Raw genomic sequence first — 230,686 nt, 5'->3', positions numbered from 1 at the left:
GCGGCTTCCTCGAGGAACACCGCCCAAGTGCTGGGAGGGGAGATCTCGCTGCGGCCCGTTACCACGCCCGGCAGAGCGGTGGCCATCCACTGCCTCAGGTCCTCCTTGACCTCGGGCGGGCTGGTCTGGGTGAGCTACAGGTGCGGGATGTCGGGCCCGGTCACGGGCCGGTCGCCCTCACGTCGGGGGAGAACGGGGAGCGTCATGGCGACGCCTCCTTCGCATCGTCGGGACCATGAACCACACTACGTACCCCGCGGGAGTGGTTTCCTGATGGATAGTGGGTCCGTGACAGCCCGCGGGCCGACATCACTGCTCGTCATCGCGTCACCGCCCCAGTACGTGGGTCGACGTCGTCCGCCCGCCGGCGGCTCCGCCGTTCAGGACGGCGGCGGCAAACTGCGCAAGCAGGCCATCACGCTCGCGGTCAAGGACGAAGGATCACCGCTGCAGGGTGTCGACCCCGCCGATGTCGTGGTACGCGGCGGCCGGCTGTACGGCAAGGACGACCCCACGCGCGGGGAGACGCACCAGCGGCTCCTGGCCCGCAACAACCTCACCCACCTCGAAGCGCTCGGCTCGTACGCCGGGGCGCCCGGATCGGAGAAGTTCTCCTTCTGCGCCTACGCCGCGACCTTCGCGGAAGTAGCCGTCGACGCGACGCTCGGCCTGGTGCGGGTCCGGCGCATGGTCGGTGTGTACGACGCCGGCCGCATCATCAGCCCGAGACTGGCGGACAGCCAAGCCATCGGCGCCATGATCGGCGGCATCGGCCAGGCTCTCCTCGAACACACCGTCACGAGGGCGAGGTATCGGCGGCTGTTTGTGGCAGGCCACCCGTGCTGCGGGTGGCCTGGAGAGGGTGGCGACTGGTGTTGCCGGGCCGCCCGCCTCCTGGACATCCGACCAAGCCCGCCTGGCGGTTACGGCCCAGTACTGTGAGCCGTGGCTCCGGCCGCAGGAGGCGTTCACCCTGTCCACCACCCGTGACACCGTCCGGGTGGTGTCCGAGGACATCCGCCGGATGCTCGGCTACAGCATCCATCCGCCCTTCATCGGGATGGTCGAGGGCATGCACCCCAAGCGCCTGCTCGACACCCCGTCCTGAGCGCGCGTCAGCCGACGGTTCCGCTCGGCTGCGCTCCGGCGCCCGTCGCTGCCGCCCGTCCGGCAGCAGCGACCGGCGCCAGTGTCCGCGCGGATGGGGCTGTCTCCTGCGAAGCCGATTCCAGGTGGCGGCCAAAAACGCCGGCTAAGCACGGCTGCCGAGTGCTGCGCAAGGGCTGCACCTTGCGGATGTCCACCAGCGGGTGGACGAGGTGGTCTGGCCGACCGCGAACAAGTGGGGTCGTTCCCGCTGACGCACGATGCCGAGCGTGGGGTCGTTCCCGCTGACGCACGATGCCGAGCGTGTCGAGGGCCGGTTCATCGCGCCGGTCTACGCGGCGTCGAAGACTGCCGTGACCATGCTGACCACGCGGTATGCGAAGTCCTGGCCGGACGTGAAGGTGAACGCGGTCGACCCTGGCCGTACCGCGACCGACTGGCAAGCCGAAGGACGGCGCCACACTGGTCTCCACACTCGCGCCGGCCCTCAACCCCGAGCTGGTCGACGCACTCGCGGCGCGGCCGATCACGGTGCTGGCGATGGACGCGGTGCCGCGCATCAGCCGCGCCCAGTCACTCGACGTGCTCTCGTCCATGGCCAACATCGCCGACTATCGCGCGGTGGTCGAGGCGGCCCACGAGTTCGGCCGCCTCTTCACCGGCCAGGTGACCGCCGCGGGCAAGGTACCGCCGGCGAAGGTGCTCGTCGTGGGCGCGGGTGTGGCGGCCCTGGCCGCGATCGGCACGGCATCGTCGCCGGGTGCGATCGTGCGCGCCACGGACCCGCGCCCCGAGGTGGCCGATCAGGTGAAGTCGCTGGGCGGCGAATACCTCCCGGTCGTCAGCCCCGCAACCCCCTCATCACCAGGTCCACGACCGCCTCGAACTGGACCTCGATGTCCGGCTGTTCCCAGTCACGGGAGTGATGGGAGTCATGGAAGCGGCCCGTGGCCTGTGAAACACCGTTCGGGCGATGGTCATGGGATCCGAGAAGGTGGCGAAAGTGCCGATGTCGGCGCCGGAACGGATGATTTGAGCGAGTTGGGCCGTGAGGTCGTCGACGTGGGAAGCGACGGCGCCTCCGAGGTCTGCGGCCAGGGCCTTGTACGTGGCGAATAGCTCGGGGTCCTCCTGCGATTTGCGCCGATTGGCGGCGAACAGGGCGGCGAGCCAGTCGTGCAGTCGGAGCTCCGGGGCACGATCCTCGGCGGCGACAGCAGCCAGGTCCGACAGCGTGCGGTTCAGCTACCTCTTGGTCACCGCTTCGTGCAGCGCCGCTTTCGACGCGAAGTGGCGGTAAACGCTTGCGTGACTGACGCCGAGCGCACAGGACACATCGACCACGGTTGCCTTGGCGAAGCCGTGGCGACGCAGTACCTCCTCGGTCGCTTGGACGATGCGCTCGGCGGTCAGCGGCTTGGGAGGAGGCATGCGGGAGACAGTACCCAGGTAAGGACCAGTGCTCTTTGCCAAGGTCGGCCATCCCGTGCCGGTGGAACAAGTACCTACGGCAGCGCAGGCCGGGACGACCACAAGCCCGGCGCGCGGCATGGGCCCGTTGTCGGTCAGTGTGGGCCCTGGCCGAGGTAGATCGGCACGGCGCCGGGCAGGACCGGTGGCGACCGGGTGATCAGGCCAGCCGGACTGGTTCACGGCGGTCACCGCGTCCAGGTCATCGGTCCCTGTCAGACGTTCGCGGATTCCGTGAACTGGTTGGTGTCGAAGAGCTGGTTGATGTGTCCGCCGAGTGCGGACCAGTGCTGTCCGGAGAGTTCGGCGGCGGCCTGGGCGTCGCCGTCGGCGCAGATGTCGATGAGCTGGTCGTGGTGTTCGATGGTGTTGCGGCCGCCGAGGAGGGTGGAGAACTTGCGGTAGAGGATGCGGTGGATCTGCGGGTGGAGCTGCTCGACGATCCGGCTGAGCACGGGGTTGTCCGCGGCCGTGATGGGGACGGCGTGGAAGCGGTCGTCGGCCGCGAGCGCGGCGGTGATGTCGTTGGCGGCGACGGCCTGTTCGAAGTCCCGGTTGGCCTCGCGCATGAGCCGCACGTCCTGTTCGGTCATGACGGGTACGGCTGTCTCGATGGCGAGTTGGTCGAGGGAGCGCAGTACGGCGAGGGTCTTCTCTACGTCGCGGCGGTTGAGTGTGGTGATGCGGGTGTGGACGCCGGGCTTGGTCTCGACGAGGCCGATGTCGGCGAGCCGGGCGAGCGCCTCGCGCACCGGGGTGCGGCTGAGCCCGAGGCGTTCGGCCAGTTCGCCGTCCTTGACCTTCTCGCCTGGGACGAGTTCGCCGCGCACGATGGAGTCGCGCAGGCGGTGGAACACCTCGTCGCTGAGGAGGCGGCGGGAGACAGGGCTGTCCAGTGACATATTGCGTACAGTACATCGCTCGCCCCCCTGTGCACCCGCCCTCATCCTCCCGCGGTGAGCGTCCGGCGAACCAGGGCCTGAGCCAGGACGGCGGCCGGATCGATGAGGGGAACGCCCACCGCTCCCGCCGACAGCCCGAGCGGGATCTCCGTGCAGCCGGCGATGATCGCCTGCGCACCCTGTGCCATGAGCCGGCGGGCGGCGCGCGTCAGCGGCTCGTCGGCTGTGGAATCCCGGGCGCCGGCCTTCACCGCGCGGATGGCGGCCATGACCTCGTGCTCCTGGCTGTCGGGGCCGGGCAGGACGAGGCCGATCCCGAAGCGGTCCAGCCACTCCTGGTACAGGCCCGCGCGGACGGTCCCGGTGGTGGCGAGCAGCCCCACGGTGTACACGTGCGGCCGCAGGGTGGTCAGATGCTGGGCTACCTCGCCGATCATGTGGACGATGGGCAGGCCGACGTGGTCGGCGATGCGCGGGACGAAGGCGTGGGCGGTGTTGCAGGGAATGGCGATGAGGGTGGCGCCGGCCTCGCGCAGGACACGGCTGCCGTTGAGGAGCCAGGGGGTGGGGTCGGGGCCGTCGCCGAGCAGGGCCTCGGTGCGGTCGGGGATGGTGGGGTCGGACCAGATGACCGTTCTGAGGTGGTCCTGGTCGCTGGTGCCGGGGGTCATCGAGACGAGCTTGGCGTAGAAGTCGGCGGTGGCCGCCGGGCCCATGCCGCCGAGGATGCCGATGATCTCGGTGGTGCCGGTGCCAGCGGTGGTGCCGGTGCCGGTGCCGGTGCCGGTGCCGGTGGCGGGGCCGGTGCCGGTGGCGGGGCGGATGCCGGTAGCCGTGGCGGTGCCGGTGGGTACGGGACCGTTGGCGGCGGCGGGCGTGTTCACTGTGCGGGTTCCTTCTGGAGGGCCGTGACCTCGGGCTCGGCCGGGGTCCGGGAGGCTTCCCGGGTGCCCCGTTTCGCTTCGCGTCGCTTCTCGGAGCTGTCGACGACGGCGGCGGCCAGCGAGTTGCCGATGACGTTCACACCGGTGCGGGCCATGTCGACGATGAAGTCCACGCCGAGGAGCAGGGCGATGCCTTCGGCGGGCAGGCCGATGGAGTTGCCGGCGGCGATGAGGACGACGATGGAGGCGGAGGCGACGCCGGCCATGCCCTTGGAGAGGATCACCAGCACGCCGACCATGAGGAGCAGGGCGGGCACTGAGGTGTCCGCGCCGTAGGCGTTGGCGAGGAAGACCAGGGCGGAGGCCTGGTAGAGGACGGAGCCGTCGGTGTTGAAGGAGTAGCCGAGCGGGACGACGAACGAGGTCGTCGACCGGCTGAGGCCGAACGCCTCCAGCCTGCCCATGAGCGGCGCCAGGACGGACTCGGAGCTGCGGGTGACGAAGGCGATACCGGCCAGCCCGGCGATCGACCTCAGCAGATCGACGTAGCGGACGCGGTAGATCACGGCGATGGCCGGGAAGAGCACGCCGACGACGATGGCCAGGCCCGCGTACACCACGGCGATGAAGCCCATCAGGCTGCGCAGGTTGCCGAAGCCGTAGTGGGCCACGTCGTAGGAGATGAAGCCGAGCACGCCGAGCGGCGCGATCCGTATCACGTAGCCTACGACCTTGAACATCACCGCGGCGACGGACTCCAGCACGGCGGCGAAAGGCTCCGACTTCTCACCGATCGCGGCCATCGCCACGCCCACGAGCAGCGCGAAGACGATCGCGCCGAGCAGATTGCCCTCGCTGAACGCGGCGAAGACGTTCTTCGGTACGGCGTGCAGAAGCAGTTCGTGGAAGTCGATGCCCTGGCTCAGGCCGTCCAGGTCCTTGGCGTCGGCCCCGTGGACGGGGGCGTCCTTGCCGATGCCGGTGAGCTTGGCCAGGCCCACCGCGATCAGCAGGATGACGGTGGTGACGAGCTCGAAGTAGAGGATGGCCTTGCCGGCGATCCGGCCGACCTTCTTGACCGACTCCATTCGGGCGATGCCCAGCACGATGAGCGGGAAGACCAGGGGCAGCACGACGACCTGCACCAGGTTCAGGAACACCTCGCCGAGGATCTTCATCTGCTCGCCCGCCGACGGGGCGAGGGTTCCGATGAGCGCGCCGAGCCCCACGGCGATGATCGACTGGACGCCGATCGGCATCGCCAGACATCGCCGCCAGAACCCTGGGGACCGGGGCGGTGGGTTGTCGCTGGTGGGGTGGGTGTGCGCGGTGTCCATGAGACCTCCTCCTATACGCAATATATTGCATTCTGCGTGTTGGTCGGCAACACTGAGGCCGGAGGCGGTGGCCTGTCAAGGGGTCCCGCGCCGACATCCCGCCCCAAGGCCGGCGGCGACGACGAGGAGCATGAGATGGCGCAGGCCACACGCGTGGAACACGACCTGGTGGGGGACAAGGAGGTCCCGGCCGACGCCTACTACGGCGTGCACACGGTGCGGGCGGTGGAGAACTTCGCGATCACCGGGTCGACCATCGCCCGGTTTCCCGACCTGATCGCCGCACTGGCCGCGGTCAAACAGGCGGCCGCGCAGGCCAACCGCGACCTGGGCCTGCTGCCGCCGGACATCGCCCACGCGATCACCGGCGCGTGCGAGGAGATCCGTGCCGGGCGGCTGACGGAAGAGTTCGTCGTCGACCCTCTCCAGGGCGGGGCCGGCACGTCCACGAACATGAACGCCAACGAGGTCATCGCCAACCGGGCTCTGGAGATCCTCGGTCACCCCCGCGGCTACTACGAGGTGATCCACCCGCTCGACCACGTCAACCTCGGCCAGAGCACCAACGACGTGTATCCCACCGCCGTCCGTCTGGCCCTGGTCGTCTCACTGCGCAGGCTGGGCGACTCGATGAAGGTGCTGGCCGACGCGTTCGGCGCGAAGGCGGAGGAATTCGCCGACGTCCTCAAGATGGGCCGCACCCAGCTCCAGGACGCGGTCCCCATGACGCTGGGCCAGGAGTTCACCACCTACGCCGTCATGATCGAGGAAGACCGGCAGCGACTGAACGAGGCCGCCGCCCTGCTGCTGGAGTCCAACCTCGGCGGCACCGCGATCGGCACCGGCATCAATGGCCACCCCCGCTACGCCGAGCTCGCCTGCGCGTACCTCGCCGAGATCAGCGGCGAAGCCGTCCGGCCGGCGAGCGACTTCATCGAGGCCACCCAGGACTGCGGCGCCTTCGTCCAGCTCTCCGGCGTCCTCAAGCGCGTCGCCGTGAAACTCTCCAAGACCTGCAACGACCTGCGCCTGACCTCCTCCGGCCCCACCGCCGGACTCGGCGAGATCAACCTGCCGCCGGTGCAGGCGGGTTCGTCGATCATGCCCGGCAAGGTCAACCCGGTGATCCCCGAAGTCGTCAACCAGGTCGCCTTCGAGGTCATCGGCAACGACCTGACCGTCACCATGGCCGCCGAGGCCGGACAGCTCCAGCTCAACGCCTTCGAACCCGTCATCGCCTACAGCCTGCAGCGCTCACTGACCCATCTGCGCGCCGCTGCGACACCCTGGCCACCCGCTGCGTCCCAGGCATCACGGCCAACCGCGCACACCTCCACGACACGGTCCACCGCTCGATCGGACTGGTGACCGCGCTCGCCCCGCACATCGGCTACGCCGCCAGTACGACCCTCGCCCGTCAGGCCCTGGACACCGGCCGCGCCATCAAGGATTTGGCCGCCGAGGCCGGCCTGCTCACCGCCGAGGAACTGGACACGATCCTGCGTCCCGAAAGCCTCACCGGCCAGGCATCCCTGCCGGACACCCTGACCATGCGCTGACGCCTGCGCTCCGCGGCACCCGCACGGCCGGTCGGACCGTGCGGGGCGGAGCTCATCGCGGCGCTGCCGGACCGGTGCGCCCGAACGACCTCACCCCGCAGAGACCGCGGGGCGGGACGGCGGCCAGGTGGCGTAGCGTCGCAGGCCGTACAGCAGGGGGCCGTCGTCGGACGGGTAGGAGGTGACCCCGAGAACCTCGCCGAACACCACGGTGTGGTCGCCGATCCGCTCGGTGCGTACGGCCTCGCAGTCCGCCACCGACTGGGCGGCGTCGGGCAGGTGGGGGCCGCAGGCCGCCGGCGGGGTCGTCCAGGACACCCGGTCGAAGCGGTCGGGCGCACCCGATGCGAACAGTTCCGCCACCGGCTGCCCTCCGCCGTGCAGCACATTGACGGCGAAGGCACGCCGCCCCTCGACCGCCTCCAGCGTCGCGCTGCCGTGTCTCATACAGATCAGCAGGGTCGGCGGGTCCAGTACGACGCTGCACAGCGAGGAGCAGGTCATACCGCGTGGCCTGCCCGTGACGTCGAACGCGGTGGCCACGGCGACACCGGTCGGGAAGCCCGCCATCAGCGAGCGGAATTCCGTCTGGGAGGTCTGGGACATACTCAGGTCCTTCACGCGTCCACCGTCGCGGTCATGTCCTTGCGGCGCAGCAGTACGGCCGCCGCCACGGCGCCCAGGGCCGCGCCCGCCGCCGCGACCAGGACGGCCGTGTGCAGCCCCTGTGTCATCAGGTCGCCGACGGACCGCAGGACGCCCTCGCGGATCCGTGGGGGCAGGGCCGCCGCGTCGCCGAGCCGTCCGTGCTCGATGGCGTCGGCCAATCTCTCCCGGGCGGCTGCCGGCAGCGGGACCTGCTCCAGAACTCCCGGCAGCCCCGAGTGCAGGCGACGCTGGACCAGGGTTCCGGACAGGGCCACGCCGAAGACCGCCCCCACCTGACGACAGGTCTGGGACATCCCCGAGGCGACGCCGGCCTGTTCGGGGGGTACGGCCGACAACAGGGCCACGGTGGCCGGTGCGCCGACCACCGACACACCGGCGCCGACCAGCACCAGTGCCCACCAGTAGGTGGCGAAGCCGCCGCCGGCCTCCATGGCCAGGAGTCCCACGAACCCGCCCGCCGCCACCAGCGAGCCCAGCACGATGGCGGGCCGCGTGCCCAGCCGGGCCGACACGGCCGGTGCGAGCAGCGACGCCACGGTGATGGACACGGTCAGGGCGAGCAGCCGCAGCCCGCTCTGTACGGGACTCAGCCCGTTCACCTGCTGGAGGAACAGCGTGAGCAGGAAGATGATGCCGAACAGGCCGAAGAAACAGAGGAAGTTGACCGAGCAGGTCATCAGCACGATGCGGTCGCGCAGCAGTGCGAGCGGCAGCATGGGGTGCGGGGTGCGGTTCTCCCAGCGCAGACAGAGGCCGAGCACCGGCACCGACCCGCCGAGCAGACCGAGGATCAACGGCGAGCCCCAGCCCTTCTGGCCGGCCTCGATCAGGCCGTACGCCATCATCGCGATGCCGACGACGAACAGCAGTTGGCCGATCCAGTCGATGCGCCGGCCGGCCGTGTCCGCCGGACCGAGCGGCAGCAGGAGGGCCAGGGCCCCGATGGCGACGACGCCGACCGGCAGGTTGATCCAGAAGATGCTCTGCCAGGAGTAGGCGTCGACCAGCAGCCCGCCGACGATCGGACCGGCGGCCAGCGCGACGCCACCCACTCCGGCCCACACCGCGACGGCCGAGGCCCTCGCTCGGGCCTCGGTGTAGAACTGCCGGATCAGGGCGAGCGACACCGTGATCATGACGGCGCCGAAGACACCCTGGACGGCTCTGGCCACGAGCAGTTCACCGACGGTGGTGGACAGCGCGCAGCCCACCGACGCGGCGGTGAAACCGGCCAGCCCCACCAGGAAGACACGGCCACGGCCCAGCGTGTCGCCGAGGGTGCCCGCGGTGAGGAGGAAACAGGCGAAGGTGAGCACGTAGATGTCGAACACCCATTGCAGTCCCGAGACCCCGATGCCGAGGTCGCTCTGCATGTCGGGGAGCGCCACGCCGACCACGGTGCTGTCCAGGTAGACCATGACGACACCGGCGCAGACGAACGCCAGACGCAGCGCGCGCGGCCCGCGCCCCTGCGCCGCCGGGCCGGTCATGAGGCGACGACCGCCGTGTCCTGATGGCTGTTGGTGAGCTCGATCTCCTCTCCCAGGAGCCCGCGCAGGATGAGCCCGATGCTGTCGCTCAGCGCGCGCATGGCGACGGGGTTGATGATCGGTTCGAGGCTGGGGATGCCGAGGTCGAACTCGCAGGCGAACAGCACGACGACGTCGTCTCCCGTCTGCCGGACCTCCCAGGTGCCGTCGAAGCGGGCGAAGTCCCCGGTGAGCTGTTCGAAGGTGATGCGCAGCGCGGCGGGATCGATCACGTCCCGCTCGGTCCAGTGCAGGACGCCGCCGCGGAAGTTCACGGCCCAGGCGGAGTCGACGGTGCCCGCCTCGTCGGCGGTCACGGTGACCTCGCGGACCGCGTCGGTGTACTCGGCGTAGCTCTCGAAGTCACGGATACGGTCGAACACCTGATCGGCGCGTCGGTCGGACAGCAGTCCCTCGACGTGTATGCGGCAGGCCATCGCGGTTTCCTCCGGCGGAGATGGATTCAATGGGGGGTGGTCGACCGGCCGCCCGGCGGGGCGGGCGGCCGGAGGTCGCGGTCAGCCCAGGACCAGGGGGCCGCCGGTGAACGCCGTGCACAGGGCGGCGGCGGACCAGGCGCGGGACGGCGGGTGGAACTTCAGCGCCGCGGCGCAGGCGGCGAGGTACGCGGTGTCGTCGCCGGAGACGTACGACATGCCGCCGAGCGCCTCCAGACAGCGCGGCACCACACGGTCGATGGTGTCCTGCACCGAGAACCGGCAGACGAGCGACTGCAGCAGTTCGGCCTGGCCGACGGCGGCGCCGCTGTCCAGCGCCGCCGCCGCGCCGACGATGCCGCCCATCGCCGCCTCCAGCTCCACCAGGATCCGGGCCCGCTCGGCGACGTCGCCCTTCTCCCGGTCGAGCACGAGTTCGGCCAGCGCGCTCGCCATGCCCAGGTACGAGGCCGCCATCATCAGCTCGAACCAGATGAAGCCCACGGTCTGGATACGGTCCAGGCTGCCGTCCGCGCCGAACTCGGTGCGGACCACCATGTCCGGCGGCACCCGGACGTCCTCCAGCCGTACCTCGTCGCTCTCCGCGCCGGCCAGGGCGGTCGCACCCCAGAAGGGGTGCACCGAGAGGCCCGCTGTGGCGGCGGGCACCACGGCCACCGCGAGCTGGGGGCCGCCGTCGGTGTCGAGCATGACGGAGGCGGTCAGCAGGTCCATCGACGCGGAGAGGCTGCACGGCTTCTTGGAGCCGTTGAGGACGATGTCCTCGCCGTCCTGCCGGGCGGTGATCGACGAGGCGAGGATCGACTGGCCGGACCTGCCCTCGGCGAACCCCGACGCCATCAGCAGCCGTTGGTCGGCGACGGCCTCCAGCAGCATCCACTCCAGGCCCTTGGTGACCTCGTACGCCTGGATGAGTCCGGCGACCGAGAAGTGGTGCATGGTCGTGGCCACCGCGAGGGAGGGGCTGCGCGCGCCGACGGCCCGCTGGATCCGTACCGCCTCCACGGCGCTCGCGCCCAGGCCCCGGTGCTCCGACGGCACGACGAGCCCGGCGCCGCCCGCTTCCTTGAAGAGGGTGAGAGCGGGGCCCTGCGGCCGTTCCCGCTCCTCGCGGGGCAGGGCGGCCAGACGGTCGTCCAGTCCAGGGAGGAGCTTCTTGAGCGTCTCGCGTTCGGCTTCAAGAAACCGCATCGCCATCCTCTGTGCGTCCTTTCCACGGCCGTGCCGTGAGGGTGTTCTCGATCCACTCGCCGATCTCGGCGGCGATCGCATCCGGGTGGGTCGCCCACGCGGTGTGGCTGAGCCGCTCGGGACGATGTCTGCGGGTCACCTCCGCGCCGCGCAGCAGGGAGCACAGCGCGTCGACCGCGCCGGGCGGGGCGAGTACGTCGCCGCCGACCGACACCGCCAGCACCGGCAGACGGAGATCCGCGATCAGCTCCTCGTAGTCGACGTCCGCACCGGTGGGCCGGTAGCGGCCGGTGCGGGCCATGCGGGCCCAGTCGCCCACCAGCACCCGGGACTGCCGTCCGGAGAAGCGCAGCACGTCGCCGGGCCAGTAGCCGCACACCCGGGCGACGCCCGCGACGGCGTTGGTGCCGAGCAGCGGGATCAGTCCCGTCAGCCCCGGGTAGGTGCGGAAGTACGGCGTGCCGGCGGCGACCAGCAGGACACCGGCCAGGTCGTCCGGGTACCGGGCGGCGTACATCAGGCCGATCTGTCCGCCGATGCTGTGCCCCAGCAGGAACAGCGGGCTGTCGGGCGCCCGTTCGCGCAGGGCGCCGAAGACGGCCGGGTAGTCGACGGTGGCCAGCTCGTGGTAGCCGTACCGGGCCGATGCGTCCGGCCGGGGCCGGCTCTCGCCGTACCCCCGCAGGTCCGCCACGGCCACGCCCACACCCTGGGCCGTGAGGGCCTCGGCGAAGCGCCGGTAGAAGCGGGCCCGTACGCCGAGGGCGGGCCACACCACGACCAGGGGCGCGGCCTTGGGACCCGGCCGGTGGAGCACGGCGAGTTCGGCTCCGTCCGGCAGCGTGACGGTCAGCCGCTCGGCGGCCGTCCCGTCGGTTCTGTCGCTCATGAGTCCATTCCCATGTACGCCAGCCGGGTCGTCTGGGTCTCCGCGGCCCACTCCAGGGCCTTGGTGATCCGCTCGTCGGGGGTGCTGTCCAGGAGGCGGCGGCCCGGCCAGATCTCGTGGTCGCCGATGAAGTCGGCGATCTGCTCGATGCCCGCCTGGAACAGTTCCTCCCGGCGCTGCAGGACGGCGAACACGGGCAGCTTGGCCCACAGTTCGTTGCCGCGCCGCACCACGTCCGCCAGGTGCTCCTTGACCGTCGGGTCCTGGGCCACATAGCGCCGGACGATCTCGCTGCCGACGGTCAGATGGCGGATCTCGTCGATGCCGGCGCCGCGTTCGACGCTCGCCGCCGCCGGGTCGACGATCTTCCACTTGTGCTCGCTGAGCTCGCCCGTCGGGGCGAGCACACCCTCGACCAGGATGGTCAGCACGGCGACCCCGGAGACATAGGCGTGCGGGCCGTCCATGACGGAGAGGCCGAACTCCTCCAGCGGGTCCAGCACGTTCTTCTGGTGCTCGCCCGCGAACTCCGCCACGACATCCGCGAGGTCGGCCTCCGGGACGCCGACCTCCACCATGTGGGCCCGGAAAGCCTGGGCGTGCCGGGCCTCGTCCAGCAGCTGGGTGGCGAAGAACTGCATGGACTTCTCGTCGGGCGCGGCGGTCACGAGCTGCGTGATGGCCCGCGCGGCCTTGTCCTCGGCGATGGAGCGGAAGGAGAACTCCATGAGCAGCGCGTCGCGCAGCGGGCCGGGCTTCAGCATGTGCTCGGGCGTCACGGCGTCCGGGTGGTGGCCGTTGACCAGTCCCTTGAGGGTGCCCTGGGCGACATTGGTGATCCAGTAGTCCAGGTCGCACTGCTCGGGGCTGAGCCTCAGGTCGCGGGCGCCGGCGAGCACGTGCGGGGCCAGGTCCCAGTCGGCCTCGGGTGCGATGTTCGTCGTCATGGTGTCATCCTCGGGATCGGTCGGGGTGAACGACAGTGGTTCAAGTGGCCTGATTGCGAAAGGAGTTGCCCTGAGCGGTGGCGGGCGGACACGTCGTCGGCTCAGATGGCGTTGGTGATGCGGAACAACTGCCAGAGGGAGGACGGCCGGGGGCCGCCCCTGAAGGCCACGTACTCGGGCTCGATCACATGCGGCGCCCATTTGAGCTTGAACGCCTGCTGGGACCGGGCCGGGTAGACGAAGGCCCCCCGGTCGGCGATCAGCCGGACCATACGGGTCAGCAGGGCGTGCGCCCCGTCCGGTTCGGGGACGAGCCCGGCGAACGGGGTGAGCCCGAGGTGGAGCCACTCGGCGCCTTCCTCGGTGAAGGCTTGCAGGGCGGCGAAGTTGATCAGCTCGACGGTGCCCACGGAGGCGTCCGGGGTGCGCCGGGTCAGGTCGTACAGCCAGCCGGGACGACTGCCGTACGCGGGCGAGTAGGAGACGTACCCGATGACCGCCCCGTCGCGTTCGGCCACGAACAGCCGGCGGTGCGGGGCGCCGCGGCCCTGGCGTTCCCCGACGAGGAACGTCATCCGCTTGACGTGCCAGCCCTTGTCGCGCAGCCACCTCCGGTCGATCTCGTCGAGTGCCGGGGGATGCTCGCCGGCGGGCACCTCGCGGACCGTCACGCCCTCGCGCCGGGCGCGGGACATGTTCTGGCGGATCTTCGCGAGCGCCTTGCCCCGCAGCGAGAAACGGGCCAGGTCGATGGCGTACGAGCTGCCCAACTGGTTGACGGTCCAGCCCCGTTCGGCGAACAGCGGCACGTCGGCGGCGCGGACCTGGGCCGCGACCAGTCGGCTCCGGGGGGCGGCCACCCGCTCCCGGAACTCGTCCAGCAACGGCCCCCGGTGCTCGGCCGGTGCGAAGGGCCCGCCGAAGAGGAACACGCTGCCGCCCCGGCGGCGGTGGGCGATCACGCCGGGAACGGAGGCGGAGGTGAAGTGGTCGACGCCGTCGTTGCAGGCGAGGAACGCACTGGGATGGTCGGCGTACCGGGCGATGTCGTCCAGGGTGTCCGGTCCAGGTGTGGTCATGCGGCGTGCGCCTCCGCGCCCCTCGCCCGGAAGGCCTTCTGCCTGCTGGTCTCGAAGTGCTCGAACGGCTCGTCGAGCGGCTTGGCGTAGTTGCCGAGCAGGCCCCGGTCGCCGAACAGATGGAGCGGGACCGCGAGGAGTGCCCACTCCGGACGCACCAGCCACGCCCACAGCAGGATCACCGCACCCGCGCTGAGCCAGGTGTGCATCACGTTGTACAGGACGTGGAACACCCGGTGGATCCGGCCGTCCTCGGAGAACGTGTAGGCGATCAGACCGGGGATGTAGCCGATGAGGTCGATGTAGGCGAACAACAGGATCGCCGGGCCCCAGCGCACCTCGCCGATGTGCCAGAGGAAGGCGACCGCCGCGACCGTGAGGGCGCCCAGGTACTCGGCGCGTGTGGTCAGGTAGTTCTGGCGGCGCCCGAAGGATCGCTCCGCGCTCATTGTCTTTTCCTCGCTCGTGAGCTCGTCGACGCGCCGGGCTAGGCCGTGGCGTACGCGCCGCGGCGGCTGCTTCTGATGATGTGGCGTACGGACGCCCGCCAGGCCTCCTCGTTGGCGTGGACGTCCGCGGCCGCCTCGCAGCCGGGGATGCCGGCCAGGGAGCTGGGCAGCGGATGCTCGTGGAAGAGCACGGCGGTCATGGCCAGCAGCCGGTCGAGGCGGCTCTTCGCCCAGTTGGGCACCACGTCGAAGAAGGCCGGGCGTACCAGCCGTTCGATGGTCTCCGGGGCCAGCAGGCGCAAGGGGTTCACCTCGATGCCCGCGGCGGCCGCCTCCTCGATGATCAGCTGGAGCACCCGGTCGGAGCGGAGCGCGTCCGTGCCGCCGCTCAGCCAGTACTCGCCCGAGCGGACGTCGGAGTCCAGCAGCGAGACGATGGCGCGGGCCACCACGTCCTGCGGCACGAAGTCGACGTAGCCGCGGGGGGCGCCGGGCACGAAGGGCAGCCGGTTGCGCAGCACGTTGCGGGTGAAGGTGTGCAGGCCCTGGGGCTCGGAGATCTCGCCGGTGACGGAGTCGCCGATGATGATCGACGGGCGGACGATCACGACCTGGGCGCCGCTGTCGGTGACGATCCTCTCGCCGGCGACCTTGGAGGCCACATACACGGCCGGGCTGCTGCCGGACTGTCCGGCGACGTCGTCGGACGCGGCGCGGATCTCCTCCAGCCGTGCCACATAGGCGGTACTGACATGGATCAGCGGGGCGTCCGCGTCGAGGGCGAACCGCGAGATGTTGCGGGCGCCCTCGATGTTGAGGGTCTCCATCTCCTCGGCGGTGCCGCTGAACTTCACCATGCCCGCGGAGTGGACGACGACGTCGACGTCGTCGCAGAGCCCGCGGTAGGTGTCGGCGTCCAGCCCCAGCCGGGGTCTGGACACATCGCCCCGCACCACGTGGTCGCATCCGGCGGGGGGCCGCCGGTAGGCCATGCCGATGGTCCGGTGGTGACGCAGCTGCGGGAGGAGCGCCGTACCGAGGACGCCGGCGCCGCCGGTCAGCAGAACGGTCTTGGCAGGTGGGGTCATGCCACGGCCTTTCGGGAGGTGTCGAAGAGAGGTCAGGAGAAGGTCTTCGCCATGGCGGACAGCGAGCCGTCGAACGCTTCCAGCAGCTGTGCCTCCTGGTCCGGCGTGAGGACGGCGGGAGGCGTGAGACGGACCACCGGGTGCGCGTTGAGCGAGTGGTTCACCAGCACCGAGCGGTCGACCATCTCCAGGAGCAGTTCCCCGGCCTGGCTGGCCTCGGCGAGCTCGATGCCGATGAGCAGCCCCTGGCCGCGTACCTCGCGGACCAGGCCCGGTGCCCGGTGGGCGGCGATGTCGCGCAGCCCGGCGAGGAGGCGGGCGCCGGTCTCGGCGGCGCGGCCGACGAGCCCCTCGTCCCGGACGACCTCGACGGTGGCGCGTGCGGCCGCCATCGCGATCGGCGCTCCCGAGTAGGTGGAGGTGTGCAGGAAGGGGTCGGCGTCGAACGGGGCGAAGGCCTCCGGGGTGGCCAGCGCGGCGGACACCGGTACGACCCCTCCGGACAGCGCCTTGCCGACGAGCAGGACGTCCGGGCGTATGCCGGCCAGGTCGCAGCCCCACCAGGCGCCGAGCCGTCCCAGGCCGGTCATCACCTCGTCGACCACGAGGAAGGCGCCGTGGCTCCGGCACAGCTCCGAGACCTCCTTGAGGTAGCCCGGGGGCGGGATGACGACACCGGCCTCGCTCTGCACGGGTTCCACCACGACACAGGCGTCCCCGTCGTCGGCCCCGAGCGCCTCGGCCAGCGCGTCGGTGTCGCCGAAGGGGATGTGCCGGACGTCCGGCAGCAGGGGCCGGAAGGGGTCCTGGTAGAAGGACTTGGCCGTCAGCGACAGGGCTCCGACGGTTTTGCCGTGGTAGCCGTTCTCCATCGAGATCAGCCGCCGCTTGCCGTGTGCCCTGGCCAGTTTGATGGCCGTCTCGGTGGCCTCCGTGCCGGAGCCGGAGAAGTGCACCCGCTCCAGCCCGGCGGGTGCCACGGAGGTCAGCGCCTGGGCCGCGAGGCCGACCGCGGGGTCGAGGAACAGCCGAGTGGACAGGGCCTGTCGCTCGGCCTGGCGCTGCACCGCCTTGACGATGTGCGGGTGCCCCGCTCCGGTGAAGAACACTCCATAGCCACCGCAGTTGAGGAATTCCCGGCCGTCGAGAGTGGTGACGCGGGCTCCCGAAGCGGACTTCTCGACCAGGCTGCCGAACATCGAGGCCAGTTGGCTGCGGCCCTTACTCAGATGTTTCCGGTGCAGGGATATGGCTTCGGCACCGGATATCGCGTCTTCGCTTATTGCGCCGCTCATCCTTGGAACTTTCGATCAGAAGGGGCATTGTCATATTCCGCTCACCTGCGGGTTCTCGCCGTTCTCCACCGCCGCCTTGATTCTGCCCAGGGTGGTGCGCATTCCGGCTCGGTTGACCGCGGCGCGGTTGGCCGGCGGGGTTCCGGTGAAGACCAGGCCGAGGAGTTTGGCCACCGGAGCGCTGCTGCCGGAGCGCCGGTCGTCCCAGTACTCCGTGATCTGGCTGCCGCCCCCGCGGGCCTCGAATCGGTAGCCCCACAGAGCCACCGGCATGCCGAACGTCCGTACCTCGAAGGCGAATTCGCGGTTTTCCTCGGCGCGTACGACGCTACACGAAGTGAACCAGAACCACACCCGCCGACGGTTGAATCCGATGAATCGCGATCCGACGTCGAACCGTCGGCTCGACGACCACACGCCCACGCATTCCGGGCTCCATTCGCCCATGCGCCGCACATCGCTCACCGCGCGATATACGGATTCGGCGGAAGCGGCGACGAAAACGCTCTCCTCGACCGTGTGCCGGCTTTCCTCGGCCGTGTGCCTCTCCATCAACTCTCCACATGTGTACGGACGGGCAGGGAACGCACCCCACGATGGAGCATGCTGGGCCGCCGGGTCAGCTCTTCCGGGTCGATCGCCAGATCCAGGACGGGGAAGCGCGCGAGGAGCCGCCCGAAGGCGATCTCGCTCTCGGCCCTGGCGAGCGGTGCGCCCACACAGTGGTGGATGCCGTGGCCGAACGCGAGATGGCCGGTCGCGGAGCGGGTGACGTCGAGTACGTCCGGGTCGGGGTAGCGGGCCGCGTCCCGGTTGGCCGCCAGGAGCCCGACGAAGACGAACTCGTCGGCCGGAATGGTCATGTCGCCGACGGGGACCGCGTCGGTGGTGCGCCGGAAGTGACTGATGTTGGCGGAGCCGTCGAAGCGCAGGAACTCCTCGACGGCGCCCGGCAGCAGCGACGGATCGGCGCGCAGTTCGGCGAGCTGGTCCGGGTTGCGCAGCAGGGCGAGAGTGCCGTTGCCGATGAGGTTGACCGTGGTGTCGAAGCCGCCGACGAAGAGCACGACGGCGAGGGATACGACCTCCTCGTGACTGAGCCGGTCCTCGCCGTCGGCCGCGAGGATCAGCGAACTGAGCAGCCTGTCGTCGGGGTCGGCGCGCTTGGCCTCGACGATCGCGCTCACCAGGGTCAGCAGCGCGTTCGACGCCTTGTTCACCACGTCCCGGTCGGCGTCGGAGGTCAGGATCTCGGATGTTTCGCGGAACTCGGCGCGGTCACCCTCCGGGACCCCGAGCAGTTCGGAGATGACCGTGCTGACCAGGGGCGCCGCGTAGTCGGCGACGAGGTCGAACTCGGTGCGGCCGGTCAGTGAGTCGAGCAGCTCGTCGGCGATCTCCTCGATCCGGGGGCGCAGCCGGTTCACCTGCCGCATGGTGAACGCCTTGCCGACGAGGCCGCGCAGCCGGGTGTGGTCCGGCGGATCCATGTTGATCATGGATTGCTGGATCGAGTGGGAGTAGTCGCGCTGACGGCTCATGTCGGTCTGGTGGAGCTCGAAGAGGTGCCCGGCGTCGGCCATGTTCTTGCTCAGCCGCGGGTCCGCGAGCAGGGCCCGGCCCTCCTCGTAGGAGGTGATCAGCCAGACCTTCAGACCGGTGGGCAGAATGGCCCGGTGGACCGCGCCCTCCTTGCGGAGCCGGTCGTAGACGGAGTGGGGATCGCGGACGAAGTCGGCGCCGAGCACCACGGGTTCGGTCGTCGGGGATGACATCGGTTGACCGCCTTTCACAGGGCTTTCTGGTGGGGGCTGTCTCGGGGGCGTCCCGGGCCTGGGCGGGGCCTCGCGGAGGCCTGGGAGGGGCCTGGGACGGTCGCGACCCGGTTCGGTCAGCGGAGGCGGTCGCCGAGGCGGAGCGCGATCCGGTCGACGGTTCTCGTCATCCGGGCGGTGTCGAGGGGCCGTACCCAGATCAGGACGCGGTCGACCCCGACGGCCTCGTAGGCGTCGACATCGCGGAGTTCGCCGCCGAAGAGGGTGACGGGGAGGGGTTCGTCGCTCCCGGGCTTGCGGGCGGTCTTCTTGAACTCGGCGATCCGGTCGAGGACTCCGGGGCGGGCCATGGGGATCCACTCGTCGCCGTACGCGATGACGCGCTCGGTGACGCCGGGGCCGTTGCCGCCGACGAGGACCGGCGGGTGGGGTGCCCGGACGGGCTTGGGCCAGGACGTGATGTCGGCGAAGTCGACGAACTCGCCGTGGTAGGAGGCGATGTCCTTGGTCCAGATCTCCCGCATGGCCTCGACGCGCTCCCGCATGACCTGCCAGCGGTCGTCGGGGTTCGTGCCGTGGTTGCGCAACTCCTGTTTGATCCAGCCCGGTCCCACCCCGAAGTTCATCCGGCCGCCGGAGAGCACGTCCACCGACGCGACCGCCTTGGCGGTGACGATGGGGTCGCGCTCCGGGACCAGCAGGATCGCGGTGCCGATCTGCAGCGTCGAGGTGGCCTGCGCGAGGGCGCCCAGGGCGACGAACGGGTCCATGCCGTTCCTGAACTCCGGCGCGAGGTTCGCGACGTCGTCCTTCTCGGGCGTGACGGCCGGGATGTGGGTGTGGTCGGGCACGAACAGGGACTCGAAGCCCCGGTCCTCCAGGAGGGCGCCGAGGTCACCGGGCGCGATGGCGTCCCGCGTGGGGAACATGACGAAGCCGAACTTCATGACGAGCCGTCCTCCTTCAGCCCGCGTGGGCCGATGTGTCCGTGGAGGCCGCCGTGCCCGCCCGGGACGACGTGTACTCGGCAGCGAGCCGCTGCCGGCCGAGCTTGCCGCTGGGCAGCACCGGCAGCTTCTCGACGACGCTGACCTCTCCGGGATGCTTGTACGCGCCGATACGGCCGGACAGATGCTCCAGCAGCGCCGCCGGCTCGACCTGGCGTCCCGGCTCCGGTTCGACCAGCGCGACCGCGCGTTCGCCGGTGGCGGTGTCGGGTACGCCGAAGACGAGGGCGGCCGCGACATCGGGGTGCGCGGCGATCGCCTGCTCGATCTCCAGCGGCGAGATCGGATAGCCCTCGACCATGATCAGATCCTTCTTGCGGCCCACGAACAGCAGACAGCCGTCCTCCCGTCGCCGGACGATGTCGCCGCTGGCGAGCCACTCCGCACGGTCGAAACGGTCCACTCCGGTCCCGTTCCACGACCCGACGGGCCGGGACGGGGTGCGCAGCAGCAACTCACCCGTCTCCTCGCCCTCCTCTGCGTCGACCCGTACCTCCACACCGGGCAGCGGCCAGCCGATGGACGGCACGTCGACGGCGTCGATCCGCGGCTGTTCGATCACGGGCGCGGCGGTCTCCGTCATGCCGTAGACGCCCGTCAGAGAGGCCCCGAAGGTCTCCGCGAAGTCCAGGCTCAGCTCGATCGGGCACGCGTCCCCTCCGGCCACACACCTCGTCCCCGCCAGGCCGGGCGCCGGTTCGGCGGCGGCCCGGGCCTCGGCGAGCAGGGCGCGGAAGGTGGTCGGCGCGCCGCCGATCCAGCCGAAGCGGTGGGTGCGCAGCATGCGCAGGATGACGTCCGGCGTGTTCGTCGCGGTCAGGGCCAGGGGACGGCCCCGGCGCAACGAGGTGAGCAGGACGAGGATGCCCCACGGGTTCATCAGGTTGATCATGTAGTACGTGGCGTCGGCGTGCCCGACGCCCTGGGCCTCCGTCAGGTCGAGGCCGGCTTCCAGGGTGGCCTGGGACAGCACGAGGCTCTTGGGCCGTCCGGTGGTGCCCGAGGTGTAGAAGATGGCGGCGAGTTCGTCCGGGCCGATGTCGTCGGCGGGGGAGGGGGCGTCCGCGAGGAGGCCGTTCCACGGCTCGGTCGTCGTGGTCCCGGCGGAGTCGAGGATCCACGCGCGCTCGACCGTCTCGCGCTTCTCGATCACATGGGCGCACGGCCCGTGGACCTCGGCCTCGCCGAGATAGAACCGGGGCGCGCTGTCCTCGATCAGCTGGTCCACCTCGCCCGCCGACAGCTTGTGGCTCACCGGCACGATCACCGCGCCGACCCGCAGACAGGCGTAGTAGACCGAGACCAGCTCGTACCGGTTGGAGAGGTGCACCGCGACCCGCTCACCCGTGCGCAGCCCGGCCTGCAGCAGCCCGGCGGCGACCTGGTCGGCGAGGCCGAGGACGGTCCCGTACGAAACGGCGTCGTCGAGGGTGACGAGCGCGGGCGCGTCCGGTTGCCGGAGCGCGACCTGCTGGAAGTCCGAGAAGATTGACATGAGTTCCTCCGGTGGATCGCCGAGTGGGGCCCCTCGGTACGGGCGCTGCGGGTGCTCGTGCGGTCCGGGTCGAGGTCGTGGGGTGGTCGTTCAGCTGGACGGGGTGGCCCGGTCGGAGCCGAGCAGGTCGGTGAGGGTGCGGGCGGTGTCGGTGACGTACTCGGTGAGCAGGCCGAAGTGGCTGCCCGGCGTGCTGGTGCGGGTCGCGAGCCCCTCCCACAGCCGGGCCCATGCGCCGTCGGGCGCGGAGGGCACCTGCTGGGCCGCCTGGACGAGGTGGACCGGTGCGTCGGGGGCAACCGGTGTCCAGTGGTTGCCGAACAGGTCGAGGTACCAGCCCATGGCGGTGAGCCCGGTGTCGTCGCGGGACCAGAACTCGCCCTGTGCCCCGGCCCACTCCCGCAGGATGTCGGCCGCCGCCGCAGTGGTGAGGGAGCCCGGCGGCAGTGTGTCGATCAGGACGACGGCCTCGGGCCGGATTCCGCGGGCCGCCAGGCGGTGGGCCGTGGCGTGCGCGACGAGGCCTCCGGTGGAGAACCCGACCAGCGTGAACGGCTCACCCCCGGCGCACCCCTCGACGGCGGTGGCCACGGCCTCGGCCACGGCGTCGGCGGTGTCGGGCAGCGGCTCGCCCTCCCGGTACCCGGGCAGCTGCACGGCCGCCACGTCGTACCGGGTCTCCAGGGCGACGGCCAGCCGCTGGTAGGTGAGGTTCGCCGCGGCGGGGATGAACGAGTCCACACAGATCAGCGCGGGTCGTCCGGCCCGGCGCAACCAGGTCGCGGTGGGGGTGTGCTCGGGCAGCGGGGGGTGGGAGAACGCGGGCCGCAGACGCGCGGCCGCCGCCAGCACGCCCACTCCCTCGCCGACCCGCCCCTGGGCGACCGCCTGACGCAACAGTGTGCCGAGGGGGCCCTCCGGCCGTTCCCGGCGGTCGGCCTCCGGCGCCGTGGGGGTGGCGGGGTCACCGATGTCGGCCAGCCGTTCGCCCAGGTGGCCCGCGAGGGCGGCGGGGGTTGGGTGGTCGAAGACCGCGGTCGCCGGCAGGCTCAGCCCGGTCGCGGCGGCCAGCCTGTTGCTCATCTCCACGGACGTCACGGAGTCGAAGCCCAGGGACCTGAACCCGGTGTCGGCGGTGAGGGCCCCGGGGTCGGGGTGGCTGAGGACGGCACTGGCGTGATCGGTGACCAGCTCCAGCAGGAACCGCCGCCGTTCGGCCTCCGACAGCCCCGCGACCCGCCGGGCCACGCCGGGCGCCGCCGTCGGCCGGGACGCCGAGGGCGCGGTCAGGTCCGACAGCAGGCGTACGAGGCCCTGGGCCCGCAGCGCGTCCAGGTCCAGGCGCGCGGGGATCAGCGCCGCGAGGTGGCTGTCGGCGCCGGTTCCGACGGCGGCGTCGAACCGGGCCAGCCCCTCAGCGGTGGGGATCGGCGCGAGCCCGGCGCCGAGGACCTGGTGGATGCCGTCCGCGCCGAGCCGCTCACCCATCGCGGAACGTTCCCCCCACATCCCCCAGGCCAGCGCGGTCGCCGGCAGCCCGTTGCCGCGGCGGTGGGCGGCGAGGGCGTCGAGGAAGGTGTTGGCGGCGGCGTAGTTGCCCTGACCCGCGAGCCCGAGGACTCCCACCGACGAGGAGTAGAGGACGAACGCGGCGAGGTCCAGATGCCGGGTGAGCCGGTGCAGATGCCATGCGGCGTCGGCCTTGGGCCGCAGCACGCCGTCCACCTGATCGGCGGTCAGCTCCCGCACGGGCCCGGGGTCCACGGTCCCGGCGGTGTGCACCACGGCGGTCAGCGGATGCTCGCCGGGGACGGTGTCGAGGAGCGCGGCCAGGGCGTCGGGGTCGGCGGTGTCGCAGGCGGCGACGGTGACCTCGGCACCGAGGGCGGCCAGTTCGGCCCGGAGTTCCACGGCACCGGGGGCGTCCGTACCCCGGCGGCTCGCGAGCAGCAGACGCCGGGCCCGGTGTTCCGTGACCAGGTGCCGGGCGACGAGGGCGCCGAGGGTTCCGGTGCCGCCGGTGACGAGGACGGTGCCGTCCGGGTCGAGGGGGCGGGGAACCGTGAGGACGATCTTGCCGGTGTGGGCCGCGTCGCGCATGAGCCGCAGGGCCCGGGGAGCCTGGCGGATGTCCAGGGCGGTGACGGGCAGCGGGGCGAGAGTGCCGTCGCGGAACAGTTCGGCGAGGTGGGTGAGGGTGCCGGAGACATGGTCGGGGTCGATGCGGAGTTCGTAGGGCCGCCGCCGCTCGTCGGGGTGGTCCGGGACGCCGTGCGCGGTCCTGCCCAGGTCGACGAGGCGACCGCCGGGGGCGAGCAACCGCAGGGAGGCGTCGGTGAGTGCGCCGCTGAGGCTGTGCAGGACGACGTCGACGCCACGGCCGTCGGTGGCGGCCCGGAACCTCCGCTCGAAGGCGGTGTCCCGTGAGGAGGCGATGCGGGAGTCGTCGAGCCCGAGGGCACGCAGCGTGGCGTGCTTGCCGGGATGCGCGGTGGCGTAGACGTCCGCGCCGAGGTGCCGCGCGATCTGGACGGCGGCCATACCGACCCCTCCGGCGGCGGCGTGCACGAGCACCGTGTCGCCGGGGCCGAGACCGGCGACGTCGACCAGGCCCTGCCAGGCGGTGACGAAGGCTCCGGGCACGGTGGCGGCCTCGGCGAACGTCCAGCCCTCCGGGATCCGGACGAGCGTGCGGTGGTCGGCGACCGCGAGGGTGCCCATGGCCCCGCCCGGGACCAGACCCGTCACCCGGTCACCGGGACGGAGGTCGTCCACGCCCGGGCCGGACTCGACGACCACACCCGAGATCTCGGTGCCGATCCGCCCGGGCCCGGGGTACATGCCCAGCGGGATGAGGACGTCGCGGAAGTTGACCCCGGCCGCCCGTACGGCGACCCGGACCTGTCCGGCGGCGAGGGGCGCCTCGGACTCGGGGCAGGGTGCGAGCAGGAGGTCGTCGAGGCTGCCCGTGGGGTGTTCGCGGAGGGTGAGGTGCCAGGCTCGCTGCCCGGCGGGAGGTACGAGCGTGGCCGCGAGGTCGGTCTCGGCCAGGCGCGGCGCCTTCAACCCGCCGCGCCGCAGGGCGAGTTGGGGCTCACCGTCGGCGAGGGCGGTCGCCACCGCCGGGACGCTCCGCCAGGACTCGTCGTGGCCGTCGACGTCGAGGAGGACGAAGCGGCCCGGGTGCTCGGTCTGCGTCGTACGCAGCAGTCCCCACGCCGGTGACTGGGCGAGCCCGGGGACGTCCTCCCCGGGCTCGGTGGCCACCGCGCCATGGGTGAGCACCACCAGAGTGCGCTCGCGGGTCCGCTCGTCGGCCAGCCACTGCTGGACGGATGCGAGGAGGTCCCGGGTGGAGCCATGGACGTCGTACGGGATGCCCGCGGCGGGGCTTCCGCCGTCGGGGCGCTCCGCACACCCCGGGTGGGCGAGGACCGTCACCTCGTGGTCCGGTCCGGCCTCCAGGGCGTCGAGGGCCTCGCCGACGTCCCCGAAGACCCGCGAGTCCGCGTCGGCGAGCGCGAGAGCGCGCCACGGCCGGGGCGAGTTCCCCTCGGGGACGATCCAACGGACGCCCCGCTGCGGCACGTCGGAGGCGGGCACGTACTCGCGCCAGTCCAGGTGGTACGGCCGTGGTCGGCGGCGGCCGGTCGTGCCGGTGCCGACCGGTCTGAGCTCCAGCGAGTCCACGGTGGCGACGGGCCGTCCGGTGGCGTCGGCCAGCCGGAGCGAGTGGCGGCTGTGACCGGAGGGTGCCGAGGCGTCCGTCGTGGTCGACAGATGGCCGCGTACGGCGGTGACGCCACTGGTGTCGTGGAGGGTCAGGCCGCCGAGGGAGAAGAGCATCCTGGGCTGCCGCTCGTCCTCGGCGGTGGGCAGGGTCGCGACGAGGCTCGCCTGGAGGCCCGCGTCGAGCAGGGTCGGGTGGAGGGCGTGTCCGGCACGTGTCTCGGGGGAGTCCGCGGGCAGAGCGGCCTCCACGTACACGTCGTCGGCACGCCGCCATGCCGCCGTGATCCGCTGGAAGGCGGGCCCCAGGGCGACGTCCTGCTCGGCGAGGTGCTTGTGGAGCGCGTCGAGGTCGACGGGCTCCGCGTCGGCCGGTGGCCAGGCCCGCAGGTCGGGCCAGTCGGGGCGGGAACCGTCGGCGGGGGCGAGGACGCCGGTGGCGTGGCGGGTCCACTCCGGTGCCCCGTCGTCGAGGCGGCCGCCGTCGAGGGGCTCGACACGGTCGGCTTGGCCGGCCGGGAGGCGGAAGTAGAAGTCCACCGGGCGCCTGCCGTCGGCCGTGGGCGGTCCGACGCGCACCTGGATGTCGACGGCGGCACGGGCGGGCAGCGGCAAGGGCGTGTGCAGGGAGAGTTCGTCGAGGCGCCCGTGTCCGAGCGCGCTCCCGGCGGACAGAACGATCTCGGCGGTCGTGGCACCGGCGATCGTCGCCGCGCCGCCCACCACATGGTCGCTCAGCCAGGGGTGGGCCTCGGTGGACAGGCTGCCGGTGAACACCCGGTCCCGCTGCCCGGCGACATCGAGCCCCGCCGTGAGGAACGGGTGCGTCAGCGGGGTCAGACCGCCGGCCCCGACCTGCTGCCGGGGTGGCGGGGTGCGCAGCCAGTAGCTCCGGCGCTGGAACGGATAGGTGGGCAGCTCCACACGCTCGGCACGGGCAACATGGGGAAGCAGCCGAGGCCAGTCGAGTTCGGCTCCCCGGACATGGAGTCGCGTCAGAGCCGCGCCGAGGACACGCACCTCGTCACGTCGCTTGCGCAGGGTGGGCGTCCACGCGATGTCGGGCGCCCCGGAACGGGAGTCCTCCGCGGGACCGGTCTGCCCCTGGCCCAGCGCGGTCAGTACGGCGTCCGGTCCGATCTCCAGGAAGGTCGTGGTGCCCTGGTCCCGCAACCAGGCGACGGCGTCCGCGAAGCGCACGGAGCCCCTCGCGTGGCGGGCCCAGTAGTCGGGCGAGCAGGCCTCGTCCGAGGTCAGGGCGGTACCGGTGAGGGTGGACACGACGGGGACGGACGGCGGCCGGAGGTCGAGTTCCGCGGCCACACCGACCAGTTCGTCGAGCACGGCGTCGACGTGCGGTGAGTGGAAGGCATGGCTGACGCGCAGCCGGTTGACACGGCGGCCACGGTCGCGCCAGTGCTCGGCGACGCGGGTGACGGTGTCACGGTCGCCGGAGATCACGGTCGAGGACGGCGCGTTGACCGCGGCCACGGAGACCTGCCGCTCATGACCGGCCAGCGTGGCCAGGACCTCCTCCTCACCGGCTCCGATCGCGATCATCGCCCCCGTGTCGGGCAGGGACCGCATGAGGCGCCCGCGCGCGGCCACGAGCCGGGCCGCGTCCGTCAGGGACATGACCCCGGCGACATGAGCGGCGGCGATCTCACCGATGGAGTGACCGGCCACGAAGTCGGGGCGGGGCCCGAGATGTTCGACCGTCCAATACAGCGCGACTTCGAGGGCGAACAGGGCGGCCTGGGTGAAGTCCGTACGGTCGAGCAGGGTGGCCTCTTCGACGGCCTCCGCCTCGGCGAACATCACCTCGCGCAGGGGGCGCGGCAGGTGTGGGTCGAGGTGGGCGCAGGCCTCGTCGAGCGCCTCGGCGAACACCGGGGAGTGCGCGTACAGTTCGCGCCCCATGCCCGCCCACTGGGAGCCCTGGCCGGAGAACAGGAACGCGGTCCGGCCGGTCACCGCGCGCACGCCTCGGGTGAGGCCCGCCGCCGGCCGGTCGCCCGTCAGGGCGTCGAGCCCGGCGAGCAGGGCGGCGCGGTCCGGGGCGGTGACGACCGCCCGGTGGTCGAGGTGCGCCCGGGTGGTGGCCAGAGCGTGGCCCACGGCGTCGAGATCGGCGTCCGGGGTGTCCGAGGCGAGCCGGGAGAGCTGCGCGGCCTGGGCACGCAGCCCGCCCGGCGAGGCGGCGGACAGCGGCCACACGATCCCGGGCAGGGCCATCGGGGGAGCCGAGGACGGAACCGGTTCTTCCGGCGCCTCGGCCGAAACCGGCTCGCGCCGCCCCTCGCCCTGAGCGGCGGCGGGAACCGACACACCGTGCGCCCTGCCCGGAGCCGCCACCGCAGCTGCCTTGCCCGGAGCCGCCACCGCGGCCGCCTTGCCCGGAGTCGCGGCCACCGCAGCCGCCCCGCCCGGCGCCGTCGACTGATTCCGTGCCCGGCCCGCAGTCGCCTCCGTGGCCGACGCCCCCCGGACGTTCTCCCGCCCGGTGGCCTCCTCCAGCACGAGGTGGGCGTTCGTGCCGGAGATACCGAACGAGGACACCCCGGCGCGCCGGGGTCGCCCGGAGTCCGGCCAGGGGCGATGGCCGGTCAGCAGCCGTACAGCTCCCCTGGACCAGTCGACCTTGGCGGACGGGACGTCGGCGTGGAGCGTCCTCGGCAGCTCGCCGTGGAGGAGGGCCATGACCGTCTTGATGACGCCGGCGACACCGGCCGCCGCCTGGGTGTGGCCGATGTTGGACTTCAGCGAGCCCAGCCACAGGGGCCGGTCGGCGGGCCGGTCCTTGCCGTACGTGTTGATGAGGGCGTTCGCCTCGATGGGGTCGCCGAGCGCGGTGCCGGTGCCGTGCGCCTCCACCGCGTCGACGTCGGACGGGGTCACGCCCGCGTCGGCGAGCGCCTGGCGGATCACCTGTTCCTGCGCGGGGCCGTTCGGCGCGGTCAGGCCGTTGCTGGCGCCGTCCTGGTTGATCGCGCTGCCCCGGATCACGGCGAGCACCGGGTGGCCGTTCGCCCGGGCGTCGGACAGCCGCTCCAGGAGCAGCAGGCCCACGCCTTCGGCGAACCCGGTGCCGTCGGCGCCGTCGCCGAACGCCTTGCAGCGCCCGTCCACGGCGAGTCCCCGCTGCCTGCCGAACTCGACGAACACCTCCGGGGTGGCCATGACCGTCGCCCCGCCGGCGAGGGCGAGCGTGCATTCCCCGGAGCGCAGGGACCGTACGGCGAGGTGCAGGGCGGTCAGGGACGAGGAGCAGGCGGTGTCCACGGTGACGGCCGGCCCGTTCAGGCCCAGCGTGTAGGCGATGCGGCCGGACGCGATACTGGTCAGACCGCCCTGGAGGCGGTATCCCGCGACGCTCGGGGCCGGTTGGTCGACCGGGGGCAGATAGGCCTGGGCCGCGGTGCCGACGAAGACGCCGGTGCGGCTGTTCCGCAGTGCCGCCGGGACGATCCCGGCGCGTTCGACCGTCTCCCACGCCGTCTCCAGCAGCAGGCGCTGCTGCGGGTCCATCGCCAGCGCCTCACGGTCGGAGATCCCGAAGAACCCGGCGTCGAAACCGGCCGCGTCCTCGACGAATCCGCCCTGCCAGGCGCGGCCGTCGTCCGGGTCGGTCATCCGGTCGAGGTCCCAGCCCCGGTCGGCGGGGAAGTCCCCGACCGCGTCCGTCCCGGTGGCCACCAGCCGCCACAGCTCCTCGGGCGAGCGGACACCGCCTGGCAGCCGGCACGCCATGGCGACCACCGCGACGGGTTCCCGCGCGGCGGAGACCAGCTGAAGGTTCCTCCGCTTCAGCTGTTCGTTCGCCAGCAGGCTGCGGCGCAGCGCCTCGGCAAGGTCGGGTTGGGGCACGGTCGACTCCGTCGTGTCGTTCACCGAGGACTTGGTACGGGTGGGTCCGTTCTGCGGCCGGGGCGTCATTCGGCGTCCTCCGCGGAGAACGCCATCGCGACGAGTTCGTCGAGGCTCGCCGTCCTGATGTCCTCGATGCCGTCGTGGTCGTCGCCGGGGGCGGTCTCGATCCCCGCGATCTGGAGGAGGGTGTCGAGCAGCCCGAGTTCGCGCAGGCGCGCGAGCGGGATGGCGGCGATGGCCTCCTGGATCCTGGTTTCCTCCGGCGCCTGAGCCCCGTCGTCACCGGAGTCGGGGAAGAGTTCTCCGTCGAGGTGGCCGGCCAGCGAGACCGGGGTCGGATGGTCGTAGGTGAGGGTGGCGGGCAGTTGGAGCCCGGTCGCGGTGGTCAGCCGGTTGCGGAGCTCCAGTGCCGTCAGCGAGTCGAAGCCGGACTCCCTGAACGGCTGGTCGGGGGCGAGGGGTGTGGTCGCGTCGAGGCCGAGGACGGCGGCGGCGTGCGTGCCGATGAGGGACTGCAGACGGCGCAGCCTGGCGTCGGGCCCGAGATCGGCGAGGTCGGCCCGCAGATCGGGGGCCGGTGCGGACACGGTGGCCGCCCGGCGGGTGCCGGCCGCTGCGGTCAGCCGCTCCAGAAGGGGGTGCAGCGTGCCGTAGGTGCTGTTGGTGCGCAGCGTCTGCTGGTTGAGGGGGGTGGCGGTGACCGCCGCGTACGGCAGTTCCAGGGCGGCGTCGAGCAGGGCGTGGCCGTACTCGGCGGTGATGGGCGCGAGACCGGTCCGCGCGATGCGGGTGTTGTCGGCGTCGGTGAGGGCGCCGGTGAGGCCGGTGACCGGCTGCCACCAGCCCCAGGCGACCGAGGTGGCGGCCAGGCCCTGGCGGCGGCGGTGGCGGGCGAGGGCGTCGAGGAAGGTGTTGGCGGCCGCGTAGTTGCCCTGGCCCGGGTTGCCGAGGGTGCCGGCGGTCGAGGAGTACAGGACGAAGGCGGCCAGGTCGAGATGGCGGGTCCGCTCGTGCAGATGCCAGGCGGCGTCGACCTTCGGGGCGAACACCCGGTGCAGGTCGTCGGGGGTCAGGTTGGGCACGGTGCCGTCCGCTAGGACGCCCGCCGTGTGGAACACGCCGGTGAGCGGATGTTCGGACGGTATCGAGTCGAGGAGGCCGCGCAGCGCGTCCGGGTCGGCGGCGTCGCAGGCGGCGATCCTGACCTGTGCGCCGAGTCCGGTCAGTTCGGCGCTGAGCCGGTCGGCTCCGGCCGCGTCCGGTCCGCCCCTGCTGACCAGCAGCAGTTGGCGGGCGCCGTGCGCGGTGACGAGGTGCCGGGCGAGCAGTCCGCCGAGGGTGCCGGTGCCGCCGGTGATCAGGACGGTGCCGTCGGGGTCCAGGGGGCGGGGCAGGGTGAGCACGATCTTGCCGGTGTGGCGGGCGTCCCGCATCAGCCGGAAGGCGTCGGCGGCCTGCCCGATCCCGTAGGCCGTGACCGGCAGCGGCGTCAGCACTGCGTCGTCGAACAGGCGGCGCAGCTCGGCGAGGATCTCCTCGGTGCGTTCGGGGCTCGCGCTGTCGCGCCGGTCGAAGGCCCGGTAGGCGAGGTGCGAGTGGGTGGCGGCCAGCTGCCCGGCGTCCCGGATGTCGGTCTTGCCCAGCTCGATGAACCGGCCCCCGGCGGCCACGAGGTCCAGTGACGCGTCGGTGAACGGGCCCGCCAGGGCGTTGAGCACGACGTCCACGCCGCGCCCGCCGGTGACCTCCCGGAAGCGTTCGGCGAAGTCGAGCGTGCGCGAGTTGGCGATGTGCTCCTCGGCGTAGCCGAGGCCGCGCAGGGTGTCCCACTTGTCGGGGTGGGCGGTGGCGAGGGGCACCGCGCCCAGATGGCGGGCGAGTTGGGTGGCTGCCTGACCGACGCCACCGGCGGCGGCGTGGATCAGGACCGTCTCGCCGGGCCGGATCCCGGCGAGGTCCACGAGGGCGTGGTAGGCGGTGACGAAGGCCACGGGCACACTGGCGGCCTCGGCGAAGGACCAGTCGTCGGCGATCCGGGTCACCATGCGGCGGTCGGCCACGACGACCGGGCCGAAGGCCTTCTCCGTCAGGACGGCGACCCGGTCCCCCACGGCGAGGTCCACGCCCGGCCCGGCCTCGGTGACGACACCGGCGGCCTCGGCCCCGGAGTCGTGCTGGACGGCGATGAGACCGAGGGCGGCGGCGGTGTCGTAGAAGTTGACGCCGGCGGCCCGTACGTCGACCCGGACCTGGCCGGGCCGCAGCGGGGCTTCGGCCTCGGGGGCCGGGAGCAGAGCGAGGTCGTCGAGCCCGCCGCCGCCGGTGGTGTCCAGCCGCCACAGGGGCGTGTCGGCGGGCGGTGTGAGCAGCTCGGCCGTGGCGGTCCGCGCCAGATGGGGGATGTACGCCTGTCCGCCCCGGACGGCCGACTGCGGGTGACCGGCGGCCAGTACGGCCGAGAGCGCGGCCGGGGTGTCGGGGTGGTGGTCGGTGTCGATCAGGACGATCCGGCCGGGGTTCTCGTTCTGGGCGCTGTGCAGCAGGCCCCACGCCGGGCCGTGTACCAGGCTCGGCACGTCGTGGGGTCCGGTGGCGACGGCGCCCCGGGTGACGACCGCCAGCACGGTCCGGGTGAGCCTGTCGTGGGCGAGCCAGCCCTGGAGGAGGTCCAGGACCTCCTGGCAACGGGCGCGCACGGCGTCGGGCAGGTCCTTCATGTCGGCCGGGTCGGGTGCGGGCAGCGCCCAGACGACGGTCTCGGGCGGTGCGGCCCCCGCGTCGACGGCCGCGGTCAGCGCGGACAGATCGGCGTAGCGGGGCAAGTCGCCGAAGGCGGCGGCCGGCTCGGGGCCCGGGTCGAGCAGCGCCCACGTACCGGTGTCGCCGGGGCCGACCGGGTCGGTGGGCGAAGCGGTCCAGTCCAGGCGCAGCAGATCGTGCTCGGGACCGGTGCGCAGCAGGCGGCGCAGATGGTCACCGGCGGTGGCCCGCAGGGTGAGCGCCTCGACGGTCAGGACGGGGGCGCCCGTGTCGTCGGTGGCGGTCACGGCGACGGTGTCGGGCTTGACGAGGCGCAGATGGACGCGCAGCCGTGTGGTGGCGGTCCCGGTGTGGGTGATGCCGCCGAAGGTGAAGGGCAGCCTCGGCCCGGTCCTTCCGTCGGCCGGGTCGGCCGCGGTGTCCGGTACGGCGATGGGGTGCAGCGCGGCGTCGAGCAGCGCCGGGTGCAGGGCGTGGCCGGTGGCCGCGAGGCCCTCGGGCAGGTGGACCTCGGCGTAGAAGTGCTCGCCCTGGCGCCAGGCGGTGCGCAGGCCGCCGAAGGCCGGGCCGTAGTCGTAGCCGGCCGCGGCGAGACCGGCGCGCAGGGCGGCCAGGTCGATCGGGTCGGCGTCGGCGGGCGGCCAGGAGGAGGGGCCGGCCTCGGGGGGCGGCCCGGACGGCTCCTCGCTCAGCCGGGCTGTGGCGTGCAGGGTCCAGGGGGGCGGGGCGGTGTCGTCCGTGCCGTGGGTGCGGGCGTGCAGGGTCAGCGGCCGGTGGCCGTGCTCGTCGGCAGGCCCGATCCGCAGCTGCAGGTCCAGGGCGTCCTGCTCGGTCAGCACCATCGGTGCGTGGAGGGCCAGTTCGGCGATGTGGGGGCTGCCCGCCAGACGGGCCGCGTGCAGGGCCATGTCGACGTAGCCGGTGCCCGGGACGAGGACGACTCCGGTGGCCGCGTGGTCGGCGAGCCAGGGCTGGGTGTCCAGGCCGACCCGGCCGGTCAGCAGCAGCCCCTCGCCGTCGGGGAGGTCGATCACCGCGCCCAGCAGCGGGTGCTCGGAGGTGCGCTGCCCCGCCGTCGCCACGTCCGCGGTCGGCGCGGCGGTGAGCCAGTGGCGGCGGTGCTCGAAGGGATACGTGGGCAGATCGACATGACCGGCCGTCGAGTGCCCGGCGTTCTGGTCCAGGGCGTGGCCGTGCGCGTGCAGACGTGCCCTGGCGGCGGTGAGCGTGCCGGTCTGGGGCTTGGCGCGGTGCAGGGTGCCGGTGACGAGCGCGGTGGTGTCGAGGGTCTCCTCGATCGGCGGCACGAGGACCGGGTGCGGGCTGCACTCCAGGAAGGTGCGGTGGCCCTGCCCGGCCAGCGACCGGAGGGTGTCGGTGAGGCGGACGGTGTCGCGGAGGTTGGCGTACCAGTACGCGGCGTCCAGCGAGCCGCCGTCGAGCGGGCCGTCCTGGAGGCGGCCGTCGACCGTGCTGTGGAAGGCGACGGTGGTGGGCCGGGGGGTGATGTCGGCGAGCCGTTCGAGGAGGCCGTCGCGGAGGGGGTCGATGTGCCGGGAGTGGCTGGCGTAGTCGACGTCGATGCGCCGGGCCCGTATGCCCTCGGCCTCGCAGTGGCGCAGCAGGTCGGTCACGGCGTCGGTGTCGCCGGCGACGACGGTGGAGGCGGGGCTGTTCACGGCGGCGACACCGATCCGGCCGCCGTACGCGGCGAGGAGTTCCCCGGCCCGGTCGGCGGGCAGACCGACGGTGGCCATGGCGCCGGTGCCGGACAGCTCCACCAGGGCCTGGGCACGCAGGGCGACCAGCCGGGCCGCGTCGGGCAGGGTGAGGGCACCGGCGATGTGGGCGGCGGCGATCTCGCCCTGGGAGTGCCCCACGACGGCGTCCGGGACGACACCGAAGGACTGCCACAGGCGGGCGAGCGAGGTCATCACCGCGAACAGCGCGGGCTGGACGACGTCGACCCGGTCCAGGGCGGGCGCGCCCGGCGCGCCGCGCAGCACATCCACGACCGACCACCCTGTGTACGGCCGCAGCGCCTCGTCGGCGCGGTCGAGGGCCTGACGGTGGACCGGGTACGCGTCGTACAGCTCCATGCCCATGCCGGGCCACTGCGAGCCCTGGCCCGGGAAGACGAACACGACCTTCCCGGGGCCCGAGGCGGGCACCGCGCCCTGGACCAGGCCGGGGTGGTCGCGCTGGTCGCCCAACGCGCCCAGCGCGTCGAGGAGTTCGTCGCGGGAGCGTCCCCAGGCGACGGCCCGGTGGGCGAACCGGCTGCGGGTGGTGGCCAGCGCGTGCGCCACGTCCACGGGGTCGAGGTCGGGCCGGTCGACGAGATGGCGGCGCAGTCGGGCGGCCTGGGCCCGCAGCGCCGTCCCGGTCTTCGCCGAGACGGTCCACATCACCTCGGTGGACGGGTCGGCGCGGCGCTCGGGAGCGAGGCCCGCGGGGTCGGGTGCCTGTTCCAGGATCAGATGGCTGTTGGTGCCCGAGACCCCGAAGGAGGACACGGCGGCGCGCCGGGGGCGGTTGTCGGCCTCCGGCCAGTCCTGCTGTTCGGTGAGCAGCCGGACGGCGCCGGAGGACCAGTTGATGTGCGGGGAGGGCGCGTCGATGTGGATGCTGCGGGGCAGCTGCCCGTGCCGGAGGGCCATCACCAGCTTGATCAGGCCCGCCACGCCCGCGGCGGCCTGCGTGTGGCCGATGTTGGACTTCACCGACCCCAGCAGCACCGGTCGTTCCTCGGGCCGCTCGCGTCCGTAGGTGGCCAGCAGCGCGTGGGCCTCGATGGGGTCGCCGAGGCGGGTTCCGGTGCCGTGGGCCTCGATCACGTCGATGTCCTGCGGTGTCAGCCCGGCGTTGGCCAGGGCGTGCCGGATGACCCGCTGCTGTGCGGAACCGCTGGGCGCGGACAGGCCGTTGGAGGCGCCGTCCTGGTTGACCGCGCTGCCCCGGATCACCGCCAGGACCGGGTGGCCGTTGGCCCTGGCGTCCGACAGGCGCTCCAGCACCACCATGCCGACGCCTTCGGCGAGGCCGATGCCGTCGGCGGACGCGGAGAAGGCCTTGCAGCGGCCGTCGGGGGAGAGGACCCGCTGCCGGGAGAACTCGACGAGCACACCGGGGCCGGACATCACGGTCGCCCCGCCGGCCAGCGCCAGTTCGCAGTCGTCGTCGCGGAGCGCCTGGCAGGCCTGGTGGATCGCCACGAGGGAGGAGGAGCAGGCGGTGTCGAGGGTGATCGCCGGCCCTTCGAGCCCCAGGGTGTACGCGACCCGGCCCGAGGCGACACAGAGCGCGGTACCCATGAAGGCATGGCCGGCCACGTCGTCGGAGGCCTGGTGGAGGCGGGGGCCGTACTCCTGGGAGATCACCCCGGCGAAGACCCCGGTGCTCGTGCCGCGCAGGGTGTCGGGGTCGATGCCGGCGTGCTCGATAGCCTCCCACGACACTTCGAGCAGCAGCCGCTGCTGCGGTTCCATCGCCGTCGCCTCACGAGGCGAGAGTCCGAAGAAGCCCGCGTCGAAGTCCGCGGCGTCGTACAGGAAGCCGCCGTTGCGGGAGGAGATCTTCCCCAGTTCCCCGGGCGTGGGGTCGTACAGGCCGTCCGTGTCCCAGCCCCGGTCGGCGGGGTGCTCACCGATCACGTCACGCCCGGCCGCCACCAGGTCCCACAGGGATTCCGCGTCGGTCACCCCGCCCGGGTAGCGGCACCCGATGCCGACGATCGCGATCGGCTCGTCCGACGGGCCGCGCCGGGTGCGGCGGGCGCGCGCGTCGGCCCCTCCGGCCGCCGGGTCCTCGGTCGCGAGGCCGAGTTCGTGCCGCAGGTGCTCGGCGAGCGCCGCCGGTGTGGGGTGGTCGAAGACGAGGGTGGTCGGCAGGTCGAGGCCGGTGGCCGCCGCGAGGGCGGCGGTCAGCTCGACCACGCCGAGCGAGGTGAATCCGATCTCCAGGAAGGTCTGGGTGCCCGCGCCGAAGCCGTGCCCCAGCACCCTGCCGGTCTCCGTGGCGATCAGGTCGACGAGTGTCTCGCGCTGTCTGTCCGGCGAGGCGTCCCGGAGGGCGGCGATGTCGAGCAGACCGGCGGGCTCGGTGCCCGGAGTCTGCCGCTGCCGGCCCGCGTCCGCCTCCACCGGCTCCGCATCCGTGTGCGTCACCGTCACCCGAGGCCGGCTGACGACCCGTTCGTACGCCGTCTCCCAGCTGACCGGCACCCCGTTGACGAACGCGTGGGTGAGCGCCTGGAGGAAGCTTTCCCTGTCGCTCCTGCGGTGGTCCAGTGTGGGGACGACGGCGCCGGTGACGCCCGCTGCCCGGAGGGTCTCGCCGATGACCGTGGTGAGCGTGGGATGGGCGCTCACCTCGATGAAGAGCCGGTGGCCGTCGTCGATGAGCGCGCGTACGGCCTGCTCGAACAGGACGGTGCCGCGCATCGACCGGTACCAGTAGTCGCCGGTCAGGCCCGTGTCGTCGAGCCGCGTACCCGTGGCGGTGGAGTAGAACGAGGCGCGCGAAGGGCCGGACGGCGCGTGCGGCGCCTCCTCGGCCATCAGCTCCCGCAACCCGTCGACCTGGGGCGAGTGGCCGGCGACGTCGATGCCGGGCACCTTCCAGGCCCAGATCCCCTGCTCGGTGAGCTCCGCGAGGAGCTCCTCCACGGCGTCGATGTCACCGCTGACCGTCACGTTCCGGGCGCTGTTGACGGCCGCGACACCGAGCCGGCCGCTCCACCGGTCGATCAGCGGGCCGATCCTGTCGACGGGCGCGGCGATCGACGCCATGGCACCCCGGCCCTCGATACGGGTCAGGGCCGTGCCGTACAGCACGAGCAGCCGTGCGGCGTCCTCGGTGTCCAGCGCTCCGCAGGCGTGGGCGGCGGCGATCTCGCCGACGGAGTGTCCGACGACCGCCGCCTCCTTGAGCCCGTGGGCGCGCCAGGAGTCCGCGAGGGCGCAGGACAGGGCGAACTGGACCGGCTGGATGGTGCCGAGCCGGGTGAGTTCCTCTCCGGCGGTGAGCGCGGCGGCCGGGTCCCAGCCGTCCAGACGGGCCGACAGCGCCCTTCCGTAGTTCTCGACACGGCCCCTGAACTCGGGTGAGGAGGCGAGCAGTTCCGTCGCCATGCCGGGTTGGACGGAGCCCTGGCCGGGGAAGACGAGGACCGGTCGCCGGGCCGTGCCGGCGGTTCCGGTGAGGACGCCCCGGGTGGGGCGGCCCTGGGCCAGAGCGGTGAGTCCGTGCAGAAGTCCGTCCCGGTCCGTCGCGAGGACCGCGCCGCGGTGGTCGGCGTGAGCCGTCGTCAGCAGACGGTGTCCCAGGTCCGGCAGCGCCTCGTCCGGTGTCGCCTCGACCTTCTCGCGGAGCCGGTCGGCCTCGGCCGCGAGCGCTTGAGGGGAATCCCCCGAGACAACCAGGGGTGGGTTCTGGAGTTCCATGGTCATCCTTCGCTACTTGGCAACGGACTTGCGCCAGCCCAGGTGGGCGGCCGGGTGGACCAGCACACGGGCCGGCTGCTCGCTGCGGAGCAGGACCTTCGCGAGCCGCCGCCGGATCTCCTGGTCGTCGACGGAGTCGTCCGCGCAGTAGACATCGAGGGTGAAGACGACATCACCCGCGTCGTTCTCGTGGGTCCACGCCTGTGCTCCCTGTACGCCGGGGAGCGTCTCGGCTATCTCGCAGACCGACCGCAGCGAGACCTTCTCGCCGCGGCTGATGACATAGCTCGGGCGTCGGCCACGGAAGAAGAGATAGCCGTCGTCGTCCATCTCGAAGAGGTCGCCGGTGCCGATCGCGGTCCTCACCGGGCCCGAGGAGCCGATCGTGGTCCCGGTGTCCCCGGTCGTCGGCCCGCCGCCGTCGGGCCGTGTGCTCGTCTCCCTCCGTCCGACTCTGCGGAGCATCGCCGTGTCGGTTTCGACGATCAGCTCGCCGACCCGGTCCCCCGGGCTCTCCGTGCGCAGGCGGACCTCCACACCGGGAAGCGGGAGTCCCACCGAGGTGTGGCGCCGGGGCGGCTCCAGGTGGGCGGCCAGTGTGGACACACGGGGGCCCGCCTCGGTGAGGCCGTAGGTGAGGTAGAGCTCGAGGCCGGGGTTGTGCGCCAGCAGGTCCGCCGCGGACAGGGCATCGAACGCGTCACCGCCGACGGTGAGCCGACGCAGGTCGGCAGGGAGCGGGCGGCCCGCCCGGCGCCATGTCTCGACCAGTGCCGGCGTCAGCGAGGACACCGTGACCCCGTACTCCTCGATGGTCCGCCGGTAGCTCGCCGGGGTGAACGGCGGGCCCGCGATCACCGCTCTGCCCCCGGAGACGAGGGTCCCGAGCAGCTGGGCGACGAACGCGTACGAGTAGTGCATGGGGAGGTTGATCAGGACGGTGTCGTCGGTGGTCTGGCCGATCGACCCCGCGTGGCGGGCCGCGTTGCGGAGCAGGGAGTCGACGTGGTGCAGACAGCCGCTGAACACGCCGGAGGTACCGGAGGTGAGGAGGATGATCTCGCCGGGGCGGTGGAGGCGGGTGTCCGCGCCGGGCAGCGTCGCGAACTGGGCGATCCCGCCGATGGAGCGAGCAGCCTCGCCGCTGAGCAACTCGGCCGGAATGCGCGGCGCGACGATGGCGTCCGCTCCGAGGGCCCTGGCCATCCGTTCGATCCTGGACGGCGGAGCCGACGGCGGCAGGAGCGCCGGAACCGCGCCGTGGGCCAGCAGGGCCAGCACCACGACGGTGAACGCCCCGCCGTTCGGCATCGCCACCATGACGGTCCGTCCGGGCTCGACGCCGAGCGTGCGCAGTTCGTCCACCACGGTGTCGAGCGTCGGGAGCCGCGCCTCGGGCCGGTCGGCCTGGACGAGGTGGTCGAGGAAGTGCTGTACGGCGCTCGCCTCGAGGGTGCCAACGGTCTTCACTTCAGTCCTGCCGTCGTGTCCGAGGTGAGGATCGTGCTGGTGACGCGGTGACCCGATGCGTCCGCCCGGTGGGCCGTCACGATCACATGGGTCGCGGAGCCCCGGCGCAGCCAGGCGCGGGCCACGGCCATCGCGGGTGGCAGGCCCTTCTCCGGGGTCATCGACAGGGTCATGGTGGGGCCGCTGAATCCGAGGAGCTGGCAGGGGAGGCTGCAGATCGAGCCGGGATTCGCCCCCGAGAAGCGCAGCGGCGAGATACGGCCCGCCGGAATCGCCTCGGCCAGTTGCCGCATGGTGTGCGTGGTGCACTGATCGCTCACGGCGATGTGCCCCACGGCCTCCTTCGCCGACGCGTCCGCCGGTGTGAAATCCCCGCCGCACGCGCCGAGCGCCCGCTCCACCGCGTCGAGCACGAGCCAGGAGAGGGGGTCCGCGTAGAGGGACGCCTTCCGCTTCGGCTGGGCGGCGGACAGGTCGGGTGCGGCGGCGACACCTTCGCCGACGACTCTCATGCCGGACGTGTGCGGGGCGGCGAGTGCGTTCATGGCGTCGCGCTCCCCGGACCCTGCAGGACGAGGCAGGTGTTGAAGCCGCCGAAGCCGAGCGTCACGCTGATTCCGTACCCCTGGTCGATCTTCATGGGCTGCCGAGCCGGAATGGGCAGACCGAGCTGCGGGATCGGCTCCCGGAGGCCGTGGACGGGGGGTGCCATCGACGTGGCGAGGGCCTGGAGCACGGCGACCGCCTCGATGGCGCCGGTCGCGCCGAGGGTGTGCCCGAACGCCCCCTTGGTCGCGAACACGACCGGTGGACTGGGCACTTCGGCGAACAGGCGGGCGTAGGCCCGGGCCTCCACGTCGTCGTTCACCGGTGTTCCGGAGCCGTGTGCGTTGACGACGGAGACGTCCGCCGGGGTGATGTGTGCTGTGCGCAGGGCGCGTTCGACGGCGAGGACGACGTTCGCGCCGGACGGGTCGGGGGCGACGGCGCTGGCCGCGTCGTTCGACGATGCCGCGCCGGCCAGGACTCCGCGCGGGCGGGCGCCTCGGGCCCGCGCCCGCGCCGCGGTTTCGAGGACCAGGAAGGCCGCGCCCTCACCGAGAACCGTGCCGTTGTGCCGCGCGTCGAAGGCACGCAGCTCGTCGGGGGCCATGGTGCCCAGCCGCGAATGCCCCAGCCGCTTGCCGAGGGTGAGCACATCCGCCCCACCGCATACACACAACTCCGCGGCGCCTTCCTGGAGAAGGGCGAGAGCGGTCAGGATCGCGTCCGACCCCGCGGAGCAGGCGGTGGTGACCGTCACGGGTTCCGCCGCCAGTCCGGCGTCTCGCACGGCCGCTGCCGACCACTGGGAGAGGGAAGCGGTTTCCGTCAGGTCGAGATGGGCGCCGTAACTGGTCCCGAGGACCGGCAGGAGCGCCGGGTCGTCCGGCTCGATCCCCGCGTCCGCCAACGCCGTGGACAGTGTGGTGCGGGTGAGTTCGTGCTGGCGGTGCGATGCGGGGGAGTCCAGCGGAACGCCGGGCACGACTGCCGCCCGGATGTTACGCAGAGGTAACGGGGAGATGACGTCGGTGATTCCGGAGGTATCGTCGAGAAGTAATTCCCAAACCGGGTCGAGCGCCGATCCCAGAGCTGTGGTCCACGCCATTCCCGTGACCCAGATCCGGGAATCGGGGTTCACCACAGTTGCTCACCCAGATCTGTGACCTTGGTACGCACCAGGCTGCCCCGGGTCATGGCGACCGGCTTGCCCGAGACCTCCGCCCGGCAGGCGAAGGTGAGGAAATTTCCACGAAGGCTCTCGCAGGTCGTGTTGAAGATGATTTGATCGCCGGGAACGACGACATGGGTGAACCTGGCTTTGACCGACCCGATCAGGGTGATTTCGTCGTCGGCCAGCGGCGAGGTGGACAGCTGGGCCAGAATGATTGCCGACTGGGCGATCGCCTGCATCATATGGCTGGCCGGGAAGATGGCGCGCTCGGGGAAGTGACCGGAAATGGCGTCCGTCTGACCGGAGACGGCCATGAGGCTCTTCACGTATTCACCGGGCTCGTAATCCAGAATTCGGTCGAGGTACACCATCGGGTGGCGGTGCCGCAGCCAGCTCTTGAGTTCCGTGAACCCCATGGTCCTCGGCTGGCGCTCCTTGACGTCGATCACCTCGGTCATCGGCTGCCGGCTCCGTCCGGGACCGACTCGCCGAGGCGTGTCACCAGCCGTGTCAGGTCCCGCACCGAGGAGAAGTTCTCCGGCACGAAGTCCTCGTCCGAGATCGTTATGCCGAAGGCATATTCACATTGGGCGCGGAGTTCGGTGAATCCGAGCGAGTCGAGGCCGAGGACGTCCCGAAGGCCGTCGTCGAGGCCGATCTCGGCCTGCGGAACGCTCACGAACAGGTCGTCGACCAGGATTCTCTTGATGGTTGCCTCAATGCTCACGAGCAGTCTCCAGGATTGCCGACCGGGGCGGGCTGGGAAACGGCATGGCCGACGCCCGCACTGCACCGGAAGAAAGCCCGGCACCGGTCGCTCATGACGCCATGAATGAAGGCACGCACGAGCGATCGGAAAACGGACCTCTCCGGTGAGAACGATGCGACCTTACAAGCTTCAAGTAGCGAGCGGCGACTACGGAAACCCTTAGTCTCCGTCGGCAAAATCGCCCAAATCGGACCGTCGCTCGATGGAGGGGCAGGCGGCTTTCGGGTCGTAAAAGCACGCGGATTTGTTACCGGTGGGTTTATAAAATGCCGCGGTGCGCAGTCCGCCGACACGCCGCCGCCCCGTTCCGTCATGGCTTCCGCGCACGTCCCCGGCGCGCCGGGGACGGCCGGGATGCCGTGCGGCACACACAGCGCAGTGGCATACCGATCGGTACGTGTCGCTGTACACAGTGACACCCTTGACCAAGTACCGCTCCAACAAGGCAAACTGATCCAGCATCACCCGTCGGGCGGTACCACGTCCCGCCCAACGCTGTTCCCGGCCGCCCTGCGACGGCCCTCCGGGCAGGAGAGACAGCCATTTCACCCCCCTAGCCACACACGCCAGCGCCGGCACTCTTCCGTCGGCCCTGTCCGAAAGCGCTTGTCGCCGGAGCCCCCGCAGCCCAGGTGCCGCAGCCCCGGAAACCGGCGGGCCCACGGCTGCGCACCGCGGTACCGCGCGACCGACACATCCCCCCCGCACCACCAGGAGACCTCGCATGACTGCGCCCCCGCGGCGGTCAGACGGCTTTCCCGCACCCCCGTCCGACGGATGCGAACGGGGAGCACAGAACGACGTTCGGACGGGCCGTTAGCCCCGGCTCACCACCGGCTTCCCCACACGGCCCCAGTTCCCCACACGACGGAGGAGACGAGGACGCCCCCGTACCGGGCGGTCCACCGGCGTCGGCCGAACGCGGCGCACCGGGTCCCTTCCGGCCACCCCCCCCCGAAAGAGGTACTGCCTTGTCCACCCTGCCCAAGGTCACGCCCCTGGACCTGGACCCAGAGCCCCCCACGGAGAAACCCCGGGATCTGCCGACACCCGAGATCCCCTCGGCCGTCGCCGCGACACTGGGCATCGTCCATCTCGACACCGAACTCCGGGTCGTGGAGGCCAACGACGCGTTCTGCGAGCAGTTCCGGCTCATACCCGCCGAGGTGCGGGGAGTGCCCCTGTCGCGATTCTTCCACCCGACGGCCGGGGCGAGCCTCCAGGAACACTTCTCCCAGCTCGTCGCGGGGCGGCACGGTGACTTCAGCGTCCCCATGACACTCGTGGACGGGAACCTCAGGGACAGGGACTGCCTGGTCACGGGCATCGCGCTCAACAGCCTCCTGCACATCTACTGCACCGAGTGCGCCGCGGTCGCGCTCATCGTCCCGGACACCGTCCACAGCCCCCCGCTCACGCTGGCCGCGGCGCCCGCGGCGCTCGCCGAGGTGCCCGGCCGTGTTCTGGAAGGCGTGGCCGCCGGGCTCTCCACCCAGCAGCTGGCCTCACGGCTCGGCCTCAGCAGCCACGGCGTCGAGTACCACATCAGCGCGATGCTGAAGAAGCTGAAGGCACCCAACCGCTCCGCGCTCGTCGCCCGCGCCTACGCGCTGGACATCCTCGTCCCGCACTGCTGGCCGCCCCGGGTCAAGCCCCAGTACATGGCACGGTTCCAGGTCGGCACGTCCGCCTACGCGACAGCGGCCCCCGCACCGGCGGACCGCGCCCGGGTGCCGGCTCCCCGCCGGTCCGACGACCTCACCGAGGCGCGACGGCCCGCACCGGCGCTCCCCGACGACGGCGACAGCCACCCGGAACAGGAACGCGCATGAGCCGGACACACCCCCGATCCACCTCCCACCACCGAGGCGCGAGGCCTCGCGCCGCCGCCGTCGCGGCGTGGGCCCACGGCGAGCGCCGAGCGAACGGAGCCGGTCATGGACACTGACACCCACCGGGCGGACATCGACGCGGTGGCGGCCGGGGCCGAGGCCGTGAGCCGCAACGCCGACATCATCAGCGAACGGGAGCAGGCGGCGTTACGCGCCGCGACCGTGCTGGTCGCGGGGTGCGGCGGCGGTGGCGGGGTGGTCGAGCCACTGACCCGGCTCGGCGTGCTGCGCTTCCGGCTCGCCGACCCCGACCGCTTCGACGTCTCGAACCTGAACCGGCAGGCCTGCGTACAGGCCGACGTGGGCCGCTCCAAGCCCGAGGCGATCGCCGACCGCGTGCGCGCCCTCAACCCCGCGGCCGACGTGACCGTCTACCCCCAGGGGCTGACCCTGGAGAACCTCGACGAGGCGCTCGACGGCGCCCACATCGTCTTCGACGGAATCGATCCGACGATGTCGGCCTGGGTCAAGTACCAGCTGCACGAGCGGGCGGCCCGGCGCGGCATCCCTGTCCTGGCGGGCATGGACTTCGGCGGGAAGCCGACCCTGTACGTCTTCGACTACCGGCGCAATCCGGTGCCGTTCTACGGCAGGGCGAGCGCCGAGGCACACCGTGAGAACCGCCTCTGGGAATCGATGCGGTGGACCGGTAGGACCCATGTCCCCAGCGACTTCCTGCCCGTCCAGGCCGACCGGTTCGCCAATGGAGGCACCTGGCCGCAGATCGGCTACTGCGTCCTCGGCCTCGCCACACTGACCACCAGGACGGTCGTGGACCTGCTGATGAACCGCAGAACGCGGCACGTCGTCACCATGGACGTGCACGCCGCGGTCATGTCCCGCCCGGCCGCCCTGGTGCACCGGGCGCGGATGCCGGTGGAGCTCGTCAGAACCCGTCGGGCGATACGCGCCGCAGCCCGGCGCGGTCCGCGCCCGGAGGCGGCCGCGCCGCAGCCCCTGCGCCCGCTGCCCGAGCGGCTCGCCACGGTGCTGGGCGGCGCCCGGCTCGCCCCTTCCGCGTACAACGCACAGCCTTGGCGGTTCGAGCTCCTCGACGACCGCACGGTCCGGCTGGCACCCGACCCGTACCGCTGGCCCGCCGCCGACCGGGACCCGCTGGGCTGGGCGGAGAGTGTCGGCTGCGCGCTGGGTTCCATGACCTACCTGGCGCGCGGCGAGTGGGAAGCCCGGCCGGCCGACCAGGGCGGGACGCACGAATCCGTCGGCCGGTTCCACTGCGACCGCCTCCGCGACGACGTCCTCCTCCGGCAGGGAGCGCTCGGCCTGCGCGCCACCCACCGGGAGGACCTGCTGCGCACCCCTCTCGACCAGGCCACGGCGAAGCGGATCGAGCTGCTGTGCGCCGAGCGGAACCTCACCCTCGACGTGGTCAGCGGGCCCACCGCCCTCGCCCGGCTCGCACGGACGGAGCTCGACTCGGCCATGGCCGCCGATCCGGCGCGGGACGCCCGACTCCGGGCCTGGCTGCGCGAACGCGCCCGGAGCGAGAACGGCCGCCGTTCCTTCGGGGACCCGGGCGACCTGCTCGACCGCTCGGGTGCGACCGGGGCTCTCGCCCGTGCCCTGACGAGTGAGGCGGTACCGCGCGCGCTGGCCCGTCCGCTGGGCTCGGCGGCGGCGAGCGGACGGGCGCGGAGGCTGCGCAACTGCGGAGCCGTGCTGGTCCTGCGCGGTCCGCGCCGGACCGTCGCCGACCGCGTGGAAGCGGGAGCCACGCTGATGCACATCTGGCTCACCCTGACCGAGGCCGGATACGCGGCCCAGCCGCTGCGGGGCGAGTTCGGCCGCACGGTGGCCGGACTCGGCCCCGACGGGGACAACGAGATTCTGGCGGTCCTGCGCACCGGACGGGCCACGACCACACCGCGCCACCGGGTCACGCGCTGCCCGGTCGAGGCCTCCGTGCGGTGGGCCGAATAGCCCGGTACCCGTCGGGCACAGCCGGGACACGGCAGGGCCCAGGCCGCTCACTCACGGCCTGGGCCCTGCCGTTGCTCGCGCCGCTGTCCTGACCCGTCGCGATGCGGTGGGCGCGCCCACGTCATGCCACGCCTATGCAGGCTCTCCCCGATGCGCGGTGCAGTGGTGGCGGTGACCGGGATCCGCGGCTGACGCCCTTCGCGAGGCGACGCCCGGGACGTCATCCCGCCGGGCGAAAGCGCCCGTTGAGGGCCCTGCTCAGCTGTCGCCCCGTTCGAGAAGCAGTCGCACGAAGTCCTTGACCGGTCCGACGATGTCGAGTTCCTGGTCGAGCACCCACTGCAGCTGGAGGCCGTTGAGCACGGCGTGGAAGAGAACCGCGGCGCTCTCGGGGCTGACGCCCTCGCGCAGTCGGCCGCGGGCCGCCTCGTCGTGGAATCCCTCGGCGAACTGCGCGCGCCCGCGCTCGTATCGATCGGCGAAGTACGTGTGGGCGGGGTGGTCCGAGCGTGAGGCCGCGGCGGCGAGCTCGATCCACAGGCGCATCAGCTCGGGCGCCTTCTGATGGTGGCGAATGAGCTCGCCGAGGTAGGGCGAGAGCTGGTCAAGGCTGTCGACCTGGGCCAGGCCCTGCTGCCACTCCTCGGAGTCCCGCTCGGCGAGCACTTCGGCGAGGAGCTCGTCCTTGTTCCGGAAGTGGTGGAGGAGACCGGCGTGGGTGATACCGGCCCGCTCCGCGATGTCCCGCAGAGAGGCTTTGACGTAGCCCCGCTCGGCGAAGCTGTCGCGTGCCGCCCGTACGATCTCCGCGCGGCGGGCCGGCGTCTTGGCGTACGGCCCTCGCGCTTTGGCCTCTCCCATGGTGTGCTCCCTGATGAAGCCGGTCCGGACAGGTCGTGCGCAGCAACCGGCCATGAAAACCTATCATATGGTAGGTATTCGTCGGGTGCCGCAGACGCGTGGCGGTCGGAGCGAACACCCGGTGGTCGGCGGTCCGGGCGGGGCGGCGGTCGTCGCCGTCGGCCGCGGCTCGCCGTCTAGGGTCTGTCGTGCTCGTACCCCTGCGGGCGTACCGCCTCCGACGGCGGCTTCCACGACAGGCGGGGTGCGCGGCCCGACGCGGCGAACCGGTCACCGCCGCTGTCGATGCGCAGGTCGTACGGTGCGTCGCTCATGCCGTGCCTTCTCGCAGTCGGTGAACTTCCTCGCCGACCGGCCCGGCTACCGGACCGACTTGACCTTGAGCTTGATGATCAGACCGCCGACCAGGGCGAGGACCGCGCCGATCAGATAGAGCGGGGTGTAGTTCTTGTCGCCGCCGTCCGTGACGCCGATGGTGATGACGAGTGGGGCGATCAGCGGGGCGAGGGCGCTGGGGATCTTCTGCGCGAACGCGACGACGGCGAGATAGCGGCCGGCCTGGGCCCGGTCCGGGAGGACGGCGAACACGATCGCCTGGTCGACGGCGCTGAACACCGCGATGGCGAGCTGCATCAGCACCGCGCCGACGACGAGCTGGGGCAGCGAGTGGGCGAACGCCTCCGTGACGGCACCGGCGACGAAGATCGCCGAGCCGATCAGGGTGAACAGTTTGCGTCTGCCGAGCTTGTCGGAGAGGAAGCCGCCCCCGATGGCGCCGCCGGCCGCCGCCAGCACCCCGATGATCCCGATCGTCGCCACGACACCGGCGACCTCCTTGACGGGCACGTCGAGCCGCTGGGCGTAGAAGAACGTGCCGAAGGTGGTGTTGAAGTACAGGCCCATGAAGAAGACGAAGCGGCCGAGCCAGTTCCAGCCGAAGTCGGGGTACTTGCGCGGGTTGAAGCCGTAGCTCTCGACGAGACTTTTGAGGGTCACATCGCCGGTGCGGACGAGGGAACGGGAGTCCCCTTCCGGCTTGACGAGGGGGAACGCCACCAGCATGGCGGCTCCGAGGAGGCCCGGGACGAGGAACACCAGGAGGGTGCTGGAGGCCACCGCGTACGCGATGCCGATACCGATCACCGGTGCGATCTGGCTCGTGACACTGGTCCAGGCCGAGATACGGCCGCGCTGCTCCTCGGGGACCCGGTCGGCCTGGATGTTCTGGATGGCCTGGCTGGCCGTGGACCAGCCGAGCATGCCGACGACCCACGACAGGCCCACCAGCGACACGCTGGGCGCGGCGGCGATACCGAAGAGCGCGACGACACCGAGGACCGCCCCGACGATCATGAACGGGGTCCTGCGGCCCAAGAGGGACCGCGTCCGGTCGCTCCAGAAACCGATCAGGGGACTGAGGACCAGGTAGACGAACTGGGCGGACCCCGTGACGTATCCGAGCAACTCCTCGCGTCCGGGGGCGAGTTCGGAGATCCGTACCGCCAACGAGTAGGAGAGCGGCACCATCAGGGCCAGCGATGCCCCGAAGTTGGCGATCATCATCCAGGTGATGTAGGCCGTGCCGACCCTCTGCGGAGGCGGGGCCTCGATCTCGGTGCCCGAGGCCTCGTCCGCCGTATGTCCGGCCACGCCGATGTCGCGATCGTTGTGAGGCATGAGGACTCCTTCGTCTCATGGATGCCTGGTGGCGCGGCAGTTGGTGGGGGACGGCGGACGCGCTCGTGGATTCACCGGTGGGCGGCGGCGAAGGGGGACCTGGCCAGGCCCGTTCGACGGCCGGCCGCCACCGGCGTTCGGGCGTTACTGGACCGACCAGCCGCCGTCGGACGGGAGGACGGCGCCGTTGATGTTGATGCCGTCGTCGCTGAGCAGAAAGGTGATGGAGGCCGCCAGCTGTTCGGCGGTGGCCAGGCTGGGAATCGCCCGCTGGAAGGGGGCGAGCCGGGCGGAACCCGTCTGCGACACGTGCGTAGGCATCGGGATGCCGGTCGCCACGCCTCCGGGTGCGACCGTGTTGACCCGGATGCCGTGCGGGCCGTACATGAAGGCGGCGGACCGGGTCAGGCCGACGACACCGTGCTTGGAGACGGTGTACGCGGTGCCCGAGGAGTTGCCGCGCAGCGCCGCCTCCGAGGCGACGTTGACGATCGAGCCGGCACCCGCGGCGATCATGAGCGGCAGAACCGCGCGGGACAGTTTGAAGCCGCCGGTGAGATTGATGCCGATGACGCGATCCCAGATCTCGTCGGAGGTCTCGTGGACCGGCGAGAAGTCGTCGTTCACCCCGGCCACGTTCGCGAGGGCGTCGATGCGGCCGTCGGCCGCCGCGACGATCCGGTCGATGTCGCCCTGCCGTGTGATGTCACCGACGACGGTGGCGATCGCGCCCTCGGGGAACGAGGTGGCGAAGGCCGTCAGGCGTTCGGCCGACACGTCCACGGCGATCACACGGCCGCCTTCCCGCGCGACACGCGAGGCGGTCGCCCGGCCGATGCCGGAGGCCGCGCCGGTGACGATGACGGTCCTGCCGTCGAACCGCCCGGCCGTGACCCGCTCGGTCCACCCGCCCGGATAGCTGTCCTCGGCGGGCATGACCCCGTCGTTGACCCGCAGCACCATGTCGTCGACGACAGCCTGCGGCAGCTGCCCCTGGCTGACGACGACGAGTTGCTGGAGGGCGAGCGTGCGGACGGGGGAGAGCATGTCCTGCGGTACCCCGGCCCGATCCAGCAGCGCCTGGACGAACGGCGCGCCTTTCGGGTGGGTGAGCCATGCGTCGACGGTGCTGTGCGCGGTGAGCGGGGGAGGGGGAGTGTCCATGTGGTCCGGTCTTTCTCAGATGTCGCGGTAACCAGGGATCAGTCGTCTGCGGCGGGGCCCGGCTTGCGCCCCTCAAGGCCGTGCCAGCGTCGGCGGAGGGCGAACGCGGCCGTCTTCGGCCTGCGGTCGCGGGTGAACACGCCCTTCTTGTTTCCGTCGACGCGGTGGATGCCGGCCGAGGTCTGGAAGTCGGCGAAGTTCCAGACGTGTTCACCGATGAACTCGGGGAGGCGGTCGAAGACGCGGTGGTACATGGCGAGGTAGTCGCTCTGGTACTCCTCGCTCCACGGGGTGTCCCAGACGGAGTGCAGGCCGGGCTGGGTGTCGGCGCCGTACTCGGACATCATGACCGGCTTGCCGAAACGCGCTGCCCAGCCGCGGAGGTCCCGTTCCAGGGCCTGCTCGGCGGTCGCCAGGTCGCCGGTGAAGAGGTACCAGCCGTAGTAGCGGTTGATGCTCAGTACGTCGAAGAGATCACCGATCAGGTCGTTCTGCGAGGTCGCGAACATGACCGCGGAATAGGTGAGGGGACGGGTCGGGTCGAGCTTGCGGGCCAGCTCGACCAGCGGCCCGAAGTACTCGCGCGCACCGTCCTCGTTGGAGGCCGGTTCGTTGGCGAGGCACCACATCACCACGCTCGGATGGTTCTTGTCCCGCTCGATCAACTCCCGCAGATGCCGGGCGTGGACGTCGCGGGTGGTCCCGCCGAAGTTCTCCGGGGCGAAGGTCGGGGTCGGCGCCTGGCCGGTGAGGCCCCCCATGACGCCCAGGTTGAGGCCGACGGCGGCGGTCTCGTCGATGACGACGATGCCGCGCCGGTCGGCGAAGTCCAGCACCTCCTCCGCGTACGGGTAGTGCGACGTGCGGAAGGAGTTGGCGCCGATCCACCGAAGGAGCTGGAAGTCGTGGACCAGGTAGGCGTCGTCGTGGCCCTTGCCCCGCACGGGCGTGTCCTCGTGCTTGCCGAAACCGGTGAAGTAGAACGGTTCGCCGTTGATGAGGAACTCCGTGCCCCGCACTTCGACGGTACGGACACCGAAAGGCTGGGTGTAGCTGTCGACGAGTTCCCCCGCACCGGTCCCGCCGTCGGCGACCAGCTCCACCACGAGGTCGTACATGTGGCCGGCGCCGGGCTGCCAGAGGATGACGTCCTCGATACGGAACGTGCCCTCGGGCCCGTGCGCCTCCGCCACGGTCCGGCCCGCCTCGTCGACCGCGCGCACCCGGACGGCGGTCACGTCGGCGGCCGCCCCGGCGGTCTCCACGCGGTACTCGACGATGCCGGCGGCGCCCTCCCTGCCGGTGACGACCGTGATGTCCTCCACGAAGGTCGGCGGTGTGCTGCACAGGCGGACCGGGCGCGCGATGCCCGCGTAGTTGTAGAAGTCGTGCAGATACGACTGGCGTTCACGGCCGTCGTGGCCGGTGGTGACGGTCCCCGGCGGGATCGTCTCGTTGGTGAGCCGGTTGTCGACGCCGACCGTCAACCGGAACTCGGCGCCGGGCCGCACGATTCCGGTCAGGTCGGCCTCGAACGGCGTGTAGCCGCCGGTGTGTTCGGCCACCAGCCGGTCGTCCGCGTAGACCCGCGCGGCGTGGGTGACGGAGCCGAAGCGCAGGACCACCCGTTCCCCCGCCCAGCCGCGCGGCACCCGCACCTCGCGCTGGTACCAGACGACGCCGACGTGGTCACGGATCTCCGCGTCCACGAACAGGTCGTTGTAGCTGGCGGGGACGGGGGCTTCGAGAGGTGTGGCCAGCCGTGACGTCCACGGGGCGGCGCCGACGCGGGTGTCGAGGGCGAACCGCCAGAGGCCGTCGAGGCCGACGACGTCACGGGTGGGGGTGGGGCGGGGCGAAAGCATGAGATTCCTTCGGCTCGCGGATCAGATCGTTTCACCGGCGTCGGCGAGAAGCGTGCTGCCTGTCATGAAGGCCGAGAGGTCGCTCGCGCAGAACAACACCACGCGGGCGATGTCGTCGGGCACACCGAGCCGGCCGAGCGGGCCCGGCTGCATCACGGACATCAGGGACTCGGCGTCAAGCGGGATCCCGGCAGCGGCGGCAGCCGCCATGTTCCCCTCGGTCGGTACGAACGTCGGCGCGACACCCAGCACCCGGATCCCGAACGGCGCGAATTCGAGAGCGAGTTGGCGGGTGATGCCACGCGCCGCGTGCTTGGACCCGACGTATGCGGCGAGCCCGGGGGCCGTCCCCCGGAAACCGGCCGTGGAGACCACGTTGACGATGACGCCCCCGCGCCTGCCCCCACTCATCCGGCGGGCCGCCTCCCGGGAGCCGAGGAAGACACCGCGCGCGTTTACGGCGAACACCTCGTCCCAGGCTTCGGCGGACATCTCCAGCGCGGGAACGCCGGGAAAGATCCCGGCGTTGTTGACCCAGATGTCGACCCCGCCGAACTCCCGAACGGCGAGATCGGCGGCCGCCACGACGCTGCCGACGTCGGTGACGTCCAGGTGCGCGGCCAGCGCGCGGCCCTTGCCGCGGGAGTCGAGGTCTTCGGCGGCGGCGGTGGCGAGGTCGTCCTCGATGTCCGCGACGAGCACGTCCGCGCCCGCTTCGGCCAGGCGCTCGGCGATGGCCCGGCCGAGACCCCGGCCCGCGCCGGTCACGACGGCGCGCCGCCCGGCCAACGAGACCAGCTCGGCCAGGGACCGGGACGAGACGTCGGGTACGGGGATCTGCACGATGTGTCCTTCCGGTGTGTTCAGTGCGGTCGGCTGAGGCCGCGGCGGGCGGTCGCGCCCAGCCAGGCGAGACTGGGCTTGGGGCGGCGCTCGAAGGTCTCGCGGTCGACCTCGACCAGCCCGAACGTCGGCGCCCAGTGGCCCCACTCGTAGTTGTCCAGAAGGCTCCAGTGCAGGTAGCCGCGGACGTCAGCGCCGTCGGCGATCGCCGCTTCGAGGTGCTTGAGGGCCTCGCCGGTGTAGGCGATCCGGCGCGTGTCGTCGCGGGTGGCGATGCCGTTCTCCGTGATCAGGATCGGCATTCCGCCGGTGACCTCGGCGGTGTGCCGCACGGCGATGCCCAGCGCGTCGGGCCGGTAGGCCGTTCCGACGAGCGTGTTGTCCGGGTGCGGCGGGTGGGGCTCGATGCCGTCCGGGCCGACCCACTGGCTGGAGTACGACTGCACGCCGACGAAGTCGTCTCCGCGCGCCCCCTCCAGGTAGAGGTCCTCCCAGACGTACTCCAGCTCCCGCTTCTTCTCCTCGGCCCCCGGGCGGGCGGCGAAGGCGCGGTTGGCGACCGTCCAGCCGACCTTGGCGCCGGTGCGCTCGCGCAGGACGTCCCGGACGGCGTGGTGCGCCGCGACCAGCCGTTCGCCGATCTTCACGTCGGGGGCCGGCAGCGGCGGTCGTGGGCCCTCGTGGTCGACGGTGGGGCTCTGCCACTCGCCGGCCGCCTGCTGGCTCCGCATGGCCTGAGCCATGCCGATCATGATGGCCAGCATGTTCGGCTCGTTCATGGTGACGACCCACTCGACGCCGTCGAGGATCGGGGCGACCGCGCCGGCGTACGCCCGGAACCGCTCGACGGCGCGGTCGCCGAGCCAGCCGCCCTCCTGGGCGAACCAGAGCGGGCTGGTGAAGTGGTGCAGGGTCACGACCGGTGTCAGGCCCAGCTCGAAGGCCGTGTCGATCATCCGCCGGTAGTGGGCGAGCTCGGCTCGCGAGACCATCCCGGGGACCGGCTCGATCCGGGCCCATTCGACGCCGAAGCGGTAGGCGTTGAGCCCGGCGTCCGCGAGGAGCCGCATGTCCTCGCGGTACCGGTGGTAGCTGTCGCAGGCGTCACCGCTGCGCTCCATGCCCGGCATGAGCGCCTCACTCGCCCAGAAGTCGCTGTTGAGGTTGTTCCCCTCGATCTGGTGCGGCGCGGTGGAGGCCCCCCAGAGGAATCCCGGAGCGGGTTCGGTCATCGTCGACTGCCTTCCTGAGGCTCGGTGGCGACGGCACGGTGGCGCTTGCGCCATGGCCGGGCGGTACGGAGTGCGGTGAGCAACGGCTTGCTGTGCGGTGGGAGGGGTTCGGCGACCTGTTCCGCCGGTCGGTTCGGGGGTGTCGCTGCGGCAGCCGACGCTCACGTGGTCGCGGACGGGCCGGGTAGCCGATGAGCGGGGACGCCGGGGCGCGAGTGTCCAACTCTTACCAGGTGGTTGGTTTTGAGTTCGGAAGATAGGCCGAGACGGCGAGGGCGGGAAGGCGGGTGTTCGAGTTCGTAATCAGAGCGTTACCTGATGGCGGGTCGCCCGGGGTCGCCCGGGAGGGGAGGTCGGCGACCGGAGGCGTCCCCGGTGGGCGCCGCTGTCGTGGCGGGGAGGCGAGCGGGGCTCTCGTCCCGGTTCCCGTAAGGCGGGGGCCTTTCCCGGTGTGCGGTGGTAGGACGGGGCTGTGATCGGCACTGCGGACAGCAGCCGGAGTGCGGGCCGAACAAGGGCCCGCGAGAGGGGAGTTGGGTATGGCGGCAGAGAGCATCGACGATGTCGTGGACGGGCTTGCCGAAATCGTGCGGGAGGCCGGCCGCGCCGGTGACCGGGTCGGGTACTTCGCGGCGCTGTACCGACAGGTGACCGTCGAGGTCCGCACGGCCATTCACGGTGGGCTGTTCGACGACGGCGCCCGAATGGACCGTTTCGACACGCACTTCGGCAACCGCTACTTCGACGCGTACGACGCCTGGCGTCGTGACCGGAGCGGGCCGCGTTGTTGGCGCGAGGCGTTCGGGCTGCTGGACGACGCCGACACCGTCATCGTCCAGCACCTGCTGCTCGGCGTGAACGCGCACATCAACCTCGACCTGGCCGTCGCCGCCGCGCGGACCAGCCCGGGCGAGGCCATACACGCGCTACGGCGCGACTTTCTGCTGATCAACGACATCCTTGCGCGGGTGGTGCTGGTGGTGCAGGACTCGGTCGGCGCCCTCTCGCTGCTCCTGTCACTGCTGGATCGGGTCGGAGCCCGCACCGACGAGCGCATCCTCGACTTCAGTGTGCGTCAGTCCCGTGAGGAGGCTTGGTACAACGCCGTCCTGCTTGCCGGCCAGAACGAAGAGGAGCGCGAGGCCACCATCGAGCGGCTCGAGGTCCGGGCCGCCGTGCTCGCACGGTTGATAGCGCGGCCGAGCGGCCTCGTCCGACCGGCCCTGCAGCTGATCCGGAGCACCGAGAGTGATGACGTGCCGGCCGTCATCACTCATCTGGACAACGCCATGGAGCGACCCTCCGCCCTGCAGCAGACGGGCTGAGGCCCGGCGGACAGACCGTCCGGCATCCCGCTGGAGCCGGCGCCGACCACTGCTCACCTGGTGTCGGAACGACCCTTGGCTGTCGCTCGACGAAGCGATTCAGCAGGTCGACGTGAGGATGACTCCCATGTCGGCGGCCCGGGTGACCGCGGTCCCCGGGCCGTCGGCGCTCACCCGCGGGGCGGCATCCGGATCGCACCGGTGCCGCCCCGCCGCGACCGGCGGTGACGGAGAGGCGAACAACGCTCCCCTCCCATGGACTCGGCCTCCGGCCCGAGACCTACGACCCGCACTCGAACGTCGACTTCACCGTTCCTGTGGACTGAGCGGGAGTGAGCCGACCTCGTACACGCTCCTTGGCAAGCAGCTAATACCCCTCTGCGCGGCGACGGCCCGCCCGACCCGGACGACTACGGCCAAACCGCCTGATCCCGCTGCCCGACATCGCCAAGCGGCTCGTCAACGTCACGGGCGCGGACAAGGACTGGTTCACCCGCCACCTCGCCGACCAGGGCTGAGCCGCGTCATCGACGGCCTGCCTGTCGGCAGCCATCACCGAGGGACGCCGACCTCCCGTCGCCGAGGGACGCCGACCTCCCGTCGCCGAGGGACGCCGACCTCCCGTCGCCGAGGGACGCCGACCTCCCGTCGGCGTCCTCCCCGCGCAGGCCATTGCTTTTCGGCCGAGGTTGTTCGTAAGCTTACCGCTTGTAAGGTATTGAAACGTTTCAAAGAACATTTCAAGCCGTAGGCGCCTTCGCTGCCCGAGCGCAGCCATGAGCGACCTGGTGTTTCGGGGGAGGGACACCCCGTTTCCAGCGCATCTCGCGATGCGCTCACGAAAGGAATCTCAGCCGTGGCCGAGGAACACAGAAGTGCGTTGAGCCGCCGACAGGTGCTCGGCATCATGACGGCGGCGGCAGCCGGGGCCTCTCTCCCGCTCGCCGCCGCTCCGGGCGCCGTGGCGGCGTCCGGCGGACACCGTTCCGCCCCCGTGGACCTCCAGGTCAACTCCCGGGTCGCGCCGCTCGGCACGGAGAGCGCCCCGGCCTTCAGCTGGGTTCCTCCGGTGGCCAGGCAGACCGCGTACGAGATCCAGGTCGGTACGAAGCCCGGCCGGGCGGACGTGTGGCGCAGCGGCAGGGTGAAGGGCTCGGCCAGCACCCGAGCCGTCTACGGGGGCGGCGCGCTGAAGTCGGAGCAGGCGTACCACTGGAGGGTGCGGACCTGGGACGAGAAGGGCGCGCCCGGCGCGTGGAGCGAGCCCGCCGTGTGGGAGACCGGGTTGCTGAAGGGGGAGAAGGACTGGTCGGGCGCCCGCTGGATCGGTGGCCGCACGGCGCGGGACCACGACTGGCGGGACCTCACGGCGACCGTGGTCTTCCGGGGCGGTTCCGACCCCGCGAGCGGCATCTCCCTGCTGCTGCGCGCCGAGCCCATCGGCAAGAGCTGGGGCGAGGGGCTCGTCTGGACGCTCCGGCAGAGCGGCGACGACATGCAGCTGGTCATGAAGACCAGCCACTACGCCGGCAACACCTGGGTGGACGACGGCACCTCCGAGCCGAACTGGGGTGTCGACCACTACGACCCGCAGAGCGAGACCAACCCCACCACCGCGGGCACCCGCAGCGTCCCGGTCGGCACGGTCGCCCTCCCCGCCTCGACCGGCCTGACCAAGGACACCTGGGCCACCCGTGACCACACGGTGGTGGTGGCGGTGACCGGGCTCACCGTGACCACCACCGTCAACGACGTCGAGGTCGACAGCCGCACCCTCACCGGCGACCAGATCCGCCGGCACGGAAGCTTCGGCTTCGCCGGCGGCACCAACGCCACCGTGCGCCGCGTCAAGGTCACCGGCACCGGCGCCCGCGACTTCTCCGTCGATCTCACCAAGGGCGCGAACCCGTTCGAGAACGGCATCGGCACCCTCGGCGGCCTCACCTTCCCCCCGAAGAACCCGTTCATCCCGTCCAAGAACAGCGTGCTGCCCCTCGCCAACCCGGCACCCGTCCTGCACCGCGCGTTCCCCCTCCCCAAGGGCCGCCGCATCGCCAAGGCCCGACTGCACCTGAGCGCGGCCGGCAATGTCACGTTCACCGTCAACGGCGACCCGATCACCGTCGACGGCAAGCGGGCGAACAAGGGCCGGACCAACGTGCCCCGGCTGCTCACCGACCAGAGCACCTACGACCGCACGGTCCTCTACGACACCTTCGACGTGTCCGAGCTGCTCCACGCGGGCCGGGAGAACGTCGTCGCCGCCGAACTCGGACGCGGCTGGTACGGCGTGACCACGCCTCAGGAGTGGTACTGGCAGCTCGCGCCCTACGCCGGCCAGCCGCGCCTGCGTGCCAAACTCGTCGTGACGTACACCGACGGCTCCCGCACCACGCTGGTGACGGACGAGGACTGGCTCGTCGCGGACGGGCCCACGACCTTCGACTCCGTGTACTCGGGCGAGAAGTACGACGCCCGGCGCGCGGACGCGCTGGGGGAGTGGCGCTCGGTCGGCCGGCGCACCGGCCGTGAGTGGCGCCCGGCCACCGTGCTGATCCCCCCGGGCAGCTGCTCCGGACCCGCGCCGAAGTACCACGGCGCGCTGCCCGCCACGAGGATCCCCGACGGTTTCAGGCACGCCGTCGTGCGGGCCCACGAGGCGGAGCCGGTGCTGGTGAACCAGACGCTGCGCCCCGTCTCGATCACCGAGACGGCCCCCGGTTCGGGGACCTGGGTCCTGGACTACGGCCAGATCCTCACCGGCCTCGTCCGTCTGCGGCTCACCGGCATACGCCCGGACAAGGAGGGCCTCACCCTGCGGATCCGCGGCGGCAACCGGATCGTCGCCGGCGACGGCACGGCCGGCTCCCCGCTCTCCGTGGAGGAGGAGAACTTCCAGCACGACGCCAACCTCCAGACGCACTACTACACCCTCGGCGGGCGATCGACGCAGACCTGGGAACAGCAGTTCAGCCACTTCGGCTTCCGCTACCTGGAGGTCATGAACCTGGAGGCCGTCCTCGGGCGAGCCCCCGACCCGAAGCGTGACGCGGACGTGCTGACCGTCGGAGTCGCCCGCACCGGTTTCGCCCGCACCGGCACCTTCACCACGGACAACGCCCTGCTCAACCGCCTCCAGCGCAACCTGGAGTGGGCCGAGCAGAACAACCTGGTGCAGAAGCCCACCGACACCCCGTCCCGGGAGAAGAACGGCTGGACCGGCGACGCCATGGCCAGCTCCGAGTCCGAGTCCCTCACCTGGGACGTCAACGCGGTCTTCACCAACTGGCTGCGTCACTTCCCCGACGCCCAGATCTCCACCGGCCAGCTGCCCATGTTCGTCCCCATCGCCAAGGGCGGCTACGGCTACGACCACACCCCCGGCTGGAACGCCGCGTGGAAGGCGGTGCCCGCCTGGGACTCGGCGTACTTCGTCATGCCGTGGGAGCTGTACACGTACTACGGCAACAGCAGCCTGTTCGCGGAGCTCTACCCTCACCAGGACACGCTTCTGAAGTACTACGAGACGCTGTTCACCGCCGAGAACGACTACAGGTTCGAGGCCTCCCTCGGCGCCTACTCCGGCGCGGAGAGCCCCGGCAGCAACGCCGTCATCAGCCTCGCCTTCTACGTCCACTTCTGCGACTACATGGACGAGGTGGGACGCATGATCGGCCGTAAGCGCCGGGCGGCCCACTACGCGCGGCTGGCCCGCACTCTGCGCAAGGCGTTCATCGCCAACTACTGGGACGCGGCCAAGGGCTGCTTCACCCAGGGCAGCATCTCCAGCGAGAACGCCCTGGCCATGGCGTTCGACCTGGTGCCGGGCTCGGACCTGAGCCCCGGCGACCCCCGCCACCTGGCGGGCACGAAGACTCTCGCGGAGAACAAGAAGGCCCTCGCGAAGCTGCTCGCCGACCGGATCGTGGCCGCGGACCAGCACATCCAGAACGACATGTACGGCTCGCGCTACGAGTTCGACATCCTCAGCGAATACGGCTACACGGACGTCGCGTTGAAGGCCGTCACGCAGACCGGCCAGCCCGGCTATGTGTACCAGATCGCCAAGGGCGCCACCTCGCTGTGGGAGCAGTGGACCGACCGGCTCTCGGTCAACCACCACTACCGCTCCAACGTGGCCACCTGGTTCTACCAGGGCCTGGCCGGTATCAAGCCGACCTCGACGGCCTACGAGTCGCTGCGCATCCGCCCGTACATCCCCTCGTCGCCGGTCAACAGCCGTGTCCCGAAGGACACGCAGGACATCGACCTGGCACCCGCGACCCTCGACCATGTCAGCGCGTCGATCGACACGGTACGAGGAGAGGTGTCCTCGGAATGGCGGCGGCGAGGGGACGGCAGGATCGACCTCGCGGTGCGGATTCCGTACAACACGGAGGCCGAGATCTGGGTCCCCACCCAGGACAAGCCCGTCTCCGCGCCCCGGGGTGTCACCTTCGTCCGCGACGCCGTCTCAGGCGGTGCGGCCTACAGGGTCTACCGGGCCCGCGCGGGGTCGTACCGCTTCAACGCGGGGTGACTTGAAGACCAGGGAGCCCCGGAGGACCGGACGTCACTCCGGGGCTCGCTCCCGGCCCGGTCGCAGGGCGAGGAGCCCGGTGCCGGTTCCACCACCTGATCCATGCGGGTACGGGGGTCAGGCCTTCCGCAGTGCCGGAGCGGGCCGTTCCCCCGAGCCCCGGACGATCAGTCGTGTGGGGACGGTGATGGTGCGGGCACGGGAGCGGTCGCCGTCGAGGCGGGCCAGGGCGGCGGTGGCCGCCGCCTTCCCGATCTCCTCGGGGTCCTGGGCGACCACGGTCAGCGCCGGTTCGAGGGCCTCGGCGAGGGCCACGTCGTCGAAGGCGACGACGGCGATGTCCTTGCGGTTGGTCCGGGCCAGTTCGGTCACTATGCCCAGCGCGACGATGTTGTTGCCGGCGAACAGGGCGGTGGGAGGATCCGCCAGATCCAGCAGTTGGGCCGTGGCCGCCGAAGCGCCGTGCTGGTCATGGGCGTTGGTGACGAGGGCGCGGTCGTGCGGGAGTCCGGCCTCCTCCAGGGCCGCGCGGTAGCCGGCCAGGCGCTCGCGGCGGGTGTAGAGCTTGGTGGGGAGGTCACCGACGAAACCGATGCGCCGGTGGCCGTAGGAGATGAGGTGGGCGACCCCGTCGTGGGCGCCCGTACGGTTGGAGCTGACGACGCTGTCCGTGGCGAGGCCCACTCCCGGACGGTCGAGGAAGACGACAGGCAGGCCCGCGGCACGGTGGGACTTGAGGTGGGAGTGGTCGGCGCCTACGGACGGCACGACCATCAGGATGCTGATGCGGCGGGCGAGGAACTTGTCCGTCAGCGCGCGTTCACGGCCGGGGTCGTCGGCGGAGGAGCCCATGAGCAGGGTCAGCCCGCGGTCGCGGACCCTGTCCTCGATGCTGCTGGCCACGGCCCCGAAGAAGGGGTTGCCGAGGTCGGGGATGACCAGTCCGATGGTGGTGTCGGGGCCGCCGACGCGGATGTTGCGGGCCATGAGGTTGGGCTGGAAGCCGAGTTTGGCGACGGCGGCGAGCACCTGTTCCCTGGTCCGGGCCGAGGCGGGCCCGTCCTCGTTGAGGACGCGGGAGACGGTCTTGGCGCTGACGCCCACTTCTCTTGCCACGTCTGCGAGGGTGGGGCGGCGGTTCGCTGCCATGGAGGTAACGGTCTCCTGTGCTCGTCGGTTCCGGCCGCGGCCTTCGGCCGGAACCTGTGAGTGTCGTGAACTCGTGGCGTCAATGGGCCTGGACGCCGGCGGCCTTGGCCGCCGCGGAATCCGCTACGACAGTATCTCCGGCCGCGTCGACGGTGAGTGCGCCGGTCATGATGGCGACGACCTCGGCCATGGAGTAGTCGGAGGGCTTGATCACAGCTGCGCGCTTGCCGAGGCGGTGGACGTGGATCCGGTCCGCGATCTCGAAGACGTGCGGCATGTTGTGGCTGATGAGAACGACCGGCATGCCCTTGTCGCGGACCCGTCGGATGAGGTCGAGGACCTGACCGGACTCCTTGACGCCGAGGGCGGCGGTGGGTTCGTCCATGACGACGACGCTGCGGGCCCAGGCGACGGACCGGGCGACCGCGACGGCCTGCCGCTGACCGCCGGAGAGCGTCTCGACCGACTGGGTCAGCGAACGCAGCCCGATCTTCAGATCGGCCATGTGTTCGGCGGCCTCCTGGCGCATCCGCTTCTTGTCGAGCATGCGGAAGACACTGCCGAGGACACCGGGGCGGCGCAGCTCACGGCCGAGGAACATGTTCGACGCGATGTCCATGGAGGCGGCCACGGCCAGGTCCTGATAGACCGTCTCGATGCCGTGGGCACGGGCGCTCTGCGGACCGGAGAAGGTGATGGGCTCGCCGTTGAGGCGTATCTCGCCCGCGTCGGGGGTCAGCGCGCCGGTGAGGGCCTTGATCAGGCTGGTCTTGCCGGCGCCGTTGTCGCCGATGACGGCCAGGACCTCGCCGGGCAGCAGATCGAAGTCGGCGCCGTCGATGGCGGTGACCTGGCCGTAGCGCTTGACCAGACCTCGGGCCTGGAGCACGGGCGTGGGGGTGGACGTGGCGGTCATCGGGCCTTCTTCCGGGAGATCTGGTCGACGGTCACCGCGAGGATCACCAGGACTCCGGTGATCAGCGTCTGGTAGATGGAAGCGACGCCCATCAGCTGCAGGCCGTTGCGGAAGACGCCGACGATGAGGACGCCGATGAAGGTGCCCAGGACCGAACCGCGGCCGCCGAAGAGGCTGGTGCCGCCGAGGACCACGGCGGTGATGCTGTCCAGGTTGTCGGTCTGCCCCGCCTGCGGGTCGCCCACGCCGGTACGGGAGATGAGCAGCAGGGCGGCGATGCCGTACAGCAGACCCGCCACGGTGTAGACGCCGATGGTCAGCCGGGAGGTGCGGATGCCGTTCAGGCGGGCCGCTTCCTGGCTGTTGCCCAGGGCGTAGACGTGCCGGCCCCAGCCGGTGCTGCTCAGCGCGTAGGCGAGGAGGAGGAACAGGGCGATGGTGACCAGGGAGCCGTAGGTGATGTCGGTGTGGCCGAGCGGGAAGGTCTGCCCGAGGGCCGTCAGCGGGCCGGGCAGGTTGGTGACCGTCTGCTCCTCGGAGTAGATGTGGGTCAGCGCGAACGCCACATTGAGCATGCCGAGGGTGACGATGAACGGCGGCAGCGGGATCTTCTGCACCAGCAACCCGTTGAGCAGCCCGAAGCCGCCGCAGACGGCGATGCCCAGGCCGATGGCGGCGAACGGGGGCAGGGAGCCCTCGGCTGCCATCTTGGCGATCATGATGCTGCCGAACGCCATCACGGCACCGCACGACAGGTCGATGCCCGCCGTGAGGATGATCAGGGTCTGTCCGATGGCGAGGGTGCCGACGACCATGACCTGCTGCACGATCAGCGAGAAGTTGCCGCCGGTCAGGAACTGGTCGGTCGAGAGCGAGAAGAAGGCGCAGGCCAGGAGGAGGGCGACCAGGGGGCCGGTGGTCGGCGCCGTGAGCAGTCGGCGGGCCGTGGTCGGTGCTTTGAGCTCGGCGTACGGCGTGGTCGTGGCTGTCATGCGAAGTCCTTGTCGGAAGACAGTGGTCGTTGTCCTTCCCGGTCGGAGGACAAGAGGACGAGCGGGCGGCCGTCACCCGGTCGGGGAGGAAGGGACGGCCGCCCCGCTGAGGGGAGAGGCGGGGTACGAACCCCGGGGGCGGCTCAGCCCCAGCAGTTCTCCAGGCCGTACGCGGTGTCCTTGGACGCGACCCCGTCCTGTGCCTTGTCGCTGATCAGGGTGACGCCCGTGTCGGTGTAGCCGGACGCCTTCTTGCCGTCCTTGGCGTATGTCACGACGGCCTTGACGCCCTCGGCGGCCATCTTCAGCGGGTACTGCTGCGAGGTGGCGGCGATCTTGCCGTCCTTGACCGCCTGGGTCCCGGTGCAGCCGCCGTCGACGGAGACGATCAGGACGTCCTTCTCCCGGCCCTTGGCCTTGAGCGCGGTGTAGGCGCCCAGCGCGGCCGGCTCGTTGATCGTGTAGACGACGTTGATGTCCGGCTCCTTCTGGAGACAGTTCTCCATCGCGGTCTGGCCCTTGGCCTGGTCGCCGCCCGTGTCCTGGGCGCAGACGACGTCCTTGTCGGTGGCGCCGAAGCCCTTGAGGAAGCCGTTGTGCCGCTGGACGCCGACGGAGACGCCCGGCGCGAGGTCGAGGGCGGCTATCTTCGCGGTCTTGCCCTTCATGGCGGCCTTGGCGTACTCGCCGATCAGCTCACCGGCCTTGAGGTTGTCGGTGGCGAAGAGGGCGTCGACCGCGCTCTCCGGCTCGGTCGGGGTGTCCAGGGCGATGACGAGAACGCCCTTCGCCTTGGCCTTCTCGATCGCGGGCACGATGGCCTTGGAGTCGCTCGGGGTGATCAGGATGCCCTTCACCCCGGAGGCGACCATGTTCTCCAGAGCCGTGACCTGGCCGGCGTTGTCGCCGTCGAACTTGCCCGCGGCGGTGAGCAGTTCGACGCCGTTCTCCTTGGCGGCCTTCTCCGCGCCCTCCTTCATCTTCACGAAGAACGGGTTGGTGTCGGTCTTGGTGATCAGGCCGACCTTGACGTCGCCGGAGCCGGAACCGGAGCTCGCGGAGTCCGATCCGGAGCCGGATCCGCAGGCCGTCAGGGTGAGGGCCGCGACGCCCGTGACGGCGGCGACTCTGAGGAGGGAGGAGGACAGACGAGTGGTGCGAGACATGAACGACTCCTGCGTGATGACGTGCGGCGCGGCCGGCATCGGAAGATGCCGTCCCGGAGATGTCATCGTTGACTTATGTCATCGTTGACACTGCATGGCGAGGATGATGGACTCCATCTCCCGGAAACGTCAATGCCCTTTACTTGTCACAAATAGGCAACGCCCCCGGCCGCCGCCCACCCGTCGCGGGCGGGTCGGCCGCGCCACGACGGGTCCGGTCGGCCCGTACGTCAGTCAGAGAAGAGCAGCCCATGAGCCCGTGTCGGATCACCGTCCTTGGGGAGTGCGTCGCGGACGCGTTCACCGAACCCGCGAGCGCCTCGAACGAGCTGGCCCTGCGCGTGCTGCCCGGCGGCGGACCCGCGAACACGGCGGTGGCCCTGGCCCGCCTCGGCACCCGGGCCCGCTTCCTCGCACGGCTCTCCGGGGATGTGTTCGGCCGCCTGTTCCGCGCCCACCTGGAGGCGTCCGGGGTGGACCTGTCGAGCGCCGTCCAGGCCGCCGAGCCCAGCACCCTCGCCGTGGCGGAGCTGGACGACCGGGGGCAGGCCGCGTTCTCGTTCCACGCCCAGAACACCGCCGACTGGCAGTGGACGGCCGAGGAGCTGGCGCGGGTCGACCTGTCCGGGGCAGCCTGTGTGCACACCGGCTCGCTGGCCCTGGTCCGGGAGCCCGGCGCGGCGGTCGTGGAGGACTTCCTGGCGACGGCCGCCCCTCATGCGACCATCAGCATCGACCCCAACGTCAGGCCGCTGCTGGTGGACCCCGATGTCTACCGCGCCCGGCTGGCCCACTGGTGCGCCCTAGCCGATGTGCTCCGGCTGAGCGAGGACGACCTCGAACTCCTGCTGCCGGGCACCCCGCCCGAGCAGGCCTGCGACATCTGGCACGCGGCCGGTGCGAGGCTCGTCGTGATCACACGCGGCGCCGACGGTGTCCTGGCGTCACTGGACGGCGAACGGATCCAGGTACCCGCCGTGTCCACGACCGTAGTCGACACGGTCGGGGCGGGGGACTCCTTCACCGCCGGACTGCTGCACCACCTCGGCGCCCGCGGTTTCCTGGGCGGCCGGCTGACTGATCTCCGCCCCGACGACGTCGCGGAGGCCTGCCGCTTCGCCGTCCGGGTCGCTGCCCTGACCTGCTCGGTCGCCGGCCCCAACCCGCCGTGGCAGGAGCAGGTGGAGCGGCTCACCGCGGCCGACCCCGTCTGACGGGTGGGCCGACCGGGCAAGGGGGGTGTCACTCCCGGACCGTTGACGCACGGGCCGGGTCGCCCTCTTCGCCGAGGACGGCTCGGTGAAGCTCGATCGGGCCCGCGTCCGGCACGTCAACTCCTACCGCGACCGACCCCGACCCGACCACGAAGGAAGCCACACCGTGAACAAGACCCTGCTCGCCGAGTTCACCGCCCGTGAGGGGGCGGAGGACGAGGTCACCCGTCTGCTCCTGGAGTACGCCCAGAAGGTGCGGGAGGAAGAGGGCAATCTCGCCTTCGACGTCTACACCAAGGCGTCCCACCCACGTGCCTACTGGATTTTCGAGGTGTACCGGGACGAGGACGCCTTCCAGGCGCACCTGAAAGCCCCGTACGGCGGCCCGTTCAACGCGGCCCTCTCCCCGCTGATCGAGGAGGACGCGTCGGTGCTGACCTTCCTCGATCCGGTCACCTGAGGTCGCTCCACTCGGTGCCGGACATCGCCCGGTCAGTGCGTCCCCGCGAACTCGGCGTCCTCCGGGATGCCGAGGGCGTGGGTGGCTCTCGCTCGGAGAACCGAGCACTCGTCCTGGGCGCGACCGGAGCCACCGGCACCCTGTTCGTGGAGTCGGCCGGCCGCGGGCACCCGATAACCGCGACGCCACGAACCCGGGGCGGGTGGCAACCTCGAACGCCGCCCGCCTTGGCGTCAGCTCGCCGCGTGCGGCTCGCGCGCCAGTGACAGCAGCCACCGGGCGCGTTCCAGCACCGGCTTGTCGATCATCTGCCCGTCGACCGTGGTGACCGAGTCACCGGCGCCCAGGACGGCACGGGCCCACCCCAGCTCCTCCTCCGACGGGGCGAACGCCTCGTCCACGTAAGGGAGTTGGAACGGGTGGACGCAGAGCTTGCCGGTGAAGCCCAGTCGGCGTGCGAGGGCCAGGTCGGCGGTCAGCGACTCCTCGTCCCGTACGGCGGTGGTGACCCCGTCGACGGGCGGGCCGATCCCCGCCGCGGCCGAGGCGACGACCAGCCGGGAGCGTGCGTACGCCAGCGCGGTGTGGTCGTCGTGGGCGACGCCGAGCCGTGCGGCCAGATCGACGTTGCCGAACGCGGCGCGCACGACCCCGGGCGTGGCGCACACCTCGTACGCCCGTTCCACGCCGAGGGCCGTCTCGACGAGCGCGACGAGGTCGCACCGCCCGGCCGTACGGGCCGAGAGTTCCGCGAGTACGGCGGGGTCCTCGGCCTTGGGCACCACGACCGGGCAGCCGTGCTCGGCGGCGAGGCGCAGGTCGGCCTCGGACCACGGGGTGCCGGGCGCGTTGATCCGTACGATCGCCCGGTTGCCCCGCGCGAGCCAGGCCCCGGCGTGGGCGCGGGCGCGCTCCTTGTCCGGGGCGGCGACCGCGTCCTCCAGGTCGACGATGACGAGGTCGGCACCCGAGGAGACGGCCTTGTCGAAGCGGTCGGGCCGGTCGCCGGGGACGAAGAGGAAGCTGCGGGCGAGGGCGATCGGGGTCGTCACGCGAAGACCACCTTCGCCGTGGCGTGCCGCTCCTCGCGATGCGTGGCGATACGCAGCTCGGCCCGGTCCTCGGCCGGCGTACCGCACGCCACCAGCCGCTCCCCGGCGAACACCGGCCGCCGCAGCCGGTACTCCAGCGACCGCACCGGCCGGTCGGGGGCGTGACGGCGGGCGAGTTCGAGCATGAGCAGGGCGAGCAGCGGGCCGTGGACGACGAGCCCGGGGTAGCCCTCCTCGTCCCGGCAGTACGGGGCGTCGTAGTGGATGCGGTGGGCGTTGGCCGTGAGGGCGCTGAAGCGGAAGAGCAGCGCGGGATCGGGGCGCAGCGGGAGCTGCCACGGCTCGTCGGGGTGGGGGAAGGCCGACCCGTCGAGTTCCTGCGGGTGTTGCCCGGCGCTGCGGCCGGACCGGTAGACGATGTCCTGTTCCTCGACGAGGCAGGTCCGCCCGTGCTGGCGGAACTCCCGGCGCTCGGTGACGAACAGCATCTCCCCGGTGCGGCCCTGCTTGGCCGTGACCGAGGCGAGGCTGCTGACGCGTTCGGCGGGCGCGCCGAGGCGGAGCGGTTCGGTGATCTCGCAGCGGCCTCCGGCCCACATGCGCTGGCGGTGGGGGAGCGGCGGCAGGAAGTGCCCGTGCAGGGGGTGGCCGTCGGCGCCCAGCGCGCGCTGCGCGGGCCAGGCGAGGAAGTGGAGCCAGTGCCACAGCGGGGGCAGCGGGTCACCGGCCTTCGCGGTGGTGTCGGGCAGGTTCAGGACCGCCGACAGGGCCGCCGCCGGGCCGGGGGACAGCGGGTCCTCGTCCGTCACCGGCTCAGGAGTCCACGACTCCACGTACGAGCCGAGCGGGGGCGGGGTGGTCTGCATCGGTGGTCTCCAGGAGGGAGGTGCGGGAGGGCTCGCGGACGAGGAGGGTGGCCAGGAAGGTGAGCGCGATGCACCCGGTGACGTACCAGAAGAAGAGTGTCTCGTGCCCGCCGTTCTTCAGGGCCAGCGCGATCGGCTCGGTCATGCCGCCGAAGACGGCGGCGACCAGGGCGTGCGGCAGGCCCACACCCAGGGCCCGGACCTTGGTGGGGAACATCTCGGCCTTGATGATCGCGGCCAGTGCCGAGTAGCCGCTGAGGAAGGTCAGCGCGGTCGTCATCAGCAGGAAGGCGATCCACGGACTGCTCGTACGACCGAGGACGGTCATGATCGGCACGGTGAGGACCATGCCGCCGATCGCGAAGCCGAACATCACCGGCCGGCGGCCGACCCGGTCGGACAGATGGCCCGCGACCGGCTGCAGCAGCATGTAGATGAAGAGCGCGGCGAAGCCGATGAGGGAGACGGTCGGCTTCGGGATGCCGGCCGTGTTCACCAGGTACTTCTGCAGGTACGTCGTGTACGTGTAGAACGCGACCGTGCCACCGATGGCCAGCCCGAACACGGCGATCAGCCGGCGCGGGTACTCGCTGAACAGGGCGGCCAGGCCCGTGCGCTCCTTGACCGCGGGATCCCGCTCGGCGGCCCTCGCCTGCTCCTGGCGGAAGTGCTCCGACTCCTCCATCGTGCGGCGCAGATACATCACGGCCAGACCGGCGACCGCGCCGATCAGGAACGGCACACGCCAGCCCCAGGTCTCCAACTGGCCCTCGGTCAGCAGGCGTTGCAGCACGATCATCACCAGCAGCGCGGCGAGCTGGCCGAGCACGATGGACACGTACTGGAAGCTGGAGTAGAAGCCGCGCCGCCCGGGCGGGGCGATCTCGGCCAGATACGACGCGCTGGAGCCGAACTCGCCGCCCACGGACAGCCCTTGGGCGAGCCGGGCCAGGATCAGCAGGGCCGGTGCCCACAGGCCGATGGTCTCGTGGGACGGGGTGGCCGCGATGGTCAGCGAGCCGATGCTCATCAGCGTGACCGACAGGGTCAGCGCGCGGCGGCGGCCGTACCGGTCGGCGTAGGCGCCGAGCAGCCAGCCGCCGAGCGGGCGCATCAGGAACCCGACGGCGAACACGACGGCGGTGGAGAGCAGTTGGGCCGTCCGATTGCCCTCGGGGAAGAAGACGGCCGCGAAGTAGATGCTGAAGGTGGCGTAGACGAACCAGTCGTACCACTCGATGAGGTTGCCCAGACAGCCGCGTACGACGTTGGCGGTGGTCCGGGACGGGGTGGTGGGGACGGAGGAGGTGTGGCTCTGCGACATGGGAAGCTCCGTTGCTCGTGTCGCGCGGGGAGGGCCTGCTGCGTGTCTCGGTCGGGTCGGTCAGCGCATGACGAACGGATTGCCCGTGGGCGCCCCGGTGTTGATCCAGACGCTCTTGTCCGCCAGGTACGCCGTGATGGCGCCGATGCCGTTCTCGCGGCCGATCCCGGAGTCCTTGAAACCGCCGAAGGGGGTCAGATAGCTGACCGCGCGGTAGGTGTTGACCCAGACCGTGCCGGAGCGGATGCGGTCGGCCATGCGGAAGGCGCGCCCGATGTCGGTCGTCCAGACGCCGGCGCCGAGGCCGTAGCGGCTGTCGTTGGCGAGCGCGACGGCCTCGTCCTCGTCCTTGAAGGGGATCACGGCGAGGACGGGACCGAAGACCTCCTCCTGGGCGATGCGCATGGTGTTGCGCACACCGGTGAAGACGGTCGGTTCGACGAACAGGCCACCGCGGTCCGCGGCCCTTCCGCCGAGGACGAGCCGGGCGCCCTCCTCGCGCGCGATGTCGATGTAGTCGAGGACCTTCGCGTACTGGGCGGGCGTCGTGATGGGCCCGACCTGTGTGGCCTCGTCCATCGGGTCGCCCATCCGGGCCGTGCGCGCGAGGTCGACCAGACGGCCCACGACCTCGTCGTGCACGCTCTCCTGCACCAGCAGCCGGGAACCGGCGATACAGGTCTGCCCGGTGGCGGCGAAGATGCCGGACACCGCGCCGTTCACGGCGGCCTCGATGTCGGCGTCGGCGAAGACGATGTTCGGCGACTTGCCGCCGAGTTCGAGGCTGACCTGCTTGAAGTCACGGGCCGCGGCCTCGTTGATACGGCGGCCCGTGGCGTCCGAACCGGTGAAGGTGACCTTCCGCACGAGAGGGTGCTCGACAAGGGCCGCGCCCACGTCCTGCCCGAACCCGGTGACGACGTTGACGACACCCGGCGGCAGCCCCGCCTCGTGGAAGAGCCGGACCAGTTCGAGGGTGGACGCGGAGGTGAACTCCGACGGCTTGACCACTACCGTGCACCCGGCGGCCAGCGCGGGCGCGATCTTCCAGGCCAGCAGCAACAGCGGCGAGTTCCACGGCGTGATGACCCCGACGACCCCGACGGGCTCCTTCTTCGTGTAGGCGAAGTAGCCCTTCTTGTCGATCGGCGGGACGGTCCCCTCGATCTTGTCGGCGAGCCCGCCGTAGTAGTGGAACCACTGCGGCACATACGTGAGTTGGCCGTACATCTCGGTGAAGAGCTTGCCGTTGTCGCGGACTTCCAGCTCGGCCAGATGACGGGCGTTCGCGGCGATCGTGTCGCCGAGCCGCCGCAGCAGGGCACCGCGGGCGCTCGCGGTCAGCTCGGCCCAGGGCCCGGCGCGCAGGGCGCGATCGGCGGCCCGTACGGCGTCGTCGACGTCCTGTGCGGTCCCCTTGGCGATCTCGGCCCACGGGGTGCCCAGATAGGGGTTGTCCGTGGGGAACCACTCGCCTCCGGCGGGCTTCCGGCTCTCCCCGTCGATGAACATGTCGTAGCGCTGCGGCTGCATGCGAAGTCCCCCCGGATCAGAAGGTGTTCAGGCCCAGTGCGGCACGGAAGGAGTTCTTGTTGGCGACACCGTCGCGGGGCGGCAGGGCGCGCGGCGGCTCGGTGGTGTCGATGAGCACCTGGGCGTACGTCGTCGCCGTGCGCGCCTTGATCCGGGAGGCGAGGTCGTCCGTCTGCGCGAGGTCGGTGATCCGCAGGGGGTCGTGGATGCCGAAGCCCCGGGCGACGGCGACGAGGTCGGTGCCCAGGCCGGTGTGGCTGGGCTGCATGCCCGTCTCGCCGAAGTGCTCGTTGTCGAGGACGACGACGGTGAGGTTGGGCGGGAGCTGGGCGCCGATGGTGGCCAACGTGCCGATGCCCATGAGGTGTTCGCCGTCGCCGGTGATCGCGACGACCGGGCGGTCCGGCCTTGCGAGGGCGAGCCCGAGGGCGAGCGGGGCGGCGGCGCCCATCGCGCCCCAGAGGTAGAAGGTGCCGGGACGGTCCCCGGCGGCGAACACGTCGTAGCTGGGGGAGCCGAGGCCCGTCACCAGCAGGGTGTCCTCGGGGATCAGGGCGATCAGGTCGGCGACGAAGCGGCGCCGGTCCAGCCGGGGCAGGGACGCGGTGGTGCTCGACGCGGTGTCGGTGACGGTCATCAGTCGCGCTCCCACTTCTTGCGGCCGATCAGCTTCTGCCCGAGGAGCACGGCGACGCGCTCGCCCGCCTCGAACACCGAGTCCAGGGCGGCCTCGACGGTCTCCTCGACCTCCTCGGGGGTGTCGGCGCGCAGCACGGTGATGCCCATCAGCTCCAGTGCCTGCTGGGTGGTGCGGCCCATCGGGCTCTGCCAGGGGTTGAACTCGGCGTACTCGCCACGCATGGTCACCAGCGTCAGAAAGGGGAACTGGCCCATCTGGGGCAGGGAGAACATGTTGACGCAGTTGCCGACACCGCTGCTCTGCATCAGCAGCACCGCGCGCTGCCCGCCCAGCCAGGCCCCGCTGACGACGGCGACACCCTCCTCCTCCGTGGTCAGCACCACGTCATGGATGTCGGGGTCGCGCCGGGCCTCACGGATGGTGTGGGAGTGGCCGGAGTCCGGGACGTAGGCGATCTGCTGGATGCCGCGTCGCTTCAACGCGGTGAAGACGTCCTCCTGCCAGGAGGGGGCCGGGGCGTGTGTCTGACTCATGGCGCACATCATGAGCGCTGATGGGGAAGGTTGGACAATAGAAAACGGTGATACCTGCATGCGCCGCGCGCATGGCCCCCGTGACCTGCGGTTCGGCGACGGCCCCTCGGCGAGGAACGCTGAGTGCTACGCCCCTTCGGTGAGGAACGCCGCGACGAGCGGGCCCGCCTCCGCCCGGCACTCCTCGAAGTAGGCGTGCCGGGCGCCGGGGAACACATGGCTGCGGGCGCCGGGGATACGGGCGGCCAGCAGCGGGAGATTGTCGGCCGGGGTGAGCCGGTCCTGGTCGCCGTGGAGGATCAGGGTGGGCGCGGTGATCAGGGGCAGCACGTCCCAGGCGTCGTGCCCGTTGCTGGCCCGCAGATGGCCGAGGCGGGCGTGCGGGGGCATGCCGGGGTCGCCGAGCGTGGCGTACGGGCCGGGGTGGGCGGCACGCCAGGCCGGGGTGTACATCAGGTCGGTCAGCACCTCCCGTGCCGCCACCGGGTCGGTCTGGGCCAGGGACCGACGTACGGTCGCGTCGCGCTCGACGGCGTGCGGGCCGCCGGGGCTGGTGCAGCCCAGGACCAGCCGCCGGACCCGGTCCGGATGGCGGGCGGCGACCCACTGGGCGATACGGCCGCCCATGGACGTGCCGTAGACGTCGGCCCGCTCGATCCCCGCGTGGTCCAGGACGGCGATGACGTCCTCGGCGAACTGCCGTGTGGAGTAGGGGCCTTGGGGCTTGTCGCTGGCGCCGGTGCCGCGGTGGTCGAGGGTGATCGTGGAGTGTGTGGCGTGGAAGTCCTCGCGGACGCCGTCCCACCAGTGGTGGTTGTTGGCCTGCCCCGCCAGGAGGAGCAGCGGGTAGCCGTCGCCCTGGGGCTGGTAGGCCAGTGCGGTGCCGTCCTGGGCGTGGGCGACGGCGGCGGCGGATCGGGCGCCGGGGTGGTTCATGGCGGGGGTTCCTTCGGTTTCCGCTCGGGCCGAGCGCGGGGGCGCGGGCGTACGGGGCGTGGGTGTACGGGGGTGTCAGTCCTGCTCGGTGGCCTGCTCGGCGCCCTGCGTCCGCGCGGACGGCCATCTGCCGTCGGCCACCGCCGAGTCGATCTGGCGGACCAGCTCCCGGGCGACGATCTCCACGGCGGGCGGCGTCCGGCCGTACCGCGGGGTGCCGAGGACGATGGAGCGCCGGACGTCCGGCTCGGTGAGCGGCGCCGCGCTCAGCGTGCCCCGCGCGACGTCCTCGGCGATGCCGACGCCCGGCAGGACGGTCCAGCCGTGCCCGGCCAGGACGAGCTGCTTCTGCACCCGCATCGAGTTGGTCTGCACGACGATGTCCATGGCGGCCCCGGAACGCACGGCGGCGGCGTCGATCAGTCGACGCAGGGCGTGCCCCGAGGCGGGCATGACCAGCGGATGCCGGGCCGCCTCGGTGAACGGCACCGGACGGTCGGCGCTCAGGCCGGCGGACGGCGGGGCGACGGCCCACAGGCGCTCGCGCACCAGTGGGCGGGCGTTGAGCGAGGGCGTGCTGTCCAGGTTGTAGAGCAGGGTGAGGTCCAGGTCGCCGTCGTCGAGCCACTGCTGAAGATGCCCGGAGTAGGCGGTCATCAGACGCAGTTCGACGCCGGGGTGGTCACGGGCGACGGCGGTCACCAGCGGCTCGGCCAGCAGATCGCTCGTGCTCTCCAGCAGCCCGACGGTGACGATGCCGGTCACCACCCCGGGAGCGGGCTGCACCTCGGCGCGGGCCCGCTCCAGCTCGTTGAGGGCACGCCGGGCGCGGTCCACCATGATCGCCCCGGCCTCGGTGGGCCGCATGCCCTGCCCGGTCCGCTCGAAGAGATCGACGCCGAGCTCCTGCTCCAGGGTGCGGATCTGCCGGGTCACCGCGGGCTGCACCAGATGCAGCAGCTCCGCGGCGCGCGTGACACTGCCCACCTCCGCGACCGTCACGATCGCCCTGAGCTGCTTGACGTCCACGGGTGCCGCCCGCCCTTCCGTCGCCGTCCGCCGCGCGCACGCCATCCGATGCGCGCATGGGGACATTACGAATTGCTATTTCACCTAAGCGGGAATGACCGCTGATGATGGTACTCGGTACGGGACCACACCCTCTGGAGGTCACCCCCATGACCGAGCCCCCCGACGCACGGCCACTGTCCGGCATCACCGTCGTGAGCATCGAGCAGGCCGTCGCCGCTCCCTTCGCCACCCGCCAGCTCGCCGACCTCGGGGCCAGGGTGATCAAGGTGGAGCGCCCGGGAGGAGGCGACTTCGCCCGCCGCTACGACACCACCGTGCACGGCGAGTCCAGCTACTTCGTGTGGCTCAACCGGTCCAAGGAGTCGGTGACGCTCGACCTGAAGTCGGACGCGGGCCGGACCGTCCTGGAGCGACTGCTCGCCGGGGCCGACGTGTTCGTGCAGAACCTGGCTCCGGGCGCGGCCGCGAGGATGGGCCTGGGCCCGGAGGCCCTCGCCGAACGCTTCCCCTCCCTGATCCCGTGCTCGGTCTCCGGCTACGGCTCCACCGGCCCCTGGGCCGACCGCAAGGCGTACGACCTGCTGGTGCAGTGCCAGACAGGGCTCGTGTCGCTGACGGGCAACGAACACGGCGCCGCCCGCACAGGGGTGTCGATCGCCGACATCGCCGCCGGCATGTACGCCTACTCCGGCATCCTCACCGCCCTCCTCGCCCGGGCCACCACGGGTGCCGTACGCGCCGTGGAGGTGTCCCTCTTCGAGGCGCTGGCGGAGTGGGTGAGCCAGCCCGCCTACTACACGCGCTTCGGCGGCACCCAGCCCCCGCGTATCGGCACCCAGCACGCGACGATCGCCCCGTACGGCGCCCACACCGCCGCCGACGGCAAGGACGTGCTGTTCTCCGTCCAGAACGAACGCGAATGGGCCGCGCTGTGCGAACGGTTCCTCGGCCTGCCCGGGCTCGTCACCGACCCCCGCTTCGCCACCGGCTCCGCCCGCGTCGCCCACCGTACGGAGGTGAACGCGATCGTGGCCGAGCGGTTCGCCGAGCTGCCCGGGGGCGAGGCGATGAAGCTGCTGGACGAGGCGGGCATCGCCAACGCGGGGGTCAACGACGTCGAGGAGTTCCTCGCCCATCCGGTGCTCGACGGCCGCGACCGCTGGCGGGACGTACGGCTCCCCGACGGCGCCACCGTGCCCGCGCTGCTGCCCCCGGCGGACCTGGACGGCGTCGAGCCGCGCATGGACCCCGTCCCCGCGGTCGGCGAACACACCGAGAGCATCCTGGCCGAACTGGGCTACAGCACGGCCGACATCGAAGGCCTCAGGGCCGGCCACTCCGTCTGAACAGCAAGGAGCGTCACCGTATGAGCACTCTGGACATCCTGTCCGAGGACGAACAGTTCATCGTCAGGACGGTGCGGGACTTCGTCGACAAGGAGGTGAAGCCCGTCGTCCAGGAACTGGAGCACACCAACACCTACCCCGAGGCCCTGATCGAGCAGATGAAGCGGCTCGGCATCTACGGCCTCGCCGTCCCCGAGGAGTACGGCGGCACCCCGGTCTCCGCCCCCTGCTACGTCCTGATCACCGAGGAGCTGGCCCGCGGCTGGATGAGCCTGGCCGGGGCGATGGGCGGCCACACGGTCGTCGCCAAGCTCATCCTGCACTTCGGCACCGACGCCCAGAAGAACCACTATCTGCCGAAGCTGGCCACCGGCGAGATCCGCGCGACCATGGCCCTGACCGAGCCGGGCGGCGGCTCCGACCTCCAGGCCATGCGCACGGTCGCCCGCAAGGCCGCCGACGGCGACGAGTACGTCGTCAACGGCTCGAAGACCTGGATCACCAACTCCCGCCGCTCCGGCCTGATCGCCCTGCTGTGCAAGACCGACCCCGACGCGAGCCCCGCCCACCAGGGCATCTCGATCCTCCTCGTCGAACACGGCCCCGGCCTGACGGTCTCCCGCGACCTGCCCAAGCTCGGCTACAAGGGCGTAGAGAGCTGCGAACTGGCTTTCGACGACTACCGGGCACCGGCCGATGCCGTACTCGGCGGAGTCGAGGGCAAGGGCTTCGCCCAGATGATGAAGGGCCTGGAGACGGGCCGCCTCCAGGTCGCCGCCCGCGCTCTCGGCGTCGGCCGTGCCGCCCTGGAGGACTCCCTCGCCTACGCCCAGGAGCGCGAGTCGTTCGGCAAGCCGATCTGGAAGCACCAGTCGATCGGCAACTACCTGGCGGACATGGCGACTTCGCTCACCGCCGCCCGCCAGCTCACCCTGTACGCCGCCCGGGAGGCGGAGGCGGGCCGACGCGTGGACATGGAGGCGGGCATGGCCAAGCTCTTCGCCTCCGAGACCGCCATGCAGATCGCCCTCAACGCCGTCCGCATCCACGGCGGTTACGGCTACTCGACCGAGTTCGACGTCGAACGGTACTTCCGGGACGCCCCGTTGATGATCGTCGGCGAGGGAACCAACGAGATCCAGCGCAACGTCATCGCGAGCCAGCTGGTCAAGCGCGGGGGGCTGGACGCCTGAGGATCGTTGTCACCGAGGCCGCGATCGTCGTCACCGACGGCCGTCCCGCTCCAGCAGCGGCGCGACGCAGGTTGCACATGTCCACCACCCACCAGGGTCGATCCATCAGCCTCTGTGGCCTGTCGCATCCAGAAACGTTCCCTTTACTGATGTGATCCGCTTTGGGAGCGTGAAGGACATGGACATGGACATGAACAGCGGCAGGGACATCGGCATGGGCATGGACGTCGAAGCGCTCCGGCGGGACACCCCGGGCACCGCGAACCGGATGCACCTCAACAACGCGGGTGCCGGCCTGCTGTCGCGGCGGACCCTGGAGACCATGACCGCCCATCTGGAGCTGGAGGCCGCGATCGGCGGCTACGAGGCCGCGGACCAGTCCCGTGACCGGGTCGACGCCACCTACGCGCAACTCGCCCGGCTGATCGGCGGCCGACCCGACGAGATCGCCCTCTTCGACAACTCCACCCACGCCTGGAACGCCGCGTTCTACTCCATGGCCTTCCGGCCGGGCGACCGCATCCTCACCGGCCGGTCCGAGTACGGCAGCAACGTCCTCGCCTATCTGCAGATCGCCGCGCGGACCGGCGCCGAGGTCGTCGTCGTCCCCAACGACGCGTCCGGACAGGTCGACACCGCCGCCCTCGCGAACCTGATCGACGACCGCACCAGACTGGTCGGCATCAGCCACGTCCCGACCAGCGGCGGCCTCGTCAACCCGGTCGCCGAGATCGGCCGCGTCACCCGGGCCGCGGGCGTGCCGTTCCTCCTCGACGCCACCCAGTCCGTCGGCCAGTTCCCCGTCGACGTCGCCGAGATCGGCTGCGACCTGCTGACCGCCACCGGCCGAAAGTTCCTGCGCGGCCCGCGCGGCACGGGTTTCCTGTGGGTCCGCCCCGAGGCACTGGAGTACCTGGAGCCGTACGTCAACGAGGTCGCCGCGTCCACCTGGGACGGCCGGCGGGGCTTCACCTGGCAGGCCGGGGCCCGGCGCTTCGAGACCTGGGAGGTCAGCTACGCCAACGTCCTCGGCCTGGGCGCCGCCGTCGAACAGGCCCTGGAGCTGGGCATGGACGAGATCGGCCGCCGTGCCGTCGGGCTGGGCACCCGACTGCGCGAGCGCCTCGACGCGGTGCCCGGCGTCACCACGTACGACCTCGGGCAGGACCGGTGCGCCATCGTGACCGCCAAGGTCGACGCCCTGCCGACGGCGGAGGTCGCCGCCGCGCTGGCCGGGCACGGCATCAACGTCACGACCACCGACCCGCTCCAGACCCAGTTCGACACCGAGGAGCGGGACGTCCATCCGCTGGTCCGGCTCTCGCCCCACTACTACAACACGGAGGCCGAGATCGACCACGCCGTCGAGGCCGTGACGAAACTCGCCAGGCCCTAGGACACCGGGCACCGAGCCGCAGGCTCACGCCGCCGAACACCACCTCATCGTTCGCCGGTTGGCCGGACCGCATGGCGGGTCGCCTGTGCTGTTCGCATCACGGACCCCCAGCCGTCACACCCGCGCCACGGGCCCTTCCCAGTCGTTCGTTCCTCTTGGACCATTCCTTCCGCGCAGGTCACCACCACGACACCACGCCAGGACAAGAGGTCACTCACCCATGCCTGAAGTCAACCGGCGGCGCTTTCTCCAAGTAGCGGGCGCGACCACCGCGTTCACGGCTCTGTCCGCGAGCATCCAGCGCGCCGCGGCCCTTCCCGCGCACCACCGTTCCGGCACCATCGAGGACGTCGAGCACATCGTCGTCCTCATGCAGGAGAACCGGTCCTTCGACCACTACTTCGGCTCGCTCAGAGGCGTACGCGGCTTCGGCGACCCGCATCCGGTGACGCTCGACAACGGAAAGCCGGTCTGGCACCAGTCCGACGGCGCCAAGGACGTCCTGCCCTTCCACCCCGACGCCGACGACCTCGGCATGCAGTTCCTGGAGGGCCTCCCGCACAGCTGGCCCGACGGGCACGCCGCCTACAACGGCGGCAAGTACGACAAGTGGGTCCCCGCGAAGGGCACCACGACGATGGCGTACCTGACCCGCGAGGACATCCCCTTCCACTACGCCCTCGCCGACACCTTCACCGTCTGCGACGCCTACCACTGCTCGTTCATCGGCTCCACCGACCCCAACCGCTACTACATGTGGACGGGCTGCACCGGCAACGACGGCACCGGCGGCGGCCCGGTCCTCGGCAACGACGAGGCCGGCTACGGCTGGACGACGTACCCCGAGCGCCTGGAGCAGGCGGGGATCTCCTGGAAGATCTACCAGGACATCGGCGACGGCCTGGACGCGGCCGGTTCCTGGGGCTGGATAGCGGACGCCTATCGCGGCAACTACGGCGACAACTCCCTCCTCTACTTCAACAAGTACCGCGACGCCAAGCCCGGCGACCCCCTCTACGACAAGGCCCGCACGGGCACGAACGCGAAGGCCGGCGACGGCTACTTCGACCGGCTGAGGGCGGACGTCAAGGCGGGCAAGCTCCCTCAGGTCTCCTGGATAGCCGCCCCCGAGGCCTTCTCCGAGCACTCCAACTGGCCCTCCAACTACGGCGCCTGGTACATCGCCCAGGTCCTGGACGCGCTCACCTCCAACCCCGCGGTCTGGGCGAAGACCGCGCTGTTCATCACGTACGACGAGAACGACGGCTTCTTCGACCACGTGGTGCCGCCGCTGCCGCCGCGCTCGGCGGAGCAGGGCAGGTCGACGGTCGACGTCGGCCCGGACCTCTTCGCGGGCAGCGCGACCCATGTCGCCGGTCCTTACGGCCTGGGCCCGCGTGTGCCGATGCTGGTGGTGTCGCCGTGGAGCAAGGGAGGTTTCGTCTGCTCCGAGACCTTCGACCACACGTCGATCGTCCGCTTCATGGAGCGCCGCTTCGGGGTGCGCGAGCCGAACATCTCGCCGTGGCGGCGGGCCGTCTGCGGTGACCTGACCTCCGCGTTCGACTTCTCCCGCAAGGACGCGAGGCCGGCGGCGCTGCCGGACACCGACGGTTACGAGCCGACGGACCGCGAGCGTCACCCCGACTACAAGCCCTCGGTGCCGGCGGACGCCGGCATGCCGAGGCAGGAGCGCGGGCTGCGGCCTGCCCGCGCCCTCAAGTACGTGCCGAGGACGGACGGTGCGGTCGACCCGGCCGCCGGGACGTTCACCCTGACGTTCGCCTCCGGCGCCACGGCGGGCGCCGCGTTCCTCGTCACCGCCAAAAACCGCACGGACGGGCCGTGGACGTACACCACGGAGGCGGGCAAGTCGGTCTCGGACACCTGGCACACGGCGTCCTCCTCGGGCTCGTACGACCTGACGGTCCACGGCCCCAACGGCTTCCTGCGCGCCTTCAAGGGACCGGGCGAGGCCGCCGGGCCGGAGGTGACCGCGCGCCATGTCGGCGACGACGTGGAGCTGACGTTCACGAACAAGGGCTCCGGGGCGGTGAATCTCAAGGTCACCAGTGCGTACGGCGGCCGGGCCCGCACGGTGAAGGTCCGGCCCGGCGCGACGGTGCGGCACGTGTTCGACCTGGGCGAGAGCAGGCGCTGGTACGACCTGACGGTCCACGGCCCCGACGGCTTCCTGCGCCGCTTCGCCGGGCACGTGGAGAACGGGCGGGTGGGAGTGAGCGATCCGGCGTTCGGGCGGTCGTCGGGCGCCTGAGCGCTCGGGAGGATTGTTGTGGTGGGGCGGGCGCGGGCAGTGGTGGCTGATCGCGCAGTTCTCCGAGGCCCTGGAGGCCCACGGCCTCGGCGGCCCGCCCCCCACAGCCAGCCGCGCCGACGCCCGCAGCCAGGGCAGGTCTGCGGGCGGGCGCCCCGCCCTGAACTGCGGGCAATCGTGCTGCCAGGGACGGCACGGGTGGGCGCAGCGGCGCCTCCCAACGAGCAGCGCCCCCTACGCCGGCCCGGTCAAAGAGGGGTCAGGTGCCCCGGCGCCGGTATCCCCGGCCTGCGGGGCATCAGGGAAGGTTCCGTAGGCGCGTGGGCCGGCTCCAGTGCCAGTACCGCCGCCACCGGGTGCTCCTCGTCCACCGGCGTGACCGCGACCGGCGTGACCCGCGTCAGCAGCACCACACCCCGCGCCGCCACCCCCGCTCCCGCCAGGGCCAGCAGCACCCCCGCGAGCCCACCCCGCAGACCCTCGCCCAGCAAGGACAGACCGATCACCGCCGCGGCGACCGGGTTGGACAGGGTCACCACGGCGAGCGGGGCGCCGAGGCCACCCCGGTACGCGGTCTGGGACAGGAGCAGGCCGATCGCCGCGAAGGCCGCCACCAGCAGAGCCACCACGATCACCTGCGCGCTGATCGGCGAGCCGGAACGATCCGTCGCCGCCACCGTCACCGTCTGGGTGAGTGCGGAGGCCACACCCGAGGCGATCCCGGAGGCGCTCGCGTGCCGCAGCCCGGGCTTCGTACCGGGCCGGGACAGCAGGCCGATCAGGGCCGCAGTCGCACCGGCCACCGCAAGGGCCTCGGGAACGCTCAGTACGTCGTCCGGGGCGGGCCCCGACGCGGCGACCAGGACCGCCGCCAGCCCGGCCAGCGTCAGAGCCGTACCGCGCCACTCCACCGTGCTCACCCGCCGCCCGGCGACCCGCGCGCCCAGCGGCACCGCGGCCACCAGCGTGAGCGCGCCCAGCGGCTGCACCACCGTCAGCGGGCCGTACTTGAGGGCCACCACGTGCAGCAGCGCGGCCCCGGCGTTCAGCCCCACCGAGCCCCACCAGGCGCCGCTGGCGAGCATCCGCCGTACGCCCGTGGTGGCGCCCCGAGAGGCGAGGCGCTCCTGGGCGACGGCCGCGGCCGCGTAGGCGACGGCGGAGAAGAGGGAGAGGACGACGGCGACGAGGGTGGCGTTCATCGGCCGACTCCGACCAGGGCGGGCTCCTCGACGGGCACGAGGGCCTTGCTGTGCTGCCCGGCGGTCGTGGCCGTCCGGTGCGGGAGCTGGATCAGGGCCAGGGCGGCCCCCAGCAGCGCGGTTGCCACGATCGCGTCCAGCCAGTAGTGGTTCGCCGTGCCGACGATCACCAGCAGGGTCACGGCGGGGTGCAGCAGCCACAGCCAGCGCAGCCGGGAGCGGGTCGCGGCGATCAGGCCGATCGCGACCATCAGCGCCCAGCCGAAGTGCAGCGACGGCATCGCCGCGAACTGGTTCGCCATCGAGTCGGTCGCCGGGGCCGCCGAGTACACCGTCGGCCCGTACACCTGACCGGTGTCGACCAGGCCCGCGATCTCCAGCATCCGCGGCGGGGCCAGCGGGAACACCAGGTGCAGCAGCAGGGCGGCGGCCGTCAGTGCGGCGAGGACCCGGCGGGCCCACACGTAGTGGGCGGGGCGTCGCAGGTACAGCCAGACCAGGAAGGCCGCGGTGGCCGGGAAGTGGACGGTGGCGTAGTAGACGTTCGCGATGTGCACCAGCGAGTCACTGTGCAGCAGCGCGGCCTGGACGGAGCCCTCGCCCGGCAGATGCAGGGCGCGTTCCCATCCCCAGACCTGGTCCGCGTTGCGGAAGGCCTCGGCGCTGTGGCCGTTGGCCAGCATCCTGCCGAACTTGTACAGGAGGAAGAGTCCTGCGACGAGCAGGAGCTCACGGACGAGAGGCGGCCGCGGTATCGCGTCGGCGGCCCGCTCTTCTGCAGGCTCGGTGCGCAATTGCATCTCCCGGCCCCTTCGCTGACGTTTGCTGGTGCGTTTGGTTCTCATGGCGCTGCGAAGCGATCGATACGCACAGGTACCGATACGTCGCCGTACCGAAACGAGAGTGTACCGATACGCCACTGTACCGAAACGAGCAGGTATCGATACGGCACTGTACCGATACGATGCCGTTCCGGTACAGTGGCGTATTGACAGCCGGATGAAACGTGGGGACGAGTGAAGGAGACGAGAGCCATGACGTCGCAGGCAGCGGAGGGGCCGGAGACGGCCGCCGCCTCGCGCCGCTCCAAGATCACGCCCGAGCGTGAGCAGGAGTTCTTCGACGCAGTGCTCGAACAGATCCGTGAGTGCGGCTATGACTCGGTGACCATGGAGGGCGTGGCATCGACCACGCGGTGCAGCAAGTCCACGCTCTACCGCCAGTGGAAGACGAAGCCACAGTTCGTGGCGGCCGCCCTGCGCGCCAGACGCAGCGTGCGCTTCGCGAGCATCGACACCGGCACCCTCGCGGGCGACCTGCGCGAGGTGGCCCGGCAGGCGGGCGAGGGGTTCGCCCTCGAGGGGCGCATGTTCCAGGCGCTCGGCCATGCCGTCCAGCAGGACGAGGAGCTGAAGACGGCGCTGCGTGACGCGCTCGTCGAGCCCGAGATCGAGGGGCTCAGAGCGATGATCGACCGTGCGGTCGCCCGGGGCGAGGTCCCGGCCGGTCATCCGGCGCTGGAGTTCATCCCGTGCCAGATCTTCGGCGTCCTGCGGGCCCGCCCGGTGATCGAGGGGCAGGACGCGGACGAGTCGTACATCATCAAGTTCATGGAGGCGGCCGTGCTGCCGACGCTCGGCCTCACCTGAGACTCGGGCCGCCGTCCGCGGGATGACCGGACGGCGACCTGATCGCGCCGCACCGTGGGGACGGGGGCGGCGCGCACCCCGGCCGGGTGGGATTCCTCTGGAGCGGAGAGGAATCCCGCCCGGCCGACCCGTTTCCGGTCTCCGGGGGCGGGGCCGGTGCGGGTCAGACCTCCTGGCCGCTGCCGCCGCTGACCGAGGACTCCTTGATGCCCTTCGTGATCTCGTCGATGGCGGACTGCTTGGGCGCCTTGTCGCTGACGTCGATGCCGAAGCGGACCACTACGAGCTGCGAGGAGTCGGCCGGGGAGGGGAACACCAGCGACTCGACATAGCCGTCGTCGCCCTTGCTCGTGGCCACCTTCCAGCGGACCAGATAGCCCTTCTCACCGGCCACCGTCACCGCCTTGGACAGCAGCTCCTTGTGCGAGGTGATCTTGCCGTAGCCCTCGGTGCCGTAGGACAGTTCGGCGTTGAGGGAGATGTCCTCCTTGGCGGCGGCCTCCGGCTTGGTGGCCTTCAGCTTCAGCGCCTCGGCGGTCGACGAGTACACACCGCCGCGGGTGCACTTCTTCGACGGGTTGGCGGGGCAGTCGTACGACGCCTCCGTCACCGCCTGCGCGCCCTCCGGGATGGGAGAGCTGAGCCAGCCGTCGAGCACGGGGATGCTGATGCCGCTGACCAGATCCGTGGCGTACCCCTCCTCCAGCTGCGGCAGCCCGGAGCTGTCGGGCGTCGGGGTCTGCCCGCCGGAGCCGCCCGAACCGCCGGGGCCGCCCTGGCCACCGGTGCCGTCACTGCCGCCCGGCCCGCCCTGGCCGCCGTCGGAGCCGTCGCCCTGGCCGTCCTGACCGCCGGGACCCTGGGAGCTCGACTCGTTGTCGCTGCCGCCGTCGTCGCGGGTGAGGACGAACACCCCGAGCCCGATGCTCGCCAGCACCGCGGCCGCCACGGCGATGGCTATGCCTGTGCGCAGCCCGCGCTTCGGAGCCGGCTGCGGATACCCGGGGTATCCGCCGTACCCGGGATAACCCGGCTGCTGCACGGCGCCGGGCGCGGCGCCCGGCGGGTACGCGGGCGGGCCGAACGCCCCCGCCGCCCCGACGGGCCGGACCTGGTCCGTCCATGCGTTGCCGTCCCACCAGCGCTCGGTGGCGGGCGCGTCACTTGTCTGCCCGGGATCGGGATACCAGCCGGGAGGAGTCACCTGCGTCATGGAAGCCACCGTATGAGGCCGGAGTGAAAAGCGGATGAGAGGGGGCGGGATTGTGATCAATCACGTCGCATCCCGTTCCCGCCGTTCCCGTCACTTTCCCCGTCCGGACCTCGTCTCACCCCCCGATCAGGCTTCTCTCACCGAACGAGCAGCCGCACCGGCGACACCACGGCACCCCGTCGCACCGACGGCGACAGCCCGTCCCGCCCCGGCGTCACCGACCCGAGCACACGCGCCTGCCGGGCACCCGTGCTCACCGGGTCGGTGCCCGGCAGCCCGTGCACGGTCAGAAACCCCAGCACGGCGAAGGCGTACGCCTCCTTGGCGGCGGCCGGCAGCCCCACCTCGTCGGACACGCGCAGTCGTACGCCGCCCAGTTCGGCGCCGAGCATCCGCATCAGGACCGGGTTGCGGGTGCCGCCGCCCGACGCGATCACCTCGGTGGCCCGCACCGCGCGCACGGCGTCCGCGACGGTCCGGGCGGTGAGCCGGGTGAGGGTCGCGACGACGTCCTCCGCGCCCAGGCCCTCGTGTCCGGCCAGCGCCTCGCGCACATATCCGCCGTGGAACAGCTCCTTGCCCGTGGTCTTCGGCGCGGGCAGCGCGTAGTACGGCTCGGCCAGGAGCCGGTGGAGCAGCGGCCCGTGGACGCTGCCGCGCGCGGCGAGGGCGCCGTCCACGTCGTACGACAGCCGTCCGCCGGTGAGGTCGCGCACGGCCGCGTCGAGCAGCGCGCAGGCCGGTCCGGTGTCGAAGGCGGTGCCGTCGGGGGCGGTGAGGTTGGCGATGCCGCCGAGGTTCAGCGCCACCGGGACGCCCGGGCGGCCGCGCAGCCACAGCCGGTCGACCAGGCTCACCAGGGGCGCGCCCTGTCCGCCGGCGGCGATGTCACGCGGCCGGAAGTCCGCGACCACGGGCAGCCCCGTCGCCTCGGCGATCCAGGCGGGCTGCCCCAGCTGAAGGGTGCCGCGCACCCGGCCCCGCTCGGCCCAGTGGTAGACCGTCTGGCCGTGCGAGGCCACCAACTCGGCCCGCCCTTCGCAGAGCTCACGGTTCGCCGTGAGGGCCGCGGCGGCGAAGGCCTGGCCGATGCGGGTGTCCAGCCGGCACACCTCGGCGAGGGTCGTGCCCGCCGGAGGCAGCGCCCTTGTCAGCGCCCGGCGCAGCTCGTCGTCGTACGCCCCGCCCACCAGCCCGAGCGGCGTCAGCGTGAGCGTGTCGCCGTCGAGGTCCAGGTCGGCCGCCGCCGCGTCGACGGCGTCGTACGACGTCCCGGACATCAGCCCGATCACCCGCATTCCTCAACTCCCTTGCCCGGCGGGAGGTTTCCGCAGGGTCAGCAGGGCGAGGGCGCTCACCGCGCAGGTCGTCGCCGCGTAGTACCCCGGGATGTCCACGCTCCCCGTCCGCTCGATCGTCTTCGTGATGATGAGGCCCGCGCATCCCGAGAACACCGCATTGGACAGGGCGTAGGCGAGTCCCAGGCCCGTGTAGCGGACGCTCGTCGGGAACATCTCGGCGAGCATGGCCGGGCCGGGGCCCGCCATCAGCCCGACCACCGCGCCCGCCAGGAAGACCGCCACGCCCTTCATCGCGTTCGAAGTCCCGGAGCCCTGGAGGAGGTTGAGCAGCGGGAGCGCCAGCGCGGTCACCAGCAGGGCGCCCGTGAGCATCACCGGCCGCCTTCCGACACGGTCGCTGAGCCACCCCGCCGGAACGATCGTGACCGCGAAGCCCACGTTGGCGAGGACCGTCGCCACGAGGGCCTGTCGGAAGGACGCGTTCAGGGTGCTCTGCAGATAGGAGGGGAGCACCACCAGGAAGGTGTAGCCGGCCGCCGCCCAGCCCATGACACGGCCGGCGCCGAGCGCGACGGCCCGGGCGGTCTCGCGGGCCGGCGGCCGTACCGACGCCTGTGCCGTACGGGAGAGGAAGGCGGGCGTCTCGTCCAGCCGCAACCGCAGCCACAGCGCGCCGAGGCCCAGCGGCAGCGTCAGCAGGAACGGCAGCCTCCAGCCCCAGTCGCTCAGCTGCCGCTCGGTCAGCACGGTCGCCAGCAGGGCTGCCGCGCCCGCCCCGCCCAGCAGCCCCAGTGCCACCGTGAACGACTGCCACGACCCGTACAGCCCCCGCCTGCCCGGCGGCGCGAACTCCGTCATCACCGACACCGCGCCGCCGAACTCCCCACCCGCGGACAGACCTTGGACCACCCTCAGGAGGGTCAGCAGCCAGGGCGCGAGGGCGCCGATGGTGTCGTACGTCGGCAGCGCGCCGATCAGAGTCGTCGCGGCCGTCATCGTCACGATCACCAGGATCAGCACCGGACGGCGCCCGATCCGGTCACCGAGCCGCCCGAACAGGGCCGCTCCCACTGGCCGGAAAAAGAACGCCAGCGCGAACGAGGCGTACGTTTTCACGAGGGCCTCGGCCTCCCCGCCGCCCTCGGGGGTGAAGAAACGCGCCGCGATGATCGTCGCGAAATAGCCGTAGACCCCGAACTCGTACCACTCGATGAAGTTCCCGACCGAGCCGGCGACCAGGGCCCGGCGCGAGCGCGAGGTCCGTACGGGGCGCGGTTCCCGGCCCTGCGCGGGTGGGGTCATGCCGTCCTCTCCAGGGGTCGCTCAGAGGGGCTTCTGCGCACGGTGGGGGCCCGCCGAATTTGCTGAAACGATCCTCTGGTCACAGGAAGTTGACTGTCAGTCATCTTCAATACGGCAGGTGAGAGGCTTGACGCGTCGACCACCCGCCCTCCGCTGTCACCCGACTCGGCAATACCTACCCGGACCGCCCTCCACTTCGGCCACCGGACGGCTACGCTCAATCACCTGTACGTCGTTTGGGCGACCTGGGGAGGTAGCGGGATGACGGAGGCACGACCCGGTGTGGTTGCCTCGGCTTCCCTGTGGGAGCGCGACGCGGAGGTCGCCGCCATCGCGGAGGCGATCGACGAACTCTGCGTGGACGAGGCATCCCCGGGCAGAGTCCTGTTCTTCACCGGCGACGCCGGCATCGGCAAGACGGCCCTCCTCGCGGAGGCCCGCCGCATCGCCGAGGAACGCGGCTGCACGGCCTGGTACGCCCGCGGCGGCGAGACCGTCACCTCCGTCCCCTTCAACGTCGTACGGCAGCTGCTCCAGCCCGCGCTGCTGTCGCTGATGGAGGAGGAGAAGCGTGAGTACCTCGGCGACTGGCACGACATCGCGGGCCCCGCCCTCGGGCTCGCCGAACCGGGCGAGGGCCCGGCCGACCCGCAGGGCGTGTGCGACGGGATCGTCGCCGCGGTGAACCGCCTGGTGCGGCGCACCTGGCCGCTCGTCCTGCTCATCGACGACGCCCACTGGGCCGACCAGGAGAGCCTGCACTGGCTCACCGCCCTGATCGCACGCCTGCATGAGATGTGTGTGCTCGTCGTGGTCGCCCGCCGCCCCGGCGAGGCCACCGGCGAGCGCGCCCGCAGTCTGGCGTCGATCGCCGCCGGGGCCGGCCCGGTCGCCAAGATCAGAGCGCTCACGCCCGAGGCCACCGCCGGACTCACCCGCAAGGCCGTCGGCGAGCACGCGGACGACCCGTTCTGCCGCGAGGTCTGGGCGGTCACCGGCGGCAACCCGTACGAGACGGTCGAACTCCTCGCCAAGGTCCGGGACAGCGAGCTGGCCCCCGTCGAGGACTCCGCCGCCGAACTGCGTGCCCTGAACCGCTCGGCCCGTGGCACCGGGCTCGTCGACCGCATCAAGGAACTCGGCGTCGAGGCCACGCGTTTCGCCTGGGCGGCGGCCGTCCTCCACACCGGCATCACGGTCGAGACCGCGGCCAGGCTCGCCACCCTGCCCGTGGACACGGCGACCGAGTGCGCCGAGCGGCTGAAGAACGCCCGCATCCTCACCCAGCCCGATCCGGCCAACCGCCGACAGGACGACGGCGAGCTGGAGTTCGTGCACCCGCTGATCGCCACCGCCGTCTACGACTCGATGCAGCCCGGCGTGCGCACCGCGATGCACGGCGTGGCCGCGACCGTCGTCGCCGAGTCCGGGCGCGGTGCCGCGGCGGCCTCCCGCCACCTCATCGAAGTGCACGCCGAGGGCGACCCCGACGTGGTCGAACGGCTCCGGGCCGCGGCGACCGAACACCTCGCCGTGGGCTCCCCCGACGGGGCCCGCCGCTGTCTCTAGCGGGCCCTGGAGGAGCCCCCGCAGCCGGAGGCCCGCGTCCGTGTGCTCTACGAACTGGGCTGCGCCACCCTCCTCACCTCGCCCGCCACCACCGCCGACTACCTCCGCGCGGCCCTCGCCGAACCCGGCCTCGACAGCGCCGAGCGGGTGAACGCCGTCTTCCGCCTCTCCCAGGCCCTGCTCCACAACAACCAACTGGAGGAGGCCGTCCGCACCGTCGAGGCGGAGCTCGGCCGACGGGGGATCGGACCGGCCCGGATGCGGCTCCAGGCGGTGCGTTACATGCTGGAGGCCATCCACGCGAGCGAGGGGCTCTCGCCCGAGCACTCCCGGGAGCTCGCCACCCTCGCGGCCACCTGCACGGGCCGGGACAACTCCGAACGCGCGCTGCTCATCCTGCGCGGCTTCGACGCGATGGCCCGCGGTGAGAACGTCGAGGAGGTCGTCGAGCTGCTCGACCGCTCCCTCGTCAACGGCCGCCTCGCCCCCGGACTCGGCTGGACCGACACCGAGTGGGGCATCGAAGTGCTGCTGATGCTGGCCAACGCGTACGCCTACGCCGACCGGCTCGACCGCGCGGAGAGCCTCTACACCGAGGCCCTGCGCACCTACGAGTCCGCGGGCTGGACCGGCGGCCATCTCGCCCTGGCCCACGGCTATGTCGGGCTCGGACACCGGATGCGGGGCCGTCTGCGGGAGGCGGAGGCGTCCCTGCGCAAGGCGCTGGTGCTCGCCGAGGAGATCGGGCGCGGACTGCCCCTGTACTGGACCTCGACCTGCAACCTCGTCGACACCCTGCTCGCCCGCGGGCACGTGGACGAGGCCTGGGCGATCGCCGAGCAGTACGACTTCGGGCCGCCGTACCCGTCGACCATCGTGCTGCCCGACCCGCGTTCCGTGCGCGGCAGACTGCTCCTCGCCGTCGGCCGCACCGAGGAGGCCGTCAACGAACTGGAGGCCGCCGAGAAGGCCGCGGCCTCCCGGGGCCACCACAACACGGTCCTCGCCCCCTGGGGCGGCGACCTCGCCCGTGCCCTGGCCAACGAGGACCCGCGCCGCGCCGCCGAACTCGCCGCGAGCGTCCGCGTCCGTGCGGAGCGCTTCGGCACCGACACGGCGATCGGCGAGGCCCTCCGTGTCGAGGCGTTCCTCGCCACCGGCAAGCAGGCGGCCGCCCTGTACGCCAAGGCGGTCACCTTCCTGGCGGCCTCACCCTCCGGTTACGAGCACGCGGCGGCCCGCGTCGAGCACGGCATCGCGAGCCGCTCGGTCGTCGAACTGAACAAGGGGCTCATGCTGGCCGAGTCGTGCGGCGCGGACGGTCTGGCCGACAAGGCCAGGGAGGCGCTGGCGGGGCTGACCTAGGTCCTGGCGGCACTGACCTAGGGCTAGCGGCGCTGACCTAGGCTTCCTCCTCCGCCAGTACCCTCTGGGCCGTCGCGAACGCCGAGTTCGCGGCGGGGACCCCGCAGTACACGGCGGTCTGGAGCAGCACGGCGCCGATCTCCTCGGGGGTGAGGCCGTTGCGGCGGGCCGCCCGTACGTGGAGGGCCAGCTCGTCGTAGTGGCCGTGGGCCACCAGTGCCGTCAGCGTGATCATGCTGCGTTCGCGGCGGGTGAGCGTCGGGTCGGTCCAGATCTCGCCCCAGGCGTAGCGCGAGATGAAGTCCTGGAAACGGGCGGTGAAGGGCGTCTGCCGGGTCTGGGCGCGGTCCACGTACGCGTCGCCGAAGACCTCGCGGCGCACCTCCATGCCCCGCCGCGCGTGTCCGTCGAAGTGCCCGCGCAGCGCGGCCAGCACGGCCTCGGGACGCTCGACGACGGCCAGATGGGACGCGCCGGAGATCTCGGTCAGCGAAGCCCCCGGTACCGCGTCCGCGATCTCCCGCAGATGCGCGGGCGGCGTCGCCGGGTCCTCGCGGCCGGCGACGACGAGGGTCGGGACGGTGATCCGGTGCAGGTCCTCACGGATGTCGAACGCGCCGAGCGCGTCGCAGCAGGCGGCGTACCCCGCCGGGTCGGCGTTGCGGTGGTCGTCGACCAGCTCCGGCACGGTGAACCCGGGCGTGAACCACCGGGCGTCGGCCGTCTCCGCGAGCCCCGCCAGCCCCTCCCGGCGGACCAGCTCGGCGCGCTCCTGCCACGGCTTGGCGCCGTTGAAATGGGCGGAGGAGCAGATCACGGCGAGGGAGGAGACCCGCTCCGGGTGGTGCACGGCGAGATACTGTCCGATCGCCCCGCCGAGCGAGACACCCGCGTACGCGAACCGCTCGATGCCGAGCGAGTCGGCGAGCGTCAGCACCAGCCCGGCCAGGTCGGCGATGGTCGCGCCCGGGCCGATGAGACCGGCGGGGGTGCCGCCGTGCCCCGGCAGGTCGAAGCGGACCACGCGGTGGGTCACGGACAGCTCGGGCGCCACCTTGTCCCACAGCGCGAGGGACGTGCCGAGGGAGGGGCCGAGGATCAGCGTGGGCCCGGAAGTGGGGCCCTCCGCACGGTGGTTGAGCAGCTTCTCGGTCAACGTCGCTCCAGGGCACGGTCGGTGAGGGCTCCGGCGGAGCCGGTGTAGCGGGCGGGGTCGGTGAGGTCGTCGAGGTCGACGTCCTTCAAATCCGGTTCCTCGGAGAGGAGTTCGGCAAGAGAACGGCCCTCCGCGTAGGTGCGCGGGGCGAGCCGGGTGAGCAGTTCCTTGGCCCGGCCGCGTCCCAGGACGGCCGACAGCTCGGCTGACAGCCGCTCGGAGACGATCAGTCCGTGGGTGAGGTCCAGATGGCCGCGCATGACGTCCGCGTGGACCCGCAGCCCCTGAGTCAGCTCGGCGGCGTCGCGCGCGGCCCCGCCGACCAGCCGCAGCAGGTCCCGCAGCGGCTCCCACTCCGCGTGCCAGGCCCCGGCCGGCCGCTCGTCCTCCGCCGCCAGCGACCCGTACAGCGTGGCCGCGAGCTGCGGGGCGCGCCGGGCGGCGGCCGCGATCAGCGTGGACCGCACGGGGTTGGCCTTGTGCGGCATGGCCGAGGAACCGCCGCCGCTTCCCTCCGCGACCTCCGCGATCTCGGTACGGCAGAGGGTGAGCACATCCGTCGCCAGTTTGCCGAGCGCCCCCGCCGCGAAGGCCAGACAGCCGGCGAGGTCGGCGATCGGGGTGCGCAGGGTGTGCCAGGGCAACTGCGGTGCCGCGAGGCCGAGTTCACGCGCGTAGGCGGTGGGCAGCACGGTCGCGTCCTCGGCGCCGTACGCCGTGAAGGCCGCCAATGTGCCGGCCGCGCCACCGAGTTGGGCGGGCAGCCCGTCCCGTACGGCGGTGACGCGGTCCCGTGCGTCAAGGACCAGTGCCCGCCAGCCGGCCGCCTTCAGCCCGAACGTCGTCGGTACGGCCTGCTGGGTGAGCGTCCGCCCCGGCATCGCGGTGTCGCGGTGCTCGGCGGCCAGCCGGGCCAGGGCCGCCGCCGTGCTGCCGAGGTCGTCGAGGACGAGGTCCAGGGTGCGCCGGGCGACCAGCATCGTCGCCGTGTCCATGATGTCCTGGCTGGTCGCGCCCCGGTGGACGTACGGTCCGTGCGCGCCGCCGACCGCCTTGGTGAGGTCCGCGACCAGGGGGATCACCGGGTTCCCGCCGCCACGGGCGCGCTCCGCGAGGGAGTGCGCGTCGAAGGCGCCCGCGTCCGCCGCCGAGGTCACAGCCGCTCCGGCACCCGCCGGGGCCAGCCCCAGGGCTTCCTGGGCGCGGGTCAGCGCGGCCTCCGCGTCCAGCAGTGCCTGGAGGAAGGCGCTGTCGGTGGTCGCGGAGGCGGCGGGGGAGCCGGTCCACCCGGGGGCGAGCAGACCGGCACAGGACTCGGCAGGCGTCACTGGAACTCCAGGAAGACCGTCTCGCCTTCGCCCTGAAGGCGGATGTCGAAACGGTAGGTGCCCAGCGGGCCGTCCTGGGCGATCAGTGTGTCGCGGCGTGCCGGGTCCACCTGCTTCAGCAGCGGGTCCGCGGCCAGCGCGGCCTCGTCGCCCGGGAGGTAGATCCGGGTGTAGAGGTGCACGAGGAGACCGCGCGCGAAGACGCACACGCTGAGGTAGGGCGCGCTCTGCCCACGGGCGCCCGGCCGCAGCGTACGCGCCGACCAGTGGCCGTTGGCGTCCGTCTGGACGCGCCCCCAGCCGGTGAACTCGACGCCGTTGCGCCCCAGGAAGCCGCCGCTCGCCGGGTCGCGCCGCATCGAGCCGTCGACCTGCGGCACATTGCCGTCCGGGTCGGCGCCCCACAGCTCCACGAACGCGTCCGGCAGCGGGTTGCCCTCGCCGTCGCGGATGTAGCCCTGGAGGGCGATGGTGTCGGGGTGGCCGACGGGGGCGATGTCGCCGCCGCCGGGGAAGGGCAGGGCGTGGCCGTAGAAGGGGCCGACCGTGTGCGACGGGGTCGGGAGCACGGTCTCCGGACGGCTCGTGTCGATCTTCGTCATGGCAGGTCAGCGTCCTTCTTCGATCCAGGTGGCGTTCGGCCCGTCGAGCACGATGTCCCAGTGGTAGCCCATCGAGAACTCCGGCACCGACAGGTTGTGGTCGTAGGTCGCGACCAGCCGCTGCCGGGCCGCGTCGTCCGTGACCGACTGGATGATCGGGTCGTACGGGAACAGCGGGTCGCTCGGGAAGTACATCTGCGTCACGAGCCGCTGGGTGAACGCGGTGCCGAACAGCGAGAAGTGGATGTGCGCCGGCCGCCAGGCGTTGAGGTGCTGGCGCCAGGGGTACGGGCCCGGCTGGATCGTGGTGAAGTGGTAGTGCCCGTCGTCGTCGGTGAGGGTGCGGCCGACGCCGGTGAAGTTCGGGTCCAGCGGCGCGTCGTGCTGCTCGCGCTGGTGGGCGTAGCGGCCGGCCGAGTTCGACTGCCAGATCTCGACCAGCTGGCCGCGGATCGGGCGCCCGTCGCGGTCCAGCAGCCGCCCGGAGACGGTGATGCGCTCGCCGATGGGTTCGCCGTCGTGCTGCCGGGTGAGGTCGTTGTCGATCTCGGTGATGTCGCGCTCCCCGAAGGCGGGGGAGTGCAGCTCCACCAGCTCCGGGTCCTTGGACACGTCGATCGTGATCGGCGGCTGCTTGGGGTGCCGCAGGACGGAGGAGCGGTACGGGGCGTAGTCGCGGCGCGGCTGGTGCTCGACCGGGGCGCCGTCGGCGATGCGCTTCTCGTAGGCGGCGTGCTCGGCCGCGATCTCCTGGTCGATGTCGTGCTGGGTGAGAGTCATGGGGGTTCCTGGGGAGTCCGGACGGTCTCGTCGAGGGGGCGGGGTGGCGCCCCGTAAGGGGCTCGGGGCGGTGTCGATGTGCGGCTCCGCCGCGCTGGCCGCGACCAGCCGCAGACGGCCGGCGGCTTCAGACGGCCCTTTGAGCGGAGCGTCAGCGTTCGAGGACGAGGGCCAGGCCCTGGCCGACGCCGATGCAGAGGGTGGCGACGCCGACGCCGCTGCCCTTGCGGGCGAGCTGGTGGGCGACGGTGCCGGCGAGACGGGCGCCGGAGGCGCCGAGCGGGTGACCGAGGGCGATGGCACCGCCCTGGGGGTTGAGGAGTGCCGGGTCGAACTCGGGCCACTCGGCGACACAGCCGAGGACCTGCGCGGCGAACGCCTCGTTGAGCTCCAGGACCGACAGGTCGGCGAATCCCTTTCCTGCCTTGGCGAGCGCGCGGTTGACCGCCTCGACGGGGGCGAGGCCGAAGTAGTGCGGGTCGATCGCCGAGACGCCGGACGCCGACACACGGGCGAGCGGCTCGCGCCCGGTGGCCTTCAGGCCCTCCTCGTCCACCAGCAGCAGGGCGGCGGCACCGTCGTTCAGCGGCGAGGCGTTGCCCGCCGTGACCGTGCCGTTCTCGGGCCGGAACGACGGCTTGAGCTTGGCCATGGCGGCCAGGGAGGCGTCCGCCCGTACACACTCGTCGGCGCCGAACACGACCGGCTCGCCCTTGCGCTGCGGAATGCTCACCGGTGCCAGCTCGGCGTCGAAGAGCCCCTGGTCCTGGGCCCTGGCCGCCTTCTGGTGCGAGGCGAGCGCGAACTCGTCCTGCTGCTCCCGCGTGATCTTGTGCTTGTCGGCGATCAGCTCGGCCGACTCGCCCAGCGGGATCGTCCACTGCGGGTCCATCCCGGGGTTGACCATGCGCCAGCCGAGGGTGGTCGAGTACAGCTCGGTGTGCCCGGCCGGGAAGGGCCGGTCGTTCTTGGGCAGCACGTACGGGGCGCGGGTCATCGACTCCACACCACCGGCCACGGCGACGGAGGCGTCGCCGACGGCGATGGCGCGGGCCGCCTGGAGGACCGCCTCCAGGCCGGAGGCACACAGCCGGTTGACTGTGACACCCGGCACCGACGTGGGCAGTCCCGCAAGGAGGGCGGCCATGCGGCCGACGTTCCGGTTCTCCTCACCGGCGCCGTTGGCGTTGCCGAAGTAGACGTCCTCGACGCGCGCCGGGTCCAGGCCGGGCGTACGGGCGAGGAGTTCACGGATGGCGTGGGCGGCCAGGTCGTCGGGGCGGACGCTCGACAGGCCGCCGTTGTAGCGGCCGACCGGGGTGCGGACCGCGTCGACGACGTAGACGTCCCTCAGGCTTTTGCCGTTGCTCATGACTGGATCTCCTCCGGGACGCGCACCTTGGCGGCGGTCTTCGCGACGATCTCCTCGGTGCTCACGCCGGGCGCGGTCTCCACCAGTACCAGGCCCTCGTCCGTCACGTCGAGGACACCGAGGTCGGTGATGATCCGGTTGACGCAACGCTTGCCGGTCAGCGGCAGCGCGCACTCCTCGAGGATCTTCGCCGAGCCGTCCTTGGCCGTGTGGGTCATGACCACGATGACCGTTCGGGCGCCGTGCACCAGGTCCATCGCGCCGCCGATCCCGGTGATCAGCTTGCCGGGGATCGCCCAGTTCGCCAGGTCGCCGCCGGCGGAGACCTGCATGGCGCCGAGCACGGCGACATCGATGTGGCCGCCGCGGATCATTGAGAAGGACAGCGCCGAGTCGAAGAAGGAGGCACCCGGCAGCACCGTGACGGTCTCCTTGCCGGCGTTGATCAGATCCGGGTCGACCTGGTCGTCCGTGGGGTACGGGCCGGTCCCGAGGATGCCGTTCTCCGACTCCAGGATCACCTCGACGTCGTCGGGGAGGTAGTTCGGGATCAGCGTCGGCAGTCCGATGCCGAGGTTGACGTACTGGCCGTCCTGAAGCTCGCGTGCGGCGCGGGCGGCCATCTGCTCACGTGTCCAGGCCATCACTCGCTCACCGTGCCCTCTGCCGCGGGGGCGGAGACCGTCCGCTGCTCGATCTTCTTGTCCGCCGCCTGCTCGGGGGTGAGGGCGACGACGCGCTGCACGAAGATGCCCGGCAGATGCACCGCGTCCGGGTCGATCTCGCCGGGCTCGACCAGCTCCTCGACCTCGGCGATCGTCACCTTGCCCGCCATCGCCGAGAGCGGGTTGAAGTTGCGGGAGGACTTGTTGAAGACCAGGTTGCCGTGCCGGTCGCCCTTGGCCGCCCGGACGAGTGCGAAGTCGGTCCGGATGCCGCGCTCCAGCACGTACTCGACGCCGTCGAACTCGCGGACCTCCTTCGGCGGCGAGGCCAGCGCGACTCCGCCGTCGCCGTCGTAGCGCCAGGGCAGCCCGCCCTCCGCGACCTGCGTGCCCACGCCGGCCGGGGTGAAGAACGCCGGGATTCCCGCGCCGCCCGCGCGCAGCCGCTCGGCGAGCGTGCCCTGCGGGATCATCTCGACCTCCAGCTCACCGGCGAGATACTGCCGCGCGAACTCCTTGTTCGCCCCGATGTACGAACCGGTCACCCGGGCGATCCGGCCCGCCGCGAGGAGGACCGCGAGGCCGGACTCCATGGCCCCACAGTTGTTCGACACCACACCGAGACCGGAGACCCCGCGCTCGTACAGCGCCTGGATCAGTACGTTCGGCACTCCGCCCAGTCCGAACCCGCCGACGGCGAGCGTCGCGCCGTCCGGCACATCGGCCACCGCCTCCAGGGCTGTGGCGACCACTTTGTCCATCCGTGAGGCCCCATCTCGTCCAAGCGCCCGGTCCACGATTAATCAGGGCACTGAGCATTTCGGTGAAGTTTCCTTCACGCTGCCACTCCAGGGGTTCGACGTCAAGACCTGGGAGAAGCCTGAGGTCAGTCGTGTCTCCGGCGCCGGAGACAGGTAAAAGCTTCTTTGAGTATTGTTCAGTACACCAACGAATCACCGACTCCGGTCGGCCCGGCCGAGCCGAGGAGCACACATGGCAGCGGTGGACCTCTCCGCCCACCCCGGGCACCTGGCCCGGCGACTGCAGCAGGCGCATTACCTGCTGTGGAACGTGATGGTCTCCGAGGAGATCACCTCGCCGCAGTTCGCGGTCCTCAACACGCTCGTCGACGAGCCGGGCCTGGACCAGCGCACGGTGGGGGAGCGGGTCGGCCTCGACCGCTCCACCATGTCCGAGGTCATCAGCAGGCTCGGCCGCCGCGGTCTGCTCGACAAGGTCCGCGATCCGCAGGACGGCCGCCGGTTTCTGCTGCGGCTCACCGACGAAGGGGTCCGTACGCACCGGAAGCTGACCGTGCGGACGGCCCGGATGAACCAGCTGTTCCTGGCGCCGCTGTCCGCCGAGGAACAGGCGCTCTTCTTCGACCTCATCCGCCGGGTCGCCGACGCGGCGGAGGGGCTGCGGAACCCTCCGGAGCCGTTGGGCGCGCAGCGCTAGGGCGTGTTTCGAACGTCCCGTCCGCCCGGGGCAGACGGGACGTTCGAAACGCGCCCTAGGGGTTGTTCGGCGGGCGGGGCTTCGCGGCGCCGCGGCGTAGGCCTGTCGGGCGGTGTCGGCGGGTCAGGGAGTGTGGCGGCTCGGCTGTGACGGGGATCACACCGTAGGGAAAACCTGTCGTCCGGGCCCGCCGTCTAGCAGGCGTGAGATCAGTGAGGGCAACGGTGCACGAGCAGGACGAGGAGCGTCTCGTCCGGCTGGTGGCCAGAGGCGACCGCGCCGCGTTCGAGGAGCTGTACCGACGTACGTCGCCGTGGCTGGCGGTGCGGCTGCGCCGCCGCTGCGCGGACGAGCAGATCGTCGCCGAGGTGATGCAGGAGACGTATCTGGCGGTGTGGCGCGCGGCGGGCGCGTTCGCCGGGGCCGCGGTCGGCGGGTCGGCCGTCGGCTGGCTGTGGACGATCGCGGCGCGCCGTCTCGTCGACGCGTTCCGGCGCCGGGCCCACCACGCTGAGCCGCCGCCCGCGGCCGCCCCGCGGGCCGTGGTGCCCGCCGCCGAGGAGGAGGCGCTCGCGGCGACCGTCGGCGGTGACGTCGGGGACGCGCTGCGGCGCCTCGCGCCGGAACTCAGACAGGTACTGCAGGCCATGGTGCTCGACGGGCTGTCCGTCCGGGAGACCTCGGTCCTGCTCGGCGTGCCCGAGGGCACGGTCAAGTCCCGTGCCCGCCGGGCCCGGATCGCGATGCGGAGGGCGCTGGCATGAGCGTGGAACACGCGTCGACGCGGATCATCGATGCTTATGCGCGCGGCGACATGGACGTCGCCGCCGACGAGGTGTGGGCCCTGGAGGACCATCTGGAGGCGTGCCGGCTGTGCCGGGACCGCCTGGCGACCGCGGTCGAGGCACAGGCGCCCGCCGTGGCGGCACTGGTCGACACCGTGTGGTCCGACCTCGGACCCCAGCTGGCCGCCACCGCCCCCATGCCGCGCCGACGGCACTGGTCGGCCCGGCTGTCCACGTGGCTGACGCCCGCGATGGCGCCGTGGCTGGCCATGGTCGGGGCCGTGACGCTGGTGGCGCTGCTGCTCGACCTGGCGGGGCCGGGCTCCGGCTTCGACTTCGACTTCGGTTCCGGTTCCGGCGACGTGTCGCTGGTGCTGCTGCTCGCGCCGGTCCTGCCCGTGCTCGGCGTCGCGGCCTCGTGGTCGCGCGGCCTCGACCCGGCGTACGAGCTGACGGCCTCGGTGCCCAGGGCCGGGCTCCAGCTGGTGCTGCGGCGCACGGCGGCCGTGCTCGCCGTGGTCGTTGCCGCGCTGCTGGCCGGCGGATGGGCGACGGGCGTGATGGTCGCCCAGTGGCTGCTGCCCTGTCTGGCCTTCACCTCGACGACCCTCGCGCTCGGCGGTGTCATCGGGGTGACCCGTGCCGCCGTCGGGTTGGTGGCCGTGTGGGCGGCCGTGGTCGTGGCGCCGACCGTGGCCACCAGCCGTACGACCTCGGCTTTGCAGACGGACGGTCTGCCCGTGTGGGGGCTGATCCTCGTGCTCGGCATCGCTGTCGTGATCGCCCGCAGGGGCGCGTACTCCGTGCTGGGAGCCCATCGATGACCATCGGAAAGGAACACCACATGAGATCCGCGGTGAGCGCGGCCGACATCGCGCCGACGGCCTACGCCTGGGAGATCCGGGCCACCGGGCTGAAGGTCCGGGTGGGCCGGAAGCGGATGGCCGTCGACGGGCTCGACCTGTCGCTGGGCACCGGCGTACACGGCCTCCTCGGCCCCAACGGGGCGGGCAAGACCACCCTCATCCGTGCGCTGGCCACCGTGCTGCGCCCCGCCGAGGGAACCCTGGAACTGCTCGGCGAGTCCGTGGGCGGCATGGGCGGGCACCGGGCGCTGCGCCGCCGGATCGGCTATCTGCCGCAGGAGTTCGGCTACTACAGGCGCTTCACGGTGCGCGAGTTCGTCGAGTACATGGCCTGGCTGAAGGAGGTGCCCAAGGCGGACATCCCGGGGGCGGTGCAGCGTGCCGTGGAGCGGGTCGGGCTGGCGGACCGGGCCGACGAGCGGATGAAGGCCCTGTCGGGCGGCATGGTGCGACGGGTCGGGATCGCCCAGGCCATCGTCAACGACCCGGCGATCCTGCTCCTCGACGAGCCGACGGTCGGCCTGGACCCGGCGCAGCGGCTGCGCTTCCGCGAGCTGCTGCAGGAGCTGGGCAAGGACACCTGCGTGGTCGTCTCCACCCACCTGGTGGAGGACGTCGCCGCCGCCTGCACCGACGTGGTGCTCTTCGCCGAGGGCCGCCTGGTCTTCCAGGGCACCCCGGACGAACTGGCCGCGGCGGGCGGCCCCGAGCACGTCGGCGACAGCCCGCTGGAGCGCGGCTACTCCGCGCTGCTGCAGGGCCCCGAGCAGGGAAGCGGCACCTGGTGAACGTCCGTGTCCTGCGCATCGAGCTGAGGCGCTCCGTCGCCCCGTGGGCCGGCGTCATGGTCCTGGCCACCGGGCCGGCGTTCCTGTACCTGTTGAGCGGGCCGTGGTGGAGAGGCACCGCGCTGTGGACGACCCAGTGGACGTCCATGGCCCTGTGGACCCGCTTCCTGTTGGTCTTCCTGTGGCCGCTCGCCATGGGGCTCGGGGCCCTCCAGGGGCTGCGCGACCACCGCTCGAAGATGCCGGAGCTGCTGACGAGCACGCCACGGCCCGCACGGCACCGCGCGGGCACGCTCGTCGGCGCCACGGCGATCATGCTCACCTCGGCCTTCGCGCTCCTCGTCCTCCTGTGCTCGGTCGAGGTGCTCGCCGACACCGCGTACACGCACCTCGGATGGCTGCCGATCTCCCTGGTGGCGGCACTCGCCCTCGTCGCGGGAGCCGTGCTGGGCATGGGGCTCGGGCGGGCGCTGCCGTCCTCGCTCACCCCGCCCGCGCTGGTCGTGGCCGCCTTCGTGTTCATCAACGTCGTGCGGCAGTCGACGGACTGGTCGGTGCCGACGGCCTCGGTGCCGAACCAGCTCTCGCTGCTGTCACCGGTGGGGGCAGAGGTACGTGACGTGTTCCTCACGTTCTCCACCTCCGTGCACCTCGGGCAGACGGTCTGGCTGCTCGGCATGGCCGCGACGGGCCTCGCCCTCCTGATCGCCGCGACACCGCGCGCCCGGCTGCTCGCCCTGACGCCGATTCTGGTGGGCGCGGCGGTCGCCCTGCTCGTCCTCCCCGCCGACCCGCGCCGGACGTACGTCGTCGACGAGGCCGCGGCAGCGCTGGTGTGCGACGGCCCGGTGTGTGTGACCAGGGCGCACCAGGGGCGACTCGCCGACCTCGCGGCCCCCGGCAGGAAGGCGCTGAACCTGCTGAAACAGACCCTGGGCGATCAGGCGCCGGACTCGCTCCGGGAGACCACCGCTCCACGGGCGATCGGCGACACACCGGAACGGTCCCGCACGGCCGTGTTCATCGACTTCGGCGACGGGGCGATCGCCTCGGCGAAGGGCGAGGAGCTGACCCGGGCCCTGCTCGGCCAGGGGCTGGCGCCGACCTGCTCCGCCCGCAGCGAGAACGAGAGCGGCACGCTCGGCGAGATCGCCGCGCAGGGCGTCGCGGCGGGCCTGGTCCTCGGGGACCTCAGGCCGCTCGACGGCACCCTCCACCGGTCACGTGACCAGACAGCCTTGGCCGCCCCGGTGTGGAAGGAACTGAAGACGCTGCCCCGGGCCGAACAGCTCGAACGGATCAGGGCGATGCACACCGCCGCGGTCTCCTGCCAGGGCGACCCGCTCGACAATCTGAACGGCGGTACGTCCCGATGAGATGGCTGACGCTGTACGCCCGCTCACGGCAGGTGCCCGCCTCGCTCGCCGCGGTGGTGATCAGCGCGGTGGCGGTGTGGGCCCTCGCCCGGGACGGCGGCGGGGGACCGGTTGATCCGCGCCTGCCCGTGCTCGCCCTCACCGCGGGGGTGACGGCGGCCTCGATCGGCCTCGGCGGGCAGGACCTCGCGCTGGACCGGACGGCCGCGATCCGCTGGCTGCCCCGCAGGGCGGCCCATGCGCTGCTCATCGGCGCGGTCGTCGCCTCGGTGTTCCTGGCGGTGCAGACGCCGGGCGAGGCTCTGGCCACCACCGCGTTCCTCGTCCGGGACAGCGCCGGGCTGGCGGGGCTCGTCGCCCTGGGCGCGGCGGTGTGCGGGACGCCGTACGCGTGGACGCCACCGATCGCCTGGCTGTCACTCGCGCTCTTCGCCCCGCCCCCGACCGGACTGCCGGCCCAGGTCGCAACCTGGCCGCTGCTGCCGCCCGGCACACCGACGGGCACGTGGACGGCCCTGCTCCTCGCGGCCGCCGGCACCACGGCCTACGCGGTGGCGGGACCGAGGAGATAGCGGGGCCGGGTTGGCGGGCGCGTGGGCGGGACGCGGGCGGTAGTGCGGCCGGGTGGGCGGGCGCGCAGGCGAGACCCGACGGTTGGTAGGACCGGGTTGGCTGGCGCGTGGGCGAGCCCCGACGGTTGGTAGGACCGGGTTGGTGGGCGCGGCGGTGAGACCCGGTTGCGGTAGTGGGGCAGGTTCGCCGGGCACGGCGATGCGCCCCGGGCGTAGCGGTAGCGGTAGCGGGACCGGGGCAGCGGGCACGGCGCTGCGCCCCGACGGTAGCGGGGCCGGGGCGCTGGACAGGGCGTAAAGACCCGGGCGATAGCGGCACAGGGTCAACGCGTACGGCGGTGCGCCCCGGACGGTACCCGGACCGGGGCGGCGGGCACGGCGTCACGCCCCGCACGGCGCCCGGGTCGGCCCGGCGCGCGCGTCGGGGAGGCCGCCATCAGGCCTTGGCGTACAGCACCCACACCTGCCCCTTCGCGAAGTTCATCGGCTTCCCGTCCGCCGTTGTGAACTCGGTCCCGTCGGCCGCGTCGCTCCGCTTCCATTCCGCGTCGAACGACCGCCCGTCGCGCAGGACTTCGGCCCGGCCCGATCCCACGGTCTGCGTGTACGGCGTGTTGTTGCCCAGGAAGTCGCGGAACTGGGACTTCCGGATGGTCACGTACTGCACGACCACGGTCGCCGCGCCCACCCGGGTGCCGTCCGTGGTGACCGTCGGCGTCCCGTCCATGGACACCAGCCAGCGATCCCGGTCCTCGGACCAGGTGAAGGTGAAGCGGGCCGCCGGATAGCGGACCGTGCGCGAGTCCTCCGCGCTGCCGCCCGTGGGCACCGCGCCGTAGTGGAAGCCGGTCGTCAGCGCGTCCTCGCCCGGCGCGGAGCCGATCAGCCGCTCGGGACGCAGATACAGGTTGTGCGGCGCGGCCTTGTCGGTGCCCCGGTAGTACGCGCCGTCGGCGTCCTCGGGCGTCTGCGCCTTCAGCGGCGCCTTGTCGATCAGCGGCAGCAGCTTGCTCTGCGCGCCCGAGAAGGCCAGCGTCGGCTCGTCGAACTGGCGCAGCAGCTCCAGGTCGGACTCCCGCGCGCTGCGCACCGGCCCGACCACCTCCGGCAGCTTCGTCGCGTACACCGCCATCAGCCGGCTCAGCCCGCCCTCGACCTGCTCGGCGTAGACGACATCCGCCGCGTCCAGTCCCGTCTGCGGCCGGGCCGCACCCACGTTGTCGATCTTCACGGCGAGTACGGAACCGGTCGGGCCCTCGCTGGCCTGGCCGTCCCCGTGCTCCTGCGGGCGCTCACTGCCGCGCCCGTCGTCGCCGTCGCCGTTCACGGTGCAACCCGCCATCAGGGCGCCCGCCGTCACGGCGGCGAGCAGCGCCCCCGCCATCCCGCCGCGTCGCATCCGTCGCGCCCTCAGTCCCATGGTCACCGTGGCCATCCCGTCCATACTGTCTTCGATTGTGCGCTTATATGTTCGCGGGTGGCCATACCCGTTTTTTTCTGATTGTGCGCGTTCCCGCCGAGCCGGTCGGAGCACGCTCCTGGGATCGTGCCCGGTCAGCCCTGTGGTCGCCCGAGGATCTCCGCCAGGTCATAGCTCACCGGCTCCTCCAGTTGGGCGTAGGTGCAGCTCTCGGCGTCGCGGTCCGGGCGCCAGCGGCGGAAGCGTGCCGTGTGACGGAAGCGGACGCCGTTCTCCATATGGTCGTACGCCACCTCCGCGACCCACTCGGGCCTGAGCGGCACCCAGGAGAAGTCCTTCTTCGACGACCAGCGGCTCGGCGCCCCCGGCAGCCGTGCCGTCTCGTGCGCGGCCTCGTCGGACCAGGCCGCCCAGGGGTGCTCCCCGACGTCCTCCAGCCGCAGCGGCTCCAGCTCCTCCACCAGCTCCGCCCGCCGCCTCATGGGAAACGCGGCGCACACACCCACGTGCTGGAGGGTGCCCCCGTCGTCGTACAGCCCGAGCAGCAGCGAGCCGACGATGGGCCCGCTCTTGTGGAGGCGGTACCCGGCGACCACCACATCCGCCGTGCGCTCGTGCTTGATCTTGAACATGGCTCGCTCGTCCTGCCGGTAGAGCAGTGTGAGCGGCTTGGCGATGACCCCGTCCAGCCCCGCGCCCTCGTACTGCTCGAACCACCGCTCGGCCAGCTCACGGTCCCGGGTCGCGGGTGCCAGATGCACGGGGGCCGTGACCTCGGACAGGGCCACCTCCAGCAGCGCGCGCCGGTCGGTGAGCGGGAAGTTCAGCAGTGACTCGTCGCCCAGGGCGAGCAGATCGAAGGCGACGAACGACGCCGGCGTCGTCTCCGCCAGCATGCGGACGCGGGAGTCCGCCGGGTGGATGCGCTCGGTGAGCGCGTCGAAGTCCAGCCGCCCCTCCCGGACGATCACGACCTCGCCGTCCATCACGCAGCGGTTCGGCAACCGCTCCCGCAAGGCCTCCGCCAGCTCGGGAAAGTACCTGGTCAGCGTCTTGCCGGTCCGGCTGCCGATCTCCACCTGGTCCCCGTCACGGAACACGATCGCCCGGAACCCGTCCCACTTCGCCTCGTAGTGCATGCCCGGCGGGATCTTCGCCACGGACTTGGCGAGCATCGGCTTCACGGGCGGCATCACCGGCAGATCCATGCCTCGATTCTGCGGGCTGGTTGAACGATTTGCCTGGTGTGCGCTTTTCGTCCTGCCCGCCTACCGTGGCTCGTATGGCTGACGCGGTGGAGCTGGACGCGGCAGGGCGGACGGTACGGCTGTCCAGCCCCGACAAGCTCTTCTTTCCGGAGCGCGGCTTCACCAAGCTGGACCTGGCCCGCTACTACATCGCCGTCGGTCCCGGCATCCTGCGCGCCCTGCGCAACCGGCCCACCACCCTGGAGCGGTACCCGGACGGTGTGACCGGCGAGTCCTTCTTCCAGAAGCGGGCGCCCAAGAACATGCCCGACTGGATCCCCACCGCCCACATCACCTTCCCCAGCGGCCGCAGCGCCGACGAGATGTGCCCGACGGAGGAGGCGGCCGTGCTGTGGGCCGCCCAGTTCGGCACGCTCACGTTCCACCCGTGGCCGGTCCGCCGCGACGACGTCGACAGCCCCGACGAACTCCGCATCGACCTCGACCCACAGCCCGGCACGGACTACGCCGACGCGGTGCGCGCCGCGCACGAGCTCCGCGAAGTCCTGCACGAGTACGGTGGCCTGCGCGGCTGGCCCAAGACCTCCGGCGGCCGTGGCCTGCACGTCTTCGTGCCCATCCGGCCCGACTGGACCTTCACCCAGGTGCGCCGGGCGGCCATCGCCGTCGCCCGCGAACTGGAACGCCGCATGCCGGACCAGGTCACGACGGCGTGGTGGAAGGAGGAGCGGGGCGAGAAGATCTTCGTCGATTTCAACCAGACCGCCCGCGACCGCACCATCGCCTCCGCCTACTCCGTACGACCCCGCCCGTACGCCCCCGTCTCGGCCCCCCTCGCCTGGGACGAGGTCGACGAGGCCGAGCCCCAGGACTTCGACCTGGCGACCATGCCGACGCGCTTCGCCGAACTCGGCGACGTCCACGCCGACATGGACGACCACGCGTTCTCCCTGGAGGCCCTGCTGGAACTCGCCGCCCGCGACGAACACGACCACGGCCTCGGCGACCTGCCGTATCCGCCGGAGTACCCGAAGATGCCGGGCGAGCCGAAGCGGGTGCAGCCGAGCAGGGCGAGAAAGACGTGACGCTCCGCCGGGTCCGCACAGCAGCGGCGTACGGCTGCCACTGATCACAGCATGCCGCACGCCACTGACAACGGGCCGAGCCGCGACCGCCCCCCTACAGCTCCTTGATCCGGATGTCCCGGTACGACACCACATCCGTCGTGCCGTGCACTTGGAGCCCGACGTAGCCGGAGGCGAACCGCCGCCCGTCCGTGCCCGGGTCGTCCGAGCGGGGCGGGGTGAAGTCCTGTCCGCCGGTGTTGTCGAACTCGTTGATCAGCACGCCGTTGCGGTACACCGAGTAGTGCTGGTCGACCACGCGGATCTCGTAGTCGTTCCAGGTGCCCTTCTGTGTGACGCCCGCACCGGCGAGCCCCACCCGGTCGAAGCCGTAGACCGAGCCCGTTTTGTACATGTCGCCGTCGGGCCGGTCGAGGACCTGCACCTCGTGGCCGTACTTGATGGCGACCCACTCCGGACGGGACTCCTCCGGGTGGTCGTGGACCCACGGGAACCGCACGAACACCCCGGAGTTGGCGTTCGACGTGCCGGGCGCGTCGTCACGCCACTGGAGCCGCAGCGAGAAGTCGCCGTACTTCCGCTCCGGGAACCACAGCATGCCGAGCCCGGCCTTCGTCGTACCGGACGTGATCGACCCGTCGGCGTTGAGGCCGAACGAACCGCCGCCCACCTGCTGCCACTTGGCGAACGACGCGGCCGTACCGTCGAGGATCTTCCGATACCCCTCCGTCCCGCCAGGTCTGCCGATACCGGACTCCTCGGCCGCCGCCCCCACGGCGTCGTACTCGCGCTCGTCGACGACCCCTTGCCTGAACAGCCCGTCCATGACGGTCTTCACGTGCTTCAGGAACAGCGCGTGGGACGTCCACGCCTTCTCGTCCTCGACCAACTCGTTGATCCGGCACCGGTTGTTCGTGACCCGGTTCGGCACGCCCGTGTTGACCGTCCCCACGAACACCGTCAACCGCTCGTCGTACTCGGCGCAGTTGGGCGCCGGAACCCCGCCGCCCGCCACGACGGTGAAGCTCACCGACCGTGCCGCCGCCGTGTTCCCCGCCTTGTCGCTCGCCCGGTACGCCACCGTGTGCGTGCCCGCGCGGTCCACCACCACCGGGGCGGTGTGGGCGAGATAGGGGCCGCCGTCGAGCGAGTACTCGATCGTGGCGACACCCGAGCCGCCCGGGTCCGTCGCGCTGACGGTCACCTTCGCGCTCCTGAGGTAGGCCCCGGCGGAGTTCCGGTCGCCCTCGACGGTCACCCCGGTCACGGGCGGCGTCGTGTCCGCGGTCGGCGGAGCCACGACCGTGAACTGCGCGCTGCGCACGGCCGACACGTTCCCCGCCCTGTCCGTGGCCCGGTAGCGCACCTTGTGCGTGCCCACCTCGTGCACCATCACGGGACCGGTGTACGCCTGCCACGCGCCCGAGTCGCCGAGCGCGTACTCGATGGTGTTGACCCCCGAGCCGGTGTCCGACGCGGAGACGGTCACGGTCGCCATGGTGAGGTACTCGCCCTGGGGGTTCCGCTCGCCGTCGACCGTCGCGGACGTCTCAGGCGCCGTCGTGTCGTCCGTCGGCGGCGCGACCACCGCGAACTCGACGCTCTTCTCCGCCGCCGTGTTCCCGGCCTTGTCGCTCGCCCGGTAGCGGACCTTGTGGGTGCCGACCCGGTCGACCACGACGGGCGTGGTGTACGACAGCCAGGCGCCGGTGTCGTCGAGCGCGTACTCGATCCGCTCCACACCGGAGCCGCCGACGTCGGTCGCGTTCACCGACACGGTCGCCGAACCGACGTACGCCCCCTGCGAGTTCCGCGTTCCGCTCACCGAAGCCGAGGTCTCCGGCGCGGTCGTGTCCTCACCGGTGCCCTCGGTCACCACGAAAATGCCCTGCATCTGGCCGTGCCCGGGGATCGTGCAGTGGAAGCGGTACCGGCCCGGGGTGAGCGTGACCTCGGCGGTGTGCCGGCCGCCCTGGTCGTCGTTCGGGTTGGCGAGGATGTTGAGCGGCACGTCGTTGTTGTACTCGGGGTCGGAGACGTCGAACGTCAGCGTGTGCGGCATTCCCATGGTGTTGCCGGTCGCCGCGCTGTTCTCGAAGACGATCGTCGTCGGACCCGCCACCGCGGTCAGCGGGGCGGTCGTGTACTTGGTGATGTCGTCGCCCGCGGTCCAGGTGAGCACCTGGGCCGCGGCGGCCTTCTCGGACGACTGCGACGACGACTGCGACGAGGACTGCGACACGGCAGGCGTCGACGTCAGACCCAGCAGCATCAGCAGGGACGCCAACAGGGCGGTCCAATAAGATTTCTGACGTCTCGTCATTTCGTTGTCGCTCCCCTCACCAGCTGATCGGCGGCCGGAGTCGGACCGCCGCCGGTGTAAGTGACCCTCCACAGCGCGGACTTGGCGTCCGAGGTGAAGAAGCCGCGCCCGTAGTCGAGGACGTACAGCGCGCCGTCGGGGCCGAACTTCCAGTCCATGAGGTTTCTGATGCCGTCGTTGCCGACCGGCACGATCTTCTTCAGCGACTCGGCGTGGATCGGGATCCCTCCGCTGCCCTGGGTCTTCGGGTCGGTGAGTACGGCGTGGCGAGGCTGGTCGGCGTCGTAGAAGTCGCCGACGAACCACTTGCCGTCCCAGTAGGCCGGCCACTGGCCGGAGCCGGTGACCGAGGGGTCGTACCGGTACACCGGCCCGTTCATCGCGGCCTGCCCGCCGCCCTTCAGCCATGGCAGCAGATACTTGGCCTCCTCGTTCTTGTACGAGGGGATGCCGTTCGCGTCGCGCGGGAAGTCGGGGGCGCCGCCCTGCGGTGAGTACCAGATGTTGTTGCCGGTCACCGGCGGCAGGTTGACCAGCCCGTCGTTGTTCGGCGACTCGTTCTTCGGGTGGTCGCAGTCGTACCAGCCCAGCGGCTTCGACGGGTCCGGCAGATTGCGGTCACGATAGGGCTGCTCGTTGCCCATGCAGTACGGCCAACCCCGGTTGCCCGCCTCGGTGATGGCGGCGAACGTGTCGTACTTCGCCGGGCCCCAGGTCGTGGACGGCGCCGAGGCGTCCGGGCCGACCCAGCCCGCGTACAGGACGTCCGTCTGCTGGTCGACGAAGATCCGGGCCGGGTTCCTGACCCCCATCACATAGATCTCGCCCCGGGTCCTGCCGCCGCCCTCGGCGGTCTCCTTGCCGGTGAAGAGGTTGCCCTCGGGCAGTGTGTACGTACCGTCGGGCTCCGGGTGGATGCGCAGGATCTTGCCGTTGAGGTTGTTCGTGTTGCCGGCGGTGCGTCGCGCGTCGGCGAACGAGACGCCCTTGTAGTTGGGCTCGGGGTTGTTGCCGGAGTAACCGTCGCTGAAGCGGCTGGAGTTGTTGTCCCCCGTCGCGATGTACAGGTTGCCTCGGGAGTCCCAGGTCATCCCGCCGCCCGCGTGACAGCAGCTGTGGATCTGCACCGGCCACTTCAGCAGCACCTTCTCGCTGCTCAGGTCCAGCTTGTTGCTCGCGAGGTCGAGCGTGAAGCGGGAGACGCGCCGCTCGGCCATCCGGGTGTCCCGGTCGATCCGCGAGTGGGGTGTGTAGTGCAGATACACCCAGCCGTTCTGCTGGAAGCCCGGGTCCAACTCGATTCCGAGCAGGCCCTCTTCGACTTTGATCAGCTCGTCGCCGCCGCCCTTGTTGCCGAAGACGGTCAGCGCGCCCGCGAGGGTGACCTTCTTCGTCCTCGGGTCGTAGACGTGGACCTCGCCCTTGCCCTTGCCGATGTCCGGGTTGTTCCAGTCGGTGACCACGGGCTGGGACGAGTCGGCGCCGCCCCGGCCGATGTAGAGGATCCGCCCGTCGGGCGCGGTGACCAGCCCGTGCGGCTCGCCGATCTGGTCGTTCTGACCCGGCTGGTTGGGCTGGGTGAGCCGCTCCGCCTTGTAGTTGGCGTCGATCGTCGCCTTGCAGTCCGCCCGGGCGAGCCGGGACGTCCACAGGAGGGCGCCGCGCAGATGCGTACGGAAGTCGGTCTCGTCGTACGCGGAGGCCGTGCCGCCCATCGCCGTGTAGAAGGAGCGGCCGCCGTCGTAGTCACGGCACCAACTCACCGGATGATCCCAGCCGTTGGCACTCGCACCCGGCTGGTACGTCGACTCGCGCACCCGCGCCACGGTGTGCACGGCACCCGACGGGTTCTTCACCCAGTTGAGCCACTTGTCGGGCCGCTTCCACTGCACCGGCAGATCCGTGGTCGCCGGATGCCGTCGGTCGCCCACCTCGACCGTCGCCCGCTGCACGGAGGTGGGACTCGACGCGGCCGGGCGGGCGCCGATCAGGCCCGTGAACCAGTCCGAGTACGGCTCGGCGCGGGCCGCGTCATGGACGCCGACGAAACCGCCGCCCGCCTCCATATAGGCCTCAAGACCCGCCTCCTGCTCGGGGTCGAGGACATCGCCGCCGCCGGTGAGGAAGACCACGGTGTTGAAACCGCTCAGCCGGGACCCGTCGGTGAAGACGGACGCGTCGTCGGTGGCCTCCACCGCGAACCGCTGCCCCGCAGGGCCGGACAGCCCGATCCTCTCGATCGACTCGATCCCGGCGTTCACGACCGGCGACTCCTCCCCACCGGCAGCGGAACCGTAGAAGATCAGCACCTGAGGCCCCGAGCCACCCGGCGGCGAGGTGATCGACATCGTTGTCAGCGGCCCGTCCGGCAGCGGGCGCGCTTGCGCGGCAGGCCCGGATATCAGCCCGGCGGCGACGACCGAGGCGGTCAGCGTGGCCGCCCAGCCGCGTCTCCTTGCGCTCACACCTCGTAAGTACATGGGCACCTCCTCGGTCACGGCAGCAGCGCCAAGGAAGCTAGACCCCTTTGTGCGACTCGCCAATACCTATGACCGCAATGGCATGAACTTTGTCCTTAGAGTGGATAAACAGTTGTGCGGCCGCTACCGTCGCACAGGTTGATCACAGGTGCGTCTGCGGCAAGATTCCGTATCCGAGTGAGGAGTTCAGCATGGACAGACGCGGGTTCAACCGTCGGGTGCTGCTGGGTGGCGCGGCCGTCGCGACATCGTTGTCCATCGCCCCCGAGGCGGAAAGTACCGCCGCGGCCGCGAGCGCCGAAGGGGCGGCGAAGGAGGCCCCCGCCGGCGGCGAGGTCAAGCGCATCAAGATGTACGCCGAGAGGCTGCCCGGCGGACAGATGGGCTACGGCTTCGAGAAGGGCAAGGCCTCGATCCCGGGCCCGCTGATCGAGCTCAACGAGGGTGACACACTGCACATCGAGTTCGAGAACACCATGGATGTGGCGGCGAGCCTGCACGTCCACGGCCTGGACTACGAGTTTTCCAGCGACGGCACGAAGTTGAACAGGAGCGACGTCGAGCCCGGCGGCACCCGCACCTACACCTGGCGCACCCACGCCCCCGACACCCGCAAGGACGGTACCTACCGGGCGGGCAGCGCGGGGTACTGGCACTACCACGACCACGTCGTCGGCACCGAACACGGCACGGGCGGCATCCGCAAGGGCCTCTACGGCCCGGTGATCGTCCGCCGCAAGGGCGACACCCTCCCGGACAAGACCGTCACCGTCGTGTTCAACGACATGCTGATCAACAACAAACGGGCCCACTCGGGCCCGAACTTCGACGCGACCGTCGGCGACCGTGTCGAGTTCGTCGTCATCACGCACGGCGAGTACTACCACACGTTCCATCTGCACGGTCATCGCTGGGCCGACAACCGCACCGGCCAACTGACCGGCCCCGACGACCCCAGCCAGGTCATCGACAACAAGATCGTCGGCCCCGCGGACTCCTTCGGCTTCCAGGTGATCGCGGGTGAGGGTGTGGGCGCCGGCGCGTGGATGTACCACTGCCACGTCCAGAGTCACTCCGACATGGGCATGGCGGGCCTGTTCCTGGTACGCAAGCCGGACGGCACGATTCCGGGGTACGAGCCGCACGGGGAGCACGCGCACTGAGGGATCGGCCCGGAACTCAGAGTTCGCCGATGTCCAGCACGTGCCACTCGGTGAACGGTTCCTCCCGGACGTAGACGCGCGAGCCGCGCGACACGACACGGAACCGGCGGTCCAGCGGGGAGCCGTCCCGGTGGGTCAGACGGGTGGTCGTCACGGTCTCGACCGAACTCTCGGTGAGGGAGCCCAGGACGAGCCTGTCACGGTCGGCCCGGTAGCCGCCGAGGAACGCGACGCGTTCGCCGTGCACCGCCACGCCGGTCGCGCCCTGCACCCGCGTCGTCCGCACGCGGGGCGGGTCGTCGCCGCGCACCTCCACCAGCGGGAACTGCGTATACGGGTACACCCACGCCGCTCGACGGTCCACGTTGAGGGCGTAGCAGTCCGCGATCCCGTCGGTGCCGGCCGGTGGACCGTACTCCCACAGGGGATCGCCCGTGCTGCTCCAGCGGCGTGCGCCCGGTGCGCTGAGCGGGTCGCCGAAGATGCCCTCGTCGAAGTAACCGACCCACAGGTCGCCTGACTCGTCCGTCATCAGGTGCTCGATGCCGTCGCCCACGCGGAACGTCCATGACGGACGCCCCAACGCGTCGATGACCTGCACCTGGTCGTCACCCTCGCGACTGCGGGCGTCGGCGAGCACGAAGCCGCCGTCCGGGAGCGAATCGAGGCGGGGGCGGCGAGGCACCACCGAGCTGAGCGGGGTGGTGTGGGGGCTGCCGTCCGTGACCGTGACGACCACCGCGTCGTACGGGTCCGGAGGATCCGCCGACTCGCGCAGCAGCCAATGGGCGCGGCCGAACGCGTCGACGGTCGTATGGATCAGATGCAGATCGCGGTACGCGCGCGGCAGACGGGCGTACGGCGTGAGGCGCTCAGACCGCATGGGCCTTTCTCGTTGTCATGCGGCGATCTTCTTCGGACACCGATGCGCGGTGCAACTGGATTTCGACAAGCGGTTTCGGTGATCGGGGAGCGCTCTCAACAGCTCCCTCCCCGGGGCTATCCTGATCCGCAACCGCTCTGGAGGAGTCCCGAAGTGACCGAGACAGCGTCGCGTCCCACGCTGGAGGCCGTGGCCGCGCGGGCCGGGGTGTCGCGGGCGACCGTGTCACGGGTCGTGAACGGGAGCGAGGGAGTGCGGGAGCCGCTCGTGGAGCGGGTACGGCGGGCCGTCGAGGAGCTCGGCTACGTACCGAACCAGGCAGCGCGCAGCCTCGTCACCCGGCGGCATGACGCCGTGGCCGTCGTGATCGCCGAACCGGAGACCAGGGTCTTCGCCGACCCCTTCTTCGCCCTCCAACTCCGGGGCATCAGCAAGGAGTTGACCGCCCATGACTCCCAGCTGGTGCTGCTGCTCACCGAGGGGCGCGAGGACTACGCCCGGGTGGGGCGCTATCTCGCGGGCGGGCATGTCGACGGCGCGCTCGTCTTCTCCCTCCACCTGGACGACCCGCTGCCCGGCCTGATCCGCGGTGCAGGGGTGCCGACCGTGTTCGGCGGCCGGCCCGGCTGGCAGGACGGTACGCGCAGCGCGGAGCCCGCCACGCCCACGGTGTACGTCGACAGCGACAACCGGGGCGGCGCCCGGGACGCCGTACGGCATCTCGTCGGCCTCGGCCGCGTTCGCGTCGCCCATATCGCCGGGCCCCTCGACCAGACTTCCGCGGTGGACCGGCTCGACGGGTTCCGGGACGTCATGGTGGACGCCGACCCGCGGCTGATCGCGGAAGGCGACTTCACCCCCGCCGGCGGGGAGCGCGCGATGCGGGAACTCCTCGACCGCTGCCCGGACCTGGACGCGGTGTTCGCCGCCAACGACCTGGCGGCCTCCGGCGCCCTGCGCGTGCTGCGTGAGCGGGGGCGCCGGGTTCCCGAGGACGTCGCCGTGATCGGCTTCGACGACATGCTGCCCGTGGCCGAGCAGACCGACCCACCGCTGACGACGGTCCGTCAGGACATAGAGGAGATGGGTCGGCTGATGGCCCGCCTGCTGCTGCGTGGTCTGGAGCGGCGGGGGCGGGAGGACGCGGTGGAGGACATCGCAGGCGCACCGCCGTCCAGTGTCGTCCTGCCGACCACGCTGGTGCGACGCGCCTCCGCCTGACCACCGCGCCACGACGTTCACGCGCCGACCGTCACGGTGAACCGCCGGGGGTTGCCGTCGTGTGCCGCGCCCGACACGTCCGGCTGCCCGTCGGGACGTACGTCGTCGTACGGGAACGCGTACCCGATGGGCGAGTTGGCGTGCACCACACGCGCCCAGTGGTTGGTCACGGCACCCCGGTAGTAGTCGGACGAGGTCGCCCCGCCGGGCTGCGTGGGGTGGGTGAGCATCAGGGAGCGGTTGAAGCCGGCGGCGAGGCGGGCGAGGAGGGCCTTCTTGGTGTCGGAGTCGCCCGGGTTGTTGGCGAACGGGCCGTGGTTGCAGGTGAAGACGTCCTTCGAGGCCGGCTTCGCGAAGGAGTGGTCGCCGGTGAAGGTGAGTGTGTCACCGGTGACCCGGCCGGTGAGCACACCACGGCCGTCCTGGAGGTCGACGCTCAGGTCCGTCGACCGGTACTTCGCCCAGACCTGGTCGACATAGGCGTCCCAGTACGCGCGGAACGGCATCTGGTCGGGTCGGTCGAAGTACGGCGCCATCAGGTTCTGCGGGGAGACGACCCGAAGGGCCCTGCCGTCGCCGCCCCGGATGACGAGCCGGTCCCACGGCTGGCCGTCGGCCGCGGCCTGCGTCACGAGGTCCGCGGCGATCCGGTCCACGGCACCGTCGGGCAGCGGCGCGACCGTGTGCGTGGCGTCGCCCTCCAACGTCAGCCCGATCGGCAGGGCCGTCACCAGGTCGACATAGCTGATGTTGGCGAACAACTGCGTGGTGTCGAACGTGAACTCGCAGAACGACCACGTCTTGCCGTAGTTGGGATCGGAAGCCGTGGCGAAGGCGGGCTCCACCAGCGCCGGGCCCGGGTTGACGAAGAAGTCGAGGGCGCCGTCGCGCACGAAGTAGACCCGGGCACCGTACATCTGAGGCAGGGGCAGCAGGGTCGGGACCGAGCCCGCCGCGCCGAGCGGGATGGAACAGTCCACCGGCAGCGGGGTCTGCGGCGCCGAGGGCGAGGCCGGGCGGTAGAGGCTGCCGTCGGCCCGCAGCAGCACCCACGCGCCGGTCGCCCGCTCGTGCCCGGTGACGTACGCCCGGACCGTGCCCGGCAACGAGGCGTTCCGCAGGACGAGTTGACAGGTGGCCGGGGCTGCGGAGGCGGGTGGGCCGAGAGCGCTCCCGAGGGCGGTGGTGCCGACGGCGGTGGCGGTTCCGGCGAGGAACAGACGGCGTGAGATCACGGTGGGCCTCCTGGGACGTGGGGGAGTGGAGGCACAGGGGGTGGGGCCCCTGCTGCGGTGCGTCCACTGTTCCCAGGGGCAGTTGAGGCGTCAAGGCTTGCGGCAGGTCTTGTTGAGAGCGCTCTCAGAACCCTCCGCTGAGCCGGGTGGGCGTGGATGCTGAGGAAAGGCCGACCGGGCGGAGGACACCGAACCCGGTCGGCCAGGGCTCTTCGGCTGGTCAGTCCTGCTGTTGCCGCGGCGTGCTCTTGATCACCGCGAACCGTGCCCCGTACGGGTCGGCGAGCTTGGCGATGCGGCCCACGCCCTCCAGGTCCGTGGCGGGCATACGAACCTTGCCGTCCCGCTCCAGCGCCTTGCTCACCACGACGTCCGTGTCGGCGACCTCGAAGTACGGCAGCCAGTACGGTCCGGACTCGGCCTCCGTCGGGTCGTCGGACAGCGGGACGATGCCGCCGAACATGGCCTCCGGCTCGGTCCCCGCCGGGTTGACGCAGGTGTAGGAGCTCCCTTCGAAGTCGATCGCCGAGGTCTCCCAGCCGAACACGGCGTTGTAGAACCCGGCCGCCGCGGGCAGATCAGGGGTGTACAGCTCCAGCCAGCACAGCGAACCCGGCTCCTGGACCACGCCGAGGCCCTTGTTGGCCGCCGGCTGCCAGATGCCGAAGGGCGCACCCGCACGGTCGCCGAGGATCGCCATCCGTCCCTGGTCCATCACGTCCATGGGCTGCATGAGGACCGAACCGTGCGCCTGCTCGGCCGCCTTGGCCGTGGCGTCGGCGTCCGGCGTCTGGAAGTACACGTTCCAGGACGGCGGGCCCTGCTCCGGTGGGTTCTGCATACCGGCCGCGGCGGTCCGGCCGTCCAGCTGGAAGAAGCCGTATCCGCCCATCTCGGGGCCGCCCGACCGGAACTCCCAGCCGAGGAGATCGCGGTAGAAGGCACTTGCGCCGTCCATGTCGGGGGTGCCGAGGTCGACCCAGACGGGGGAGCCGGTGACATAACGGGTGGTGAGCATCTTCGCCCTCCTCCGAGGTGGTTCTGCGGGGTCCCGTTACCTGCACTGCCGAGTCTTGCACCGCCCACTGACAATCGCTGCCGGGACGCCGTCGCAGGGGCCGGACGATGGAAGCGTGACACTGGGTGGTCAGCGGAACCGCACGCGTGTGCGCCCGCTCCGCGCGCCGCCGTGCGCTGTCCCGCCGGGCAGGGGCAGCATGGTTTCGCGGGCGCGATGCGAAGCGGCGCGTTGATGCGGCGTTGATCGAACGTTTTTCGCCGCCGGGCACCATCCTGTGCATGCACAACGACACGATGACCCCACCCGACGTCAACTGGCAGGAGCGGGCGCTGTGCGCGCAGACGGGTGCCGACTTCTTCTTCCCCGAGCCGGGCAGCTCGGTGCGCGAGGCGAAGCGCATCTGCGGGATGTGCGAGATGCGCCCCGCCTGTCTCGACTACGCCCTCACCAACGACGAGCGCTTCGGAGTCTGGGGCGGCCTGTCGGAGAAGGAACGCCTGAGTCTCAGGCGTGCCGACCCCAGCTAGCCGCCCCCCGTCGCAGCCCTGCCGATCGAAGGCTTCCCTGTCGAAGACGTCCCTGTCGTGCGGCCCGTAAATCGGTTGGGTGCGACGGAGTCGGTTGCCTAGGATTCAGGGGCGCGGTCCGGACGTAGCGCAGAGGCAGGCGCACCGCCCTTTCAAGGCGGAGAACACCGGTTCGAATCCGGTCGTCCGGACCGTTGCGTACGTCCGGCTCGGGTACATCGAGGGCGGGACACATGAGTGAGAGCAACGGCGACGGGACCCTTGGGGCCGGCGGGATCACGCCGATCACCGAGCAGGAGCTTGCGGCCTTCCACCGTACGGTCGGCAGGCTGCGGGCGCTGCCGGTCGACGACCCGGCGCGGTTGAGGGCCGAGCAGGTCGCCGCGTCCTTCGTCCGTGACGGTCGGCTGCGTCGCCGCAAGGCCCTCGGCGTCGAGCGCTCGGCCGCCGATGCCGCCGCGATGGCCGCGACGGCGACCGGTGCGCTGGAGCGCCGCGAGGACGCGCCGCTGACGGCGCTGGGGCCGCCTGGCGGAGCCGCGACGAGCGGGGAGGCGAGCGTCGGTGTCTTTCGTAAGCCACGCACCTGCTATGTCTGCAAGACGCCCTATCGACAGGTCGACTCCTTCTATCACCGGCTGTGCCCGGAGTGCGCCGCGGACAACACCGCCCGCCGCGCCCTGAGCACCGACCTGAGCGGCCGTCGGGCGCTCCTCACCGGCGGCAGGGTGAAGATCGGTTTCCAGTTGGCGCTGATGATGCTGCGCGACGGCGTGGAACTGCTCGTCACCAGCCGTTTCCCGCACGACACCGTGCGCCGCTTCCGTGCCGAGCCGGACAGCGAGAAGTGGCTCGACCGGCTGACCGTCGTCGCCGTCGACCTGCGTGACCCGCGTCAAGTACTGGGCCTGTGCGAGCAGTTGCGGCAGGAGGGCGAGCCGCTCGACATCCTGGTCAACAACGCGGCCCAGACGGTACGGCGGCCACCGGAGGCGTACGCGCTGCTGGCGGCCGGGGAGCGGGACGCCCTGCCCGAAGGGGCCCGGCAGGCACCCGGGTTCACCCCGATGCGGATGCTGGGCAGTGGCGGGGTCTCGGCCCTGCCGGTGGCGCTGCGCGAGGCCGACGAGGCCGGGCTGCTGCCCGACCCCTCCCCGGAGAACTCCTGGTCGGCGCGGCTCGGTGAACTCGACCCGGCGGAGGTCCTGGAGACCCAACTGGTGAACGCCCTCGCGCCGGCGCTGCTCTGCGACCGGCTGCTGCCGCTGCTGCTCGCCGCGCCTCGGCCCCGCCGATATGTGGTCAACGTGACCGCGGTCGAGGGGCGTTTCGCCGTGCGCAACAAGACGGCGGGCCATCCGCACACGAACATGGCCAAGGCCGCGCTCAACATGCTCACCCGCACGAGCGCGGCCGAACTTGCCGGCCAGGGGGTTTTCATGTGCGCGGTCGACACCGGGTGGATCACCGACGAGAATCCCGCGCCGAAGAAGGAGCGGATGGCCGGGGCGGGGTTTCGTACCCCGCTCGACATCGTGGACGGGGCGGCGCGCGTGTACGACCCGATCGTGCGGGGTGAGGCAGGGGAGCCCTTGTCGGGGGTGTTCCTGAAGGACTATCGGGTGGCGGAGTGGTGAGCGGAGGTGTGCCCTGGAGAGGGTTTCGCCCCCGCCGCCCCTACCCGTCCCGTCCCTGGGGGCTGCGCACCCCCAGACCCCCCGGGCGTGTGTGTCGGCCGCGGGCCGGTGGGGGCTTGTCGCGCAGTTCCCGGCGCCCTCAAAAAAAGCACGGGGCGCGGCCCCGGCTTTTCAGGGGCGCGGGGAACTGCGCGAGCAACCACACACAACCCGCACCCGCCAACGCACCGAATCCACCCAGCCCACCCGAGCTCCAAGCCCCAGCGGCGGGGGCGAGTGAAAACCCGTTCCCCCGGCGGCAGCCGACCCGTTAAGGTCGCCCCAAGGGCGGAGTCGTAGCGCAGAGGCAGACGCGCCGGTCTCCAAAACCGGAACACGCTGGTTCGAATCCAGCCGCTCCGCCCCCAGAATCACAGCCCGCCGCAGCGGACAGCTACGCCCCGGCCCGCGCGGCCATCCGCGCCTTCCGCGCCGCCAGCTTCTCGTCGAACTTGCTGGCCTCCGCGTCCAGCCCACCCATGTAGAGCCCCAGCTCCTCCTGGGCCCGCTGCCCCTCGGGACCCAGCCCGTCGATCTCCATGATCTTCAGGAAGCGGATGACCGGCTGGAGGACGTCGTCGTGGTGGATGCGCATGTTGTAGACCTCGCCGATCGCCATCTGCGCGGCTGCACGCTCGAAGCCGGGCATGCCGTGGCCGGGCATACGGAAGTTGACGACGACGTCACGCACCGCCTGCATCGTCAGATCCGGCGCGATCTCGAACGCGGCCTTCAGCAGGTTCCGGTAGAAGATCATGTGCAGGTTCTCGTCGGCGGCGATACGCGCCAGCATGCGGTCGCAGACCGGGTCACCGGACTGGTGGCCCGTGTTGCGGTGCGAGATACGGGTGGCCAGCTCCTGGAAGGAGACGTAGGCGACCGAGTGCAGCATCGAGTGCCGGTTGTCCGACTCGAAGCCCTCGCTCATGTGCGCCATACGGAACTCTTCGAGCTTGTCCGGGTCGACCGCGCGCGAGGCGAGCAGATAGTCGCGCATCACGATGCCGTGGCGGCCCTCCTCGGCGGTCCAGCGGTGCACCCAGGTGCCCCAGGCGCCGTCACGGCCGAAGAGCGAGGCGATCTCGTGGTGGTAGCTGGGGAGGTTGTCCTCGGTCAGCAGGTTCACGACCAGGGCGATCCGGCCGATCTCGGTGACCTTCGACTGCCCCTTCTCCCAGGCCTCGCCGTCCTCGAAGAAGCCGGGGAAGTTACGGCCGTCACTCCACGGCACGTACTCGTGCGGCATCCAGTCCTTGGTGACCTTCAGATGCCGGTTGAGTTCCTGCTCGACCACTTCCTCCAGCGCGTACAGCAGCCGCGCGTCGGTCCAGTCGGAGGACGGGCTGCCGAGAAGGGGAGAAGTGATCGACACAGAGGCTCCAGGGGGACGACCGGGGGCGAATACTTGTGAGGTCACGGGCGGGTGACCTGAACCTACGGCATCGTAGGCTACGAACCCGTAGGTTACGAAGCCGTAGGTTAAGTACGCTGTAAAGATCGCTGATCAGTGGTGTTCCGCGGGGCTTCCGCGGGGCTTCCGCGGGGCTTCCGCGGGTAAAAAAGGCCCCGTGGAACCGCAGGTCCACGGGGCGAACGGGTGAGGTGATCACCTGTCAGGCGTACAGCTCCCTCAGCCGCACCGAGAGGCAAGTCACACAGCCCTCGAGCTTCTCGAACTCGCTGATGTCGACCACGACCGGCTCGTAGCCGAGGCTCGAGTACAGTTCCGCGGTCTTCGGCGCGCTCGCCGCCATCAGCAGCTTGTCAGCGCCGAGCAGCACCACGTGCGACCCGGACTCCTCCGGCACCGGCAGGAATCGGCCGAACAGCGATGGCATGTCCATCTTCGGGATGTGCCCGACGACCGTGCCGTCGGGCAGCGCGGTGACCGCCGACTTCAGATGCAGCACCTTGCTCACGGGCACGGAGACGACACGCGCCCCGAGCGGCTCGAACGCGGCCCGCAGTTGCTGGACCCCGGCCGCGTTGGTGCGCCCGCCCCGGCCCACGAACACGGTGTCGCCGACCTTGAGGACGTCACCGCCCTCCAGCGTGCCCGGCTCCCAGACCCAGTTCACCGAGCAGCCGAGGGCGGCCACGGCCTCCTCGACACCGGCGGTCTCGCCGCGCCGCGACTCGGCGCCGGGGCGCGCGATCAGCGCCACGTTCTTGTACACGACCACCGCGTCCTCGACGAACACCGAGTCCGGGCAGTCGTCGGCCGGCTCCACCTCGATGGTCTCCCACCCGTGCTCGCGCAGCGCCTCCCCGTACGCCTCCCACTGCTCGACCGCGAGGTCGACGTCCACCTTCTCGCGTTCGATGTGCGTGACGAGGCCTTCGGCCAGGCGGGGGCTGGGACGGCGGACGAGGGCCTTCTTGCTGGGCACGTGTGGGACTCCGAATCGAACGAGGGTTTTCCGGCGCCCGTGACACGACGCCGGTCCGCCATCATGCAGCCCCGGTCCGCAGGGACAAAACCCCCGCCGCGAGGCTGTGGCCCTCCTGAGATGCGCGGTGGTAGCGAAGGCCCCGGCCGCGGGAACGGAAGTCCGCGCCCATGGCGGCCGAGGCCCCGCCCGCCGCCCGCGCTACCCGATCTCCTCCGGCGACGTCTCCCGCAGCTCCCCGTCCGCCAGCAGCAGCCACCGGGTGATCCCGATCGACTCCAGGAACGGCAGATCGTGGCTGGCCACGAGCAGGGCGCCCTCGTACGACTCCAGGGCCGTGGTGAGCTGCCGGACGCTCGCCATGTCGAGGTTGTTCGTCGGCTCGTCCAGCATCAGCAGCTGCGGGGCGGGCTCGGCGAGCATCAGCGCGGCGAGGGCCGCCCGGAAGCGTTCGCCGCCGGAGAGAGTGGCCGCGTATCGGTCGGCGCGGGCCCCCCGGAACAGGAAGCGGGCGAGCCGCGCCCTGATCCGGTTGTTGGTGGCGTCCGGCGCGAACCGGGCCACGTTCTCGGCGACCGTCAGCCCGTCGTCGAGCACATCGAGCCGCTGCGGCAGGAAACGCATCGGGACGTACGCCTTCGTCTCGCCGCTCACCGGCTCCAGCTCGCCGGCGATCGTGCGCAGCAGCGTGGTCTTGCCCGCGCCGTTGCGGCCGATCAGCGCGATCCGCTCGGGGCCGTGCAGATCGAGCCCGCGCACCCGGGCGCCGTACTTCAGCTCCAGGTCCTGCAGAGTGAGGACGGTACGGCCCGGAGGCACGGCCGTGTACGGCAGGTCGACGCGGATCTCGTCGTCGTCCCGTACGGCCTCCACCGCGTCGTCGAGTCGTTCCCTGGCCTCGGCGAGCTTCTCCTCGTGCATGATGCGGTGCTTGCCCGCGGACTCCTGTGCCGCGCGCTTGCGTGCCCCCATGACGATCTTCGGCTCGCGTTTGCTGTCCCACATCTTCTGCCCGTACCGCTTGCGTCGGGCCAACTTGACCTGCGCGTCGACCAGTTCGCGCTTCTGCTTCTTCAGATCGGCCTCGGCGACCCGCACCATGCGCTCGGCGGCGTCCTGCTCTCCGGCGAGCACCGCCTCGTACACCGAGAAGTTGCCGCCGTACCAGGTCACCTCACCGGAGTGCAGATCGGCGATCTGGTCGACTAGCTCGAGGAGTTCGCGGTCATGGCTGACGACGACCATGACTCCGGGCCAGGACTCCACGGCCGCGTACAGCCGACGGCGGGCGTACAGGTCGAGATTGTTGGTGGGCTCGTCGAGGAGGAGGACGTCCGGGCGGCGCAGCAGCAGCGCGGCCAGCCGCAACAGCACCGACTCGCCGCCCGACACCTCGCCGATCGTTCGGTCCAACTCGATGTGGCCGAGGCCGAGTTCACCGAGGGTGGCGAGAGCGCGCTCCTCCACGTCCCAGTCGTCGCCGACCGTCTCGAAGTGCTGCTCGCAGACGTCGCCGGCCTCGATGGCGTGCAGGGCGGCCCGCTGGGCGTGGATGCCGAGCGCCTCGTCGACCCGCAGACCGGTGTCGAGCGTGACGTTCTGCGGGAGATAGCCGACGTCGCCCATCACGCGGACGGTGCCGTCGGCCGGGGTCAGCTCACCGGCGATCAGCTTCAACAGGGTCGACTTTCCCGATCCGTTGACGCCGACGAGTCCGGTCCTGCCGGGACCGAACGCGATCTGGAGATCGTCGAAGACGGAGGTGCCGTCGGGCCAGGCGAACGACAGGGACGTACAGGTGAGGGACATGGACATACAGGCCTCGCGGTTGCTCGAAAGGTGATCAGGGGCAACGCGTTCGAGACACCGCGAGGGGGCGACAGTCACGTCCGGGGGCCATGCGAAGGCCTGGTGAGAGGGGACGGGGACGGCTCACACGCCGAGGTCGCACGCAACGCACACACGACGCCGGGATACGGCGGAGGGTGTGTGACGCGGTGTCTCAGGACCTCAGTAGAGCAACGTCCTTCTCCAATCGGTGGCAACAGAACCGCTGTACAACGTACGAGGGGCCCCGGCGCGCGTCAACGCAATTAAATGGGGGAAGCGGTGGCCGAGCGCCGGTCGTTCGGCTCGCGCCTGGCCCGAGGTGGCCGCACGTTCATGTCGGATTTCCGCCAGTCGCCGCCCCGCCCCGGCTGGTTGAGTCGTCCGCATGACGAACCAGCACGCCCTCCTCGACCGAGCCCTCGCCTTCCGCGCCCTGCACGTCCCCGGGCGGCCTCTCGTCCTGCCCAACGCGTGGGACGTGGCCAGCGCCCGGCTGATCGAGGACGCGGGTGCCGCCGCGGTGGCCACCACCAGCGCGGGGCTCTCCTGGGAGCTGGGCACGGCGGACGGCGACCGGCTGGAGCGCGACCGTGCCCTCGGCGCCGTCGCGGCCCTCGCCGCCGCCGTACGGGTCCCGGTGAGCGCGGACATCGAGAGCGGTTACGCGCCGGACGCGGCGGGCGTCGCCGACACCGTGCGCGCGGTGCTCGCGGCGGGCGCCGTCGGCATCAACATCGAGGACGCCCTGTACGCGGGTGAGACGGAGCCGCTGCGGCCGGTGGCCGAGCAGGCGGAGCGCATCGCCGCGGCTAGGGAGGCCGCCGACGCGGCGGGCGTGCCACTCTTCGTGAACGCCCGCATCGACACGTTCCTCAGGAGTGCCGGGGGAGTCGACGCCACCCTGGAGCGGGCCGCCGCGTTCCTCGGCGCGGGCGCGGACGGGATCTTCGTCCCCGGGGTTGTCGACTCGGAGACGGTCAAGCTGCTCGTGGCGGGTGTAGACGGACCGCTGAACGTCCTGGTCGGCCCCGGTGCTCTCCCCGTGGCCGAGTTGGCCGGACTCGGCGTCGCCCGGGTCAGCGCCGGATCCACTCTCGCCCTGGCCGCGCACGCGGTCGTCCGCCGCGCCGCACGGGAGCTGCTGGGCGCGGGAATGTACATGGCCCTGGCCGACGGGCTGGACCACGGCGAGCTCAACGCGCTGCACGGAGCCGCGCGTTGACGGTTCTCAGCAGGCGTCCCGCATCAGCTCGGCCAGATCGCGGTCAAGATCGATCTGGAGGTGCTCGAGCCCTTCGGGCACCAGCTCGGTCGTACGCTCCAGGAAGCGGCGCACCTCGTCGGCGTGAACATGCACCACGGCCGTGCCCTCGGGGGCGTGGAACTCGAGAACCAGCCGCTCGTAGCCGTACGGACGCACCCGTACGTCCCCGTGGCCGACCGACTCCTCCATGCCAAGGGCGAGCAGTTCGCGGGCGAACGTCCAGCAGACCTCGACGCCCTCCAACGTGGCCGGGGCGGGGAAGGTCATCCGGACGGCGAACGGGTCGCGCCGGTCGTAGTGGAGCGTTGCGGGAATGCTCGGCATCCGCGGCGCGGCGGCGACGAGACGGGCCTCTACGGGCTGCTCGATGACGATGGACAACGCCTTGCTCCCTTGTGACGGCTGGACGGACTCCGGATTGCTGAGGCCGGGCATGTGAAAAGACGTCGGAACGGGCCGATCCGTGCACATGAGAGTCGAGTGACCTGCGTCACCGACTCCATGCGCGTGGGTGATCCATTTCTCATCCCGAGGACCGGGATCTCTCATCCCGAGGACTCAGGACATCGGAGAGGACATCGGACCGCGCCCACCGGTTCCCGCCCTAGGCCATCTGGACGGCATCGGATCGGTCCACTAGCTTCGCCCGCCATGAGGGGCTTGGGGCAGTCGAGGCGTACGAGTCGGACGATGACCATGGGACTGGCGGTGGCGGCGCTCGCGGCGGCCCTCACCGTGCCGGCCCAGGCACAGGGGCAGGGGTCGCGAGCGCCGCACTGGGCGGTGAAGGACAGCGGCACGACGGCACGCTTCCGCGGTCTCGCGGCTGTCAGCCGGAACACGGCCTGGCTGGCGGGCTCCGCGGGCACCGTCCTGCGCACCACCGACGGGGGCGCGAGCTGGCGGAACGTGTCGCCGCCCGGCGCGCAGGAAGTGCAGTTCCGGGACATCGAGGCATTCGACGCGCGCCGGGCGGTCGTACTCGCCATCGGCGAGGGCGAGGACTCCCGCGTGTACCGCACGGACGACGGCGGCGCCACCTGGACCGAGTCCTTCCGCAACACCGACGCCCGCGCCTTCTACGACTGCCTCACCTTCTTCGACCACCGCAACGGCCTCGCCATGAGCGACCCGGTGGACGGAAAGTTCCGCATCCTGTCCACCAAGGACGGCGGCCGCTCCTGGACGGTCCTGCCGAACGACGGGATGCCCCCGTCGCCGGCGGGCGAGGCCGGGTTCGCGGCGAGCGGGCAGTGCCTCGTCGCCTCGGGGCCGCGTGATGTGTGGCTGGCCACCGGAGGCGGCGCGCACGCGCGCGTGCTGCACTCCGCCGACCGCGGGCTGACCTGGACGGCGACCGACACCCCCGTCCCCGCGGGCGACCCGGCCCGCGGCGTCTTCGCCCTCGCCTTCCGCGACCGTACGCACGGCCTCGCGGTCGGCGGCGACTACCGCGCCGACCAGGCCTCGCCCGACGCGGCCGCGACCACCGCCGACGGCGGCCGCACCTGGACGCGAGCCATACAGCCGCCGCCCGCCTACCGCTCGGGCGTCACCTGGCTCCCGCACAGCCGTGCGACCGCCCTCGCCGTCGGCCCCACCGGCACCGACCTCACCACGGACGCCGGCCGCACCTGGCGGACGGTCGACTCCGGCTCGTACGACACCGTCGACTGCGCCCCCGACCTGGGCTGCTGGGCGTCCGGCGAACAGGGGCGGGTGGCCCGTCTGGAGTACTGACAGCCCGGAGGTGTGATTCCCGCGAACGGGATACCCGGGGAGTGGTCGAGCCATGGGACGCGCGCAGCGCGAAGGGAGTGATCGACCATGCCACGCGGCTCCAGCCCCAAGCGGGAACGCCAGTACGAGCACATCAAGGAGAGCGCCGAGGACCGCGGCGAGAGCGAGAAGAGGGCCAAGGAGATAGCCGCCCGGACCGTCAACAAGGAACGCGCCCGGTCCGGCGAGTCCAGGACGGCGAGCCGCACCTCCACCGAGGACATGTCCTCCGGCAAGCGCGGTGGTCAGCGCTCGCACCAGGGCTCCCAGGGGCCCACCTACGACCAGCTCTACGAGGAGGCCAAGCGGCGCAACATCCACGGCCGTTCGGACATGAACAAGAGCCAGCTGCGGCGGGCCCTCGGCGACGAGTAGCCGGGATCCGGTACGTCCCGGCCGGCCCGGGGAACGTAGGCTCGACGCCATCATGACGACCGTACGCATCCCCGCGGGCTGGCCCGCCACCGAAGAGCAAGCGCTGGCCGTGCAGGACGAGTTGCGGGGCGGGGTGGTCCTCGACGAGACCGGGCCGCCGCCCGCCACGGGGCATGTCACCGGTGTCGACGTCGCATACGACGACGAGCGTGATGTGGTCGCGGCGGCGGCCGTGGTGCTGGACGCGGCGACGCTCGAGGTGGTCGCCGAGGCCACGGCAGTCGGCCGCGTCTCGTTCCCGTACGTGCCCGGGCTGCTCGCCTTCCGGGAGATCCCGACCGTCCTGGCCGCCCTCGACGCCCTCCCGTGCGAGCCCGGCCTCGTCGTCTGCGACGGTTACGGCCTCGCCCACCCCCGCCGCTTCGGCCTCGCCAGCCACCTCGGCGTCCTCACCGGGCTCCCCACGATCGGCGTCGCCAAGAACCCCTTCACCTTCACTCACGACGACCCGGCCGCCCCGCGCGGCAGCGCCTCCCCGCTGCTTGCGGGCACCGAGGAGGTCGGCCGCGCCCTGCGCACCCGCGACGGGGTCAAGCCGGTCTTCGTCTCGGTCGGCCACCGGGTGAGCCTGGACAACGCCTGCGCCCACACCCTGGCCCTGACTCCGCGCTACCGCCTCCCGGAGTCGACGCGTCGCGCGGACGCGCTGTGCCGGGAGGCGCTCAAGCAGATTGTCTGAGTATCCGATCTGAGTATCTGTACGGATGTGGGTGCGCCGTCATGGTCGGCAGGCTGTGCCGTATGACGACGCACCGAGCCCCCAAGCCCGCCGCCCACCCCACCCAGACGGTCGAGCGTGCCGTGACGGCCGGGCTGCTCCTCGCCGTGATCGCCGGGCTGGCCTGGATCTCCGGGATGGTCTACACGATCACCGGGTGGGCGCAGTGACGACCGGCTCCGCTACCGGGAGTCGGCGACGCGGAAGGTGATCCCCGCCGCGCGCAGCCGCTCGATCAGCGCGTCGCCCATCGCGACCGCCGTCGTGACCTGCCCCGCCGAGGGCGGGAGGTCGTCGAAGGCCAGGGACAGCGCGGACTCGGCGAACATCTTCGCCGTCTCGCCGTAGCCCGGGTCACCGCCCGAGACCTCCGTGAAGACCCGACGGCCACCGCCCTCACCGACGAACCGCACCGAGAACCAGCTCTTCGCCCGCTTCTCCGCGCTCGGCCCCTCGCCCGGCTTCAGCCGGTCGCCCAGCCAGCGCCGCGCGGGCGGCACCTGGGCCGCCGCGAAGACCGCGCCGACGAACGCGACCCCGCCCACCGCGAAGGGCAGCGTCTTCACGGCCGCGTAGTGGCGGTAGCGGAAGTCCGGCCCGTACCGCTGGAGGGCGCGTGCCGAGCGCTGCACCACCTGCGGGTCGATCGTGGGCAGCGGGATCGCCCACGCCCCGACCTCCTTGGCGAACCGCGGCGCGCTCACCGGCGCGTACGCCCGCCGGCCCACGATCCGCGGCTCGTGCCGCTTGCGGTCCTGCGCCGCAGCCACCGTCTGCCGGGTGCGGGAGAAGCCGGTGAGCGCGGAGTTGAACGTACCGCCCGAGAACGTCCCCTCGGCGCGCACGAACCCGTCGACGGTGAGCGGCACCCCTTCGGGGAGCTGCTGGACCGTGAAGTACACGCCCAGGTCGTGCGGGATCGAGTCGAAGCCCGCCGCGTGCACGAGCCGCGCCCCGGTCTCCCGCGCGCGTGCGTCGTGGCGGACATAGGTGAGGTCCACGAACTCCGGCTCACCGGTGAGGTCCAGATAGTCGGTGCCCGCGTCGGCGCAGGCGGCCACCAGTTCCTCGCCGTACGTCACATAGGGGCCGACCGTGGTGGCCACCACGCGCGCGTGCAGGGCGAGTTCGCGCAGCGAGGCCGGATCGGCGACGTCCGCCGTGAGCACACCGATCTCCGAGCCGCCGGGGAGCCGCTCGCGCAGCGCGTCCAGCTTCTTCTCGCTGCGGCCCGCGATCGCCCAGCGCAGGCCCTCGGGCGCGTGCGCGGCGAGATACTCCGCGGTGAGCTCCCCGACGAAACCCGTGGCTCCGAAGAGCACGATGTCGTACGCCCGGTCCGCCTTGTCCTGCCTGCTCATGGCACCCCTCAGCACTCGCCCACGGCCCGCCCACGCGCCGTTGTCGGTGGCTGAGGCTAGCGTGAGGAACGAGCAACCGGACGAGCGGGATGCAGGAGGTGGCCGTGGCCGTGCCGAAGAACGCCCTGAAAAAGTGGGAGAAGGTACGCGAGTTCGCCCTCGGGCTGCCCGGGGCGGCCGAGGAATTCCCGTGGGGCGAGAGCGTCGCGAAGGTCAACAAGAAGGTGTTCGTGTTCCTCGGCGTCGACGACGGCAGCTACCCGCTGGGCGTCACCGTCAAGCTCAAGGACGAGGAGACCCACGCGCACGCGCTGACCTGCCCGGGTGCCGAACCCGCCGGGTACGGCCTCGGCAAGGCCGGCTGGGTGCGCGTCCCCCTGGCGGAGAAGGGCGCCCCGCACGCGGACCTGCTGTGCGACTGGGTCGAGGAGAGCTACCGCGTGATCGCCCCGAAGCGGCTCATAGCCGACCTGGAGGCGCGCTGACCCCGCGGGCCTGTCGTCAGGCCGTACGCTGCGGCAGGATGACCTAAGCGTCTGCTCAGTCTGGGGCTTGTGCGGAGTGGAACACGTTCTTAGCATCGCTGGTGTTACATCAGTTGTGTCACATAGTTCGCGGGGCTCCCGGAGTACATGAGGATTCCGTGGAGCTGACGGTGCCGACCGATCTGGGGGATCGATGGCGGAGGCGAAGACGCCCGGGCACGGCCCGCTCACCGGTGTGCGCGTGGTCGAGCTCGCGGGCATCGGCCCGGGGCCGTTCGCGGCCATGCTCCTCGGTGACCTCGGCGCCGATGTCGTCCGCGTGGACCGGCCCGGCGGACAGAGGCTCGCCATCGACCCCCGGTACGACGTCACCAACCGCAACAAGAGGTCGCTGATCGCCGACCTGAAGTCCGACGCCGGCCGCAACACCGTCCTCGACCTGGTCGAACGCGCCGACATCCTCATCGAGGGCTACCGCCCGGGCGTCGCCGAACGCCTCGGGGTCGGCCCCGAGCCCTGCCACGCCCGCAACCCCGGGCTGGTCTACGGCCGTATGACCGGCTGGGGCCAGGAGGGCCCGCTCGCCCACCGCGCCGGGCACGACATCGGGTACATCGCACTGACCGGCACCCTCGGCATGATCGGCGCCCCGGACACCCCGCCCCCCGCCCCCGCCAACCTCCTCGGCGACTACGCGGGCGGCTCGCTCTACCTGGTCGTCGGCGTCCTCGCCGCGCTGCACCACGCGCGCGCGACGGGCACCGGCCAGGTCGTGGACGCGGCCATCGTCGACGGCACCGCCCATCTGTCGGCGATGATCCACGGCATGCTCGCCGCCGGCGGCTGGCACGACCGCCGCGCCGCCAACCTCCTCGACGGCGGCTGTCCCTACTACGGCACCTATGAGACCGCCGACGGCAAGCACATGGCGGTCGGCGCCCTGGAGCCGCAGTTCTACGACGAGTTCACACGCCTCCTGGGGCTCACGGACTTCGCCGACGCCCGCAAGGACTGGACGCGATGGGGCGACCTGCGCGAGGCGGTCGCGGCCCGCTTCCGGACCCGTACGAGGGACGAGTGGACGGCCGTCTTCGAGGGCACCGACGCCTGCGTCGCGCCCGTACTGTCGCTGCGCGAGGCCCCGGACCACCCGCATCTCGCCGCCCGCGGCACCTTCACCGTCGTCGGCGGCGTCACCCAGCCGGCCCCCGCGCCCCGTTTCTCCGTCACCCCCACCGCGGTCCGCGGCGGCCCCGCGCAGCCGGGCGCCGACACGGCGGTGGTGGCGCGCGACTGGGGCATATCCGGCCTCCGGCACGACTGACACCCGGGCCCCTCTCCCGCCCCCCCCGAGACCCTCCCGCCCCTTCGAAAGGCCAGACTCGTGAGCACCGAAGCGTATGTGTACGACGCGATCCGCACCCCGCGCGGCCGCGGCAAGGCGAACGGCGCCCTGCACGGCACCAAGCCCATCGACCTGGTGGTCGGGCTGATCCACGAGGTCCGGCGCCGCTTCCCCGGCCTCGACCCGACCGCGATCGACGACATCGTGCTCGGCGTGGTGGGCCCGGTCGGCGACCAGGGCTCCGACATCGCCCGGACCGCCGCGATCGCCGCCGGACTGCCGGACACGGTGGCCGGCGTCCAGGAGAACCGCTTCTGTGCCTCGGGCCTGGAGGCGGTCAACCTGGCCGCCGCCAAGGTCCGTTCGGGGTGGGAGGACCTGGTGCTCGCGGGCGGCGTCGAGTCGATGTCCCGGGTGCCGATGGCCTCCGACGGGGGAGCGTGGTTCAACGACCCGATGACCAACCTGGCCGTCAACTTCGTACCGCAGGGCATCGGTGCGGACCTCATCGCCACGATCGAGGGTTTCTCACGGCGTGACGTGGACGAGTACGCGGCGCTCTCGCAGGAGCGGGCCGCCGCCGCCTGGAAGGACGGCCGCTTCGACCGGTCCGTCGTCCCGGTGAAGGACCGCGCCGGTCTCGTGATCCTGGACCACGACGAGCACCTGCGGCCGGGCACCACCGCCGAGTCGCTCGCCTCGCTGAAGCCGTCCTTCGCGGACATCGGCGACCTGGGCGGCTTCGACGCCGTGGCGCTGCAGGAGTACCACTGGGTCGAGGAGATCGACCACGTCCACCACGCGGGCAACTCCTCCGGCATCGTCGACGGCGCCTCACTGGTGGCCATCGGCTCCAAGGAGGTCGGCGAGCGGTACGGGCTGCGGCCGCGCGCGCGGATCGTCTCCGCCGCCGTCTCCGGCTCCGAGCCCACCATCATGCTCACCGGCCCCGCCCCCGCCACCCGCAAGGCCCTCGCCAAGGCCGGGCTGACCATCGACGACATCGACCTCGTCGAGATCAACGAGGCCTTCGCGGCCGTCGTCCTGCGCTTCGTGAAGGACATGGGCCTCTCGCTGGACAAGGTCAACGTCAACGGCGGCGCGATCGCCCTCGGCCACCCGCTCGGCGCGACCGGCGCGATGATCCTCGGCACGCTCGTCGACGAACTGGAGCGCCAGGACAAGCGGTACGGCCTCGCCACGCTCTGTGTGGGCGGCGGCATGGGCGTCGCGACGATCGTCGAGCGTGTCTGACCCAGCGGATCCGGCCGACCCGTCGGCCCGCGGGCCCGCCCGAATCGGCGGCGGCCCGCTCCACAGACTTTCTACGGAGACCTTGTCATGACCGAGAGCACCACCATCCGCTGGGAACAGGACCGCACCGGCCTCGTCACCCTCGTCCTCGACGACCCGAACCAGTCCGCCAACACCATGAACGCAGCGTTCCGCGACTCGCTCGCGGTGGTCACCGACCGGCTGGAGGCGGAGAAGGACACCGTCCGGGGCGTCATCATCACCTCCGCGAAGAAGACCTTCTTCGCGGGCGGCGACCTGCGCGACCTGATCCGGGTCACGCCCGACACCGCCCAGGAGCTGTTCGACGGCGGCCTGGAGATCAAGCGCAACCTGCGCCGCATCGAGACCCTGGGCAAGCCGGTGGTCGCGGCCATGAACGGCGCGGCCCTCGGCGGCGGTTACGAACTCGCCCTCGCCTGCCACCACCGCATCGCCCTCGACGCGCCGGGCTCGAAGATCGGCTGCCCCGAGGTCACCCTCGGCCTGCTGCCGGGCGGAGGCGGCGTGGCGCGCACGGTACGGCTGCTGGGAATCACCGACGCACTGCTGAAGGTGCTGCTCCAGGGCACCCAGTACAGCCCGCAGCGTGCCCTGCAGAACGGCCTGGTCCACGAGGTGGCCACCACCCAGGACGAACTGCTCGCCAAGGCCCGCGCGTTCATCGACGCCAACCCAGAGTCGAGCCAGCCCTGGGACAAGCCCGGCTACCGCATCCCCGGTGGCACCCCCGCCAACCCCAAGTTCGCCGCGAACCTGCCGGCCTTTCCGGCCAATCTGCGCAAGCAGACGAACGGCGCGCCCTACCCCGCGCCGCGCCGGATCCTCGCCGCGGCCGTCGAGGGCGCCCAGGTCGACTTCGAGACCGCGCAGGTCATCGAGGCGCGGTACTTCGTGGAGCTGGCGGCCGGCCAGACGTCGAAGAACATGATCCAGGCCTTCTTCTTCGACCTCCAGGCGGTCAACTCGGGCGCCAACCGCCCCAAGGGCATCGAGTCCCGCCAGGTCCGCAAGGTCGCCGTCCTCGGCGCGGGCATGATGGGCGCGGGCATCGCGTACTCGTGCGCCCGCGCGGGCATCGAGGTCGTCCTGAAGGACGTGTCGCCGGAGGCGGCCGCCAAGGGCAAGGGCTACTCCGAGAAGCTCTGCGCGAAGGCGGTGTCCCGAGGCCGTACGACCCAGGACAAGGCGGACGCGCTGCTCGCCCGCATCACGCCGACGGCCGACCCCCAGGACCTGGCCGGCTGTGACGCGGTCATCGAGGCGGTGTTCGAGGACACGGCGCTCAAGCACAAGGTCTTCCAGGAGATCCAGCACGTCGTCGACCCGGACGCGCTGCTCTGCTCCAACACGTCCACCCTGCCGATCACCGCGCTGGCCGAGGGCGTGGAGCGCCAGAGCGACTTCATCGGGCTGCACTTCTTCTCGCCCGTCGACAAGATGCCGCTCGTCGAGATCATCAAGGGCGAGCGGACGGGCGACGCGGCGCTCGCGCGTGCGTTCGATCTGGTGCGCCAGATCAAGAAGACCCCGATCGTCGTCAACGACTCGCGCGGCTTCTTCACCTCACGGGTGATCGGCCAGTTCATCAACGAGGGCGTGGCGATGGTCGGCGAGGGCGTCGAACCCGCGTCGGTCGAACAGGCGGCGGCACAGGCGGGCTACCCCGCCAAGGTGCTGTCCCTGATGGACGAACTGACGCTCACACTCCCGCGCAAGATCCGCGCGGAGTCCCGGCGGGCCGTCGAGGAAGCGGGCGGAACCTGGGACACGCACCCCGCCGAGGCCGTCATCGACCGCATGGTCGACGAATTCGGGCGCCCGGGCCGCAGCGGTGGGGCGGGCTTCTACGACTACGGCCCCGACGGCAAGCGCGCCAAGCTGTGGCCCGGGCTGCGCGAGCACTTCACCAAGCCCGGGGCCGAGATCCCGTTCAAGGACATGCAGGAACGCATGCTCTTCTCGGAGGCCTTGGACACGGTCCGCCTCCTGGAGGAGGGCGTCCTGACGTCGGTGGCCGACGCGAACATCGGGTCGATCTTCGGGATCGGATTCCCGGGCTGGACGGGTGGGGTTCTGCAGTACATCAACGGCTACGAGGGCGGCCTGCCCGGTTTCGTGGCGCGTGCCCGGGAGCTTGCGGACCGCTACGGGTCGCGCTTCACGCCGCCGGCGCTGCTGGTGGAGAAGGCGGAGAAGGGGGAGCGGTTCGGGGAGGGGTGACGGGGCGTCCGTGGCGGCGGGGGCCTTCTTCGCCCCCGCCGCCCCCGTCTCACGACTCCTCGAGCCACTCCCGCAGCTCCTCCTTCAACGACCGCTGGAACGTCGTCAACAGCGCTTGGACGACCAGTGGCTGCATATGCGCCGAGAGGGACTTCACGGCTTGCGGGTCGCGTTCCGCCACCGCGTCACGGAAGACCCGGGACAGCTCGTGGGCCGCCGCCCGAGAGTGCTCGACCAGTGCGGTCAGGGCCGCGAGGATCGACTCCTCGGACAGGGCCACGTCGAGGAGCTGCACACCGAGCCGCAACAGCCCGGGATCCACGCGGAAGCCGTCGCCGTCCCGCTCGACCACCCCCATCGCCGCCAGCCGCTCCACCTCCTCCTCGGCCAGCGCTCGCCCCGCCCGCCGGTCCAGCTCCTCCCGCGTCACCGTCTCGACCCCGTCCGGCGCCCAGGACGCCACCACCGCGCGCTGCAGGGCCAGATCGCGCGGGGTGATGTCCGCCGGCAGCTGCCGCAGATAGCGCTCGATGGCCGCGAGGGTCATGCCCTGGCGCTGGAGCTCCTCGATCAGCGCGAGGCGCGCGAGATGGTCCCGCCCGTAGTGCCCCACCCGGCGCGGACCGATCACGGGCGGCGGCAGCAGGCCCCTGGTGCTGTAGAAGCGCACCGTACGCACCGTGACACCGGCCCGCGCGGCCAGCTCGTCGACGGTGAGCCCGGTCTCCTCGGCGTCGGTCGTCATGCGGAGCAGTATCGCTGTCCCACCAATACTGTGAAACCCGCAGTTGTCAGTGGCTGCCCGTACGGTGATGCCATGTCGGGGATCACGTATGTACGGGGTGACGCCACCGTGCCGCTGGGCAAGGGCGTCAAGATCATCGCCCATGTCTGCAACGACAGCGGGGGCTGGGGCAAGGGCTTCGTCCTGGCCCTGTCCCGCCGCTGGCCACAACCGGAGGCGTCCTACCGAGCCTGGCACCGCGACCGCGCGGCCAACGACTTCGGCCTCGGCGCCGCCCAGTTCGTCCGGGTCGGCACATACACCTGGGTCGCCAACCTGATAGGCCAGCGAGGCACCCGCACGGGCAGCAAAGGGGTGCCGGTCCGGTACGAGGCCATCGACACGGCCCTCGGCCTGCTCGCCGACAGGGCCCTGGAGCTGGGCGCCTCGGTCCACATGCCACGCATCGGCTGCGGCCTGGCGGGCGGCAAGTGGTCCCGGGTCGAGCCCCTGATAGCCGACCGGCTCCTGGGACGCGGGATATCGGTGACGGTGTACGACCACGGCGACTGAGGCGGCCGTCGGGGTGAACGATGGCCGACCATTGGTCAACTCCGGCGCAGATGTGCGATGCCTCGTGCGGGCGAGCGGGTAAGCCACCGGTATGGACCTTCTCCCCGTCGACATCGGCCCGTTGAACCCCCCGGTGCAGGAACTCGTCGTCGCGGCCGTACTGTTCGCGCTCGTGTTCCTCTTCTTCGTTCGGCTGCTGCCCCGGGTACAGCGCGTGCTGGACGAGCGTGAGGACGCGACCAAGGGGGCGGAGGGGCGAGCGGAGGCCGTACGGGAGGCGGCCGAGAGCAAGCGGGCCGAGGCGGCCGCAGTTCTGGCTGAGGCGCGCCATGACGCCGCCCGTATCCGCCAGCACGCCTTCGAGGAGGGCACCGCCCTGATCGCCGCGGCCCGTACCGACGGGCAGCGCGAACACACGACGCTCCTCACCGAAGGCCGAGCCCGCCTCGACTCCGACCGAGCCGAGGCCGAAACCGAACTCCGCGGCTACGCGGCAGAGCTGGCCTCGGCCTTGGCAAGCAGGATCGTGGGCGAACGAATCGAAGCCGGAGTCGAGCAACCGCGCCCCTGAAGGGGCGCGGGGAACTGCGCGACAGGCCACGACGCACCGCAGCCGACAAGTGAGGCAACCTCCCCGCCCTCCGGGCGGACGACGCCACTTTCGAAACACGCCCTAGTCGCGACGGTGCCCGTGCCCTTCACCACGCTCATGAACGGAGTCGGTCGCAGCGATCCCCTTCCACGACTTGGGCTCCTTGACGACCCCGACCCCCGGCGAAGCCACACCCCCCGGCTTCGACGCCCGATTCAGCCACGTCTCGAACAACGCCCCCAACGACTCCCCGGACACCTGCTCCGCATACGCGACGAAGTCGCCCACCGTCGCGTTCCCGTACGCGTACTTCGCCGGCCACCCCTTCAGGATCGCGAAGAAGTCCTCGTCCCCGATCCGGTTGCGCAGCGCCTGCAGGGCCAGCGCACCCCGGTCGTACACCGCGAGGTGGAACTGGTTCTCCGGCCCCGGGTCACCCGGCTTCACGGTCCAGAAGGGATCGTCGGCCGGATGCGACGCGTACACATAGTCCGCGATCTCCTGCGCCGTGCCCTCGTTCTCGTGCTCGGACCACAGCCACTGCGCGTACCGGGCGAAGCCCTCGTTGATCCAGATGTCCTTCCACCCGGCTACGGACACCAGGTCGCCGTACCACTGGTGGGCCAGCTCATGGACGACCACGGAGACATTCGTGCCGTTCGCGAACTGCCGGGGGCTGTAGAACGGCCGGGTCTGGGTCTCCAGCGCGTACCCGGTGTCCGTGTTCGGTACATAGCCGCCGAGCGCGTTGTAGGGATACGGCCCGAAGTACTCGGCCAGCCAGTCGGCGATCTCGCCCGTGCGTTCGATGCTGGCCCGTGCCGCGTCGTAGTTGTCGCCGAGGTCCTTGCTGTAGGCGTTGACGACCGGGATGCCGCTCTCGGTGCGTCCGGTGGTGACGTCGAACCTCCCGACCGCGAGGGTGGCGAGATAGGTCGCCTGGGGCTTGTTGGACCGCCAGTTGAAGCGGGTCCAGCCCACGCGTGAACTCGTCGACTGGAGCGTGCCGTTGGAGATCGCCTGGCTGCCGTCCGGGACCAGTACGGACACGTCGTAGGTGGCCTTGTCGAGCGGGTGGTCGTTGCTGGGGAACCACCACCAGGCGCCCTCGGGCTCGTTCGCCGCGACCCCGCCGTCCGGGGTGCGGTGCCAACTGGTGAAGCCGTATGCCTGCTTCGACGACGGCACCCCGCTGTAGCGGACCACGACGGTGACGTCCGTCCCCTTGGGCAGCGGGCTCTTCGGGGTGATCTCCAACTCGTGCTCGCCGGAGCCGGCGAACGTCGCCTTGGCGCCGTTGACCCGGACCTCGCTCACATCGAGCAGGAAGTCCAGGTTGAAGCGGGACAGGTCCTGGGTGGTCCTCGCAAGGAGGGTCGCGGTGCCCTCCAGCTTGTCGGTCGCCGGCTGGTACTTGAGCCGGAGGTCGTAGTGGGAGACGTCGTAGCCGCCGTTGCCGTAGGCCGGGTAGTAGGGGTCGCCGATCCCCGGCGCGCCGGGCGAGTAGTCGGCCGCCGACGCCGGGATCGCCAGCAGCAGGGAGGCCGCGAACGCGCCCGGGGCGATGAGTCTGCGGTGCACGAAACACTCCAATTGGTGGGGGGCCAAGTGGTCGGAGCCGCCGGGAAGCCGGTCCGGACGGGTCCGCACGAGTCTGTTCGGAGCCTATTGAGTCCCTGTGATCCCAGACGTGTCCATGGCCGCCCCTGTCACACGATCGCCATTCGGCCGACATGGGCGACCCGCGCCGACGCTCCTTTCCGGACACACCGTGGCCGAACCCCCATCAGCCCCAATGGGCCCTCTGTTCCACGGGAGTTGACCGCAGTACCGTCCGCGCATGCCGATACCTGTGCGACGCACGCGCTTCACGATCTGGAGAACGCTCGCGACGGCGGCCGCGGCCGCCCTGATGGCCAGCCTCCTCGCCCCGGCGGTCGCCCACAGCGCCCCGCCCCGCGAGAGCCGGCCCGTCTACTCGTACGCCAACGCCATCCGCGAGGCCGTCTGGGTCGACACCGGACTCGACGGCGACAGCGACGGGAAGACCGACCGGGTCGCCGTGGACATCGTCCGCCCGCGTGAACCCGCTCAGCGGGGCCGCAAGATACCCGTGATCATGGACGCCAGCCCGTACTACTCCTGTTGTGGACGAGGCAACGAGAGCCAGCGCAAGACGTACGACGCGAACGGTGACGTCGTCCAGATGCCGCTCTTCTACGACAACTACTTCGTGCCCCGCGGCTACGCCTTCGTCGGCGTCGACCTGGCCGGAACCAACCGCTCCGACGGCTGTGTGGACGTCGGCGGCCGCTCCGACATCCAGTCCGCGAAGGCGGTGGTCGACTGGCTCAACGGCCGGGCCAAGGCCTACACCACCCGCACCGGCGGCAAGAAGGCCAGGGCGACCTGGACCAACGGCAGGACCGGCATGATCGGCAAGAGCTACGACGGCACCGTCGCCAACGGCGTGGCCGCCACCGGGGTCAAGGGCCTGAAGACCATCGTCCCGATCGGCGCCATCTCCTCCTGGTACGACTACTACTTCGCCCAGGGCGCCCCCCTCTACGACTCCGGTCCCGAATGGCTGTCCGACTACGTCGAGAGCCCCGACGCCCGCGCCAAGTGCGCCGCCGTCCAGCAGAAGCTCGTCGACGGCGCCCCGCGCACCGGCGACTGGACCCCGCTGTGGACCGAGCGCGACTACGTCAAGGACGTCAGGAAGATCAAGGCCAGCGTCTTCGTCGTGCACGGCCAACAGGACCTCAACGTCCGCCCCAAGCACTTCGGCCAGTGGTGGGACGCCCTCGCGAAGCACGGCGTCGAGCGCAAGATCTGGCTCTCCCAGACCGGCCACGTCGACCCCTTCGACTTCCGCCGCGCCGCCTGGGTCGACACCCTGCACCGCTGGTTCGACCACGAACTCCTCGGCTACGACAACGGCATCGACGACGAGCCCATGGGCGCGATCGAACGCCACCCCGACCAGTGGGAGACCTCCAAGGTCTGGCCGCCGCGCGCCACGAAGACCACGACGCTGCGCCCGGCCAAGGGCACCGAGGCCGGCGTCGGCACCCTCGGCCTGCGCAAGCGGACCGGCACCGAGACCTTCACCGACAACCCGGCCCTGAGCGAGACCGACTGGGCCGCGTACGTCGACAAGTCCACCCCCGACAAGGCGGGCTTCGTCACCGCGCCGCTGACCAAGGACCTGCGCCTGTCCGGCTCCTCCCAGGTGACGGTCACCGCCACGCCCACCACCTCCACCGCCCATCTCTCGGCGGTCCTCGTGGACCTCGGCCCGGACACCATCCGCGACTACGCCGCGGCCGGCGAGGGCATCTCGACCCTCACCGAGCGCACCTGCTGGGGCCCGAGCACCACCGGCGACAGCTCCTGCTTCCGGAAGACCGAGGCCAAGACCGCCGACGTCGACTACACGATCTTCAGCCGCGGCTGGGCCGACCTCGGCAACCACTCCTCGGCCACGGGAGCCCCGCTCACCCCCGGAAAGCCGTACCGGATCACGCTGGACCTGCACGCCAGTGACCATGTGATCCCGGCCGGCCACCGCCTCGCCCTGATCGTCGCGGGCACCGACAAGGACCTCATCGACCCGCCCTCGACGACCCCGACCCTGACCATCGACCTCAAGGGCACCTCCGCGCACGTCCCGCTGGTCGGCGGTGCCGCCGCGTTCGCGAAGGCCACCTCGGGCGCCGGGCCCGCGCCGAGCCCGTCCGTCCTCGACGGCGTACGCGAACCGCGCTCCGCCCAGCGCGTGCCGGGGGCCGGGGAATGAGAGGCAGGGGCGCGACACTGATCGCCGCCGCCCTCGCCGCGCCCCTGCTGGCGGCCCCGGCGCACGCCACGGACGCCACCACTGCGCCCCGCACGGGCTTCGAGCAGTCGGCAGGCGCGCGCTGGACCAGCCAGAGCGAGGAGCAGGACTTCCTCGCGGCCGTCGACCGGGGGAGCGAGCGCGTGTCGCTCACCCGGATCGGCACCACGAAGCAGGACCGCCCGCTCCAGCTCGTACGCATCGGCACCCGCCCCACCAGCCGCATGGTCCTGCTCATCTGCAGTCAGCACGGCGACGAACCCTCCGGCCGCGAGGCCTGCCTCACGACGATCCGCGACCTCGCCCAGCCCAAGGACGGACGCACCGAGCGGCTGTTGAAGAACACCACCGTCCTCGTCGTGCCCACCGCCAACCCCGACGGCCGGGCCGCCGACACCCGGGGCAACAGCGACGGTGTCGACATCAATCGCGACCATCTGGCCCTGAAGACAGCCGAGGCACGGGCGATGGCGGCCGTCATCCGCGACCGCGACCCCGACATCGTCTATGACCTGCACGAATACGGCGCCACACCCCCCTACTACGACAAGGACCTGTTCGACCTCTGGCCACGCAACCTCAACACCGACCCGGCCGTGCACAAGGAGGCGCAGTCCCTCTCGCAGGACTACGTACGGCCCGCCGCCCGGGCCGAGAAGTACTCGACCGGCACGTACGGCATCTGGACCGACCCCGTCACCGGCGATCCGATCCGCCAGGTCGCGGGCGACGGCCAGGAGCGCATCCTGCGGAACATGTCGGGCGTCAAACACGCGGTCGGCGTACTCATCGAGAGCCGTGTGGAACCTATCGCCGAGGGCACCGGGGAGCCGGAGAACAACCGGCGTCGGGTGAGCTCGCAACTGGCCGCGCTCAAGGGCCTGTTCGGCTTCGCCGGGGAGCGGGGCCGCCAGGTCGACGCGGCCACCGGCGCGGCCCGGCTCGCCGGGTGGCGCGACACCGGCCCGGTCTACGTCGGCGGCGCCGACAACGACCCGGCCGAACCCGCCGAGGTGCTCCAGGACCCGCCCTGCGGCTACCGGCTCACCTCCGAGCAGTACGCGGAGTACGCGGACGAACTGGCCCTGCACGGGGTCCGCACGCGGCCCGACGCGGACACCGGCGGCGCCGTCGTACCACTGCGTCAGTCGCTGCGGGCGCTCGTCCCGTTGCTCCTCGACGAGCGTGCGCCATATCACGTCACGGTGGGAGAACCCCACACGACCTGCTGAAAAAGATCACATGGGTGTCACATGCGGTACGGCTCAGTGGGCAGGCGTAGCTGGTCATCAGCTCATCGCGGAAAGGTTCCACCTGTGACACACGATCAACGCTCCGCCCACCACGGGGGAGGTGCGCTTCCGGGTTCGGAAGCGGACCTCCCCGGCGGCGGGCGGCCCCGTACGGACCGCGTGGTGTTCGGTGTGACGGCGGGCCTCACCCTGGCCTTCGTCGTCTGGGGCGCCGCCGCCACCGACTCGCTCGAGGACGTCTCCGGGACGCTGTTGAGCGGGCTGATCCACAACGGCGGCTGGGCCTTCATGCTCGCCGCCTCCTGTTTCGTGGTCTTCGCCCTCTGGCTCGCCGTCAGCCGCTACGGCCGCATCCACCTCGGCGCGGAGGGCGAGAAGCCCGAGTTCCGCACGGTGTCCTGGGTCGCCATGATGTTCAGCGCCGGCATGGGCATCGGACTGATGTTCTACGGCGTGAGCGAGCCCCTCGCGCACTACACCTCGCCCCCGCCGGGCACCGCCCCGAACGGCTCCGGCGAGCGCATGGAGACGGCGATGGCGACGACCCTCTTCCACTGGACGCTGCACCCGTGGGCGATCTACGCGGTGGTCGGCCTAGCCATCGCCTACAGCACCTTCCGCAAGGGCCGCCGCCAGACCATCAGCGCCGTCTTCACCCCGCTGATGGGCGAGAAGCACGCGAACGGCGCCGCCGGCCGGGTCATCGACATCCTCGCCATCGTCGCGACGATCTTCGGCTCCGCCGCCTCGCTGGGCCTCGGCGCCCTGCAGATCGGCTCCGGAATGCGGGAGCTGAACTGGATGGACAAGGTGAGCACGGGTCTGCTCGTCTCCATCATCGCCGTCCTGACCCTGGCGTTCGTCGCCTCCGCCGTGTCCGGCGTGGAGAAGGGCATCCAGTGGCTGTCCAACACGAACATGGTGCTGGCACTGGTGCTGGCCGTGTTCGTCTTCGTCGCCGGCCCGACGATCCTGGTGCTCGACCTCCTCCCCACCTCGGTCTTCTCCTACCTCGGCGACCTGCCCCGGCTCGCGGGCCGCACCGAGGCCTCCGGCGGCGCGGGCGTCGCCGACTGGCTGGGCAGCTGGACGGTCTTCTACTGGGCGTGGTGGATCTCCTGGACGCCGTTCGTCGGCATGTTCATCGCCCGCATCAGCCGCGGCCGTACGATCCGCCAGTTCGTCGGCGGGGTGATCCTCGTCCCCAGCACGGTCAGCCTGGTCTGGTTCGCCGTCTTCGGCGGTACGGCGATGAAACTCCAGGCCGGCGAGCGCCTGGGCGACGCGTCGACACCGGAGGGACAGCTCTTCGCCGTACTGGACCAGTTCCCCGTCGCCACCGTGAGCAGCCTGCTCGTGATGATCCTCGTCGGCATCTTCTTCGTCTCCGGCGCCGACGCGGCCTCCATCGTCATGGGCACGCTGTCGCAGCGGGGCGCTCTGGAACCCGGCCGGTTCGTGGTCGTCTTCTGGGGCGTGGTGACGGGCGCCGTCGCCGCGATCATGCTGCTGGTCGGCAGCGGCCAGGGCGACGCCCTCACGGGCCTGCAGAATCTCACGATCCTGGCAGCCGCGCCCTTCGTCCTCGTGATGATCGGCATGTGCGTCGCCCTCATGCGTGACCTGCGCCGGGACCCGGTGATGGTGCGAGAGGACATGGCCTCCGAGGCGGTCGAACTCGCCGTCATCGAGGGCCACCGGCGCTATGACGGCGAGTTCGAGATCAGGGTGGGGCCGGGGCAGGGGACAGAGGTGGAAGGGGACCCGGTGGGTCACGGCGCCCCGTAAGGGGCGCGGGGCGATCGTCGGAAGCCGGGCGCACAGGCCCCCCCGCCGCGTACTACCCGGCCGTCGACGCCCGCGGCTCCGGCACGCGGGCGGCCCCTGCGCCCCTGTCGTCCAGTGCCGTGTCGCGGTGTACGCCCTCGACCATGCGTACGCCCGTCTCGTAGGGCCGGGCCGCCAACTCCTCGTACACGGTCAGCGATTCGTGCGCCCATTCGCCCACGACCGCCTCCGGTTCGATCCGGTACGGCCAGCACAGCCCGCCCGCGACCGCCGACGTGGTCCGCTCGACCGGCTCCCGCGCCCACACCCGGCTGCCGCTCTCCGTGAGTACGACGGCGGTCGTCAGCCCGACGACCCCGCCTCCGACCACGATCACGTCACCGGTCAAGTCAATGGCCGTCCAGGGACGTTGGCGGAATATGTCATGCCGTGCTCATAGAGGTCCCGATGTGGGGATACTCACACCATGTCTGCCGAATACGCTACCTTCGGCCTGGCACCGGCGATGCGTGCCGGTGGCGTCCTCGCCAACGGTGACTACCAAGTGCACCGGGATTTCGTGGACTTCATCGTCGACGGACGCCCGCTGCTGTTCCAGCTCTCCGACCTCGACGCCGTCTCCCCTCTCGCCTCCGACGTCCCGCCCGCGATCTTCACCGCCCAGGTGCGCAGCCTTCTGCTGGAGGCCGACGCTCCGCTGGCGGGCGGCCGGTACGTCATCTACGGCTGCCCCGAATGCGCGGACCTCGCCTGCGGAGCAGTCACCGCTGTCATAGAGCGCGACGGCGACGACTTCGTGTGGCGCGACTTCGCCTGGCAGACGGAGGAGGTGGCCGACCTCAAACTCAACGGCTACACCGGCATCGGCCCGTTCCGGTTCCGCGGCACCGAGTACCGCAGCGCCCTGCATTCCCTGCTGCGCGAGGACCCCGACGAATCCTCGGCCCGCCGCCGTGTCCTGCTCATCGGCGCCCGGGTCGCCGTCCTCGCCAAGCTGGCCGCCGCCCTGCGCACCATCGGCATCGGCGCCGACATCACGCACGACGCCACCGACGTACCCCCCGAGGAACTGCGCGTCTACGGGGCGGTCGCCTTCGGCCGGGCTGTCGGCGAGGCGGACCGCGAAGCCGTACGGCGGACGTTCGAGCGCGCCGGGGTGCAGGTCGCCTACGTCGAGGGACTCGCCCCGATCATCCCGCTCCTCGTCGCCCAGATCGAACACGCCCTCGACCGCAGCCCGTCCGAACAGCGCCGCCTGACCCGGCTGATCGCCGCCGACGGCGAGGCGGGCATCGAGATCACCTCCACCTGCCGGGTCCAGCTGACCGCGTATCGGACGGACCGCCTCTACCGGACCCACATCCACAAGGTCTTCGACGGAATCCTCCCGGCGGGCCAACACCGGATCGGCCTGGACACCAAGGCCGTGAAAGGCGAGTCGTTCATCGTGGCGCGGACGTCGGGGACGGTGTTGGTGCAGCCGATGGCAAGATGAGGGAATCGATCGAAATGGCCCTTTATGTGCCTTTATGACTGCTCTCGGCTGGGAGGAATGGCCGGCCGGTCATTAGGATCGCCCCTTGTGACAGCCACCCTCGTCGTCAAGAACCTCGCCGCCGGCCACGGCGACCGCTCGCTCTTCTCCGGGCTCGACCTCGTCGTCGCGCCCGGAGACGTGATCGGGCTGGTCGGCGCCAACGGCGCGGGCAAGTCCACCCTGCTACGGCTGCTCGCCGGGCTGCTCCCACCGGAACAGGGCGAGCTCCGCCTCTCCCCGCCCACGGCCAACGTCGGTCATCTGCCGCAGGAGCCGGAGCGCCGGGAGGGCGAGACGGTACGGGAGTTCCTCGCCCGCCGCACGGGGGTGGCCGAGGCCCAGCGTGTGATGGACGAGGCCACGCAGGCCCTGGTCGACGGGGCGCCGGGCGCGGACGACGCGTATGCGACCAGCCTGGAGCGCTGGCTCGCCCTCGGCGGCGCCGACCTCGATGAACGGGCCGAGGAGGTCGCCGACTCCCTGGGCCTCGGTGTGGACCTGGACCAGCTGATGACGGGCCTCTCCGGCGGCCAGGCGGCCCGTGCGGGCCTCGCCTCCCTCCTTCTCTCCCGCTACGACGTCTTCCTCCTCGACGAGCCCACCAACGACCTGGACCTCGACGGCCTTGAGCGCCTCGAACGCTTCGTCGGCCGCCTGCGCGGCGGCACGGTCGTGGTGAGCCATGACCGGGAGTTCCTGACCCGCACGGTCACCAAGGTCCTCGAACTGGACCTCGCCCAGAACCAGATCAATCTCTACGGCGGCGGGTACGAGGCCTACCTGGAGGAGCGGGCCACCGCGCGCCGGCATGCCCGCGACGGCTACGAGGAGTACGCCGACAAGCGTGCCGCCCTGCAGGACCGGGCCCAGACGCAGCGCTCCTGGATGGACAAGGGCGTCAAGAACGCGCGGCGCAAGGCGGGCAACGACAACGACAAGATCGGCCGCAAGTTCCGCAGCGAGGCGAGCGAGAAGCAGGCGGCGAAGGCGCGGCAGACGCAGCGCATGATCGAACGGCTGGAGGTCGTCGAGGAGCCGCGCAAGGAGTGGGAACTGCAGATGGAGATCGCGGCCGCTCCCCGCTCGGGTGCGGTGGTCGCGACGCTGCGGGACGCGGAGGTACGGCGGGGCGACTTCGTGTTCGGCCCGGTGTCACTGCAGATCGACTGGGCGGACCGGGTGGCGGTGACGGGTGCGAACGGGTCCGGCAAGTCGACGCTGCTCGGTGCCCTGCTGGGCCGGATCCCCCTGGACGCGGGCCATGCCTCGCTCGGCTCGGGTGTTCTGGTCGGCGAGGTCGACCAGGCCCGGAAGCTGTTTCACGGCTCGGAGTCGCTGCTCGACGCCTTCCGCGCGGCGGTCCCCGACACCGAACCGGCCGAGGTCCGCACGCTCCTCGCCAAGTTCGGCCTCAAGTCCGACCACGTCCTGCGCGAGGCGGTGACCCTGTCCCCCGGCGAACGTACCCGCGCGGCCCTGGCGCTGCTCCAGGGCCGAGGCGTCAACCTCCTGGTCCTGGATGAGCCGACGAACCACCTGGACCTGCCGGCGATCGAGCAGCTGGAGTCCGCCCTGGACGCGTACGAGGGCACGCTGCTGCTGGTCACCCACGATCGCCGCATGCTGGACGCGGTACACGTGACCCGCCGCGTGGAGGTGTCGTCCGGCAAGCTGACCGAACACTGATCACCCCACCCGCGGGCCGAAAAGACCAGGGCGCAGCCCGGTCCTCCCAGGGGCGCGGGGAACTGCGCGAGCAACCACGACGACCCCGCACACGCCAACGAACCCAGACCCCCCGAGCTCTCGGGCGCAGCAAGCGGAGCGGAAGGGGCGGCAGCCCCTGGGGGATGGGACGGGTAGGGGCGGCGGGGGCGAAAACCCCCGCCGCACACACCTCACCGCCGCTTGGGATCCACCAACCCCGCCCGCCGCAACGCATCAGCCATCGCACTGTTTCCCGGCGCCGGCGCCGAAGTCTGCCGAGCCCCACCGCCCCCACCACGCCCCTGCCGGGACTGCTGCTGAGGCGCCCGCGAACCCCTCTGAGGCCGCGAGCCACCCCCCTGCTGTCCTTGCCCCTGAGCCTGAGGCGCCGCCTCGTCGTCCAGCCGCAGCGTCAGAGAGATCCGCTTCCGCGGAATATCGACATCCAGCACCTTCACCTTGACGATGTCCCCGGGCTTCACCACATCCCGCGGATCCTTCACGAACGTCTTGGACATCGCCGACACATGCACGAGCCCGTCCTGATGAACACCGACGTCCACGAACGCCCCGAACGCCGCCACATTCGTCACGACGCCCTCCAGCACCATCCCGGAGACGAGGTCGGAGATCTTCTCGACGCCGTCCTTGAAGGTCGCCGTCTTGAAGGCGGGCCGCGGGTCACGCCCGGGCTTCTCCAGCTCCTTCAGGATGTCCGTGACCGTCGGCAGACCGAACGTCTCGTCCACGAAGTCGTTCGCCCGCAGCGACCGCAGCACACCCGTGTTGCCGATCAGCGCCGCGACCTCACTGCCCGCCGACTTCACCATCCGCCGCACCACGGGATACGCCTCGGGATGCACGCTGGACGCGTCCAGCGGATCGCTCCCGCCCCGGATCCGCAGGAAGCCCGCGCACTGCTCGTACGCCTTCGGCCCGAGCCGCGCCACGTTCTTCAGCTGGGAACGCGAGCTGAACGGGCCGTTGGAGTCGCGGTGCGCCACGATGTTCTCGGCGAGCCCGGAGGAAATCCCGGAGACCCGGGCCAGCAGCGGCGCGGACGCCGTGTTCACGTCGACACCGACGCCGTTCACACAGTCCTCGACGACCGCGTCCAGCGACCGCGACAGCTTCACCTCTGACAGGTCGTGCTGGTACTGCCCGACTCCGATCGACTTCGGGTCGATCTTCACCAGCTCGGCCAGCGGGTCCTGAAGACGCCGCGCGATCGACACCGCGCCACGCAGCGAGACATCCATCCCGGGCAGCTCCTGCGAGGCGAACGCCGACGCCGAGTACACCGACGCGCCCGCCTCGGACACCATCACCTTGGTGAGATTCAACTCCGGGTGCTTCGTGATCAGTTCACCGGCGAGCTTGTCCGTCTCACGGGACGCCGTGCCGTTGCCGATCGCCACCAGTTCGACCGCGTGCTCCTTGGCCAGCCGCGCCAGCTTGGCGATGGCCTCGTCCCACTTGTTGGCCGGGACGTGCGGATAGATGACGTCCGTCGCCACCACCTTGCCGGTCGCGTCGACCACGGCCACCTTCACACCCGTACGGAAGCCGGGGTCGAGGCCGAGCGTCGCGCGCGTACCGGCGGGGGCGGCGAGCAGCAGGTCGCGCAGGTTCGCCGCGAACACATTGACCGCCTCGTCCTCGGCCGCCGTACGCAGGCGCAGCCGCAGGTCGATGCCGAGGTGCACCAGGATCCGGGTCCGCCAGGCCCAGCGGACCGTGTCCGTCAGCCACTTGTCGCCGGGACGACCGCGCTCGGCGATCTTGAAGCGACTCGCCACGATCCCCTCGTACGACGACGGACCGGGCTGCTCGGAGGGCTCCTCCGGCTCCAGCACGAGGTCGAGGACATCCTCCTTCTCACCGCGCAGCATCGCGAGGATGCGGTGCGAGGGCAGGTCGGTGAACGGCTCGGAGAAGTCGAAGTAGTCGGCGAACTTGGCGCCCGCCTCCTCCTTGCCGTCCCGCACCTTGGCGGCCAGCCGCCCGCGCACCCACATGCGCTCGCGCAGCTCACCGATCAGGTCGGCGTCCTCCGAGAACCGCTCGGTGAGAATCGCGCGGGCGCCGTCCAGCGCGGCCTGCGGGTCGGCGACGCCCTTCTCGGCGTCCACGAACGCTGCGGCGGCGGCCAGCGGCTCGACGGTCGGGTCGCCGAGCAGTCCCTCGGCGAGCGGCTCCAGCCCGGCCTCGCGGGCGATCTGCGCCTTCGTCCGACGCTTCGGCTTGAACGGGAGGTAGATGTCCTCCAGCCGCGCCTTGGTCTCGGCACCGCGGATCTGCGCCTCGACCTCCGGCGTCAGCTTGCCCTGCTCGCGCACCGAGTCGAGGATCGCCGCCCGGCGCTCCTCCAGCTCCCGCAGATAGCGCAGCCGCTCCTCGAGCGTGCGCAGCTGCGCGTCGTCGAGCATCTCGGTCGCTTCCTTGCGGTAGCGGGCGATGAAGGGCACGGTCGAACCGCCGTCGAGCAGCTCCACCGCGGCCTTCACCTGCCGCTCCCGTACGCCGAGCTCCTCGGCGATCCTGCCTTCGATGGACCCTACTTCGATGGACCCGGGTGTCGTCACGATCCCGTACCGCCTTCTCCACTGAGGTTGCGCGGCAATTGTGGCAGGTGACACCGACAACGGGGGCCCGGGGCGACAAGTGCGTCGTGGCGGCCGGGCCGTGGTCAGGCCCGGCGGGTCCGGCCGGAGCGGTGCGCCGAGTCCGAGGCGCCGCCGAAGAGCCGGGCCAGGGCCCGGAACGGCAGTGTCACCACTGTGGCGATGGCACCGCCGATCTGCCGCAGCACATCTGCGATCGCGCGGAACATGTTCTTCCCCTCTCGTCTCTCCAGCCCCATTCGCCTCTTGGGCTTCTTCCGTCTCAAAGACCTCTCCGTCTCGGAGACCCCTTTCATCTCCAAGACCTCTTCCGTCTCACGAACCGACGGGACCGGAAGCCGAACGAGTACCGCGATCGGCGCGTCTCATCCCCGCCGCCCGCTCACCCCTTGCCGATCAAGCCCTTCGGGAACGCCTCCGCTGCGAGCGCCGCTGCGGTGAACCCGGTCGCCAGTTCCGTGAGCCGGGCCACGCCCTCGGTACCGAGGTGTTCGTAGGGCGCCCGGTCGAGGTGATCCGTGCGGACCTCCATCTCCCGACGCAGGGCGACGCCCGCCTCGGTCAGCTCGCCCTCGCCGTCCAGCAGCCCGCGCTCCCGGAGCCGTACGACCCCGGCCTCCCAGTCGTCCTGGGTCCAGCCGCGCGTGGCCATGGCCCAGCGGGGGGACGTGCCCTTGCCGGTGGCGGCGTGGCTGACCAGGGCCTCCACCGGGTCGAGCCCGGCGTCGAGCAGCACGGTCAGGTGGCCATCGCCCCGGTGCTCGCGCAGCAGGGTGGTGGCGTGCCAGAGCGCGAGGTGGGGCGCGTCGGGTATGGGCAGGTCGGCGTGGGCCGCGTACAGGGGGCGCGCGGTCCGTTCGCACGCCTCGCTCGCGCGCAGCGCCAGCTCCGCCGCCTCGGCCATCTCGTCGGACGCGACGGCCTCCTCGCCGAGCAGCCGCCGCAGCGTGGCGTCGGCCACGCGCGCGCGTGCCGCGAGGACGACCGCCGGGGAGGCCGTCTCCCACACGGCCGGCACGTGCTTGGCCACCAGCTCGTGCCGGAAGTTGAAGAAGGTCGCGGTCACCACGCCCGCGCCCACGGTCCCCATCGCTGCCGACCGCACCGCGAAGTACGCCGCGTCGGCGTCCTCGATCCCGACGGCGGCCAGCTCCCGCCCGAGGTCCGGTGAGAAGTAGTGCGCGGAGTGGAGCGGATTGAGGGCGTGGTAGCAGTGCCGACCGGCGCGCTCCGGGAGGGAGGAGTTCATGGCGACAGGTTACCGACTGGTTGTTTTGCTGGATGCGGAGACCATCGGCCCACCCTGACCTGCCGCGCTCATGCCAGGCCACCACCCCGTTCCACGCCCGCCGATGGCAGAAAAGGTGGGCAATTCGTCATTGCGGCCATCCCGCTCGCTCCCAAGAATCGAGGCATGCGAACCGTCCTTGTCGTCCTGTTCGACGGCGTGCAGAGCCTCGACGTCACCGGCCCGGTCGAGGTGTTCGCCGGTGCCGAGCTGTGCTCCCCGGGGTCCTACCGCGTCCGCACGGCCTCCCTGGACGGCGCCCCCGTACGCACCTCCAGCGGCCTCACCCTCGTCCCGGACCGCGCCCTCACCGACGTCCCCACCCCGCACACCCTGCTCGTCCCGGGCGGCCGGGGCACCCGGCAGCCCGCCCCGGAGCTCGTCGCCTGGCTGCGCGAGCACGGCCCGGACGCGGAACGCCTGGTCTCGGTCTGCACCGGCGCGATCCTCCTCGCACAGGCGGGTCTCCTGGACGGCCGCCGGGCGACCACCCACTGGGCGTACTGCGCCACACTCGCCCGGGACCACCCGGCCGTCGAGGTCGACCCGAACCCCATCTACGTCCGCGACGGACACATCGCGACCTCCGCCGGAGTCACCTCCGGCATCGATCTCGTCCTCGCCCTCGTCGAGGAGGACCTCGGCCGTGAGGTCGCCCTCTCCATCGCCCGCCACCTGGTCGTCTTCCTGCGCCGCCCGGGAAACCAGGCCCAGTTCAGCGCCCAGCTCGCCGTCCAGACCGCCCGGCGGGAACCGCTGCGCGAGGTCCAGCAGTGGATCACCGAGCACCCGGGCGACGACCTGAGCGTGGATACGCTGGCCGCCCGCGCCAGTCTCTCGCCCCGCCACTTCGCCCGCGCCTTCCAGGCCGAGACGGGCATCCCCCCGGGCCGCTACGTCGACCGGGTCCGCCTCGAACACGCCCGCCGCCTGCTGGAGGACACCCCGGACGGCGTCGAGGAGATCTCCCGCGCCTGCGGCTACGGCACCTCGGAGGCCATGCGCCGCGCCTTCGTGAAGACCCTCGGCACGGCACCGGCCGAGTACCGCCGCCGCTTCCGGCCCGCGCCCACTCCCTGAGACCACCCGCACGTACCCCGTGCAGCACCTCACCGGAAAGAACGGAAAGAGCCGTCATGCAGATCGCCATCGTCCTCTTCGACCGCTTCACCGGCCTGGACGCCGTCGGCCCTTACGAGACCCTCGGCCGTCTGCCCGACGCGGAGACCGTCTTTGTCGCCGAGCGGACCGGCCCGGTGCGCAGCGACACCGGGAACCTCGCCATCACCGCCGACAAGAGCCTCGCCGAGGTGCCGCGCCCCGATGTCGTGGTCGTGCCCGGCGGCCCCGGCCAGACCGCGCAGATGGAGAACGCGACGCTGCTCGACTGGCTGCGCACCACCGACACCACCAGCGCCTGGACGACCTCCGTGTGCACCGGCTCCCTGCTCCTGGGCGCCGCCGGACTCCTGGACGGCCGCCGCGCGACCTCCCATTGGCTGGCCCTGGACGTCCTGAAGCGGTTCGGCGCCGAACCGACGGGGGAGCGGGTGGTCTTCGACGGCAAGTACGTCACCGCGGCCGGCGTCTCCTCCGGCATCGACATGGGTCTCACCCTGCTCGGCCGGATCGCGGGCGACGGCCACGCCCAGGCCGTACAACTGCTGACCGAGTACGACCCGCAGCCGCCCTACGACGCGGGCGCGCCGCACAAGGCACCCGCGCACCTCGTCGAGGAGTTCCGGGCCAAGAGCCGGTTCCTCCTGGCGTAGCCGTATCCGGGCGAGAGGTCACCCGTTCCAGGTGAACCGGGGCTCCCTCCGCTCCAGGAACGCCGCGACCCCCTCCGCCGTGTCGCCGCCGGCCCGCGCCTGCTCGGCCCAGTAGGCGTCCCGGTCAGTACGGCCGTTCGCGAACTCCTTGGCCGCCGCCTGGGTCAGCCGCGAGCGCGAGACCAGGATCCGGGTGAACTCCGCGACCCGCTTGCCGAGTTCGCCCGGGGGCAGCACCTCGTCCACCAGTCCCGTCCGCAGCGCCCGCTCCGCGTCGATCAACTCGCCGGAGAACAGCAGGTACTTGGCGGTGCCGGGCCCCGCGAGCGCCACCAGCCGACGGGTCGAGGAGGCCGGGTAGACGATCCCCAGCTTCGCCGGGGTGACCCCGAACAGGGCGCCCTCCTCCGCGAACCGCAGATCGCACGCGGCCGCCAACTGCGAGCCGCCGCCCACGCAGTATCCGCGGATCGCCGCGAGCGTAGGCTTCGGGAAGGCCGCGAGCGCCTCCTCGGCGAGCACGGCCAGCCCCTGCGGCTCGTCCGGGGACTCCCGCAGCGACGAGATGTCGGCCCCCGCGCAGAACGTCCCGCCCTCCCCGGTCAGCACCAGCGCGCGTACGGCGGGGTCGGCGGCCAGCCGACCGAGCAGCGGCGGCAGGGCCCGCCACATGCCGGCCGTCATGGCGTTGCGCTTCACGGGGTGGTGGATGACGACGGTGGCGACCCCGTCGGCGACGGTGTGCAGCAGCTGAGGCTCCATGCACGGGATGCTAGGGGGCGTCTTGAAGATCCCGTACAGCACCCACGGCGTCCGGCACGCTGCCACGATCAAGAAGGTCGGCGTCAACGTGTACAACCCGAATAGTTCCAAACCGGGCGCCACCCGGGCAGAAACGGTCCTCCAGCTGGCTTTTGTGGGCGGTGCCGATCTGAAAGTCGCCGATACGCGCTGACTTGTGTTCAGTCATCCGGCGGGAGGTGCGGAGTTACCAACACTCGACGTGTGGTGACAATCGAGCGCAAGGGTGGCGACCGGACAATGGACGACCAAGGGCGCGGGGGCGACCCACGCCCTGGAGGCGGGGGACATGTACCCGATGACCCGAATCCGCCGGGACCACTGCCTTACGAAGGGGTCTGGCGGTTCACCGCTGCCGCCGTCGACGCCTCGGTGCCGCAGGCACGGCGCGCCGTCCGTGACCTGCTCGCCCGACAGGGCGTACCGGTCTCGGACGACCTCGTCCAAGGACTTCTGCTGATCGTCTCCGAGCTGGTGACGAACGCCGTCAAACACGCGGCCCTGCTGTCGCCCACGCTCGCCGTCGAGGTCGCCGTCGGGGCCGAGTGGGTGCGGGTCTCGGTGGAGGACAACCACCCCTACCGCCCGACCGCCCTGGAGACCGACCACGGCCGGCTCGGCGGCCGGGGGCTGCTCCTGGTCCGCGAGTTCACCAGGGAGGCCGGCGGGGTCTGCGACGTGGAGCACACGGCGAGCGGCGGCAAGGTGATCTGGGCCGCCCTGCCCCTCAAACCCCCGTACCTGCTCTAGAGGTTCACCAGCCCGCGGTCGGCCCCGTCAGCTCGCGGATCGCCGGGCGGGCCGTGTCCAGCACGGTCATGAACCAGGCCGAGAACGTGTCCTTCGCGTGCCGCTCCGCCAGCTCGGCCGGGGTCACATACGCCGTGGCCCCGACCTCCTCCGGGTCGGGCCCGAGCGGGGAGCGCACCAGCCCGACGAACAGATGGTTGAACTCCTGCTCCACCAGCCCCGAGGCCGGGTCCGGGTGGTTGTAGCGGACCGTGCCCGCCTCGCCGAGCAGCGCCGGGGAGACCCCCAGCTCCTCATACGTCCGCCGGGCCGCCGCCGCGAAGGGCGCCTCGCCCGGGTAGGGGTGGCCACAGCAGGTGTTCGACCAGACACCGGGGGAGTGGTACTTGCCGAGCGCGCGCTGTTGGATCAGCAGTCGGCCGCGCTCGTCGAAGAGGAACACGGAGAACGCCCGGTGCAGTTGGCCGGGCGGCTGGTGGGCGGACAGCTTCTCCGCCGTGCCGATCGTGGTGCCGTCCTCGTCGACCAGTTCCAGCAGGATCGCTTCCGTGATGCCGTTCGGTGAACTGTGCATCGCGGTGGCAGGTGTGATCGGCATGCCCATCCTTCGCTTCGTTCTTCGAGTCCCAAGTCTGCCGCACGAATCCGGCACTCCTGGCACTTCGAGCCAACCCGCAAGTCCTACCCCGGGGCCGCGTGGCGGGACACCCACCGCTTGCGCGCCGTACGCCGAAAGAGGCCGAATACCTGCTTGTGCCGGGTGCCATGTACCCCGAATCGTCCGGGATCATGACCGTCGTCGGGGCGTCCGGCGAAGCGAAACGCGGCTGGATGCCATACCCGGATGCGCGTACGAAGCCGAAGCGCGGGGAGGAGCCGGAGTGGCCCCGGGTGAGGACGGGCCACTCCTCACCCGGACGTGCCGCCGCCGGCCCCGAGCCCGCTCAGTGGCAGAGCTTCGCCTCGTGCTCGGCGTGGCCGCCGGGCTCCAGCTGGAAGGTGCAGTGCTCGACGTCGAAGTGGTCGCCGATGCAGCCCTGGAGTTCGTGCAGCATCTTCTCGTTGCCGATCGCGTCCAGCGTGTCGGAGCCCACCACGACATGGGCGGAGAGGACCGGCATGCCGGAGGTGATGGTCCAGGCATGCAGATCGTGGACGTCCTCCACACCCGGCAGCGCGAGGATGTGGGCCCGCACCTCGGCCATGTCGACGTTCTTGGGCGCCGCCTCCAGCAGGACGTCGAGGGTCTCGCGCAGCAACTTCACCGTACGCGGGACGATCATCACACCGATGATCAGTGAGGCGATCGGGTCGGCGGCCTGCCAGCCGGTGAGCAGGATGATCGTCGCGGAGATGATCACCGCCACCGAGCCGAGCGCGTCCGCGGCCACCTCCAGGAAGGCGCCCCGGACGTTCAGGCTCTCCTTCTGGCCGCGCATCAGCAGCGTCAGCGAGATCATGTTCGCGAACAGACCGACCACACCGAACACGACCGTGAGCCCGCCCTCGGTCCCGGCGGGTGTGATGAACCGCTGGATCGCCTCGTACAGCACGTAGCTGCCGACGCCGAGGAGTAGCACGCAGTTGGCGAGGGCGGCGAGTATCTCGGCGCGGGCGTATCCGAAGGTGCGGTTGCCGCTCGGCGGGCGGTTGGCGAAGTGGATGGCGAGCAGCGCCATGCACAGGCCCACGGCGTCCGTCGCCATGTGCGCCGCGTCCGCGATGAGCGCGAGCGAATCGGAGAGGAGACCGCCGACGATCTCGACCACCATGACAGTGAGCGTGATCGACAGCGCCACCCGCAGCCTCCCGCGGTACGCGGCCGCAGCCGTACCGCTCGTCGGCGCTCCGTGCGCGTGTCCGTGATCGTGCCCAGCCCCCATGGAATCCGCCCTTCCGCGCCAGTCGGTGTCAGTCCGTGAATCACTCCGGGATCACAGTGAACTACGGGTGGGGGGTATACGGCAACGCGGCAGTGAACACCGTTGTCATGTGCTCTGACCTGCGGAAACGATACGCAGGTCAGAGCGTCGCGGTGCCGGGGAACCAGGGTTCGGGTTCGCTCAGAGGCCGTGGTGCAGCCGCCAGCCCGCCCAGGCCGACTCGACCATCTCGCGCACTCCGCGCCGAGCCGTCCAGCCCAGCTCACGCTCGGCCAGCGCGGCCGAGGCGACCGCGCGCGGCGCGTCCCCGGGGCGGCGCGGCTCGACGAGCGCGGGCCGGCGGTCACCGGTCACCTCGCCGATCAGCGCGACGAGTTCACGCACCGAAACGCCCTCCCCGCGACCGATGTTCACGGTCAGATCCCCCGAGGTGCCCTCGGTCGTGAGCCGCTGGGCCGCCGCGAGGTGCGCGTCGGCGAGGTCGGCGACATGGATGTAGTCGCGGACGCAGGTGCCGTCCGGGGTCGGGTAGTCGTCGCCGAAGATCCGTGGGGGCTCGTCGCGGCTGAGGCGGTCGAAGACCATGGGGACGACGTTGAAGACACCGGTGTCCGCCAGCGCCGGTTCGGCCGCGCCGGCCACGTTGAAGTAGCGCAGGCAGACGGTCGCCATGCCGTGGGCCCGGCCGGCCGCCCGTACCAGCCACTCCCCGGCGAGCTTCGTCTCGCCGTACGGGCTCATCGGGGCGCACGGGGTGGTCTCGGTGATGAGGTCCACGTCCGGATTGCCGTACACGGCGGCCGACGAGGAGAAGAGGAACCGCTCGACGCCGGCCCCCGCGGCGGCCTCCAGAAGTGTGGCGAGCCCGCCCACATTCTCCTGGTAGTAGCGCGTCGGCTGCGCCACGGACTCGCCGACCTGCTTACGGGCCGCGAGGTGCACCACCCCGGTGACCGCGTGCTCCGCGAGGGTCCGCTTCAGCAACTCTCCGTCGAGGGCGGAGCCGCGCACCAGCGGGATGCTCTCCGGGAGGCGGCCGCGGACTCCGGAGGAGAGGTCGTCGAGGGCGACCACCTGCTCTCCGGCCGCGGTCATGACTCGTACAACGTGTGCGCCGATGTAGCCGGCGGCGCCTGTGATCAGCCAGGTCATGGGCAGCCATCCTAGCGTCGAAGGAGGGCTCATGGTGAGTGTTTCTGTTTATTGGTGTTTATAGATGTTGATTCAAGTGTGAATTTGTTGCACCTAGTTGACCGGGGCGCACGCATCCATCGAGAGGCGGCCATCGATCGCGATGCCACGTATAAACCGATATGCGAACCGGAGTTTGTGGCCCGACCCCGCAATCCCCGATGATGATCGCGGCGGAGCCCAGCAGGCCTACTTGATCAGGCCATGAACGGGCGGTGAATCCTCGTTTCCCTTCATCCGATAACCTCTGCCGACACGCCGCCGGGCCGACGCGGACCGGGGCGCCTCCACCACGCACATGCCCGGCGCCGCCGCGTCGGCACCCAGGGAGTGAGTTCGTCTGTCGACCGCCATCCTCACCGGGCAGCCGGTCCCCGGGTCGTCGCTGGAGAGCGATCTGCGGTCCCTGGGCTTCGACTTGCGGGTCGCCGTCGACGCCGGTGACGCCGAGGCACTCCTCGCCGACGTCCCCGCCGACCAGCGGGTCGCCCTCGTCGACGCCCGTTTCGTGGGCCACGTCCACGCGCTGCGCCTCGGCCTGACCGACCCCCGCTTCCCGGCCGCCGCCCTGCCCGGCGCCGTCACCGTCCAGCCCGCCGCCCGCCAGGCCCTCGGCCGCGCGGTGGCCGGCGAGTCCTCGGCCGCCCCCGGCGGGACGGCCGTCGCCGTGGACAGCCTCGCCGACCGCGTGGTCGCCGCCCTCGACACCGACGGCGTCACCCTCCACCGCCCCGAACTCGGCACCCTCGTCGCCGTTGTCCCCGCCGACCCGCAGGCCCGCAACGAAGCCCGTCAGGCCGTGGCCGCCGTCGACGACGAGGCCGTACGGCTGCGCACGGCGGTGAAGTCCCGCGACGGCTTCTTCACCACGCACTTCATCAGCCCGTACTCCCGCTACATCGCCCGCTGGTGCGCCCGCCGCGGTCTGACCCCGAACCAGGTCACCACGGCCTCGCTCCTCACCGCCCTGATCGCGGCGGGCTGCGCGGCCACCGGTACCCGCGGCGGCTTCGTCGCCGCCGGGCTGCTGCTCATCTTCTCCTTCGTCCTCGACTGCACCGACGGCCAGCTGGCCCGCTACTCGCTGCAGTACTCGACGCTCGGTGCCTGGCTCGACGCCACCTTCGACCGCGCCAAGGAGTACGCCTACTACGCGGGCCTCGCGCTCGGAGCCGCCCAGGGCGGCGACGATGTCTGGGCCCTCGCCCTCGCCGCGATGGTCCTCCAGACCTGCCGCCACGTCGTCGACTTCTCCTTCAACGAGGCGAACCACGACGCCGCCGCCAACACCAGCCCCACCGCCGCCCTCTCCGACAAGCTCGACAGCGTCGGCTGGACGGTCTGGGTGCGCCGGATGATCGTCCTCCCGATCGGCGAGCGCTGGGCGATGATCGCCGTCCTCACGGCGCTCACCACTCCCCGCATCACCTTCTACGCGCTGCTCATCGGCTGCGCCTTCGCCGCGACCTACACCACGGCCGGCCGGGTGCTGCGCTCCCTCACGCGCAAGGCGCAGCGCACCGACCGGGCCGCACGGGCGCTGGCGGACCTGGCCGACAGCGGGCCCCTGGCCGAGGTGCTCTCACGCATCGTGCCGAGCCGATACGCGGCCGTCGCGCGGCTCCTGGCCCTCGCCGGTGCCGTCGTCGTGGTACTCACGGCCTGGTTCGACGGGCCCGGCTGGTCGGTCGTCCTCGCCGCCACCGTCTATGTCCTGGTGTCCGCCGACGCCGTCGCGCGCCCCCTCAAGGGCCCCCTCGACTGGCTGATTCCCCCGCTGTTCCGCGCCGCCGAATACGGCACCGTACTGGTACTGGCGGCCAAAGCCGATGTGAACGGGGCGCTTCCCGCGGCATTCGGGCTGGTGGCGGCAGTCGCCTACCATCACTACGACACGGTGTACCGCATTCGCGGTGACGCCGGCGCGCCACCGAGGTGGCTGGTGCGGGCGATCGGCGGGCACGACGGCAGAACGCTGCTGGTCACTGTCCTGGCCGCGCTGCTCGCGCCCACAGAGTTCAAGGTCGCGCTCACGGCTCTCGCCGTGGCCGTGGCGCTCGTGGTGCTCGTCGAGAGCATCCGCTTCTGGGTGACCGCCCATAAAACCGGCGCACCCGCCGTACACGATGAAGGAGAACCCGCATGATCGGCCTCGTGCTGGCGGCCGGCGCCGGACGGCGTCTTCGCCCCTACACCGACACCCTTCCCAAGGCTCTGGTGCCGGTCGGCCCGGAGGGCAACGAGGACAGCCTCACCGTCCTGGACCTGACCCTCGGCAACTTCGCCGAGATCGGCCTGACCGAGGTCGCGATCATCGTCGGCTACCGCAAGGAGGCCGTGTACGAGCGCCGCGAGGCGCTGGAGGCCAAGTACGGCCTGAAGATCACCCTCATCGACAACGACAAGGCCGAGGAGTGGAACAACGCCTACTCCCTGTGGTGCGGTCGTGACGCCATCAAGCACTCGGTGATCCTCGCCAACGGCGACACCGTGCACCCGGTCTCCGTCGAGAAGACCCTGCTCGCCGCACGCGGCGGCGACAAGAAGATCATCCTCGCCCTCGACACGGTGAAGTCCCTCGCCGACGAGGAGATGAAGGTCGTCGTCGGCCCCGAGGGCGGCATGACGAAGATCACCAAGCTGATGGACCCGGCCGAGGCGACCGGTGAGTACATCGGCGTCACCCTGATCGAGGGCGAGGCCGCCGACGAGCTGGCCGACGCCCTGAAGACGGTCTTCGAGACGGACCCGCAGCAGTTCTACGAGCACGGCTACCAGGAGCTCGTGAACCGCGGCTTCCGGATCGACGTCGCGCCCATCGGTGACGTCAAGTGGGTCGAGATCGACAACCACGACGACCTCGCCAAGGGACGTGAGATCGCGTGCCAGTACTGACGAGGCTCATCCCGTCGCCGATCGTCGTCGACATCCGCCCGGGTGCCCTCGACGATCTGGCGACGGTCCTCGCGGACCAGCGGATCTCGTCCTCCGGCAAGCTGGCCGTCGCGATCAGCGACGGCTCCGGGGCCCGCCTGCGCGGCCGGCTCTCCCCGGCGCTGCCCGACGCCGACTGGTTCGAGGTCGGCGGCGGCACACTCGACGACGCGATCAAGCTCGCCGACGCCATGAAGCGCGGCCGCTACGACGCGGTCGTGGGCCTCGGCGGCGGCAAGATCATCGACTGTGCGAAGTTCGCCGCCGCCCGGGTCGGGCTGCCGCTGGTCGCCGTCGCGACGAACCTGTCGCACGACGGCCTGTGCTCGCCGGTCGCCACCCTCGACAACGACGCGGGCCGCGGCTCCTACGGTGTGCCGAACCCCATCGCGGTCGTCATCGACCTCGACGTCATCCGCGAGGCCCCCGTCCGCTTCGTCCGCTCCGGCATCGGCGACGCCCTGTCCAACATCTCCGCGGTCGCGGACTGGGAGCTGGCCAATCGCGAGACGGGCGAGTCCATCGACGGCCTCGCCGCCGCGATGGCCCGCCAGGCCGGCGAGGCCGTGCTCCGCCACCCCGGAGGCGTCGGCGACGACGGCTTCCTCCAGGTGCTCGCCGAGGGCCTCGTCCTCACCGGCATCGCCATGTCGGTCGCGGGCGACTCCCGCCCCGCCTCCGGCGCCTGCCACGAGATAAACCACGCCTTCGACCTGCTCTTCCCCAAGCGCGCCGCCAGCCACGGCGAGCAGTGCGGCCTGGGCGCGGCCTTCGCGATGCATCTGCGCGGGGCCAAGGAGGAGGCGGCGTTCATGGCCGAGGTGCTGCACCGCCACGGTCTGCCGGTCCTGCCGGGCGAGATCGGTTTCACCGCCGAGGAGTTCGTCCAGGTCGTGGAGTTCGCCCCGCAGACCAGGCCCGGCCGCTACACCATCCTCGAACACCTCGACCTCTCCACCGACCAGATCAGGGACGCATACGCCGACTATGCCAAAGCCATCGGTAGCTGAGCTCCGCCCGGTCGTTCACCCCCCGGGGGTGAAGGACCGACGGAGCGGCGAGCACTGGGCCGGCCGGCTCTACATGCGCGAAATCTCGCTGCGCATAGACCGGCACCTGGTGAACACCCGGGTCACGCCCAACCAGCTGACCTACCTGATGACCGTCTTCGGCGTCCTCGCCGCCCCGGCCCTGCTGGTGCCGGGCATCCCGGGCGCCGTCCTCGGCGTGCTGATGGTCCAGCTGTACCTGCTGTTCGACTGCGTCGACGGCGAGATCGCCCGCTGGCGCAAGCAGTTCTCGATCGCCGGCGTCTACGTGGACCGGGTCGGCGCCTACCTGTGCGACGCGGCCGTGCTCGTCGGCTTCGGGCTGCGCGCCGCCGACCTGTGGGGCACCGGCCGGATCGACTGGCTGTGGGCCTTCCTCGGTACCCTCGCCGCCCTCGGCGCCATCCTGATCAAGGCCGAGACGGACCTCGTCGGGGTCGCCCGGCACCAGACCGGCAAGCCGCCGGTCCAGGAGTCGGCCTCCGAGCCGCGTTCCTCCGGCATGGCGCTGGCCCGCAAGGCCGCCGCCGCGCTGAAGTTCCACCGGCTGATCCTCGGCGTAGAGGCGTCTCTGCTGATCCTGGTCCTCGCGGTCATCGACCAGGCCCGGGGCGACCTGTTCTTCTCCCGGCTCGGTGTCGCCGTGATGGCCGGCATCGCGCTGCTCCAGACCCTGCTGCACCTCGTGTCCATCCTCGCCTCCAGCAGGCTGAAGTGAGCGGTGGCATGAAGGTCGGCGCGGTCATCATCACCATGGGCAACCGCCCCGACGAGCTGCGCGCTCTCCTCGACTCGGTCGCCAAGCAGGACGGCGACCGCGTCGAGGCGGTCGTCGTCGGCAACGGCTCGCCCGTCCCGGACGTCGCAGAGTTCTCATCGGTTGTACGGACCGTCGAGCTGCCCGAGAACCTCGGCATACCCGGCGGCCGCAACGTCGGCATCGAGGCGTTCGGCCCCGGCGGCCAGGACGTCGACGTCCTGCTCTTCCTGGACGACGACGGGCTGCTCGCGCGCCACGACACCGCCGCGCTTTGCCGCGAGGCCTTCGCGGCCGACCCGGAGCTCGGCATCATCAGCTTCCGCATCGCCGACCCCGAGACCGGCGAGACGCAGCGGCGCCATGTGCCCCGGCTGCGGGCCTCCGACCCGATGCGTTCCTCCCGGGTCACCACCTTCCTCGGCGGCGCCAACGCCGTACGCACCCGGGTCTTCGCCGAAGTGGGCGGCCTGCCGGACGAGTTCTTCTACGCCCACGAGGAGACCGACCTGGCGTGGCGGGCCCTCGACGCGGGCTGGATGATCGACTACCGGTCCGACATGGTGCTGTACCACCCGACGACCGCCCCCTCCCGGCACGCGGTCTACCACCGCATGGTCGCCCGCAACCGCGTCTGGCTGGCCCGCCGCAACCTCCCCGTGCTCCTGGTCCCCGTCTATCTGGGCGTCTGGCTGCTGCTGACCCTGCTCCGCAAGCCGTCGGGACCTGCCCTCAAGGCCTGGTTCGGCGGCTTCAAGGAAGGCTGGACGAGCTCCTGCGGCCGCCGCCGGCCCATGAAGTGGCGTACGGTGTGGCGCCTGACCCGACTGGGCCGACCTCCCGTCATCTGACAAGCTCGATATCTGAGAGCATTCGGCCGTACCCCGGTCCCAGGTTTTCCGCCTCGGCCCGATCAGGCTGCGCACTTTGAGGACGAAAGTTTCCACTTGTGAGTGAGACAACGCATGACGGCAGGGTCGCCGTGAGCGATCGACCGTCGCCCGACGACGGGCTCTCGGCCGCCGACCTCGCCGCCAAGTACGGGTTGGCGGTCAGCGGAGCCCGGCCCGGACTCGTCGAGTACGTCCGCCAGCTCTGGGGGCGGCGTCACTTCATCCTCGCCTTCTCGCAGGCGAAGCTCACCGCCCAGTACAGCCAGGCCAAGCTCGGCCAGCTGTGGCAGGTGGCCACTCCGCTGCTGAACGCGCTGGTGTACTTCCTGATCTTCGGCCTGATCCTGGGCGCCGACCGCGGGATGCCCCGCGAGGTCTACATCCCGTTCCTGGTGACGGGTGTCTTCGTCTTCACCTTCACCCAGAGCTCGGTGATGGCGGGCGTGCGCGCGATCGCCGGCAACCTCGGCCTGGTCAGGGCGCTGCACTTCCCGCGGGCCGCGCTGCCGATCTCGTTCTCGCTGCAGCAGCTCCAGCAACTGCTCTTCTCGATGATCGTGCTGTTCGCCGTGGCGGTCGGCTTCGGCAGCTACCCGAGCCTGTCGTGGCTGCTGATCCTCCCGGTGCTGGCCCTGCAGTTCCTCTTCAACACCGGCCTCGCGATGATCATGGCCCGGATGGGCTCCAAGACCCCGGACCTCGCCCAGCTCATGCCGTTCGTGATGCGTACGTGGATGTACGCGTCCGGCGTCATGTTCTCGCTCCCCGTGATGCTGGAGGAGCACCCGCCCTGGATCTCCGACGTCCTCCAGTGGAACCCGGCCGCGATCTACATGGACCTGATGCGCTTCGCGCTGATCGACGGCTACGGCTCCGACAACCTGCCCCCGCACGTCTGGGCGGTCGCCGGCGGCTGGGCCGTGCTCGTCGCGGTCGGCGGGTTCGTGTACTTCTGGAAGGCGGAGGAGAGGTACGGCCGTGGCTGAGACCCGAGTTCCGACCGTCATCGCGGACGAGCTGCACATCGTCTACCGCGTGAACGGCGCCAAGACCGGCAGGGGCAGCGCCACCGCCGCCCTCAGCCGCATCATCAAGCGCGGTGAGTCGCCGGGCGTACGCAAGGTGCACGCCGTCAAGGGCGTCTCCTTCATCGCCTACCGCGGCGAGGCCATCGGCCTGATCGGCTCCAACGGCTCCGGCAAGTCCACCCTGCTGCGCGCCATCGCTGGACTGCTGCCCGCGGAGAAGGGCAAGGTCTTCACCGACGGCCAGCCCTCGCTGCTCGGCGTCAACGCGGCCCTGATGAACGACCTGACGGGCGAGCGGAACGTCATATTGGGCGGCCTCGCCATGGGCATGTCCCGCGAGCAGATCAGGGAGCGCTACCAGGAGATCGTCGACTTCTCCGGGATCAACGAGAAGGGCGACTTCATCACCCTTCCCATGCGCACCTACTCCTCCGGCATGGCGGCCCGGCTCCGCTTCTCCATCGCGGCGGCCAAGGACCATGACGTCCTCATGATCGACGAGGCGCTCGCCACCGGTGACCGCAAGTTCCAGAAGCGCTCCGAGGCCCGCATCCGCGAGCTGCGCAAGGAGGCCGGCACGGTCTTCCTGGTCAGCCACAACAACAAGTCGATCCGCGACACCTGCGACCGGGTCCTGTGGCTGGAACGCGGCGAACTGCGCATGGACGGCCCCACGGAAGAGGTCCTGAAGGAATACGAGAAGTTCACGGGCAAGTAGCCGGATTTGCCCCGGGCCCCGCCGGAACTGCTCCGGCGGGGCCCGGCGTCTGCAAAGGGGACGCCAACTTCGGCAAGGACTGCGTCAACTCCGGCCACCCGTAGGAATCTTGGGGCAATCGGTGCGTTCTTGTGATGTGCAGGACACCCAGTCGGAGCATGGTGCGTTGTACAACGTAAGCTGTACCGGTGCCGAATCGCGGCAAGTGGGTCCATAATGCGCGACATCCGGCATCGGCCACATGCGCGGAGCGCCGGGCGGCGTGTCCGAAATACTGTGTATTGGGTCGGCAGTGTAGAACGGGAGATGTGACGGCCATGGCTACGGAAACTCCCCAGCTCCACGACGCGTGTGCCGTCCCCGCGCCGGGTGACGAGCGGTGACCGAAACCGGGACGCCACGCACCGGCGACACGGAGCGTGACACCCTCGAAAAGGCCGCCCACGAGAACTTCCCCGTGGCGCCGTTCTTCCTGCCCGCGGCCTGGCGCGCCGACCTGATGGCCCTGTACGGCTTCGCCCGCCTCGTCGACGACATCGGCGACGGCGACCTCGCCCCCGGCGGCGCCGACGCCCACCACCTGGGCGTCTCCCCGCAGGACGCCGACGACCGGCTCCTGCTCCTCGACGCCTTCGAGGCCGACCTGCGCCGCGTCTTCGACGGCACCCCGCACCACCCGCTGCTGCGCCGCCTGCGGCCCACGGTCCACCGCCACGCGCTCTCCCCCGAGCCCTTCCTCGGCCTGATCGCCGCCAACCGCCAGGACCAACTCGTCAGGCGCTACGAGACGTACGACGACCTGCTCGCCTACTGCGAGCTGTCCGCCAACCCCGTCGGCCGTCTCGTCCTCGCCGTCACCGGGACCTCCACCCCCGAGCGGGTCCGCCACTCCGACGCGATCTGCACGGCGTTGCAGATCGTCGAGCACCTCCAGGACGTGACCGAGGACCTCGGCCGCGACCGCATCTATCTGCCCGCCGCCGACATGAAGCGCTTCCATGTCTCCGAGGCGGATCTCGCCACATCCACAGCAGGCGCATCGGTGCGCGCACTGGTCGCGTACGAAGCCGAATGCGCCCGGAATCTCCTGAATGAGGGCACCCCGCTGGTGGGTAGCGTCCACGGCAGGCTGAGGTTGCTCCTGGCGGGGTTCGTGGCGGGGGGAAGGGCGGCGATCCACGCGATCACCGCCGCTCGGTACGACGTTCTTCCCGGCCCGCCCAAGCCCGGCAAGCTCCGGCTGCTGCGCGAGGTGGGCGCGACCCTGCGAGGAGAGGGGTGATCCGGATCGTGGAGTCTCCACCGCACCCGTCCGCACCGGTACTCGCCGCCTACAGCTACTGCGAGTCCGTCACCGGACAACAGGCCCGCAACTTCGCGTACGGCATCCGGCTCCTGCCCACGGCCAAGCGGCGCGCGATGTCGGCGCTCTACGCGTTCTCGCGCCGCGTCGACGACATCGGCGACGGCGCGCTCGCCCCCGAGGTGAAGGAGCTCCGGCTGGCGGAGACCCGGGCGCTGCTCACCAGAGTCCGCGAGGGCACGGTCGACGAGGACGACACGGATCCCGTCGCGGTGGCCCTGGCGCACGTCGGGGCACACTTCCCGGTCCCGTTCGGCGGCCTCGACGAACTCATCGAGGGCGTCCTGATGGATGTGCGCGGCGAGACCTACGAGACCTGGGACGACCTGAAGGTCTACTGCCGTTGTGTCGCCGGCGCGATCGGGCGGCTCTCGCTCGGTGTCTTCGGCACGGAACCGGGCGCGCGCGGCGCCGAGCGGGCACCGGAGTACGCCGACACGCTCGGCCTCGCTCTTCAACTCACCAACATCCTCAGGGACGTTCGCGAGGACGCCCTCGGCGGTCGTACATATCTGCCCTCCGACGACCTCGCCAAGTTCGGCTGCTCGGCGGGGTTCGCCGCGCCCCTTTCGTCGGTCGACTCCGACTTCGCGGGTCTTGTGCACTTCGAGGTGCGCCGGGCCCGCGCCCTGTTCGCCGAGGGCTACCGCCTGCTGCCGATGCTGGACCGCCGCAGCGGCGCCTGTGTCGCGGCCATGGCCGGCATCTACCGGCGGCTGCTCGACCGCATCGAGCGCGAGCCGGAGGCCGTGCTGCGCGGCCGGGTCTCGCTGCCCGGCCGCGAGAAGGCGTACGTCGCCGTGCGCGGCCTCTCCGGCCTCGACGCCCGCCATGTGTCCCGCCGTACCGTCAGGAGGCGTGCCTGATGGACAATCCGGTCCAAGGAGAACCCATCGGGGAAAAGTGGTACGCAACCCTCCGCAACGCGGTGGCGTCCCTGACTGCGACGGCCTGCCGCAGGGCGCTCCACCACCTCGGCGGACCAGCAGGGGAGGGCGCGCGATGAGCGACGGCACACAGTCCGAGGGGCCACTGGACGCGGACGGCACGGGCCGCCCCCGCAGCACGGCCGTGGTGGTCGGTGGCGGCCTGGCGGGGATCACCGCCGCGCTCTCGCTGGCCGACGCCGGTGTACAGGTCACCCTCCTCGAAGGGCGGCCGAGGCTCGGCGGACTCGCCTTCTCCTTCCAGCGCGGCGATCTGACCGTCGACAACGGTCAGCATGTGTATCTGCGATGCTGCACCGCCTACCGCTGGTTCCTCGACCGCGTCGACGGGGCCGCGCTGTCGCCGCTTCAGGATCGCCTCGACGTGTCGGTTCTCGACGCCGAGGGCAGGCCCGGGCGGCGGCTCGGCAGACTGCGGCGCGACGCGCTGCCCGTGCCGCTGCATCTCGGGCGCAGCCTCGCCACGTACACCCATCTCTCGCTCGCCGAGCGCGCCAACGTGGGGCGTGCGGCGATGGCGCTCAAGGCGCTCGACCTCGCCGATCCGGCGCTGGACGAGCAGGACTTCGGCAGTTGGCTGGCCGCGCGGGGGCAGTCGGCGCGCGCGATCGAGGCGCTGTGGGACCTGGTCGGGGTCGCCACGCTCAACGCGGTGGCCCAGGACGCCTCGCTCGGGCTCGCCGCGATGGTGTTCAAGACGGGCCTGCTGTCCGAGCCGGGCGCGGCCGACATCGGCTGGGCCCATGTCCCGCTGGGCGAACTGCACGACCGGCTGACCCGCAAGGCGCTCGACTCGGCGGGCGTCCGCACCGAACTCCGGACTCGCGTCACCTCCATCTCCTTCGGCGGGAGCGGCCGTTGGACGGTCGAGGTGCCCGGCGAGAGCCTCGACGCCGACGCGGTCGTCCTCGCCGTACCGCAGCGCGAGGCCCACGATCTGCTGCCGGAAGGGGCGCTCGACCACCCCGAGCGGCTGCTGGAGATCGGCACCGCCCCGATCCTCAACGTCCATGTCGTCTACGACCGGAAGGTGCTGAGCAAGCCGTTCTTCGCGGCGCTCGGCTCCCCGGTGCAGTGGGTCTTCGACCGCACCGACGCGTCAGGGCTGCGCGAGGGCCAGTATCTGGCGCTCTCGCAGTCGGCCGCACAGGACGAGATCGACGAGCCCGTGTCCGCCTTGCGCGAGCGCTATCTGCCCGAGCTGGAGCGGCTGTTGCCCGGCGCGCGCGGCGCGCGGGTGAAGGACTTCTTCGTGACCAGGGAGCGCACCGCGACCTTCGCTCCCACCCCCGGCGTCGGACGGCTCAGGCCCGGCGCCCGCACCAAGGCACCCGGCCTGTACCTGGCCGGAGCGTGGACCGCCACAGGGTGGCCCGCGACCATGGAGAGTGCGGTCCGCAGCGGCATCAGTGCGGCGGACGCCGCGCTCGGCGCCCTGGGCCGGCCCCGAGACCACCTCTTCACCTACGAGGAGGCAGCGTGACGCTCGAAGCGCACAGGACCGGTTCCCGCACTCCCGGTACCGCGAACACATCGACATCTGGAGAAACTGTGCCCACTGTGCCCCCGGCCGCGTCGGCCGCTGCGAGGACCGCGGTGGACGTGACCGCGCTCCTGGAGCGCGGGCGGACCCTGGCCACCCCCGTGCTGCGGGCGGCCATCGATCGGCTGGCGCCCCCCATGGACACCGTCGGCGCCTACCACTTCGGCTGGATCGACGCCGCGGGCAACCCCGCCGACGGCGACGGCGGCAAGTCCGTGCGTCCCGCGCTCGCGGTGCTGTCCGCCGAGGTCACCGGCGCCGCACCCGAGGTCGGCATCCCCGGCGCGGTCGCCGTGGAGCTGGTGCACAACTTCTCGCTGCTGCACGACGACCTGATGGACGGCGACGAACAGCGCCGCCACCGCGACACGGTGTGGAAGGCGCACGGCCCCGCCCAGGCCATCCTCGTCGGCGACGCCCTGATGGTGCTCGCCAACGAGATCCTCCTCGAACTCGACACGGTCGAGGCCGCCCGGGCCACCCGCCGCCTCACCATGGCCACCCGCGCGCTCATCGACGGTCAGGCCCAGGACATCTCGTACGAGCACCGCGAGCGGGTCACCGTCGAGGAGTGCCTGGAGATGGAGGGCAACAAGACGGGCGCGCTGCTCGCCTGTGCCTGTTCCATCGGTGCGGTCCTCGGCGGCGCGGACGACCGCACGGCGGACGCGCTGGAGAAGTACGGCTACCACCTCGGCCTCGCCTTCCAGGCAGTCGACGACCTGCTGGGCATCTGGGGCGACCCGGTGTCCACCGGCAAGCAGACCTGGAGCGATCTGCGTCAGCGCAAGAAGTCCCTGCCGGTCGTGGCCGCGCTCGCGGCGGGCGGCCCGGCCTCCGAGCAGCTCGGCGAACTGCTCGCCGCCGACGCCAAGGCCAGCGACTTCGAGAACTTCTCCGAGGAGGAGTTCGCCGCGCGCGCCGCCCTCATCGAGGAGGCCGGGGGCCGGCGGTGGACGGCCGACGAGGCGCGCCGCCAGCACACCGTCGCGATCGAGGCGCTGGACTCCATCCACATGCCCGACCCGGTGCGGGACCGGTTCATGGCACTGGCCGACTTCGTCGTCGTACGGAAGAGATGATCGCCATCGCTCAGGAGTCGACCGGTCTCGGTCGAATAAGCCTCGCGTAGTCGCCGGCCGGTGCCTGTCACCGGATACGCACCGGCCGACGGCTGACCCACCGCAGAGAGATCCGTCCACTGCACGAAGGGGAAGCCATGACAGCGACGACCGACGGAAGCACCGGGGCACCACCGCCCCGCGCTGCCTCGGCCAGCGAAACCGACACCGACACTGACACCGACACCCCAGTGGCGGCAGGGGTCCAGGATGCCGCCGAGCGCGCCATACGGCGTGCGACCGATTTCCTTCTCTCGCGTCAGGACGCCCAGGGCTGGTGGAAGGGCGACCTGGAGACCAACGTCACCATGGACGCCGAGGATCTGCTGCTCCGTCAGTTCCTGGGCATCCGCGACGAGAAGACCACGCGGGCGGCCGCGCTGTTCATCCGTGGCGAGCAGCGCGCGGACGGCGCCTGGGCCACCTTCTACGGCGGCCCAGGCGAACTCTCCGCCACCGTCGAGGCGTACGTCGCCCTGAGGCTGGCCGGGGACGACCCGGACGAGCCTCACATGGCGCGGGCGTCCGCCTGGGTCAGACAGCGCGGCGGGATCGCGGCCGCCCGTGTCTTCACCCGGATCTGGCTGGCCCTGTTCGGCTGGTGGAAGTGGGACGACCTGCCGGAGATGCCACCGGAGTTGATCTACTTCCCGAAGTGGATGCCGCTGAACATCTACGACTTCGGATGCTGGGCGCGGCAGACGATCGTGCCGCTGACGATCGTCTCGGCGAAGCGCCCGGTACGGCCCGCACCCTTCCCACTGGACGAACTCCACGTCGACCCGGGCCGACCGAACCCGCCCAAGCCCCTTGATCCGCTGGGAAGTTGGGAAGGCGCCTTCCAACGGCTCGACAGGATTCTGCACGGCTACCGCAAGGTGGCGCTGAAGCGGCTGCGCAGGGCGGCCATGAAGAGCGCGGCCCGCTGGATCATCGAGCGGCAGGAGAACGACGGCTGCTGGGGCGGCATCCAGCCACCGGCCGTGTACTCGGTCATCGCGTTGCACTTGTTGGGTTATGACCTCCGACATCCGGTGATGAAGGCCGGGTTGGAGTCCCTCGACCGGTTCGCCGTGTGGCGTGAGGACGGGGCCCGGATGATCGAGGCCTGCCAGTCCCCGGTGTGGGACACCTGCCTCGCCACCATCGCCCTCGCCGACGCGGGACTGCCCGCCGACCATCCCCAGCTGGTCAAGGCCGCCGACTGGATGCTCGGCGAGGAGATCGTCCGGCCCGGCGACTGGTCCGTGAAGCGGCCCCAACTGTCCCCGGGCGGCTGGGCGTTCGAGTTCCACAACGACAACTACCCCGACATCGACGACACCGCCGAGGTCGTTCTCGCACTGCGCCGTGTCGAGCACCCCGATCCACAGCGGGTGCAGCGGGCCATCGGACGGGGGGTGCGCTGGAACCTGGGGATGCAGTCGAGGAACGGGGCGTGGGGCGCCTTCGACGTCGACAACACAAGCCCCTTCCCCAACCGGCTGCCGTTCTGCGACTTCGGCGAGGTCATCGACCCACCGTCCGCCGATGTCACCGCCCATGTGGTGGAGATGCTCGCCGTCGAGGGCCTCGCCCACGATCCGCGCACCCGGCGCGGCGTCGACTGGCTCCTCGCCGAACAGGAGCCGAACGGCGCGTGGTTCGGCCGCTGGGGCGTCAACTACGTCTACGGAACCGGGTCGGTGGTGCCCGCGCTGACCGCCGCCGGACTGCCCGCCTCCCACCCCGCGATCCGCCGGGCCGTGGCCTGGCTGGAGACCGTACAGAACGACGACGGCGGCTGGGGCGAGGATCTGCGCTCCTACCCCGATCCCGCCGAATGGGGCGGCAAGGGCGCCTCCACCGCCTCCCAGACCGCGTGGGCCCTGCTCGCGCTGCTGGCGGCGGACGAGCGGGACTCCAAGGCCGCCGAGCGCGGCATCGAGTGGCTCGCCCGGACCCAGCGGGAGGACGGCTCCTGGGACGAGCCGTACTTCACCGGCACCGGCTTCCCCTGGGACTTCTCGATCAACTACCACCTCTACCGCCAGGTGTTCCCGCTCACCGCGCTGGGTCGGTACGTCCACGGCGAACCCTTCGCGGGCAGACCCGCCGACGGCAGGGCTGTCGTCGACCAGGCCGCTGTAGACAAGGCCGCTGTAGACAAGGCCGCCGACGGCAAGGTCGTCGCGGGCAAAGCCGTCGTCGACCAGGCCGAGAGGAGCTGATGACCATGGCCTCCGCCCCGGCCCCGCTGCTGATCGCCTGCGCGCTCAGCATCGAGCAGCTCGCCCTGCGCAGCGGTGACCGGGCCGGCGCCGGGGGCCCGGTCACCGTACTGCGCACCGGCATGGGGCCGAAGGCCGCCGAGCGGTCCGTCACCCGGGTCCTCGCCGACCCGGCGCTCGCCGACGCGGCCGTGCTGGCCACCGGGTTCTGCGCCGGGCTCGCGCCGGGCATGCACCCCGGGGACCTGGTGGTCGCGGAGGAGACCCGTGGCCCCGACGGCGCCGTCACACCTTGTGTGGGCACCGAACGGCTGATCAAGGAGCTGGTGCGGGCCGTGCCCGGGCGGACGGTGCACACCGGCCCCCTCACCGGTTCCGACCACGTCGTACGCGGATCGGAACGCTCCGATCTGCTCGCCACCGGAGCGATCGCGGTGGACATGGAGTCGGCGGTCACGCTCCACAGCGCCGTACGCCAGGGCGTGCGCCCGGTTGCGGCCGTACGGGTGGTCGTGGACGCTCCAGAGCATGAACTCGTCCGGATTGGCACTGTGCGCGGTGGAATATCGGCTTTCCGCGTCCTTCGTGCCGTCCTTCCCGCTTTCTTCGAATGGCACCGTTCTTTGCTGCTCCCCAGGAGGTGAGCCAGATGGCCATGCCGCTCCGCCAGTCCATCAAGGTGGCGACGTATCTCGCTGAACAGAAGCTCCGCAAGCGGGACAAGTTCCCGCTGATCGTCGAGTTGGAACCGCTCTACGCCTGCAATCTGAAGTGCGAGGGCTGCGGCAAGATCCAGCACCCGGCCGGGGTGCTCAAGCAGCGCATGCCGGTGGCGCAGGCCGTGGGCGCCGTCCTGGAGTCCGGAGCGCCGATGGTGTCGATCGCCGGCGGCGAGCCTCTGATGCACCCTCAGATCGACGAGATCGTGCGGCAGTTGGTGGCGAGGAGGAAGTACGTCTTCCTGTGCACCAACGCCATGCTGCTGCGCAAGAAGATGGACAAGTTCAAGCCCTCGCCGTACTTCGCGTTCGCCGTGCACATCGACGGGCTGCGCGAGCGGCACGACGAGTCGGTGGCGAAGGAGGGGGTGTTCGACGAGGCCGTGGCCGCCATCAAGGAGGCCAAGAGGCGCGGCTTCCGGGTGACCACCAACTCGACCTTCTTCAACACCGACACCCCGCAGACCATCATCGAGGTCCTCAACTACCTCAACGACGACCTCCAGGTCGACGAGATGATGATCTCGCCCGCCTACGCCTACGAGAAGGCCCCCGACCAGGAGCACTTCCTCGGTGTGGAGCAGACCCGGGAGCTGTTCAGGAAGGCCTTCTCGGGCGGCAACCGCCGTCGCTGGCGCCTCAACCACTCGCCCCTGTTTCTGGACTTCCTGGAGGGCAAGGTCGACTTCCCGTGCACGGCGTGGGCGATCCCCAACTACTCCCTCTTCGGCTGGCAGCGGCCCTGCTATCTGATGAGCGACGGGTACGTCACGACGTACCGGGAGCTCATCGAGGACACCGACTGGAACGCGTACGGCCGGGGCAAGGACCCGCGCTGTGCCAACTGCATGGCGCACTGCGGCTACGAGCCGACCGCCGTGCTCGCCACCATGGGGTCGCTGAAGGAGTCGCTCCGCGCCATGCGCGAGACGCTCTCCGGGAACCAAGGGTGACTCCATGACTGCCGTGTCCTTGGGTGTCCCCGAGGTACCGGTCCGGCCGATCGCCGAGCGGCGCGTGTCGCGGCGGATCGAGGTCGGGCCGGTGGCGGTCGGGGGCGGGGCCCCGGTGTCGGTGCAGTCGATGACGACGACGCGTACGTCGGACATCGGTGCCACCTTGCAGCAGATCGCCGAGCTGACGGCGTCCGGCTGCCAGATCGTGCGGGTCGCCTGCCCCACGCAGGACGACGCGGACGCGCTCGCGACCATCGCCCGCAAGTCGCAGATCCCGGTGATCGCGGACATCCACTTCCAGCCGAAGTACGTGTTCGCGGCGATCGAGGCGGGGTGTGCGGCGGTGCGGGTGAACCCCGGCAACATCAAGCAGTTCGACGACAAGGTGAAGGAGATCGCCCGGGCGGCGAAGGACCACGGGACCCCGATCCGGATCGGGGTCAACGCGGGCTCGCTCGACCGCCGGCTGTTGCAGAAGTACGGCAAGGCCACCCCCGAGGCGCTGGTCGAGTCGGCGCTGTGGGAGGCCTCGCTGTTCGAGGAGCACGACTTCCGGGACATCAAGATCTCGGTGAAGCACAACGACCCGGTGGTGATGGTCAACGCCTACCGGCAGCTGGCCGCGCAGTGCGACTACCCGCTGCATCTGGGCGTGACCGAGGCCGGTCCCGCCTTCCAGGGGACCATCAAGTCCGCCGTCGCCTTCGGCGCCCTGCTCGGCGAGGGCATCGGCGACACGATCCGGGTCTCGCTGAGCGCGCCGCCCGCCGAGGAGGTCAAGGTCGGCATCCAGATCCTGGAGTCGCTGAACCTGCGGCAGCGGCGGCTGGAGATCGTGTCGTGTCCGTCGTGCGGGCGGGCCCAGGTCGATGTGTACAAGCTCGCCGACGAGGTCACGGCGGGGCTCGAAGGGATGGAGGTGCCGTTGCGCGTCGCGGTCATGGGCTGCGTCGTCAACGGGCCCGGCGAGGCACGCGAGGCGGATCTCGGGGTCGCCTCCGGCAACGGCAAGGGGCAGATCTTCGTCAAGGGCGAGGTCATCAAGACCGTCCCCGAGTCGAAGATCGTCGAGACGCTCATCGAAGAGGCGATGAAGATCGCCGAGCAGATGGAGAAGGACGGCGTCGCGTCGGGGGAGCCGGCGGTCACCGTGAAGTGACGAACACGGGCTGAAGAGCACGGACCGAGAGGGGGCCCGAGCGTGACGATTCTGGAGAACATCAGGGAACCACGCGACCTGAAGGCACTGTCCGAGGCGGAGCTGGACCGATTGGCCGACGAGATCCGGGAGTTCCTGGTGCACGCGGTCGCCAGGACCGGCGGTCACCTGGGGCCCAATCTGGGGGTGGTGGAACTGTCCATCGCGCTCCACCGGGTCTTCGAGTCACCCGTCGACCGCATCGTGTGGGACACCGGCCATCAGAGCTACGTACACAAGATTCTGACCGGGCGTCAGGACTTCTCCAAGCTGCGCGGCAAGGGCGGTCTGTCCGGCTATCCCTCGCGCGAGGAGTCGGAGCACGACATCGTCGAGAACAGCCACGCCTCGACGGCGCTCGGCTGGGCCGACGGGCTCGCCAAGGCCCACCAGGTCCAGGGCGAGAAGGGCCACGTCGTCGCGGTCATCGGCGACGGCGCGCTCACCGGCGGCATGGCCTGGGAGGCGCTCAACAACATCGCGGCCGCCAAGGACCGGCCGCTGATCATCGTCGTCAACGACAACGAACGCTCGTACTCCCCGACCATAGGCGGCCTCGCCAACCACCTCGCGACCCTGCGCACCACGGACGGCTACGAGCAGTTCCTGGCCTGGGGCAAGGACGTGCTGCTGCGCACCCCGGTCGTCGGTCACCCCTTCTACGAGGCGCTGCACGGGGCGAAGAAGGGCTTCAAGGACGCGTTCGCCCCGCAGGGCATGTTCGAGGACCTGGGGCTGAAGTACGTCGGTCCGATCGACGGGCACGACGTGGGCGCCGTCGAGTCGGCGCTGCGGCGCGCGAGACGCTTCCACGGGCCCGTGCTCGTCCACTGTCTGACCGAGAAGGGGCGAGGGTACGAGCCCGCGCTCGCCCACGAGGAGGACCACTTCCACACGGTCGGGGTGATGGACCCGCTGACCTGCGAGCCGCTCGCGCCCTCCGGCGGACCCTCCTGGACCTCGGTCTTCGGCGACGAGATCGTGCGGATCGCCGACGAGCGCGAGGACGTCGTGGCGATCACGGCGGCCATGCTGCACCCCGTGGGGCTCGGCAGGTTCGCCGAGAAGTTCCCCGACCGGGTCTGGGACGTGGGCATCGCCGAACAGCACGCGACGGTGTCGGCGGCGGGACTCGCGACCGGCGGGCTGCACCCCGTGGTCGCCGTCTACGCGACCTTCCTCAACCGGGCCTTCGACCAGCTGCTGATGGATGTCGCCCTGCACCGCTGCGGCGTCACCTTCGTGCTGGACCGGGCCGGGGTCACGGGCGTCGACGGGGCCTCGCACAACGGTATGTGGGACATGTCGATCCTCCAGGTCGTACCCGGGCTCAGGGTCGCCGCGCCGCGCGACGCCGAACAGTTGCGGGCACAGTTGCGGGAGGCGGTCGCCGTCGACGACGCGCCGACGGTCATTCGGTTCCCGAAGGAGTCGGTGGGGCCGGAGATCCCGTCGCTGGGCCGGGTGGGGGGCATGGATGTGCTGCACCGGTCGACGGGCGGCCCGGTCGGCCCGGTCGGCGCCGGTGGCCCGGAGGTCCTGCTGGTCGCCGTCGGTGTCATGGCGCCGGTGTGTCTGCAGGCCGCCGAGCTGCTTCAGGCGCGCGGCATCGGGTGCACGGTCGTCGACCCCCGCTGGGTCAAGCCCGTCGACCCGGCGCTGCCCGGCCTCGCCGCCGAGCACCGGCTCGTGGCCGTCGTGGAGGACAACAGCCGGGCTGCCGGGGTCGGTTCGGCGGTCGCGCTGGCGCTGGGGGACGCGGATGTCGACGTACCCGTACGGCGGTTCGGGATCCCGGAGCAGTTCCTCGCGCACGCCAAGCGGGGCGAGGTGCTGGCGGACATCGGGCTGACACCGGTCGACGTCGCGGGGCGGATCAGCGCGTGTCTGGCGGCCCGGGACGAGCGCGCGAAGGGGGAGTCGTCCGGGGCCGAGCTGCCCGAGGCCCAGCTGTCCAAGGAGAAACAGGCATGACCACTGCGCAACCCGCCGCCGGGGGCGAGGAGTTCGACCTCGGCAGGCTCATCGCCGAGCGCGGTGCCGAGCGATACGAACTCCACGCCCGGCACCTCAACCACCAACTCCCGCGCATGCTGCACACCATCGGCTTCGACAAGGTCTACGAACGGGCCGAGGGCGCGTACTTCTGGGACGCGGACGGCGACGACTACCTGGACATGCTCGCCGGGTTCGGGGTGATGGGCCTCGGCCGCCATCACCCCGTGGTCCGCAAGGCGCTGCACGACGTCCTCGACGCCCAGCTCGCCGACCTCACCCGCTTCGACTGCCAGCCACTGCCAGGACTGCTGGCGGAGCGGCTGCTCGGGCACAGCCCGCACCTGGACCGGGTGTTCTTCGGCAACAGCGGCACGGAAGCCGTCGAGACCGCGCTGAAGTTCGCCCGGTTCGCCACCGGCAGACCACGCGTCCTGTACTGCGACCACGCCTTCCACGGGCTGACCACGGGCTCCCTGTCGGTGAACGGCGAGTCGGGCTTCCGGGACGGATTCGCGCCCCTGCTGCCCGACACGGCCGTACCGCTCGGAGATCTCGACGCCCTGGCGCGGGAGCTGAAGAAGGGCGACGTCGCCGCGCTCATCGTCGAACCCGTCCAGGGCAAGGGTGTGCACGAGGCGCCCCCCGGCTATCTGCGCGCCGCGCAGGAACTGCTGCGGGGGCACAAGGCGCTGCTCATCGCCGATGAGGTGCAGACCGGCCTCGGGCGGACCGGGGACTTCTACGCCTACCAGCATGAGGAGGGCGTGGAACCGGACCTGGTGTGTGTGGCCAAGGCGCTCTCCGGCGGCTATGTGCCCGTCGGCGCGACCCTCGGCAAGGAGTGGATCTTCAGGAAGGTCTACTCGTCCATGGACCGCGTCCTCGTCCACTCCGCGAGCTTCGGCTCCAACGCGCAGGCCATGGCGGCGGGTCTCGCGGTGCTGTCCGTCATGGAGAACGAGGAGATCGTGGCGGGCGCCCGGGCCACGGGAGAGCTGCTGAAGGGCCGGTTGGCCGCGCTGGTCGAGAAGTACGAGCTGCTCAGCGACGTACGCGGCCGGGGCCTGATGATCGGCATCGAGTTCGGCAGGCCCAAGTCGCTGAAGCTGCGCAGCCGTTGGACCATGCTCCAGGCGGCACGCAAGGGACTCTTCGCGCAGATGGTCGTCGTTCCGCTGCTGCAACGGCACCGCATCCTCACCCAGGTCTCCGGCGACCACCTGGAGGTGATCAAACTGATCCCGCCGCTGATCATCGGCGAGCGGGAGGTGGACCGGTTCGTCGACGCCTTCACCGAGGTGATGGACGACGCGCACGGCGGGGGCGGACTGATGTGGGACTTCGGCAGGACGCTGGTGAAGCAGGCGGTCGCCAACCGGTAGCGCCGACCAACAGGGAGTTTGCCTCTGAGGCAAGAAATTTGCCGCAGAGGCAAGGCTCCGGCTGAATGTAAGGCATGAGCCCTTCCGAGGGGACGAACCCTCCAGAGCCCCGGCGCGAGCCCGACGCGGGCGGGGAGCCGTCCGCCGAGCTGCCCGTCGTCGCCCCGCAGCTGCGGGCCCTGCGCCGCCGGGCCTCCCTCACGCTGGAGGCCGCGGCCCGCGCCGCCGGGCTCTCGCCCGCGCACCTCTCCCGGCTGGAGACCGGGCAGCGTCAGCCCTCACTGCCGATGCTGCTCGCGCTCGCCCGCATTTACGGTACGACCGTCTCGGAGCTGCTCGGCGAGACCGTCGCCGAGCGGGACGCGGTCGTCCGGGCCGCCGACATGGAATCGACGAAGGCCGGCGGCTGGACGTACTGGCAGGCGGGCGCGTCCGGCCGTGGCATGCAGGCCCTGCGGGTCCATGTGCCGTACGGCGCCCAGGGCGATCTCGTGCGCGTCCATCCCGGTGAGGAGTGGCTGTACGTCCTCAACGGGCGGCTGCGGCTGCGGCTCGGCGACACCGCGCACCTGCTCGCGCCGGGGGACAGCGCCCACTTCGACTCGCTGACCCCGCACCGCATCGCCGCCGCCGATCACGACGGCGCCGATCTCCTCTTCGTCCACACCCTGCTGCAGAGCCCGACCGCCGCGCTCTGCCTCGGTCCGATCACCACCACCGGAGAAACCCCGTGAGAGACCTGGAAGAGAAGTTCCCCCGCGCCCTGTGGGTGCGGCTCATCATCTACATCGCGGTCGGTCATCTCTTCGCGGCCTTCGTCTATCTGCTGTTCGAGGTGGGCGCCAAGAAGTAGTGCTGGTTGGTCCCAGGGGGCGGGCCGTCAGTCGAGCAGCCGCTCGCGTAGGCGCTCCCGGGTCCGGGGCGTCACGCTCAGACCCTGCTCCAGGTAGGTGTCCACATCGCCCCAGGTCTCCTCGATGGTCTCGAAGGCCGCAGTCAGATACTCGGCGCGGGCGTCGAAGAGCGGGCTCAGCAGCTCCATGACCTCGGGGGAGTAGGCGCTCGCGGACGTGCTGCTGCGGTGGACCTTGTAGCGGCGGTGCTTGGCGTTCGACTCCAGGTAGTCGGCGACGACGGCCTCGCGCTCCACCCCCACGGCGAGCAGCGTCACCGCGATGGAGAGACCCGCGCGGTCCTTGCCGGCGGCGCAGTGCATCAGGGCGGGCACGCTGTCCTCGGCCAGCGCGTGCAGCACCCGGGAGTGCTCGGCCGTGCGCTGCTTGACGATCGCGCGATAGGAGTTGATCATCCGGTCCGCCGCCTTGCCGCCGTCCAGCAGGGCGCGCAGCTGGTCCAGGTCGCCGTCGCGGACCATCTTCCAGAACTCGGCGCCGTCCGCCGGGTCGGTCAGCGGCAGGTTCAGATTGCGCACGCCGGGCAGCTCGACGTCCGGGCCCTCCAGCTTCTGGTCCGCCGCGTTCCGGAAGTCGAAGATCGTGTGCAGGCCCAGGGAGGCAAGGAACGCGCTGTCCTCGTCGGTCGCGTGCGCGAGGTGACCGCTGCGGAACAGCACTCCGTGGCGCACACGCCGGCCGTCCACGGTCGGCAAGCCGCCGACATCGCGGAAGTTGCGCACTCCGGTCAGCTCGGGCTCGGTCGACGGGATCTGCTGCGTCACTGGGGCTCCTCCCCTCCGCCCGTCGGCGCCGATCGTCGACGGACACGCACTCGGCAATGAGGCGCGCACTCGACGATACGACATAGGTTCCTACGGCAATGAGTTGTCCACAGGTGCCGAAGGGGCACTCGCCGACAGTTGTCCACAGGCGCCGTCACGGAGCCGCGGCGGCCTGCGATGATGCTGAGGCTTGATCGCACCTGTTCGAATCTGTGAGGGCTTGATGTTGGAAATCGGCGCTGATGGCCGGACCTGGCTTCTTTCGGGGCCTACGAGCAGTTACGCCCTGCGGCTCACGGAGGCCGACGAGCTGCTGCATCTGCACTGGGGCCCACGGATGGGGCTCCCTGACGCGGAGGAGCTGGCCGCCAGGCAGCAGCTGCCGTACTGGCCGTTCGAGGCCCCGGTCGACGGACACGAGGAGTACCCCGTCGAGGGCGGCCCCCGCTTCGTGCGCCCGGCCCTGTTTGTGCGCACGGACACGCGGCGCGGCACCGAGTGGACCTTTGAGGCCTACGAGGCCGACGGCGACGAGCTGCGGCTGCGGTTCGCCGACGACGGGCTCGGGATCACGCTCCACTACCGGATGCGTGACGATGTCGTCGAGCGCTGGGTGACCCTCGTCAACGAGGGGCCGTCGGTCGAGCTGCTGCGGGCCGACTCGGCGACCTGGACGCTGCCGCCTCGCGAGGAGGCCTGGCGGCTGTCCCAGCTGCACGGGCGGTGGGCGGCCGAGTCCCGCCTGGTCCGCGGGGACCTCACCTACGGGGAGAAGGTCATCGGCAGCCGGCGCGGCCACACCGGGCATCAGCATCTGCCCTGGGTCGCCCTCGACACCGACGCCACCGAGGAGCGCGGCGAGGTCTACGGTTGCGCCCTCGGCTGGTCGGGCTCCTGGCGGATCGCCGTGGCCCAGCTCCCGGACGCGCGTGTGCAGATCACCGGCGGCGCCGGATACGACGAATCGGGCCTGCTGCGGCTGGAGACCGGCGAGACGTTCACGACGCCCGTCTTCGCCGGGTTGTGGAGCGACGGCGGCCACGGCGGCGCCAGCCGCGCCTGGCACGCGTACCAGCGGGCGTATGTCATCCCGGACGCGGACCAGGACCGGCCGGTGCTGTTCAACTCCTGGGAGGCCACCGAGTTCGACATCTCCGAGGAGCAGCAGGGGGCGCTCGCGCGGCGGGCTGCGGCCATCGGTGTGGAGCTGTTCGTGGTCGACGACGGCTGGTTCGGGACCCGGACCAGCGACCGGGCCGGACTCGGCGACTGGACCCCCAACCCGGACCGCTTCCCGCAGGGGCTGAAGCCGCTCGCCGACTATGTGCACGCCCTCGGGATGCAGTTCGGCATCTGGGTCGAGCCGGAGATGGTCAACCCGGACAGCGAGCTGTACCGCGCGCACCCCGAATGGGCACAGTTCCATCCGGGACGAAAGCGGACGGAGCTACGCAATCAGCTCGTCCTCAACCTCGCGCGCAAGGACGTCCAGGAGTATCTCTGGGAGCAGCTGCACGGGCTCCTGTCCAGCGCGCCCATCGACTACGTCAAGTGGGACTTCAACCGCTGCTTCACGGACGCCGGCTGGCCCGGGGAGCCGTATCCGCAGAAGCTGTGGGTCGAGCACGTGCGCGCCTTCTACGCCCTCCTCGACCGGCTGCGGGCCGCGCACCCCGGCGTCGCCTTCGAGTCGTGCTCGGGCGGGGGCGGCCGGATCGACCTCGAGGTCATGGCCCGCACGGACCAGGTGTGGACCTCCGACAACACCGACCCGCTCGACCGGCTCGCCATCCAGCACGGCTTCAGCCAGATCCATCCGGCCCGGGTCATGGCCGCCTGGGTCACCGACAGTCCGAACAACCAGCTCAACGGGCGGGTCAGCTCGCTGCGCTTCCGCTTCGTCAGTGCCATGGCGGGCGTGCTCGGCGTGGGCGGCGACCTCACCGAGTGGACGGAGGAGGAGCTGGCCGAGGCGCGGAGCTGGGTCGAGCTCTACCGCGAGATCCGGCCGGTCGTGCAGCGCGGCGACCTCTACCGGCTGCGGCCGCCGGCCGGCGGACTGAGCGCCGTGCAGTACGTGTACGGCGACGAGGTGGTCGTCCTCGCCTGGCTCCAGGCCCAGCACTACGGCGAGCCGCTCGCCCCGGTCCGGCTGCGCGGCCTCGACCCGGACAGGACGTATGAGTGTCGCGAAACGGGCGAAACGTACCGAGGGGCGGTGCTGTTGCATCACGGACTGCGGACAGGGCTCCGCGGTGACTTTGATGCGAAGGTTGTCCGACTGCGTCGCACTTGAGCGTTGTGTCCGAAATGAAGCTTTAATTCCAGCAAGCCCTGGAATAAAGCCTACTGGGCCGTAGGTGCGTGAGCAGCGTCATATTCGTGACGGTCCGTTGCCGTCATGTCCACGTAATTCATGCGTGTTTCCAGGGGGGTTGCGAAAAGCGCGAGAACGCTCATTTACGGAGCGTGATCGATAATTCGCATAAGGATCAGATAGGAAGACGCACAGGTAATCCCAATAGTTGTCTCTTGAGCCGCAAGTCGCTTACGTTCGGCCTCAATCCGGACGGACGCCCAATCCTGCCGCCGACCGGAGCCGTATACCGACCCGATCCACGGCAGGAGCGGGGGACCCACAGGTAGTCCCGCCTGTTCCGGTCTCCGGAACAGGCTAGGGGTAAAGCCGTGCGCGAGCACGGCCGGGCATCTCCAGTCCGCACCCGACAGCTCACCTCGCAGGCGCCGGAGAGGAATTCGTCATGCCCGCGAAGGGTAAGCACCGCCGTCCGAAGTCCCAGCGATTCACCCGCTCGATCGCCGCCGCCGGAACGGGTGGTGCCGCGCTCGCCCTCCCGCTGATGGGTGCCGCCGGCGCCCACGCGGCGACGCCGACGGCCGCCGTTTCCGGCGTTTCCGAGAAGACGGTCTCGATCGCCGCGGCGAAGGCCGCCGCCGAGCAGAGCGCACGGCTGGAGCAGGCCGAAAAGGCCGCTCGGGCGGAGAAGACCGGCACCAAGAAGTCGAAGACGAAGACCTACTCGGTCAAGATCGGCGACTATCTCGCGAAGATCGCCGAGGAGCAGGACGTCGACGGCGGCTGGAAGCGGATCTACGCGGACAACCGCCAGGCGATAGGTTCCGACCCGTCGCTCATCCACCCGGGCCTCAAGCTCACCCTCGGCGGCAAGGCCGCGTCGAGCAGCGCGCCCCAGTCCTCGACGCAGCGTCAGTCGTCGCAGTCCTCCAAGCCCGCCGAGTCGTCGAAGACCTCCGAGTCCTCGAAGCCCGCCGAGTCCGCCGCGGAGGAGTCGACCTCCACCACGCAGACCTCGGAGTCCAGCAACTCCGGCTTCACCCTGCCCATCGAGGGCGCCACCATCGGCACCGCCTACAAGACGGCGGGCAGCATGTGGTCCAGCGGCTACCACACCGGTGTCGACTTCGTGGCCCCCACCGGCACCGCCCTCAAGGCCGTCGGCGCGGGTACCGTCGTCTCCGCCGGCTGGGGCGGCGCGTACGGCAACCAGATCGTCATCAAGCTCGCCGACGGTTACTACGCCCAGTACGCCCACCTGTCCTCGATCGGCGTCTCCGCCGGCCAGTCGGTGAGCGCGGGCCAGCAGATCGGCCTCTCCGGCGCCACCGGCAACGTCACCGGACCGCATCTGCACTTCGAGATCCGGACGACGCCGGACTACGGCTCGGACATCGACCCGCTGGCGTATCTGCGGCAGAAGGGCGTCAGCGTCTGACGCACCCGCTCCCTGCCGAGAGGATCAGAAGGCCGGACCCCCGATCCCCGGGGTCCGGCCTTCGGCACGCCCGGATCGGTGGGGTCGCGGCCCGGCCCGGGCGAATCATGATCATCGTGTTGCGGTCTTGTGGCATGGCTGACCGAAGTATCGACAGTCGTGCGACCGTGAGGACACAGTGATCTCCGCAAGCGCTTTCTATGCCTTCGGAGGTCCTCTGTGTCCGGTGTGTCCGGCGTCGACCGACGCACTGTCATCAAGGGTGCCGCGGTCGCGGCCGCCGCCACCCAGTTCTCCTGGGCACTGTCCCGCAGTGCCGCCGCCGCCCCGGACGGAGCTTCGGGCGCCGCTTCGGCCGGTGACACCGAACTTCACTGGCTGGAGGGTTCGGCGCCGGGCGCGCACGCCGGCACCACCTGGGGCGTGCCGTGGGCCCGCGGTACCCACCAGGCCGGCCAGGGCTTCCGGCTCACCACGGCCGCCGGTGACGACGTCCCCGTGCAGAGCTGGGTCACCGCCCAGTGGCCCGACGGATCGGTGAAGTGGACGGCGCACGCGATCGCCCCCGACGCGCCGAAGGCGGAAACGTATCGCCTGTCCGCCGGACACCGGCCGCCCCCGCGCGAAAGGTGACCGTCACCCGCACCGGCGGCCATGTCGAGGTCTCGACCGGCGTCATCACGGTCGTCTTCGGCGGCCGGAACTCCCGCACGGTCGTGCGCAGCGTCAGCCGTGGCTCCACCGAGATCGCCCGCGACGGCCGACTGGTCGCCCTGCGGCAGGGGAGATACGAGGGCGGCGCCGAAGTCGAGGAGTTCGACGGGCGGGTCGAGAAGGTGACCGTCGAGCAGGACGGGCCGGTCCGGGCCGTCGTCCGGGTCGAGGGCCGCCACCGGCACGGGCGTCGCGACTGGCTGCCGTTCACCCTGCGCTTCGCCTTCCACGCCGGCGCCGAGTCCTTCAAGCTCGTGCACACCTTCGTCTGGGACGGCGAGCAGAAACCCGGCTCCGACAAGGGCGACTTCCTGCGCGGGCTCGGCGTCCGCTTCACCGTGCCGCTCCGCGACGAGGCGTACGACCGCCATGTCCGGCTCGCCGACTCCGGCGGCGGTCTCTTCGCCGAAGCGGTGCAGGGGATCACCGGGCTGCGCCGCGACCCGGGCGAGGCCGTGCGCAAGGCCCAGATCGCGGGCGAGAAGCTGCCCGACACCTCCACCTGGGACAGCCGGGTCTCCGGCCGCCTCGCCTACATCCCGAAGTGGGGCGACTTCACGCTCACCCAGCCGACCGCCGACGGCTACGCCATCCGCAAGCGCACGCGGTCCGGCTACGGCTGGATCCCGGCCGCCGCCGGACAGCGCGCGGGCGGCTTCGGATACGTCGGCGGCGCGAGCGGCGGACTCTCCTTCGGCCTGCGCGACTTCTGGCAGCGCCACCCCACCCAGCTCGACATCCGCGGCGCCCACACGGACGCGGCCGAGGTGACGCTCTGGCTCTATTCGCCCGACGCACCCCCGCTCGACCTGCGCTTCTACCACGACGGCCTGGGCCAGGACACCTACGACAAGCAGCTCGAAGGCCTGGAGATCACCTACGAGGACTACGAGCCGGGCTTCGGCAACCCCTACGGGATCGCCCGCACCAGCGAGCTGGCCTTCTGGGCGCTGGACGCCACCCCGAGCGCCGAGAAGCTGGCCGCGCAGGCCGCCGCCGTGGCCACCCCGCCGCTGCTCACGGCCACCCCAGAACGCCTCCACGCCGCGGGGATCTTCGGCGACTGGGCCCCGGTCGACCGGTCGAACGCGGCTCGCAAGGCGATCGAGGACCACCTCGACGACCTGTTCGCCTACTACCGCGACCAGCGCGAGGACCGCCGTTGGTACGGCTTCCTCGACTACGGGGACGTCCAGCACACCTACGACAACGACCGCCACGTCTGGCGCTACGACGTCGGCGGCTACGCCTGGGACAACTCCGAGCTGGGCACCGACCTATGGCTCTGGTACCACTTCCTGCGCACCGGCTCGGCCGAGGCGTTCCGCTTCGCCGAGGCCATGACCCGGCACACCGGCGAGGTCGACGTCCACCACCTCGGCAAGTACGCCGGACTCGGCACCCGGCACGGCGTGCAGCACTACGCCGACAGCGCCAAGCAGCTACGCATCTCCACGGCCACGAACCGCCGCTTCCACTACTTCCTCACCGGCGACGAACGCACCGGCGACCTACTGCGCGAACTCGTCACCGCCGAGCTGACGTTCCTACAGGTCGACCCGCAGCGCAAGGTCCGCACCGACGACTACGAACCGGGCGACCGCCACGCCCTGTCCGTCGGCTTCGGCACCGACTGGGGCGCGCTGTCGGCGGCCTGGCTCACCGAATGGGAGCGACGCGGCCCGAACGCCGAGAAGGCGTACGAGAAACTGGTCAACTCCCTGCGGACCATCGCCGACCAGCCCAACGGCTTCTTCACCGGCGACGCCCTCCTCGACGCCGACACCGGGAAGTTCGCCGTCGTCACCGACAAGAGCGTCAACGTCTCGCATCTCAGCGCGGTGTTCGGCCTCGTGGAGACCAACAGCGAACTCGTCTCGCTGCTCGGCGACAAGGAACCCGAGTTCGCCGACGCCTGGCTGAAGTACGCGCAGTACTACAACGGCACCAACGCCGAGAAGACCGCTCTCACCGGCTCGACCTGGCGTTCCGCGCTGCCCGCCGCGCACTCCCGCATCACGGCCTACGCGGCCCGCCACAAGGACGACCCGACGCTGGCCAAGCGCGCCTGGAACGAGTTCTACACCGGCAGCGACACCTACTTCCCGTCCAACGACTGGTCCCGGGTGACGATCAAGACCCCGGACGTGCTCCACAGGACCGAGGAGATCCCATGGATCTCCACCAACTCCTCCGCCCAGTGGGCGCTCGCGGCGATCCAGAACCTCGCGCTCATCGGCGATCGGATCCCGTCATGAGGCGCCCTCTCATGAGCCGCGTCCTCGTGAGTACGGCGGCGACCGTGGGTCTCCTGGCCGGTGCCACCCCACCCGTACTCGCGTCCGGTGAGCCGAACGTGGTGCGTCCCGACGACCGGCGGCTCGTCTACGAGGGCCACTGGAGCCGCACCGCCCAGGCCGCCGCCACCGTCAACTCCGGTTCCAGGCTGCGCTTCCGGTTCACGGGCCGCAGCGTCCACACCTTGTTCGACGTCACTTCGGTCACCGTGCCCGCGCAGATCTACGTATCGGTGGACGGCGGCCCGAAGCAGCTGTACGCGGTCGACCGGAGCGACCTGCGCATCACGGCACCGGGACGCGGACCGCACACCGTCGAGCTCTCCGTGAAGGACGTCTTCTCCCGGGCCAACCGGTGGACGCCACCGCTGGAGACGGGGGTCACGCTGACCGGGATCCGGGGCCACCTGTTGGGACGACATCAGCCACACAAAAGGCAGTTGGCGTTCTACGGCGACTCCATCACCCAGGGCGTCCTGGCCCTGTGCGAGGTCAACACCTCCGACTGCGCGGACGGTACGGCCGCCTACCCGACCCTCGTCGCCGACGCCCTGCACGCCTCGCTCACCCAGGTCGGGTTCGGCCGGCAGGGCGTGATCCAGACCGGGAACGGGGGAGTGCCGGCCGCCGGTGCCGCGTACGGCTGGAACCACGCGGGCTCCCCGGCGCGTTCGGACCGCGACGCCGATGTGATCGTCGTCAACCAGGGCACCAATGACACGGCGTACGGCCCGGCCGAGTTCCGTCCCGCCTACCGCGCCTATCTGGAACGCCTGCGGACGGCCGCACCGCACGCCCGCGTCCTCGCGCTGCGCCCGTTCGACGGGTCGCACGCCGACGACATCGCCGCCGTCGTCGGCGAACTCGCCGACCCGCGAACGGAGTTCGTCGACACGACCGGCTGGCTCTCGGTGGCGGACGGTGACTTCCACGGCGCCGTCCATCCGAGCGCCCAGGGCCACCGCAAGGTGGCCGACCGGCTCATCTCCCTTCTGCACAAGGAGCGTTAGTGCGTAACCTGCGACGCCGAAGAACCGTCGTCCTCACTGCGGCCGCCCTGCTGGCCGGGCTCTCCTCCGCGCCCGCCGGCCACGCCGCCGACACCCCACGCAGGATCGTGGAGAACCTGGACCGCGGCCTGGTCGCCGTCCCGTCCGACGGTGGCACCTTTCTCAGCTGGCGCCTGCTCGGCACGGAGTACGCGCGGTACGGCGACGCCATCGCCTTCAACGTGTACAAGGGCGGCAAGCGGCTGAACCGGGCGCCGATCACCAGGTCGACGACGTACCAGGACAACAGCCGTGGCACGGGCACCTACACCGTGCGGGCCGTCGTGGGCGGGCGGGAGCTGAAGCCGAGTTCCGGGCTCGGCTTCGCCGCCGGGTACGCGGAGATCCCGCTCGCCACCGCCGACGACTACACCGTGCAGCACGCCTGGCCGGGCGACCTCGACGGCGACGGCCGGTACGAGCTGGTCGTGAGCCGGCTCTCGCGGACCCGGGACAAGCCCGACCTGCTGGAGGCGTACACGCTGACCGGCGAGCCGCTGTGGCGGGTCGACCTCGGACCCGGCTCGTACACCCAGGTCGGCGGGAACGGCGCCAACGACCCGGCGCCCGCCGCGATCAGCGGCTCCACGGCCATCGGCGGCTACCGCAACGACGACAACGTGACCGTGTTCGACCTGGACGGCGACGGCCGGGCCGAGGTGCTGGCGCACACGGCCGCCGGGACGACCTTCGCGGACGGTTCGCAGGTCACGGCGGCCTCGCCCGCCGACCAGTTCGTGTCGGTGATCGACGGCGCCACGGGTGCCGAACGCACCCGGCAGCCCGTCCCCGACGACTTCGTCGCCGACGGCCCCTCCGGCGGCCACTTCGGTGTCGCCTACCTCGACGGTGTCCACCCGAGCCTCGTCACCAAGCTGGTCACCCGTGTCGGTGCCCGGCGCGGCGCCTTCCGGATCCTCTTCCAGACCTGGGACTTCGACGGCAGGGACCTCACCCGCCGCTGGAAGTACGTCGTGCCCGCCGCCGGCGGCGCGACCAGCTTCCACCAGATCCGCACCGTCGACGTCGACCTCGACGGCAAGGACGAGATCGCCGACGGCAACTACGTGGTGAACAGCGACGGCACGCTCCGGTACGTCGTCGACGGCGCCGGGCACGGCGACCGCTTCCACATCGCCGACCTGGACCCCGACCGCCCCGGCCTGGAGGGCTTCGCCATCCAACAGGCGGAGCTGGGCGTCGTCCCGAACTTCCCCTGGTACTACTACGACGCCGACACCGGCGAGCGCCTGGTGACCGGGCAGCACCCGGCCGACTGGGAGAACGACACCGACATCGACGTCGGCCGGGGCAGCACCGGCGACATCGACCCGAACCACCCCGGCTACGAGTACTGGACCTCCACCGCCGACGTCACCGCTCCCGGCGCGGGCGTCCACAACGTCCAGGACGGCAAGGTCGCCACGACCACCCCCAGCGTCAACTTCCGCGTCTGGTGGGACGGCGACAAGGGCTCGGAGCTGCTGGACCACACGCACGTCTCCGAGTGGGACCCGGCGACGGAGACCAGCACCAGGATCTTCGACCCGGCCGGTGTCGTCTCCGGGGCGCGCAACGCCACCCCCTTCTACGGCGACCTCATCGGCGACTGGCGCGAGGAGATCCTCGCCGAGACCGCCGACCACACCGCCCTGCGCCTCCACACCACCACCGAGCCGACGAAGACCCGCGTCTACACGCTCGCCCAGAACGCCGAGTACCGCCTCGGCTGGACCGTGCGCGGCTACCTCCAGTCCACGTACACGGACTACTACCTCGGCACCGAGACCCGCCGCATCCCCAGGCCCACGATCACCACGACCCCCCGTAATGCACCTACAGAAGGAGCGTCATGACCACCCGCAGAGCCTTCGGAGCCCTCGCCGCCGGTGCCGCCCTCGCCGCGCTCGCCCCGGTGGGGACGGCGTCCGCGAGCCCGCACCGCCGTCACGGCCGGCTGATCGCCGCCGACGACTTCCGGCACGGCCTCGGCCAGTGGGCCGTCGAACTCCAGTCCGGCGGCACGGTCACGGCCGAGCGCGGCGTCCTGGAGGTCGACGTACCGGCCGGCGCGACGGTCTGGTTCAAGCGGAAGCTTCAAGGGCCGTACGTCATCGCGTACACGGCCACCCCGGTCTCCGCGGGCGGCGTCAACGACCGGGTCTCGGACCTCAACAACTTCTGGAACGCCGTCGACGTACGCTCGCCGGACAACCTCTTCGCCACCCCGCGCGGCGGCGCGCTCGCCGAGTACGACTATCTGAAGACGTACTACGCGGGTTACGGCGCCAACACGAACACGACGACGCGGCTGCGCCGGTACGTCGGCGAGGCGGGCGTACGGCCGCTGATCCACGACTACACCGAGCCGCTGCTGGTCGCGAACGAGCCGAACCATGTCCGGATCGTCTCCGACGGCTCGAAGGTCCAGTGGTGGAACAACGGGCGGCTCGTCTTCGACTACACCGACCCGGAGCCGTACACGAGCGGACATTTCGCCTTCCGGACCACCTGGAGCCATTTCCGGATCGAGGACTTCCGGGTGTGGAGGTTGTCCGGCCACCACTGATCGCCACGGCGGGTCGGGGCAGCCCGGAACAGGTGCCCCGACCTGCCGTATTCCGGGTTGACCAACACTTGACACGTGGTCTATCTCACCGCCCGTCAACCCCTTATTACGGTCGCGTAAGTCACATGGAACGATGAATCATGGGCCGATGTGGCAGACGATTCGAAGAATGACAGCAGATCAGTGATCGGGTCGTACGTGGCGGTGGGGGACAGCTTCACCGAGGGCGTCGGCGATCCGGGGCCCGACGGGGCGTTCGTCGGCTGGGCCGACCGGTTCGCGGTACTTCTCGCGGACCGCCTGCCCGAGGGCGACTTCGACTACACCAACCTCGCCGTGCGCGGGAAACTCCTCGACCAGATCGTGGAGGACCAGATGCCGAGGGCCATCGAGCTGGCCCCGGACCTGATCTCCTTCTGCGCGGGCGGCAACGACATCATCCGGCCCGGCACCGACCCGGACGAGGTCGCCGAACGCTTCGAGCGGGCGATCTCGACCCTGACCTCGGCCGTCGGCACGGTCATGGTGACCACCGGCTTCGACACCCGTGACATCCCGGTGCTCAGGCACCTGCGCGGCAAGATCGCCACGTACAACGGACATGTGCGGGCCATCGCCGACCGGTACGGCTGCCCCGTACTGGACCTGTGGTCCCTCAAGACCGTCCAGGACAGGCGGGCCTGGGACGACGACCGGCTGCACCTCTCGCCCGAGGGACACACGCGCGTGGCGCTGCGCGCCGGGCAGGTCCTCGGCGTCGAGGTGCCCGCAGACCCCGACCAGCCCTGGCCCCCGCTGCCGCCGCGCGGCACGTTCGAGGTGCGCCGCGACAACATCCACTGGGCGCGCGACTATCTGGTGCCGTGGATCGGGCGGCGACTGCGCGGGGAGTCCTCCGGTGACCATGTGTCGGCGAAGGGGCACCTGTCGCCGGACGACATCAAGTCACGGATCGCGTCGGTGGCCTGAGCGTCCCGGTCCGAGGGTGGACCGAGTGCGGCCCGGGCGATGTGCCCGGGCCGCCGCGTGTCCCTGCCCGGACCTCAGCGGGTCGCCGCCGCCAGGGCCTCGCGCTCCAGCCCCAGTTCGCGGGCGAGCGCCTCGTCTGCCCACTCCTGCGCCCGAGCACGCGAGACGGCACCCTCGTACGCCGTCATCTGTACGGCGAGGCCGTCCAGCAGGGCCGTCAGGCGCAGCGCGGCCGTCGCCGGGTCCGGGCACACGAACTCGCCCGCCGCCACCCCCTCGGCGATGACCTCGCCGATCGCGGCCTTCCACTGCTTGTCCAGATCTCGGGTGACCTCGCGCAGCACGGGCTCGCGCAGCGCCGCCGCCCAGCCCTCGATCCACAGCCGCCAGCCCTTGGCCTGCCCGGTCGGCGCGTACCAGCGCACCGCCGCCCGCAGCCGCCGCACGGCCGACATACGCCGGCCCAGCAGCTTGCGCAACTGGGCGAGGTCCTGCCGCGCCGCGTGTGCGAACGCCTCGGCGACCAGCTTCTCCTTGGTCGAGAAGTGGTACAGCACCAGGGCGTTGCTCACGCCGAGGGCCGTGGCCACGTCGGCGATCCGAACCGCCGCCACGCCCCGCGCCTCGATCTGTTCGACAGCGGCCCCCAACAACTCCTCACGCCGCTCCGCCACGCTCAACCGCACTCTTCTCACGCCGTCACCCTAGGGCTGTCGTCAAACTCCCGTCGTCCGCCCGAAGGGCGGGGCCGGGCGGAGTCAGGTGCGTGCTCACCGGTACCAGCCGTACCGTTCCGCGATCACCGGCAGCCGCTCCGCGACGATCGCGTGGGCGGCCGCGCGGGGAGTGGTGCCGTCGGCCGCCGCGCGGGCCAGCATCAGGTCGACGAGGGCGCGCATCGAGCGGCGCGTGTGCGCGAACGCCTCATCGGCGGCCGGACCGATGTCGCCGAACAGGGTCCACCACCACCAGGCGTTCGTCCCGGAGTTGACGACCACGTCCGGCAGCACCGTGACCCCGCGCGCCGCGAGCAGTTCCTCCGCCTCCGGCAGCACCGGCATATTGGCCGCCTCCACGATCAGCCGGGCGGTGATCAGCGCCTGATCAGCGGAGTCGATCGCGTACGACACCGCCGCGGGCACGAGCACCTCGGCCTCGGCGGCGAGCCAGGCGTCGCCCGCCTCCTCCCGGTCCTCGGGGCGCAGCACGGAGCGGTCCACCGTGCCGTACGCGTCCCGCGCGGCCAGCAGCGCTTCGACGTCCAGACCGTCCGGGTTGGCGATCGTCCCCTTGATGTCGGCGACGGCGACGACCGAAAGCCCCGCACGCGCGAGGAAGCGCGCCGTGGCCCCGCCCATCGTGCCCAGCCCCTGCACCGCGACCCGCGTCCCGGCGTACGGCAGCCCGGCCCGGTCCAGTGCCGTGAGCACCGACTCGGCGACACCGCAGCCGCCGACCAGCTCGTCCAGGCCGATCCCGTCCACCTCGACCGCGAAGGCCTCCGCGAGCCGCCGCCGGGCCGCCGTCTCGTCGTCGAGCAGCGGGTACACGGCCTGGACCGTCGACACGAGCCCCGCCTCGGCGGCGGCCCGGTCCACCAGGTCCTGGGTGAGCCCGAGGTCCTCCCCGGTGGTCCAGACGCTCTCGATGTACGGCCGCATCGCCCGCAGATAGCGCACCAGGACGCCGTACGCCGCCGGGTCGCGGGGGTCGCAGTCGATGCCGCCCTTGGCGCCGCCGAGCGGGACGTACCGGCCCTCGGGGTCGTAGTGCAGCGCCTCTTTCATGGTCATGCCCCGGGCCAGCCCGGCAACCTCGTCGAGGGTGCAGCCCGGGCGCATGCGCAGACCGCCGCTGGAGACACCGCGTACCAGCCGGTCGACGACGAGGAAGCCGCACCGGCCGGTGACGTGATCGGTCCAGGTGAGGGAGAGGAAGGGGGTGGTCATCGGGGGTTCCTCGGGGGCGGGACGGACGGGAGAGGAGAGGGAGGGGGAGGGCGCAGACGCGTTGCGACAGCCCTGCCGGGACGGCGCGGACCCATGGGGATACTGAACCACGGGTCAGTATGACATCGTGCTGTGACGGGTCGGACACAGCGCTGTGGGAGGGGCGGACCATAATGGAATGCCTCAGCGAATTCTCAGGAGGCGCCGTGTCCGGTTTCCGTTCCTCGAGCTCGGGGTTGCGCGCATTGCGGCCCGCCGCCTTCGGCGCGGACCCGAGCGGTGCCCGCCTGGAGCGGATTCGCAGATCGCCGCACTTCGCGGGCGGTGTCTTCGTGAACCCCGAGGGCACCTCGATCCGCCCCTCCGGCGGGGTCGCGCTGGAGATTGCGAAGAGCCAGTTCCGTAAGGAGGAGCGCGTCCTGCGTGCTCCCGCCGGTGTGATCCCCGTGCACGCCACGACCCTCGCCGACCTGGCCAGGCCCGCGGCGAGCGGTCTGCGGATCACTTGGATGGGCCACTCCAGCGTGCTCGCCGAGATCGACGGGCACCGGGTGCTCTTCGACCCCGTCTGGGGCGAGCGCTGCTCCCCGTTCGCCTTCGCCGGGCCCAAGCGGCTGCACCCCGTGCCGCTGCCGATCGCCGCGCTCGGTCCCGTCGACGTCGTCGTCATCTCGCACGACCACTACGACCACCTGGACATGCCGACGATCAAGACGCTGGCCGGCACGGACACCGTCTTCGCGGTGCCTTTGGGTGTCGGCGCCCACCTGGAGCACTGGGGTGTCTCCGGGGACCGCATCCGTGAGCTGGACTGGCACGAGGCGACCAAGGTCGGCGGCCTCACCCTGACCGCCACCCCGGCCCGGCACTTCTGCGGACGCGGCCTGCGCAACACCCAGCACACGCTCTGGGCCTCCTGGGCGGTCGCCGGCGACGAACACCGGATCTACCACAGCGGCGACACCGGGTACTTCGACGGTTTCAAGGACATCGGCGCCGCACACGGCCCGTTCGACCTCACGATGATCCAGATCGGGGCCTACAGCGAGTTCTGGCCCGACATCCACATGACGCCCGAGGAAGGGGTGCAGACCCATCTCGACCTCCAGCGCGGCGAGGCCGGCACCGGTGTGATGCTGCCGATCCACTGGGGCACGTTCAACCTCGCGCAGCACGCGTGGGCGGAGCCGGGGGAGTGGACGAGGGACGCGGCGGAGGATGCCGGCCAGGCGGTTGCGTTCCCCCGACCGGGCGAGCCCTTCGAGCCCACGGGAACCCTCCCCACCGATCCGTGGTGGCGGACCGTGTCGGCACCCATCGCGAGTCCGTGGCGCCGCACACAAGGACGGCGGATCACGACCCCGGAGGTCAGAAGCTCGGACGTCGATCTTGCCGGCGAGCGGTGACGCCGTCGGCGGAAGATCTCACGGAGACCGCGCGGCGGACACCGGGCGGCTGATCGGCGGCTCGGAGCCAGGAGACGGCCGTCGGGCACCGCTGAGCGGCGGACGACGACGGCGCGGAGCCACGAGCCGCCGATCGGGCGCGCCCGGTCGGCCGGCGTCGCCAACCCGCCGAGGTCGTGGCAAGGGTGTCGCTCGCCACGACCAGGGCGTTTCATCGACCCGTGACGGCCAGTTCCTCGAGTGCCGGGTGGTCGTCGTCGCTGCCGCGGGCGGTGACCCGGACGTACCGGGCGTTCACCGGCGAGTCGAGTGCGCCTCCGTCCCCGCCGGGCCGCACCGTCGTCCAGGTGCCGCCCTCCCGGGAGACCTGGACCGCGTACGCGGCCGGGAGCGGATCCCGCCAGCGTGTGGTGACGTGGGTGAGCCGCCGGGTCCGCCGCAGATCCACCGTCACCGACCCCTCGGTGGCATCCGGGGACCAGAAGGTGGTGCCGCTGCCGTCCACCGCCGCCACCGCATAGGCGCCGGGCTCCTCCGACGAGGCGGTGGCCGCGGCACAGCGCGCCAGATTGCGGGTGGGGTCGCGGTCGGGACGCCGGGTCTTGAGGACGGCTGGCGCGGACACGCTCACCAGGCGACTGCCCTCCGGTGACTCCACACGCATCGGCTCACCGCCGGTCAGCCGGACCGTGGTCTCCTCCGGCCCGACGGTGACGTCGAACGTGCGGCCCTGCCAGCTCAGGCCGCGCAGAGTCACGCCTTGCCGGAGCTGCGGCGGCAGCAGCGGGTCGAGCCGGATGCCGTCCGCGCGCCAGCGCAGCCCGGCCAGACCGTGGGTGAAGGTCTGCAGAAAACCGCCCTTGCCGGTCAGGAAGTCCTGGGCGGGTCGGCCCGCCAGCGGGTCCGAGGCCCCGGCCTTCTCGCCCCGTGATTCGGCGAAGAGCGCGTACGGCGCCCGGGCGAACGGCTGGTAGGCGCGCAACAGATAGGTGTACGTGACACATCCGGGCTCCCCGATCCCGGCGGCGGCGACGGCGTGCACCGAGTCCGTCATGGCCGGCCCGTCGGGGTCGGAGCGGCGAGCGTAGTAGTCGAGCGTCCGGGCCTTGCGTGCTCGGTCCATGGGCCATTCGAGCGGATGGATCAGCAGTACCGTGTCGGCCTGCTTGATCGGCTTCGTCCCGTCGTACCCGGCGTACTGGAGGTAGACGCCGGCCTTGTCGTCGTAGGGAATGCGCAGCCGTTCGGCGATGCCGGTCCACTGCTCCGGGACCGGCTCACCGAGCAGCCGGGCTGCGTGGGCAGCGTTGCGCAGGGCCACGGCCGCTCCGGCGTTGGTGAAGACCCCGTCGTCGACGTCGTTGCTGTACTCGTCGGGGCCTGCCACATGCTTGATGGAGTACGAGCCGTCGGAGTTCGCGGTGGCGCGGCTCGTCCAGAATTCCGCGATCCCCTTCAGCAGTGGCCAGCCCCGGCCGCGCAGCCAGGCGGTGTCGCCGGTCACCAGGAAGTACTGCCAGGCGGCGAGGGAGACGTCGCTCTGGAGATGGTTCTGCATCCGGCAGTGGTCGGGGTCCACGCTGTGGCACTCGGTGGACAGGTCGCCGTCGCCGCCGCTCGTCCACGAGTAGAACAGGCCCTTGTAGCCGAGCCGGGCGGCATTGGCGCGGGCCGCCGGCATGGTGCGGTAGCGGTACTCCACGACCGTCCGGGCCAGGTCCGGATGGAACGCCAACAGCCCCGGGAAGATCCAGGTGTCGGCGTCCCAGAAGACCAGCCCCGCGTAGTTGTCGCTGGTCAGGCCGACCGGCGAGACGCTGGTCGCGGTGTCGGGCCGGGTGGCCGACAGCACCCCGTACATCGAGGAGCGCAGCCAGGACTGGATGTCCGGGCGGCCGGGCACCTCGATGTCGCGGCGCCACAGCTCGTTCCAGGCCGCGGAGTGGTCGGCGAACAGAGCGTGCCAGCCGCGCTCGGCGCCCCGCAGCGAGGCGTCGACCGCGGCGCGCTCCGGCTGCCGGGACGTCAGGGTCGTGTCCACGCCGACGTATTTGACGAACTCGTACGATCTGCCGCGCTCGACGCGGAGGGTCACGGACTGGCTCTCGGAACCGACGGCGGCGCGGCGGCCGTCCCGGGGCACTCCCGGCTTCCCGTGCTTCCCGTGCTTCCCCGGTTTGTCGGAGACGGAGGTGACGGCCCGGGTCGCGTCATCGCCGGGGAGGAGGGTGGAGGCGATCGCGCCGTCCACATCCGTCCCCTTGGTGCGGAACGTGAGGCCGATGGTCCGGTCCGTTTTCGGTGAGCGCCCTGCGCCGGTCTTGGTGATCCGCCGTGCGCCGGCGCCGTCCAGGATGTCGGTGACGGTGGCCGGGCCGCTCCAGTGGGGCACCATGCGCAGCCGTACCGTGCCGAGATGCGGGTCGGTGCGGTCGGTGGTGATGTCGTACACCAGGTCCGTGGCCCGGCCGTCGGCGGTCGTCCAGGTCAGGGACGTCCGCACCAGTCCACAGCGCTGGAACAGGGTCTGGCGGTACCGGGAGATCTGCTCGACGGGCGTGCGGGAGGTGTAGGTGTCCCGGCCTACGCCCACTGTGAGTGTGGACCAGGTGGGAAGGACGGCGTCGGCCTGGTACTTGGCCACGGCCGGGTCGTGCGCGTAAAGGCCCGCGACGAACGAGCCGTCGAAGGCCGGTGTGTAGAGGGGCCACCCGGTCTTCTCACCGGTCGCGTCGTAGCCCATGCCGTGCGGCGGGACGCGCTGGCCGAGCAGGCCGTTGGCGGTATAGGCACGGTAGGGATTGGTACGGTCCGGCCGGGCCGTCGACGGCGCCCACTCCGGATCGCCGGCGTCCCACAGACAGGGGCGGTCGGGCGGGCCCGGGGCGGTGGCCCCGGGGGCCGCCAGTGTGGACGGGGCGGCGGCCAGGGCGGGGACGAGTGCCGTCGTCGCGGCGAGGACACCCGCGAGAAGGAGAGGACTCGGCCGACTGAGGCGGAGCGTGGCCCGGTCCCCTCCCGGACGGAATCGAGGTGGCATCACTGACCCTTCGTCTACGGTCCGCTCGGCGACGGATGAGCCACCGGCTCTGCCCCAATGGGGCACCCCTGGACGAATGATGACACCGTGAACAGTCGGTTCCCCCGGTGTCCGGAGGGGCGGGAGAAGCACGACGGGGGCACAAAGGCGTGAGTGCGGCGCCGACGGCGAACCCGTCCACCCGAATCGGTCTCCGGTGGGGCGGATGTGTCAGCGACGGCCCAGGTGTGCCCCGTCGTCCGTCGAGGACGGGTGAGCCGCGCCGCCCCGGCTGACTCGGACCCGCTCGCCACCGACCTCCGGTTTCAGCTCGACCTGCACCTGATGGGTCGTCTGGCGGTCCACCGTGCCGCCGAGTTCCGCCGTCACCACGCCGATGCGCACGCCACCGCGGCCGGTTCCGGAACGGTGCACCTGGACCGTGAACGTCAGGCTCACGTTCTCCACGGTGAAACCCAGGGCGTGATCCCGCGCTTCCTCCCTGGCCTCTTCCAACTCGCCCCGAATCTGCCGGATCACCTCGGCCAGCCCCACGAACCCCGCCACATCCGTCAACTTTCGCCCCCCTGGAAGTCCGTTGCCTGGTTGTCGACACAGTACCCGGCATCACCAGATGCCCGTATAGTTTTGATATGGCCGCCAACGGGGGTATCCATGCAGGTTCGTCTATGGAGACGCCTGCCTGGGCGGTGCGCATCCGGCGGACGGACGGGGAGATCGCGGGTACGGGCATCCTGTTGAGCCCCGACCGGGTTCTCACCTGTGCCCATGTGCTGGGCAGACAGGAGCGGGTGAGCGCGGAGTTCGTCGGAGCGCGCGGCCTCGCGGTCCCCTCGGTGACGGCGTGGGTGGACGGCGACGCGTATGTACCGGAGACGCTGGACGCCGACGGCGACCCCAGCGGCGACGTGGCACTGCTGAGACTCGAACACCCCAGACCCGCCCATGAGACGGTACGGCTCCAGCGTCTTTCCGCGCCGAACCGAGCGGTGCAGATGTACGGCTTCCCGTACGACCACAACGGCGGCATCTGGTTCCGGGCCGGCATCGTCGGCGGTCGCGGACGTGACGGACAGGTCCAGTTGGTCCCGACGAGCCCGGGCGAGCTGGCCAGCCCCGGATGCAGCGGCTCGGGCGTGGTCGACAGCCTGACCGGTGAGCTCATCGGGATGATCCTCAGCAGGATGAAGGACCGTCACGGAAATTCGTTCTCCTTCATGAGTCCGGCCGAGACCATCGTCCGCCACCTCCCCCAGGTCGCCCGGTGGACCCGGGGGAGAACCGCCGTGGACGACCGGCTCAGGTCCACCGTCGACGACGCGTCCGAAGCCCTGCTCGACGAACCGTTCGCCCAGCGCCTCGCGGACTGGCTCCGGGACGACGGACATCAGGTGAAGATCAGCCTCGTCACCACCGGCGACGCCAGGCGCGCGGCCACCCTGCGCCGCGCCATCACCCTGGCCGACCGGGAGTTACGCGTCCCGGCGTCCGTCGAACGAGCCTCGCTCGATCCCCCGGGTACCGTTCCGTCGGCCGGCGGGCACGACCTGGCCGTGGACGCCACCGGACTCGCCTCCGCCGAGATCGCCGAGCGGATCGCCGAGCGCATGGGGCTGTGGCAGCGCCCGGCCGACCCCGTGGCCGAGCGCATCAGAACCGCGGACGTCACTCTCACCCTCGTCGTCGTCGGCGTCGACGAAGCCGCCGACCCACCGGCGCTCCTCGACCTCCTGGAGGTCCTCCGAGCCGAGGGCAGCCGTCTGCTGCTGGTCTTCCGCACCGCGGGCGCCGCCTACCGCCGCGCCCGGCACGACCTGGTGGTGAAGCCCGCCGAGGAGCGCCGCACCCGGCTCGTCGAGCGGCTGCGGAGGATCACCGGACCACTCGCGAAGGAGCTGCACAGGTGCCTGGCCGCTGTGCGGCCCGAGACCGCCCAGCACACCGACGTGGACCTGGTCGGCGCCAACGCCGCGCTGGCGGATCTCATCCGGGCGAGAGACATCACCGGCGCCGGCCGGGGCCCGGACCTCGCCCGGTACGAACGGCTCGCCGAACGGGTGGCGGGCCGGATGACCAGGACCATCGGCACCCTCGACCGGCTCCGCGGCCGACGCGACGAACTGCGCGGCAGGCTGCAGAGCTACCACGTACTGCACCAGCAGTCGATACGAGGTGAGGAGGACCTCGCGGTGGACGCCCTCTATCTCCGCGCGCACGAACTGCTGCAGGCCAGGCCGTGTGACGTGCAGGCGGCCGAGGCCGCGGTGGACGCCTACACACTCAGCGTCGAGCGGTCGGACCAACAGAGACGGAGCCGGGAAGGCGGCTTCTCGTCATGACGCCGTCACCGACGCGGTGCGCCAGACCCGACTGCGGCGGCCACATCATGGTGACCGGCTTCTGCGACACCTGTCACCGCCGGCCGCACGCCCAGGTCCCGGTGCCACCGCCGGGGCCCGCCCCCGGGACCGAGGAGCCCCCGGACCGGCCGACCGCCCCGACGGCCGGTGCGCTCGACCGCGACGGGCTGCTGGTCCTTCCGTACATCGACTCCCCGGATCCGGCCGAAGCCGCCAGTGCCACCGCCCGTCCACCCAGCGGGGGCCGACGCTGCGGCGTCGGCAACTGCGTCGGAACCATCGGCGTCGCCTACGACGGGGGCCCGGCGCCCGCCCACGGCTTCTGCCCGGAGTGCGGCACGGAGTACTCCTTCCGGCCGAAGCTGCGCCCCGGAGACCGGGTCGGCGGCCACTACCGGGTGCTCGGTTACCTCGCGGTGGGCGGCCTCGGCTGGGTCTACCTGGGGGAGGACACCCGGGTCCCGGACCTCCACGTCGTCCTCAAAGGGCTGATCAACACCGGTGACGCCGCCGCCCGGCGGTCGGCAGTCGAGGAGCGTCGCTCACTGACCACGCTCCACCACCGCGACATCGTCCGCATCGTCACGTACGTGCAGCACCAGGCGCCCGGAGAGACGGAACCCACCGGGTACATCGTGATGGAGTACGTCGGCGGCCGTTCGCTCGCCTGGATCCGGTACGCCTCCGACGAGGAACTGGCACGGCTCTTCGGCGGACCGTTCGGGATCGGCCATGTGCTCACCTACGGCTGCAAGATCCTCGGAGCCCTCGAGTACCTGCACGGACAGGGCCTTCTCTACTGCGACATGAAGCCCGACAACGTCATCCACTACGGCAGCGAGATCAAGGTCATCGACCTCGGAGCCATCCGCCGGATCGACGACCACTCCTCCGACCTCGTCCACACCCCGGACTACGCGCCGCCGAAGAAGGAACGCGACGAACGCGGCTTCCACATCGACACCGACCTCTACACCGTCGGCCGGACCCTGAGAACGCTCGCCGCCCGCGCCGCGCGTGCCGAAGGGCTCGCCGCCCGCTCCTTCGACGCCCTGATCCGGCGCGCCACCCATCCGGAGCCCGCGGCACGCTTCACCTCCGCGGCCGAGATGTCCCGCCAGCTCTGGGAGGTGCTGCGGGAACACCAGGTCCTCAGCGGGCGCGAACCGTACCCCGAGCGCTCCACCCGGTTCGAGCCGACGGCGGCGCTGTTCGGCTCCGCGCTCGGCACGGTGCCGTCGCTGGACCACTGGACGCGACGTTCCGGTCCGGACGCACCAAACCTGCCCGTCGGGCCACCGGACCCCCGGGACACGGCGCGGGCCCTGCCCGTCCCGATCCCCGACGCCCGGGACGCCGCCGCCGTACTGCTCGGCGGACTCGCCGCCGACAACCCGGAGCGCGTCGCGGAGCAGGTGACACGGGAACCGGCGCTGCGCACGGTCGAGACCGCGCTGTGGCTGTGCCGGGCCTACCTGGACGGCGGGAACACGGACGAGGCCGAGCGATGGCTGGGCGAGGCCCGCGGCATGAGCCGCGAGTACGACTGGCGGATCCTCTGGCACCAGGGCCTGCTGCATCTGACACGCGGCCATGTTCACGAAGCACAGGGCGAGTTCGCCGCCACCTACGCCGCTCTGCCCGGCGAGTCGGCGCCGAAGCTGGCCCTCGCGTACTGCGCGGAGCACCTCGCGCTCGGACAGCGCCAGACCGCGGAGTACTACGAGGCCGTCCGATTACGTGACCGGACCCAGGGCAGCGCGGCCTTCGGCCTGGCCCGGCTCCATCTGCTCCAGGGCGAGAGGCAGCAGGCCGTCACGGTGCTCGACGAGGTGCCCACGACGTCACGGCACTACGACGCGGCACGCGTCGCGGCGATCCGCGTGCTCACCGGCCGGCTCTCCGGTACGGGTCCCACGGCGGCCGGGCTGAGCGAGGCGGCCGAGCGGCTGGAAGGGCTGAGGAGGGCACAGAGCGCACTGCACCTCGACGGCAGCGGATCATGGGACCGGCTGGTCACCGAGGCTCGGGAGAACGCTTTCTCCTGCCGTCCGCCCGAGGGATGGGGACCGGATTTCCCCGCCGGTGAGCTGTTCGGTCCCGAGGACACCCCAGTGGCGCTGAGCCAACTGCTGTACCGGTCACTGAAAAGACTCGCGGACCAGGCGGGCAGCGCCGGCGAGCGTGGCGACCTGCTGGACAGGGCGTACGCGGTCCTCCCCGAGGCCGTCGGCCTCCGGGACCTCCTGCGAGGGCGGCGGAGAACGGTGTGAGGCAACGGCGCCCGTATGCGGGAGGCCCGGCGGGCGACAGAGGAGTCGGCGGCTCGGAGACGAGGGCGAGGTACACGGACACCGTGAACACAGACGCATCCGGTACATCCGTGGAAAGAGACAGAACCTCCATGGAAAGAAACAGATCGGGTGGCCCCACGGGGAGAGTCACGGCGGCGCAACCCGCCACGGTCGGGCTGGAGATCAGCCAGTGGAAGTACCTGTCCAGCGAGGCGCGCGAGCCGCAGATGCACGCCATTCTGACCGTCCGGGCCGACGGCACGGAGGGTGGCGGCGGTCCCGGCCCGCTGCTCGCCCAGGTCCTGGTCGTGGACTGCTCCGGCTCGATGGCCTGGCCGCCGGAGAAGCTCCATGCCGCCCGGCAGGCGGCCGTGGCGGCGCTGCGGATGCTGCCGGACGGCACCCCGTTCGCGGTGGTCCGGGGCGCGGAGTCGGCGGCCATGGTCCACCCGGCCACCGAGACCATGGCCCGGGCGGACGCCGAGCAGCGTGCGGCGGCGGAGAACGCCCTGCACCGCCTGGTCACGGGAGGCGGCACCTGCATCGGCACCTGGCTCGACCTGTCCCTCCGACTGCTGGCGGAGCAGGCGGCGCCCATCGGACACGTCCTGCTGCTCACCGACGGCAAGAACCAGCACGACGACCTGATGCCTCTGTCGGACGTGCTGGAGGAGTGCGCGGGCCGCTTCGTGTGCGACGCCTGGGGCATCGGCGACGGCTGGGACGGCCGCGAACTCATCCGCATCACCAGCCGTCTGCATGGCAGCGCCGCCTCGGTACGTGAGGAGTCGGCCCTGCCGGGAGAGTACGAGAACCTGATCAGCCGTCTGCTCACGAAGGCCGTTCCCGAACTGGGGATCTCCGTGACACCCATGTCCGGGGCCACGGTGCGCTATCTGAAGCAGGTCTTTCCCACCGAGGCCGAACTTCCCTTTGACGAAACGGGGCGGGAGGACGATGGGACGCGGCGGTTCGTCACCCGCGCGTGGGGCGACGAGACCCGCCGCTACCAGCTGTGCCTGTCCGCCGACCCCACCGGCCTGCCACGCCGGGAAGACCTCCAACTCGCCGTCGTGGCCCTGGACGTGAGCGGCGGTGACGGAGTGCGGCTGCCCCAGCCCCGGCCCTGTGTCGTGCACTGGACCGACGATCCCGGCCTCTCCCGGCAGACCGACGTACAGGTCGAGCACTTCCAGCAGCACCAGATGCTCGGCGAGGCCGTCGCGGCCGCGACCGACGCCCATCGCCGTGGTGAGCGCGATCTGGCGGAGCACCACCTGGGCAGAGCCGTACAACTCGCCCACGCCATCGGCGCCTCCGGACAACTCGACCGGATGGCACGGCTGGTGGAGATCGTCGACGCCACCGCCGGACGCGTCAGGATCCGTTCGGGCGTGGCGGCCATCGACTTCGAGCACCTGATCACCGCGAGCAGCCACAGTACGTACGGCCCCGCGTCGGCCCCCGGCAGTGGCGCGCTTCCCGCCGGAGCCGCGGGGGCCACGGTGCGATGCCCCGCCTGCGAGCAGAAGGCACCGGTGACCGCACGGTTCTGCCCCACATGCGGCCACCGCATCGGGGAGCGGCCATGAGCACGACCGGGCGGGAGCTGACGCGCAGGCTCTGGATACTCCTCGCGCTCGGGGCCGCGACCACGCTTGTGCTGTTCGGGGCGTATCGCGGGGTGCATGACGACGGGGTGCCGTTGGCGGAGTCGAGTGAGCCGGGGATCCTGGCCGTCGACACCGCGTTGAAGGCGGTGAACAAGGCACACAAAGAGGTCGTCGAAGGCGAATCGCAAGGTGACGCGGCCAGCCGGTTCCACATCCAGATGTCGGTCGTGCACCAGAACATCGCCCTGGCTGCTTTCGAGAACCTCAACGGGCAAGACGCACGCCAAGGCCTGCAGACCGTCACCGGGCTGATCACCGTCTACTCGGTACAGATGGAGTACGTGCAGCAGGTCGGCCGGGAGCCGAACGGTTCGGCGCTGCGGAAAGTTCAACTGCACTTTGCGGAGCAGGTCAAGATAGACATCGAAGGGCGTCTGGAGACCCTGCGCAACGACGAACTGGGAGAAGCTGGAAAGCGGGCGTCCTTCCCCTGGTATCTGTGGCTGGGCTGGAGCACGGTCCTGGTTCTGAGCCTTGCCCTGTGCGCCACGCTGGTGGAGACACAGTGGTTCTGGCGGCGCCGTTTCCACCGAGCCGTGCACCCACCGTTGCTCGCCGCCACCGTGTTGTATGTGGCCGGAGTGGCTGTGCTGGGCTGGGTCACGCTGGAGGCGCGCGCGGCGATGCCTGCCTACGCCGCCGCGCTCGGCCTACCAAGAGACCGGGACGGCGCTCCATCTGTCGGGGAAGACGTGGGGGAGCACATGAGGCACGCCGGATTCTGGGCGTCGTTGTCCGACGGGGTATTGATCGGAGGGGTTGTGCTGATGGCGCTGGTGGTGGCCGGTCTTTGGCCGCGCATCTCCGAGTACCGGTTCAAGGCGCCGCGATGAGGCGGCCGCGACGCCGGACTCTCGGCATCCTCTGCGCCTGCCTGATCCTGCTCGCGGCCGGTGTGGTGACGGCGGTGCGATGGGCGCAGAGCTCAAAGGTGGAGGTAACCCTCCTCGCCAGCTGGGATGACGAGGAGCAGGAGCGGTTCCAACGACGTGTCCTAGATGAGTTCGAGCGACGCCACCCCGGGATCGATGTCCGATACGAGGGCAGCTCAGCCCTGAGTCAGGTGCTGGCGGCCGACCTCGCTGCCGGTACGCCACCGGATGTGGCCGTACTGCCCGGACCGGGCGAACTGATGGAGTACGCGGCGAAGGGCGAACTCAAGTCGCTGGACAACCTGTTCAAGGCGAGTGACTACGACTCTGTCTGGACCCCTCAGCTGGTGAGGCCGGGCCATGGGAAGCACACGTACTGGCTGCCGATCAAGGCCAGTCTCAAGAGCATGGTCTGGTACCCGGCGGGCTGGTCGAAGGACAGGGTCGCCGAGCCCCGAGAGTGGTGCCTGGCCATGGAGTCCGGCGCGACGTCCGGCTGGCCCGGGACCGACTGGGTGGAGGACGTCCTGCTTCAGCAGGCCGGTCAGGAGCAGTACGAGAAATGGGCGACCGGCGCCCTGCCGTGGACGCACGAGGACGTACAGAAGGCTTGGACCACCTGGGGCGACATGGTGGGCGCAGGTGGCGGCCACATCACGTCTGAACTGAAGGCCAGTTACAAAAGGCAATGCAAGAGCATTGAGCATCAAGGGTCGTACCGCGAGACGGAAGGGAAGACCGACTCCCGCACCCACAAGCACTCCGCCGACGTGATCCCCAAGGCCCGTCCGGCCGCCCCCTGGGTGATCTCCGGCGACCTCGTGGCCCTGCTGACCACCAAGAAGGAGGCCAAAGAACTGATCCGCTATCTGGCCGACCCCGGAACCAAACTGCCTGACTTCACGGTGAACAAGCCGGCCTCGGCCGATCGGTACCCCCAGAAGGGCAGCACCGGTTGGACCCTGCGGGGCGAGGGGAGCCCGCTCTGCTGGGACGCCTCGGACGCGATGCCCCCCACCCTGCGCAACGCGTTCCAGCAGACGGTGATCCGCTTCCTCCTCCATCCGGAAGATCTGAAGGACCAGCTGGAAAGTCTGGAGAAGCTCCGCGACGGCCAACCCTCGACGCTCCGTATATGCGACAGCGGCTGAGACACCCCGCACACTCCACGCCTACGGCCCTCGAGAAGTGAATCAAAGAGCCGAGAATTCTCCCGAAAGGGTGATTTTTCGATGGATGGTGAGGGCCGGGGAGCAATGCGCTCCCCGGCCCTCACTGTTTCTTCTCGACCGGTTCCGACCAGCCCTGATCGGAAATTCGGCCCGACAAGAACGCACGTCCGAAGAATTGTCGGACTTTCATACGGCGCCTCATACCAGAGCGGGACGCTTTCCGGATGACTTTGTCAACTGCCCACCGCACATGATGCGTTGCCGACTACTGTGAGTTGCCGTTGGGCGACGCAGGGCCGATTTTTCGGCTCTCTCGACCGACATGTGCTGGCGCATGCCCACGTCGCGCAACCGCGACAGCCCCCACACCCCCCACGCTCCAGACGGACCAGTACGAGGACGCTGATGTCTCACCTTCGCGCACCGGCCGCACGCGCAGACCGCCGAGAGGGCGGGCGGCACGGGCGATCGGTCAACCGATCAGTCCCCTCGCTGCCCGAGACCCACATACGGCCACAGCTGCTGCGCCTGGCGGTCCTGCCCCCCATCGCGGTGGCCCTCAGCGCCTGCGCCGCCGTGCTCTTCACCGTCCGCTCCACCGGAGCCCGCCCCGGCCTCACCCTCTGGGCCGTGCTCGCCGGAGCCGCGGGCGTCGCCCTCGCGGGCATCGTGATCGCCGCCGTGGCCGCGGGCCGCGCCGCGAAGTCCGTACACGACCGTCTGGCCGCACTGCGCCAGGTCAGCGCCGCGGGCGAGGAAGACCTGCGCGCCCTCGTCGAGGCACTCCGGCGCGGCGACGGAGCGCCCAAGCGCGGCCCGCGCAGCAAACCCGCCAGGGACGCCGACGACTTCGAGCTGCTCACCGCCGACCTGTACGCCGCGCACGACAACGCCGTCACCGCCGTCGTCCAGGCCTCCCAGCTCTCCAGCCACGCCGGCAGTGAACAGAAGCTCGAGGTCTTCGTGAACCTCGCGCGGCGCCTGCAGTCGCTGGTGCAACGCGAGATCTCCATCCTCGACGAGCTGGAGAACGAGATCGAGGACCCCGACCTGCTCAAGGGCCTCTTCCACGTCGACCACCTCGCCACCCGCATCCGCCGTCACGCGGAGAACCTCGCCGTCCTCGGCGGCGCCGTCTCCCGCCGCCAGTGGAGCAACCCCGTCCCCATGACCGAGGTGCTGCGCTCGGCGATCGCCGAGGTCGAGCAGTACTCGCGGGTCAAGCTGGTGCCCCCGATCGACGGCACCCTGCGCGGGCACGCCGTGGCCGACGTCATCCACCTGGTGGCCGAACTCGTCGAGAACGCCACGGTGTTCTCCGCCCCGCACACCCAGGTCCTGCTCCGCGCCAACCTCTGCACCTCCGGGCTCGCAGTCGAGGTCGAGGACCGCGGGCTCGGCATGCCGGTCACCGAGCAGAACAAGATGAACACCCTGCTCGCCGACCCCGACCAGGTGAACGTCGCGAGCCTGCTCCAGGACGGCCGTATCGGCCTCTTCGTGGTCTCCCAGCTCGCCCGGCGGCACGGCCTCCAGGTCCGCCTCCAGACCAACATCTACGGCGGCGTCCAGGCCGTGATCGTCGTCCCGCAGGGGCTGCTGGGCATCGAGCAGGGCGCCCCCGCGGACGTACCGCAGACGCAGTCCCAGTCCCAGCAGCCGACCGGCGTACGACGGCCGGCCGCCGGAGCGGGACCCCGCCACGCCCAGGCTCCCACCCCCCAGCGCACGGCTGCCCCCGCACCCCCCGCCCAGCCCTCACCCGCGACGGCCGCCCGGCCGGAGTCGCCGGCCCCCGCCCCCCACAGCACGACCCGGTTCGTGCCCCGGCAGCAGGGCCCGGCCACCGGCAGAGGGCGCGCCGGCTCCCCGCTGCCCGTGCGCGGCCCCCGCGACGAGCGGCCCAACCCTTCCGAGGCCCCGCCCGGCATCCGCCCCGACGACCGGCGGACGGTCGCGGAGAACACCGCGACGCCCCCTACCCCCCGCGTCGGAGGCACGGTCCGCGGCACGATGGGCAAGCCCCAGCTGCCCCGGCGCCGCGCCCAGCAGCACCTCGTGCCCGAGCTGCGCGACGGCCCCCCGCCGTCGCCCCGCCATGACCCGGACCACTACGTCGGCCACGACCCCGGCCTGATGGCCGCCTTCCAGCGCGGCATCGGTCTCGCCGAGGCCCGCCAGATGGAAACCTCCGACTGGGACGCCCCCGACTGGGACGCCTCGGCCCTGAGCCCGGCGGCCCCGGACCGCGCTTTCCCGCAGGTCTGTTCGCACCTTGACGCGGGCCTCATGGACCCGCCGTCCCGGATCGGCACGAGCCACCCGGACGCCCTCCACATGGAGCTGGCCCACATGGACGCGCCGCACAAGGACGCCGCCCAGCCCCTGGGCGGTCCCACCGGGGGCGCCGCGCCCTCAGCCGTACCGCCGTCGAACCTCGACGCGGCCCACGACCGCACGTCCCGGCAGGACGGGAGCACACCGGCCGGATGACCACCCCCTTCCCCACCTCCGCCCCCACCCCCTCCGCTCCCGCAGACCTTCGTACCTCAAGGAGTCGATCCACCATGGCGAGCGATGCGCCGACCGGCCATGTATCCGATCTCGACTGGCTGATGAGCGGCCTCGTCCAGCGCGTACCGCACACCACCAGCGCGGTACTGCTCTCCTGCGACGGGCTCGTGAAGTCGGTCCACGGCCTCGACCCGGACAGCGCCGACCACATGGCGGCCCTGGCCTCCGGCCTGTACTCCCTCGGCCGCAGCGCCGGCGTCCGCTTCGGCGACGGCGGAGACGTCCGTCAGGTCGTCGTCGAACTGGACTCGATGCTGCTGTTCGTCTCCACCGCGGGCTCCGGCACCTGCCTCGCCGTGCTCGCCGGGCGAGAGGCCGACGCCGCTGTCCTCGGCTACGAGATGGCCATGCTCGTCAAGAGCGTGCGTCCGTACCTGGTCACGCAGCCCCGTCAGACCGTCGAACCCACGGCGATGAGGCCTTGAGCGTGGCCGCGGCCGGCGACGGACCTCTGTACGACGACGCGGCCGGTCGGCTGGTACGCCCGTACACGGTCATCAACGGCCGGACCCGGCCGACCACCGCGCTGGACCTCCTGTCACAGGTGATGGCCACCGGGGCGACCCCCCTCGGCTATCTGGGACCCGAGCACGAACAGGCACTCGACCTGTGCCGTGCCCCCGTCTCGGTGGCCGAGGTGGCCGCCCATCTGAAACTGCCGGCGGCGGTCACCAAGGTGCTGCTGTCCGACCTGGTCGACTGCGGGGCCCTCACCACCAAGCCCCCCACCTTCCAACACAACCCGACAGACCGGTCTCTTCTGGAGGCAGTGCTCGATGGACTACGACGACAGCTCTGACCCCTTCCCCACCGCACTCAAGATCCTGGTGGCGGGAGGGTTCGGGGTAGGCAAGACGACCTTCGTCGGCGCGGTGAGCGAGATCGCGCCGCTGAGCACGGAGGAACTGCTCACCACGGTCAGCGCCGCGACCGACAATCTCGACGGCATCGAGAACAAGGTCGAGACGACCGTGGCCATGGACTTCGGCCGGATCACCCTGGATCCGCAGCACGTGCTCTATCTGTTCGGCACCCCCGGGCAGCAGCGCTTCTGGTTCATGTGGGACGAGCTCTCCGAAGGCGCCCTCGGCGCGGTCATCCTCGCCGACACGCGCCGCCTGGAGGACTGCTTCGCGGCCGTCGACTTCTTCGAGCAGCGCGGCCTCGGCTTCATCGTCGCCATCAACGAGTTCGACGGCTCCTACCGCTACGACCCCGCAGAGGTACGCGCGGCCCTCGACCTCGACCCGGAGATCCCCGTCGTCTGTTGCGACGCCCGGATCTCCAGCTCGGGTGTGCAGACCCTGCTCACCCTCGTCCGGCACCTCCTCGCGCACACCCCGGCGCAGCTGCCGAGCCACGGAGCCCACACAACGTGATGAGTTACGACCCACCGCGCCCGGTCGGCCGTCTCCTGCTGACCCCCGAGGACCGGGACGCCCCCGAGCGGGTCCGCCGGTTGCGGCTCCTCGGGCTCGGGGAGCGCGCGGAACCCGCCTTCGACGCCTTCGCCGACCGGCTCGCCGAGGTCGCCTCGGTGCCGTACGCGATGGTCACCTTCATCGACGAGAACCGGCAGTTCTTCGCCGGGCTGCACACGCCGCAGCGGCCGGAGAAGCCCCAGGGCGCGACAGCCGTGTTCGGGAACGGTCGCTACCTGGCCCGTGACCAGGGCTTCTGCCCCCATGTGGTGGTCCGGCGCAAGGCGCTCGTGCTGGAGGACGTCGCCGACTACCCGAGGTTCGCGGGGAACCCGATCGTCGACGACTACGGCGTCCGCTCCTATCTGGGCGCTCCGCTGATCGACCGCACGGGCATCGCCCTCGGCACGGTCTGCGTCCTCGACGTACGGCCGCGGCCGTGGGGCAGGGGAGGGCTGGAGACCATCAAGTCGATGGCCGCCGAGCTGACCGCGCAGATCGAGGGGCGGGAGGCGTTTCCCTAGCCTTGTGGGCGGGGCGGTGCGGGTGTGAAGGAAAGCTGCGGCGGAGGTTAAGAAAACCTCGATGGACCGGGGGCATGGCCGTACGGCAGATTGCTCGGTGATCCCACATCGCTCCCCGGCTCGGGTCTGTTCGGTATGCCCTGGGCCGGGAGCTCACCGACAGGAGCCGTTGCGTTGAAGGCGCTGGTCAAGGAGAAGGCGGAGCCAGGGCTGTGGCTCACGGACGTTCCGGAGCCCGAGGTCGGCCCCGGTGACGTACTGATCAAGGTCCTCAGGACCGGCATCTGCGGCACCGATCTGCACATCCGGTCCTGGGACGGCTGGGCCCGGCAGGCCGTCCGCACTCCGCTCGTGGTCGGGCACGAGTTCGTCGGCGAGGTCGTCGCGACCGGCCGGGACGTCGTCGACATCAGGATCGGCGACCGGGTCAGCGGCGAGGGCCACCTGGTGTGCGGCAAGTGCCGCAACTGTCTCGCCGGCCGCCGTCATCTGTGCCGCGCCACCGTCGGCCTCGGCGTGGGGCGTGACGGGGCGTTCGCGGAGTACGTGGCGCTGCCCGCCGCCAACGTCTGGGTGCACCGCTTCCCCGTCGACCTCGACGTTGCCGCGATCTTCGACCCGTTCGGCAACGCCGTGCACACCGCCCTTTCGTTCCCGCTGGTCGGTGAGGACGTGCTGATCACCGGCGCCGGTCCGATCGGGCTGATGGCCGCCGCCGTGGCCCGCCACGCCGGTGCCCGCAACGTCGTCGTCACCGATGTCAGCGAGGAGCGGCTGGCCCTCGCGCGCAAGATCGGTGTCGATCTCGCGCTGGACGTCTCGGGCGCCGACATCGCCGACGGGCAGCGGGAGTTGGGGCTGCGTGAGGGCTTCGACGTCGGCCTGGAGATGTCCGGCCGTCCCGAGGCGCTGCGCGGCATGATCGCCAACATGACGCACGGCGGCCGGATCGCGATGCTGGGCCTGCCCACCGAGGAGTTCGCGGTCGACTGGTCCCGGATCGTCACCTCCATGATCACGATCAAGGGCATCTACGGCAGGGAGATGTTCGAGACCTGGTACGCCATGTCCGTGCTCCTGGAGGGCGGGCTGGACCTCGCCCCCGTGATCACCGGGCGGTACGGCTTCCGCGACCACGAGGCGGCGTTCGCCGACGCGGCGAGCGGCCGTGGCGGAAAGGTCATTCTCGACTGGACTGCTTGATCTGTGGCTCGGTTCGCTCGCCCGTACGCACCCTTGGAGAACTCGATGTTCAACTCTGTTCGTGATGACCTTCGCACCACCCTCGACGAGATCCGCGCCGCCGGTCTGCACAAGCCCGAGCGGGTCATCGGCACCCCGCAGTCCGCGACCGTGAGCGTCACCGCCGGCGGCCGCCCCGGTGAGGTGCTCAACTTCTGCGCCAACAACTACCTCGGTCTCGCCGACCACCCCGAGGTGATCGCCGCCGCCCACGAGGCCCTCGACCGCTGGGGCTACGGCATGGCCTCCGTACGCTTCATCTGCGGTACGCAGGAGGTGCACAAGGAGCTGGAGGCCCGGCTGTCGGCGTTCCTCGGCCAGGAGGACACGATCCTCTACTCCTCCTGCTTCGACGCGAACGGGGGTGTCTTCGAGACCCTCCTCGGCCCCGAGGACGCGGTGATCTCCGACGCGCTCAACCACGCCTCGATCATCGACGGCATCCGCCTGTCCAAGGCCCGCCGCTTCCGCTACGAGAACCGCGATCTCGCCGACCTGGAACGGCAGTTGAAGGACGCTTCGGACGCCCGCCGCCGCCTCGTCGTCACGGACGGCGTCTTCTCCATGGACGGCTATGTGGCTCCCCTGCGTGAGATCTGCGATCTCGCCGACCGCTACGACGCCATGGTCATGGTCGACGACTCGCACGCCGTCGGCTTCACCGGCCCGGGCGGCCGCGGCACCCCCGAGCTGCACGGCGTCATGGACCGCGTCGACATCATCACCGGCACGCTGGGCAAGGCGCTCGGCGGAGCCTCCGGCGGTTACGTCGCGGCCCGCGCCGAGATCGTGGCTCTGCTGCGTCAGCGCTCCCGCCCCTACCTCTTCTCGAACACACTCGCCCCGGTGATCGCGGCGGCCTCCCTGAAGGTCCTCGACCTGCTGGAGTCGGCGGACGACCTGCGCGTCCGGCTGGCCGAGAACACCGCTCTCTTCCGCCGCCGGATGACCGAGGAGGGCTTCGACATCCTTCCCGGCGACCACCCCATCGCGCCCGTGATGATCGGCGACGCGGCGAAGGCGGGCCGCCTGGCGGAGCTGCTCCTGGAGCGCGGGGTCTATGTGATCGGGTTTTCGTACCCCGTGGTCCCGCAGGACCGCGCCCGCATCCGCGTCCAGCTGTCCGCCGCCCACTCGACGGACGACGTGAACCGCGCCGTGGACGCCTTCGTGGTGGCCCGTGCGGAGCTGGAGGCCTGAGCGGGGCCGGAGGGGCTTGAGAGGCTGAAGGGGGCTTGAGAGGCCGAAGGCTTCGAGGTGCACGGGCATAGCGGGCATTTGAGAGAATCGTTCGCATGATCGAAGCACGGCGGCTCCACATCCTCCGGGCCGTGGCGGACCACGGCACGGTGACGGCGGCGGCCGCCGCGCTGTACCTGACGCCCTCGGCGGTCTCGCAGCAGCTGACCGCCCTGGAGCAGGAGACCGGCCATCGCCTCGTCGAGCGCGGCGCTAAGGGCGTACGGCTGACGGCGGCCGGTGAGATCCTGCTCGGCCACACCCATACGATCCTCGCTCAACTGGAGCGCGCCGAGGCCGAGTTGGCGGCGTACGAGACCGGTTCGGCCGGCACGGTCACCGTCGCCGCTTTCGCCACCGGCATCGTCCAGGTCCTCGCCCCGGCGCTGACCCGCCTCGCCGTCATGGCCCCCGGCATCCGTGTCCGCGTCCAGGACGCCGAGGGTGACGCGAGCCTGCCGATGGTGCTGGACCGGCAGGTCGACATCGCCGTGGCCGTCGAGTACCGGGGCGCCCCGGCCGCCGACGACCCGCGCCTCACGCACGTCCCGCTGTACGCCGAGCCCTTCGACGCCGTCGTGCCCGTGACCCACCGCCTGGCCGACGCCGACGAGGTGCCGCTCGCCGAGCTGGCCAAGGACGCGTGGATCGGCCCGTACCCCGGCAACCCCTGTCATGACGTGGTGGTACTGGCCTGCGAGAACGCAGGATTCCAGCCCCGCCTCGAACACTCCTCGGACGACTTCCGCGCCGTCGTCGCCCTCGCCTCCGTCGACGCGGGCGTCGCCCTCGTGCCCCGCTCGGCCCTGCGCGGCATGGACCTCGCCGGCGTCGTCGTGCGCCCCGTCGACGGTGTCGCCCCCACGCGCCGCGTCTTCGCCGCCGTACGCCGGGGTGCGGAGGGGCACCCGCTGATCCGCCCGGTGCTGGAGGCGCTGGGGCGGGCGGCGGGGGAGTGAGGCGGCTCACACAGAGGTCCTCTGTCCCTCATCTGGGATAGCATCCCGAATATGGGAAACAATCAAGGGGGGCCGGAGGTGCTGGACGCCGTCGACGTCCGTCTCGCCGCCCGGCTGGCCGAGCTGCGCGGCGAACGCGGCTGGTCGCTGGGGGAGTTGGCGGAGCGCAGCGGGGTGAGCCGCTCGACCCTCTCCCGGGCCGAACGCGCGGAGATCAGCCCCACGGCCGCTCTCCTCAACCGCCTCTGCCATGTGTACGGCCGGACCATGTCCCAGCTCCTCAGCGAGGTCGAGACCGAGCCCGTCACCGTCGTGCGCGCCACCGACCAGGCGGTGTGGGAGGACAAGGCCTCCGGTTTCGTACGACGATCCGTGTCGCCGCCGCGCGCCGGACTGCGCGGTGAACTGGTCGAGGGCCGGCTCAGGGCGGGCGCCGACATCGCCTACGACGGGCCGTCCGTCCCCGGCCTCGAACAGCACATCTGGGTCCTCGACGGCACCCTCCACGTGACCGATCGGGATGTCGAGCACCGACTGGGCGCCGGGGACTGTCTGCGGATGCGGGTGTGGGGGCCGACGCGGTTCTGCTGCCCGGGGTCCGAGGACGTGCGATACGCCTTGGTGGTGGTGGAGCCGTGATCGAGGCCGATGTGGTGATCGACAGAGTCGACGGACCCCAACTCCTCTTCTGCGTGGAGGAGTTGACCGATCTGCTGATCGGCACCGTGGACGGCGGGGCCTCCGTCGGTTTCCTCGCGCCGCTCGACCGGGCCACGGCCCTCGCCTGGTGGCGGGGACGCGCGGCCGCCGTCGACGCCGGTGAACTCGCCGTCTGGGTGGCGCGGGACGGGAAGCGGCTGGTCGGGACCGTCAGCCTCGCCTTCCCCGACAAGCCCAACAGCCGCCATCGGGCGGAACTGGTGAAGCTGATGGTCCACCATGAAGGCCGTGGCCAGGGCCTCGGTCGCAGGCTTCTCGCGACCGTCGAACACGCGGCCGCAGAGGCGGGCGTGACCCTGCTCCACCTCGACACGGAGACCGACAGCCCGGCCGAGTTCCTCTACAACAAGGCCGGTTGGACCCGCATCGGCAAGATCCCCGACTACGCGGCGGACCCGGGCGGAACGCTGCGGCCCACGTCGATCTACTACAAGCATGTGAGGGCCGGGGCCGGGGCCGGGGCCTCGGCGGAAGCGGCTCCCACCGGGTGATTGTCAGTGGTGACCGCTACGGTGCGTGTCATGCAGGATGCCGAAGACGTACGACGGGTCGCCCTCTCTCTGCCGGACACCACGGAGAAGGTCGCCTGGAGCATGCCCACCTTCCGGGTCGCGGGGAAGATGTTCGCCACACTGCCCGAGGACGAGACCTCCATGGCCGTGCGCTGCCCCAAGGACGAGCGCGACGAACTGGCCCTGGCCGAGCCCGAGAAGTTCTGGATCGCCGACCACGAGGCGACCTTCGCCTGGGTGCGCGTGAGGCTGGCGGCCCTGGAGGACGAGACCGAGCTGCGTGACATCCTCGCCGACTCCTGGCGCCAGGCGGCCCCGCCCCGACTCCAGGAGTCCTACCCGGAGTTGGGGCTTCCGACCGCGGACTGACCGGGTCGGCACGCCGTTCGTCCGCTCACCTTTCACCTTTCACTTGTCACTTGTCACCTGTTGGTCGGCAGCCCAAAGCCCGGGCGCGGGTGGTCATACGGCGACCCGCGCCCTCATGAACCCCTCGATCCGCTCCCGCAGGGAAGCCGGGTCCAGCCCGTGCGCGGCCACGTGCTCCTCCATCCGCCCGTACCGCCGCAGCTCCCGGCGGCCGACGCCGAGCCCGAGCACCCGGTGCGGCACATCGGTGAGCGCGTCGTTCGCGGCGGCCGTGGAGGTGCCCGCCAGATACGGCTCGACGATCACGACTTCCGGGCCCGCCGTCTCCGTGGCCCGGCGCAGCGCCGCCGAGTCGAACGGTCGGACGGTGGTGGCGTACAGGACGGACACATCGAGCCCCTCCGTGGCCGCCAGTACGGCGTCGAGCATCGGCCCGACGGCCACGACCACGCCTCGGCGCCCCTCGCGCACGGTGAGGAAGCGCGCCCCGTCCACCGGGAGCCCGCGCCCGTTCTTCTGCTCGGACAGCCGTACGTACACCCTGTCGTCGCCCGCGCCCACCGCGTGCCGCAGCAGTGTCTCGGCCTCGTCGGGATGCCCGGGTACGTGCACGGTCCAGCCGTCGAGTGTGTCGAGGAGGGCCACGTCGCCGGGTGACATATGGGTGAAGCCGCCGGCGGGCGCGTCGTAGGAGCCGTAGGCGCTCACGAGCACCGCGCCCGTGTCCTGGTGGCCGAAGTCCAGCTTGATCTGCTCGAAGGGGCGCTCGACGAGGAAGCTGGCGAAGGTGTGGATCACCGGCCGCATCCCGGTGAGGGCCAGGCCCGCGCCCGCGCCGATGAGCAGCTGCTCGCGGATGCCCACGTTGATCACCCGGCCCGGATGTCGGCGCAGGGTCTCGGCGAACCCGGCCGCGCCGATCTCCGCGAGGACCACCGCCACCCGGGGGTCCTCGTCGAGCATCCGGGAGGCGACGGAGGCGAAACGGTCACGCATGCTGTCCATGGGATTGGGGTTCCTTTCGGGAAGGTCCGGCACGACCGTGCCGTCCGGCAGGTCCGAGGTCCGGCAGGTCCGAAGTCCGGCAAGGTCGGGCAGGGCTCAGGAGTCCTTCGGCTCGACGCGGGCGACGACGGCGTGGGGGCGGCCGGGGTGCGGGGTGGTGAAGGCGGCGTAGAGCGCCTCGTGGTCACGCCCGTCCACGGTCTCGGTGGACCAGCCCGCCGCCTCGAAGCGGGCGGCGATCCCGCCCGGCCGGGCATGGCTGGCGGAGGAGTTGTCGATCACGACGGTGTGCAGCCGGTCCAGCCCGGTCGGCCCCGCGTACGCGATCGCCTCGTGATTGCTGCCCTCGTCCAGCTCGGCGTCCCCGACCAGAACCCACACCGCCGGATCGTGCCGCCCCTGCGCCCGCAGCCCCAGCGCCGTACCGACCGCGAGCGGCAGCCCGTGCCCGAGCGAGCCGCTGCCGATCTCGACACCTGGCACCAGCACCCGGTCCGGGTGGTAGCCGAGCGCCGAGTCGTACGCGCCGAAGCCCGGTAGCCACTCGACCGGCACGAAGCCCTTGGCGGCGAGCACCGCGTAGTACGCCATCGGCCCGTGCCCCTTGGAGAGCAGGAACCGGTCGCGCTCCGGGTCGTCCAGGTGCTCGGGCCCGGCTCGCAGCACCCGGTCGTAGAGCACCCACAGCACGTCCAGCGTGGACGTGGCCGCAGGGCCGTGCTTCTCGTCGCCCGTCATCAGCGCCATGAGCCGAGGCAGGTCGTCGAATCCGTAGGTGCGTTCCGCTGTGATCGACATGCAGACGATCGTGCGACCTCAAGTGTGATTGAGGTCAAGCGGGCGGGGGTGGCCGTCCCGAAAAAGCCGTGCGCGACCACCGACCCGAGTGCGGTATTGTTTCCATGCGCGTTCAGCCAGGGGAAATCCCCAGGTCAGACGGGCAACGGGACGTGGCGCAGCTTGGTAGCGCACTTGACTGGGGGTCAAGGGGTCGCAGGTTCAAATCCTGTCGTCCCGACAGAATTGTCGGGTTATCCGTCCAGGTCAGGGCCTTGTCTCACGGCATGTGAGGCAAGGCCCTTGATCGTTCTGGGGCTCTCGTCTCGCAATTTCTCACAAACGCGGATGATATTGGTCAACCCCAGGAACTGAGCGAGCCTCTTCGGGTCCGCTCGACGCGCTCTGAGCATGCCACCCGTACTCCGACGAGAAGCCGACGTAGTGCGGCGGTACGGTCGGAGGGGGAAGCCTCCGACCTGCCGTCTTCCGCCGCTCGACCGGCGACGGACCGGTGTCGGCACCTCCTTTTTTCGCGTGGATGTGGGAGCCGTCCATGCATGCTCGTGACCAGTCGAGTCTGCTTGACGCTGTTCAGTTCAGTCGGAAGCTACGGATGGGGCTTCTCCGTGTGGTCGGTCAAGGCAGGATCTCGACGTACCCCTCGGTTCCGTGCACGCGGATCCGCTGCCCGTCCCGGACCAGCCGGGCGGCCCGCTCCACGCCCACGACGGCCGGCAAGCCGTACTCCCTGGCGATCACTGCGCCGTGGGTCATCAGGCCGCCCACCTCCGTCACCAGTCCCGCGATTCCGACGAACAGCGGTGACCAGCTGGGGTCCGTGAAGGTCGTGACCAGGATGTCGCCCGCTTCGAGATCGGCCTCCGCCATGTCAAGGATGACGCGGGCCCGTCCCTCGATGGTCCCGGCGGAAACCGGTAGGCCGATCAGGGCGCCGGCCGGCGCGTCGTCGCGCCGGTACGCGCCGGAGACGGCCTCACCATCCGATGTGAGCACCCGGGGCGGTGTGAGCGCGTGGTACGACCGGAACGCGTCCTTGCGCTGCTGGATGAGCTGGTCATCCACCTGGTTCGAGCGCACCACGTCGTGGAGCTCCTGGAAAGTGAGGTAGAAGATGTCCTCCGTCTCAGAGAGCACGTCTGCCTGCACGAGGCGCTCGGCCTCCTTCAACAGGGCCTGCTTGTAGACGAAGTAGCGGCTGACGATGTCGTACTTCGGGTACTCCCGGTACCCGATGAAGGCGCGGACCCGGTCGACCATCCGCTTGGCCTCGTCGGCTTTCTGGTCCCCGTTTGGCAGGGCCCGCAAGCGTGACAGCACGCCCTGTTCCTTCTTCTGTGCCTTCTGCCGCCCTTGCTCGAAGCGCCGCGCGGCGGCGCCCGGCTCGAAGTTCCTGACGTTGTCGAGGATCACGGGCAGGAGCGTGGTGGGGCGCTCGCGCCAACGTGGCCTCGTGATGTCGATCTCGCCGACGCAGCGCATGCCGTACCGGTCGAGGTAGGCCTCCATGGCGTCGCGCGCTTCGGTCCCGCCCGCGAGCTTCGCCAACTCGCCCAGGAAGCCCTCGTCCTCGACACCCTCCAGAAACGCCACCACCTCCGGCTGCGGGCGGATCACGTCCGCGACGTCGAGGAGCGCCAGACCCATCTCCGACGTGACGTTGTCGGGGGCGGACAGAGTGAGTGTGTCAGCCGCGTTCTTCTCGCCCAGCCACTCCTGCAGCTTGTCGTTGAGCCACCACGTGGCCTCCATCCCCGCCATGATCGCCTGTAAGTTCAGCGGATCACTCAGGACTCGCTTGTGCTCCTCGAAGGCCGCCAGCAGGAAGTCGAACAGCGCCGGTCCGGTCTTCGTCCGGATGTCGCGCTCCAGGGTGGCGATGGACGCCTGGCTGCGCTCGATCAGCTCGGTGACGGTGGCCGGATCGGGCTCGGTCGGGGCGGAGGGGCCGCCGGCCGGAGGCCCGGCGGGACCCGCGTCCGGGAGCGACGGGACGAAGTCGTCGCGGTCGAGGACGGTCTCCAGAGCGTCCCTGATCAGCGGATCGCCTCTCCCCATGACGTCCAGGAGGGCGGCGCGGCTCGCGGGCGAGGTCAGGCGCCGGGTGACGTCGACGAACAGCCTCCCGCCGGCCTCGTGCATCGGCGTCATGGCCGTCAGTCGCCACATGGAGAGCCCCAGGGGCTTCATGGGGTCGGTCATCATCTGCCCGTGACCGACGGAGACGTAGACGTGATTCTCCTGGTCGCCGGTCTCGGGGATGGGGAACAGCGTTGTGATCGGTCGGCTCTGAACGATCTGGAAGCCATCATCGACCAGGCACCATTCGATGTCCTGCGGGTGGCCGAAGTGCGCTTCGATCCGCCGCCCGAGCTGCACGAGCCGCACGACCTGCGCATCCGTCAGCGCCGGCTGCTCCTGCCGCTGCGAGTCGATCGCCACTTCCTGCGTACCGCCGGTCGGCAGGGCGTGAACGGTCCGCTGTTTGGTGGCGATCGCCTTGGCGACGACTTCGCCGTGTCGCACTTTGAAGACGTCCGGGTTCACCAGGCCGGAGACCAGGGCCTCGCCGAGCCCGAAGCCGGCGTCCACGGTGGCGATTTTCCGGTTGCCCGTGACGGGGTCGGCCGTGAACAGGATGCCGGCCGCATGCGGGAAGACCATTTGCTGCACGACAACGGCCATGTGGACCGTACGGTGGTCGATGCCGTTCCGCTGGCGGTAGGTCACGGCCCGCTCGGTGAAGAGCGAGGCCCAGCACCGGCTGACGTGCTGGAGGATCGCCGTCGGCCCCACCACGTTCAGATATGTGTCCTGCTGGCCGGCGAAGGAGGCCGTCGGCAGGTCCTCTGCCGTCGCGCTGGATCGGACGGCGTAGGCGGCTTGCTCGCCGAGCCGGGCGAGCGCGCTGGTGATCGCCGCCGCGAGATCGCCCGGGATGGCGATCTCTTCGATGGTCCGGCGGATCTGCGCGCTGAGCGTGCGGATCGCCTCCCGGTCGTCCGGGTTCAGTCGCGACAGCCGATCGAGCTGATCATCGATCGACGGTGCTTCCGCCATGATCCGCCGGAAGGCGTCCGTCGTCACGCAGAAGCCGGCCGGCACACGGATGCCTTCGATCCGGTACAGCCCGCCCAGGTGCGCGCCCTTGCCGCCGACGACCGCGACCTGCGTCTCGTCAACCTCTTGCAGATCCCGCACGTACTGCTCGATCATCGCGATACCTCCGAGGCAGCCGTGCTCCGTCGTAGTGCACTGGCCGATCGAGTCACCGGCGCCTCCAGCTCTGTCGAACCTCTTGTCGAGCATGTCCTCGTCTCTGGTTGCCTTCCCTCTGACGAGTCGGCCGGCCGCTCCGCCCGGTCGGGCGGAGCGCACCCCCGCACCTCCGCGCCGGGCACCCGCAACTGCACTGCCGGTCGCACCACTGGTTCGACGTCACCGCGTCCCCGATACGTCGACAACAACACCCGCACGTCGTGACCCCAATTCCGCAGGTTGTGGCATCGGCCGACGATTCTGCGCCGTGCCCCGGGTCTTGCGGCAAGTCCCCCAACGCGCTATAAGTTGGGAGTGGCAAGGAGAGAGCGCTCTCCTTGCCTTTGTGTTTTTGCGGATGCAGCCGCGGATCCAGAAGTTCTTCCCTTGAGGCAAGGCCCGAACGTCGAGCGCGCCGCCATCTCTCGGGGGCGTCGCGCCACGCGACTGCTGGGCCAAGCTCGCCGAACGGATGCTCGGCGGTCGCCGTAGCTCAAATCGGGCACTGGCACCATGGCGCAAGCCGCGGACGGTGCACGACGATGGCGGTCCGCTCGGCACGGGTCGAAGTACGCACGGGGGTCTGGGAGCTGGCCGGTGAGCGTAGTCCGGCCGCCGGCGGCAGCGTGATCGTGGACATCGACGGGGTGCTGGTTGCTCCCGCACTCCGAGAAGCAGGACGCCACTGAGACGTGGAAGAAGAACTTCGGCCGTCCTCCGCTCGTCGCGTTCGTCGACCACGGCCAGACCCGGACCGGGGAGCCGGTGGCCGCCCTGCTGCGGCCGGGCGACGTGGCTGACACCGCTGCCGACCATATCGAAACCACCCAACGCTGGTCCCCATACAGCCCACTACTCCACAGCACGAGCACGGAACGTCGGTGACCATGGGCTCATGGTGTCTGACGAAACCAGCCCTTCCGCTCGATCTCACGAGCAACGTCGAAAACACTTCGACGTTGCCCAGGCGTGGACGAACACGGTTGCCGGGCTCGTCGCTCTCGCACTGTCGGCCTACAACTTCATCCAGCTTGAGCGGGATCCCGAGGTCGACGTAGCACTCCCGCACATCGTCCGGGTATCTCAAGGACGCGACGTCTGGCTCTATCTCCAGCCCACAGTGTCGACGAGGCTGGAGACGCAGCAGGTCGAGGTGGTCACCGAAGCGAGGCTTGAGGCACACCGAGCGGACGGGGACGGAACGAGCCCCGCGTTCATCTGGGATGAGGCAGGCGCCTTCTCCTATGACCCAGAGGCCAAGAGTCTCACCTACCAGCGGGTGGCAGACCCGAGCCCGCTGGTCGTGAACCGAGACAAGCCCCAGCAGCCGGTGATGGTGTTCAACGCCGTCGGATGGAACTTCACGCCCGGTAGGTACGAAGCCACTCTGACCCTGCACCGAACAAGTGGACGGAACCCCCTGAAGAGTCGCTTCTGTCTCATGGTCTCTGACGAAGCTCTGGCATTGTTCAAGAAGACAGGTGAGAACACCTTCCAGAGCTTCCGTGATGACCTTCCGGAGAAGGTCGCCAACACCACAAGATCGTCGAAGGACTGCCACGTGCTTGCCGCCTTCTAGACCATTTCCCGCGGACCGGCTCACGCCAACCCTCGCACCAAGCCTCTGACCTGGACGTTTGCCGGACTGCCTGGAGGGGCTGTTTCGGAGTAGTCCGAAACAGCCCCTCCTGCGTGCTTGGGGGAACCCGCCTCGGAGGCGGGTTCCCCTATGGCGCAGTTATGGCGCCGTCACGCGGTCGGGCGTGTGTGTCCCGTTCCGGGCTGACCGGCGTTGGCGGACCACGGCCAGGACCACCACGGCCGCGGCCACCAGGGTGGACAGGACGACCTGGTCGCGGCCGCCGCCGTCGGCCGTGTCGGTGAGCATGTAGCCCAGGACGAAGGTGATGAGGGCGATGGTGGCCCAAGTCAGGTAGGGGTAGAGCCACATCCTGACGACCAGCTTCTCCGGGGACTCGCGCTGGATGATCTTGCGCATCCGCAGCTGGGAGAAGCAGATCACCAGCCAGACGAACAGGGCGATCGCACCGGAGGAGTTGAGGAGGAACTGGAAGACGGTGTCCGGCCAGAGGTAGTTGAAGGCGACCGCGACGAAGCCGAAGACCACCGAGGCGAGGATCGCCGAGCGAGGGACGCCGCGTTCCGTGGTCCGGCCGAAGGATGCCGGCGCGTCGCTGCGGCGGCCGAGGGAGAAGGCCATGCGGGAGGCCGTGTACAGGCCGGAGTTGAGACAGGACAGCACCGAGGTCAGCACGATGGCGTTCATGATCTGGCCGGCGTGCGGGATCCCGATGGAGCTGAGGGCGGCGACGTACGAGCCGTCCTTGAGGATCGCCGGGTCGTCCCAGCGCAGCAGCGAGACCACGATCAGGATCGAGCCCAGGTAGAACACCGCGATCCGCCAGATCACGCTGTTGGTGGCCTTGGTGACGGCGGCCTGCGGGTCCGCGGTCTCGCCCGCCGCCAGCGTGACGATCTCGCTGCCCATGAACGAGAAGACCACCATCAGGACGCCGGTCAGGATCGCGCCGGGGCCGTTCGGCAGGAAGCCGCCGTGCGCGGTGAGGTTGGAGAAGCCTGACGCCGGGTGGTCCGAGCCGGGCAGCAGGCCGAAGATGGCGAGGCCGCCGACCACGATGAACGCGGCGATCGCGACGACCTTGATGCCGGCGAACCAGAACTCGAACTCTCCGTAGGAGCTGACGGAGACCAGGTTGGTGGCGGTGAGGACGATCATGACGATCAGAGCCCAGCCCCATTGCGGGACGGCCGGGATCCAGCCCGCGAGGATCTTCGCGCCGGCGGTCGCCTCGACGGCGAGCACCACGACCCAGAAGAACCAGTACAGCCAGCCGATGGTGAACCCGGCCCAGCGTCCCAGCGCGCGGTCCGCGTAGGCGGAGAACGAGCCGGAGGTGGGGTTGGCCGCGGCCATCTCGCCGAGCATGCGCATCACGAGGACGACCAGCACGCCGACGAGGGCGTACGAGATCAGGATGCCGGGGCCGGCGGCGGCGATGCCGGAGCCAGAGCCGACGAACAGGCCGGCGCCGATGACACCGCCGATCGCGATCATCGACAGGTGGCGGTTCTTGAGGCCGGCCTGCAGGCCGGCCTCAGGCTCTGTGGGAGGGCTTTTGGGGACGGTTGTGGTCATCTCGACATCCATGGAGGGAGTGCGGACCAGGGCGTCTGGAAATTAGTTCAGTACGATCGAAAAGAACAAGACTTGTTTAACTGTTCACCTTGCTCTATTTTTCACGCAGCGCGGAACCCTCTCTTCCGGGAGCCCTCTGTGGACCACACCGTGACCCCGCTCAGCAGGCCGTTAAGGTGGCGCCGTGGTGAATGCAGCGGGCAAGTTCGGCCCCTACAGCGGTTGGGACACCCGTGTCCTGGCCGGTCGGGGCCCCACGGGGGCGGAGCTCGTCCGGTCCCGGATCGCCCTCAGGGTGCGTCTGCGGTCCGTGTCGCCGGGAGACCGGCTGCCGGACGCGGGCGTCCTCGCCGAGGAACTGGGGATCAGTGAGATCACCGTGCGCCGCGCGCTGGAGGCCATGTGTCAGGACGGCCTGCTCGACCGCCGTCGGGGCCGGGCGGGCGGAACCTTCGTCGCGGCGGACTGGGACGCGGTCGTCGCCGTGCTGCACGACGCCGACGAGGCGGCCTCGCTGGACTCCTTCCATCTGCTGCTCGAATGCGGTCTCGTCGCGCACAGCGCGGGCGAGGTCCCGGACGGGCGGCTCGACGGATTGCGGGCCCTGGTCGAGGAGATGGATCTGGCCGACGACCCGGCCCGGCTGCTCGAGCTGGAGACCCGCTTCCACCTCGACCTCGCGGAGACCCTCGGCGGCGCCGGGATCCGCGAGTTCGCCGCCGACCTGCTCGGCCGCCAGTGCCTGCTGGGCCCCGCCCCGGACCCCGCTGTCGTACGGGCCCGCAACCGCTGCCACGCCGAACTGCTCGACGAACTGACCCGTGGCGCGATGGACTCGGCGGTCCGCGCGGTGAAGGCGCACCGGCACGCCGGCCCGAACTGACCCCCTTCTCCCACGTCCCTTCCCCGTGCCGCCACCCCGCTGAAGGAGCTGTCGCCATGCCTGACCCCGGAGCTGTCGGCCCGTCGTCGACGTCGGGCCCCGTCGGCGGCGCGCCCCAGCGACTGCGCGGCGGCGTCCTCGGCATGGCGGACATCGCCGCCGCCACCATGGCCAACGTCGGCCCGGCGATGAGCTTTTTCTTCGGCTTCGCCTTCCTGGCCACCACCGCGGGGGTCGCGTCGCCGCTGACCATCGTGGCGGCGGGGGTGGCGGTCGCGCTGCTCGGCAACACACTGGCCGAGTTCTCCCGGGCGCACCCCTCGGCGGGCAGCTTCATCACCTTCGTCGGCCGGACGTTCGGGCCGGTCAGCGCGGTGACCACGGCCCTGCTGGCCGGACTCGGCTACATCATCGCCATGGCTTCGGTGATCGCGATCTCGGGCGGGTTCGTGCAGATCACCCTGTACCACTACACGGGCGTGGACCTGCCGTGGATCATCTGGACGCTATTGCTGACCGGCCTGTCGGTGGTGCTGATGCTGCGCGGGATCGTCGTCTCCACCAAGTGGGCGGGCTACTTCTTCGGTGTGGAGATGCTGGTTCTCGTCGTGGTCTCGGTCGCGACGATCGTCGAACACCGGGGCGACCTCTCCGCCGCCCCGTTCCTGCCCGGCCACCTCACCCACGGCCTCTCGGGGCTGGCAGCCGGCTTTCCGCTGGCGGTGTACCTGTTCATCGGCTGGGAGAACTCCGCGGCACTCGCCGAGGAGACGGAGAACCCGCGGCGCAACGTCGGCCGCGCCGTGTTCTCCTCCGTCGCGATCATGACCGTGAGCTACATCCTCTTCTCCTACGCCACGGTGACCGGCTTCGGCTACGACGTGGACCGGCTCGGCGCCTCCCGGATCCCCTTCATCGACGTCGCCCACCACACGCTCGGCGCGCTGGCGTTCGTCGCGTACCTCGGCGGCCTGACCTCCACGCTCGGCGTACTGATCGCGGGCATCAACTCCCAGGCCCGCCTCGTGTTCAACGCGGGGCGCGAGGGGCTGCTGCCGTCCTTCTTCGGCTACGTCCACCCCACGCGCCGTACGCCGACCAACGCGATCGTCACCTTCACCGCCACCGCGCTGCTGATCATCGGAGGCTGGGGCCTGGGCCATCTGCTCGGATCCGACGGCGGCTCGATGAACCCCGTGGTCTTCTTCACGGAGTCATCGAGCCTGGGCGCCATCCTGATCCTGCTGGTCTACCTCGCGTCCAACATCGCGCTGCCGCTGTACTACCGCAGATACCGCCCGCAGGAGTTCCGGACCGTCCGGCACCTCGTGCTGCCCGCGATCGGCGCCCTCGCCATCCTCGTCCCGCTCTACTACCTGGCCAAGCCCGGCCAGCCCGCGCCGTACAGCTGGTTCCCGTACGCGGCACTGGCCGCCCTGGTCGCCGCCGTCGGCTACGCGACCCTCCTGGTCCGCCGTGATCCGGGCCTGGCCGAGCGGGTGGGGTCGGTCGTCGCCGACGCGGAGTAGAGCGAGCGCGGCTACGCGTGGACGCGGTGGGTGTACCCGGTGCAGACCTCTTCCGAGCCTTTCACCAGGCACGCGTTGAACGTCAACCGCTGGTCCTCGTCGAGGTCGCCGGTCTGCCACTTGGTCGTGTAGGGGGAGGCGTGCCCCCGCGTCGACGCCTCGCGGTGGACGTTGGCGTTGAAGACGACGCCCTCGATGCCCCACCCGTCGTCCGTCTCGTCATGCGCCCGCAGCGCGTCGCCGGGGGTGCCGAAGCTGTCCGGGTCGGCGTTCCAGTTCACAAATCCGGCGTAGTCGCCGTCCTTGTAGAGGAAGACGATCAGCGACTGGCCGTCCTGGTACCAGCTCTCCGAGTAGGTGAGCCGGGGCGCTGCCGCGGCGGTGCCCGCGCCGGTGCCGAAGGAGACGCCGACCGTCACGGCGGTCGCCGCCAGTACGGTGGCGAAACGGTTTCTCATCGTGGCCATGGGATGCCCTTCCCCGTCAGAGCGATCAAATGTGGGCGTGATCTTTTCCCGCAACTCGTGACGGGTCAACGGCTCTGCCCGCGGCGCAGTGATGTTTCGGCCAGTTCGCAAGCTCCGCTTCGGGTAATCGGCCGAAGGGTGTTGTACGCGATGGAGCGTGTGTGGCGTCCGACTCCCGCCCTAGCCTTGGCGCGTGCAAGCGAAGCCGACAGTTCAGGTCGATACGGATCGCGTCGTCGTCACGGAGTGGTGTTTCGCCCCGGGCGCCGAGACGGGCCATCACGTTCACGGACATGACTACGTGGTGGTTCCGCTGATCACCGGAACGGTGCGCGTGGAGGACTCGGAGGGGGAACGCGACGTGGAGATGCGCGCGGGGGTTTCCTACGCGCGGTCCGCCGGTGTCGCGCACAACCTCGTCAACACGAACGCGTACGAGTTCCGCTTCGTCGAGATCGAGCTCAAGTAACCAGGCCGTTCAGACGTGTTCCCTCCGATCTTGAGGATGAGCCCCGATGACCTCACAGCCCTCTTCCCATGACGGCTTCCACCCGGACCTGACCGACCGTCCGAGCGGCCCGCTGCCCGAGGCGCGCACGCGGGTGCACCACATCCGCGCCGACGATCTCGACGGCGGCACGGCGCAGACCGACGGCATGCGCCGGTTCGCCGCGATCAGCGGTGCCCGGGTCGGCTCGGAGCGGATGTGGATGTGGATGGGGCAGACCACGGTCGCGCCCGCGACCGCCTCGGCCGACCACCACCACGGCGACTCCGAGACCGCCATCTACATCGTCAGCGGCCACCCCGAGTTCGTCTTCCTCGCCGATCCCGCCGAGGGTTCGACGCGTCCGATGGACGATCTGTCAGCAGCGGGAGCGGGGTGCGCCGTCCACACGCGGTGAGGTCGCGCGTTCGCCGGCCGGCGCCGCAGGGCCTAGGCCGGGAACGAGATGCCGCACAGCTCGCGCATCGTGTCCATCGTCCTGAGCGTGGTGACCGAGTCGTCGAGCGGTCGGCACGGGGACTGGAGGCGTCCGGCGGCGATGCACCGGGCCACGTCCGCCGCCTCGAAGTGCAGGGCCTCGTGCGCCGTGCGGGGCTCGGCGTACGTGAGGGTCGTGCCGCCGCCGGACGGGGTGAGGTGCAGGTCGCCCGGTTGGTAGAAGGGGCCCGGCAGGCTCAGCGTGGCGTGGGTGCCGGCGATGGTCGCGGTCGTGGGGGTGTCGCTGAACAGGGTCGTGTGGACGACGGCCTGGTGGGCGCTCGCGTCGCGGAGGATGGCGGAGATCTGGCCGTTCACACCGGCAGGGTGGGGCTGGCCGAAGGCCTGGACCTCGACCGGGGCGCCCAGAACCCAGGTGGCGAGGGAGACGGGGTACGTACCGAGGTCGAGGAGGGGGCCGCCGGCGAGGTCGGGGCGGAGGATGCGGTGTCCGCCGGTGAAGTGCTCGCCGTACTCGGCCAGGACCGTGTGGATGTCGCCGAGGACACCCGAGTCGATGATCTGCCGTACGACGTCGAACTTGGGGAGGAAGAAGGTCCACAGCGCTTCCGCGCAGAACAGACCGCGTTCGGCGGCGAGGAGGGCCAGCTCGGTCGCCTGGGCCGCGTCGAGGGCGAGGGGCTTCTCGACGAGGGTGTGCTTGCCCGCCTCCAGGGCGAGGCGCGCGCAGGCGAGGTGGGCGGTGTGTTCCGTGGCCACGTACACCACGTCCACGTCCGATGCCGTGACCAGTTCCTCGTACGAGCCGTGGGCGCGCGGGACGCCGTGGCGGTCGGCGAAGGTCTGGGCGCGGCCGGCGTCGCGGGAGGCCACGCCGGTGAAGCGTTGCCGGGTGTGGCGCCGGACGGAGTCGACGAAGCGTTCGGCGATCCAGCCGGTGCCGAGCACGCCCCAGCGCAGGGCCGGGGCGTCCATCGGGTCCGGGGTGCGGGGGGCGGGCAGGGCGGTGGGGAAGGAGGGCATCGGCGGTCAGAGCTCCGGGACCCGGACGGCGATGGTCCGGCCGCCGTCCTTCATGGACGCGATGACCGCCTCGGCCACCACGGACGCCACCAGACCGTCGTACGCCGTAGCCAGCGGAGAGGGCCGCCCCTGGGCCACGGCGTCGATCCAGGCCTGCAGCTCCAGCCGGTAGGCGTCGGCGAAGCGTGGGCGCCAGTCGGCGGGGTAGGCGGTGGAGCGGGCGCGGGTCGCGTCGGACACGAGGCGTGCGGGGTCGGCCAGGGCCAGCGTGCCGCGCTCACCCGCCACCTCGCAGCGGACGTCGTAGCCGTACCCGGCGTTGAGGAACGTCTCGACCGTGGTCAGCGCCCCGTCGGCGGTGTGCAGCAGCATCAACTGGGGGTCCCTGAGGCCGGTCACCGCCGAGGTGGGGCGCGGCGCGTGCCAACTGACCTCGGTGATGGGGGAGTCGAGCAGCCACGGCACCGTGTCGAACTCGTGGATGGCCGACCCGGTGACACTGAACTCGTCGGTGCAGCCCGGCGCGGAGGAGACACCCCGGCTGACGCAGTGCACCAGCAGCGGGGCCCCGCATGTTCCGGAGGCGACGGCCGACCTCAGCTCCACGTACGCGGGATCGAAACGACGCATGAAGCCAAGCGAGATCAGTCCGGCGCCCGCCCGCCGCTCCTCCCGGACGACTCGGACGCACTCCTCGACGGTCGGAGCGAGCGGCTTCTCGCACATGACCGGCTTTCCGGCGCGTACGGCGGCGACGGCGAGATCGGCGTGCGTGGTGTCGTGGGAGGCGATGACGACGGCGTCGACCTCCGGGTCGTCGATCAGCGCGTGGGCGTCGTCGGTCGACCGGGCACCGGGCACACCGGCGGCGATGGCGGCCGCCCGGTCCGCGTCGATGTCGGCGACGCGCGTGACCTCGGCGCCGGACACCCAGCGGTGCAGCGTGCTCACATGGTCGGCGCCCATGTTCCCGGCGCCGACGACCCCGACCCGTACCGTCCTCATACCAGGCTCACCCACGCCCCCTGCTCGACCGAACGGCTCATCGCGTCGAGGGCGGCCGCGCTGTGCACCGCGTCGTCCAGGGTCGGCCCGTGCGGGGTGCCGTCGGCGATGGAGCGCAGGAAGTTGTGGGCCTCGATGACCTTGAGGTCGTCGTAGCCCATGGCGTTGGCGGCACCGGGCTGGAAGGCCGCGTACTCGCCCTGCCCGGGGCCGACGAAGACCGTGCTGACGGGCTGGTCCTGGTAGGCGGTGCCGCGGCTGACGGCGAGCTCGCCCATGCGCCGGTAGTCCCAGAAGACCGCGCCCTTGGTGCCGTGCACCTCGAAGCCGTAGTTGTTCTGCTCGGCGACCGAGACGCGGCAGGCCTCCAGGACGCCGCGGGCGCCCGAGGCGAAGCGCAGCAGGCAGTTGACGTAGTCCTCGTTCTCGACCGGGCCGAGTTCGCCGCCGGTCGCACGCGTGTGCCCGGCGGTGGCGCCGGTCGGGCGGGACCGCTCCGGGATGAAGACCGCGGTGTCGGCGATCAGCGACGCGATGTCCCCCAGCAGGAATCGGGCGAGGTCCGCGCCGTGCGAGGCGAGGTCGCCGAGGACTCCGCTGCCGCCGCGCTCCCGCTCGTACCGCCAGGTCAGGGCGCCCTCGGGGTGGGCGGCGTAGTCGCTGAAGAGTCGGACACGGACGTGCGTGACCGTGCCGATCTCGCCGGAGGCGATCAGCTCGCGGGCGTACGCCACTGCCGGGGCGTTGCGGTAGTTGAAGCCGACCGTGCCCTGGACGCCGGCCTCGGCGACCGCGTCGGCTACCGCGCGGGCGTCGGCGGCGGTGAGCCCGACCGGCTTCTCGATCCAGATGTGCTTGCCGGCCTCGGCCATGGCGACCCCGATCTCCCGGTGCAGGAAGTTCGGCGCGGTGATGCTGACGGCCTGGACCCGGGGATCGGCGGCCACCTCGCGCCAGTCGCGCGTCGTCGCGGCGAACCCGAACTGCGCGGCGGCCTCCTCGGCCCGGCCCGGGACCTCCTCGGCGACGGTCACCAGCTCAGGGCGCACGCCCAGCTGCGGAAAGTGGTGCGGTACCCGCGCGTACGCCTGGGTGTGCACCCGTCCCATCCAGCCGAACCCCACGACGGCGACGCCGAGCGTATTCACCATTGACTGCCCCTCTTTGGACCGATCCATAAACTGGTAGCTCACCATGGAGGCCGTTTATGGTGGTGTCAAGGGTCTTTACAAGCAGGGAGCGGGTATGGAACGGTCCACGGCATGAGGACTCCGACCATCCGTGACGTCGCCGCGCGGGCCGGCGTGTCGAAGTCGCTGGTTTCCCTGGTGCTGCGCGGCGCGGACGGCGTCCGTCCCGACAAGCGCCAGGCCGTCCTCGCCGCGGTCGAGGAGCTCGGCTACCGGCCCAACGCCGCCGCGCGCAGCCTCAGCGAGCGCCGCACCCGTACGGTGGGCGTGCTGCTGAACGACATGCGCAACCCCTGGTTCGTGAATCTGCTCGACGGGCTGAACTCGCGGCTCTACGACAGCGGCCTGCGCATGCTCCTGGCCGACGGCCACCTCAACCGGCGTCTCGGCGAGGACCTCACCCGTACGTTCACCGAGCTGCGCGTCGACGGCCTGATCGCCGTCGGCACCCAGCAGGATCCCGAAGTGCTGCGCACCGCGGCCGATCAGGTACCCACCGTCGTGGCGGGCACCCGGGAACCCGTCCTGCCCGCGGTGGACATCGTCGCCAACGACGACGAGCACGGCGCCCGCCTGGCCACCGAGCACCTCATCGGCCTCGGTCATCGCGACATCGCCCATATCGCCGGGCGGGGCGCCGTCGGCGAGCTGCGCCGCCGCAGCTTCGAGGCCACCATGCGGGAGCACGGCCTGGCCGACACGGCCGTGGTGGAACAGGGCGACCTCACCGAAGAGGGCGGCTACCGGGCCACCGTCCGGCTTCTGAGCCGTCCGAGGCGTCCGACCGCGATCTTCGCCGTCAACGACATGACATGCGTCGGCGCCCTCTCGGCGGCCGAGGAGACCGGTCTCGTCGTCCCACGGGATCTGTCCCTGGTCGGGTACGACAACACGTACCTCTCCCAGCTGCGGCATCTGTGGCTCACCACCGTGGACAACGCCAGCCATGACGTGGGCCGCCGCGCCGCTCAGCGTCTCCTCGACCGGATCGCGGAGCCGGACCGCCCCGCCGAGGTCGACCTGGCGACTCCCTCGCTCGAGGTGCGGGGCACGACGGGGCCACCGTCCGCCGGCATCTGATCCAGTCTCGGGGGCAGGTCACAGGCGCGACGAGCGGACCAGGCCGTTGCCTTCTCAGGCCGTCGGGCGGGCCCGGGGCGTTCTCGGGCGGCTCTCGCCTGCCGGTGTGCTCCAGGTACGGGCCAGTTCGACGCGCGACGCCACGTCCAGCTTCCGGAATATCTTCTTGAGATGGAACGCCACCGTGTGGTGGGAGAGGAAGAGCTGCGCGCCGACCTGGCTGTTGGTCATCCCCTGGACCACCAGGTGGGCGACCGTGAACTCGGTCTCGGTCAGCCGTCCCAGCTGCTCCCTGGAGCCGCTGGACCAACGGGACACATGGTGTCGGACGCCGAGGCCGCGCAGCTTGCTCTTGACCCGGGACAGATCACGCGCGGCCCCGGCCGCCAGGTAGACGTCGCTGCTGCGCTCCAGGATCTCGACGGCCCGGTCCGGTTGGAGGCGTTGGCCGGCCAGGTGCGTTCCGATGTCCTCCAGGGCCGAGGCGCGCGCCCAGGGGTCCACATGGGTCTCGGCGGCCTGCCACAGGTCGTCGAGGTCGCGCTTCAACAGCCCCTCGGCGTGCAGCGCGGCGGCGGTCAGTGAGCGGAACTGCGGGTTGATCTGCGCCAGTTGCCTCGCCGCCAGCGCGCCCTGGCGGGCGACCGCCTTGTCACCGGCCTTCAGTGCCAGCCGTACGAACCAGGGTGCGGCGGCCGGCTGTGAGCCCAGCACCTCGCGGCTGGCCGGCCCCAGGGCGACGAGCTGTTCGATGAAGGGCACCACCGCCTCGGTACCGTCGTGCGCCTCGCGGACCTGCACGGAGACCCATGCGCACTGCCCCGCCAGCGGGTTGTCGGACGCCAGGAGCGCGTCCTCGGCGATCCGCTGTGTGTGCGCCAGGGCGACCTTCAAGTCGGCCCGACGCAGGGCGCACCCCGCCAGGACGAGTCGGCCCAGGGTGTGCCACGGTCCGGACCGCTCGGCCGCCGCCAGTCCCTGCTCGCCCAGTTGTGCGGAGGTGTCGATGTCGCCGGTCGTGAACGCGAGGAACGACCGGGAGAGGTCCGCTCTGGCGGCCGACTCCGCCGAAGGGTGCGAGACGTCGGGGCTGTCGGGGTGGAGGAGTCCCTCGGCCCGGTCGAGTTCGCGGAGGTGGATCAGTACTGTGGCCAGCCACAGCCTGGAATGCGAGTGGCACTCGCACTGCGGACGGGAGGCGGCGGCTCGCACGCCCTCCTCGGCCAGTTCCACTGTGAGCTGGAGCCGACTCTGCCGCCAGCACGACATCGACCTGCCGATGAGGCGGCACGCGGGACACGAGGATTCCGTGGAGTCGATGCCGTACTGCATACGCAGAGGGTCGGGGGAAAGAAGGATCACGGGTACTCCTGCCGTTCCGGAGCGAAACCGAAGGAATCAACGGATGGACACGTGTCGCCTGTGCTGACCTGTGCCTACGTGGGCCGGGCGGGACGAGGACCGGTCGACGTGCGGTGGTGTGCGGCGCGGGGGAACGCCGTGCGGCTGCCGTGGGGACGATCGCTCTCGGCCGGCGGCAGCTGCCGTCGCCGAAGTGGGAGAGAGGCCCATGCCCGTGGGGGTCGGGAAAAGGCGAGTCGGGCGAGTCAGATGCCGCGTGTCATGCGAGGGAACGTCGGGCGCGGCGGCATGCGGACGCCGTGGCGAGGAAGCGTGGCAGGAAGTGACTCGGCCTGGAGCGGTGGCTGAAATTCATGGGGGGACGCACCATTCTCGTCTGCGGTCATCCAGCGTTCGATGACCAGTGGGCTCAGTTTATTTGCCATGCCGTGTTGCAGTAGAGGCAAATGACCCTGGTCTGGCCATTCATGACTCGCTGTCGGGTATGTTTACCGGCTGCTTTCGGTGCCCCTTACCGATGCGGCACCCTCCGGGTGCCCGAGCCAGCGCAGCAGGGCCTGCGATCGGCTGCGCACGCCGAGCTTTCCGTAGATGTGACTCAGATAGTTTCTGACCGTCTTTTCGGTCAGACGCATCTGGACGGCCACCTCGCGAACCGAGAGCCCAGAGGCGATCCGGGTCATGATCTCCCGCTCCTGGGGCGAGAGGGCCAGCGGTTGGGAGGGGGTACCGGCCCGGGCCGCGCCTCCCGCACCCGACGCGACTCTCGCGTGCTCGGCGGCGACCCGTGGAGCGAGGATCGTATGCCCATGGGATATGCACCGCAGAGCCGCCATGAGCAGGTCCGGAGGCTCGGTGTCCAACAGGTAGCCGACGGCCCCGCAGCCCAGGGCGAGGCCGATGTCGTCCGGGTCGAAGCAGGTCGCCAGGACGGCCAGCGGCGGGAGTTCGCTCCTCGCCTCGATCGAGAACCGCCTCAATTCCGGGCCCATCCGGGGACCGTAGAAGAGGACCACGTCGTCGGACGGGAGGATCTCGCACGGTTCCCGGACGATGCGGCAGTGCAATTCCGCGCCGGCGCCAGGCACGGCACAGCGGTGGCTGACCAGCGCGACCGACAGCGTCGCCTCGCGAGGGAGGGTTGGGGAGACCGTGGTGGGTGGGGTCACTACTGCTCCGTGCGTGGGGTGGAGAAGCCTCGGCGGATGACTCGATTCGCTACTTGAATCTTGTAGCACGCTGCCCACTGCTGAGCGAAGGAATCACGTCGAATCGAAAACATCCGGCCACGCGATGTGCTGTCAAGCGTTGTCCGGGTAATTGGCGTGAAATCTTTCCTCGTCGACTTCCGAACTGGAACTTTTTCTTCCCATCACGGGAAAGAGGTTTTTCGCGCACAGGAGACAGCCGTTGTTTCCGGTGGATGTCAGCCGCGGTATCCCCGCAGTTTCCGGTAGAGCGTGGCGCGGGCGATGCCCAAAGCCGCCGCCGCGCGGGCC

At 71.1% G+C, this 230,686-nt stretch carries 182 protein-coding genes, 3 tRNA genes, 10 pseudogenes and 1 riboswitch (1 of these 196 only partly in view); of the genes and pseudogenes, 101 read left to right on the top strand and 94 right to left on the bottom strand.

The window, feature by feature from the left end; all coding sequences use genetic code 11:
* Positions 1 to 366: 366 nt before the first annotated feature.
* The 3 pseudogenes from SGFS_RS13580 to SGFS_RS13575 form a co-directional block, all read left to right on the top strand.
* Positions 367 to 822, top strand: a pseudogene (locus SGFS_RS13580) (molybdopterin cofactor-binding domain-containing protein); the annotation flags it as partial.
* 545 nt (positions 823 to 1,367) lie between these two features.
* Positions 1,368 to 1,502 (top strand): annotated as a pseudogene (locus SGFS_RS51400) (short-chain dehydrogenase); the annotation flags it as partial.
* Between the two features lie 58 nt (positions 1,503 to 1,560).
* Positions 1,561 to 1,974 (top strand): annotated as a pseudogene (locus SGFS_RS13575) (Re/Si-specific NAD(P)(+) transhydrogenase subunit alpha); the annotation flags it as partial.
* Here the strand turns inward: SGFS_RS13575 and SGFS_RS13570 are convergent.
* From SGFS_RS13570 to SGFS_RS13555, 4 genes and pseudogenes are all read right to left on the bottom strand, one after another.
* Positions 1,949 to 2,538: pseudogene (locus SGFS_RS13570) on the bottom strand (TetR family transcriptional regulator). The pseudogenes SGFS_RS13575 and SGFS_RS13570 sit on opposite strands and share 26 nt — an antisense overlap.
* Before the next feature lie 254 nt (positions 2,539 to 2,792).
* Positions 2,793 to 3,479, bottom strand: a complete 687-nt coding sequence (locus tag SGFS_RS13565; RefSeq protein WP_286250250.1) for a GntR family transcriptional regulator — start codon at positions 3,477 to 3,479, stop codon at positions 2,793 to 2,795.
* A gap of 41 nt (positions 3,480 to 3,520) precedes the next feature.
* Entirely contained in the window at positions 3,521 to 4,363 is an 843-nt protein-coding gene (gene cuyB / locus SGFS_RS13560) for a cysteate racemase (protein ID WP_286250248.1), read from the bottom strand.
* Complete coding sequence (locus SGFS_RS13555; protein ID WP_286250246.1) at positions 4,360 to 5,700, bottom strand: dicarboxylate/amino acid:cation symporter; 1,341 nt, start codon at positions 5,698 to 5,700, stop codon at positions 4,360 to 4,362. The genes cuyB and SGFS_RS13555 overlap by 4 nt, the downstream gene beginning before the upstream one ends.
* 135 nt (positions 5,701 to 5,835) lie before the next feature.
* Between SGFS_RS13555 and SGFS_RS13550 the strand changes: the two are divergent.
* Positions 5,836 to 7,259, top strand: a pseudogene (locus SGFS_RS13550) (aspartate ammonia-lyase).
* Positions 7,260 to 7,349: 90 nt separating this feature from the next.
* Here SGFS_RS13550 and SGFS_RS13545 read toward each other — a convergent pair.
* The 21 genes from SGFS_RS13545 to SGFS_RS13445 form a co-directional block, all read right to left on the bottom strand.
* Positions 7,350 to 7,865, bottom strand: coding sequence for a flavin reductase family protein (locus SGFS_RS13545; protein WP_286250245.1), 516 nt, complete (start codon positions 7,863 to 7,865; stop codon positions 7,350 to 7,352).
* Between the two features lie 11 nt (positions 7,866 to 7,876).
* A complete protein-coding gene (locus tag SGFS_RS13540; protein ID WP_286250244.1) occupies positions 7,877 to 9,418 on the bottom strand; it encodes an MFS transporter in 1,542 nt (513 codons plus the stop codon).
* A complete protein-coding gene (locus SGFS_RS13535; protein ID WP_286250242.1) occupies positions 9,415 to 9,894 on the bottom strand; it encodes a type II toxin-antitoxin system RatA family toxin in 480 nt (159 codons plus the stop codon). Before SGFS_RS13535 ends, SGFS_RS13540 begins: the two co-directional genes overlap by 4 nt.
* Positions 9,895 to 9,975: 81 nt before the next feature.
* Positions 9,976 to 11,106 carry an acyl-CoA dehydrogenase family protein gene (locus tag SGFS_RS13530; RefSeq protein ID WP_286250241.1) on the bottom strand — a complete coding sequence of 377 codons (1,131 nt, stop codon included), beginning with the start codon at positions 11,104 to 11,106 and terminating at the stop codon, positions 9,976 to 9,978.
* Positions 11,093 to 11,995, bottom strand: a complete 903-nt coding sequence (locus SGFS_RS13525; protein WP_286250239.1) for an alpha/beta hydrolase family protein — start codon at positions 11,993 to 11,995, stop codon at positions 11,093 to 11,095. Before SGFS_RS13525 ends, SGFS_RS13530 begins: the two co-directional genes overlap by 14 nt.
* Positions 11,992 to 12,942: a ferritin family protein gene (locus SGFS_RS13520; RefSeq protein WP_286250237.1), complete on the bottom strand. Its 951-nt coding sequence runs from the start codon at positions 12,940 to 12,942 to the stop codon at positions 11,992 to 11,994. Before SGFS_RS13520 ends, SGFS_RS13525 begins: the two co-directional genes overlap by 4 nt.
* Positions 12,943 to 13,043: 101 nt before the next feature.
* Positions 13,044 to 14,021 (bottom strand): bifunctional lysylphosphatidylglycerol flippase/synthetase MprF, encoded by a 978-nt coding sequence (locus tag SGFS_RS13515; protein WP_286250235.1) that lies wholly within the window; start codon positions 14,019 to 14,021, stop codon positions 13,044 to 13,046.
* Positions 14,018 to 14,470 carry a hypothetical protein gene (locus SGFS_RS13510; protein ID WP_286250233.1) on the bottom strand — a complete coding sequence of 151 codons (453 nt, stop codon included), beginning with the start codon at positions 14,468 to 14,470 and terminating at the stop codon, positions 14,018 to 14,020. Before SGFS_RS13510 ends, SGFS_RS13515 begins: the two co-directional genes overlap by 4 nt.
* 38 nt (positions 14,471 to 14,508) lie before the next feature.
* Positions 14,509 to 15,558 carry an SDR family oxidoreductase gene (locus SGFS_RS13505; RefSeq protein WP_286250232.1) on the bottom strand — a complete coding sequence of 350 codons (1,050 nt, stop codon included), beginning with the start codon at positions 15,556 to 15,558 and terminating at the stop codon, positions 14,509 to 14,511.
* Between the two features lie 32 nt (positions 15,559 to 15,590).
* Complete coding sequence (locus SGFS_RS13500) at positions 15,591 to 16,853, bottom strand: aspartate aminotransferase family protein (RefSeq protein WP_286250230.1); 1,263 nt, start codon at positions 16,851 to 16,853, stop codon at positions 15,591 to 15,593.
* Between the two features lie 30 nt (positions 16,854 to 16,883).
* Positions 16,884 to 17,405 (bottom strand): SRPBCC family protein, encoded by a 522-nt coding sequence (locus SGFS_RS13495; protein WP_286250227.1) that lies wholly within the window; start codon positions 17,403 to 17,405, stop codon positions 16,884 to 16,886.
* On the bottom strand, positions 17,405 to 18,628 hold the full coding sequence (locus tag SGFS_RS13490) for a cytochrome P450 family protein (protein WP_286250226.1): 1,224 nt from the start codon (positions 18,626 to 18,628) through the stop codon (positions 17,405 to 17,407). The genes SGFS_RS13495 and SGFS_RS13490 overlap by 1 nt, the downstream gene beginning before the upstream one ends.
* A 116-nt stretch (positions 18,629 to 18,744) precedes the next feature.
* Positions 18,745 to 19,575: an LLM class F420-dependent oxidoreductase gene (locus SGFS_RS13485; RefSeq protein ID WP_286250225.1), complete on the bottom strand. Its 831-nt coding sequence runs from the start codon at positions 19,573 to 19,575 to the stop codon at positions 18,745 to 18,747.
* A 16-nt stretch (positions 19,576 to 19,591) separates the two neighbouring features.
* A complete protein-coding gene (locus tag SGFS_RS13480) occupies positions 19,592 to 21,130 on the bottom strand; it encodes a class I adenylate-forming enzyme family protein (RefSeq protein ID WP_286250224.1) in 1,539 nt (512 codons plus the stop codon).
* 90 nt (positions 21,131 to 21,220) lie between these two features.
* A complete protein-coding gene (locus tag SGFS_RS13475) occupies positions 21,221 to 28,750 on the bottom strand; it encodes a type I polyketide synthase (protein WP_286250223.1) in 7,530 nt (2,509 codons plus the stop codon).
* 41 nt (positions 28,751 to 28,791) lie between these two features.
* Entirely contained in the window at positions 28,792 to 36,933 is an 8,142-nt protein-coding gene (locus SGFS_RS13470; protein ID WP_286250221.1) for a type I polyketide synthase, read from the bottom strand.
* Between the two features lie 12 nt (positions 36,934 to 36,945).
* A complete protein-coding gene (locus SGFS_RS13465) occupies positions 36,946 to 38,403 on the bottom strand; it encodes a class I adenylate-forming enzyme family protein (RefSeq protein ID WP_286250220.1) in 1,458 nt (485 codons plus the stop codon).
* Positions 38,400 to 38,948, bottom strand: a complete 549-nt coding sequence (locus tag SGFS_RS13460; protein WP_286250218.1) for a coronafacic acid synthetase — start codon at positions 38,946 to 38,948, stop codon at positions 38,400 to 38,402. The genes SGFS_RS13465 and SGFS_RS13460 overlap by 4 nt, the downstream gene beginning before the upstream one ends.
* The gene (locus SGFS_RS13455; RefSeq protein WP_350283997.1) at positions 38,945 to 39,931 is read right to left on the bottom strand and encodes a beta-ketoacyl synthase N-terminal-like domain-containing protein; all 987 of its coding nucleotides are present in this window, start codon (positions 39,929 to 39,931) and stop codon (positions 38,945 to 38,947) included. Before SGFS_RS13455 ends, SGFS_RS13460 begins: the two co-directional genes overlap by 4 nt.
* Positions 39,932 to 40,083: 152 nt before the next feature.
* Positions 40,084 to 40,578 carry a 3-hydroxyacyl-ACP dehydratase FabZ family protein gene (locus SGFS_RS13450; RefSeq protein WP_286250214.1) on the bottom strand — a complete coding sequence of 165 codons (495 nt, stop codon included), beginning with the start codon at positions 40,576 to 40,578 and terminating at the stop codon, positions 40,084 to 40,086.
* Positions 40,575 to 40,847, bottom strand: coding sequence for an acyl carrier protein (locus SGFS_RS13445; RefSeq protein ID WP_286250213.1), 273 nt, complete (start codon positions 40,845 to 40,847; stop codon positions 40,575 to 40,577). Before SGFS_RS13445 ends, SGFS_RS13450 begins: the two co-directional genes overlap by 4 nt.
* A 1,013-nt stretch (positions 40,848 to 41,860) precedes the next feature.
* Between SGFS_RS13445 and SGFS_RS13440 the strand changes: the two genes are divergently transcribed.
* A complete protein-coding gene (locus SGFS_RS13440; RefSeq protein WP_286250210.1) occupies positions 41,861 to 42,721 on the top strand; it encodes a LuxR C-terminal-related transcriptional regulator in 861 nt (286 codons plus the stop codon).
* 105 nt (positions 42,722 to 42,826) lie between these two features.
* Positions 42,827 to 44,722 carry a ThiF family adenylyltransferase gene (locus SGFS_RS13435; protein ID WP_286250209.1) on the top strand — a complete coding sequence of 632 codons (1,896 nt, stop codon included), beginning with the start codon at positions 42,827 to 42,829 and terminating at the stop codon, positions 44,720 to 44,722.
* Between the two features lie 258 nt (positions 44,723 to 44,980).
* On the opposite strand, the gene SGFS_RS13430 is transcribed toward SGFS_RS13435, so the two are convergent.
* The 7 genes from SGFS_RS13430 to SGFS_RS13400 all read right to left on the bottom strand — a co-directional run bounded on the left by SGFS_RS13430 (position 44,981) and on the right by SGFS_RS13400 (position 52,364).
* Positions 44,981 to 45,583 carry a TetR/AcrR family transcriptional regulator gene (locus tag SGFS_RS13430; RefSeq protein ID WP_286250208.1) on the bottom strand — a complete coding sequence of 201 codons (603 nt, stop codon included), beginning with the start codon at positions 45,581 to 45,583 and terminating at the stop codon, positions 44,981 to 44,983.
* A 176-nt stretch (positions 45,584 to 45,759) separates the two neighbouring features.
* The gene (locus tag SGFS_RS13425) at positions 45,760 to 45,897 is read right to left on the bottom strand and encodes a hypothetical protein (RefSeq protein WP_286250207.1); all 138 of its coding nucleotides are present in this window, start codon (positions 45,895 to 45,897) and stop codon (positions 45,760 to 45,762) included.
* A 46-nt stretch (positions 45,898 to 45,943) separates the two neighbouring features.
* Positions 45,944 to 47,260, bottom strand: coding sequence for an MFS transporter (locus SGFS_RS13420; RefSeq protein WP_286250206.1), 1,317 nt, complete (start codon positions 47,258 to 47,260; stop codon positions 45,944 to 45,946).
* A gap of 144 nt (positions 47,261 to 47,404) precedes the next feature.
* Entirely contained in the window at positions 47,405 to 48,424 is a 1,020-nt protein-coding gene (locus SGFS_RS13415; protein WP_350283996.1) for an SDR family NAD(P)-dependent oxidoreductase, read from the bottom strand.
* A 38-nt stretch (positions 48,425 to 48,462) separates the two neighbouring features.
* A complete protein-coding gene (uidA, locus tag SGFS_RS13410) occupies positions 48,463 to 50,289 on the bottom strand; it encodes a beta-glucuronidase (protein ID WP_286250204.1) in 1,827 nt (608 codons plus the stop codon).
* Between the two features lie 21 nt (positions 50,290 to 50,310).
* Positions 50,311 to 51,132 carry an SDR family NAD(P)-dependent oxidoreductase gene (locus SGFS_RS13405; RefSeq protein WP_286250202.1) on the bottom strand — a complete coding sequence of 274 codons (822 nt, stop codon included), beginning with the start codon at positions 51,130 to 51,132 and terminating at the stop codon, positions 50,311 to 50,313.
* 20 nt (positions 51,133 to 51,152) lie between these two features.
* Positions 51,153 to 52,364 carry a glycoside hydrolase family 1 protein gene (locus SGFS_RS13400; protein ID WP_286250199.1) on the bottom strand — a complete coding sequence of 404 codons (1,212 nt, stop codon included), beginning with the start codon at positions 52,362 to 52,364 and terminating at the stop codon, positions 51,153 to 51,155.
* Positions 52,365 to 52,903: 539 nt separating this feature from the next.
* Between SGFS_RS13400 and SGFS_RS13395 the strand changes: the two genes are divergently transcribed.
* Both SGFS_RS13395 and SGFS_RS13390 read left to right on the top strand, forming a co-directional pair.
* Positions 52,904 to 53,689, top strand: a complete 786-nt coding sequence (locus tag SGFS_RS13395) for a DUF5995 family protein (RefSeq protein ID WP_286250197.1) — start codon at positions 52,904 to 52,906, stop codon at positions 53,687 to 53,689.
* Positions 53,690 to 54,545: 856 nt separating this feature from the next.
* Positions 54,546 to 58,229, top strand: coding sequence for a family 78 glycoside hydrolase catalytic domain (locus SGFS_RS13390; protein ID WP_286250194.1), 3,684 nt, complete (start codon positions 54,546 to 54,548; stop codon positions 58,227 to 58,229).
* 117 nt (positions 58,230 to 58,346) lie between these two features.
* Here the strand turns inward: SGFS_RS13390 and SGFS_RS13385 are convergent, their stop codons facing one another.
* The 4 genes from SGFS_RS13385 to SGFS_RS13370 all read right to left on the bottom strand — a co-directional run bounded on the left by SGFS_RS13385 (position 58,347) and on the right by SGFS_RS13370 (position 62,452).
* A complete protein-coding gene (locus tag SGFS_RS13385; protein ID WP_286250192.1) occupies positions 58,347 to 59,378 on the bottom strand; it encodes a LacI family DNA-binding transcriptional regulator in 1,032 nt (343 codons plus the stop codon).
* A gap of 79 nt (positions 59,379 to 59,457) precedes the next feature.
* A complete protein-coding gene (locus SGFS_RS13380) occupies positions 59,458 to 60,294 on the bottom strand; it encodes an ATP-binding cassette domain-containing protein (RefSeq protein WP_286250190.1) in 837 nt (278 codons plus the stop codon).
* Complete coding sequence (locus tag SGFS_RS13375) at positions 60,291 to 61,286, bottom strand: ABC transporter permease (RefSeq protein WP_286250187.1); 996 nt, start codon at positions 61,284 to 61,286, stop codon at positions 60,291 to 60,293. Before SGFS_RS13375 ends, SGFS_RS13380 begins: the two co-directional genes overlap by 4 nt.
* Positions 61,287 to 61,429: 143 nt before the next feature.
* Complete coding sequence (locus SGFS_RS13370; protein ID WP_286250185.1) at positions 61,430 to 62,452, bottom strand: sugar ABC transporter substrate-binding protein; 1,023 nt, start codon at positions 62,450 to 62,452, stop codon at positions 61,430 to 61,432.
* A gap of 251 nt (positions 62,453 to 62,703) precedes the next feature.
* Here SGFS_RS13370 and SGFS_RS13365 point away from each other — a divergent pair, with 251 nt between their 5' ends.
* Both SGFS_RS13365 and SGFS_RS13360 read left to right on the top strand, forming a co-directional pair.
* Positions 62,704 to 63,666, top strand: coding sequence for a carbohydrate kinase family protein (locus tag SGFS_RS13365; RefSeq protein ID WP_286250183.1), 963 nt, complete (start codon positions 62,704 to 62,706; stop codon positions 63,664 to 63,666).
* Between the two features lie 166 nt (positions 63,667 to 63,832).
* Entirely contained in the window at positions 63,833 to 64,126 is a 294-nt protein-coding gene (locus SGFS_RS13360) for a putative quinol monooxygenase (protein WP_286250181.1), read from the top strand.
* Between the two features lie 233 nt (positions 64,127 to 64,359).
* Here SGFS_RS13360 and SGFS_RS13355 read toward each other — a convergent pair whose 3' ends face one another.
* From SGFS_RS13355 to SGFS_RS13320, 8 genes are all read right to left on the bottom strand, one after another.
* Positions 64,360 to 65,178: an HpcH/HpaI aldolase/citrate lyase family protein gene (locus SGFS_RS13355; RefSeq protein ID WP_286250179.1), complete on the bottom strand. Its 819-nt coding sequence runs from the start codon at positions 65,176 to 65,178 to the stop codon at positions 64,360 to 64,362.
* Positions 65,175 to 66,044, bottom strand: coding sequence for an HTD2 family dehydratase (locus tag SGFS_RS13350; RefSeq protein WP_286250177.1), 870 nt, complete (start codon positions 66,042 to 66,044; stop codon positions 65,175 to 65,177). The genes SGFS_RS13355 and SGFS_RS13350 overlap by 4 nt, the downstream gene beginning before the upstream one ends.
* Entirely contained in the window at positions 65,992 to 67,368 is a 1,377-nt protein-coding gene (locus SGFS_RS13345; protein ID WP_286250175.1) for an MFS transporter, read from the bottom strand. Before SGFS_RS13345 ends, SGFS_RS13350 begins: the two co-directional genes overlap by 53 nt.
* Positions 67,369 to 67,428: 60 nt before the next feature.
* Positions 67,429 to 68,901 carry an aldehyde dehydrogenase gene (locus tag SGFS_RS13340; RefSeq protein ID WP_286250173.1) on the bottom strand — a complete coding sequence of 491 codons (1,473 nt, stop codon included), beginning with the start codon at positions 68,899 to 68,901 and terminating at the stop codon, positions 67,429 to 67,431.
* Between the two features lie 16 nt (positions 68,902 to 68,917).
* Positions 68,918 to 69,538, bottom strand: coding sequence for a thiamine pyrophosphate-dependent enzyme (locus SGFS_RS13335; protein WP_286250172.1), 621 nt, complete (start codon positions 69,536 to 69,538; stop codon positions 68,918 to 68,920).
* On the bottom strand, positions 69,538 to 70,074 hold the full coding sequence (locus SGFS_RS13330; RefSeq protein WP_286250171.1) for a thiamine pyrophosphate-binding protein: 537 nt from the start codon (positions 70,072 to 70,074) through the stop codon (positions 69,538 to 69,540). Before SGFS_RS13330 ends, SGFS_RS13335 begins: the two co-directional genes overlap by 1 nt.
* A 126-nt stretch (positions 70,075 to 70,200) precedes the next feature.
* Positions 70,201 to 71,010 (bottom strand): alpha/beta fold hydrolase, encoded by an 810-nt coding sequence (locus SGFS_RS13325; protein ID WP_286250168.1) that lies wholly within the window; start codon positions 71,008 to 71,010, stop codon positions 70,201 to 70,203.
* A 75-nt stretch (positions 71,011 to 71,085) separates the two neighbouring features.
* Positions 71,086 to 72,039, bottom strand: a complete 954-nt coding sequence (locus SGFS_RS13320; RefSeq protein WP_286250167.1) for a LysR family transcriptional regulator — start codon at positions 72,037 to 72,039, stop codon at positions 71,086 to 71,088.
* Positions 72,040 to 72,188: 149 nt separating this feature from the next.
* Here SGFS_RS13320 and SGFS_RS13315 point away from each other — a divergent pair, with 149 nt between their 5' ends.
* The 4 genes from SGFS_RS13315 to SGFS_RS13300 all read left to right on the top strand — a co-directional run bounded on the left by SGFS_RS13315 (position 72,189) and on the right by SGFS_RS13300 (position 78,252).
* On the top strand, positions 72,189 to 73,388 hold the full coding sequence (locus tag SGFS_RS13315) for a CaiB/BaiF CoA transferase family protein (protein WP_286250166.1): 1,200 nt from the start codon (positions 72,189 to 72,191) through the stop codon (positions 73,386 to 73,388).
* 20 nt (positions 73,389 to 73,408) lie between these two features.
* Positions 73,409 to 74,581 (top strand): acyl-CoA dehydrogenase family protein, encoded by a 1,173-nt coding sequence (locus tag SGFS_RS13310; protein ID WP_286250165.1) that lies wholly within the window; start codon positions 73,409 to 73,411, stop codon positions 74,579 to 74,581.
* Positions 74,582 to 74,765: 184 nt separating this feature from the next.
* The gene (locus SGFS_RS13305; RefSeq protein WP_286250164.1) at positions 74,766 to 75,977 is read left to right on the top strand and encodes an aminotransferase class V-fold PLP-dependent enzyme; all 1,212 of its coding nucleotides are present in this window, start codon (positions 74,766 to 74,768) and stop codon (positions 75,975 to 75,977) included.
* A gap of 220 nt (positions 75,978 to 76,197) precedes the next feature.
* A complete protein-coding gene (locus SGFS_RS13300; RefSeq protein ID WP_286250163.1) occupies positions 76,198 to 78,252 on the top strand; it encodes a phosphocholine-specific phospholipase C in 2,055 nt (684 codons plus the stop codon).
* 248 nt (positions 78,253 to 78,500) lie between these two features.
* On the opposite strand, the gene SGFS_RS13295 is transcribed toward SGFS_RS13300, so the two are convergent.
* Together SGFS_RS13295 and SGFS_RS13290 are read right to left on the bottom strand one after the other, a co-directional pair.
* On the bottom strand, positions 78,501 to 79,454 hold the full coding sequence (locus SGFS_RS13295; RefSeq protein ID WP_286250162.1) for a DMT family protein: 954 nt from the start codon (positions 79,452 to 79,454) through the stop codon (positions 78,501 to 78,503).
* Positions 79,451 to 80,254, bottom strand: coding sequence for a phosphatase PAP2 family protein (locus SGFS_RS13290; protein ID WP_286250160.1), 804 nt, complete (start codon positions 80,252 to 80,254; stop codon positions 79,451 to 79,453). The genes SGFS_RS13295 and SGFS_RS13290 overlap by 4 nt, the downstream gene beginning before the upstream one ends.
* A 234-nt stretch (positions 80,255 to 80,488) precedes the next feature.
* Here SGFS_RS13290 and SGFS_RS13285 point away from each other — a divergent pair, with 234 nt between their 5' ends.
* Positions 80,489 to 81,103 (top strand): TetR/AcrR family transcriptional regulator, encoded by a 615-nt coding sequence (locus tag SGFS_RS13285; protein WP_286250159.1) that lies wholly within the window; start codon positions 80,489 to 80,491, stop codon positions 81,101 to 81,103.
* 163 nt (positions 81,104 to 81,266) lie between these two features.
* On the opposite strand, the gene SGFS_RS13280 is transcribed toward SGFS_RS13285, so the two are convergent.
* From SGFS_RS13280 to SGFS_RS13270, 3 genes are all read right to left on the bottom strand, one after another.
* A complete protein-coding gene (locus SGFS_RS13280; protein ID WP_286250156.1) occupies positions 81,267 to 82,316 on the bottom strand; it encodes a DUF2510 domain-containing protein in 1,050 nt (349 codons plus the stop codon).
* A 137-nt stretch (positions 82,317 to 82,453) separates the two neighbouring features.
* Positions 82,454 to 83,614, bottom strand: coding sequence for an anhydro-N-acetylmuramic acid kinase (locus SGFS_RS13275; protein WP_286250155.1), 1,161 nt, complete (start codon positions 83,612 to 83,614; stop codon positions 82,454 to 82,456).
* A gap of 3 nt (positions 83,615 to 83,617) precedes the next feature.
* Positions 83,618 to 84,919: an MFS transporter gene (locus tag SGFS_RS13270; protein WP_286250153.1), complete on the bottom strand. Its 1,302-nt coding sequence runs from the start codon at positions 84,917 to 84,919 to the stop codon at positions 83,618 to 83,620.
* A gap of 261 nt (positions 84,920 to 85,180) precedes the next feature.
* On the opposite strand from SGFS_RS13270, the pseudogene SGFS_RS13265 reads away from it, so the two are divergent.
* Positions 85,181 to 87,853: pseudogene (locus tag SGFS_RS13265) on the top strand (ATP-binding protein).
* Between the two features lie 37 nt (positions 87,854 to 87,890).
* Here SGFS_RS13265 and pcaDC read toward each other — a convergent pair.
* The 7 genes from pcaDC to SGFS_RS13230 all read right to left on the bottom strand — a co-directional run bounded on the left by pcaDC (position 87,891) and on the right by SGFS_RS13230 (position 94,517).
* The gene (pcaDC, locus tag SGFS_RS13260; protein ID WP_286250152.1) at positions 87,891 to 89,009 is read right to left on the bottom strand and encodes a bifunctional 3-oxoadipate enol-lactonase/4-carboxymuconolactone decarboxylase PcaDC; all 1,119 of its coding nucleotides are present in this window, start codon (positions 89,007 to 89,009) and stop codon (positions 87,891 to 87,893) included.
* A complete protein-coding gene (gene pcaB / locus SGFS_RS13255; RefSeq protein ID WP_286250150.1) occupies positions 89,006 to 90,337 on the bottom strand; it encodes a 3-carboxy-cis,cis-muconate cycloisomerase in 1,332 nt (443 codons plus the stop codon). The genes pcaDC and pcaB overlap by 4 nt, the downstream gene beginning before the upstream one ends.
* On the bottom strand, positions 90,334 to 90,939 hold the full coding sequence (pcaG, locus tag SGFS_RS13250) for a protocatechuate 3,4-dioxygenase subunit alpha (RefSeq protein WP_286250148.1): 606 nt from the start codon (positions 90,937 to 90,939) through the stop codon (positions 90,334 to 90,336). The genes pcaB and pcaG overlap by 4 nt, the downstream gene beginning before the upstream one ends.
* Before the next feature lie 6 nt (positions 90,940 to 90,945).
* The gene (gene pcaH / locus SGFS_RS13245) at positions 90,946 to 91,719 is read right to left on the bottom strand and encodes a protocatechuate 3,4-dioxygenase subunit beta (RefSeq protein ID WP_286250147.1); all 774 of its coding nucleotides are present in this window, start codon (positions 91,717 to 91,719) and stop codon (positions 90,946 to 90,948) included.
* Between the two features lie 151 nt (positions 91,720 to 91,870).
* A complete protein-coding gene (locus SGFS_RS13240; RefSeq protein WP_286259907.1) occupies positions 91,871 to 93,073 on the bottom strand; it encodes a thiolase family protein in 1,203 nt (400 codons plus the stop codon).
* Between the two features lie 14 nt (positions 93,074 to 93,087).
* Complete coding sequence (locus SGFS_RS13235; protein ID WP_286250145.1) at positions 93,088 to 93,735, bottom strand: CoA transferase subunit B; 648 nt, start codon at positions 93,733 to 93,735, stop codon at positions 93,088 to 93,090.
* Entirely contained in the window at positions 93,735 to 94,517 is a 783-nt protein-coding gene (locus tag SGFS_RS13230) for a CoA transferase subunit A (RefSeq protein WP_286250143.1), read from the bottom strand. The genes SGFS_RS13235 and SGFS_RS13230 overlap by 1 nt, the downstream gene beginning before the upstream one ends.
* Before the next feature lie 232 nt (positions 94,518 to 94,749).
* Here SGFS_RS13230 and SGFS_RS13225 point away from each other — a divergent pair, with 232 nt between their 5' ends.
* The 6 genes from SGFS_RS13225 (at position 94,750) to SGFS_RS13200 (ending at position 99,601) form a co-directional block, all read left to right on the top strand.
* Positions 94,750 to 95,214, top strand: coding sequence for a MarR family winged helix-turn-helix transcriptional regulator (locus tag SGFS_RS13225; RefSeq protein ID WP_286250141.1), 465 nt, complete (start codon positions 94,750 to 94,752; stop codon positions 95,212 to 95,214).
* Between the two features lie 224 nt (positions 95,215 to 95,438).
* Positions 95,439 to 95,978 carry an RNA polymerase sigma factor gene (locus SGFS_RS13220; RefSeq protein ID WP_434026953.1) on the top strand — a complete coding sequence of 180 codons (540 nt, stop codon included), beginning with the start codon at positions 95,439 to 95,441 and terminating at the stop codon, positions 95,976 to 95,978.
* A complete protein-coding gene (locus tag SGFS_RS13215) occupies positions 95,975 to 96,823 on the top strand; it encodes a zf-HC2 domain-containing protein (protein ID WP_286250140.1) in 849 nt (282 codons plus the stop codon). Before SGFS_RS13220 ends, SGFS_RS13215 begins: the two co-directional genes overlap by 4 nt.
* Positions 96,820 to 97,653, top strand: a complete 834-nt coding sequence (locus tag SGFS_RS13210; RefSeq protein ID WP_286250139.1) for an ABC transporter ATP-binding protein — start codon at positions 96,820 to 96,822, stop codon at positions 97,651 to 97,653. Before SGFS_RS13215 ends, SGFS_RS13210 begins: the two co-directional genes overlap by 4 nt.
* Complete coding sequence (locus SGFS_RS13205) at positions 97,650 to 99,029, top strand: hypothetical protein (protein WP_286250138.1); 1,380 nt, start codon at positions 97,650 to 97,652, stop codon at positions 99,027 to 99,029. The genes SGFS_RS13210 and SGFS_RS13205 overlap by 4 nt, the downstream gene beginning before the upstream one ends.
* Positions 99,026 to 99,601, top strand: coding sequence for a hypothetical protein (locus SGFS_RS13200; RefSeq protein ID WP_286250137.1), 576 nt, complete (start codon positions 99,026 to 99,028; stop codon positions 99,599 to 99,601). The genes SGFS_RS13205 and SGFS_RS13200 overlap by 4 nt, the downstream gene beginning before the upstream one ends.
* A 436-nt stretch (positions 99,602 to 100,037) precedes the next feature.
* Here the strand turns inward: SGFS_RS13200 and SGFS_RS13195 are convergent, their stop codons facing one another.
* On the bottom strand, positions 100,038 to 101,045 hold the full coding sequence (locus SGFS_RS13195; RefSeq protein ID WP_434026949.1) for a DUF3048 domain-containing protein: 1,008 nt from the start codon (positions 101,043 to 101,045) through the stop codon (positions 100,038 to 100,040).
* Positions 101,046 to 101,155: 110 nt separating this feature from the next.
* Entirely contained in the window at positions 101,156 to 102,229 is a 1,074-nt protein-coding gene (locus SGFS_RS13190; RefSeq protein ID WP_286250135.1) for an ATP-dependent DNA ligase, read from the bottom strand.
* Between the two features lie 74 nt (positions 102,230 to 102,303).
* On the opposite strand from SGFS_RS13190, the gene ligD reads away from it, so the two are divergent.
* Positions 102,304 to 103,314, top strand: a complete 1,011-nt coding sequence (gene ligD / locus SGFS_RS13185) for a non-homologous end-joining DNA ligase (protein ID WP_286250134.1) — start codon at positions 102,304 to 102,306, stop codon at positions 103,312 to 103,314.
* 94 nt (positions 103,315 to 103,408) lie between these two features.
* On the opposite strand, the gene SGFS_RS13180 is transcribed toward ligD, so the two are convergent.
* Complete coding sequence (locus tag SGFS_RS13180) at positions 103,409 to 105,637, bottom strand: OmpL47-type beta-barrel domain-containing protein (RefSeq protein WP_286250133.1); 2,229 nt, start codon at positions 105,635 to 105,637, stop codon at positions 103,409 to 103,411.
* Positions 105,634 to 108,117, bottom strand: a complete 2,484-nt coding sequence (locus SGFS_RS13175) for a ThuA domain-containing protein (protein WP_286250131.1) — start codon at positions 108,115 to 108,117, stop codon at positions 105,634 to 105,636. Before SGFS_RS13175 ends, SGFS_RS13180 begins: the two co-directional genes overlap by 4 nt.
* A gap of 191 nt (positions 108,118 to 108,308) precedes the next feature.
* Between SGFS_RS13175 and SGFS_RS13170 the strand changes: the two genes are divergently transcribed.
* Positions 108,309 to 109,280, top strand: a complete 972-nt coding sequence (locus SGFS_RS13170; RefSeq protein WP_286250130.1) for a multicopper oxidase domain-containing protein — start codon at positions 108,309 to 108,311, stop codon at positions 109,278 to 109,280.
* Positions 109,281 to 109,296: 16 nt separating this feature from the next.
* Here the strand turns inward: SGFS_RS13170 and SGFS_RS13165 are convergent, their stop codons facing one another.
* Positions 109,297 to 110,163, bottom strand: coding sequence for a hypothetical protein (locus SGFS_RS13165; RefSeq protein WP_286250129.1), 867 nt, complete (start codon positions 110,161 to 110,163; stop codon positions 109,297 to 109,299).
* Positions 110,164 to 110,316: 153 nt separating this feature from the next.
* Here SGFS_RS13165 and SGFS_RS13160 point away from each other — a divergent pair, with 153 nt between their 5' ends.
* Positions 110,317 to 111,384: a LacI family DNA-binding transcriptional regulator gene (locus tag SGFS_RS13160; RefSeq protein WP_286250128.1), complete on the top strand. Its 1,068-nt coding sequence runs from the start codon at positions 110,317 to 110,319 to the stop codon at positions 111,382 to 111,384.
* 17 nt (positions 111,385 to 111,401) lie between these two features.
* Here SGFS_RS13160 and SGFS_RS13155 read toward each other — a convergent pair whose 3' ends face one another.
* Together SGFS_RS13155 and SGFS_RS13150 are read right to left on the bottom strand one after the other, a co-directional pair.
* Complete coding sequence (locus SGFS_RS13155) at positions 111,402 to 112,619, bottom strand: glycoside hydrolase family 64 protein (protein ID WP_286250126.1); 1,218 nt, start codon at positions 112,617 to 112,619, stop codon at positions 111,402 to 111,404.
* 220 nt (positions 112,620 to 112,839) lie between these two features.
* On the bottom strand, positions 112,840 to 113,637 hold the full coding sequence (locus SGFS_RS13150; RefSeq protein ID WP_286250124.1) for a VOC family protein: 798 nt from the start codon (positions 113,635 to 113,637) through the stop codon (positions 112,840 to 112,842).
* Positions 113,638 to 113,918: 281 nt separating this feature from the next.
* Here SGFS_RS13150 and SGFS_RS13145 point away from each other — a divergent pair, with 281 nt between their 5' ends.
* The 4 genes from SGFS_RS13145 (at position 113,919) to SGFS_RS13130 (ending at position 116,211) form a co-directional block, all read left to right on the top strand.
* Positions 113,919 to 114,167, top strand: coding sequence for a WhiB family transcriptional regulator (locus SGFS_RS13145; protein ID WP_286250123.1), 249 nt, complete (start codon positions 113,919 to 113,921; stop codon positions 114,165 to 114,167).
* A gap of 118 nt (positions 114,168 to 114,285) precedes the next feature.
* Positions 114,286 to 114,358 (top strand) — tRNA-Glu (locus SGFS_RS13140).
* A gap of 42 nt (positions 114,359 to 114,400) precedes the next feature.
* Positions 114,401 to 115,804, top strand: coding sequence for an SDR family NAD(P)-dependent oxidoreductase (locus SGFS_RS13135; RefSeq protein ID WP_286250122.1), 1,404 nt, complete (start codon positions 114,401 to 114,403; stop codon positions 115,802 to 115,804).
* 326 nt (positions 115,805 to 116,130) lie between these two features.
* Positions 116,131 to 116,211: transfer RNA gene (locus tag SGFS_RS13130), tRNA-Trp, on the top strand.
* 26 nt (positions 116,212 to 116,237) lie between these two features.
* On the opposite strand, the gene SGFS_RS13125 is transcribed toward SGFS_RS13130, so the two are convergent.
* The 3 genes from SGFS_RS13125 to SGFS_RS13115 all read right to left on the bottom strand — a co-directional run bounded on the left by SGFS_RS13125 (position 116,238) and on the right by SGFS_RS13115 (position 120,048).
* Complete coding sequence (locus tag SGFS_RS13125; protein WP_286250121.1) at positions 116,238 to 117,215, bottom strand: acyl-ACP desaturase; 978 nt, start codon at positions 117,213 to 117,215, stop codon at positions 116,238 to 116,240.
* Positions 117,216 to 117,456: 241 nt separating this feature from the next.
* Positions 117,457 to 118,233, bottom strand: a complete 777-nt coding sequence (gene ddaH, locus SGFS_RS13120) for a dimethylargininase (RefSeq protein WP_286250120.1) — start codon at positions 118,231 to 118,233, stop codon at positions 117,457 to 117,459.
* 201 nt (positions 118,234 to 118,434) lie between these two features.
* Complete coding sequence (locus tag SGFS_RS13115; protein ID WP_286250119.1) at positions 118,435 to 120,048, bottom strand: ABC-F family ATP-binding cassette domain-containing protein; 1,614 nt, start codon at positions 120,046 to 120,048, stop codon at positions 118,435 to 118,437.
* Positions 120,049 to 120,448: 400 nt separating this feature from the next.
* Between SGFS_RS13115 and SGFS_RS13110 the strand changes: the two genes are divergently transcribed.
* Positions 120,449 to 121,285 carry an isocitrate lyase/PEP mutase family protein gene (locus SGFS_RS13110; protein ID WP_286250118.1) on the top strand — a complete coding sequence of 279 codons (837 nt, stop codon included), beginning with the start codon at positions 120,449 to 120,451 and terminating at the stop codon, positions 121,283 to 121,285.
* Between the two features lie 6 nt (positions 121,286 to 121,291).
* On the opposite strand, the gene ssgD is transcribed toward SGFS_RS13110, so the two are convergent.
* Positions 121,292 to 121,708, bottom strand: coding sequence for a spore wall synthesis regulator SsgD (gene ssgD / locus SGFS_RS13105; RefSeq protein ID WP_286250117.1), 417 nt, complete (start codon positions 121,706 to 121,708; stop codon positions 121,292 to 121,294).
* A gap of 309 nt (positions 121,709 to 122,017) precedes the next feature.
* On the opposite strand from ssgD, the gene SGFS_RS13100 reads away from it, so the two are divergent.
* The 4 genes from SGFS_RS13100 (at position 122,018) to mmpA (ending at position 124,429) form a co-directional block, all read left to right on the top strand.
* Positions 122,018 to 123,067, top strand: a complete 1,050-nt coding sequence (locus SGFS_RS13100) for a WD40/YVTN/BNR-like repeat-containing protein (RefSeq protein ID WP_286250115.1) — start codon at positions 122,018 to 122,020, stop codon at positions 123,065 to 123,067.
* Positions 123,068 to 123,154: 87 nt separating this feature from the next.
* Positions 123,155 to 123,481: a plasmid stabilization protein gene (locus SGFS_RS13095; protein WP_286250114.1), complete on the top strand. Its 327-nt coding sequence runs from the start codon at positions 123,155 to 123,157 to the stop codon at positions 123,479 to 123,481.
* Between the two features lie 52 nt (positions 123,482 to 123,533).
* Entirely contained in the window at positions 123,534 to 124,220 is a 687-nt protein-coding gene (locus SGFS_RS13090) for an endonuclease V (RefSeq protein WP_286250112.1), read from the top strand.
* 62 nt (positions 124,221 to 124,282) lie between these two features.
* Positions 124,283 to 124,429 (top strand): morphogenic membrane protein MmpA, encoded by a 147-nt coding sequence (gene mmpA / locus SGFS_RS13085; protein ID WP_286260457.1) that lies wholly within the window; start codon positions 124,283 to 124,285, stop codon positions 124,427 to 124,429.
* A 12-nt stretch (positions 124,430 to 124,441) separates the two neighbouring features.
* Here mmpA and SGFS_RS13080 read toward each other — a convergent pair whose 3' ends face one another.
* Positions 124,442 to 125,620, bottom strand: a complete 1,179-nt coding sequence (locus tag SGFS_RS13080) for a saccharopine dehydrogenase family protein (protein WP_286250110.1) — start codon at positions 125,618 to 125,620, stop codon at positions 124,442 to 124,444.
* Positions 125,621 to 125,724: 104 nt separating this feature from the next.
* On the opposite strand from SGFS_RS13080, the gene SGFS_RS13075 reads away from it, so the two are divergent.
* The 4 genes from SGFS_RS13075 to SGFS_RS13060 all read left to right on the top strand — a co-directional run bounded on the left by SGFS_RS13075 (position 125,725) and on the right by SGFS_RS13060 (position 130,966).
* Entirely contained in the window at positions 125,725 to 126,105 is a 381-nt protein-coding gene (locus SGFS_RS13075) for an MmcQ/YjbR family DNA-binding protein (RefSeq protein WP_286250109.1), read from the top strand.
* Between the two features lie 193 nt (positions 126,106 to 126,298).
* A complete protein-coding gene (locus SGFS_RS13070; protein ID WP_286250107.1) occupies positions 126,299 to 127,429 on the top strand; it encodes a CaiB/BaiF CoA transferase family protein in 1,131 nt (376 codons plus the stop codon).
* A 60-nt stretch (positions 127,430 to 127,489) separates the two neighbouring features.
* A complete protein-coding gene (locus SGFS_RS13065; RefSeq protein WP_286250105.1) occupies positions 127,490 to 128,704 on the top strand; it encodes an acetyl-CoA C-acetyltransferase in 1,215 nt (404 codons plus the stop codon).
* Between the two features lie 87 nt (positions 128,705 to 128,791).
* On the top strand, positions 128,792 to 130,966 hold the full coding sequence (locus SGFS_RS13060; RefSeq protein WP_286250104.1) for a 3-hydroxyacyl-CoA dehydrogenase NAD-binding domain-containing protein: 2,175 nt from the start codon (positions 128,792 to 128,794) through the stop codon (positions 130,964 to 130,966).
* Between the two features lie 49 nt (positions 130,967 to 131,015).
* Here the strand turns inward: SGFS_RS13060 and SGFS_RS13055 are convergent, their stop codons facing one another.
* The gene (locus SGFS_RS13055; protein WP_286250102.1) at positions 131,016 to 131,711 is read right to left on the bottom strand and encodes a MerR family transcriptional regulator; all 696 of its coding nucleotides are present in this window, start codon (positions 131,709 to 131,711) and stop codon (positions 131,016 to 131,018) included.
* Positions 131,712 to 131,783: 72 nt separating this feature from the next.
* On the opposite strand from SGFS_RS13055, the gene SGFS_RS13050 reads away from it, so the two are divergent.
* Both SGFS_RS13050 and SGFS_RS13045 read left to right on the top strand, forming a co-directional pair.
* The gene (locus tag SGFS_RS13050) at positions 131,784 to 132,263 is read left to right on the top strand and encodes a macro domain-containing protein (RefSeq protein ID WP_286250100.1); all 480 of its coding nucleotides are present in this window, start codon (positions 131,784 to 131,786) and stop codon (positions 132,261 to 132,263) included.
* Between the two features lie 91 nt (positions 132,264 to 132,354).
* Positions 132,355 to 132,834 carry an ATP synthase F0 subunit B gene (locus tag SGFS_RS13045; RefSeq protein ID WP_286250099.1) on the top strand — a complete coding sequence of 160 codons (480 nt, stop codon included), beginning with the start codon at positions 132,355 to 132,357 and terminating at the stop codon, positions 132,832 to 132,834.
* A 102-nt stretch (positions 132,835 to 132,936) separates the two neighbouring features.
* On the opposite strand, the gene SGFS_RS13040 is transcribed toward SGFS_RS13045, so the two are convergent.
* A complete protein-coding gene (locus SGFS_RS13040) occupies positions 132,937 to 134,436 on the bottom strand; it encodes a M1 family metallopeptidase (protein WP_286250097.1) in 1,500 nt (499 codons plus the stop codon).
* A 259-nt stretch (positions 134,437 to 134,695) separates the two neighbouring features.
* Between SGFS_RS13040 and SGFS_RS13035 the strand changes: the two genes are divergently transcribed.
* From SGFS_RS13035 to SGFS_RS13025, 3 genes are all read left to right on the top strand, one after another.
* Positions 134,696 to 136,657, top strand: a complete 1,962-nt coding sequence (locus SGFS_RS13035; RefSeq protein WP_286250096.1) for a Xaa-Pro dipeptidyl-peptidase — start codon at positions 134,696 to 134,698, stop codon at positions 136,655 to 136,657.
* Complete coding sequence (locus SGFS_RS13030) at positions 136,654 to 137,928, top strand: M14 family metallopeptidase (RefSeq protein ID WP_286250095.1); 1,275 nt, start codon at positions 136,654 to 136,656, stop codon at positions 137,926 to 137,928. Before SGFS_RS13035 ends, SGFS_RS13030 begins: the two co-directional genes overlap by 4 nt.
* Before the next feature lie 84 nt (positions 137,929 to 138,012).
* Positions 138,013 to 139,737, top strand: a complete 1,725-nt coding sequence (locus tag SGFS_RS13025; RefSeq protein ID WP_286250094.1) for a BCCT family transporter — start codon at positions 138,013 to 138,015, stop codon at positions 139,735 to 139,737.
* A gap of 55 nt (positions 139,738 to 139,792) precedes the next feature.
* On the opposite strand, the pseudogene SGFS_RS13020 reads toward SGFS_RS13025, so the two are convergent.
* A pseudogene (locus SGFS_RS13020) lies at positions 139,793 to 140,113 on the bottom strand (FAD-dependent oxidoreductase); the annotation flags it as partial.
* 90 nt (positions 140,114 to 140,203) lie between these two features.
* Between SGFS_RS13020 and SGFS_RS13015 the strand changes: the two are divergent.
* Complete coding sequence (locus tag SGFS_RS13015; RefSeq protein WP_286250092.1) at positions 140,204 to 141,232, top strand: oxidoreductase; 1,029 nt, start codon at positions 140,204 to 140,206, stop codon at positions 141,230 to 141,232.
* Positions 141,233 to 141,319: 87 nt separating this feature from the next.
* Positions 141,320 to 142,960 (top strand): ABC-F family ATP-binding cassette domain-containing protein, encoded by a 1,641-nt coding sequence (locus tag SGFS_RS13010; protein WP_286250090.1) that lies wholly within the window; start codon positions 141,320 to 141,322, stop codon positions 142,958 to 142,960.
* Positions 142,961 to 143,172: 212 nt separating this feature from the next.
* On the opposite strand, the gene SGFS_RS13005 is transcribed toward SGFS_RS13010, so the two are convergent.
* The 3 genes from SGFS_RS13005 to SGFS_RS12995 all read right to left on the bottom strand — a co-directional run bounded on the left by SGFS_RS13005 (position 143,173) and on the right by SGFS_RS12995 (position 146,854).
* Positions 143,173 to 145,566 carry a Tex family protein gene (locus SGFS_RS13005; protein ID WP_286250089.1) on the bottom strand — a complete coding sequence of 798 codons (2,394 nt, stop codon included), beginning with the start codon at positions 145,564 to 145,566 and terminating at the stop codon, positions 143,173 to 143,175.
* 104 nt (positions 145,567 to 145,670) lie between these two features.
* The gene (locus SGFS_RS13000; RefSeq protein WP_286250088.1) at positions 145,671 to 145,814 is read right to left on the bottom strand and encodes an LPFR motif small protein; all 144 of its coding nucleotides are present in this window, start codon (positions 145,812 to 145,814) and stop codon (positions 145,671 to 145,673) included.
* A gap of 173 nt (positions 145,815 to 145,987) precedes the next feature.
* Complete coding sequence (locus SGFS_RS12995; protein ID WP_286250086.1) at positions 145,988 to 146,854, bottom strand: SCO6745 family protein; 867 nt, start codon at positions 146,852 to 146,854, stop codon at positions 145,988 to 145,990.
* Positions 146,855 to 147,019: 165 nt separating this feature from the next.
* Here SGFS_RS12995 and SGFS_RS12990 point away from each other — a divergent pair, with 165 nt between their 5' ends.
* Complete coding sequence (locus SGFS_RS12990; RefSeq protein WP_286250084.1) at positions 147,020 to 147,973, top strand: GlxA family transcriptional regulator; 954 nt, start codon at positions 147,020 to 147,022, stop codon at positions 147,971 to 147,973.
* 56 nt (positions 147,974 to 148,029) lie between these two features.
* On the top strand, positions 148,030 to 148,665 hold the full coding sequence (locus SGFS_RS12985) for a DJ-1/PfpI family protein (protein ID WP_286250083.1): 636 nt from the start codon (positions 148,030 to 148,032) through the stop codon (positions 148,663 to 148,665).
* Between the two features lie 18 nt (positions 148,666 to 148,683).
* Here the strand turns inward: SGFS_RS12985 and SGFS_RS12980 are convergent, their stop codons facing one another.
* Positions 148,684 to 149,427 carry an enoyl-CoA hydratase/isomerase family protein gene (locus SGFS_RS12980; RefSeq protein ID WP_286250081.1) on the bottom strand — a complete coding sequence of 248 codons (744 nt, stop codon included), beginning with the start codon at positions 149,425 to 149,427 and terminating at the stop codon, positions 148,684 to 148,686.
* Between the two features lie 22 nt (positions 149,428 to 149,449).
* Between SGFS_RS12980 and SGFS_RS12975 the strand changes: the two genes are divergently transcribed.
* Both SGFS_RS12975 and SGFS_RS12970 read left to right on the top strand, forming a co-directional pair.
* A complete protein-coding gene (locus SGFS_RS12975; RefSeq protein WP_286250080.1) occupies positions 149,450 to 149,620 on the top strand; it encodes a hypothetical protein in 171 nt (56 codons plus the stop codon).
* 86 nt (positions 149,621 to 149,706) lie between these two features.
* Positions 149,707 to 150,216, top strand: coding sequence for an ATP-binding protein (locus SGFS_RS12970; protein WP_286259904.1), 510 nt, complete (start codon positions 149,707 to 149,709; stop codon positions 150,214 to 150,216).
* 4 nt (positions 150,217 to 150,220) lie between these two features.
* On the opposite strand, the gene idi is transcribed toward SGFS_RS12970, so the two are convergent.
* The 3 genes from idi to galE form a co-directional block, all read right to left on the bottom strand.
* On the bottom strand, positions 150,221 to 150,814 hold the full coding sequence (gene idi, locus SGFS_RS12965) for an isopentenyl-diphosphate Delta-isomerase (RefSeq protein ID WP_286250079.1): 594 nt from the start codon (positions 150,812 to 150,814) through the stop codon (positions 150,221 to 150,223).
* A gap of 346 nt (positions 150,815 to 151,160) precedes the next feature.
* Positions 151,161 to 152,099 carry a cation diffusion facilitator family transporter gene (locus SGFS_RS12960; protein WP_286250078.1) on the bottom strand — a complete coding sequence of 313 codons (939 nt, stop codon included), beginning with the start codon at positions 152,097 to 152,099 and terminating at the stop codon, positions 151,161 to 151,163.
* Between the two features lie 180 nt (positions 152,100 to 152,279).
* Entirely contained in the window at positions 152,280 to 153,251 is a 972-nt protein-coding gene (gene galE / locus SGFS_RS12955; RefSeq protein WP_286250076.1) for a UDP-glucose 4-epimerase GalE, read from the bottom strand.
* Positions 153,252 to 153,630: 379 nt separating this feature from the next.
* Between galE and SGFS_RS12950 the strand changes: the two genes are divergently transcribed.
* The 20 genes from SGFS_RS12950 (at position 153,631) to SGFS_RS12860 (ending at position 174,959) form a co-directional block, all read left to right on the top strand.
* Positions 153,631 to 155,436: a DUF5941 domain-containing protein gene (locus SGFS_RS12950; RefSeq protein ID WP_286259903.1), complete on the top strand. Its 1,806-nt coding sequence runs from the start codon at positions 153,631 to 153,633 to the stop codon at positions 155,434 to 155,436.
* Positions 155,433 to 156,185: a phosphocholine cytidylyltransferase family protein gene (locus SGFS_RS12945; RefSeq protein WP_149823626.1), complete on the top strand. Its 753-nt coding sequence runs from the start codon at positions 155,433 to 155,435 to the stop codon at positions 156,183 to 156,185. The genes SGFS_RS12950 and SGFS_RS12945 overlap by 4 nt, the downstream gene beginning before the upstream one ends.
* A complete protein-coding gene (locus SGFS_RS12940; protein ID WP_286250074.1) occupies positions 156,173 to 157,234 on the top strand; it encodes an iron-containing alcohol dehydrogenase family protein in 1,062 nt (353 codons plus the stop codon). Before SGFS_RS12945 ends, SGFS_RS12940 begins: the two co-directional genes overlap by 13 nt.
* A 28-nt stretch (positions 157,235 to 157,262) precedes the next feature.
* Positions 157,263 to 157,991: a CDP-alcohol phosphatidyltransferase family protein gene (locus SGFS_RS12935; protein ID WP_434026926.1), complete on the top strand. Its 729-nt coding sequence runs from the start codon at positions 157,263 to 157,265 to the stop codon at positions 157,989 to 157,991.
* Positions 157,988 to 158,881 carry a glycosyltransferase family 2 protein gene (locus SGFS_RS12930; RefSeq protein WP_286250072.1) on the top strand — a complete coding sequence of 298 codons (894 nt, stop codon included), beginning with the start codon at positions 157,988 to 157,990 and terminating at the stop codon, positions 158,879 to 158,881. Before SGFS_RS12935 ends, SGFS_RS12930 begins: the two co-directional genes overlap by 4 nt.
* A gap of 98 nt (positions 158,882 to 158,979) precedes the next feature.
* Positions 158,980 to 159,909 (top strand): ABC transporter permease, encoded by a 930-nt coding sequence (locus SGFS_RS12925; RefSeq protein ID WP_286250071.1) that lies wholly within the window; start codon positions 158,980 to 158,982, stop codon positions 159,907 to 159,909.
* Positions 159,902 to 160,669 (top strand): ABC transporter ATP-binding protein, encoded by a 768-nt coding sequence (locus tag SGFS_RS12920; RefSeq protein ID WP_286250070.1) that lies wholly within the window; start codon positions 159,902 to 159,904, stop codon positions 160,667 to 160,669. The genes SGFS_RS12925 and SGFS_RS12920 overlap by 8 nt, the downstream gene beginning before the upstream one ends.
* A gap of 379 nt (positions 160,670 to 161,048) precedes the next feature.
* Positions 161,049 to 161,951 carry a squalene synthase HpnC gene (hpnC, locus tag SGFS_RS12915; RefSeq protein ID WP_286250069.1) on the top strand — a complete coding sequence of 301 codons (903 nt, stop codon included), beginning with the start codon at positions 161,049 to 161,051 and terminating at the stop codon, positions 161,949 to 161,951.
* Positions 161,948 to 162,898 (top strand): presqualene diphosphate synthase HpnD, encoded by a 951-nt coding sequence (gene hpnD / locus SGFS_RS12910; protein ID WP_286250068.1) that lies wholly within the window; start codon positions 161,948 to 161,950, stop codon positions 162,896 to 162,898. Before hpnC ends, hpnD begins: the two co-directional genes overlap by 4 nt.
* Positions 162,898 to 163,038, top strand: a complete 141-nt coding sequence (locus SGFS_RS51395) for a DUF6380 family protein (RefSeq protein ID WP_350283995.1) — start codon at positions 162,898 to 162,900, stop codon at positions 163,036 to 163,038. Before hpnD ends, SGFS_RS51395 begins: the two co-directional genes overlap by 1 nt.
* A complete protein-coding gene (hpnE, locus tag SGFS_RS12905; RefSeq protein WP_286250067.1) occupies positions 163,035 to 164,462 on the top strand; it encodes a hydroxysqualene dehydroxylase HpnE in 1,428 nt (475 codons plus the stop codon). Before SGFS_RS51395 ends, hpnE begins: the two co-directional genes overlap by 4 nt.
* Before the next feature lie 68 nt (positions 164,463 to 164,530).
* Entirely contained in the window at positions 164,531 to 165,604 is a 1,074-nt protein-coding gene (locus SGFS_RS12900) for a polyprenyl synthetase family protein (protein ID WP_286250066.1), read from the top strand.
* A 137-nt stretch (positions 165,605 to 165,741) separates the two neighbouring features.
* Positions 165,742 to 167,853 (top strand): squalene--hopene cyclase, encoded by a 2,112-nt coding sequence (gene shc, locus SGFS_RS12895; RefSeq protein WP_286250065.1) that lies wholly within the window; start codon positions 165,742 to 165,744, stop codon positions 167,851 to 167,853.
* A complete protein-coding gene (locus tag SGFS_RS12890) occupies positions 167,853 to 168,497 on the top strand; it encodes a phosphorylase family protein (protein WP_286250064.1) in 645 nt (214 codons plus the stop codon). Before shc ends, SGFS_RS12890 begins: the two co-directional genes overlap by 1 nt.
* Positions 168,498 to 168,502: 5 nt before the next feature.
* Entirely contained in the window at positions 168,503 to 169,525 is a 1,023-nt protein-coding gene (hpnH, locus tag SGFS_RS12885) for an adenosyl-hopene transferase HpnH (RefSeq protein ID WP_286250063.1), read from the top strand.
* A gap of 4 nt (positions 169,526 to 169,529) precedes the next feature.
* Positions 169,530 to 170,687, top strand: coding sequence for a flavodoxin-dependent (E)-4-hydroxy-3-methylbut-2-enyl-diphosphate synthase (gene ispG / locus SGFS_RS12880; RefSeq protein WP_286250061.1), 1,158 nt, complete (start codon positions 169,530 to 169,532; stop codon positions 170,685 to 170,687).
* A gap of 42 nt (positions 170,688 to 170,729) precedes the next feature.
* Positions 170,730 to 172,700 carry a 1-deoxy-D-xylulose-5-phosphate synthase gene (gene dxs, locus SGFS_RS12875; protein ID WP_286250059.1) on the top strand — a complete coding sequence of 657 codons (1,971 nt, stop codon included), beginning with the start codon at positions 170,730 to 170,732 and terminating at the stop codon, positions 172,698 to 172,700.
* Positions 172,697 to 174,106 carry an aspartate aminotransferase family protein gene (locus SGFS_RS12870; RefSeq protein WP_286250058.1) on the top strand — a complete coding sequence of 470 codons (1,410 nt, stop codon included), beginning with the start codon at positions 172,697 to 172,699 and terminating at the stop codon, positions 174,104 to 174,106. Before dxs ends, SGFS_RS12870 begins: the two co-directional genes overlap by 4 nt.
* Before the next feature lie 74 nt (positions 174,107 to 174,180).
* Positions 174,181 to 174,840 (top strand): helix-turn-helix domain-containing protein, encoded by a 660-nt coding sequence (locus SGFS_RS12865; protein WP_286250057.1) that lies wholly within the window; start codon positions 174,181 to 174,183, stop codon positions 174,838 to 174,840.
* The gene (locus tag SGFS_RS12860; RefSeq protein ID WP_286250055.1) at positions 174,837 to 174,959 is read left to right on the top strand and encodes a DUF6126 family protein; all 123 of its coding nucleotides are present in this window, start codon (positions 174,837 to 174,839) and stop codon (positions 174,957 to 174,959) included. The genes SGFS_RS12865 and SGFS_RS12860 overlap by 4 nt, the downstream gene beginning before the upstream one ends.
* A gap of 27 nt (positions 174,960 to 174,986) precedes the next feature.
* On the opposite strand, the gene SGFS_RS12855 is transcribed toward SGFS_RS12860, so the two are convergent.
* On the bottom strand, positions 174,987 to 175,784 hold the full coding sequence (locus SGFS_RS12855) for a tyrosine-protein phosphatase (protein WP_286250054.1): 798 nt from the start codon (positions 175,782 to 175,784) through the stop codon (positions 174,987 to 174,989).
* 223 nt (positions 175,785 to 176,007) lie between these two features.
* Here SGFS_RS12855 and SGFS_RS12850 point away from each other — a divergent pair, with 223 nt between their 5' ends.
* The 7 genes and pseudogenes from SGFS_RS12850 (at position 176,008) to SGFS_RS12820 (ending at position 187,137) form a co-directional block, all read left to right on the top strand.
* Entirely contained in the window at positions 176,008 to 178,080 is a 2,073-nt protein-coding gene (locus SGFS_RS12850; protein WP_286250053.1) for an alpha-galactosidase, read from the top strand.
* Positions 178,081 to 178,382: 302 nt separating this feature from the next.
* Positions 178,383 to 178,542, top strand: a riboswitch (cyclic di-AMP (ydaO/yuaA leader).
* A gap of 4 nt (positions 178,543 to 178,546) precedes the next feature.
* A complete protein-coding gene (locus tag SGFS_RS12845) occupies positions 178,547 to 179,539 on the top strand; it encodes a M23 family metallopeptidase (protein WP_286250052.1) in 993 nt (330 codons plus the stop codon).
* 228 nt (positions 179,540 to 179,767) lie between these two features.
* A pseudogene (locus tag SGFS_RS12840) lies at positions 179,768 to 182,511 on the top strand (exo-rhamnogalacturonan lyase family protein).
* Between the two features lie 11 nt (positions 182,512 to 182,522).
* Positions 182,523 to 183,560 (top strand): GDSL-type esterase/lipase family protein, encoded by a 1,038-nt coding sequence (locus SGFS_RS12835; RefSeq protein ID WP_286250050.1) that lies wholly within the window; start codon positions 182,523 to 182,525, stop codon positions 183,558 to 183,560.
* Complete coding sequence (locus tag SGFS_RS12830; protein WP_286250048.1) at positions 183,560 to 185,455, top strand: rhamnogalacturonan lyase family protein; 1,896 nt, start codon at positions 183,560 to 183,562, stop codon at positions 185,453 to 185,455. Before SGFS_RS12835 ends, SGFS_RS12830 begins: the two co-directional genes overlap by 1 nt.
* Complete coding sequence (locus tag SGFS_RS12825) at positions 185,452 to 186,168, top strand: DUF6250 domain-containing protein (RefSeq protein WP_286250047.1); 717 nt, start codon at positions 185,452 to 185,454, stop codon at positions 186,166 to 186,168. Before SGFS_RS12830 ends, SGFS_RS12825 begins: the two co-directional genes overlap by 4 nt.
* A 183-nt stretch (positions 186,169 to 186,351) precedes the next feature.
* A complete protein-coding gene (locus SGFS_RS12820) occupies positions 186,352 to 187,137 on the top strand; it encodes an SGNH/GDSL hydrolase family protein (protein WP_286250046.1) in 786 nt (261 codons plus the stop codon).
* Positions 187,138 to 187,211: 74 nt separating this feature from the next.
* Here the strand turns inward: SGFS_RS12820 and SGFS_RS12815 are convergent, their stop codons facing one another.
* Positions 187,212 to 187,832 carry a TetR/AcrR family transcriptional regulator gene (locus SGFS_RS12815; RefSeq protein ID WP_286250044.1) on the bottom strand — a complete coding sequence of 207 codons (621 nt, stop codon included), beginning with the start codon at positions 187,830 to 187,832 and terminating at the stop codon, positions 187,212 to 187,214.
* Positions 187,833 to 187,907: 75 nt separating this feature from the next.
* The gene (locus SGFS_RS12810; protein WP_286250043.1) at positions 187,908 to 189,086 is read right to left on the bottom strand and encodes a Glu/Leu/Phe/Val dehydrogenase dimerization domain-containing protein; all 1,179 of its coding nucleotides are present in this window, start codon (positions 189,084 to 189,086) and stop codon (positions 187,908 to 187,910) included.
* Positions 189,087 to 189,292: 206 nt separating this feature from the next.
* Here SGFS_RS12810 and SGFS_RS12805 point away from each other — a divergent pair, with 206 nt between their 5' ends.
* Complete coding sequence (locus tag SGFS_RS12805) at positions 189,293 to 190,492, top strand: MBL fold metallo-hydrolase (protein ID WP_286250041.1); 1,200 nt, start codon at positions 189,293 to 189,295, stop codon at positions 190,490 to 190,492.
* A gap of 211 nt (positions 190,493 to 190,703) precedes the next feature.
* On the opposite strand, the gene SGFS_RS12800 is transcribed toward SGFS_RS12805, so the two are convergent.
* Complete coding sequence (locus SGFS_RS12800) at positions 190,704 to 193,532, bottom strand: discoidin domain-containing protein (RefSeq protein ID WP_286250040.1); 2,829 nt, start codon at positions 193,530 to 193,532, stop codon at positions 190,704 to 190,706.
* A gap of 210 nt (positions 193,533 to 193,742) precedes the next feature.
* A complete protein-coding gene (locus SGFS_RS12795) occupies positions 193,743 to 194,066 on the bottom strand; it encodes a trypco2 family protein (RefSeq protein WP_286250039.1) in 324 nt (107 codons plus the stop codon).
* Positions 194,067 to 194,200: 134 nt separating this feature from the next.
* Between SGFS_RS12795 and SGFS_RS12790 the strand changes: the two genes are divergently transcribed.
* From SGFS_RS12790 to SGFS_RS12715, 16 genes are all read left to right on the top strand, one after another.
* Entirely contained in the window at positions 194,201 to 195,871 is a 1,671-nt protein-coding gene (locus SGFS_RS12790) for a S1 family peptidase (protein WP_286250038.1), read from the top strand.
* Positions 195,868 to 198,165 carry a tetratricopeptide repeat protein gene (locus SGFS_RS12785; protein WP_286250037.1) on the top strand — a complete coding sequence of 766 codons (2,298 nt, stop codon included), beginning with the start codon at positions 195,868 to 195,870 and terminating at the stop codon, positions 198,163 to 198,165. Before SGFS_RS12790 ends, SGFS_RS12785 begins: the two co-directional genes overlap by 4 nt.
* 131 nt (positions 198,166 to 198,296) lie before the next feature.
* Positions 198,297 to 199,778 (top strand): VWA domain-containing protein, encoded by a 1,482-nt coding sequence (locus SGFS_RS12780; RefSeq protein WP_286250036.1) that lies wholly within the window; start codon positions 198,297 to 198,299, stop codon positions 199,776 to 199,778.
* Positions 199,775 to 200,692: a hypothetical protein gene (locus tag SGFS_RS12775; protein ID WP_286250035.1), complete on the top strand. Its 918-nt coding sequence runs from the start codon at positions 199,775 to 199,777 to the stop codon at positions 200,690 to 200,692. Before SGFS_RS12780 ends, SGFS_RS12775 begins: the two co-directional genes overlap by 4 nt.
* Positions 200,689 to 201,882 (top strand): ABC transporter substrate-binding protein, encoded by a 1,194-nt coding sequence (locus SGFS_RS12770; protein WP_286250034.1) that lies wholly within the window; start codon positions 200,689 to 200,691, stop codon positions 201,880 to 201,882. Before SGFS_RS12775 ends, SGFS_RS12770 begins: the two co-directional genes overlap by 4 nt.
* Positions 201,883 to 202,308: 426 nt before the next feature.
* Positions 202,309 to 204,396, top strand: coding sequence for a sensor histidine kinase (locus tag SGFS_RS12765; RefSeq protein WP_286250033.1), 2,088 nt, complete (start codon positions 202,309 to 202,311; stop codon positions 204,394 to 204,396).
* A gap of 74 nt (positions 204,397 to 204,470) precedes the next feature.
* Complete coding sequence (locus SGFS_RS12760) at positions 204,471 to 204,902, top strand: roadblock/LC7 domain-containing protein (protein WP_286250032.1); 432 nt, start codon at positions 204,471 to 204,473, stop codon at positions 204,900 to 204,902.
* Between the two features lie 2 nt (positions 204,903 to 204,904).
* Entirely contained in the window at positions 204,905 to 205,276 is a 372-nt protein-coding gene (locus tag SGFS_RS12755) for a DUF742 domain-containing protein (protein WP_286259902.1), read from the top strand.
* The gene (locus SGFS_RS12750) at positions 205,254 to 205,856 is read left to right on the top strand and encodes a GTP-binding protein (protein WP_286250031.1); all 603 of its coding nucleotides are present in this window, start codon (positions 205,254 to 205,256) and stop codon (positions 205,854 to 205,856) included. The genes SGFS_RS12755 and SGFS_RS12750 overlap by 23 nt, the downstream gene beginning before the upstream one ends.
* On the top strand, positions 205,856 to 206,422 hold the full coding sequence (locus SGFS_RS12745) for a GAF domain-containing protein (RefSeq protein ID WP_286250030.1): 567 nt from the start codon (positions 205,856 to 205,858) through the stop codon (positions 206,420 to 206,422). Before SGFS_RS12750 ends, SGFS_RS12745 begins: the two co-directional genes overlap by 1 nt.
* A gap of 174 nt (positions 206,423 to 206,596) precedes the next feature.
* Positions 206,597 to 207,625 (top strand): L-threonine 3-dehydrogenase, encoded by a 1,029-nt coding sequence (gene tdh / locus SGFS_RS12740; protein WP_286250029.1) that lies wholly within the window; start codon positions 206,597 to 206,599, stop codon positions 207,623 to 207,625.
* A gap of 45 nt (positions 207,626 to 207,670) precedes the next feature.
* Positions 207,671 to 208,864: a glycine C-acetyltransferase gene (locus SGFS_RS12735; RefSeq protein ID WP_286250028.1), complete on the top strand. Its 1,194-nt coding sequence runs from the start codon at positions 207,671 to 207,673 to the stop codon at positions 208,862 to 208,864.
* Between the two features lie 95 nt (positions 208,865 to 208,959).
* Positions 208,960 to 209,862, top strand: coding sequence for a LysR family transcriptional regulator (locus SGFS_RS12730; protein WP_286250027.1), 903 nt, complete (start codon positions 208,960 to 208,962; stop codon positions 209,860 to 209,862).
* 51 nt (positions 209,863 to 209,913) lie between these two features.
* On the top strand, positions 209,914 to 210,501 hold the full coding sequence (locus SGFS_RS12725; RefSeq protein ID WP_286250026.1) for a helix-turn-helix domain-containing protein: 588 nt from the start codon (positions 209,914 to 209,916) through the stop codon (positions 210,499 to 210,501).
* Positions 210,502 to 210,512: 11 nt separating this feature from the next.
* Entirely contained in the window at positions 210,513 to 211,073 is a 561-nt protein-coding gene (locus SGFS_RS12720; RefSeq protein WP_286259901.1) for a GNAT family N-acetyltransferase, read from the top strand.
* A 30-nt stretch (positions 211,074 to 211,103) separates the two neighbouring features.
* The gene (locus tag SGFS_RS12715; protein ID WP_286250025.1) at positions 211,104 to 211,463 is read left to right on the top strand and encodes an MmcQ/YjbR family DNA-binding protein; all 360 of its coding nucleotides are present in this window, start codon (positions 211,104 to 211,106) and stop codon (positions 211,461 to 211,463) included.
* A 93-nt stretch (positions 211,464 to 211,556) separates the two neighbouring features.
* Here the strand turns inward: SGFS_RS12715 and SGFS_RS12710 are convergent, their stop codons facing one another.
* Positions 211,557 to 212,468 carry a transketolase family protein gene (locus SGFS_RS12710; RefSeq protein ID WP_286250023.1) on the bottom strand — a complete coding sequence of 304 codons (912 nt, stop codon included), beginning with the start codon at positions 212,466 to 212,468 and terminating at the stop codon, positions 211,557 to 211,559.
* Positions 212,469 to 212,564: 96 nt separating this feature from the next.
* On the bottom strand, positions 212,565 to 213,266 hold the full coding sequence (locus tag SGFS_RS12705; protein ID WP_286250021.1) for a thiamine pyrophosphate-dependent enzyme: 702 nt from the start codon (positions 213,264 to 213,266) through the stop codon (positions 212,565 to 212,567).
* Between the two features lie 146 nt (positions 213,267 to 213,412).
* On the opposite strand from SGFS_RS12705, the gene SGFS_RS12700 reads away from it, so the two are divergent.
* Positions 213,413 to 213,486, top strand: a tRNA-Pro gene (locus SGFS_RS12700).
* A gap of 398 nt (positions 213,487 to 213,884) precedes the next feature.
* On the opposite strand, the gene rph is transcribed toward SGFS_RS12700, so the two are convergent.
* Positions 213,885 to 216,482, bottom strand: a complete 2,598-nt coding sequence (rph, locus tag SGFS_RS12690) for a rifamycin-inactivating phosphotransferase (protein ID WP_286259900.1) — start codon at positions 216,480 to 216,482, stop codon at positions 213,885 to 213,887.
* A 587-nt stretch (positions 216,483 to 217,069) separates the two neighbouring features.
* Between rph and SGFS_RS12685 the strand changes: the two are divergent.
* Positions 217,070 to 217,355 (top strand): annotated as a pseudogene (locus tag SGFS_RS12685) (IS1380 family transposase); the annotation flags it as partial.
* Positions 217,356 to 217,419: 64 nt separating this feature from the next.
* Positions 217,420 to 218,103: a hypothetical protein gene (locus SGFS_RS12680; RefSeq protein WP_286250019.1), complete on the top strand. Its 684-nt coding sequence runs from the start codon at positions 217,420 to 217,422 to the stop codon at positions 218,101 to 218,103.
* A 159-nt stretch (positions 218,104 to 218,262) separates the two neighbouring features.
* On the opposite strand, the gene SGFS_RS12675 is transcribed toward SGFS_RS12680, so the two are convergent.
* Positions 218,263 to 219,702, bottom strand: coding sequence for an amino acid permease (locus SGFS_RS12675; protein WP_286250018.1), 1,440 nt, complete (start codon positions 219,700 to 219,702; stop codon positions 218,263 to 218,265).
* A gap of 184 nt (positions 219,703 to 219,886) precedes the next feature.
* Between SGFS_RS12675 and SGFS_RS12670 the strand changes: the two genes are divergently transcribed.
* Positions 219,887 to 220,585, top strand: a complete 699-nt coding sequence (locus SGFS_RS12670; protein WP_286250017.1) for a FadR/GntR family transcriptional regulator — start codon at positions 219,887 to 219,889, stop codon at positions 220,583 to 220,585.
* Positions 220,586 to 220,641: 56 nt separating this feature from the next.
* On the top strand, positions 220,642 to 222,114 hold the full coding sequence (locus SGFS_RS12665) for an APC family permease (RefSeq protein WP_286250015.1): 1,473 nt from the start codon (positions 220,642 to 220,644) through the stop codon (positions 222,112 to 222,114).
* Between the two features lie 11 nt (positions 222,115 to 222,125).
* Here SGFS_RS12665 and SGFS_RS12660 read toward each other — a convergent pair whose 3' ends face one another.
* Positions 222,126 to 222,581 (bottom strand): hypothetical protein, encoded by a 456-nt coding sequence (locus tag SGFS_RS12660; RefSeq protein ID WP_286250014.1) that lies wholly within the window; start codon positions 222,579 to 222,581, stop codon positions 222,126 to 222,128.
* Between the two features lie 193 nt (positions 222,582 to 222,774).
* On the opposite strand from SGFS_RS12660, the gene SGFS_RS12655 reads away from it, so the two are divergent.
* A complete protein-coding gene (locus SGFS_RS12655) occupies positions 222,775 to 223,050 on the top strand; it encodes a cupin domain-containing protein (RefSeq protein ID WP_286250013.1) in 276 nt (91 codons plus the stop codon).
* A 46-nt stretch (positions 223,051 to 223,096) separates the two neighbouring features.
* Positions 223,097 to 223,411: pseudogene (locus SGFS_RS12650) on the top strand (cupin domain-containing protein); the annotation flags it as partial.
* 107 nt (positions 223,412 to 223,518) lie between these two features.
* Here the strand turns inward: SGFS_RS12650 and SGFS_RS12645 are convergent.
* Genes SGFS_RS12645 through SGFS_RS12635 form a run of 3 tightly spaced genes read right to left on the bottom strand, consistent with a single transcriptional unit; the run spans position 223,519 to position 226,706 of the window.
* Positions 223,519 to 224,550 (bottom strand): Gfo/Idh/MocA family protein, encoded by a 1,032-nt coding sequence (locus tag SGFS_RS12645; protein ID WP_286250012.1) that lies wholly within the window; start codon positions 224,548 to 224,550, stop codon positions 223,519 to 223,521.
* A 6-nt stretch (positions 224,551 to 224,556) separates the two neighbouring features.
* Positions 224,557 to 225,555: a Gfo/Idh/MocA family oxidoreductase gene (locus SGFS_RS12640; protein ID WP_286250011.1), complete on the bottom strand. Its 999-nt coding sequence runs from the start codon at positions 225,553 to 225,555 to the stop codon at positions 224,557 to 224,559.
* Entirely contained in the window at positions 225,552 to 226,706 is a 1,155-nt protein-coding gene (locus SGFS_RS12635; RefSeq protein ID WP_286250010.1) for a Gfo/Idh/MocA family protein, read from the bottom strand. Before SGFS_RS12635 ends, SGFS_RS12640 begins: the two co-directional genes overlap by 4 nt.
* 111 nt (positions 226,707 to 226,817) lie before the next feature.
* Here SGFS_RS12635 and SGFS_RS12630 point away from each other — a divergent pair, with 111 nt between their 5' ends.
* Positions 226,818 to 227,825 (top strand): LacI family DNA-binding transcriptional regulator, encoded by a 1,008-nt coding sequence (locus SGFS_RS12630; protein ID WP_286250009.1) that lies wholly within the window; start codon positions 226,818 to 226,820, stop codon positions 227,823 to 227,825.
* 54 nt (positions 227,826 to 227,879) lie between these two features.
* Here the strand turns inward: SGFS_RS12630 and SGFS_RS12625 are convergent, their stop codons facing one another.
* The 3 genes from SGFS_RS12625 to SGFS_RS12615 all read right to left on the bottom strand — a co-directional run.
* Positions 227,880 to 229,187, bottom strand: a complete 1,308-nt coding sequence (locus SGFS_RS12625; protein WP_286250008.1) for a helix-turn-helix transcriptional regulator — start codon at positions 229,185 to 229,187, stop codon at positions 227,880 to 227,882.
* Between the two features lie 488 nt (positions 229,188 to 229,675).
* Positions 229,676 to 230,356, bottom strand: a complete 681-nt coding sequence (locus SGFS_RS12620; protein WP_286250007.1) for a helix-turn-helix transcriptional regulator — start codon at positions 230,354 to 230,356, stop codon at positions 229,676 to 229,678.
* A 257-nt stretch (positions 230,357 to 230,613) separates the two neighbouring features.
* Positions 230,614 to 230,686: the 3' end of a helix-turn-helix domain-containing protein gene (locus SGFS_RS12615; protein WP_286250006.1), read on the bottom strand. 1,934 nt of this gene lie beyond the right edge of the window; the window shows 73 of its 2,007 coding nt (coding positions 1,935-2,007); the start codon falls outside the window, past its right edge; its stop codon occupies positions 230,614 to 230,616.

Source organism: Streptomyces graminofaciens, from assembly GCF_030294945.1.
In the GTDB taxonomy this organism is placed as follows: Bacteria; Actinomycetota; Actinomycetes; order Streptomycetales; family Streptomycetaceae; genus Streptomyces; species Streptomyces graminofaciens.
This window is presented reverse-complemented; position numbering and strand designations above follow the sequence as displayed.

What these genes read in the sequence shown, in the direction of transcription:
- SGFS_RS13030 (WP_286250095.1), top strand. Translation starts at nt 136,654, where the DNA reads ATGAGAGGCAGGGGCGCGACACTGATCGCCGCCGCCCTCGCCGCGCCC.
- SGFS_RS12675 (WP_286250018.1), bottom strand. Translation starts at nt 219,702, where the DNA reads ATGACCACAACCGTCCCCAAAAGCCCTCCCACAGAGCCTGAGGCCGGC.
- SGFS_RS13325 (WP_286250168.1), bottom strand. Translation starts at nt 71,010, where the DNA reads ATGAACCACCCCGGCGCCCGATCCGCCGCCGCCGTCGCCCACGCCCAG.
- SGFS_RS13080 (WP_286250110.1), bottom strand. Translation starts at nt 125,620, where the DNA reads ATGAGCAGGCAGGACAAGGCGGACCGGGCGTACGACATCGTGCTCTTC.
- SGFS_RS12845 (WP_286250052.1), top strand. Translation starts at nt 178,547, where the DNA reads ATGCCCGCGAAGGGTAAGCACCGCCGTCCGAAGTCCCAGCGATTCACC.
- SGFS_RS12790 (WP_286250038.1), top strand. Translation starts at nt 194,201, where the DNA reads ATGGAGACGCCTGCCTGGGCGGTGCGCATCCGGCGGACGGACGGGGAG.
- SGFS_RS12770 (WP_286250034.1), top strand. Translation starts at nt 200,689, where the DNA reads ATGAGGCGGCCGCGACGCCGGACTCTCGGCATCCTCTGCGCCTGCCTG.
- SGFS_RS13115 (WP_286250119.1), bottom strand. Translation starts at nt 120,048, where the DNA reads ATGTCCATGTCCCTCACCTGTACGTCCCTGTCGTTCGCCTGGCCCGAC.
- SGFS_RS13315 (WP_286250166.1), top strand. Translation starts at nt 72,189, where the DNA reads ATGACCGAGCCCCCCGACGCACGGCCACTGTCCGGCATCACCGTCGTG.
- SGFS_RS13110 (WP_286250118.1), top strand. Translation starts at nt 120,449, where the DNA reads ATGACGAACCAGCACGCCCTCCTCGACCGAGCCCTCGCCTTCCGCGCC.
- SGFS_RS13295 (WP_286250162.1), bottom strand. Translation starts at nt 79,454, where the DNA reads ATGAACGCCACCCTCGTCGCCGTCGTCCTCTCCCTCTTCTCCGCCGTC.
- SGFS_RS13450 (WP_286250214.1), bottom strand. Translation starts at nt 40,578, where the DNA reads ATGACCGAGGTGATCGACGTCAAGGAGCGCCAGCCGAGGACCATGGGG.
- shc (WP_286250065.1), top strand. Translation starts at nt 165,742, where the DNA reads ATGACAGCGACGACCGACGGAAGCACCGGGGCACCACCGCCCCGCGCT.
- SGFS_RS12870 (WP_286250058.1), top strand. Translation starts at nt 172,697, where the DNA reads ATGACCACTGCGCAACCCGCCGCCGGGGGCGAGGAGTTCGACCTCGGC.
- SGFS_RS13490 (WP_286250226.1), bottom strand. Translation starts at nt 18,628, where the DNA reads ATGTCATCCCCGACGACCGAACCCGTGGTGCTCGGCGCCGACTTCGTC.
- SGFS_RS13525 (WP_286250239.1), bottom strand. Translation starts at nt 11,995, where the DNA reads ATGAGCGACAGAACCGACGGGACGGCCGCCGAGCGGCTGACCGTCACG.
- SGFS_RS13540 (WP_286250244.1), bottom strand. Translation starts at nt 9,418, where the DNA reads ATGACCGGCCCGGCGGCGCAGGGGCGCGGGCCGCGCGCGCTGCGTCTG.
- SGFS_RS13090 (WP_286250112.1), top strand. Translation starts at nt 123,534, where the DNA reads ATGACGACCGTACGCATCCCCGCGGGCTGGCCCGCCACCGAAGAGCAA.
- SGFS_RS13310 (WP_286250165.1), top strand. Translation starts at nt 73,409, where the DNA reads ATGAGCACTCTGGACATCCTGTCCGAGGACGAACAGTTCATCGTCAGG.
- SGFS_RS12630 (WP_286250009.1), top strand. Translation starts at nt 226,818, where the DNA reads ATGAGGACTCCGACCATCCGTGACGTCGCCGCGCGGGCCGGCGTGTCG.
- SGFS_RS13225 (WP_286250141.1), top strand. Translation starts at nt 94,750, where the DNA reads ATGGCAGCGGTGGACCTCTCCGCCCACCCCGGGCACCTGGCCCGGCGA.
- SGFS_RS12665 (WP_286250015.1), top strand. Translation starts at nt 220,642, where the DNA reads ATGCCTGACCCCGGAGCTGTCGGCCCGTCGTCGACGTCGGGCCCCGTC.
- SGFS_RS13280 (WP_286250156.1), bottom strand. Translation starts at nt 82,316, where the DNA reads ATGACGCAGGTGACTCCTCCCGGCTGGTATCCCGATCCCGGGCAGACA.
- SGFS_RS13535 (WP_286250242.1), bottom strand. Translation starts at nt 9,894, where the DNA reads ATGGCCTGCCGCATACACGTCGAGGGACTGCTGTCCGACCGACGCGCC.
- SGFS_RS13330 (WP_286250171.1), bottom strand. Translation starts at nt 70,074, where the DNA reads ATGAGTCAGACACACGCCCCGGCCCCCTCCTGGCAGGAGGACGTCTTC.
- idi (WP_286250079.1), bottom strand. Translation starts at nt 150,814, where the DNA reads ATGCCGATCACACCTGCCACCGCGATGCACAGTTCACCGAACGGCATC.
- SGFS_RS13165 (WP_286250129.1), bottom strand. Translation starts at nt 110,163, where the DNA reads ATGCGGTCTGAGCGCCTCACGCCGTACGCCCGTCTGCCGCGCGCGTAC.
- SGFS_RS12780 (WP_286250036.1), top strand. Translation starts at nt 198,297, where the DNA reads ATGGAAAGAAACAGATCGGGTGGCCCCACGGGGAGAGTCACGGCGGCG.
- hpnH (WP_286250063.1), top strand. Translation starts at nt 168,503, where the DNA reads ATGGCCATGCCGCTCCGCCAGTCCATCAAGGTGGCGACGTATCTCGCT.
- SGFS_RS12635 (WP_286250010.1), bottom strand. Translation starts at nt 226,706, where the DNA reads ATGGTGAATACGCTCGGCGTCGCCGTCGTGGGGTTCGGCTGGATGGGA.
- SGFS_RS13200 (WP_286250137.1), top strand. Translation starts at nt 99,026, where the DNA reads ATGAGATGGCTGACGCTGTACGCCCGCTCACGGCAGGTGCCCGCCTCG.
- SGFS_RS13430 (WP_286250208.1), bottom strand. Translation starts at nt 45,583, where the DNA reads ATGGGAGAGGCCAAAGCGCGAGGGCCGTACGCCAAGACGCCGGCCCGC.
- rph (WP_286259900.1), bottom strand. Translation starts at nt 216,482, where the DNA reads ATGATCGAGCAGTACGTGCGGGATCTGCAAGAGGTTGACGAGACGCAG.
- SGFS_RS12750 (WP_286250031.1), top strand. Translation starts at nt 205,254, where the DNA reads ATGGACTACGACGACAGCTCTGACCCCTTCCCCACCGCACTCAAGATC.
- SGFS_RS13555 (WP_286250246.1), bottom strand. Translation starts at nt 5,700, where the DNA reads ATGGACACCGCGCACACCCACCCCACCAGCGACAACCCACCGCCCCGG.
- SGFS_RS13335 (WP_286250172.1), bottom strand. Translation starts at nt 69,538, where the DNA reads ATGACCGTCACCGACACCGCGTCGAGCACCACCGCGTCCCTGCCCCGG.
- SGFS_RS13485 (WP_286250225.1), bottom strand. Translation starts at nt 19,575, where the DNA reads ATGAAGTTCGGCTTCGTCATGTTCCCCACGCGGGACGCCATCGCGCCC.
- SGFS_RS13395 (WP_286250197.1), top strand. Translation starts at nt 52,904, where the DNA reads ATGGCGGCAGAGAGCATCGACGATGTCGTGGACGGGCTTGCCGAAATC.
- SGFS_RS13235 (WP_286250145.1), bottom strand. Translation starts at nt 93,735, where the DNA reads ATGGCCTGGACACGTGAGCAGATGGCCGCCCGCGCCGCACGCGAGCTT.
- SGFS_RS13510 (WP_286250233.1), bottom strand. Translation starts at nt 14,470, where the DNA reads ATGAGCGCGGAGCGATCCTTCGGGCGCCGCCAGAACTACCTGACCACA.
- SGFS_RS12985 (WP_286250083.1), top strand. Translation starts at nt 148,030, where the DNA reads ATGCAGATCGCCATCGTCCTCTTCGACCGCTTCACCGGCCTGGACGCC.
- ligD (WP_286250134.1), top strand. Translation starts at nt 102,304, where the DNA reads ATGGCTGACGCGGTGGAGCTGGACGCGGCAGGGCGGACGGTACGGCTG.
- SGFS_RS13470 (WP_286250221.1), bottom strand. Translation starts at nt 36,933, where the DNA reads ATGGAACTCCAGAACCCACCCCTGGTTGTCTCGGGGGATTCCCCTCAA.
- pcaG (WP_286250148.1), bottom strand. Translation starts at nt 90,939, where the DNA reads ATGACGAAGATCGACACGAGCCGTCCGGAGACCGTGCTCCCGACCCCG.
- SGFS_RS13190 (WP_286250135.1), bottom strand. Translation starts at nt 102,229, where the DNA reads ATGGATCTGCCGGTGATGCCGCCCGTGAAGCCGATGCTCGCCAAGTCC.
- SGFS_RS12970 (WP_286259904.1), top strand. Translation starts at nt 149,707, where the DNA reads ATGGACGACCAAGGGCGCGGGGGCGACCCACGCCCTGGAGGCGGGGGA.
- SGFS_RS13175 (WP_286250131.1), bottom strand. Translation starts at nt 108,117, where the DNA reads ATGTACTTACGAGGTGTGAGCGCAAGGAGACGCGGCTGGGCGGCCACG.
- SGFS_RS12725 (WP_286250026.1), top strand. Translation starts at nt 209,914, where the DNA reads ATGGGAAACAATCAAGGGGGGCCGGAGGTGCTGGACGCCGTCGACGTC.
- SGFS_RS13425 (WP_286250207.1), bottom strand. Translation starts at nt 45,897, where the DNA reads ATGAGCGACGCACCGTACGACCTGCGCATCGACAGCGGCGGTGACCGG.
- SGFS_RS13345 (WP_286250175.1), bottom strand. Translation starts at nt 67,368, where the DNA reads ATGTCGCAGAGCCACACCTCCTCCGTCCCCACCACCCCGTCCCGGACC.
- SGFS_RS13210 (WP_286250139.1), top strand. Translation starts at nt 96,820, where the DNA reads ATGACCATCGGAAAGGAACACCACATGAGATCCGCGGTGAGCGCGGCC.
- SGFS_RS13380 (WP_286250190.1), bottom strand. Translation starts at nt 60,294, where the DNA reads ATGACCGCCACGTCCACCCCCACGCCCGTGCTCCAGGCCCGAGGTCTG.
- SGFS_RS12890 (WP_286250064.1), top strand. Translation starts at nt 167,853, where the DNA reads ATGACCATGGCCTCCGCCCCGGCCCCGCTGCTGATCGCCTGCGCGCTC.
- SGFS_RS13565 (WP_286250250.1), bottom strand. Translation starts at nt 3,479, where the DNA reads ATGTCACTGGACAGCCCTGTCTCCCGCCGCCTCCTCAGCGACGAGGTG.
- SGFS_RS12800 (WP_286250040.1), bottom strand. Translation starts at nt 193,532, where the DNA reads ATGCCACCTCGATTCCGTCCGGGAGGGGACCGGGCCACGCTCCGCCTC.
- SGFS_RS12680 (WP_286250019.1), top strand. Translation starts at nt 217,420, where the DNA reads ATGGTGTCTGACGAAACCAGCCCTTCCGCTCGATCTCACGAGCAACGT.
- SGFS_RS13400 (WP_286250199.1), bottom strand. Translation starts at nt 52,364, where the DNA reads ATGACCGAACCCGCTCCGGGATTCCTCTGGGGGGCCTCCACCGCGCCG.
- SGFS_RS12865 (WP_286250057.1), top strand. Translation starts at nt 174,181, where the DNA reads ATGAGCCCTTCCGAGGGGACGAACCCTCCAGAGCCCCGGCGCGAGCCC.
- SGFS_RS13045 (WP_286250099.1), top strand. Translation starts at nt 132,355, where the DNA reads ATGGACCTTCTCCCCGTCGACATCGGCCCGTTGAACCCCCCGGTGCAG.
- SGFS_RS13135 (WP_286250122.1), top strand. Translation starts at nt 114,401, where the DNA reads ATGAGTGAGAGCAACGGCGACGGGACCCTTGGGGCCGGCGGGATCACG.
- SGFS_RS13055 (WP_286250102.1), bottom strand. Translation starts at nt 131,711, where the DNA reads ATGACGACCGACGCCGAGGAGACCGGGCTCACCGTCGACGAGCTGGCC.
- SGFS_RS12980 (WP_286250081.1), bottom strand. Translation starts at nt 149,427, where the DNA reads ATGGAGCCTCAGCTGCTGCACACCGTCGCCGACGGGGTCGCCACCGTC.
- hpnE (WP_286250067.1), top strand. Translation starts at nt 163,035, where the DNA reads ATGAGCGACGGCACACAGTCCGAGGGGCCACTGGACGCGGACGGCACG.
- SGFS_RS13100 (WP_286250115.1), top strand. Translation starts at nt 122,018, where the DNA reads ATGACCATGGGACTGGCGGTGGCGGCGCTCGCGGCGGCCCTCACCGTG.
- SGFS_RS12810 (WP_286250043.1), bottom strand. Translation starts at nt 189,086, where the DNA reads ATGACCACCCCCTTCCTCTCCCTCACCTGGACCGATCACGTCACCGGC.
- SGFS_RS13270 (WP_286250153.1), bottom strand. Translation starts at nt 84,919, where the DNA reads ATGACCCCACCCGCGCAGGGCCGGGAACCGCGCCCCGTACGGACCTCG.
- SGFS_RS13000 (WP_286250088.1), bottom strand. Translation starts at nt 145,814, where the DNA reads ATGTTCCGCGCGATCGCAGATGTGCTGCGGCAGATCGGCGGTGCCATC.
- SGFS_RS13385 (WP_286250192.1), bottom strand. Translation starts at nt 59,378, where the DNA reads ATGGCAGCGAACCGCCGCCCCACCCTCGCAGACGTGGCAAGAGAAGTG.
- SGFS_RS12730 (WP_286250027.1), top strand. Translation starts at nt 208,960, where the DNA reads ATGATCGAAGCACGGCGGCTCCACATCCTCCGGGCCGTGGCGGACCAC.
- SGFS_RS13350 (WP_286250177.1), bottom strand. Translation starts at nt 66,044, where the DNA reads ATGCAGACCACCCCGCCCCCGCTCGGCTCGTACGTGGAGTCGTGGACT.
- SGFS_RS13545 (WP_286250245.1), bottom strand. Translation starts at nt 7,865, where the DNA reads ATGTCCCAGACCTCCCAGACGGAATTCCGCTCGCTGATGGCGGGCTTC.
- galE (WP_286250076.1), bottom strand. Translation starts at nt 153,251, where the DNA reads ATGACCTGGCTGATCACAGGCGCCGCCGGCTACATCGGCGCACACGTT.
- SGFS_RS13150 (WP_286250124.1), bottom strand. Translation starts at nt 113,637, where the DNA reads ATGCTCACCACCCGTTATGTCACCGGCTCCCCCGTCTGGGTCGACCTC.
- SGFS_RS13195 (WP_434026949.1), bottom strand. Translation starts at nt 101,045, where the DNA reads ATGGACGGGATGGCCACGGTGACCATGGGACTGAGGGCGCGACGGATG.
- SGFS_RS13420 (WP_286250206.1), bottom strand. Translation starts at nt 47,260, where the DNA reads ATGCCTCACAACGATCGCGACATCGGCGTGGCCGGACATACGGCGGAC.
- SGFS_RS13375 (WP_286250187.1), bottom strand. Translation starts at nt 61,286, where the DNA reads ATGACAGCCACGACCACGCCGTACGCCGAGCTCAAAGCACCGACCACG.
- SGFS_RS13480 (WP_286250224.1), bottom strand. Translation starts at nt 21,130, where the DNA reads ATGTCAATCTTCTCGGACTTCCAGCAGGTCGCGCTCCGGCAACCGGAC.
- SGFS_RS13365 (WP_286250183.1), top strand. Translation starts at nt 62,704, where the DNA reads ATGAGCCCGTGTCGGATCACCGTCCTTGGGGAGTGCGTCGCGGACGCG.
- mmpA (WP_286260457.1), top strand. Translation starts at nt 124,283, where the DNA reads ATGACGACGCACCGAGCCCCCAAGCCCGCCGCCCACCCCACCCAGACG.
- SGFS_RS13230 (WP_286250143.1), bottom strand. Translation starts at nt 94,517, where the DNA reads ATGGACAAAGTGGTCGCCACAGCCCTGGAGGCGGTGGCCGATGTGCCG.
- SGFS_RS13500 (WP_286250230.1), bottom strand. Translation starts at nt 16,853, where the DNA reads ATGAGCGGCGCAATAAGCGAAGACGCGATATCCGGTGCCGAAGCCATA.
- SGFS_RS13170 (WP_286250130.1), top strand. Translation starts at nt 108,309, where the DNA reads ATGGACAGACGCGGGTTCAACCGTCGGGTGCTGCTGGGTGGCGCGGCC.
- SGFS_RS13285 (WP_286250159.1), top strand. Translation starts at nt 80,489, where the DNA reads ATGACGTCGCAGGCAGCGGAGGGGCCGGAGACGGCCGCCGCCTCGCGC.
- SGFS_RS13520 (WP_286250237.1), bottom strand. Translation starts at nt 12,942, where the DNA reads ATGACGACGAACATCGCACCCGAGGCCGACTGGGACCTGGCCCCGCAC.
- SGFS_RS13060 (WP_286250104.1), top strand. Translation starts at nt 128,792, where the DNA reads ATGACCGAGAGCACCACCATCCGCTGGGAACAGGACCGCACCGGCCTC.
- SGFS_RS12990 (WP_286250084.1), top strand. Translation starts at nt 147,020, where the DNA reads ATGCGAACCGTCCTTGTCGTCCTGTTCGACGGCGTGCAGAGCCTCGAC.
- SGFS_RS12660 (WP_286250014.1), bottom strand. Translation starts at nt 222,581, where the DNA reads ATGGCCACGATGAGAAACCGTTTCGCCACCGTACTGGCGGCGACCGCC.
- SGFS_RS13340 (WP_286250173.1), bottom strand. Translation starts at nt 68,901, where the DNA reads ATGCAGCCGCAGCGCTACGACATGTTCATCGACGGGGAGAGCCGGAAG.
- SGFS_RS12640 (WP_286250011.1), bottom strand. Translation starts at nt 225,555, where the DNA reads ATGAGGACGGTACGGGTCGGGGTCGTCGGCGCCGGGAACATGGGCGCC.
- SGFS_RS12705 (WP_286250021.1), bottom strand. Translation starts at nt 213,266, where the DNA reads ATGTCGATCACAGCGGAACGCACCTACGGATTCGACGACCTGCCTCGG.
- SGFS_RS13505 (WP_286250232.1), bottom strand. Translation starts at nt 15,558, where the DNA reads ATGACCCCACCTGCCAAGACCGTTCTGCTGACCGGCGGCGCCGGCGTC.
- SGFS_RS13495 (WP_286250227.1), bottom strand. Translation starts at nt 17,405, where the DNA reads ATGGAGAGGCACACGGCCGAGGAAAGCCGGCACACGGTCGAGGAGAGC.
- SGFS_RS13070 (WP_286250107.1), top strand. Translation starts at nt 126,299, where the DNA reads ATGGCGGAGGCGAAGACGCCCGGGCACGGCCCGCTCACCGGTGTGCGC.
- SGFS_RS13095 (WP_286250114.1), top strand. Translation starts at nt 123,155, where the DNA reads ATGCCACGCGGCTCCAGCCCCAAGCGGGAACGCCAGTACGAGCACATC.
- SGFS_RS12850 (WP_286250053.1), top strand. Translation starts at nt 176,008, where the DNA reads ATGTTGGAAATCGGCGCTGATGGCCGGACCTGGCTTCTTTCGGGGCCT.
- SGFS_RS13180 (WP_286250133.1), bottom strand. Translation starts at nt 105,637, where the DNA reads ATGACGAGACGTCAGAAATCTTATTGGACCGCCCTGTTGGCGTCCCTG.
- SGFS_RS12775 (WP_286250035.1), top strand. Translation starts at nt 199,775, where the DNA reads ATGAGCACGACCGGGCGGGAGCTGACGCGCAGGCTCTGGATACTCCTC.
- SGFS_RS12710 (WP_286250023.1), bottom strand. Translation starts at nt 212,468, where the DNA reads ATGGACAGCATGCGTGACCGTTTCGCCTCCGTCGCCTCCCGGATGCTC.
- SGFS_RS12835 (WP_286250050.1), top strand. Translation starts at nt 182,523, where the DNA reads ATGAGCCGCGTCCTCGTGAGTACGGCGGCGACCGTGGGTCTCCTGGCC.
- ispG (WP_286250061.1), top strand. Translation starts at nt 169,530, where the DNA reads ATGACTGCCGTGTCCTTGGGTGTCCCCGAGGTACCGGTCCGGCCGATC.
- SGFS_RS13415 (WP_350283996.1), bottom strand. Translation starts at nt 48,424, where the DNA reads ATGGACACTCCCCCTCCCCCGCTCACCGCGCACAGCACCGTCGACGCA.
- SGFS_RS12995 (WP_286250086.1), bottom strand. Translation starts at nt 146,854, where the DNA reads ATGAACTCCTCCCTCCCGGAGCGCGCCGGTCGGCACTGCTACCACGCC.
- pcaH (WP_286250147.1), bottom strand. Translation starts at nt 91,719, where the DNA reads ATGACTCTCACCCAGCACGACATCGACCAGGAGATCGCGGCCGAGCAC.
- SGFS_RS13050 (WP_286250100.1), top strand. Translation starts at nt 131,784, where the DNA reads ATGTCGGGGATCACGTATGTACGGGGTGACGCCACCGTGCCGCTGGGC.
- SGFS_RS12715 (WP_286250025.1), top strand. Translation starts at nt 211,104, where the DNA reads ATGCAGGATGCCGAAGACGTACGACGGGTCGCCCTCTCTCTGCCGGAC.
- SGFS_RS13215 (WP_286250140.1), top strand. Translation starts at nt 95,975, where the DNA reads ATGAGCGTGGAACACGCGTCGACGCGGATCATCGATGCTTATGCGCGC.
- SGFS_RS12745 (WP_286250030.1), top strand. Translation starts at nt 205,856, where the DNA reads ATGAGTTACGACCCACCGCGCCCGGTCGGCCGTCTCCTGCTGACCCCC.
- SGFS_RS12765 (WP_286250033.1), top strand. Translation starts at nt 202,309, where the DNA reads ATGTCTCACCTTCGCGCACCGGCCGCACGCGCAGACCGCCGAGAGGGC.
- uidA (WP_286250204.1), bottom strand. Translation starts at nt 50,289, where the DNA reads ATGCTTTCGCCCCGCCCCACCCCCACCCGTGACGTCGTCGGCCTCGAC.
- SGFS_RS13370 (WP_286250185.1), bottom strand. Translation starts at nt 62,452, where the DNA reads ATGTCTCGCACCACTCGTCTGTCCTCCTCCCTCCTCAGAGTCGCCGCC.
- SGFS_RS13290 (WP_286250160.1), bottom strand. Translation starts at nt 80,254, where the DNA reads ATGCAATTGCGCACCGAGCCTGCAGAAGAGCGGGCCGCCGACGCGATA.
- SGFS_RS13035 (WP_286250096.1), top strand. Translation starts at nt 134,696, where the DNA reads ATGCCGATACCTGTGCGACGCACGCGCTTCACGATCTGGAGAACGCTC.
- SGFS_RS13435 (WP_286250209.1), top strand. Translation starts at nt 42,827, where the DNA reads ATGGACACTGACACCCACCGGGCGGACATCGACGCGGTGGCGGCCGGG.
- SGFS_RS12945 (WP_149823626.1), top strand. Translation starts at nt 155,433, where the DNA reads ATGATCGGCCTCGTGCTGGCGGCCGGCGCCGGACGGCGTCTTCGCCCC.
- SGFS_RS13460 (WP_286250218.1), bottom strand. Translation starts at nt 38,948, where the DNA reads ATGAACGCACTCGCCGCCCCGCACACGTCCGGCATGAGAGTCGTCGGC.
- SGFS_RS13145 (WP_286250123.1), top strand. Translation starts at nt 113,919, where the DNA reads ATGCACAACGACACGATGACCCCACCCGACGTCAACTGGCAGGAGCGG.
- SGFS_RS13305 (WP_286250164.1), top strand. Translation starts at nt 74,766, where the DNA reads ATGGACATGAACAGCGGCAGGGACATCGGCATGGGCATGGACGTCGAA.
- SGFS_RS12735 (WP_286250028.1), top strand. Translation starts at nt 207,671, where the DNA reads ATGTTCAACTCTGTTCGTGATGACCTTCGCACCACCCTCGACGAGATC.
- SGFS_RS13300 (WP_286250163.1), top strand. Translation starts at nt 76,198, where the DNA reads ATGCCTGAAGTCAACCGGCGGCGCTTTCTCCAAGTAGCGGGCGCGACC.
- SGFS_RS13515 (WP_286250235.1), bottom strand. Translation starts at nt 14,021, where the DNA reads ATGACCACACCTGGACCGGACACCCTGGACGACATCGCCCGGTACGCC.
- SGFS_RS51395 (WP_350283995.1), top strand. Translation starts at nt 162,898, where the DNA reads ATGGACAATCCGGTCCAAGGAGAACCCATCGGGGAAAAGTGGTACGCA.
- SGFS_RS12760 (WP_286250032.1), top strand. Translation starts at nt 204,471, where the DNA reads ATGGCGAGCGATGCGCCGACCGGCCATGTATCCGATCTCGACTGGCTG.
- SGFS_RS12960 (WP_286250078.1), bottom strand. Translation starts at nt 152,099, where the DNA reads ATGGGGGCTGGGCACGATCACGGACACGCGCACGGAGCGCCGACGAGC.
- SGFS_RS12785 (WP_286250037.1), top strand. Translation starts at nt 195,868, where the DNA reads ATGACGCCGTCACCGACGCGGTGCGCCAGACCCGACTGCGGCGGCCAC.
- SGFS_RS12645 (WP_286250012.1), bottom strand. Translation starts at nt 224,550, where the DNA reads ATGCCCTCCTTCCCCACCGCCCTGCCCGCCCCCCGCACCCCGGACCCG.
- SGFS_RS13015 (WP_286250092.1), top strand. Translation starts at nt 140,204, where the DNA reads ATGTCTGCCGAATACGCTACCTTCGGCCTGGCACCGGCGATGCGTGCC.
- SGFS_RS13275 (WP_286250155.1), bottom strand. Translation starts at nt 83,614, where the DNA reads ATGCGGGTGATCGGGCTGATGTCCGGGACGTCGTACGACGCCGTCGAC.
- SGFS_RS12825 (WP_286250047.1), top strand. Translation starts at nt 185,452, where the DNA reads ATGACCACCCGCAGAGCCTTCGGAGCCCTCGCCGCCGGTGCCGCCCTC.
- SGFS_RS13530 (WP_286250241.1), bottom strand. Translation starts at nt 11,106, where the DNA reads ATGCGGTTTCTTGAAGCCGAACGCGAGACGCTCAAGAAGCTCCTCCCT.